This is a genomic window from Variovorax sp. 05T418 (assembly GCF_056396385.1).
Genome location: NZ_JBFTLJ010000009.1, coordinates 111,203 through 287,999, shown reverse-complemented (window position 1 = coordinate 287,999; position 176,797 = coordinate 111,203). Strand labels below are relative to the sequence as shown.

159 protein-coding genes, 1 tRNA gene, 1 pseudogene and 1 riboswitch (1 of these 162 only partly in view) are annotated in these 176,797 nt (G+C 68.6%); of the genes and pseudogenes, 83 read left to right on the top strand and 78 right to left on the bottom strand.

Annotation, left to right across the window (positions count from 1 at the left end; all coding sequences use genetic code 11):
* The first annotated feature begins 322 nt into the window (after positions 1-322).
* Positions 323-841: a class IV adenylate cyclase gene (locus tag AC1DMS_RS19840; RefSeq protein ID WP_012745221.1), complete on the top strand. Its 519-nt coding sequence runs from the start codon at positions 323-325 to the stop codon at positions 839-841.
* Between the two features lie 9 nt (positions 842-850).
* Here the strand turns inward: AC1DMS_RS19840 and AC1DMS_RS19835 are convergent, their stop codons facing one another.
* The gene (locus AC1DMS_RS19835) at positions 851-1,489 is read right to left on the bottom strand and encodes a GDSL-type esterase/lipase family protein (protein WP_012745222.1); all 639 of its coding nucleotides are present in this window, start codon (positions 1,487-1,489) and stop codon (positions 851-853) included.
* Between the two features lie 13 nt (positions 1,490-1,502).
* Positions 1,503-1,685, bottom strand: a complete 183-nt coding sequence (locus AC1DMS_RS19830) for a hypothetical protein (RefSeq protein ID WP_012745223.1) — start codon at positions 1,683-1,685, stop codon at positions 1,503-1,505.
* A 178-nt stretch (positions 1,686-1,863) separates the two neighbouring features.
* On the opposite strand from AC1DMS_RS19830, the gene AC1DMS_RS19825 reads away from it, so the two are divergent.
* Positions 1,864-2,295 carry an RcnB family protein gene (locus tag AC1DMS_RS19825; RefSeq protein ID WP_012745224.1) on the top strand — a complete coding sequence of 144 codons (432 nt, stop codon included), beginning with the start codon at positions 1,864-1,866 and terminating at the stop codon, positions 2,293-2,295.
* Between the two features lie 19 nt (positions 2,296-2,314).
* Here the strand turns inward: AC1DMS_RS19825 and AC1DMS_RS19820 are convergent, their stop codons facing one another.
* Positions 2,315-2,575: a hypothetical protein gene (locus tag AC1DMS_RS19820; RefSeq protein WP_012745225.1), complete on the bottom strand. Its 261-nt coding sequence runs from the start codon at positions 2,573-2,575 to the stop codon at positions 2,315-2,317.
* A 114-nt stretch (positions 2,576-2,689) separates the two neighbouring features.
* On the bottom strand, positions 2,690-3,634 hold the full coding sequence (locus tag AC1DMS_RS19815; RefSeq protein WP_012745226.1) for a CysB family HTH-type transcriptional regulator: 945 nt from the start codon (positions 3,632-3,634) through the stop codon (positions 2,690-2,692).
* Positions 3,635-3,829: 195 nt separating this feature from the next.
* On the opposite strand from AC1DMS_RS19815, the gene AC1DMS_RS19810 reads away from it, so the two are divergent.
* Positions 3,830-4,432 (top strand): TetR/AcrR family transcriptional regulator, encoded by a 603-nt coding sequence (locus tag AC1DMS_RS19810; protein WP_012745227.1) that lies wholly within the window; start codon positions 3,830-3,832, stop codon positions 4,430-4,432.
* Positions 4,433-4,641: 209 nt separating this feature from the next.
* A complete protein-coding gene (locus tag AC1DMS_RS19805) occupies positions 4,642-5,559 on the top strand; it encodes an alpha/beta fold hydrolase (protein WP_478181656.1) in 918 nt (305 codons plus the stop codon).
* Between the two features lie 57 nt (positions 5,560-5,616).
* On the opposite strand, the gene minE is transcribed toward AC1DMS_RS19805, so the two are convergent.
* From minE to AC1DMS_RS19780, 5 genes are all read right to left on the bottom strand, one after another.
* The gene (minE, locus tag AC1DMS_RS19800; protein ID WP_012745230.1) at positions 5,617-5,895 is read right to left on the bottom strand and encodes a cell division topological specificity factor MinE; all 279 of its coding nucleotides are present in this window, start codon (positions 5,893-5,895) and stop codon (positions 5,617-5,619) included.
* A 3-nt stretch (positions 5,896-5,898) separates the two neighbouring features.
* Entirely contained in the window at positions 5,899-6,714 is an 816-nt protein-coding gene (gene minD, locus AC1DMS_RS19795; protein WP_012745231.1) for a septum site-determining protein MinD, read from the bottom strand.
* Positions 6,715-6,769: 55 nt separating this feature from the next.
* The gene (gene minC / locus AC1DMS_RS19790; RefSeq protein WP_012745232.1) at positions 6,770-7,543 is read right to left on the bottom strand and encodes a septum site-determining protein MinC; all 774 of its coding nucleotides are present in this window, start codon (positions 7,541-7,543) and stop codon (positions 6,770-6,772) included.
* A 121-nt stretch (positions 7,544-7,664) separates the two neighbouring features.
* Positions 7,665-8,951, bottom strand: a complete 1,287-nt coding sequence (locus tag AC1DMS_RS19785; RefSeq protein ID WP_012745233.1) for a solute carrier family 23 protein — start codon at positions 8,949-8,951, stop codon at positions 7,665-7,667.
* A gap of 95 nt (positions 8,952-9,046) precedes the next feature.
* Positions 9,047-9,469, bottom strand: coding sequence for a hotdog fold thioesterase (locus tag AC1DMS_RS19780; protein WP_012745234.1), 423 nt, complete (start codon positions 9,467-9,469; stop codon positions 9,047-9,049).
* Between the two features lie 83 nt (positions 9,470-9,552).
* Between AC1DMS_RS19780 and AC1DMS_RS19775 the strand changes: the two genes are divergently transcribed.
* On the top strand, positions 9,553-10,893 hold the full coding sequence (locus tag AC1DMS_RS19775; RefSeq protein WP_012745235.1) for an AsmA family protein: 1,341 nt from the start codon (positions 9,553-9,555) through the stop codon (positions 10,891-10,893).
* A gap of 14 nt (positions 10,894-10,907) precedes the next feature.
* On the opposite strand, the gene AC1DMS_RS19770 is transcribed toward AC1DMS_RS19775, so the two are convergent.
* The 4 genes from AC1DMS_RS19770 to AC1DMS_RS19755 are packed head-to-tail and all read right to left on the bottom strand — an operon-like array spanning position 10,908 to position 15,621.
* The gene (locus AC1DMS_RS19770; RefSeq protein ID WP_012745236.1) at positions 10,908-12,725 is read right to left on the bottom strand and encodes a feruloyl-CoA synthase; all 1,818 of its coding nucleotides are present in this window, start codon (positions 12,723-12,725) and stop codon (positions 10,908-10,910) included.
* Between the two features lies 1 nt (position 12,726).
* Positions 12,727-13,668: a 3-hydroxyacyl-CoA dehydrogenase NAD-binding domain-containing protein gene (locus tag AC1DMS_RS19765; protein WP_012745237.1), complete on the bottom strand. Its 942-nt coding sequence runs from the start codon at positions 13,666-13,668 to the stop codon at positions 12,727-12,729.
* A gap of 10 nt (positions 13,669-13,678) precedes the next feature.
* Complete coding sequence (locus AC1DMS_RS19760) at positions 13,679-14,671, bottom strand: Bug family tripartite tricarboxylate transporter substrate binding protein (RefSeq protein ID WP_012745238.1); 993 nt, start codon at positions 14,669-14,671, stop codon at positions 13,679-13,681.
* Positions 14,672-14,694: 23 nt separating this feature from the next.
* Positions 14,695-15,621 carry a beta-keto acid cleavage family enzyme gene (locus AC1DMS_RS19755; protein WP_478181655.1) on the bottom strand — a complete coding sequence of 309 codons (927 nt, stop codon included), beginning with the start codon at positions 15,619-15,621 and terminating at the stop codon, positions 14,695-14,697.
* Between the two features lie 131 nt (positions 15,622-15,752).
* On the opposite strand from AC1DMS_RS19755, the gene AC1DMS_RS19750 reads away from it, so the two are divergent.
* Entirely contained in the window at positions 15,753-16,463 is a 711-nt protein-coding gene (locus AC1DMS_RS19750) for a Crp/Fnr family transcriptional regulator (RefSeq protein ID WP_012745240.1), read from the top strand.
* 43 nt (positions 16,464-16,506) lie between these two features.
* Here AC1DMS_RS19750 and AC1DMS_RS19745 read toward each other — a convergent pair whose 3' ends face one another.
* The 4 genes from AC1DMS_RS19745 to AC1DMS_RS19730 all read right to left on the bottom strand — a co-directional run bounded on the left by AC1DMS_RS19745 (position 16,507) and on the right by AC1DMS_RS19730 (position 21,576).
* Positions 16,507-18,309 carry an NAD(P)/FAD-dependent oxidoreductase gene (locus AC1DMS_RS19745; RefSeq protein WP_012745241.1) on the bottom strand — a complete coding sequence of 601 codons (1,803 nt, stop codon included), beginning with the start codon at positions 18,307-18,309 and terminating at the stop codon, positions 16,507-16,509.
* 203 nt (positions 18,310-18,512) lie between these two features.
* Positions 18,513-20,459 carry a sigma-54-dependent Fis family transcriptional regulator gene (locus tag AC1DMS_RS19740; protein ID WP_012745242.1) on the bottom strand — a complete coding sequence of 649 codons (1,947 nt, stop codon included), beginning with the start codon at positions 20,457-20,459 and terminating at the stop codon, positions 18,513-18,515.
* Between the two features lie 144 nt (positions 20,460-20,603).
* Positions 20,604-20,825, bottom strand: coding sequence for a tautomerase family protein (locus AC1DMS_RS19735; protein ID WP_012745243.1), 222 nt, complete (start codon positions 20,823-20,825; stop codon positions 20,604-20,606).
* Positions 20,826-20,835: 10 nt separating this feature from the next.
* Positions 20,836-21,576, bottom strand: coding sequence for an SDR family NAD(P)-dependent oxidoreductase (locus AC1DMS_RS19730; protein WP_012745244.1), 741 nt, complete (start codon positions 21,574-21,576; stop codon positions 20,836-20,838).
* A 111-nt stretch (positions 21,577-21,687) separates the two neighbouring features.
* Between AC1DMS_RS19730 and AC1DMS_RS19725 the strand changes: the two genes are divergently transcribed.
* Positions 21,688-22,599: a LysR family transcriptional regulator gene (locus AC1DMS_RS19725; RefSeq protein ID WP_012745245.1), complete on the top strand. Its 912-nt coding sequence runs from the start codon at positions 21,688-21,690 to the stop codon at positions 22,597-22,599.
* 12 nt (positions 22,600-22,611) lie between these two features.
* On the opposite strand, the gene AC1DMS_RS19720 is transcribed toward AC1DMS_RS19725, so the two are convergent.
* From AC1DMS_RS19720 to AC1DMS_RS19670, 11 genes are all read right to left on the bottom strand, one after another.
* Entirely contained in the window at positions 22,612-24,522 is a 1,911-nt protein-coding gene (locus tag AC1DMS_RS19720) for a tannase/feruloyl esterase family alpha/beta hydrolase (RefSeq protein WP_012745246.1), read from the bottom strand.
* A 108-nt stretch (positions 24,523-24,630) separates the two neighbouring features.
* Entirely contained in the window at positions 24,631-25,515 is an 885-nt protein-coding gene (locus tag AC1DMS_RS19715; RefSeq protein WP_049826060.1) for a helix-turn-helix domain-containing protein, read from the bottom strand.
* A 21-nt stretch (positions 25,516-25,536) separates the two neighbouring features.
* Complete coding sequence (locus AC1DMS_RS19710; RefSeq protein WP_012745248.1) at positions 25,537-26,238, bottom strand: ABC transporter ATP-binding protein; 702 nt, start codon at positions 26,236-26,238, stop codon at positions 25,537-25,539.
* 1 nt (position 26,239) lies between these two features.
* Positions 26,240-26,986 carry an ABC transporter ATP-binding protein gene (locus AC1DMS_RS19705; RefSeq protein WP_012745249.1) on the bottom strand — a complete coding sequence of 249 codons (747 nt, stop codon included), beginning with the start codon at positions 26,984-26,986 and terminating at the stop codon, positions 26,240-26,242.
* Positions 26,987-27,125: 139 nt separating this feature from the next.
* On the bottom strand, positions 27,126-28,100 hold the full coding sequence (locus AC1DMS_RS19700; protein ID WP_012745250.1) for a branched-chain amino acid ABC transporter permease: 975 nt from the start codon (positions 28,098-28,100) through the stop codon (positions 27,126-27,128).
* Positions 28,097-28,969 carry a branched-chain amino acid ABC transporter permease gene (locus AC1DMS_RS19695; protein WP_012745251.1) on the bottom strand — a complete coding sequence of 291 codons (873 nt, stop codon included), beginning with the start codon at positions 28,967-28,969 and terminating at the stop codon, positions 28,097-28,099. Before AC1DMS_RS19695 ends, AC1DMS_RS19700 begins: the two co-directional genes overlap by 4 nt.
* A gap of 155 nt (positions 28,970-29,124) precedes the next feature.
* On the bottom strand, positions 29,125-30,309 hold the full coding sequence (locus AC1DMS_RS19690) for an ABC transporter substrate-binding protein (protein ID WP_012745252.1): 1,185 nt from the start codon (positions 30,307-30,309) through the stop codon (positions 29,125-29,127).
* Complete coding sequence (locus AC1DMS_RS19685) at positions 30,306-31,109, bottom strand: alpha/beta fold hydrolase (RefSeq protein ID WP_012745253.1); 804 nt, start codon at positions 31,107-31,109, stop codon at positions 30,306-30,308. The genes AC1DMS_RS19690 and AC1DMS_RS19685 overlap by 4 nt, the downstream gene beginning before the upstream one ends.
* Positions 31,110-31,248: 139 nt before the next feature.
* Positions 31,249-32,796 carry a benzoate-CoA ligase family protein gene (locus AC1DMS_RS19680; RefSeq protein WP_012745254.1) on the bottom strand — a complete coding sequence of 516 codons (1,548 nt, stop codon included), beginning with the start codon at positions 32,794-32,796 and terminating at the stop codon, positions 31,249-31,251.
* 28 nt (positions 32,797-32,824) lie between these two features.
* A complete protein-coding gene (locus AC1DMS_RS19675; protein WP_478181654.1) occupies positions 32,825-34,375 on the bottom strand; it encodes a 3,4-dehydroadipyl-CoA semialdehyde dehydrogenase in 1,551 nt (516 codons plus the stop codon).
* Positions 34,372-34,845 (bottom strand): 4-hydroxylaminobenzoate lyase, encoded by a 474-nt coding sequence (locus tag AC1DMS_RS19670; RefSeq protein ID WP_278879678.1) that lies wholly within the window; start codon positions 34,843-34,845, stop codon positions 34,372-34,374. The genes AC1DMS_RS19675 and AC1DMS_RS19670 overlap by 4 nt, the downstream gene beginning before the upstream one ends.
* Positions 34,846-35,045: 200 nt before the next feature.
* On the opposite strand from AC1DMS_RS19670, the gene AC1DMS_RS19665 reads away from it, so the two are divergent.
* The 5 genes from AC1DMS_RS19665 to AC1DMS_RS19645 all read left to right on the top strand — a co-directional run bounded on the left by AC1DMS_RS19665 (position 35,046) and on the right by AC1DMS_RS19645 (position 41,135).
* A complete protein-coding gene (locus AC1DMS_RS19665; protein WP_478181653.1) occupies positions 35,046-35,996 on the top strand; it encodes a helix-turn-helix transcriptional regulator in 951 nt (316 codons plus the stop codon).
* A 129-nt stretch (positions 35,997-36,125) separates the two neighbouring features.
* Positions 36,126-37,802 (top strand): 2,3-epoxybenzoyl-CoA dihydrolase, encoded by a 1,677-nt coding sequence (boxC, locus tag AC1DMS_RS19660; RefSeq protein ID WP_478181652.1) that lies wholly within the window; start codon positions 36,126-36,128, stop codon positions 37,800-37,802.
* A gap of 41 nt (positions 37,803-37,843) precedes the next feature.
* Entirely contained in the window at positions 37,844-39,271 is a 1,428-nt protein-coding gene (gene boxB, locus AC1DMS_RS19655; RefSeq protein WP_012745259.1) for a benzoyl-CoA 2,3-epoxidase subunit BoxB, read from the top strand.
* Positions 39,272-39,397: 126 nt separating this feature from the next.
* Positions 39,398-40,684: a benzoyl-CoA 2,3-epoxidase subunit BoxA gene (gene boxA, locus AC1DMS_RS19650; RefSeq protein ID WP_478181651.1), complete on the top strand. Its 1,287-nt coding sequence runs from the start codon at positions 39,398-39,400 to the stop codon at positions 40,682-40,684.
* 10 nt (positions 40,685-40,694) lie between these two features.
* Entirely contained in the window at positions 40,695-41,135 is a 441-nt protein-coding gene (locus AC1DMS_RS19645) for a MaoC family dehydratase (RefSeq protein WP_478181650.1), read from the top strand.
* Positions 41,136-41,187: 52 nt separating this feature from the next.
* Here the strand turns inward: AC1DMS_RS19645 and AC1DMS_RS19640 are convergent, their stop codons facing one another.
* From AC1DMS_RS19640 to AC1DMS_RS19630, 3 genes are all read right to left on the bottom strand, one after another.
* On the bottom strand, positions 41,188-41,727 hold the full coding sequence (locus AC1DMS_RS19640) for a hypothetical protein (RefSeq protein ID WP_012745262.1): 540 nt from the start codon (positions 41,725-41,727) through the stop codon (positions 41,188-41,190).
* Positions 41,728-41,899: 172 nt separating this feature from the next.
* Entirely contained in the window at positions 41,900-42,934 is a 1,035-nt protein-coding gene (locus AC1DMS_RS19635) for an alpha/beta hydrolase family protein (protein ID WP_478181649.1), read from the bottom strand.
* A gap of 114 nt (positions 42,935-43,048) precedes the next feature.
* Positions 43,049-44,167, bottom strand: coding sequence for an AraC family transcriptional regulator (locus AC1DMS_RS19630; RefSeq protein WP_478181648.1), 1,119 nt, complete (start codon positions 44,165-44,167; stop codon positions 43,049-43,051).
* Positions 44,168-44,283: 116 nt separating this feature from the next.
* Here AC1DMS_RS19630 and AC1DMS_RS19625 point away from each other — a divergent pair.
* The 3 genes and pseudogenes from AC1DMS_RS19625 to AC1DMS_RS19615 all read left to right on the top strand — a co-directional run.
* Positions 44,284-44,670 (top strand): annotated as a pseudogene (locus AC1DMS_RS19625) (Rrf2 family transcriptional regulator); the annotation flags it as partial.
* Positions 44,671-44,734: 64 nt separating this feature from the next.
* Positions 44,735-45,643 (top strand): NAD(P)/FAD-dependent oxidoreductase, encoded by a 909-nt coding sequence (locus AC1DMS_RS19620; protein ID WP_018903345.1) that lies wholly within the window; start codon positions 44,735-44,737, stop codon positions 45,641-45,643.
* A gap of 54 nt (positions 45,644-45,697) precedes the next feature.
* Positions 45,698-45,773: transfer RNA gene (locus AC1DMS_RS19615), tRNA-Gly, on the top strand.
* Between the two features lie 62 nt (positions 45,774-45,835).
* Here the strand turns inward: AC1DMS_RS19615 and fahA are convergent.
* Genes fahA through AC1DMS_RS19580 form a run of 7 tightly spaced genes read right to left on the bottom strand, consistent with a single transcriptional unit; the run spans position 45,836 to position 52,026 of the window.
* Positions 45,836-47,161, bottom strand: coding sequence for a fumarylacetoacetase (gene fahA / locus AC1DMS_RS19610; RefSeq protein ID WP_062363852.1), 1,326 nt, complete (start codon positions 47,159-47,161; stop codon positions 45,836-45,838).
* A gap of 19 nt (positions 47,162-47,180) precedes the next feature.
* Entirely contained in the window at positions 47,181-47,987 is an 807-nt protein-coding gene (locus tag AC1DMS_RS19605; protein WP_062363850.1) for a cyclase family protein, read from the bottom strand.
* 39 nt (positions 47,988-48,026) lie between these two features.
* Positions 48,027-48,818: an ABC transporter permease gene (locus AC1DMS_RS19600; protein ID WP_062363848.1), complete on the bottom strand. Its 792-nt coding sequence runs from the start codon at positions 48,816-48,818 to the stop codon at positions 48,027-48,029.
* Entirely contained in the window at positions 48,815-49,585 is a 771-nt protein-coding gene (locus AC1DMS_RS19595; RefSeq protein ID WP_018903341.1) for an ABC transporter permease, read from the bottom strand. Before AC1DMS_RS19595 ends, AC1DMS_RS19600 begins: the two co-directional genes overlap by 4 nt.
* Entirely contained in the window at positions 49,578-50,360 is a 783-nt protein-coding gene (locus AC1DMS_RS19590) for an ABC transporter ATP-binding protein (RefSeq protein WP_018903340.1), read from the bottom strand. Before AC1DMS_RS19590 ends, AC1DMS_RS19595 begins: the two co-directional genes overlap by 8 nt.
* Entirely contained in the window at positions 50,357-51,301 is a 945-nt protein-coding gene (locus tag AC1DMS_RS19585; protein WP_012745270.1) for an ABC transporter substrate-binding protein, read from the bottom strand. Before AC1DMS_RS19585 ends, AC1DMS_RS19590 begins: the two co-directional genes overlap by 4 nt.
* On the bottom strand, positions 51,298-52,026 hold the full coding sequence (locus tag AC1DMS_RS19580; RefSeq protein WP_478181647.1) for a TetR/AcrR family transcriptional regulator: 729 nt from the start codon (positions 52,024-52,026) through the stop codon (positions 51,298-51,300). The genes AC1DMS_RS19585 and AC1DMS_RS19580 overlap by 4 nt, the downstream gene beginning before the upstream one ends.
* A gap of 99 nt (positions 52,027-52,125) precedes the next feature.
* Between AC1DMS_RS19580 and AC1DMS_RS19575 the strand changes: the two genes are divergently transcribed.
* Positions 52,126-54,141: an acetoacetate--CoA ligase gene (locus AC1DMS_RS19575; RefSeq protein ID WP_412510067.1), complete on the top strand. Its 2,016-nt coding sequence runs from the start codon at positions 52,126-52,128 to the stop codon at positions 54,139-54,141.
* Here the strand turns inward: AC1DMS_RS19575 and AC1DMS_RS19570 are convergent.
* From AC1DMS_RS19570 to AC1DMS_RS19525, 10 genes are all read right to left on the bottom strand, one after another.
* Positions 54,120-56,066, bottom strand: coding sequence for an adenylate/guanylate cyclase domain-containing protein (locus AC1DMS_RS19570; RefSeq protein WP_478181646.1), 1,947 nt, complete (start codon positions 56,064-56,066; stop codon positions 54,120-54,122). The genes AC1DMS_RS19575 and AC1DMS_RS19570 overlap by 22 nt on opposite strands.
* A 189-nt stretch (positions 56,067-56,255) precedes the next feature.
* Positions 56,256-56,969 (bottom strand): 2OG-Fe(II) oxygenase, encoded by a 714-nt coding sequence (locus tag AC1DMS_RS19565; protein ID WP_478181645.1) that lies wholly within the window; start codon positions 56,967-56,969, stop codon positions 56,256-56,258.
* 83 nt (positions 56,970-57,052) lie between these two features.
* A complete protein-coding gene (locus tag AC1DMS_RS19560; RefSeq protein ID WP_436288821.1) occupies positions 57,053-57,841 on the bottom strand; it encodes a 2-keto-4-pentenoate hydratase in 789 nt (262 codons plus the stop codon).
* The gene (locus AC1DMS_RS19555; RefSeq protein WP_478181644.1) at positions 57,817-59,193 is read right to left on the bottom strand and encodes an amidase; all 1,377 of its coding nucleotides are present in this window, start codon (positions 59,191-59,193) and stop codon (positions 57,817-57,819) included. Before AC1DMS_RS19555 ends, AC1DMS_RS19560 begins: the two co-directional genes overlap by 25 nt.
* 25 nt (positions 59,194-59,218) lie before the next feature.
* Complete coding sequence (locus AC1DMS_RS19550) at positions 59,219-60,511, bottom strand: TRAP transporter large permease (protein WP_436288823.1); 1,293 nt, start codon at positions 60,509-60,511, stop codon at positions 59,219-59,221.
* Positions 60,508-61,170, bottom strand: a complete 663-nt coding sequence (locus AC1DMS_RS19545; RefSeq protein ID WP_478181643.1) for a TRAP transporter small permease subunit — start codon at positions 61,168-61,170, stop codon at positions 60,508-60,510. Before AC1DMS_RS19545 ends, AC1DMS_RS19550 begins: the two co-directional genes overlap by 4 nt.
* Before the next feature lie 11 nt (positions 61,171-61,181).
* A complete protein-coding gene (locus AC1DMS_RS19540) occupies positions 61,182-62,264 on the bottom strand; it encodes a TRAP transporter substrate-binding protein (protein WP_012745279.1) in 1,083 nt (360 codons plus the stop codon).
* 175 nt (positions 62,265-62,439) lie between these two features.
* A complete protein-coding gene (locus tag AC1DMS_RS19535; protein WP_278878413.1) occupies positions 62,440-63,279 on the bottom strand; it encodes an IclR family transcriptional regulator in 840 nt (279 codons plus the stop codon).
* Positions 63,280-63,463: 184 nt separating this feature from the next.
* Entirely contained in the window at positions 63,464-63,868 is a 405-nt protein-coding gene (locus tag AC1DMS_RS19530) for a phage holin family protein (RefSeq protein ID WP_278878416.1), read from the bottom strand.
* A gap of 63 nt (positions 63,869-63,931) precedes the next feature.
* Positions 63,932-64,852 (bottom strand): LysR substrate-binding domain-containing protein, encoded by a 921-nt coding sequence (locus tag AC1DMS_RS19525; protein ID WP_478181642.1) that lies wholly within the window; start codon positions 64,850-64,852, stop codon positions 63,932-63,934.
* A 176-nt stretch (positions 64,853-65,028) separates the two neighbouring features.
* On the opposite strand from AC1DMS_RS19525, the gene AC1DMS_RS19520 reads away from it, so the two are divergent.
* From AC1DMS_RS19520 to AC1DMS_RS19510, 3 genes are read left to right on the top strand one after another with little or no spacing between them, the layout of a single operon-like run.
* Entirely contained in the window at positions 65,029-66,228 is a 1,200-nt protein-coding gene (locus AC1DMS_RS19520) for an acyl-CoA dehydrogenase (RefSeq protein ID WP_436299209.1), read from the top strand.
* Positions 66,229-66,239: 11 nt separating this feature from the next.
* Positions 66,240-67,481 (top strand): CaiB/BaiF CoA transferase family protein, encoded by a 1,242-nt coding sequence (locus tag AC1DMS_RS19515; RefSeq protein ID WP_478181641.1) that lies wholly within the window; start codon positions 66,240-66,242, stop codon positions 67,479-67,481.
* A 17-nt stretch (positions 67,482-67,498) separates the two neighbouring features.
* Positions 67,499-67,936 carry a VOC family protein gene (locus AC1DMS_RS19510; protein ID WP_478181640.1) on the top strand — a complete coding sequence of 146 codons (438 nt, stop codon included), beginning with the start codon at positions 67,499-67,501 and terminating at the stop codon, positions 67,934-67,936.
* On the opposite strand, the gene AC1DMS_RS19505 is transcribed toward AC1DMS_RS19510, so the two are convergent.
* Positions 67,933-68,391 carry a CopD family protein gene (locus AC1DMS_RS19505; RefSeq protein ID WP_478181639.1) on the bottom strand — a complete coding sequence of 153 codons (459 nt, stop codon included), beginning with the start codon at positions 68,389-68,391 and terminating at the stop codon, positions 67,933-67,935. The two genes, AC1DMS_RS19510 and AC1DMS_RS19505, sit on opposite strands and share 4 nt — an antisense overlap.
* 99 nt (positions 68,392-68,490) lie before the next feature.
* Here AC1DMS_RS19505 and AC1DMS_RS19500 point away from each other — a divergent pair, with 99 nt between their 5' ends.
* Positions 68,491-69,321, top strand: a complete 831-nt coding sequence (locus AC1DMS_RS19500; RefSeq protein WP_278878430.1) for an isocitrate lyase/PEP mutase family protein — start codon at positions 68,491-68,493, stop codon at positions 69,319-69,321.
* Positions 69,293-69,916, top strand: a complete 624-nt coding sequence (locus tag AC1DMS_RS19495; RefSeq protein WP_478181638.1) for a uracil-DNA glycosylase family protein — start codon at positions 69,293-69,295, stop codon at positions 69,914-69,916. Before AC1DMS_RS19500 ends, AC1DMS_RS19495 begins: the two co-directional genes overlap by 29 nt.
* On the opposite strand, the gene AC1DMS_RS19490 is transcribed toward AC1DMS_RS19495, so the two are convergent.
* From AC1DMS_RS19490 to AC1DMS_RS19460, 7 genes are all read right to left on the bottom strand, one after another.
* A complete protein-coding gene (locus tag AC1DMS_RS19490; RefSeq protein ID WP_478181637.1) occupies positions 69,913-71,592 on the bottom strand; it encodes an amidohydrolase in 1,680 nt (559 codons plus the stop codon). The two genes, AC1DMS_RS19495 and AC1DMS_RS19490, sit on opposite strands and share 4 nt — an antisense overlap.
* Before the next feature lie 2 nt (positions 71,593-71,594).
* Complete coding sequence (locus AC1DMS_RS19485) at positions 71,595-72,590, bottom strand: tripartite tricarboxylate transporter substrate binding protein (RefSeq protein ID WP_478181636.1); 996 nt, start codon at positions 72,588-72,590, stop codon at positions 71,595-71,597.
* Positions 72,591-72,644: 54 nt separating this feature from the next.
* The gene (locus tag AC1DMS_RS19480; RefSeq protein ID WP_012745291.1) at positions 72,645-73,007 is read right to left on the bottom strand and encodes a cupin domain-containing protein; all 363 of its coding nucleotides are present in this window, start codon (positions 73,005-73,007) and stop codon (positions 72,645-72,647) included.
* Between the two features lie 25 nt (positions 73,008-73,032).
* The gene (locus AC1DMS_RS19475) at positions 73,033-74,031 is read right to left on the bottom strand and encodes a quinone oxidoreductase family protein (RefSeq protein WP_478181635.1); all 999 of its coding nucleotides are present in this window, start codon (positions 74,029-74,031) and stop codon (positions 73,033-73,035) included.
* A gap of 372 nt (positions 74,032-74,403) precedes the next feature.
* Positions 74,404-75,294, bottom strand: coding sequence for a beta-keto acid cleavage family enzyme (locus AC1DMS_RS19470; RefSeq protein ID WP_278881176.1), 891 nt, complete (start codon positions 75,292-75,294; stop codon positions 74,404-74,406).
* The gene (locus tag AC1DMS_RS19465) at positions 75,291-76,055 is read right to left on the bottom strand and encodes an SDR family NAD(P)-dependent oxidoreductase (RefSeq protein WP_278881174.1); all 765 of its coding nucleotides are present in this window, start codon (positions 76,053-76,055) and stop codon (positions 75,291-75,293) included. Before AC1DMS_RS19465 ends, AC1DMS_RS19470 begins: the two co-directional genes overlap by 4 nt.
* Positions 76,056-76,072: 17 nt before the next feature.
* A complete protein-coding gene (locus tag AC1DMS_RS19460; RefSeq protein ID WP_478181634.1) occupies positions 76,073-76,939 on the bottom strand; it encodes a dioxygenase family protein in 867 nt (288 codons plus the stop codon).
* 149 nt (positions 76,940-77,088) lie between these two features.
* Between AC1DMS_RS19460 and AC1DMS_RS19455 the strand changes: the two genes are divergently transcribed.
* Positions 77,089-78,120, top strand: coding sequence for a LacI family DNA-binding transcriptional regulator (locus AC1DMS_RS19455; RefSeq protein WP_436299218.1), 1,032 nt, complete (start codon positions 77,089-77,091; stop codon positions 78,118-78,120).
* On the opposite strand, the gene AC1DMS_RS19450 is transcribed toward AC1DMS_RS19455, so the two are convergent.
* Both AC1DMS_RS19450 and AC1DMS_RS19445 read right to left on the bottom strand, forming a co-directional pair.
* Positions 78,121-79,803, bottom strand: a complete 1,683-nt coding sequence (locus AC1DMS_RS19450; RefSeq protein ID WP_478181633.1) for a hypothetical protein — start codon at positions 79,801-79,803, stop codon at positions 78,121-78,123.
* Between the two features lie 28 nt (positions 79,804-79,831).
* Complete coding sequence (locus AC1DMS_RS19445) at positions 79,832-80,023, bottom strand: YjiS-like domain-containing protein (RefSeq protein ID WP_012745298.1); 192 nt, start codon at positions 80,021-80,023, stop codon at positions 79,832-79,834.
* A 90-nt stretch (positions 80,024-80,113) separates the two neighbouring features.
* Between AC1DMS_RS19445 and AC1DMS_RS19440 the strand changes: the two genes are divergently transcribed.
* The gene (locus AC1DMS_RS19440; RefSeq protein ID WP_012745299.1) at positions 80,114-81,004 is read left to right on the top strand and encodes a LysR family transcriptional regulator; all 891 of its coding nucleotides are present in this window, start codon (positions 80,114-80,116) and stop codon (positions 81,002-81,004) included.
* A 2-nt stretch (positions 81,005-81,006) separates the two neighbouring features.
* Here the strand turns inward: AC1DMS_RS19440 and AC1DMS_RS19435 are convergent, their stop codons facing one another.
* From AC1DMS_RS19435 to AC1DMS_RS19405, 7 genes are all read right to left on the bottom strand, one after another.
* Positions 81,007-82,041 (bottom strand): aliphatic amidase, encoded by a 1,035-nt coding sequence (locus AC1DMS_RS19435; RefSeq protein WP_478181632.1) that lies wholly within the window; start codon positions 82,039-82,041, stop codon positions 81,007-81,009.
* Positions 82,042-82,205: 164 nt separating this feature from the next.
* Positions 82,206-82,706, bottom strand: coding sequence for a hypothetical protein (locus AC1DMS_RS19430; RefSeq protein ID WP_012745301.1), 501 nt, complete (start codon positions 82,704-82,706; stop codon positions 82,206-82,208).
* A 55-nt stretch (positions 82,707-82,761) separates the two neighbouring features.
* Positions 82,762-83,700, bottom strand: coding sequence for a glutaminase (locus AC1DMS_RS19425; protein WP_278879819.1), 939 nt, complete (start codon positions 83,698-83,700; stop codon positions 82,762-82,764).
* Positions 83,697-84,596 carry a DMT family transporter gene (locus tag AC1DMS_RS19420; RefSeq protein ID WP_012745303.1) on the bottom strand — a complete coding sequence of 300 codons (900 nt, stop codon included), beginning with the start codon at positions 84,594-84,596 and terminating at the stop codon, positions 83,697-83,699. The genes AC1DMS_RS19425 and AC1DMS_RS19420 overlap by 4 nt, the downstream gene beginning before the upstream one ends.
* Before the next feature lie 31 nt (positions 84,597-84,627).
* Positions 84,628-85,131, bottom strand: coding sequence for a BON domain-containing protein (locus tag AC1DMS_RS19415; RefSeq protein ID WP_018906660.1), 504 nt, complete (start codon positions 85,129-85,131; stop codon positions 84,628-84,630).
* Positions 85,128-85,637, bottom strand: coding sequence for a flavin reductase family protein (locus AC1DMS_RS19410; RefSeq protein ID WP_278879817.1), 510 nt, complete (start codon positions 85,635-85,637; stop codon positions 85,128-85,130). Before AC1DMS_RS19410 ends, AC1DMS_RS19415 begins: the two co-directional genes overlap by 4 nt.
* Before the next feature lie 106 nt (positions 85,638-85,743).
* Positions 85,744-86,973 carry a nucleoside recognition domain-containing protein gene (locus tag AC1DMS_RS19405; protein ID WP_278879816.1) on the bottom strand — a complete coding sequence of 410 codons (1,230 nt, stop codon included), beginning with the start codon at positions 86,971-86,973 and terminating at the stop codon, positions 85,744-85,746.
* A 79-nt stretch (positions 86,974-87,052) separates the two neighbouring features.
* On the opposite strand from AC1DMS_RS19405, the gene AC1DMS_RS19400 reads away from it, so the two are divergent.
* The gene (locus AC1DMS_RS19400) at positions 87,053-88,636 is read left to right on the top strand and encodes a phospholipase D family protein (RefSeq protein WP_478181631.1); all 1,584 of its coding nucleotides are present in this window, start codon (positions 87,053-87,055) and stop codon (positions 88,634-88,636) included.
* Positions 88,637-88,654: 18 nt separating this feature from the next.
* Here the strand turns inward: AC1DMS_RS19400 and AC1DMS_RS19395 are convergent, their stop codons facing one another.
* On the bottom strand, positions 88,655-89,461 hold the full coding sequence (locus AC1DMS_RS19395; RefSeq protein ID WP_478181630.1) for a metallophosphoesterase: 807 nt from the start codon (positions 89,459-89,461) through the stop codon (positions 88,655-88,657).
* Positions 89,462-89,584: 123 nt separating this feature from the next.
* Between AC1DMS_RS19395 and AC1DMS_RS19390 the strand changes: the two genes are divergently transcribed.
* Positions 89,585-89,758 carry a hypothetical protein gene (locus tag AC1DMS_RS19390; protein ID WP_278877448.1) on the top strand — a complete coding sequence of 58 codons (174 nt, stop codon included), beginning with the start codon at positions 89,585-89,587 and terminating at the stop codon, positions 89,756-89,758.
* Positions 89,759-89,768: 10 nt separating this feature from the next.
* Here the strand turns inward: AC1DMS_RS19390 and AC1DMS_RS19385 are convergent, their stop codons facing one another.
* Complete coding sequence (locus tag AC1DMS_RS19385; RefSeq protein WP_012745310.1) at positions 89,769-90,749, bottom strand: LysR family transcriptional regulator; 981 nt, start codon at positions 90,747-90,749, stop codon at positions 89,769-89,771.
* Between the two features lie 107 nt (positions 90,750-90,856).
* Here AC1DMS_RS19385 and AC1DMS_RS19380 point away from each other — a divergent pair, with 107 nt between their 5' ends.
* Positions 90,857-91,405 carry a hypothetical protein gene (locus tag AC1DMS_RS19380; RefSeq protein WP_018906658.1) on the top strand — a complete coding sequence of 183 codons (549 nt, stop codon included), beginning with the start codon at positions 90,857-90,859 and terminating at the stop codon, positions 91,403-91,405.
* Between the two features lie 99 nt (positions 91,406-91,504).
* Here AC1DMS_RS19380 and AC1DMS_RS19375 read toward each other — a convergent pair whose 3' ends face one another.
* From AC1DMS_RS19375 to AC1DMS_RS19365, 3 genes are all read right to left on the bottom strand, one after another.
* Positions 91,505-93,367, bottom strand: a complete 1,863-nt coding sequence (locus tag AC1DMS_RS19375; protein ID WP_018906657.1) for a phosphoenolpyruvate carboxykinase (GTP) — start codon at positions 93,365-93,367, stop codon at positions 91,505-91,507.
* Between the two features lie 146 nt (positions 93,368-93,513).
* Positions 93,514-93,666 (bottom strand): hypothetical protein, encoded by a 153-nt coding sequence (locus tag AC1DMS_RS19370; RefSeq protein WP_012745313.1) that lies wholly within the window; start codon positions 93,664-93,666, stop codon positions 93,514-93,516.
* Between the two features lie 88 nt (positions 93,667-93,754).
* Entirely contained in the window at positions 93,755-94,975 is a 1,221-nt protein-coding gene (locus AC1DMS_RS19365; RefSeq protein WP_027730607.1) for a threonine ammonia-lyase, read from the bottom strand.
* A gap of 116 nt (positions 94,976-95,091) precedes the next feature.
* Here AC1DMS_RS19365 and AC1DMS_RS19360 point away from each other — a divergent pair, with 116 nt between their 5' ends.
* From AC1DMS_RS19360 to AC1DMS_RS19350, 3 genes are all read left to right on the top strand, one after another.
* Positions 95,092-97,419 carry an ATP-binding protein gene (locus tag AC1DMS_RS19360; protein WP_012745315.1) on the top strand — a complete coding sequence of 776 codons (2,328 nt, stop codon included), beginning with the start codon at positions 95,092-95,094 and terminating at the stop codon, positions 97,417-97,419.
* 82 nt (positions 97,420-97,501) lie between these two features.
* On the top strand, positions 97,502-99,097 hold the full coding sequence (locus AC1DMS_RS19355; protein ID WP_436310916.1) for a S41 family peptidase: 1,596 nt from the start codon (positions 97,502-97,504) through the stop codon (positions 99,095-99,097).
* A gap of 143 nt (positions 99,098-99,240) precedes the next feature.
* The gene (locus AC1DMS_RS19350; protein WP_436299225.1) at positions 99,241-100,425 is read left to right on the top strand and encodes a nucleoside hydrolase; all 1,185 of its coding nucleotides are present in this window, start codon (positions 99,241-99,243) and stop codon (positions 100,423-100,425) included.
* A gap of 7 nt (positions 100,426-100,432) precedes the next feature.
* Here AC1DMS_RS19350 and recQ read toward each other — a convergent pair whose 3' ends face one another.
* Positions 100,433-102,334, bottom strand: a complete 1,902-nt coding sequence (gene recQ, locus AC1DMS_RS19345; RefSeq protein WP_012745318.1) for a DNA helicase RecQ — start codon at positions 102,332-102,334, stop codon at positions 100,433-100,435.
* 289 nt (positions 102,335-102,623) lie between these two features.
* Between recQ and AC1DMS_RS19340 the strand changes: the two genes are divergently transcribed.
* The 15 genes from AC1DMS_RS19340 to AC1DMS_RS19270 all read left to right on the top strand — a co-directional run bounded on the left by AC1DMS_RS19340 (position 102,624) and on the right by AC1DMS_RS19270 (position 117,831).
* Positions 102,624-103,595, top strand: a complete 972-nt coding sequence (locus tag AC1DMS_RS19340; protein ID WP_012745319.1) for an ABC transporter substrate-binding protein — start codon at positions 102,624-102,626, stop codon at positions 103,593-103,595.
* On the top strand, positions 103,576-104,454 hold the full coding sequence (locus AC1DMS_RS19335) for an ABC transporter permease (protein ID WP_012745320.1): 879 nt from the start codon (positions 103,576-103,578) through the stop codon (positions 104,452-104,454). Before AC1DMS_RS19340 ends, AC1DMS_RS19335 begins: the two co-directional genes overlap by 20 nt.
* Entirely contained in the window at positions 104,454-105,236 is a 783-nt protein-coding gene (locus AC1DMS_RS19330) for an ABC transporter ATP-binding protein (RefSeq protein WP_012745321.1), read from the top strand. The genes AC1DMS_RS19335 and AC1DMS_RS19330 overlap by 1 nt, the downstream gene beginning before the upstream one ends.
* 19 nt (positions 105,237-105,255) lie before the next feature.
* Positions 105,256-105,993, top strand: a complete 738-nt coding sequence (gene hutC, locus AC1DMS_RS19325) for a histidine utilization repressor (RefSeq protein ID WP_012745322.1) — start codon at positions 105,256-105,258, stop codon at positions 105,991-105,993.
* A 59-nt stretch (positions 105,994-106,052) separates the two neighbouring features.
* Complete coding sequence (gene hutH, locus AC1DMS_RS19320; protein WP_012745323.1) at positions 106,053-107,606, top strand: histidine ammonia-lyase; 1,554 nt, start codon at positions 106,053-106,055, stop codon at positions 107,604-107,606.
* A 24-nt stretch (positions 107,607-107,630) separates the two neighbouring features.
* A complete protein-coding gene (gene hutU / locus AC1DMS_RS19315; RefSeq protein WP_012745324.1) occupies positions 107,631-109,349 on the top strand; it encodes a urocanate hydratase in 1,719 nt (572 codons plus the stop codon).
* A gap of 144 nt (positions 109,350-109,493) precedes the next feature.
* Complete coding sequence (locus AC1DMS_RS19310; protein WP_012745325.1) at positions 109,494-110,228, top strand: IclR family transcriptional regulator; 735 nt, start codon at positions 109,494-109,496, stop codon at positions 110,226-110,228.
* A gap of 53 nt (positions 110,229-110,281) precedes the next feature.
* On the top strand, positions 110,282-111,022 hold the full coding sequence (locus AC1DMS_RS19305; protein ID WP_012745326.1) for a transporter substrate-binding domain-containing protein: 741 nt from the start codon (positions 110,282-110,284) through the stop codon (positions 111,020-111,022).
* Between the two features lie 110 nt (positions 111,023-111,132).
* Complete coding sequence (locus tag AC1DMS_RS19300) at positions 111,133-111,801, top strand: amino acid ABC transporter permease (protein WP_012745327.1); 669 nt, start codon at positions 111,133-111,135, stop codon at positions 111,799-111,801.
* A complete protein-coding gene (locus tag AC1DMS_RS19295; protein WP_081247511.1) occupies positions 111,798-112,367 on the top strand; it encodes a HutD/Ves family protein in 570 nt (189 codons plus the stop codon). The genes AC1DMS_RS19300 and AC1DMS_RS19295 overlap by 4 nt, the downstream gene beginning before the upstream one ends.
* Positions 112,368-112,390: 23 nt before the next feature.
* Positions 112,391-113,641, top strand: a complete 1,251-nt coding sequence (gene hutI, locus AC1DMS_RS19290; RefSeq protein ID WP_478181629.1) for an imidazolonepropionase — start codon at positions 112,391-112,393, stop codon at positions 113,639-113,641.
* Entirely contained in the window at positions 113,638-115,047 is a 1,410-nt protein-coding gene (locus AC1DMS_RS19285) for a formimidoylglutamate deiminase (protein ID WP_436034886.1), read from the top strand. The genes hutI and AC1DMS_RS19285 overlap by 4 nt, the downstream gene beginning before the upstream one ends.
* Positions 115,048-115,053: 6 nt before the next feature.
* Positions 115,054-115,869, top strand: a complete 816-nt coding sequence (gene hutG / locus AC1DMS_RS19280) for an N-formylglutamate deformylase (protein WP_028256545.1) — start codon at positions 115,054-115,056, stop codon at positions 115,867-115,869.
* A gap of 48 nt (positions 115,870-115,917) precedes the next feature.
* Positions 115,918-116,964, top strand: coding sequence for a homocysteine S-methyltransferase family protein (locus tag AC1DMS_RS19275; RefSeq protein ID WP_012745332.1), 1,047 nt, complete (start codon positions 115,918-115,920; stop codon positions 116,962-116,964).
* A gap of 84 nt (positions 116,965-117,048) precedes the next feature.
* Positions 117,049-117,831: an SH3 domain-containing protein gene (locus AC1DMS_RS19270; RefSeq protein WP_478181628.1), complete on the top strand. Its 783-nt coding sequence runs from the start codon at positions 117,049-117,051 to the stop codon at positions 117,829-117,831.
* Here the strand turns inward: AC1DMS_RS19270 and AC1DMS_RS19265 are convergent, their stop codons facing one another.
* Positions 117,832-118,761: a LysR family transcriptional regulator gene (locus AC1DMS_RS19265; protein WP_012745334.1), complete on the bottom strand. Its 930-nt coding sequence runs from the start codon at positions 118,759-118,761 to the stop codon at positions 117,832-117,834.
* A gap of 98 nt (positions 118,762-118,859) precedes the next feature.
* Between AC1DMS_RS19265 and AC1DMS_RS19260 the strand changes: the two genes are divergently transcribed.
* The 5 genes from AC1DMS_RS19260 to AC1DMS_RS19240 all read left to right on the top strand — a co-directional run bounded on the left by AC1DMS_RS19260 (position 118,860) and on the right by AC1DMS_RS19240 (position 125,494).
* Positions 118,860-119,321, top strand: a complete 462-nt coding sequence (locus tag AC1DMS_RS19260) for a PACE efflux transporter (RefSeq protein WP_028256546.1) — start codon at positions 118,860-118,862, stop codon at positions 119,319-119,321.
* Between the two features lie 48 nt (positions 119,322-119,369).
* Positions 119,370-119,478: riboswitch (S-adenosyl-L-homocysteine riboswitch) on the top strand.
* A 62-nt stretch (positions 119,479-119,540) separates the two neighbouring features.
* Positions 119,541-122,255, top strand: coding sequence for a methionine synthase (gene metH / locus AC1DMS_RS19255; RefSeq protein WP_278879898.1), 2,715 nt, complete (start codon positions 119,541-119,543; stop codon positions 122,253-122,255).
* A 52-nt stretch (positions 122,256-122,307) separates the two neighbouring features.
* Positions 122,308-124,116, top strand: a complete 1,809-nt coding sequence (locus AC1DMS_RS19250; RefSeq protein WP_478181627.1) for an ArnT family glycosyltransferase — start codon at positions 122,308-122,310, stop codon at positions 124,114-124,116.
* Positions 124,113-125,090 (top strand): glycosyltransferase family 2 protein, encoded by a 978-nt coding sequence (locus AC1DMS_RS19245; protein ID WP_028256315.1) that lies wholly within the window; start codon positions 124,113-124,115, stop codon positions 125,088-125,090. The genes AC1DMS_RS19250 and AC1DMS_RS19245 overlap by 4 nt, the downstream gene beginning before the upstream one ends.
* Complete coding sequence (locus AC1DMS_RS19240) at positions 125,087-125,494, top strand: GtrA family protein (RefSeq protein ID WP_012745339.1); 408 nt, start codon at positions 125,087-125,089, stop codon at positions 125,492-125,494. Before AC1DMS_RS19245 ends, AC1DMS_RS19240 begins: the two co-directional genes overlap by 4 nt.
* 12 nt (positions 125,495-125,506) lie before the next feature.
* Here the strand turns inward: AC1DMS_RS19240 and AC1DMS_RS19235 are convergent, their stop codons facing one another.
* The 3 genes from AC1DMS_RS19235 to AC1DMS_RS19225 are packed head-to-tail and all read right to left on the bottom strand — an operon-like array spanning position 125,507 to position 128,213.
* Positions 125,507-126,706, bottom strand: a complete 1,200-nt coding sequence (locus AC1DMS_RS19235; protein WP_028256314.1) for an amidohydrolase family protein — start codon at positions 126,704-126,706, stop codon at positions 125,507-125,509.
* Complete coding sequence (locus tag AC1DMS_RS19230; protein ID WP_049809389.1) at positions 126,652-127,422, bottom strand: TetR/AcrR family transcriptional regulator; 771 nt, start codon at positions 127,420-127,422, stop codon at positions 126,652-126,654. Before AC1DMS_RS19230 ends, AC1DMS_RS19235 begins: the two co-directional genes overlap by 55 nt.
* A 17-nt stretch (positions 127,423-127,439) precedes the next feature.
* Positions 127,440-128,213: a ferredoxin--NADP reductase gene (locus tag AC1DMS_RS19225; RefSeq protein WP_028256313.1), complete on the bottom strand. Its 774-nt coding sequence runs from the start codon at positions 128,211-128,213 to the stop codon at positions 127,440-127,442.
* A gap of 325 nt (positions 128,214-128,538) precedes the next feature.
* Between AC1DMS_RS19225 and AC1DMS_RS19220 the strand changes: the two genes are divergently transcribed.
* The 28 genes from AC1DMS_RS19220 to AC1DMS_RS19085 all read left to right on the top strand — a co-directional run bounded on the left by AC1DMS_RS19220 (position 128,539) and on the right by AC1DMS_RS19085 (position 164,599).
* A complete protein-coding gene (locus AC1DMS_RS19220) occupies positions 128,539-130,155 on the top strand; it encodes a hypothetical protein (RefSeq protein ID WP_028256312.1) in 1,617 nt (538 codons plus the stop codon).
* A gap of 164 nt (positions 130,156-130,319) precedes the next feature.
* Positions 130,320-131,222 carry a UPF0280 family protein gene (locus tag AC1DMS_RS19215; protein WP_028256311.1) on the top strand — a complete coding sequence of 301 codons (903 nt, stop codon included), beginning with the start codon at positions 130,320-130,322 and terminating at the stop codon, positions 131,220-131,222.
* 21 nt (positions 131,223-131,243) lie between these two features.
* On the top strand, positions 131,244-131,885 hold the full coding sequence (locus tag AC1DMS_RS19210) for an amino acid synthesis family protein (RefSeq protein WP_012745345.1): 642 nt from the start codon (positions 131,244-131,246) through the stop codon (positions 131,883-131,885).
* Between the two features lie 37 nt (positions 131,886-131,922).
* Positions 131,923-132,507 carry an amino acid synthesis family protein gene (locus AC1DMS_RS19205; RefSeq protein ID WP_028256310.1) on the top strand — a complete coding sequence of 195 codons (585 nt, stop codon included), beginning with the start codon at positions 131,923-131,925 and terminating at the stop codon, positions 132,505-132,507.
* Positions 132,508-132,580: 73 nt separating this feature from the next.
* Positions 132,581-133,786, top strand: a complete 1,206-nt coding sequence (locus tag AC1DMS_RS19200; protein ID WP_012745347.1) for an ABC transporter substrate-binding protein — start codon at positions 132,581-132,583, stop codon at positions 133,784-133,786.
* Between the two features lie 24 nt (positions 133,787-133,810).
* Positions 133,811-135,739 carry an ABC transporter permease gene (locus tag AC1DMS_RS19195; protein WP_028256309.1) on the top strand — a complete coding sequence of 643 codons (1,929 nt, stop codon included), beginning with the start codon at positions 133,811-133,813 and terminating at the stop codon, positions 135,737-135,739.
* 730 nt (positions 135,740-136,469) lie between these two features.
* Positions 136,470-137,276, top strand: a complete 807-nt coding sequence (locus AC1DMS_RS19190) for an ABC transporter ATP-binding protein (protein ID WP_012745350.1) — start codon at positions 136,470-136,472, stop codon at positions 137,274-137,276.
* Positions 137,273-138,007, top strand: coding sequence for an ABC transporter ATP-binding protein (locus tag AC1DMS_RS19185; RefSeq protein ID WP_418146456.1), 735 nt, complete (start codon positions 137,273-137,275; stop codon positions 138,005-138,007). The genes AC1DMS_RS19190 and AC1DMS_RS19185 overlap by 4 nt, the downstream gene beginning before the upstream one ends.
* A gap of 54 nt (positions 138,008-138,061) precedes the next feature.
* Positions 138,062-138,784 carry a bifunctional nicotinamidase/pyrazinamidase gene (gene pncA / locus AC1DMS_RS19180; RefSeq protein WP_018906627.1) on the top strand — a complete coding sequence of 241 codons (723 nt, stop codon included), beginning with the start codon at positions 138,062-138,064 and terminating at the stop codon, positions 138,782-138,784.
* Between the two features lie 65 nt (positions 138,785-138,849).
* Positions 138,850-140,010, top strand: a complete 1,161-nt coding sequence (locus AC1DMS_RS19175; protein ID WP_418146457.1) for an ABC transporter substrate-binding protein — start codon at positions 138,850-138,852, stop codon at positions 140,008-140,010.
* Positions 139,988-140,491 (top strand): (2Fe-2S)-binding protein, encoded by a 504-nt coding sequence (locus AC1DMS_RS19170; RefSeq protein ID WP_478181626.1) that lies wholly within the window; start codon positions 139,988-139,990, stop codon positions 140,489-140,491. The genes AC1DMS_RS19175 and AC1DMS_RS19170 overlap by 23 nt, the downstream gene beginning before the upstream one ends.
* Positions 140,492-140,624: 133 nt before the next feature.
* A complete protein-coding gene (locus tag AC1DMS_RS19165; protein ID WP_418146460.1) occupies positions 140,625-144,386 on the top strand; it encodes a molybdopterin cofactor-binding domain-containing protein in 3,762 nt (1,253 codons plus the stop codon).
* 111 nt (positions 144,387-144,497) lie between these two features.
* The gene (locus AC1DMS_RS19160) at positions 144,498-145,685 is read left to right on the top strand and encodes a fumarylacetoacetate hydrolase family protein (RefSeq protein ID WP_478181625.1); all 1,188 of its coding nucleotides are present in this window, start codon (positions 144,498-144,500) and stop codon (positions 145,683-145,685) included.
* A 132-nt stretch (positions 145,686-145,817) separates the two neighbouring features.
* Positions 145,818-146,909: a type VI secretion system protein TssA gene (tssA, locus tag AC1DMS_RS19155; protein WP_028254357.1), complete on the top strand. Its 1,092-nt coding sequence runs from the start codon at positions 145,818-145,820 to the stop codon at positions 146,907-146,909.
* A gap of 80 nt (positions 146,910-146,989) precedes the next feature.
* Positions 146,990-147,559, top strand: a complete 570-nt coding sequence (gene tssB, locus AC1DMS_RS19150) for a type VI secretion system contractile sheath small subunit (RefSeq protein ID WP_012745358.1) — start codon at positions 146,990-146,992, stop codon at positions 147,557-147,559.
* A gap of 18 nt (positions 147,560-147,577) precedes the next feature.
* On the top strand, positions 147,578-149,086 hold the full coding sequence (gene tssC, locus AC1DMS_RS19145) for a type VI secretion system contractile sheath large subunit (RefSeq protein ID WP_012745359.1): 1,509 nt from the start codon (positions 147,578-147,580) through the stop codon (positions 149,084-149,086).
* 49 nt (positions 149,087-149,135) lie between these two features.
* A complete protein-coding gene (locus tag AC1DMS_RS19140) occupies positions 149,136-149,618 on the top strand; it encodes an Hcp family type VI secretion system effector (RefSeq protein WP_012745360.1) in 483 nt (160 codons plus the stop codon).
* Positions 149,619-149,731: 113 nt separating this feature from the next.
* Positions 149,732-150,598: a type VI secretion system accessory protein TagJ gene (locus tag AC1DMS_RS19135; RefSeq protein ID WP_028254289.1), complete on the top strand. Its 867-nt coding sequence runs from the start codon at positions 149,732-149,734 to the stop codon at positions 150,596-150,598.
* A 29-nt stretch (positions 150,599-150,627) separates the two neighbouring features.
* The gene (gene tssE, locus AC1DMS_RS19130; protein ID WP_012745362.1) at positions 150,628-151,155 is read left to right on the top strand and encodes a type VI secretion system baseplate subunit TssE; all 528 of its coding nucleotides are present in this window, start codon (positions 150,628-150,630) and stop codon (positions 151,153-151,155) included.
* Positions 151,156-153,027 (top strand): type VI secretion system baseplate subunit TssF, encoded by a 1,872-nt coding sequence (gene tssF / locus AC1DMS_RS19125; RefSeq protein ID WP_012745363.1) that lies wholly within the window; start codon positions 151,156-151,158, stop codon positions 153,025-153,027.
* Complete coding sequence (gene tssG / locus AC1DMS_RS19120; protein WP_028254288.1) at positions 153,024-154,190, top strand: type VI secretion system baseplate subunit TssG; 1,167 nt, start codon at positions 153,024-153,026, stop codon at positions 154,188-154,190. Before tssF ends, tssG begins: the two co-directional genes overlap by 4 nt.
* Entirely contained in the window at positions 154,187-156,913 is a 2,727-nt protein-coding gene (gene tssH, locus AC1DMS_RS19115) for a type VI secretion system ATPase TssH (protein WP_418146463.1), read from the top strand. The genes tssG and tssH overlap by 4 nt, the downstream gene beginning before the upstream one ends.
* Before the next feature lie 20 nt (positions 156,914-156,933).
* Entirely contained in the window at positions 156,934-159,267 is a 2,334-nt protein-coding gene (locus tag AC1DMS_RS19110) for a type VI secretion system Vgr family protein (RefSeq protein WP_062363806.1), read from the top strand.
* A 28-nt stretch (positions 159,268-159,295) separates the two neighbouring features.
* Positions 159,296-159,736 (top strand): hypothetical protein, encoded by a 441-nt coding sequence (locus tag AC1DMS_RS19105; protein WP_418146465.1) that lies wholly within the window; start codon positions 159,296-159,298, stop codon positions 159,734-159,736.
* Positions 159,736-162,396 (top strand): DUF2169 family type VI secretion system accessory protein, encoded by a 2,661-nt coding sequence (locus AC1DMS_RS19100; protein ID WP_478181624.1) that lies wholly within the window; start codon positions 159,736-159,738, stop codon positions 162,394-162,396. Before AC1DMS_RS19105 ends, AC1DMS_RS19100 begins: the two co-directional genes overlap by 1 nt.
* The gene (locus tag AC1DMS_RS19095; RefSeq protein WP_028254321.1) at positions 162,393-163,469 is read left to right on the top strand and encodes a pentapeptide repeat-containing protein; all 1,077 of its coding nucleotides are present in this window, start codon (positions 162,393-162,395) and stop codon (positions 163,467-163,469) included. Before AC1DMS_RS19100 ends, AC1DMS_RS19095 begins: the two co-directional genes overlap by 4 nt.
* Positions 163,470-163,485: 16 nt before the next feature.
* Complete coding sequence (locus AC1DMS_RS19090; RefSeq protein WP_244883446.1) at positions 163,486-164,187, top strand: DUF3540 domain-containing protein; 702 nt, start codon at positions 163,486-163,488, stop codon at positions 164,185-164,187.
* Positions 164,188-164,212: 25 nt separating this feature from the next.
* Entirely contained in the window at positions 164,213-164,599 is a 387-nt protein-coding gene (locus AC1DMS_RS19085; RefSeq protein WP_012745371.1) for a DUF4150 domain-containing protein, read from the top strand.
* Between the two features lie 19 nt (positions 164,600-164,618).
* Here the strand turns inward: AC1DMS_RS19085 and AC1DMS_RS19080 are convergent, their stop codons facing one another.
* Genes AC1DMS_RS19080 through AC1DMS_RS19070 form a run of 3 tightly spaced genes read right to left on the bottom strand, consistent with a single transcriptional unit; the run spans position 164,619 to position 167,794 of the window.
* Positions 164,619-165,428: a PP2C family protein-serine/threonine phosphatase gene (locus AC1DMS_RS19080; RefSeq protein WP_012745372.1), complete on the bottom strand. Its 810-nt coding sequence runs from the start codon at positions 165,426-165,428 to the stop codon at positions 164,619-164,621.
* Positions 165,421-167,379 carry a type VI secretion system-associated FHA domain protein TagH gene (tagH, locus tag AC1DMS_RS19075; RefSeq protein ID WP_478181623.1) on the bottom strand — a complete coding sequence of 653 codons (1,959 nt, stop codon included), beginning with the start codon at positions 167,377-167,379 and terminating at the stop codon, positions 165,421-165,423. The genes AC1DMS_RS19080 and tagH overlap by 8 nt, the downstream gene beginning before the upstream one ends.
* Positions 167,380-167,422: 43 nt before the next feature.
* Positions 167,423-167,794, bottom strand: a complete 372-nt coding sequence (locus AC1DMS_RS19070) for a TssQ family T6SS-associated lipoprotein (RefSeq protein ID WP_230537943.1) — start codon at positions 167,792-167,794, stop codon at positions 167,423-167,425.
* A 23-nt stretch (positions 167,795-167,817) separates the two neighbouring features.
* Here AC1DMS_RS19070 and tssJ point away from each other — a divergent pair, with 23 nt between their 5' ends.
* The 6 genes from tssJ to AC1DMS_RS19040 all read left to right on the top strand — a co-directional run.
* The gene (gene tssJ, locus AC1DMS_RS19065) at positions 167,818-168,474 is read left to right on the top strand and encodes a type VI secretion system lipoprotein TssJ (protein ID WP_244883444.1); all 657 of its coding nucleotides are present in this window, start codon (positions 167,818-167,820) and stop codon (positions 168,472-168,474) included.
* 159 nt (positions 168,475-168,633) lie between these two features.
* Positions 168,634-170,013: a type VI secretion system baseplate subunit TssK gene (tssK, locus tag AC1DMS_RS19060; protein WP_018906609.1), complete on the top strand. Its 1,380-nt coding sequence runs from the start codon at positions 168,634-168,636 to the stop codon at positions 170,011-170,013.
* A gap of 8 nt (positions 170,014-170,021) precedes the next feature.
* Positions 170,022-171,404 (top strand): DotU family type VI secretion system protein, encoded by a 1,383-nt coding sequence (locus AC1DMS_RS19055; RefSeq protein ID WP_012745377.1) that lies wholly within the window; start codon positions 170,022-170,024, stop codon positions 171,402-171,404.
* Positions 171,404-175,039 (top strand): type VI secretion system membrane subunit TssM, encoded by a 3,636-nt coding sequence (gene tssM, locus AC1DMS_RS19050; protein WP_028254188.1) that lies wholly within the window; start codon positions 171,404-171,406, stop codon positions 175,037-175,039. Before AC1DMS_RS19055 ends, tssM begins: the two co-directional genes overlap by 1 nt.
* Before the next feature lies 1 nt (position 175,040).
* Positions 175,041-175,766 (top strand): type VI secretion system-associated protein TagF, encoded by a 726-nt coding sequence (tagF, locus tag AC1DMS_RS19045; protein WP_049808425.1) that lies wholly within the window; start codon positions 175,041-175,043, stop codon positions 175,764-175,766.
* 31 nt (positions 175,767-175,797) lie between these two features.
* On the top strand, positions 175,798-176,797 hold the 5' end (the start) of the coding sequence (locus AC1DMS_RS19040) for a serine/threonine-protein kinase (protein WP_028254190.1). The gene runs 1,178 nt beyond the window's last position; only the first 1,000 of its 2,178 coding nucleotides appear in the window; it begins with the start codon at positions 175,798-175,800; its stop codon lies off the right edge, out of view.

Genomic DNA, 176,797 nt, shown 5'->3' with positions numbered 1-176,797 from the left:
GGGCTTCTCCTTCCAAAGGTTTCAGATTGACTTCGCAAATCAATCTTGGCACTCGATGCCGTGACCAGGAAGCGAGAAGTCCCTTCGCATTCATTTCGCTGCGCAAGGCACCCCATCAGCGGGAGCGTTGGACAGAGCATTGGTTGATCAGCGATGCACCACGAGCGTGCCCTGGTGCCCAGGGCATCGGGTGCTCCCCGCAGCGAAATCAAGGAGGAGGCCGCAGGCCGGGGGACATTCGCGGAGGGGAGTACCCGGTGGCCTGGGCACGCGCCCTGAACAAGAACGCGAACAAAAGCCGCAACACACAGACCACCAGAAAATGGCAAGAAACATAGAGATCAAGGCCCGCATCGACAGCGTCGAACGCGTGGCACTCATCGCCGCAAAGCTCGCCGATTCAGGCCCGATCGAAATCGCGCAGGACGACACTTTCTTCCGCTGCGACAACAACGCCGACCGCCTCAAGCTGCGCACCTTCGCGCCCGACCGCGCCGAGCTGATCTTCTATCGCCGCGCCAACAGCAGCGGCCCGAAGGAATCGTTCTACCTGATCTCGCCCACCACCACGCCCGACGCGCTGCGCGAATCGCTCACGCTCGCCTGGGGCCAGGCCGGGCGCGTGCGCAAGCAGCGAAGGCTCTTCATCGTGGGCCGCACGCGCGTGCACCTCGACCGCGTGGAGGGCCTGGGCGAATTTCTCGAACTCGAGGTGGTGCTGAAAGATGGCGAGCCCGCCGAGGTTGGCACGGCCGAAGCGCATGCGCTCATGGCGCAGCTGGGCATTGCGTCCGAGCAGCTCGTGCAGGGTGCCTACGTCGACCTGCTGCAGGCAGCCTGAGCCTTGCCGTCAGCGCCAGCCTGCGGCCTTGAGCTGGTCGGCGAGCTGCTGCGCAATGCGCGCATAGCCTTCGGCATTGGCATGGATGCGGTCGGAGCGCAGCGATGCGTCCGACAGCACGCTCGAATACACATTGGGCACGAGCAGCGCCTGCCCCGACTTCGCCACCTCCTCGTAGAACAGTGCATCGCTCAGCGAGCCGACGACCGCGCGCATCGCGTCGGGCGAGGGCGTGGCCAGCAGCGCCACGTAGGGTGTGTGTGCGCGCGCCTGGCTCACGAGAGCCGCGAGGTTCTCGCGCGTGGCCGCGGGCGGCACGCCGCGCAGCATGTCGTTGCCGCCGATGCCGATCAATACCGCGTCGTAGCTGCCGGCAGCCAGCAGCGGCGCGAGGCGCTCCAGCGCGCCGGCCGAGGTGTCGCCATTGAGGCCCGCGTTCTCGATCTGCCAACCGGTGAGCTCGCCCAGCTTCACGGGCCAGGCGGCTTCGGGCGGCGCGCCGTAGCCGAAAGTCAGGCTGTCGCCCAGCGCGAGCACGCGGGCATCGGATTTCAGCGCGGCGGCGGAGGGCTTGCGCTTGCCGCAGGCGGCCACAAGGGCGGCTGCGGGCACGCCGGCCAATAGGTGGAGGAGGTGACGTCGCTTCATGCTGCGCGCCGCCTCAGTCAGGACGCTTGAAGAAGCGGTACAGGCCCGCAACCAGCATGACCGCGCCCAGCAGGGCCATGGCGGTCTGGCCGCCTTGGTAGCCGCCGATGCCGGCCGGCGGGCCCGACATGAGCCACCTCAGGAGCATGCCGCCGCCCCACACGATGCCGATGGCGCCAATGATCTTGTCACGCATGTTGATGATGGCGCCTCCACGCCGGCGATGGTTGGGAGGCCCATTGTCGCCAGGGTCGGACAGCACGCCGCCCGGATACCTGCACTTACCTGATTTCACCTGACCGCGACCTGATGCGTGCGGGGCAGACACAAGCGCCGCTGACAATGGACTCGTCATCAACACGAAGGAGTTCCAGATGATCATCAAGTCAAAGAGCATGGCCGTCGCTGCTGCGGCGCTCGCGATGTGCATGGCAGCGGGGAGCGCCTTCGCGCAAGGCCGCGGCCATGACGGCGACCACGACAACCGCGGCAACGGCCGCTACGAACAGCAGCACCGCGACTTCGACCGGCACGACGATCGCCGCGGCGACCGCTATGGCCGCGAGGACTATCGCCCCGGCCGCCAGTTCGATCGCCGCGGCTATCCGCAGCCGCACGCGGAATGGCGCCGCGGCGGGCGCGTGCCCAGCGAATACCGCGGCCGCAACTACGTGGTGAACGACTGGCGCAGCTATCGCCTGCAGCAGCCGCCGCGCGGCTACCAGTGGGTGGGCGTGGGCGGCGACTACGTGCTCGCGGCCATTGCGACCGGCGTGATCGCGCAGATCATCGTGGGCAGCCAGTAACCCGCCGGGCGCGGGACTCTCAGGCCACCACCGTGGGCAGCGACTGGGCGCAGACGTTGCGCCCGGTGATGGTGAGCCGCAGGCCGCCGCCGTGCCATTCGAGCCAGTTCAGGCTCACGTAGGCCTCGATGTCGCTGTCGTCGATGCGGTCCGCCTGGCGGCTCTGCAGCAGTTCCACCGTGGCGGGCAACGCCCGCCTCAGCCGCTCTCGCCGTTCGGCGGCGTCGGCGGCCTTCAGGGCGGCCCTTGTTTTCTGTTGCTGCTGCGGGGTCGATGCCATTGCTGATCCGTTCCGGGAAGCCAAGGAATTAACCCGAATGTACGCCCCCTTTGTGAAGCAGCGCGCATCTTTCTAAAACCTGTTGCAGCGGGCGCCGAAGGCGTTGCGCGCGCACTAGATTTCGTAGTGCGATCCCTTCGCTTCATCGCCCAGAGCCTTTTCGACGACCGCGCGCGTGAGCGTGGGTGCGAACGATTCGATGAAGGCGTAGACGTACTTGCGCAGGTAGTTGCCGCGCCGCACCGCGAGCTTGGTCATGTTGATGCCGAAGAGCCGGCCCGCATCGAGCGCGCGCAGCTGCGTGTCGCGCTCCGTCTCGTAGGCCACGCCGGCCACGATGCCCACGCCCATGCCCAGCTGCACGTAGGTCTTGATCACGTCGGCGTCCATCGCGGCCAGCACGATGTTGGGCGCGAGCCCGCGCTGTGCAAAGGCCTCGTCGATGCGCGAGCGCCCGGTGAAGCCGGTGTCGTAGGTGATCAGCGGATGGCGCGTGAGCGCCTCGAGCGTCAGCGGCGCATCGAGCAGCGCATGGCCCGGCGGCACGATCACCGAATGCGTCCAGCGGTAGCAGGGCAGGGCCACCAGCTGGGGATAGTCGCCCAGCGCCTCCGTGGCAATGCCCACGTCGGCCTCGCCGTCGATCAGCATCTGCGCGATCTGCTTGGGCGAGCCCTGGTGCAGGTGCAGCTTCACGTTGGGAAACTGCGCGCGGAATTCCTGCACCGCCACCGGCATCGCATAGCGCGCCTGCGAATGCGTGGCCGCCACCGAGAGCAGGCCGCTTTGCTGCGCGACGAACTCCTGCCCGGCATGGCGCAGGTTGCTGCTTTCCAGCAGCATGCGCTCGATGATCGGCAGCACGTGGCCGCCCGGCTCGGTGAGTCCGGTGAGGCGCTTGCCGGCGCGCACGAAGAGCTCGATGCCGAGCTCTTCCTCCAGCTCGCGGATCTGCCGGCTCACGCCCGGCTGGGACGTGTGGAGGGTATGGGCGACTTCGGTCAGGTTGAAGCCGCAACGAACGGCCTCGCGTACCGAGCGCAGTTGTTGGAAGTTCATCTGGCGCGGAAGAAGATCGGGAGGAGGAAAAGGCACGGGCCCGCAGCGGGCCGAGCGGCGATTCTCGGCACAAGTGCTTATGCGGGGAACGATGCGTTTGTTGGTTTCACATGAGAAAAACATCTGTGCGGGCCTTCCGCCAATGCCGCAACGGGTGAATTTGCAATTTCGCACGACTGTGCTAAAGTGGCCCGCATGGACGCCAAGACCCAGAAAAGCGAACTCACCCGCGCCGCCATCGTCGGCGCGGCGATGGACCTTGCGCTGGCCGAAGGCCTGGAGGCCATCACGCTGCAGGCCGTGGCCAGCCGCCTGGCGCTCTCCAAGAGCGGCGTGTTCTCGCGCGTGGGTTCGCGCGAGGCGCTGCAGAAGGCCGTGATCGAGGAATACGGCCGCCGCTTCCTGGCCGACGTGTTCGTGCCGGCCATGCAAAAGCCCAAGGGCCTTGCGCGGCTCGACGACATCGTCGGGCGCTGGATTGCCCGCACCCGCGACATCGAGGCCGAAACCGGCTGCATCTACATGGCGGGCGCCTTCGAATACGACGACCGCGAAGGCGAACTGCGCGACCTGCTGTTCGGCGAGATCACGCGCTGGCGCGCCGCGCTGCGCCGCACGGTGCTCCAGGCGGTGGAAACCGGCGAGCTGCGGGCCGACACCGACCCGGCGCAGCTGGTCAGCGAATTGAACGGCCTCATCATGGGCCTGCTGCACGACGCGCGCTTCCTGCGCGACCCCCAGGCCGCCGATCGCGCCACGCAGACCTGGCAGCGGCTTCTTTCGAGCTACCGCGCCTGAGCCACGGCACAGGCCATTCCGTTTTCGTCTTTCTTTGTACTGATTTCGCACGATCGTGCGATAAAAAGGAGAAGCACCATGCTGATCATTGCCCTCTGCCTTGCCGTCTATGTGGGCGCCATCGGCGCCGACGCCACCCGCGATGCGCTGCGCAGCCTGCCGCGCAGCAACGAGGACTGGGTCTGGTACTGAACGCAGGAGCCCATGGCATGACGAGCACCACCACCTCCGCGGCCACGCACGCCGCGCAGTCCAACTACTACCGCCCGGGCCGGCTGATGCGCGCCTTGCGCTTCGGCCTGACCGCCTCGCAGCGCCTGTGGCCCGCGCTGGGCGTGCGCGCGGCCTACCGCGTGTTCGGCACGCCGCTGCCGCCCAAGTGGCTCTACCGCGGCCAGGGGCCGGGCGCGGCGTGGCGGCGCGAGGCCTGGGCCTTCGAAGACGCCGGCCTCGGCCTCTATCACCTGGCTGCGCAGGACTTCGGTGCGGAATCGGCGCCCGTCGTGCTGCTGGTGCACGGCTGGGGCGGGCATGCAGGGCAGATGCTGGCACTCGCGCAGGCGCTGGCTGATGCGGGCCTGCGGCCGGTGCTGCTCGAACTGCCGGCCCATGGCCGCAGCGCGGGCACCATGAGCAACTCGCCGCAGTTCGCGCGGGCCATTGCGTACGTGGTTGCCAGGCTGACGGCCGACGGCCATGCGCTGCGCGCGGTGGCCGCCCATTCGCTGGGCGCCAACGGGCTGGCGCTGGCGGCCGCGCAGGGCCTGCAGGCCCTGCGGCTGGTGCTGCTCGCGCCGCCAGCCTCGCCACGCGAATACACGCGCTACTTCGCGCACACCTTCGGCCTCAGCGAAGCGACGCGCCTGGCCATGCAGCGGCGGTTCGAGGCGCGCGAAGGCGTCCTGATGGCGCAGCTGGAGCCGGCGGCCGTCGGTCCGCGCATCGCGCAGCCGACGCTGATCGTGCATGACCACGACGACCGCGTGAACCGCTTTGCCGATGCCGAGGCCTACAGGGACGCGATCAAGGGAGCGCGGCTGGTGGCCACGCAGGGACTGGGGCACCGCCGCATCCTCAAGGAGGAGGACGTGGTCCGCCAGGTGGTGCGCTTCGTGGCGCAGCCCTGAGCGGCGCGGACGGCAAGCACGGGCGGGCGGTGCTGCCCGCCGCACGTTCTTTTTTCTTCAGCGCGCCGGCGAGGGTGCCGGGTCGGGCAGCTCGATCTTGATGTCGAGCACTTCGAGGTCGTCCTGCTTCTCCAGGTGAACCTTGATGTCGTCGGCATTGATCTTCACGTACTTGGAGATCACCGCCATCAGCTCGCGCTGCAGGTCGGGCAGGTAGTCGGGGCGCTTCTTGCCGCTGAGGCTGGACCGCTCGTGCGCGAGGATGATCTGCAGCCGCTCCTTGGCGACGCTGGCCGTCTTCTTCTTTTCGCCGAGCAGGAACGAGAAAAAGGACATGGCCTACTTGCCTCCGAAAATTCGCTTGAAGAAGCCCGGCTTTTCGGCGTCGACGAAGCGCATCGGGCGGTCTTCGCCCAGGAAGCGCGCGACCACGTCGCTGTAGGCCTTGGCCACGTCGGTATCCTTGTCGTGGATTGCGGGCACGCCCTGGTTGGACGCCTGCAGCACGCTTTCCGACTCGGGAATGACGCCGATCAGCTTGATGCGCAGGATGTCCTGGATGTCTTCCAGCGAGAGCATCTGGCCGCCGGCCACGCGGTTGGGGTTGTAGCGGGTGATCAGCAGGTGCTCCTTGATGGGGTCGCCGCCTTCCTTCGCCCGCTTGGTCTTGCTGCTGAGCATGCCCAGGATGCGGTCGGAGTCGCGCACCGAGGATACCTCGGGGTTGGTCACCACGAGCGCCTCGTCGGCAAAGTGCATGGCCATCATCGCGCCGGTCTCGATGCCGGCGGGCGAATCGCAGACGATGTAGTCGAAGTCCATGGCGGCCAGGTCGGCCAGCACCTTTTCGACGCCTTCCTGCGTGAGCGCTTCCTTGTCGCGCGTCTGCGAGGCCGCGAGCACGAACAGGTTGTCGCACTGCTTGTCCTTGATGAGCGCCTGGCTCAGGTTGGCCTCGCCCTGGATCACGTTGATGAGGTCGTACACCACGCGGCGTTCGCAGCCCATGATGAGGTCGAGGTTGCGCAGGCCCACGTCGAAGTCGATCACCGCCGTCTTCTTGCCCGCGAGCGCGAGGCCCGACGCGAAGCTGGCGCTCGTCGTGGTCTTGCCGACGCCGCCCTTGCCTGAGGTCACCACCACAATTTTGGCCATGGCCATTCCTTCTTGTTTCAATTCGGTTGTTGTTGGTCGGATGTGCCTCGGCACATCAGATCGGATCGATCACCAGCTTCTTGCCATCCAGGCGTATCTGGGCCGGCTTGCCGAGCACCGGGTCGGGCAGCGGCACCTCGTTGGTGCGATAGATGCCCGCAATGGCCACGAGCTGCGCTTCCATGCAGGTCGAGAAGATGCGCGCCTCGGTGTTGCCGCGCGCGCCGGCAATGGCCTTGCCCCGCAGCGGCGCGTAGACGTGCACGTTGCCGTCGGCAATGACCTCGGCGCCGAAGCTCACCACGGCGGTCACCACCACGTCGCCGCCGCGGGCGTAGACCTGCTGGCCCGAACGCAGCGGCTTGTCGATCAGCAGCGTGCCGTTGGCCGGCACCGGCACTTCGCGCACGATCTGCGGTGCTTCGCTGGCGGGCGCCGGCGAAGCGGCTGGCGGCGCCGGTGAGCGCGGCGCGGGCGCCACCGGCATGGCCGTGAGCGACAGGCCGGCGGCGCGCGCCGCGGCATTCTGGGCGTTGTTGCCCCCGCGCACCGCAATCGGCTGCGTCTGGTGGCGCGCCAGCAGGCCGCGCAGCGCCGCGAAGTCGAGCGCCGGGGATTCCTCGCCGCTTTCCTCGTCCGGCTGAAGCTGCGAGAGGTCGATGACCACCGGCTCCTGCTCGAAGAAATCGGGCGAATCGGCCAGCTGCGCGTCGAGGGCCTCGGCCAGCACGGCCAGGTCGGCCGTCTTGAGGATCACTGCGATCAGCGGCAGCGTGGCGCTCTTGAATTCGAAAACCGCCTTGGTGCGCGCGGCGGAGACATCGGCCATTGGAAAACGTCGGTGCGAAAAGCGTTGAAGTCTAACGGGCGCGGGCTTCCGGCCAGTGAACGGGGCCCGCTTCAATCACCCCGCAGAACATTTATTGCACGAGGTTTCACTTTTAAAAGGCTCAGGCGTTGCGCGATCTGCCGAGCAGTGCGTAAAGAATGATCGCGCCGAAAGTCGCGGTGCCGATGCCGCCCAATGCGAAATCGCCGAACTTCAGCGTGAAGTCGCCGGTGCCGATGATCAGCGTGATGGCGGCCACGATCAGGTTCTTGTTCTGCGAGAAGTCGACCTTGTTGTCGACCCAGATCTTGGCGCCCGCAATGGCGATCAAGCCGAACACCACGATGCTCACGCCGCCCATCACCGGCAGCGGAATCGCCTGGATCAGCGCGCCGAACTTGGGGCTGAAGCCCAGCACCAGCGCAATGAGCGCGGCCACCACGAACACCGCCGTCGAGTAGATGCGCGTGGCCGCCATCACGCCGATGTTCTCGGCATAGGTGGTCACGCCGGTGCCGCCCGAGGCGCCGCTCACCACCGTGGCAATGCCGTCGCCGATGAAGGCGCGGCCGATGTAGGGGTCGAGGTTGCGCCCCGTCATGGCCGTGACCGCCTTCAGGTGGCCGAGGTTCTCGGCCACCAGGATGATGGCCACGGGGGCGATCAGCAGCATGGCGTTGGTGGTGAACACCGGCGCGGTGAAGGTGGGCATGCCGAACCAGGCCGCATTGGCAATGCCGGACAGGTCGACCGGCTTGCCCATGCCCAAGAGGTTGGTCAGCAGCGCATAGACCGCAGTAGCCAGGATGAGCCCGACCAGGATCAGCAGGCGCTGCAGCATGCCGCGCGTGAACACCGCCACCAGCCCCACGCAGAGAAAGGTGACGGCCTGCATCCACGAGTCGAAATTGCTGGCCGCCATGTTCTTGATCGGCACGCCCGCCAGGTTGAGCCCGATCACCGCCACCACGGCGCCCGTGACCACCGGCGGCATGAAGCGCTCGATCCAGCCGGTGCCGATCGCCTGCACGAGGGCGCCGATCAGGATGTAGACCACCCCGCAGGCCACGATGCCGCCCAGCGCCACCGCGATGTTGGCGTTGGGCCCCTTGCCCGCGTAGCCGCTGGCCGCGATCACCACGCCGATGAACGCGAAGCTCGAGCCCAGGTAGCTGGGCACCTTGCCGCCCGTCACCAGGAAGAAGATCAGCGTGCCGATGCCGCTCATCAGGATGGCGATGTTGGGATTGAAGCCCATGAGGATGGGCGCCAGCACCGTGGCGCCGAACATCGCGATCACGTGCTGCACGCCCATCGCGCCGGTCTGCAGCCAGGGCAGGCGTTCGTCGGGCGCGACCACGCGGCCCTCGGTGGCGGCGACTTCGCGCCAGCTGAACAGGTTGCTCATGAGTGGTTATCTCCTCGGTAGTTATTGATGTTCCTGGGGCTTCTCTCGGCCCGCTGCCGCCCGCGTGCCGGGCGGATTTTCTTCTCTTCTCCTGGCTAGCGCGGCGGCAGCACCGCCATTGTGATGCGCGAGACGCAGGTCAATTCGCCCGCGTCGTTCGTCATGTCGATCTGCCACACCTGCGTGGTGCGCCCGCGGTGCACCGGCCGCGCGGTGCCCGTGACCCAGCCGCTCGTGGCGGAGCGGATGTGGTTGGCGTTGATGTCCAGCCCCACGGCCCGGTCGCCCTCGGGGGCCGAGTAGTGCGCGCCGCAGGAGCCCAGTGTCTCGGCCAGCACCACCGAGACGCCGCCATGCAGGATGCCGTAGGGCTGGCGGGTGCGTTCGTCCACCGGCACGCGGGCGCGGATGAAGTCGTCGCCCACCTCCAGGAACTCCATGCCCAGCGTGGACACGGCGGTGCCGATGTGGTTGCGGGTCAGTTCCTCGACAGAGATGTCTTTTTTCCAGATACGCATTCGGTTTCTCCAGTGCAGGGTTTGGGAAACTATAGCGACGGGGGCTGACAACGGCAGTCGCCTTTGCGTGCTAAGTTGGCGCGATGAAACGCCCCCTTCGCCGTTGGCTCATCGGCATTGCCGCGGTCCTGCTGCTGGGCACCGGCGCGCTGCTGTGGGTGGCGAGCACCCACCTGCCCAGCGACGAGGAAGTGGCCGCGCGCATCGCCGAGGGTTTCGAGAAGCGCTTCGGCGTCGGCCTGAAGATCGGCGGCGCGCACTGGGCGCTGTGGCCCAGCCCCGTGCTGGTGCTGTCCGACCTGGCCACCGAGCAGCCGCGCCCTGTCACGCTGCGCCGCATCACGGTCCAGCTCAAGCTCAGGGAGCTGCTGCGGCGGGTCGTCGCCATCGACGAGGTCGAGATCGAGAGCCTGGTGCTGCCGCGCGAGTCGGTGCGCGCAATCCGCGGCGGCAGCCCCAAGCCGAAGGAGGATGGGCGCATCGTCGCGCTGCCCGCGCCCTGGACGCTGGCGCCGGTTCCGCTCGAAAAGCTGCGCTGGCGCGACCTGGTCTGGATCGACCGGCGCAACATGGCGCTGGCCTACGACGGCGAAATCACTTTCGACGCCGGCTGGCGCCCGCGCCAGGCGCGCATCGAGCGCGCCGGCGCCTCGCCGCCCGCCCGGCTGCGCCTGGACCGCGCCGCCGGCCAGGACCGGTGGCGCACCCGCATCGACATTGGCGGCGGCACGGCGAACGGCGTGGCCTGGTTCGAGACCCTGCCGCCGAACGACCTGCTGCGCGTGTCGGCCGAACTCGAGCCGCGGCAGGTGGACATCGAGGGCATGCTGCAGGCCTTCGGCCGGCGCAGCGCCGTGGCCGGCAAGGCCTCGGGCCAATCGATGCTGGTGGCCGAGGCCGAAGAGGTAGGTGCGCTCTTGCGCAGCCTGCGCACCCGCACCACCTTCTCGGTCCAGCCCGCCACGCTCACGCGGCTGGACCTGGCCAAGGCCGTGACCACCGCCGGCATCAGCCGCGGCGGCACCACGCCGCTGGACGAGCTCACCGGCGTGCTCGACACGCAGGGCACCGATGACGGGGTCGTGATGCGCTACACCGGGCTCAAGGCGCGCTCGGGCGTGCTCACCGCGAGCGGCCGCCTGCGGCTCTTCAACCGCAAGCTGGACGGCGAGATCGCGGTCGACCTCATCGACGGCGTGGTGGGCATGCCGCTCAAGATCGGCGGGACCATGAGCGAGCCGGAGGTCTCGCTGACTGGCGGCGCGCTGGCCGGCGCGGCGGTCGGCACCGCGGTGCTGCCGGGCGTGGGCACGGCCCTCGGCGCGCGCGCGGGGCAGCAGTTGGAAAAGCTCTTCGGCGCGGAAGAGCCGGTGAAGAAGAAGCCGGCGCCGGCAGCTCGCAAGGGGGCGCGGGCTTCGCCTTGAGGCGACTGGCTCGCTCAGTCGCGCAGCCGGATGACCTGCAGGTCGTGATGCGCGCCGGCATGCAGCCGCGCCACCTCGGCCGCGCGCCGCGTGAGCACCGCGCGCTGGTTGATGTAGCCCTTGTCGGTGATCTCGCCCGCGTCCAGGCTCGGCGGCTCGGCGAGCACCAACGCGCGCGTGGGGCACTTCGAGGAACCCGCGCCTTCGCTGCGCAGCGTGCGCAGCACTTCGGCGATGCGTGCTTGCAGCGCCTGCGGCGCGAGCGAGGCGGCCTGCGGGCTCGCGAACACCAGCATGCCGATCTCGTCGCGGTCATGGCCGGTGAGCACCACGTCCTGCACATGCGGCGCCAGCATCGAGACCAGCTTCACGCGCAGCGTGCCCACCGAGACCCAGGTGCCGCTCGAGAGCTTGAAGTCCTCGGCCACGCGGCCATTGAAGATCACGCCCTGCGAGGGCTCGGCGGGGTTGGCGAGAAAGCCGGCATCGCCGATGCGGTAGTAGCCCTCATCGTCGAAGGCTTCGGCCGTTTCGCGCGGTGCGTGGCGGTAGCCCGGGAACACAGAGACGCCCTTGACGCGCATCTCGAGCTTCTGGCCGTTGGGCACGAACTTGAGTTCGAGCCCCGGCAGCGGCGCGCCGATGCAGCCCGCGCCATCGAGCTTCCAGTGCGCCGAGGTGATGGCCGGCGAGGTCTCCGTGGCGCCCCAGGAGGTGGTGAGCCACAGCGGCCGCTCGGGCCGCACGCGCTGGGCCACGGCTTCGAGCCGCTGCCAGCTCGAGGGCGCGAGCGCCGCGGCCGCATAGAAGGCCAGCCGCAGCCGCGAGAGCACTTCGCGCGCGAGCGCATCGTCGGCTTCGAGAAAAGGCAGCAGCATGTCGAAGCCGCGCGGCACGTTGAACAGCAGCGTGGGCTTCACCTCGCGCAGGTTGCGCACGGTCTTCTCGATCAGGCCCGGCGCGGGCCGGCCCTCGTCGATGTAGAGCGCGCCGCCATGGGCGAGCACCATGTGCAGGTTGTGGTTGCCGCCGAAGGTGTGACTCCAGGGCAGCCAGTCGACCAGCACCGGCTTCTCGTATTCGAGGAAGCGCCAAGTCTGCGCCATCATCTGCTGGTTGGCGCAGAGCATGCGGTGCGTGTTGATCACCACCTTGGGCTTGCCGGTGGAGCCCGAGGTCAGCAGGTACTTGGCGTGGGTGTCGGGCAGGATGGCTTCGTAGGCCTGCATCACGGCCGGCGTCTCGCTCGCCTGCAGCAGTTGCGCAAAGGGCAGGGCGCCCGCATGCGCATCGGCGTTGCGGCTGAACACCGCGGGCGCCTCGACGCCGCAGCCCGCGAGCGCGCCGCCGTAGACCTTGGCATCCGAGGCGTAGATCAGCGCCGGCTGCAGCGCCTGCAGCATGCCGTGCAGCCGCGACGGATCCTTGGCCATGCGCGAATACGCGCTCGACAGCGAGCAGGCGGTGCGGCCGATATGCATGGCCGCGAGCATCAGCACCGCGTGGTCGATCGCGTTGTCCGAGAGGATCACGATGGGCTTGTCGGCCGGCAGCTTCAGGTCGAGCAGCGCCTGCGCGACGGCACCCACGGCTTGGCGCAGCGCGCGGTAGTCGAGCTTGCGCCAGCCTTCGCCGCTGTCGTCGCGTTCCGCGAAGGCCAGCGCCTCGGGCGTCTCGCGCGCCCAGCGCTCCAGCCATTCGCCGATGCAGCGCGCATAGGGCTTGAGCGCCATCGGCGAACGCAGCGCGAAGGAGCCGTCGTCGAAGTCGATGCGCACGGTGCGCGGCGGGGCGATCTGGCTGGGGTCCAAAAGGAAGTGGTCGTCGTTCATTTCAATCGAGTCTGCCGGTGTCGGCCTTGGCGCGAATCAGGTCTAACAGCAGCATGTCGCGCGCAACCTCGAGCTCGGCCACGCGCCGGGCGCCCAGTTCTGCGGCCACGCCCTCGGCTACCTTCTGCTTGAGTTCTTCCGTCATCGACGGCGCGCCCAGGTCCTTCCACCAGTCCTCGATCGGTCCGCCCAGGTGCGCGAGCACATGTTCGATGCCGCCCGCGCCGCCCGAAAGATGCAGGTTCATGAACGGCCCCATCACCGCCCAGCGCAGGCCGGGGCCGTGCGCAATGGCGGTGTCGATGTCGGCCACGCTCGCCACGCCCTCGTCGACCAGGTGGAAGGCCTCGCGCCAGAGCGCGGCCTGCAGCCGGTTCGCGATGTGGCCCTTGACCTCGCGCTTCACATGGATCGGCCGCTTGCCGATGGCGGCGTAGAAGGCCATCGCGCGTTCGATGGCCTGAGCCGAGGTGCGCTCGCCGCCGACCACCTCCACCAGCGGGATCAGGTGCGGCGGGTTGAAGGGATGGCCCAGCACCACGCGTTCCGGATGCTTGCATTCGGCCTGCACCGCGCTGATCGCGAGCCCCGAGGAGCTCGACGCCAGGATCGCGTGGGCCGGCGCGGCCTCGTCCATGCGCCGGAACAGGCCGGTCTTGAAATCCAGCCGCTCGGGGCCGCTTTCCTGGACGAAGTCGGCCTGCGCCACCGCGTCTTCGAGCCGCGCATGAAAGCGCAGCCGCCCGGGCGAGGCGCTGGTCGCCAGGCCGAAGCGCTCCAGCGTGGGCCAGTGCGCGGCCACGGCCGCGTGCAGCCGCGCCTCGGCATCGAGCGAGGGGTCGGTGGCCTCCACGTCGAGGCCGCGCGCGAGGAAGTAGGCGGCCCAGCTGGCGCCGATGACGCCGGTGGCAACCACCGCGACGCGTTGAGGAGTCGGTTCCATCTGCATCCCCTCAGGAGTCGGCCGTGAAGCCGATCTTCCTGACCAGCGGGCCCCAGCGCTCGGCCTCGGCGCGCTGCGAGCGCGCCATCTCCTCGGCGGTGGAGCCCTGGGCGATCAGGCCGACCACGGCCAGGCTGTCGGTCACCACCTTTTCCTTGATGGCCGCGTTGATCGCCGCATTGGCCGTTGCCACCACGCTGGCCGGCGTCCGGGCCGGCGCGTAGAAGCCGAACCATTCCTCGGTGGTCAGCTCGGCGAAGCCCTGCTCGGCAAAGGTCGGCACCTCGGGCGAGAAGGGCGAGCGGGCCTTGCCCGAGGTGGCGAGCAGCCGCAGCTTGCCGGCCTTGTGGTTGGGAATGAAGTCGCCGCTGGGCGTGACCATGGCGGCGATCTGTCCGCCCACCACGTCGGTCACGCCCGGAATGGAGCCGCGGTAGGGCACGTGCTTGAGATCGACCCCGTGGTTGAGGCCGAGCAGCGCGCCGATGAAGTGCGGCGTCGAGCCGGCCGCCGGCGAGCCGTAGCTGGCCTGGTTCGGGTTGGCCTTGGCCCAGGCGAGGAAGTCCTTCACCGTGCGCACCTCGGGCGGCACCAGCGGGCCGACCGCGAGGCCGTGGTGCATGACGGCGGCGATCGACACCGGCGCGAAATCCTTGGCCGGGTCGTAGCTGAGCTTGCTGTAGATGTGCGGATAGATCGAGGTGCACGAGAAGGGCGACAGCGCCAGCACGCTGCCGTCGGCCGACGCGCTCCTGAGGGTTTCCAGCGCGATGCGCCCGCCGGCGCCCGGCTTGTTCTCGACCACGGCCGCGTTGCGGCAGTAGGCCGAGCCCGCGAGCTTTTCGCCCACGCGGCGCGCCACGCTGTCGCCGGCACTGCCGGCCGGGAAGCCGTAGTAGATCTTGACCTGCTCGAGCGCCTGGGCCAGCGCGGCCAGCGGCGAGAGGGCGCCCAGCGCAGTGGCTGCGCCGAGCGTGTGGAGGAAGTGGCGGCGGGTGTCCATGCGATGTCTCCTTGGGTTGTTCTTCAGCGCGGCGCGAACTCGGGGCGCGGGCCGCCTCTGCGCGGCAGGCCCATCATCTGCCTGGCTTCGGCCGGCGTGGCCACGTCCATGTCGAGTTCATGGATGACGCGCACGATACGTTCGGTGAGCTGCACGTTGGTGGCCAGCTCGCCATGGCGGAAGTAGAGGTTGTCTTCCAGCCCCACGCGCGCATGGCCGCCCAGCAGCAGCGCCGCCACATTGGCTTCCAGCTGCGAGGGGCCGATGCCGCTCACGCCGAAGATGCTGCCGCGCGGCAGGGTGTCGACCATCATCTGCAGGAAGCGCGGCGAATACGGCATCGCGTTCTGGAAGTTGCGGTGCACGTTCATCACCAGGTTGATGAAGTAGGGCTCGTCGTCATGGCCTTCCTCGATCAGCGTGGTGGTGTCCTGCAGGATGTGCGTGGGGCTGAACACCTCCCACTCGGGCTTGATGCCGCGCGCCTTCATGCCGGCGGCGAGCTCGCGGCCGCGGGTGATGGGCGTGTCCATCAGGATCTGCCTGCCCTCGAAGCTCAGGTTGAGCGTGGTGGCGTCGAGCGTGCACATCTCGGCGCCCGCGTCCATGCCCTTGATGCGCTCTTTCCAGGCGATCTCCCAGCGGTCGCCGGCCAGCGGCTTCACCATGTCGCCATGCACGCCGCCGCCGGTGGAGTTGTTGATGACGATGTCGCAGCCGGTGTTGCGGATGCGGCTGTTGATGTCGCGGTACACGTCGGCGCTGCAGGTGGCGCCGTCGTCGGGGCGGCGCGCATGGATGGCGGCCACGCTCGCGCCGGCGTTCCAGCAGCGCAGCACGTCGGCCGCGATCTCGTCGGGCTGGGTGGGAAGGTGGGGGTTCTGCGACTTGTGCGCCATGCCGCCGGTGGGGGCGATGGTCACGATCACTTTGCGCTTGGACGACGACATGCTCCGGGTCTCCTGGGTGTCTTCTTGCATGAGGGGCGCGCTATTATTTTTGGCGGCGCAGGCACACTCAGTCATTGCGACGACATTTGGGCTCAGGGTTTACGCACCCGGGCCTCAGGAGCTTTCATTTCATGGCCACGACGAAGCCGGCCTTCAAGGCGGCATCGCTGACGATTCCCCAGTTGCTGCAGCGCTCGGCCTGGTATCCGCTGCTCGACGAAGCGGCGCGCGAGCGCGTGCTCGACGAGATCCGCGAGGTCGACGTGGCGGCCGGCGCCGCGCTGTGCCGGCGCGGCGACACGCCGCTGCACTGGTACGGCACGCTCGAAGGCTTGCTCAAGTGGTCGATCACCTCGAGCGACGGCCGCTCGGTGACCTTCGGCGGGCTGTCGGTCGGCAGCTGGTTCGGCGAAGGCACGCTGCTGCGCGGCGCTCCGCGCTCGGCCGACGTCATTGCGCTGCGGTCCAGCCGCGTGGCCCAGTTGCCGCTGGAGACTTTCGAGTGGCTGCACCGCACGCAGCGCGGCTTCGATCATTTCCTGCTGCAGCAGCTCAACGAGCGGCTGCACTGGTTCATGGGCAACTACGCGGCGCACCGGCTGCTCGACGCCGACGGCCAGGTGGCCCGTGCGCTGGCGGGGCTGTTCCATCCGTGGCTGTATCCGGGCAGCGAGCTGCACCTGCAGACCTCGCAGGAGGAGATCGCCAATCTTTCGGGCGTGTCGCGGCAGCGGTGCAATGCGGCGCTGAACCGGCTGAAGGAAGCGGGCTTTCTTCGCATCGAATACGGCGGCATCACCGTGATCGATCTCGAAGGGTTGCGGCGCTTCATCAGCGAATGAATGACTCGCTCCCTCTCCCCGTGGGGAGAGGGGACAACACGGGTCAGCGCGTGTGATACGACGGCGCGCGCTCGTACACCGGCGTGTCGATGCCTTCCATGCGCGCCTTCAGCTGCAGCGCCAGGAACTGCGAGTAGTGGCGCGACTGGTGCAGGTTGCCGCCGTGGAACCAGAGGTGCTCGACCTGCGTGGGCTTCCACATGTTGCGCAGCTCGCCCTCCCACGGGCCCGGGTCCTTCGGCGTGCCGGAGCCCAGGCCCCAGCACTTGCCGACCTTGTCGGCGATCTCGGGCGAGATCAGGTCGGCCAGCCAGCCGTTCATGGAGCCGTAGCCGGTGGCGTACACCAGCAGGTCAGCCGGCAGCTCGGTGCCGTCGGTCAGCGTGACCGAGCGCTCGTTCACCCGCTCGATGTTCACGCCGCTTTTCAGGTGGATGCTGCCGTTGGCCACCAGCTCGGAGGCGCCCACGTCGATGTAGTAGCCCGAGCCGCGCCGCAGGTACTTCATGAAGAGTCCCGAGCCGTCGACACCGAAGTCCAGCAGGAAGCCCGCCTTCTCGAGCCGCGCGTACAGGTCGGCATCGCGCTTCTTCATCTCCTCGTACACCGGGATGTGGAAGGTGTGCATGATCCTGTAGGGCACCGAGGCGAAGATCAGGTCGCCCTTGTGGTGGTCGATGCCGTTCTTCACGGCCTGCTCGGAGTAGAGCCCGCCCAGTGCCAGCTCCATCAGCGACTGCGACGGCGCGATGTGCGTGGACGAGCGCTGGACCATCGTCACGTCGGCGCCGTGCTCCCACAGCGCCGCGCAGATGTCGTGCGCCGAGTTGTTCGAGCCCAGCACCACGCACTTCTTGCCGGCATAGGCCTCGGGCCCGGGGTGCTGGCTCGAATGGTGCTGGTCGCCCTTGAAGTTCTCTGCGCCCGCGATCTTCGGCACGTTCGGGTAGCCCGAGACGCCGAGCGCGAACACAAGCTGCCTCGGCCGCAGCACCACCGGCTTGCCTTCGCGCTCGACCGTCACTTCCCAGCGCTGCGCGGCCTCGTCGAAGCGGGCCTTCCTCGCGTGGGTGGAGCTCCAGTAGTTGAGCTCCATGATCTTGGTGTACATCTCGAGCCAATCGCCGATCTTGTCCTTGGGCGCGAACACCGGCCAGTCGTCGGGAAAGGGCATGTAGGGCAGGTGGTCGTACCAGACCGGGTCGTGCAGGCACAGCGACTTGTAGCGCTTGCGCCAGGAGTCGCCGGCCTTCGCGTTGCGCTCCACGATGATGGTCGGCACGCCCAGCCGGCGCAGCCGCGCGCCCAGCGCGATGCCGCCCTGGCCGCCGCCGATGATCACTACCTCGGGCTGCTCGGTGTAGCCGAGCGCGGCCTCTTCGTCGCGGCGCTTCTCGAGCCAGTTCTTGCGGCCCTTGTGCACGCCGTGCTCCGCGCCCTTGATGCGGTTCTCGCCCGTCTTTTCCTCGAAGCCCTTGAGCTCGGTCATGGTGGTGAGCAGCGTCCAGGCCTTGCCGCCACGCAGCCGAAGGTGGCCGCGGCCGCGCGCCACGCGCGTCTCGAAAGTGAACCAGGCATCGACCACGCCGTCGGCCTCGGTCGCCTCGCCCTCCAGCGCAAAGGCCGCGGGCTGCGTGTCGGCCAGCCGCGCCTGCAGCATCGCGCGGATGGCATCGGCGCCTTCCTGCGTGCGGATGTTCCAGGTGAAGGCGACGAGGTCGCGCCAGTAGCTGTCGGCCTCGAACAGCGAGACGGCCGCATCGGCGTCGCCGCGCGCGAGGGCGGCGGCAAAGTCGGCGAGCCAGGTGGCGGCGGCCCGGTTGGGACCGGTGGTCGGGTCTGTCATTGCATGTCTCCGTGTGTCGTTGAACGAATCGAATCGAATCGCGGCGCGGCAAGGCGCACGCAGGATTCATGGCGCAGCTTTCGTGCCGCGTGGCACGGGACGAAGAATCAACGGCTTGGCCGCGGTTTTGTCGCACACCCGCGCCCGTCGCATGTCGCATGCGACGGCATTGCGACAGTTGTCGCACCTCTGGCCTGGCGGCCTTACATCCGCTGCGGCGGCGCGATGCCGTGCCGCTTCATGTGCCGGTACACGGTGGCGCGGCACACGCCGAGCTCGGCGGCCGCGCGCGCCACGTGCCAGCGATGGCGCTGGAGCAGGGCGCGCAGCTCGTCCGCGCCCTCGAGGCCGCCGTCGCCAGCACCGGCTTCGGCGCTCGCGGGAGCTGAAGGCACGGCGGCCGCCGCGGCAGAATCGGAAGGCGCGGGCAGCTGGAGGTCCTGCGCGCCCACTGTGCCATCCGCACACAGCGCAAGCGCCAGCCGCAGCACGTTGCGCAGCTCGCGCAGGTTGCCGGGCCACGCATGGGCCAGCAGCCGCTGCAATGCCGCGTCGGACAGCCGCGCACCAGGGCGCATCGCCGCCGCCTCTTCATTGAACATCGCCTCGATCAGGTAGCGCCGGTCACCCCGCGCGCGCAGCGGCGGCAGCTTGAGCACCGCGCCGCACAGGCGGTAGTACAGGTCTTCGCGGAAGCGCCCGGCCGCGACCAGCGCCGACAGGTTGCGGTGCGTGGCCGCCACCACGGCAAGGTCCACGCGCTGCGGCGACTCCGCCCCCAGCGGCAGCACCTCGCCTTCGGACAGCACGCGCAAGAGCCGCGTCTGCAGCGCCATCGGCATGTCGCCGATCTCGTCGAGGAACAGCGTGCCGCGGTCGGCCTGCGCGATCAGCCCCTTCATGCCCTTGGCACGGCCGCCGGTGAAGCTGCCGGGCGTGTAGCCGAAGAGCTCGCTCTCGATCAGCGAATCGGGAATGGCCGCGCAGTTCACCGCCACGAAGGGCATGGCCGCGCGGCGGCTCGCGCCGTGCATGGCGCGCGCCAGCACTTCCTTGCCGCTGCCGGTCTCGCCTTCGACCAGCACATGGATGCCGCGGTCCACCAGACGCTGCGCCTGCGCGAGAAGCTGCTGCATGGCCGGATCGTCGCCGGCGATGCGCGCGAGCGGCGGCAGGCGGTCGGAGGGACGGGCAATGTCCGGCGCGGGCGCCGCCGCCCGCCGCACGCGCGGCGCCAGCAGCGAGGCGTGGTATTCGCCGCCGCCCGGCAGCAGCACCGTGTGCGCGAAAGGCATGGCCGATGCGCCGCCGTTGCCCAGGCGCCAGATCGCATCCATCGGTATGTGCAGCAGCTGCGACACCTCGCGGCCCAGCGGGTTTTCGGCCAGGGCCTGCCGCGCGCCGCTGTTGGCGCCGACCACCGTGCCGCCCTCGTCGAAGGCCAGCATCAGCTCGCCGGCCACGTCGACCAGCCCGTAGGCCGTGCCCAGCCGCAGGATCCAGTGGCCGCGGAAGCTGCGCAGGAAATCGGCGTCCTCGATCATCCGCGCGTAGATCGACACCAGGTGCCGCACCAGGTGCTGGCTCTCCCGGGCCTCGGGCGAGCGCAGCGCCGAGACGTCGAGGATGGCCGTGAGCCTGCCGCTGTGGTCGAACAGCGGCGCCGTCGTGCAGGTCAGCGCGATGTGCGTGGCATCGAAGTGCTCGGTCTGGTGGCAGGTCATCGGCTGGCGCTCGATCAGGCAGGTGCCCACGCCGCAGGTGCCCGCATGGGCTTCGTTCCAGTCGGCGCCCAGGTAGAGGCCGGCGCGGCGCAGCTGGTCGTCCCAGGCCGGGTTGCCGATGTAGTCGACCGTGATGCCTTCGGCGTCGGTCAGCAGCACCATGTAGCCGAGGTCCGCCACGCGGCGGTAGATGTCTTCCATGCCGGCGCGCGCCGCGCGCAAAAAATGCTCCAGCTGCTGCTGGTGCGCGCGCACCTCCTGCGCCGGCAGGATGCGCGCGGGGCTCGGCTTCGTCGGATCGAGCCCATGCTCGCGCACGCAGCGCGCCCACGACTTGTGGACCAGGCTCGCCGCCGGATCGGCCAGCGCCGTGCCGGTGGCGATGGAGTAGACGTTGTCGATGTGACGCGATTGCAGGGAAGTCATGCTCAACCTTGCGGTGCGCACGGCCCCCGCGGGGATCCATGGGGCGTGCAGCCGCACATCATTCGGCGGCCGCATGGCCCGGGGTGAGAGGTGAAACCCGGTGGAACGGAGGTTTTACGCTCCCTCACACCGTGGGCATGCCGCTCACGCCGGTTTCGCACGGTCGGCCAGCCGCTTGCGGTATTCGGTGGTGGTCAGGCCCGCGAAGCCCCAGTCGTCGGTGTCGATCTCCTCGATCACGATGTGCGTCCATTCCGGCGGCTTCTTCAGCACCCGTTCGAGCGTTTCCGTGAACTCGGCGATGACCTGGGTTTTCTGTTCGCGCGTGACACCGTCGCGCGTGATCTTCAGATTGACGAAAGGCATGGCGTGCTCCTTACCACTTGCCGGAGCTCATGCCGCCGTCCACGGGCAGCACCACGCCGGTCGTGAAATCCGCGCTCGTGAGGTAGAGCACCGCATCAGCGATCTCGCGCACGGTCGCGATGCGGCCGGCGGGCGCCAGGCCGTTGAGGAAGCCGTGCTGCTCGGGCGTGTACAGCGGCGTGTCCACGATGCCGGGTGCCACCGCATTCACCTTGACGTTGTGCGGTGCGAGTTCGAGCGCCAGCGCGCGCGTCGCGGCATTGATGCCGCCCTTGATCAGCACCGGCAACGCAGCCGGCACCTGCTGGTTCGGCTGCAGCGCGATGCTGGCGGTGATGTTCACGATGTGGCCCTGCCGGCGCGCCACCATGTGCTTCGCTGCGGCCTGCGAGGCATAGACGAAGCCCTTGAGGTTCGTGGCCACCATTTGCTCGAGGTCGTCTTCGGTGTATTCGACGAAGGGCTTCGCGTTGAAGATGCCCGCGTTGTTGATGAGCACGTCGACCTGGCCGAAGCGTTCCACGGCGCGCTCGACCAGTTGCTGCGCAGTGTCGCGGCGGCCGATGTCGCCCGCGACGCCGAGAAGGCGCGCCGGGTTGCCGAGCTGCTTCGCGGCGGCTGCGAGCCGCTCTTCGGTGCGGGCATTCGCGACCACGTTGAAGCCGCGCTCGAGGTACGCCTGCGCAAGGCCCAGGCCGATGCCGCTCGAGGCACCGGTGATGACCACGGTGGGGGATGTGTTGTCCTGCATGTCGGTTCTCCAAGGAAGTTGATGAGGTGGGGAGAACTGTATTGATGACGTGGCAATAGATAAATCACTAGACTCGCACTTCACTTGATACGCGAGGTAATCAATCAATCCATGCAGCGGCAATTCGGCGACATCCTCCTGGGCAGCATCGAGTTGTTCTGCCTTGCTGCGGAGACCGGCGGCTTCACCTCGGCCGCACTTGCTGCCGGTGTGACGCCGGCGGCCGTGAGTCGCTCGATCTCTCGGCTCGAGAAGCGGCTGGGTTTGCGGCTTTTCGTGCGCACCACGCGCAGCGTGCGGCTCACCGACGCGGGCCGCTCCTACTTTGCGCAGTGCCGCCAGGCGCTGGCGCAGCTTGCCGAGGCCGAGCGCGAGGTGATGGGCCAGCAGGCGCTGCCTTCGGGCATGCTGCGCATCAGCGTGCCGACCACCTACGGCCACCACCGCATCCTGCCCTTGCTGCCGGCGTTTCGCGAACGCTTTCCCGACATCCGGCTGCACGTGCACCTGAGCAACCGCAACATCGATTTCGTGGAAGAGGGCTACGACATGGCCGTGCGCGTGCGGGCCCAGCCCGATTCCACGCTGATCGCGCGGCACCTCGAGGATGCGGATCTTGTCGTGGTCGCCACGCGCAAATACCTGAGGAGGGCCGGCACGCCGCGCACGCTGGACGATCTTGCGGCGCACGAGTGCATCCAGTTCGAGCTGCCCAGCAGCGGCCGCCGCATTTCGTGGCTCTTCAAGGAGAACGGCAAGGACCGCGAAGTCTTCGCAGACGGCGCCTACAGCTGCTCCGACGACGTCCTTGGCGGCGTCACGCTCGCGAAAAGCAGCGCCGGGTTGTTCCAGACCTACCGCTTCGTCGTGGAGAAGGAACTGGCCGACGGCTCGCTCGTCGAGGTGCTCAAACCCTTCGCGGGCTGTTCGCGGCCCTACACGCTGCTGTACCCAGACGGACGCCACGTGCCGCTGCGCATGCGGGTGTTCATCGACTTCCTGATGGCGCAGCGCGGCGCGTGACGCCCGCCGGCGTCAGCGGCAGGCGAAGCTCGCCGCCGCCTTCACATCGCCGCCCGTGTAGGCGACCTTTTTCGGATAGGTGCAAAGCGGCCGCGCAAGCGACTTGTCGGCGTTCTGCAGCACCAGGTTGTCGGGTGCAATGCCTTTCTCGACCCAGTCCGTGAGGGCCGAGAACAGCTGGTCGGGCGCCGGCAGCGGCGGGTTGGCCGCGGGGCTCACGCCGGCGAGCCCGTTGACCGAGCCGACGCCTACGCAGTGGCCCATCGCCGGGATTTCGAGATAGCGGTAGAACTTCTGCGTGGCCTCGATGCCGCCCATCGTCTTGGCCACGCGCTCGTAGTAGTTCGCCGTGCCGGAGCTGGCGATCAGCTGGTCGGCCAGGCCGTGATAGGTCAGCAGCTTGGCGCCGCGGTCGCGGAACCTGGCGAGGTCGGGGTTGTCGGCGTTGATGCCCGCGAACGCGGATTGCAGCGCCTTGCCGCGATCGCTGGCATTGGCCAGTTGGGCGTACGACAGGCCCTTCCAGTTGTTCGCGCCGTTGCCGGTTGCGTTCACGAAGTCGGGCGTTGCGATCGTCGGGTCCTGCAGGTTCAGGGCCACCTGGTGCGCCGCGATCGGAAACGGATGGGGCGTGCCCGCCGTGGAGTCCGCCAGCGAGAATCCCGGCGCGCCGGGGCTGTTGAGCGAGGTGCCGCGCGTGAGGCCGTACCAGAGCTGGCCCGGCGCCAGCGTGGCGCCGTAGCCGATGTCGCTCGCGGGAGCGGGCGCGCTGCCGTCGCGCGTCTGGCCGTACCAGATCTTGTTGACGGCCTGTGCCTGCACGGTGCTCAGGCAGGCCGCGGTGGCGTTGGTGCCGCCGCTGCCGATGCACAGCACCGCCTTGTCCTGCACGGGGTCGTACTTGCAGGCGGCCGGGTCGCTGATGAAGCCTTCGTGCTGGCCGGTGAGCGTACTGTCGCAAGCGCTCACCGCGGCGGACGACACCAGCGCGAGCTGCTCGGCCGCGAGCGGCGTGCCGCCCAGGTCGCGCTGCATCACGATCTGCGGATAGAGCTCGGAGGTGATGAAGGTGGTCCAGTTGATGGCGCTGTTGCCCGCCAGGATGCCGTCGAAGTCGCCGGGGTTCACCTGCGCCTGCATGTGGCCCTGGCGGCCGCCGGTGGAGCAGCCGTCCCAATAGGCGTACTGCGCGTCGCGCTGGTAGAAGCCGGATGCGAGCGCCTTGGCCTTCACGGCCATCTCGTGGATGCCGCGGCTCGCGAAGTCGGTCCAGAGCGTGGTGTTGACGGTGCCGTCGGGGTTCATGGCGAACGAGCCGTCCACCGCGGGCACGGGCAATTTCGATGCATGCCCCGCATCGGTCACTGCACTCACCGATCCTTGGCCCGCCGCAATGGCCGCCGCACCGGCACCGCCGATCTGCGTCCTGGAGCTGATGCCCGCATCGCCCACAAAGCCGCCGCCGCCCAGCACGCGCAGGCGGTTGTTCCATTTGGCTGCCGCCGGCAGCCATACCTCGATGCCGATGCCGGGCGAGGTGGACGGCGCATCGGCCGGTCCCGCATGGCCCGGCCCCACGTTGAGCTTGACCATGCACACGTCGCTGGCCGCCACGGTGCCCGATGCCTTGCCGTCGAGGTTCAGGTCATCGCCCTGCTTGAACTGCTTCACCACCGTGACGGTGGTGTTTGCGTCGGGCTTGAAGGCGGTCTTCAGGCTTTCGTCGCATGCGAGCGCGCTCGATGTGCCGGGCGTGGAGGGCGGCGGCACCACGGGAAGGAAAGGCAGCGAAGCGCCCGAAGAGCCGCTGCCGCCGCAGGCCGCGAGCGTTGCAAGAGTGCCGATGCCCAGGCAGGCGGCGGCCAGCCGCGCGGCGATGGCGGTGCGCGATGCGGTGCGCGTGCGGCGTTGAGGACGAGGCATGGCGGGATCTCCGGTTGTTGTATGGAGATCGAATTTGCCCTTCGCCTGCGTTCCGGTCTATCGACAAGCGATCATCGCTTGCGGGATCCATTCACCTCGCACCGGGACTTACCCGAGCCGTGCGCGCGCGGGCGTGGTGCCCACCAGTTGCTTGAACACCTGCGTGAAGTGCGCCTGGCTCGAAAAGCCGACCGTGTGCGCGATCTCGGCCAGCGACAACCGGCCCTCCAGCAGCGTGAGCGCGTGGCGCACGCGCTGCTCCATCACATAGCGGTATGGCGTTGAGCCGGTGCTGGCCCTGAAGAGGCGCGTGAAGTGCACCGCGCTCATGTTCAGCTCGGCCGCGAGTTCGTCGATGCCGAAGTCTTCGCCCAGGTGCTGCATCACCCAGTCGTACACCCTGCGCAGGTCCGCCTGCGAGAGCCGCCCCGGCGCGCGCTTCGCGTTGCGCGCGCCGCCGTAGCGGCTTTGCAGATAGCTCACCAATGCCATGGACAGGCCCTGCGCATGCATGCGGCCCGACGTGCAGCCGCGCTCGACCTCGTCGCGCATGGCAATGGCGAGCGAGGTCAGCGTGGCGTCGGTGGTCGAGAGATGCGTCTGCAGGTGCAGCTCGCCATCGCTCTCGGGCATCAGGCTGCGCAGGGTTTCGGGGCGGATCTCCAGTGCAATCACTTCGTCGCACTGGCCGGACCACGTCACGCGGTCGACCTCGTAGCCCTGGTCGAAGATACACACGCTGCCGGGCCGGCTCTCGACGTGGCTGGTGCGGCGCCCCGTGGTCATTGCGGACTTCACATGGCCGCGCATGCAAAAGGCGAGCAGCGGATGGGGGTTGTAGCAGGCCGGGTTTTCGCCGTCGCCGTGCATCGCGCGCACTTCCAGCGCAAAGCCCTGCCATGGCGTGGCGGCCGCGTTCATTAGCATCCTGCCGTCGAACCGCACGGGCTTGCCCGAAAGATCGAGGAGGCTGATCTCGCGTGCCATCGCCATGCGCTCCTTCTACATCCCGCTCTACACGCCCAGCAAGTCTTCGAGCGCCTTCGGCTCGGACAGCAGGTCGGCCGACGCGCCATGCCGCACGATCTGGCCCTTTTCCATCACCACCGCCAGATCGGTGTGCGCAAGCACCTTGCGGTAGTCGCGGTCCACGATCAGCGTGGCGATGCCGGTCGCGCGGATCTCGCTGATCACGCGCCAGATCTCGGCCACGATCAGCGGCGCGAGGCCCTCGGTGGCCTCGTCGAGGATCAGCAGGCGCGGGTTGGTCATGAGCGCGCGGCCGATCGAGAGCATCTGCTGCTCGCCGCCCGAGAGCTGCTGGCCGCCGTGCGAGAGCCGCTCGGCCAGCCGCGGAAAGGTGGCCATCACGCGGTCGAAGGTCCAGGCGCGCCGGCCGTCGATGCCCGCGCGCTCGCTCATCACGAGGTTCTCGCGCACCGAGAGATTCGGAAAGATGCCGCGGCCTTCGGGCACGTAGCCGATGCCCAGGCGCGCCATCTTCTCGGGCGGCCAGCCGGTGACGGTGCGGCCATCGACCTGCACCTCGCCCGAAGCGGGTCGCACATAGCCCATGACCGTGCGGATCAGCGTGGTCTTGCCCATGCCGTTGCGCCCGAGCAGGCCGACCGAGGTGGCGGCCGGAATGCCGGCATGCACGCCGCGCAGGATGTGGCTGTTGCCGTAGTAGGTGTTGAGATCGCGGACGACGAGCATGTCAGTGGTCTTCTCCGAGGTAGGCGGTACGCACTTCGGGGTTCTCTCGGATCGACCGAGGGTCGCCGGTCGCGATGACCGTGCCGTTCACCATCACCGTGATGCGGTCGGCAATGCGGAACACCGCATCCATGTCGTGCTCCACCAGCAGGATCGCGTGCGTGGCCTTCAGCCGCGCGAGCAGCGTGAGCATGCGGTCGGTTTCCTCGGCGCCCATGCCCGCGAGCGGCTCGTCGAGCAGCAGCACGCGGGGCCTGGTGGCAAGGCACATCGCCACTTCGAGCTGGCGCTGCGCGCCGTGGCTCAGCGTGCCGGCGATGCGCAGCGCTTCGTTCGACAGGCCCGCGGCCTCGAGCGCCGCGTCGGCCGCCGCATTGCTGGCCGCGCAGCGCCCGGACGACTGCCACACCGTCCAGGGCCGCGCCGTGGCGGCCTGCGCCGCGAGGCGGCAGTTCTCGTGCACGCTGAACTCCGGGAAGATGGTGGTGCGCTGGTAGCTGCGGCCCACGCCCGCGCGCGCGCGGCGCCACTGCGCGCGCCGCGTGATGTCGACGCCGTCGAGCGCGATGCGGCCTTCGGAGGCTTCGATCTCGCCCGAGAGCATGTTGATGAGCGTCGACTTGCCCGCGCCGTTGGTGCCGATCACCGCATGGACTTCGCCGACGTGCAGGTCGAGCGTGATGGCATTGACGGCTGTGAGGCCGCCGAAGCGGCGGGTGAGGCCTTCGACGGAAAGCAGTGCGGTCATGGTGTTGCTCCTTCCCCTTCCGGGGGAAGGTGGGGATGGGGGCTCGCGGCCTTCGAGGCTGCGCGGCGTTGGAGGCCGCGTGCCCCCACCCCGGCCCTCCCCCGGGAGGGGAGGGAGAAAGAGGGAATGCAGGGGCCGGTCATGCAGCCCCCTTCGGCGACAGCCGCTTCGCCAGGCCGATCAGCCCCTTGGGCAGCCACGCCACGAACACGATGATCGCGATGCCCAGCGTCAGCTGCCAGTGGTCCGCGAGCGGCCCCATCACGGCGTGCGTCGAGAAGATTTCCTTCAGCAGCGTGAACGCGATGGCGCCGATGACAGCGCCGCGCAGATGGCCGAGGCCGCCGAGGATCACCATCAGCAGCACCTCGCCCGAGTTGTGCCAGGCCATCAGCTCGGGGTTGACCACGCCGTCGCGCGAGGCCAGCAGAAAGCCCGCGAGCCCGGCCAGCGCGCCCGCCAGCACGAAGGCCGCGAGCTTGTAGCCGTACACCGGAAAGCCCGCCGCGCGCATGCGCTGCTCGTTCACGCGGATGCCCGCGAGCGCCGCGCCGAAGCGCGAGCGCCGCACCAGCGCCAAAAGGCCGTAGGTGAACACCAGCGATGCGAGCACGATGTAGAACAGCACCATGCGGTTCTCCATGTCGAGCTTGCCGATGGCCGGCCGCACGTACATGTAGATGCCGTCGCTGCCGCCGCCCACCTTGGTGTCGTGGAACACGAAAAAAGCCATCTGCGCGAAGGCCAGCGTCACCATGATGAAGTACACGCCGCGCGTGCGCAGGCTCAGCGCGCCCACGAACAATGCGTAGAGCGCCGCCGCGCCCATGGCCAGCGGCAGCAGCAGCGCGAGGTTGCCGCCCTCGCTGCCCGAGGCCAGCACCGTGACGTAGGCGCCGATGCCGTAGAACGCCGCGTGGCCCAGGCTCACGAGCCCCGTCATGCCGACCAGCAGTTCGAGGCTCAGCGCGAAGATCGACAGGATCATCACCTTGACGACGAAGTCCGAGACGTAGTTGCCCATGAGCGGGCCGAGCACGCCGATGGCAATGGCGCAGGCCACCGGCACGAGGAACGCGCCGCGCCGCATGGAAGAAGTGTGGACCTGCATCATGGCCGCCTCCCCATCAGCCCTTCGGGCCTCCAGATCAGCACGATGGCCATCAGGAGGTAGATGCCGATGCCGCTCAGGTCCGCGAAGAACACCTTGCCGAAGGTGTCGACGAAGCCCACCAGCAGCGAGGCCACGAGCGCGCCCGTGATCGAGCCGATGCCGCCGATCACCACCAGCACGAAGCAGATGATGAGCACGCTCGCACCCATGTTGGGATAGACCGAGGACATCGGCGCCGCGATCATCCCGGCCAGCGCCGCGAGCGCCACGCCGGCCGCGAACACGATGCGGTAGAGCCTCTTCACGTCGATGCCCAGGCCCCGCACCATGTCGCGGTTGCTCGCGCCGGCGCGGATCATCATGCCCAGCCGCGTGCGGTTGACCACCCAGTACAGCGCCACCGCCAGCACGATGCAGGCGGCCGAAGCGAAGAGCCGGTACCACGGATAGCTCATGACGTTGCCGAGCGCGAAGCTGCCGTCGAGCCAGGCCGGCACCTTCACGCCGTGCACGTCGTTGCCCACGAGAATCGAGCGCAGCTCCTCGAACACCAGGATGAGCCCGTAGGTCATCAGCACCTGCTGCAGGTGGTCGCGCTGGTAGAGGTAGCTGAAGAAGGCCCATTCGAGCAGGTAGCCGAAGATCGCCGCCAGCACCACGCCGGCCACCAGCATCAGCAAGAACTGGTCGCCGAACAGCGGCGAGAGCGCGAACGCCATGTACGCGCCGATCATGTAGAAGCTGCCGTGCGCAAGGTTGATCACGCCCATGATCCCGAAGATCAGCGTGAGCCCCGAGGCCACCAGGAACAGAAGAAGTCCGTACTGAACCGAGTTCAGGCACTGGACAAGGAAGGTGCCGAAATCCACGTTAGGTCATCCCGGTAGCGGCTTGAAGAAAGAGCGTGGCGCGCAGCGCCCGCGATGTTCGTGAGACACCGCGGATCCGGCTTTGCCGGTCCGCCGGTGTCGCCCCCTCGAGGGGGGAGTCGAGCTACACGAAGTGAGCGAGGGACGGGGGTGGGTCACATCCTGCAGCCGCGGGCCGGGTCCGTGAGGCCCTTGATCGCGATGCTCACCAGCTTGTTCTCCTTGCCTTCCACCTTGCGCAGGTAGATGTCCTGCACCGGGTTGTGCGACTTGCTCATGGTGAACGTGCCGCGCGGGCTGTCGATCTTCGCCTTCTCGATGGCGGCCGTGAATTCGGCCTTCTTGCCGATGTCGCCCTTGGTGGCGGCCAGGCCCACGCCCAGCATCTGCGCCGCGTCGTAGCCCTGCACGGCATACACGTCGGGCTGCAGCTTGAAGGCCTTGGCGTAGCCGACCCGGAAGGCGTTGTCGCGCGCCGTGTTGAGGCCGTCGGCATAGTGCAGCGTGGTCAGCATGCCTTGCGCGGCCTCGCCCTGCGCATCCAAGGTGCCGTCGGTCAGGAAGCCCGGGCCGTAGAGCGGAATGGTCTTGTTCAGGCCCGCGGCCTGGTAGTCCTTGACGAACTTCACCGCGCCGCCACCTGCGAAGAAGGCATACACCGCATCGGGCTTGGCCGCCGCGATCTCGGTCAGGAGCGCCTGGAACTCGACGTTGGGAAACGGCAGCGTGAGCTGCTTGTCGACCTTGCCGCCGTTCTTCTCGAAGCCTTCCTTGAAGCCGTTGACCGACTCGTCGCCCGCCGCGTACTTCCAGGTGATGGTCATCGCCTTCTTCTTGCCCTGCTGCTTGGCCGCCACTTCGCCCATCGCGAAGGCCGGCTGCCAGTTGCTGAACGAACTGCGGAAGATGTTGGGTGCGCACATCGGGCCTGTGACCGCGTCGGCGCCCGCGTTCGGCACGATCAGCACGGTGCCGCTTTCCTTGGCGGCCTTGGCCATGGCCATGGCCACGCCCGAGTGCACGGTGCCGACGATCACGTCGACGTTGTCGCGCTTGATGAGCTTGTTGACGTTGTCGGTGGCCTTGGCCGGGTCGGACTCGTCGTCGACCTTGAAGTATTCGATCTCGCGGCCCGCGAGCTTGCCGCCGTGCTCGTCGACATAGAGCTTGAAGCCGTTCTCGATGGCCACGCCCAGCGCGGTGTAGGTGCCGCTGTAGGGCAGCATCAGGCCGACCTTGAGCTTGGCCGAACCCTGCGCGCCGGCGGCGCTGGCCAGGGCGGCGAAGGCGATGGCTGTGAGGGCCAGGCGGGCAGTGCGAACCGGGGTGAATGGGGTCATGGTGTTTGTCTCCTGTTTTTGGTAATGAAAGAAGTGGCCGCGACGATGACACGATCCGGCTGATCGCGATGCGGGGAATGCCCGCATTCCGGGATTTCGAGCAGCTCGCATCCCCCGACGCGCGCCGCGATGCCGTGGATCTGCGCGAGCGTGCCGTACTCGTCGCCCGTGCCCTGGATGGCGAGGACGGGGCAGCGGATGGTGTCGAGTTCGGCCTCGATGTTCCATTCGCGGAAGGGCGGGTGCAGCCAGATGCGGTTCCAGCCCCAGAAGGCCGAGTCGGCGCTGTCGTGGTAGCGGCCGAGCTTTGCCGGCAGGTCGGTCGAGAGGTACGCGGTGCGGGCCTGTTCGATGTTCGCGACGGTCACGTCTTCCACGAAGATGTGCGGCGCGAGCACGATCAGGCCGCTGACGCGGTCCGCAAAGCGCGAGGCATACAGCAGCGAGATCGAGCCGCCGTCGCTGTGGCCGAAGAGCCAGGGCTTTTCATCGTCGAGCTTCAGTGCGGTGAAGAGGGCGGGCAGCACCTCGTGTGCCTGGCGGTGCATGAAGTCGACGTCCCAGATCTCGTCGTCGGCGCGCGGCGTCGAGCGGCCGTAGCCGGGGCGCGAGAACACGAGGCCGCGGGCGTTGGCGGCGTTGCAGACTTGCGCGGGGAAGTCCTTCCACATCGCGATGGAGCCGAGGCCTTCGTGCAGGAAGACGATGAGCGGGGCATCGGTGCGCTCGGGGGCGATCCATTGGCATTCGATGTGCACGGGGCGGCCGCGCCAGTTGATGGTGGCGAAGTCGGGAGTCATGGCTGTTGCTCCCTCTCCCTCTGGGAGAGGGCGGGGGTGAGGGCCAGCGGCGCTGGCGAAGGCGGTGCTTTTGCGAAGGCCGAAGCCCTCACCCTAGCCCTCTCCCGGAGGGAGAGGGAACAACGCGGGAACCTCATGCTCATGCCTGCCTCTCCCGCTCCCGCAGCCTGAACCGCTGGATCTTCCCCGTCGCCGTCTTCGGCAGCTCCTGCACGAACTCCAGGAAGCGCGGGTACTTGTACGGCGCGAGCCTTTCCTTCACGAAGGCCTTCAGCTCCTCGTCGCTGACCGACTGGCCGTCCTTCAGCACGACAAAGGCCTTGGTCTTGGTCAGCCCGTCCGCGTCTTCCTTGCCGATCACCGCGGCCTCGAGCACCGCGGGGTGCTGCATCAGCGTGGCTTCCACCTCGAAGGGCGACACATAGATGCCGCTGACCTTGAGCATGTCGTCGCTGCGCCCGGCATAGGTGTAGTAGCCGTCGGCGTCGCGCGTGTACTTGTCGCCGCTCTTGGTCCAGCCGCCCTGGAAGGTCTCGCGCGACTTCTCGCGGTTGCACCAGTACATGAGCGCCGCGCTCGGGCCGCGGATGTAGAGGTCGCCCACTTCGCCATCGGGCACCGGGCGGCCGTCCTCGCCGCGCAGCTCGACCTCGTAGCCTTCCACCGGCCGGCCCGTGGTGCCGTAGCGCACGTCGCCGGGGCGGTTGGAGATGAAGATGTGCAGCATCTCGGTGGAGCCGATGCCGTCGATGATCTCGCAGCCGAAGTGCGCCTTGAAGCGCTGCGCGATCTCGCCGGGCAATGCCTCGCCGGCGGAAGAACACATGCGCAGGGCCACGGCTTCGCGCGCCGGCAGCTTCGGCGAGGCGAGCATGCCCGCGAAGCCGGTGGGCGCGCCGAAGAAGACCGTGGGTTTGTGCTCCACCCAGCGGCGGAAGGTGGCGTCGGGCGTGGGGCGCTCGGCCATCAGCACCACCGTGGCCCCGACCGACAGCGGAAAGGTCAGCGCATTGCCCAGCCCGTACGCGAAGTACATCTTGGCGGCCGAGAAGCACACGTCGTTCTCGGTCAGCCCGAGTATCGGCTTGCCGTAGAGCTCGGCCGTCCACCACAGGTTGGCGTGCGTGTGGACCGTGCCCTTGGGCTTGCCGGTGGAGCCGGAGGAATACAGCCAGAAGCCGGGATCGTCGGAGGCCGTGGGCGCGGGCGCCGCCATCGGCGCGGCGGCGGCCAGCGCGGCTTCGAATTCCTGCGCGCCTTCGGGCAGCGCGCCCGTGGGCTGCGAGACGATCAGCGTGTGCACTTCGTGCGGGCCGAGCGCCATCGCCTCCTGCAGCGTGGGCAGCAGCGCGCCCGACACCAGCGCGGCCTGTGCGCGGCTGTGGTCGAGCATGTAGGCGTAGTCCGCGGGCGTGAGCAGCGTGTTGACGGCGACGGGGACCACGCCGGCATAGAGGCAGCCGAGAAAGCTCACGGGCCAGTCGCTGCTGTCGAGCATCAGCAGCAGCACGCGCTCTTCGCGCCGCACGCCGGCGGCCTTGAGCGCGGCGGCCAGGCGGCGCGCGCGGTCCTCGAGCTGGCCGTAGGCGAGCGTGCCGCGGTCGTCGATGTAGGCGGTGCGCTCGGCGCGGCCGCGGTTCAGCGCGAACAGGTGCTCGGCGAAATTGAATCGGTGGGGCAGGGTCATGGTTGTCTCCTTCGGCCGGGTTCTTTTTCTAGAGGCCCAGTGCGGCCAGCACGCAGGGGCTCGCCTGCACGGCGCTGCGGCGATGGTAGAAGTCCAGCGCGCGCAGGCCGCCGAGCTCGGCGCCGCCGCCCGCGCGGCCCGGGCCGCCGTGCAGCGACATCGGCATCACGTTGCCGTGGCCGGTGTGGGCCTGCGCCACCTCGGGCGTGATCACGTGCACCCGGCCGTGGCTCGGCGCCACGGCGAGCGCGGCCTGCGCCAGCGCGGCGTCGTCGCTGCCATAGAGCGAAGTCACGAGCGAACCCTGGCCGCGATGCGCCAGCGCGATGCCGTGCGCCAGGTCTCGGTAGGGCAGCAGCGTGGCGACGGGCCCGAACACTTCCACGTCGTGCACGCGCTGCGCGGCATCGGCGTCGCGCGCACCCAGCAGCACGGGGCCGATGCAGGCGGCTACCGACGGTTCGGCATCGATCAGCGGCGTGTTGCGCCCGTCGTACAGCACGCCGGCCTGCGCGGACAGTGCTTCCAGCCCCTGGCTCACTGCGTTCATCTGCGCCCGGCTCACGAGCGCGCCCATGCGCACGCTCTCGTTGCGCGGATTGCCGACGGTGATGCCTGCGAGCTTGGCGCCGATGGCCTGGGCCGCGGCGTCGTAGAGCTCGGCCGGCACCAGGATGCGGCGGATCGCGGTGCATTTCTGGCCCGACTTGACCGTCATCTCGCGCACCACTTCGCGCACCAGCAGGTTGAAGGCCTCGCTGCCGGCCGCGGCGCCGGGCAGCAGCAGGGCGCTGTTGAGGCTGTCGGCCTCGATGTTCACGCGCACCGAGCGCTGGGCCACGGCCGGGTGCGAGCGGATCACCGCCGCGGTTTCGGCTGAGCCGGTGAACGAGACCACGTCGAAGGGCTGCAGCGCATCCATCAGGCCCGCCGAGCTGCCGCAGACGACCGAGAGCGCGCCCGCGGGCAGCACGCCCGCATCGACCACGTCCTTGACCATGCGCTGCGTGAGCCAGGCGGTGGCCGTGGCGGGCTTCACGATCACCGGCACGCCCGAGAGCAGCGCCGGCGCGGCCTTTTCCCACAGCCCCCATGACGGGAAGTTGAAGGCGTTGATGAACAGCGCCACGCCGTGCGTCGGCAGCTGCAGGTGCTGCGACTGGAACACCGGCTCCTTGCCGAGCTTCACGGCCTCGCCGTCGCGCAGCGCGCGCACGTCGCCGAGCGCATCGCCCCATTTCGCGTACTGGCCCAGCGTGAAGATCGCGCCGTCGATGTCGACGGCCGAGTCGTTCTTCACCGTGCCGGAGTTCGCGGTGGCGATCTCGTAGTAGGCATCGCGGTTCGCCTGCAGCACCTTCACGATGGCGCCGAGCAGCCCGGCACGCTGTCGATAGCTGAGGGCGCGCAGCGCGCCGCCGCCCTCATCGCGCGCAAAGGCAAAGGCGGCGGGCAGGTCCAGGCCGGTGGCGTCGACGCGCACGAGCTCGGTGCCCAGCACCGGGTCGAAGAGCGGCGTGCCGGCGCCCGATCCGCCTTGCCAGCGGCCGGCGACGTAGTTGGGGAGGAGTTCGGTCATGGGGTGAACTTGATCTGCCCTTCAGGCAGGAGATAGAGAACGAGGGCGCGGCCGTTCGCCACGGTCGGGCGGTGCGCGGTGCCGGGCCCGTAGACGCACCAGCCCGCGGGCCGGCCGTCGAAGGTGGCGCCGGGGCTGCCTTCGAGCGGCATGATCAGGTCGATCTCGCCGTTGGGATGGGTGTGGTGCGGCCCCGCGATGTCCTGCATGTCGACCACGTCGACCGAGAAGCGCTGCAGCGCGTCCTCCGCCTTGAACACGCGGCCGTAGCGGATGCCGCCGCCCTCGCGCTCGCACAGCCAGCCTTCGGCCACGCCGCCGATGCAGGCCTGGCGCAGCGCCTCGAAGCGCGCGCTGCCTGCGCCGTGCGTGGCGTTGAGCCACTGGTCGAGCTGTTCGTCGAGCGGCCGGCCGGCAATTTCGGCGGCCAGGCCGGCGATCAACTGGTGAAATGCTTCCTTGCTGGACATGGGCGGGCTTCCTTTTTGGAGGCTGGCTGGCAGGGTGAATGGCGCAGCGAACTTTCGGACTACCTTGCAGGATTGGTGCGCGTGCAGTATCTTGCTTGTGGCCGAACAATAAGCATCGACTCCATAGGTGTCAAGCAATATAGTGCATCTATGGTGTTTACCCTGAGCGCGCACAATCCCGGCCAAGAACGAGGACATGCATGAACGAGCACGTAGACGCGGTGCTGGCCCCCGCGCCCGAAGAAGGCCAGCGCGCCGGCAACCCAGCGGCCCCGGCCGGGGAGGCCAAGAATCCATTGCTGGCGGCGCTGGGCGAGCGCGTGCGCAACCTGCGCGCGCAGCGCGGCCTCACGCGCAAGGCGGTGGCCGTTGCGGCCGACGTGTCGGAGCGGCACCTGGCCAATCTCGAATACGGCATCGGCAATGCGTCGATCCTGGTGCTGCAGCAGGTGGCCGGCGCGCTGCACTGCTCGCTGGCCGAGCTGGTCGGCGACGTGACCACCAGCTCGCCCGAGTGGCTGCTGATCCGCGAGCTGCTCGAGAACCGCAGCGAGGCCGACCTGCGCCGCGTGCGCGTGGCGGTGGGTGAACTGCTGGGCACGGCCTCGGTCGACCCGGCGCGCCACCGCCGCATCGCGCTCGTGGGCCTGCGCGGCGCGGGCAAGTCGACGCTCGGGCAGATGCTGGCCGACGACCTCGACGTGCCCTTCGTGGAGCTGAGCCGCGACATCGAGAAGCTCGCCGGCTGCAGCGTGCGCGAGATCCACGACCTCTACGGCACCAATGCCTACCGCCGCTACGAGCGCCGCGCGCTCGAGGAAGCCATCCAGATCTACGGCGAGGTGGTCATTGCCACGCCGGGCGGCATCGTCTCGGACCCCGCCACCTTCAACGAGCTGCTCGCGCACTGCACCACCGTGTGGCTGCAGGCCGCGCCCGAGGAGCACATGGGCCGCGTGGCCGCGCAGGGCGACACCCGCCCGATGGCGGCCAGCAAGGAAGCCATGGAAGACCTGCGCCGCATCCTGAACGGCCGCGCCGCCTTCTATTCGAAGGCCGATCTCTCGGTGGACACCAGCGGCAAGACGCTGGCGCAGAGCTTCCAGGCGCTGCGCACGGTGGCCCGCCAGGCGATCGGCACTGGCGCCTGAACTGAAGTTTTGAAAAAAAGCGCTTCAGGCATTGACTTGCCTGTTCGCATGCAGCATGATGCATGTCATCGACGCCAGAAGCTGCATTATTCTTCCGGTTTTGCATCTGCCCCCACAGGAGACTTCCGTATGACCGAGACCACGACCCTTCAGGCGCCCCTGCGCGTCGACTACCGCATCGAACCCGCGCAATACAGGCACTGGAAGCTCAGCTTCGAAGGCCCGGTGGCGCGCCTGGTGCTCGACATCGCGGAAGACGGCGGCATCCGCCCCGGCTACAAGCTCAAGCTCAACAGCTACGACCTGGGCGTGGACATCGAACTGAACGACGCGCTCAACCGCGTGCGCTTCGAGCACCCTGAAGTGCGCAGCGTGATCGTCACCAGCGGCAAGGACCGCATCTTCTGCTCGGGCGCCAACATCTTCATGCTGGGCGTGTCGAGCCACGCCTGGAAGGTGAACTTCTGCAAGTTCACCAACGAGACGCGCAACGGCATCGAGGATTCGTCGAAGCACTCGGGCCTGAAGTTCATCGCGGCCGTGAACGGCGCCTGCGCCGGCGGCGGCTACGAGCTGGCGCTGGCCTGCGACGAGATCCTGCTGGTGGACGACCGCTCGTCCTCCGTCTCGCTGCCCGAGGTGCCGCTGCTCGGCGTGCTGCCCGGCACCGGCGGCCTGACCCGCGTGACCGACAAGCGCCATGTGCGCCATGACCTCGCCGACATCTTCTGCACCAGCGTGGAAGGCGTGCGCGGCCAGCGCGCGGTCGACTGGCGCCTGGTCGATGCCGTCGCCAAGCCCGCGCAATTTGCCGCCGCCGTGCAGGAGCGTGCCGCGCAGCTGGCCGCCGCGAGCGACCGCCCGGCCAGCGGCAAGGGCGTGGCGCTGACCCGGCTGGAACGCACCGACAGCGCCGACGGCATCGCCTATTCGCACGTCGACGTGAAGATCGACCGCAGCAAGCGCACCGCCACGATCACCGTCAAGGCACCCACGGGCACGCAGCCCGCGGACGTCGCCGCCATCGAGGCTGCGGGCGCCGCCTGGTGGCCGCTGGCCGTGTGCCGCGAGCTCGACGACGCCATCCTCAACCTGCGCACCAACGAGCTCGACATCGGCACCTGGCTGCTCAAGACCGAAGGCGACGCGGCCACCGTGCTCGCATCGGACGCCCTGATGCTCGCCCACAAGGACCACTGGCTGGTGCGCGAGACCATCGGCGCGCTGCGCCGCACGCTGGCGCGGCTGGACGTGTCGTCGCGCAGCCTGTTCGCGCTGGTCGAAGCCGGCTCCTGCTTTGCCGGCACGCTGGCCGAGCTGGCCTTTGCGGCCGACCGCAGCTACATGCTCGCGCTGCCCGACGATGCTGCGCGCGCACCCAAGCTCGTGCTCAACGAATTCAACTTCGGCTTCTTCCCGATGGTGAACGACCAGAGCCGCCTGCAGCGCCGCTTCTATGAAGAAGCCGCGCCGCTGGACGCCGCCCGCGCCGCGGCCGGCAAGCCGCTCGATGCCGACGAAGCACTGAAGCTCGGCCTCGTCACCGCCGCGCCCGACGACATCGACTGGGACGACGAGATCCGCATCGCCGTCGAGGAGCGCGCCGCCATGTCGCCCGATGCGCTCACCGGCCTCGAAGCCAACCTGCGCTTCGCGAGCCAGGAGAACATGGCCACCCGCATCTTCGGCCGGCTCACCGCCTGGCAGAACTGGATCTTCAACCGCCCCAACGCCGTCGGCGAAAAGGGCGCGCTCAAGGTCTACGGCACCGGCCAGAAAGCCGGCTTCGACTTGAACCGCGTCTGAATGAAGAAGAACCCCCAGTCCGCACAACCCAAGGAACAGCGATGAGCACGATCAACTACAGCGAGAAGATCCCCAACAACGTCAACCTCGGCGAAGACCGCACGCTGCAGCGCGCGCTCGAAGGCTGGCAGCCCAACTTCATCAACTGGTGGGACGACGTCGGCCCCGAGGGCTCGACCAACCACGAGGTCTACCTGCGCACGGCCGTGAGCGTCGACCCGCAGGGCTGGGCCCAGTTCGGCCACGTGAAGATGCGCGACTACCGCTGGGGCATCTTCCTGAACCCGGGCGATGCCAACCGCGAGATCCACTTCGGCGACCACAAGGGCGAGAAGGCCTGGCAGGACGTGCCCGGCGAACACCGCGCCAACCTGCGCCGCATCATCGTGACCCAGGGCGACACCGAGCCCGCATCGGTCGAGCAGCAGCGCCACCTGGGCCTGACCGCGCCGAGCATGTACGACCTGCGCAACCTGTTCCAGATCAACGTCGAAGAGGGCCGCCACCTGTGGGCCATGGTCTACCTGCTGCACAAGCACTTCGGCCGCGACGGCCGCGAGGAAGCCGAGGCGCTCTTGCAGCGCACCTCGGGCGACCAGGACAACCCGCGCATCCTGGGCGCCTTCAACGAGAAGACGCCCGACTGGCTCGCGTTCTTCATGTTCACCTACTTCACCGACCGCGACGGCAAGTTCCAGCTGGCCGCGCTGGCCGAGAGCGCCTTCGACCCGCTCGCGCGCACCACCAAGTTCATGCTGACCGAGGAAGCGCACCACATGTTCGTGGGCGAGAGCGGCGTCTCGCGCGTGCTGGCGCGCACCGCGCAGGTCATGAACGAGCTCAAGACCGACGACGCGCAGAAGGTGCGTGCGGCCGGCGCCATCGACCTGGGCACCATCCAGCGCTACCTGAACTTCCACTACAGCGTGACCATCGACCTGTTCGGCGCCGACCAGTCGAGCAACGCCGCCATCTTCTACAGCTCGGGCCTGAAGGGCCGCTACGAGGAAGGCAAGCGCGGCGACGACCACGTGCTCAAGGGCCAGACCTACAAGGTGCTCGAGGTGAAGGACGGCCAGCTCGTCGAAAAGGACGTGCCGATGCTCAACGCGCTCAACGAAGTGCTGCGCGACGACTTCATCAAGGACTCGGTGGCCGGCGTCGGCCGCTGGAACAAGGTGCTCGAGAAGGCCGGCATCCCCACGCGCCTGACCGTGCCGCACAAGGCCTTCAACCGCCAGATCGGCGCGCTCGCGGGCATCAAGATGTCGCCCGAAGGCCGCGTGGTGAACGAGGTCGAATGGGCCGCCAAGCGCAACGAATGGCTGCCGAGCGCCGAAGACTTCGCTTTCGTGGCATCGTTGATGGGCCGCGTGGTCGAGCCCGGCAAGTTCGCAGGCTGGATCTCGCCGCCGGTGATGGGCATCAACCGCCAGCCGGTGGATTTCGAGTACGTGCGTTTCGGTTGAAATTGGGTATTACTCCCTCTCCCCTTGGGGAGAGGGCAGGGGTGAGGGTAGGCGGCGTCCCCACGACAAGCCGTTGCCCCCTCACCCTGACCCTCTCCCCAAGGGGCGAGGGAAAGGAGAAAAAACATGGACATGGCCGTTGAAGCCGGGGTCATCAAGCAGCACCTGATCGACCCCGAGATCTGCATCCGCTGCAACACCTGCGAGGCCACCTGCCCCGTCAACGCGATCACGCACGACGACAACAACTACGTCGTGCGCGCCGACATCTGCAATGGCTGCATGGCCTGCATCTCGCCGTGCCCCACCGGCTCGATCGACAACTGGCGCACCATGCCGCGGGTGCGTGCCTACACGATCGAGGAACAGCTCAGCTGGGAATCGCTGCCCGCGGAGCTCACGCCCGAGGAGCTCGAGGCCGCGGGCGTTTCCGCCGCCGATGCCGGCGATGAAGCCGCGCCGGCTGCCGCGCCCGCATCGAGCCAGACCGCCGTCGACGCCATCGAGCCGGTCTTCAACTCGGCCCAGTACGGCGCCACCGTGCCGCCCTGGTCGGCCGCGCACGCCTACACCAACCTCTTTGCGCCGAAGGCGCCGACCACCGCCACCGTGGTGGGCAACTTCAACTGCACCGAGGCGGGCTTCGACAGCGAGACCCACCACATCGTGCTCGACTTCGGCGTGGTGCCGTTCCCGGTGCTCGAAGGCCAGTCGATCGGCATCGTGCCGCCGGGCGTCGACGCCATCGGCAAGCGCCACCATGCGCGCCAGTACTCGGTGGCCAGCCCGCGCAACGGCGAGCGGCCCGGCTACAACAACGTGTCGCTCACCGTGAAGCGCGTGACCGAAGACCACCAGGGCGACCCGGTGCGCGGCGTGTGCTCCAACTACGTCTGCGACCTGAAGGTGGGCGACACGGTGCAGGTGGTGGGCCCGTTCGGTTCCTCGTTCCTGATGCCGAACCATCCCAGGTCGCACATCGTGATGATCTGCACCGGCACCGGCAGCGCGCCGATGCGTGCCATGACCGAATGGCGCCGGCGCCTGCGCAAGAGCGGCAAGTTCGAAGGCGGCAAGCTCATGCTGTTCTTCGGCGCGCGCACGCAGCAGGAACTGCCGTACTTCGGTCCGCTGCAGTCGCTGCCCAAGGACTTCATCGACATCAACCTCGCGTTCTCGCGCACGCCGGGCCAACCCAGGCGCTACGTGCAGGACCTGATGCGCGAACGCGCCGCCGACCTGGCCGCGTTGCTGAAGGACGGCGCAAGCCACTTCTACGTGTGCGGGCTCAAGAGCATGGAAGAAGGCGTGGTGCTTGCCTTGCGCGACGTGGCGAAGGAAGCAGGGCTCGATTGGGACACCGTGGGCGCCGCACTGAAGCGCGAAGGCCGGCTGCACCTCGAAACCTATTAAGCTGCGGCGAATGAAGTTCGCCGACTTCCACCCCGGCCAGGTCATCGAGGCCGGGCCCTATGTCGTGTCCGAAGCGGAGCTCATCGGCTTTGCGCAGGCCTACGACCCGCAGTGGTTCCACACCGACGCCGTCGCCGCGGCGGACAGCGCCTTCGGCGGGCTGATCGCGAGCGGCTGGCACACCTGCTCGATCGCGATGCGGCTCGTGGTCGATGCCGCGCTCAGGGGCTCGGAGTCTTTTGCCTCGCCGGGGCTCGAGCATGTGCGCTGGCCCCATCCGGTGCGGCCCGGCGATGCCTTGCGGCTCGTGGCCGACGTCATCGAGGTGCGGCGCTCGGAGAAGCGGCCCACGCTCGGCATCCTGCGCTGGCGCTGGCGGCTCTTCAACCAGCGCGAGCTGATGGTGCTCGACCTGGAAGTGACCAGCCTGTTCAGGCTCGAGGCAAGCTAAAAAAAGCCCGCGGCGCAGGCGCACCGCGGGCTTCTTTCCCTGAGCGAAGTGCTTATTTCTTGACGTCGACCGCGCCGGATCCCTTGGCCTTGCCGCTGGCCTTGGCGCCCACGGCCGGCGCCTTCAGCGCGCCGCCGGCCGAGCCTGCGGCACCGGTCACGCCGCCCACCGTGTCACCGACGACATTGGTCGCGCCGGTCACGTTGCCGGCCGCGCCAGTCGCGGCATTGGTGGCACCGCCCACGGCGCTGGTCGCACCGCCGACTGCGTTGGTGGCACCGCCGACCGCACCCGTCGCGCCGCCGACCACGCCGCCCAGGGTGTTGCCCAGCCCGCCTGCGGCCTTGCCGGGAACTTCGACCGGTTGCACGCCGGCATTCGTGGCGGCGCTGCCGCCGGCACTTCCCTCGGTGCGTGCACCGGCGCCCGCGGCGCCTTGGCGTTGGGGCGCGGTCGCGCTGCCCGATGTGTTGACGTCGGCATTCACGCCCACGCCAACGCCCACGCTCTGTGCCTGTGCGAAGCCGCTCATGGCAAGAAGGCCTGCGAGCAAGGCGCCGACGAAAAGGGATTTGTGTTGTTGCTGCTTCATAGGTGACTTTTCCTTTCGTTGAATGGTCACTGAACCGGCTTTGGGCCAGTTCGGTCGCTACCGTGACCACCTGCGCACATGTCGCCGTGTGCGAGGTGGCCCCCGGCGCGTGTGGGACGCCTCCGTCGTCCGGAATGGGGGGTCGTGCGTTAGGCGGCGCGGCTCAAAGCGGTCAAGGCAGCAGGTGCGCGCTGAAGAAAGCCGCCGTCTTGCGGTTCACTTCCGGCAGCAATGCAGCGCGGCCGAATCCCGGCGGATCGTTGAGCAGCTCGCCGATCAGCCCCGTGAGTCCGGGCGGCAGGGGCGAGAGCAGCGCGCCATGGCCGCCCGTGGGCAGGTCGGCGATCAGTTCGCAGCGCGGCAGGCAGGCCGCGAGCACGCGATCGCTGTGATAGCGCGGCACCAGCCAGCGGTCCTGCTGCGCAGTGATCAACCCCAGCGGCACGCGCGGCGCGGCGAGCGAGGCCATGTCGAAATCGGCCGACGCCGGCACACCGGCCACCACGGCGGCGATGCGCGGATCCTGGTGCTCGCGCGACGTGGCGTCCGCGAAGCGGTGGCCGATCACGAACAGCGCGCCCCATTTCCTGATGCGGTCGAACCAGCTTCCGGTCAGCCGCGTGATCAGTCCGACGCAGGTCTGGAAGTCGCCTTCCAGGTTGGCTTCGCAATGCCGCATGAATGCAGCTGGCGACCAGCGTCCGCCCGCCAGGCTCAGCGCGGTGTGGCCGCCGGCCGACATGCCGTACATCCCCACCTTGTCGAGTTCGAGCAGCGGCGCAAGGCGCGCATCGTGTGCGACCGCGTCGATGGCGCGCGACACCTCGGCCGGGCGCATCGTCCAACTGTCCGGGCCGGGGTTGCTGGCGTCCTTGTAGTTGTCGGCCTTGTGCTCGGGCATGGCCACGATGAAGCCGGCGTCCACCAGGGTGCGTGCCAGGTCCGCATGCACCCAGGGCGCACCGCCCGACCCGTGCGAAACCATGATCAGCCGGCCGTTGCCGCGAACGGGCGTGCCCTGCGCAGCCACGTCCAGCGTGAAGGGGCCGCGCCGGACGAGTCGGGCTTCGCCGCTTGACGGATAGAACACCGTGACCGGTCCATCGCCGGCCGTGCCGGCAATCTCGGCCAGGCCCATCGCGGCCTGGGCCAGCCCGGAAAGCAGCGCGAGCGCCGTGGCCGTAAAGAAAAAGAAAAGACGTCGCATCGACCGAACTCCTTGTGTCATCGAAGGCCCATGCCCTCGGCGGACCGGACGATGCCGCGGCATGCCCGCCGTGTCTTGCCGAAAGCTGCAAGCGCGGCTTTCGGCGCGCCGATTTCAGGAATCGGCCAGCTTCTGCTTGCGGAAATCGGTGGGCGTGAGGCTGGTGGCGGCCTTGAACGTGCGGTTGAACGGGCCGATGGACTGGAAGCCTGCCGTGAGTGCGATGGTGAGAACGGGCAGGTCGCGCTTGCCCGGATCGGCCAGCGCCGCCATGGCCTCGGCCAGCCGGAAACTGTTGACGAAGGCGTTGAAGTTGCGGTGCCCCAAGCGCTGGTTGATGAGCCGCCGCAGCCGGTATTCCGGCACCGATAGCCGCGCGGCGAGGCTGGCGATACTCAGGTCTTCGCTGCGATAGGCGCGGTCGACGGCCATGGCGTGCTGCAAGGATTCGGCGAGGCGGCCTTCGGCCGGATCGGGCTCGGGGTCCGGGCTTGGGAGCGTTTCGGGCGGCGGCGCGTCTTCAAGAACGACCACGGGCATCGCAGCCGGCACGCTCGCCGCCGGGAACAGGTCCGACCCCGCCAACCGCACCATCCGCCAGGCCACCACCGCCACGATCGCGAGCAACATTGCCACGTCCGTCGTGGCCGACAGCCCCGAAAGCCGTCCATGCGGCGAAGCCAGCCGGACTGCCAACATCACCAGGCTGTAGCCGATGCCGGCCACCACGATGAAGACGCGCAGCCTGCGGCGCCGCTCCACCAAGTCTTCACGCCAGTGCGAGGCCGCGGCCAGTGCGGCAAGCACCGCGAACACAAGCGGCACGGCGCGCTGCAAACCCATGGTGATCGGCGCGAGCACCGAGGCGCTGCCGGCCACGACCGCGCAGTTGAATGCCGCCAGCGTGGCGACCGCGACCCAGGCTGCGACGTGCAGCGGGCGCAGCGTGAAATCGTCGTCGAACAGCGCCTGCACGAAGACCCAGAACAGCACGGCGTTGCCGACGGAGACGGCGACCAGCGGCGCCTGCCAGAGCCCGGACACCAGCGCTTCGAACAGCGGCGTGGAGCCGATGACCTGCACGCAAAGGCCGAGCGTCAATGCCACGCCGGCACGCGCAGCCGGCAGGCGAGGGCGGTCGCGGCCGAGCACCAGTGCCAGCAGGAGCAGCAACGCGATCGCCACGCCGCGCAGGGCGGCGTCGATCAGGGTCGAGGGAGGAGCGGCGGGCATGCGGTCGTCGTGAAGGCGGCCGACGATAACAGGCGGCGGCAGCACAACCGTTCGGCCGGCAGGGTCAAATGCAGCCCTCTCGAGCGCTTCCGCTTTCACGCAACTAATAATGTTGCATGAAACGAGACAGCAAGCTTTCAGGTGTTCTCCACGCACTGCTGCACATGGCCGAGATGGAGGGGCCCGTCACCTCCGAATCGCTGGCCATGGCCATGCAGACCCATCCCGTCGTGGTGCGCCGGGTCATGGCGGGCCTGCGCGAGGCGGGCTTCGTGAGTTCGGCCAAGGGCCATGGCGGCGGCTGGGTGCTGTCGTGCCCGCTCGATGCCGTGACGCTCGGCGACATCCACCAGGCGGTAGGATCTCCGGCGCTGTTGGCCATGGGCAACCGCACCGAGAGCCCGGGCTGCATCGTCGAGCAGGCCGTGAACGCGGCGCTCGACGGCGCCTGCCGCGAGGCCGAGGCCCTGCTGCTCGAGCGTTTCAACAGCATCACGCTGGCCGATCTTTCCAAGGACTTTCATCGCCGCATGACGGGCGGCGGCTTTACTCGCAAGGACATCGAACATGCACTATGACGCTCTGGTCGTGGGCGGCAGCTTTGCCGGCCTTTCCGCTGCCCTGCAGCTTGCGCGCGCGCGAAAAACGGTCTGCATCGTCGATGCGGGCGCGCCGCGCAACCGCTTCGCCGCCGCTTCGCACGGCTTCTTCGGGCAGGACGGCACGCCGCCCTTGAAGATGATTGCCGATGCGCGCGCCAAGGTGCTCGCGTATCCGAACGCCAGCTTCGTCGAGGGCCGCGTTGCCGAGGCGCGGGCCGACGGCGCGGGCGGGTTCGCTGTTTCGCTCGAAGGCGGCGGCGCGCCGCTGACGGCCAGCCGGATCGTGCTCGCCTTCGGCGTCGAGGACGGCTTTCCGGAGATCGAAGGCGTGCGCGAACGCTGGGGCCAAAGCGTGCTGCACTGCCCGTACTGCCACGGCTATGAAGTCAGCGGCCGGCGCCTGGGCATCCTGATCGAGCAGCCGCATGCGCCCGAGCATGCGATCCTGTTCGCCGAATGGGGATCGGCCACGCTGTTTCTCAATGGCAACAACACGGTGGACGAGGAGACGCGTGCCAGGCTGCAGGCGCGCGGCGTGGCGATCGAGCCGGGCCGCATCGCGGCGCTCGAGGGGCCGTCGCCTGCCGAGCTCTCGGGCGTGCGATTCGCGGACGGCCGGCGCGTGCCGCTCGATGCGATGTTCCTCGTGCCGCGCACGCGCCTCGCGAGCCCGCTGGCCGAGCAGCTCGGATGCGCGATCGACGAGGGCGGCTTCGGCCCGCTGATCCGCACCGACGCCATGAAGATGACCACGGTGCCCGGCGTGTTCGCGGCCGGCGATGCGGCCATGATGTTCCACAACGCCACGATGGCTTCGGCCGATGGCGTGATGGCCGGCATCTCGCTGCACCGCGCCTCGGTGTTCGGCCACTGAGCGAGGAGCCGAAGAAGGCCTGAAAAAACCAGGCTATAATCTGCGGCTCGAAATGCGGGAATAGCTCAGTTGGTAGAGCGCAACCTTGCCAAGGTTGAGGTCGAGAGTTCGAGACTCTTTTCCCGCTCCACATTTCATGCAAAAGGCCACCTCACCGGTGGCCTTTTCTTTTGGCGCGCCGGATGGATGCCTTCAGCCCTTGGCGGGCAGCACCGTCCCGCGGCTTTCGCCGAAGCCGATGCGCGCATGGCCCGGCTTCTCGCACCAGCCGCGCAGCAGCACCGCATCGCCGTCTTCCAGGAAGCCGCGCTGCTCGCCGTTGGCCAGCGTGACCGGGTCTTGCGCGGCGCGCGTCAGCTCGATGATCGCGCCGGCCTCGCCCGGCCCCGGTCCCGAGATGGTGCCGCTGCCGAACAGGTCGCCCGGGTTCAGGCTGCAGCCGCCCACCGTGTGGTGCGCCACCATCTGTGCCACGCTCCAGTACTGGTGCCTGAAGCTGGTGCGCGACAGGCGCGAAGGCCCGCTCCCCTCGTTGCGCGCCCTCTCGCTTTCGAGCCAGACCTCCAGCCGGATGTCGATCGCGCCACTTTCGCGGTTGCCGCCGCTTTCGAGGTAGGCCAGCGGCTGGGGCTCGTTTGCGGGCCGCGTCCAGGCCTGGCGGTAGGGCGCGAGCGCCTCCATCGTCACGATCCACGGCGAGATGGTGGTCGCGAAATTCTTCGCAAGGAAGGGACCGAGCGGCGCCATCTCCCAGAACTGGATGTCGCGCGCCGACCAGTCGTTGAGCAGGCAGATGCCGAAGATGTGCTCTTCCGCGCGTTCGAGCGGAATCGGTTCGCCGGCCGCATTGCCTTCGCCGATCCAGATGCCAAGCTCGAGCTCGTAGTCGAGCCGCGCGCAGGCGTGGAAGGTGGGCGCCTTGGCGCCCGGCGCCATGGTCTGCCCCATCGGGCGGTGAAAGCGCTGGCCGCTGATGCCGATGGTCGACACGCGCCCGTGGTAGGCCGTCGGAATCCAGCGGAAGTTGGGCGTCACGTCGCCTTCGGGGTTCATCAGGCGGCTGATGTTCAGCGCATGGTCGATGGAGGTGTAGAAGTCGGTGTAGTCGCCGATGCGCGCGGGCAAGGTGTATTCGACCTCGGCCTGCGGCACCAGGCATTCGCGCATGGCCTTCACCGTGGCGGCCGGTGTGTCGTCGCGCAGCAAGGCGAACACCGCGTGGCGCAGCGCACGCCAGGCGGTGCCGCCGAGCGCGAAGAAATCGTTGAGCGTGGGCAGCGCGGCAGCCCGGGCCGCGTCGAGCGCGAGTCCGTCGAGCAGCTGGCGCGCGGAGAGCGCGGCCATGTCGAGCACCTGGTCGCCAATGGCCACGCCGCCGCGAAAGGGCTGCGGGCTGCCGGTGCGGCGGAACACCGCGTAGGGCAGGTTCTGGATCGGAAAGTCGGTGCCTTCCGTGTTGGCAGCGGCGACCCAGCTCCTGGCGTTGGCGTCGTGCGTGTGGTTGAGCGCGGCATTCATGGCCCTGGCCTCCCGCGTTTCAGGCCGACGCCATCAGCGCATCGTCGAAGATCGCCACCGCGCGCGTCCAGCCGGCCGATGCGCCGCGGATCTTGTGCGGAAAGCAGCTGATGAAAAAGCCCGTGGGCGGCAGCGCCTCGAGGTTGTGCAGCTTCTCGATGTGGCAGTAGCCGATGTCGCGGCCGGCCTTGTGGCCTTCCCAGATCAGCGAGGCGTCGTGCGTCTCGCCGTACTTCCTGGCGGTGTGCACGAAAGGCGCGTCCCAGCTCCAGGCGTCGGTGCCCGTGAGGCGCACGCCGCGCTCCAGCAAATACATGGTGGCCTCGTAGCCCATGCCCGCGCCGGCCGAGACGTAGTCGTTGTGGCCGTAGCGCGAGCCCGCGCGCGTGTTCACCACCACGATCTCCAGCGGGCTCAGCGTGTGGCCGATGCGCTGGAGCTCGGCCTCGACGTCGCCGGCCGTGACCACGTAGCCATCGCCAAAGTGGCGGAAGTCGAGCTTCACGCCGGGCTGGAAGCACCATTCGAGCGGCACCTCGTGGATCGCGATGGCGGGCTTCTTCTCGCCCAGCGCCTTGTCCATGGTCGAGTGGAAGTGATAGGGCGCATCGAGGTGCGTGCCGTTGTGCGTCGACAGCTGCACCAGCTCCACGGCCCAGCCTTCGCCGTCGGGCAGGTCTTCTTTCTTGAGGCCCGGAAAGAAGGGCTCGATCTGCTCGTAGGTCTGCTCGTGCGTGAAGTACTGGATCTTGGGCGCGAAGGCCGGCGGATCGGACAGCACATCGTTTTCGAGAAAGATCGAAAGGTCGACGAATTTGCGTGGCATGGCGGGGCTCCTTGTGGAATGGGGGTGTGAGGGAGGGCGTCAGGGCTGCTGCCAGCGCAGCAGCCGCTTTTCTGCAAAGGCCAGCAGCGCATTGCTCGCGAAGCCGATCAGCCCGAGCAGCACGATGCCGGCGAACAGGTCGCTCGAGCGGAAGGCGCGCGCGGCCAGCAAAATGGCCTGGCCCAGGCCGCTTTGCGAGGCGATCATTTCGCCCACCACCGCGACGATCAGCGCAATGGTCAGCGCAAGCCGCATGCCGGCCAGGATGTCGGGCATGGCGTTGGGCAGGCCCATCTTCCAGACAAAGGCCGCGCGCGACATCTGCAGGCAGCGCGCCACTTCCGAGAGCCGCGGCTCCACGGCCGCGAAGCCGTGCACCGTGGCCAGCAGCACCGGCCACATCGCGCCGAAGGCCACCACGAACAGCACCATGCCGGGGTTCAGCCCGAAGATCGAGATCGCGAGCGGCAGCAGCGCGGAGGCGGGCAGCGGGCGAATGAATTCGAGCGTCGGCTGCACCCACGCGCGCACCGCGGGCGACACGCCGATGGCCGCGCCCAGCAGCACGCCGAACAGCGACGCCAGCAGCCAGCCCTGCAGCATGCGGCCGACCGTGGCCTGCGTGAAGGCGAGCAGTTCGCCGTTGCTGTTCGGGCCGCGGAGGTTGAGGCCTTCGAGCAGGCTGGCGAAGGTGGCCTGCGGTGTCGGCAGGAACACGCGGCTCACCCAGCCCGCGTTGCTCGCCATCCACCACAGCGCAATCAATGCAAAGAGCACGGCGAGCGAGCCGAGCCGGTTCACCAAGATGCCAACGCGGCCGTTGCCGTTCATGGCAGCACCCCCATGCGCCGAGCCACCACGCGCTGCAGCAGCACCATGCCCGCATTGACCGCAAAGCCCACCACGCCGATCCAGCCCAGCCACGCAAGCATCAGCGCGGGGTCGAAGCTCTGCTGCGCGATCATCATCGCGTAGCCCATGCCATTGGGATTGGCCGCAATCTCCACCGTGACGGCCACCACCAGCGCCACCGCCACGCCGAGGCGCAGCGCCACGAACAGGCGCGCCGCGATGGCCGGCAGCACGATCTTGAAGGCACGCTCGCGCGCCGAGAGCCCCAGCACGCGGCTCACCTCGAGCAGCCGCGGTTCGATCTGCTGCACCGCCGACTGCACCAGCACCAGCAGCGGCCAGAAGGTGGCAAAGGCGACGATGGCCAGTTCCATGCGCACGCCGAAACCGAAGGTCAGCATCGCGAGCGGAATCAGCGCCACCGAGGGCACGGGCCGCAGCACCTCGATGGAAAGCGAGCCGAGCTGCGCCGCGCGGCGCGAGAGCCCGAGCACCAGGCCCAGCGCAATGCCCAGCACCGCACCCAGCAGCAGGCCGAGCGCGGCCGTGCCCAGCGTGAAGCCCGTCGCCTGCCACAGCGAGCCATCGAGTGCCGCGCCCATGAAGGCCCGGGCCGCCGCGCTCGGCGGGGCGAGCGCATCGCTGCCCAAGGCGGCTGCGCGCCGCGCATACCACTCGAAGGCGCCGACCAGCAGGGCCGGAAAGACCCAGGGCCGCAGCCAGCGCAGGAGGCGGCGTTCAGTCATGGCTTTGCTCGATGAAGGCGAAGAGTTCGCGTCGCAGCTGCAGGTATTCCGGATGCTCCTTGGTCGTGAGCTGGTCGCGCGGCCGCGGAATCTTCACGTCGATCATCCGCGCCAGGCTGGGCCGCCCCGGCCCGGGGTTGGCCTGCAGCGCGATCACGCGGTCGCCCAGGTAGATGGCCTCTTCGAGATCGTGCGTGACGAACAGCACCGTGAGCCCGTCGTCGCGCACCAGCCGCGCGAGCTCGTCCTGCAGGCTCTGGCGCGTGAGCGCATCGAGCGCGCCGAAGGGCTCGTCCATCATCATGAGCTCGGGCTTCTGCGCGAGGCAGCGGGCAATCTGCGCGCGCTGCTGCATGCCGCCCGAAAGCTGCACCGGAAACTTCTGCGCATGCTTCGCGAGGCCGACCTTGCCGAGCACCTCGGCAATGCGCGGCGCGCGCTCGGCCGCAGGCACGCCAGCCGCTTCGAGCGCGAGGCTCACGTTGCCTTCGACCGTGCGCCAGGGCAGCAGCGCGCGGCCGTAGTCCTGGAACACGAAGGCCACTTCGCGCGACGGCTCGCTCATCTTCACGCCCTTGCGCCGCACCTCGCCGGCGCTCGCGGCGACCAGGCCGCTGGCCGCGCGCAGCAGCGTGGTCTTGCCGCAGCCGCTCGGCCCCACGATGCAGACGAACTCGCCGCGCGCCACGTCGAACGAGGTGGGCGACAGGATCTCGCGTCCGCCGAGCCGGATCGCGACGCCGTCGAAGCGAAGGAAGTCGGCGGCCGTGCTCACTTGGCGATCAGCTTCGCAACGTCGATGGAGGTCTTGAGCATGTCCTGGTCCTTCATCAGGCCGACCCAGTAGCCCAGCTGCTTCTCGCTCACCGTGGCGCCGGGCGGCGAGATCTGGATCTTCGCGAGCACTTCGGGCGGCAGCTTGATGTACTTGCCGATGGCCGCGCGCACCTTGGCGTCGTTCTTGGGCTGCTGCATGAAGGCCGCGGCCTCGACCAGCGACTCGCGGAACGCGCGCGCGGCGCCCGGGTTCTTCAACACCCATTCGCGCTTGGCCGCATGCACGATGGTCTGGTTGTTCTCGGGCAGGAAGGTGGAGTAGTACGAGGCCACGTAGCCCGCGCCGCTTTCGGTGATGCGGCTCATGAACGGGTCGGCCGACACCACCGCGTCGACCGAGCCGCCGCGCAGCAGGTCGGCATGCTGCGGGAACGAGGCCTCGACGAAGTTGACCTTGCGGTAGTCCACGCCGCTCTCCTTGAGCCAGGCACGGAAGGTCACGTGCAGGAACGCGCCGAGCCCCGGCACGCCGATCTTCTTGCCCACGCAGTCCTGCGGCCCCTTGATGCCCGAGCCGGCGCGCGCCACCAGGCCGAAGCCCGTGATGGTCTTGGACGTGAGCCCGCCGCCGGCCACCAGCACCAGGTCGAGCCCGCCGTCCACCGCCTGCAGGAACACCGAGGGCGTGGGCCCGCCGATCTGCAGCGAGTCGGACTGCAGCGCCGCGGGAATGGTGGAGTTGAGCGGAATGAACTTGAGCTCGACGTCGAGATTGCGCTTCTTGAAGTAGCCCTCTTCCGCGGCCACGAAGACCGAGGCGAAGTCGGACACGGCCGTGTAGCCGAACACGATCTTCGGGTTCGATTGCGCGCGCGAGGGCAGCGCCGCGGCGGCCGAGGCGGCGGCCAGCGCCGACAGCAGGGTGCGTCGTTTCATCATGTCTTCTGTCTCCTGGGGGTGGTTTTCTTCTGCGGGGCCTTGGGTCGCGGCAGCGCGGCGCGCAGCCCGCCGACGATGAAGTTCACCAGCATCGGCGCCACGGCCGGATCGCTGCGCCGGTTCTCGCCGCGCGAGAGCCGCTCGATGCGGCTGTCGTTCAGGTGGTGCAGCAGCGCCCCGAGCGAGAACTGGTAGCCCCAGGCGGCCTGCCCGCGCGTGGCATGCGGCAGTGCGACATGCAGCGCGTCGATGTAGGCCTCGGCCAGCGGGTCGAAGTAGCCGCGCAGCACGCGGTCGGCTTCCTCGGTGGCGTGGTAGAGCTCGCGCGCCACCAGCAGCGCGTAGTACTCGCCCTCGGCGCTCGCACGCAGCGCCAGCACCGGCCCGGTGAAGGCCTCGATGATGCGCGGGAGCGTGCGCGCATCGTCAGGGTCGTTGTCCACGGCCTTGAGGCCCGCGAGCCGTTCCTCGATGCTGTGGCTCCAGTGCTCGAAGATCGCGTGGAAGAGCTCGTGCTTCGGGCCGAAGTAGTAGCCCACCAGCGCCAGCGGCACGCCCGCTTTCTCGGCGATCTGGCGGATGGTGACCGCGTGGTAGCCGTGCTGCGCAAAAAGCTTTTCCGCCGCCAGCAGGATGGCGTGGCGCCGATCGGGCCGGGCGGCTTCGGCAGCGGCGGCCGGGGCGCGGTGGGCGCTTCGCCTGGCGGGCGGGGTGCGGGTGTTCATCGGGCGTATTGAACGTCTGTACAAAACTATTGAACACGCGTACAAACCCTGAGGTCAAACCCGGTTGAACGGCGCGGAATGCGGCATTAGGCTCGGTGCATGCCCGCTCCCAACATTCCCCAGATCCGCCTCTACCAGGACTGGCTGCGCGAGCAGCGCGGCCTGTCCTTCGACACCTACGACGCGCTGTGGCGCTGGTCCGTGACCGATCTCGACGCCTTCTGGCAGAGCATCTGGGACTACATGGGCATCGTGTCGCCCACGCCGCACACGGCGGTGCTGGCCGACGACCGCATGCCCGGCGCCACGTGGTTTCCGGGCGCCGAGGTCAACTACGCGCGCGAGGTGCTGCGCCATGCCGATGCGGCGCATGCGGCCGGCCTGCCGGCCATCGTGAGCGACAACGAGCTGGGCGAAGTGCGCGAGATGCCCTGGCCCGAGCTGCGACGGCAGGTGGCCTCGGTGGCGCTCACGCTCAAGTCGCTGGGTGTGCAGCGCGGCGACCGCGTGGCCGCCTACCTGCCCAATGTGCCCGAGACCATGGTGGCCTTTCTCGCGTGTTCGAGCATCGGCGCCGTGTGGAGCGTGTGCGCGCCCGACATGGGCACGGCCGCCGTGGTCGACCGCTTCCGCCAGATCGAGCCCAAGCTGCTGATTGCTGCCGACGGCGTGCACTACGGTGCCAAGCCCATCGACCGCAGCGCGGTGGTGCAGGAGCTGCGCGATGCGCTGCCCAGCGTGCAGAAGCTGCTGTTGCTGCGCACGCCCCATGCCGCGCAGCAGCTCGCCGCCGACGCCGACTGGCAGGCCGCCAGCGCGCGCCGCGACGCCGAGGTGGCGGCCTTCGAGCCCGAATGGCTGCCCTTCGACCACCCGATCTGGATCGTCTATTCGAGCGGCACCACCGGCCTGCCCAAGCCCATCGTGCACGGGCAAGGCGGCATCATCATGACGATGTACGCCTGCGGCCTGCACAACGACATCGGCGCAAGCTACGGCGCCAACAACTTCGACGAGCGCTTCCACTGGTACAGCTCGACCGGCTGGGTCATGTGGAACTGCCAGCTCGCGGGCCTGGCCTTCGGCGCGACCATCGTCATCTACGACGGCCATCCGGCCGGCAGCAAGGAGAAGCCCGACTGGGCCGTGCTGTGGCGCTTCGTCGCGAAGCACCGCATCACTTTCTTCGGTGCCGGCGCGGCCTACTTCACCAACTGCATGAAGGCCGGCGTGGTCGCGGCCGAGTGCGGCGACCTGTCGCGCGTGCGCGCGCTCGGCAGCACCGGCTCGCCGCTGTCGGAAGAGGTGCAGCGCTGGGGCACGGCGCAGCTGCTGGCCGCGGGCGCGAGCAGCGTGTGGTGGTGCAACATCTCGGGCGGCACGGATTTCTGCGGCGCCTTCGTCGGCGGCAACCGCGAGCTGCCCGAAGTGCCCGGGCAGATGCAGTGCCGCCAGATCGGCCATGCGGTGGAAGCCTGGAACGAAGACGGCAAGCCCGTCATCGGCGAGGTGGGCGAGCTGGTCTGCACGCGGCCCATTCCGTCGATGCCGCTCTACTTCTGGGGCGACGAAGGCAACGCGCGCTACCTGTCGAGCTACTTCGACACCTACCCCGGCGTCTGGCGCCACGGCGACTGGATCAGGATCGGCGAGGACGGCGGCTGCATCATCTACGGCCGCAGCGACGCCACCATCAACCGCCAGGGCCTGCGCATGGGCACCAGCGAGATCTACAGCGCCGTCGAGGCGCTGCCCGAAGTGCTCGACTCCATGGTGGTCGACCTCGAATACCTGGGCCGCGAAAGCTACATGCCGCTGTTCGTGGTGCTGCGCCCCGGCGTGGCGCTCGACGATGCGATGCGCGGCAAGATCAACCACGCGATCAAGACCTCGCTCTCGCCGCGCTTCCTGCCCAACGACATCTTCCAGGTGGCCGAGATCCCGCGCACGCTCTCGGGCAAGAAGCAGGAGCTGCCGATCAAGAAGCTGCTGCTGGGCCAGCCGCTTCAGAAGGTGGTCAACCCCGAGGCCATGGCCAACCCCGGCTCGCTCGGCTGGTACGTGGAGTTTGCCGCGCGGCGCGCCGCGGCCTCTCAGGGCATCAGCAGTTCGTAGAGCACCATGCGCGTCTGGCGGCCGCGCAGCGCCACCCGCTCGTCGATGCGGCGCGTCTGCAGCCGGCCCTTCAGGCCTGCGCAGGTGACCTCCGAGATCAGCGTGTGCGTGCCCAGCTGCTTGTTGATGCCCTCGATGCGGCTCGCCACGTTGACCACGTCGCCCAGCGCCGTGTAGGACAGCCGGTCGTTGGAGCCCAGCACGCCCGCGATCGCCACGCCGGTGTGGATGCCCACGCGCGTGCGGAACTCGGGCAGCCCGTCGGCGCGCCACCTGCGGTTGAGCGCACTCGTCTCGATGTGCAGCTGCAGCGCGGCCAGGCAGGCGCGGTACTCCGCGTCCTTCAGGTCGGCGGGCGCGCCCCACAGCACCATGATGCCGTCGCCCATGAACTTGTCGACCACGCCGCCGTAGCGCGCCAGCACGCGGGTGGCCAGGTTGAAGTATTCGGTCAGCATGCGCACCAGCACATTGGCTTCCATCGATTCGGAGATCCGCGTGAAGCCCTCGATGTCGGTGAACATCACGGTCATGCGCCGCGGCGAGCCGCTGGGCGCCAGCGCCTGGCCCTCGGCCACGAGCTGGCTGATCACGTCCACCGGCACGAACTTGCTGAACGCCCTGAGGCTGCGCGCCGATTCGTCCAGCGCCCGGTCCAGGTTCTGGATCTCGAGCACGCGGCTCGGCTCGCGCGGCAGGTCGTCGAGCTCCAGCAGGCCGATGCGGCGCGCGATTTGCGCGAGCTTCTCGACCGGCGAGGTGACCAGCCTGGACAGCTGCAGCGACACGAACAGCGCGGCCGCGAGCAGCGCCAGGCCCAGCAGCAGCCACCACAGCACGGCGCGCCGCAGGGCGCCGAGCACGAAGTCCTCGGGCACCCAGCTCACCAGCTGCCAGCCGGCCGAAGGAATGCGCGAAGCCTGGGCCAGGTAGCCGCGCCCTTCGTGCTCGAACGAGAAGGCCGCGCCGCCCGCGCCGTCCGGCGTGCGGTTCTCCAGCATCTGGGCGTGCAGCGCGCCCAGCACGCCGGTGGGCGGCTCGGGCTGGCGCAGCACGCCGGGCTGGTCGCTGCGCGCGAGCACCTGGTCGCCGGCGTCCAGCAGGGCGCCGTCGCCGCGGCCGTCGCTTGCGAACAGCCGCACGAACTGCGAGAGCCGGTCCAGCGAGACATCGCCGCCCACCACCAGCAGCCGGGGGCCGCCTTCGGCCGCGCGGCGCTTGCTGGGCAAGGCATAGCTCACGCCCAGCTCCTGCGTCGCGGCGAAGGCGTAGGGCGCGGTCCACACGGGCCTTTGCATCTGGCGCGCCTGCTGGTACCAGCGCTGCAGCCGCGGGTCGTAGCTGCTGCGGAAGGACTCGATGCGCTGCGTGGCGAAGCGCTGCTGCGCGTCGATCTCGGGCGCGGGCGGCAGCTTGTACTGCCAGGTCTCGATGGCGAGTTCGCCGGTGCCCGCGCCGCGCGCGATGCGCCGGATGGCCGGCACCGGGTAGCGCAGCGCCATCAGCATCTGGCCCGTGTCGTCGGCCACGTAGAGGCTGTCGAGCTCGGGCGCCTGCTGCAGCAGGGTCCACAGAAGCTCGGCCGTGCGCTGGGCATGCTCGCCCGCGGCGCCGAGGCTGGGCGCGCCGGCCAGCGCACCGACCGCCGACTCGGTCTTGGCGAGGACCGCGAGCATGTTGTCCTCGGTGCGGTAGTGGTTGGCCGCGTGCGCGGAGGCGCCGATCTTCGCCACCAGCCGCTGCGAGCCCCAGTAGCCGAGCGTGGCCAGCAGCAGCGACTGCGTCAGCGCCACCGCGCTCACGATGGTGCTCACGTCGACCCTGAAGCGGCGCGAAAGCCGCGCCACGGCGGCGGAAAATTCAAAGAATGCGAGAGGCGGCTTTCCCGCCCCACCCGCAGACCCGGATGAGTTCTTCTTGTTCATACAGCTCCCTGTCGACCACTCGAACGCACCCGCGGCCGTCACGTCGGGCCGCGGATCGCATCCGGCCGCTCGCTGCCCCGATCGTTTGGTTGTCGGAAATCATGGCGAGCACCCGGGGTGCAGGGCGGATTTTGCGCGACTTCGGGCCGCGCGCGTCATGGCACGGTCGTGCGCAAGACGCGGGCTTGGCTAGCGCGCGTCGTGGAAGATGATTCCCAGCGTGTGCCGCCGCCCCGCGCGCACGCGGCTCACGCCGTGCCGCATGGTGACGCGGTACGTGCCGCGCGTGCCCGCCACCGGCCGCTGGTTGACCGCGAAGATCACCGCCTCGCCCTGCGCGAGCGGCACCACCTCGGCGCGCGACTGCATGCGCGGGCGCTGCTCGGTGAGCACGAATTCGCCGCCCGTGAAGTCGTCGCCCGGCCGGCTCAGCAGCACCGTGAGCTGCATCGGAAACTGGAGGTCGCCGTACAGGTCCTGGTGCAGGCAGTTGTAGTCGCCTTCGGCATAACGCAGCAGCAGCGGCGTGGGCCGCAGCTGGCCCGCCGCATGGCAGCGCGCGAGGTAGGCCGCGTGGTCCGCCGGGTAATCGGCCGGCTGGCCCATCGCGGCGGCCCATGCGTTCGCGAGCGGCGCGAGGCGCTCGTAGAGCGCGCTGCGCCAGGCCGCGATCGAAGCGGGCAGCGGGTTGTCGAAGTACTGGTACTCGCCCTGGCCGAAGCCGTGGCGCTGCATCACCACGCGGCTGCGGAAATGGCCGGGCTCGTCATACAGCGCGGCCAGCGCGGCGCATTCCTTCGGGCTGAACAGCACGCCCGTGGTTGCGCAGCCGCGCGTGGCAAGCTCGGTTTCGATGCGGGGCCAGTCGAGGGCGCGGACGATGTGGGCAGGGGAGGTCGGCATGCCGAAAGTGTGCGGCCGCCGCGGGCGCGGCGCTCGCTGTTTCCGGACATGGGTTCCGGCCGCGGCGGTGCCGCAAGAAGACGTCAGAACGAGAGGGCCACGGGCGCGAGCTCGCCGATCTCCACGCGCACGGCAGTGCCCGCCGACGCGAACAGCATGCCGGTGCACGAACCGCTCGTGACGATCTGCCCGGCCTTGAGTCCGGCGCCGCGCGCGGCGCAATGGTTGGCCAGCCACACCAGCAGCGCGCCCGCGTCGGGGCTCGGATGCTCGCCCACGGTGTGCGCGACGGTCTGCCCGTCGAAGTGCAGCGCGGCCTCGGCGCGCTGCAGGTCGAACCAGGCCGGCGCGAAGGGCTGGCGCTGCCCCAGCACCAGCGCGCCATGGCTCAGCAGGTCGGCCAGCAGGGCGTTGGCATGGGCGCCGAACCAGTCGGCCAGCCGGGTCTCGACGACCTCGATCACCGGCAGCACCGATTCGACGGCGCCTGCCACATCGGCCAGCGTGTAGGGTGCGGCGCGCGGCGGCAGGTCGGCGCCCAGCTGGAAGCCGACCTCGGCCTCGATGCCGCGCAGCCGCCATGCCGGGCCTTGCAGGCGCACGCCGCCGGGCAGCAGCCCCTCGGCCGGCAGCGGCGCGCAGGTGGGCTCCTGGCCGGGCGCGCGCGCGCCGACCTTCCAGCCGCCGACCGGGCCGATCGCCGCCAGCGTGGCGTCCTGGATGGCATAGGCCTCGGCGCGGCTGGCCGTCTGCAGCAACGCCGAGGGCACGCGCCGGCCCTCGCGCCGCGCGAGGTGCAGCGCGTGCGCGGCGCTGGCGGGCGCAAGGCCGCCGGCCAGCGCCGCGCTCACAGGGCGGGAAAGCGCTGCCACGGATGGGCGCGTTCGAATTCGCGGGCCAGCGCCAGCAGCGCGTCGTCGCCGCCTTCGCGCGCGACCAGCTGCAGCCCCACCGGCAGGCCTTCGGCAAAGCCGCAGGGCAGCGCGATCGCGGGCAGGCCCAGGGCGTTGACGAAGCCCGCGAACACCGCATGACCGCGCGGGCCGACCTCGCGGCCGTCGATGCGCGGCGGATGCGTGTCGGCCGCGGGCCAGGGCAGCGCCGCGGTCGCGGGGGTCAGCAAAAAGTCGTGCTGCTCGAACAGGCCCGCGAGTTCGCTGCGCAGGCGCTCGGCCTCGAACAGCAGCTCGAACAGCTCGCGCGCCGAAGCGGCGCGGCCGGTCCCGGTGTTGGCCTGCATCGCGGGGCCGAACAGCGCGGGATCGAAGGGCCGCGGAGAGAGCTCTTGCGGATGCTCCACCAGCCAGGCCAGGCCCACCTGCGCGAGCAGCGGCCAGCGCTGGTTGACCGCCTCGGCCAGCTCGAAGCGCGGCAGCGTCGTGACCTCATGCCCGAGCGCGGCCAGGTTCTCGGCCGCGGCATCCACCAGCCGCGCGATGCGCGGGTCCACCGGATGGTCCGCGAAGCGCGGCAGGTAGAGGATGCGCGCGGCCTTGGCTCCAGGCGGCGCATCGGCCGCCGTGCGCGGCGCGATCGCCCGCATGACCGCGGCCACGTCGTCCACGCAGCGCGCCATCGGCCCCACCACCTCGAAGTCCAGGAAGATCGGCGGCAGGCCATTGCCGCGCCGCACGCGGCCGCGCGAGGGCTTGAGCCCGACGAGGTTGGTGTGCGAGGCGGGCCGGCGAATCGAGCCGCCGCCATCGGTGCCCAGCGCGATCGGGCAGCCGCCCGCGGCCACCAGCGCCACCGCGCCGCCCGAGGAGCCGCCGGGCGTGAGCGCCGGGTTCCACGGATTGCCGGTGGGCCCGAAGACCGGGTTGGCGGTGTAGCCCTGCATCGTGAACTCGGGCACGTTGGTCTTGCCGAAGATCACCGCGCCGGCTTCGCGCAGCCGCGCCACCGGCAGCTCGTCGCGCTCGGCGACAAAGCCGGCCAGCGCGCGGCTGCCCCAGTGCGTGGGCAGGCCGCGCACCTGCAGGTTGTCCTTGATGGTGGCGGGCACGCCGTCGAGCGCGCCGAGCGCGCGGCCCGAACGCCAGCGCGCGGTGCTTTGCGCCGCGGCCTCGGCCGCGCCTTCATCGAGCACCACCAGCGCATTGAGCCGCGGGTTCACTTCGGCCGTGCGCGCCAGGCAGGCCGCGAGCGCCTGCTCCGGCGTGAAGGCGCCGGCGCCAAAGCCTTCGGCGAGCTGGGCCGCCGTGAGTTGCCAGAGTGCTTTCATCGTGCGCTTGCCGCAGTGGCCCGGCTCACATGTGGCCCGGCAGCCAGGTCACCAGCTGCGGTACGGCCAGCAGCAGCAGGGTGAACAGGATCATGATCAGCGCATAGGGCAGCGCGCCGTAGATCGCGTCCTCGATGCCGCCCCTGTCGGGGCGGATGCCGTGCACCACGAACAGGTTCATGCCCACCGGCGGCGTGATGAGACCGAGCTCGCACATCAGCACGATGAAGATGCCGAACCAGATCGGGTCGACCCCCAGCGCGGTGGCGATCGGATAGGTGATCGGAATGGTGGCCACCTGCATCGACAGCACGTCCATGAACATGCCCAGCACCAGGTAGAACAGCATCAGCGCAAGGATCAGCCCGGTGGCCGACAGGCCCAGGCCCGAGACCCACTTGGTCATGGCCTCGGCCACGCCGGTGAGGCTCACCGTCAGGTTCAGCACGAAGGCCGCCACCACGATCAAGAGGATCATGCCGCTCACGCGCGCGGTCGAGACGAAGCAGTTGCGCATCAGCTCCCAGCTCAGCTTGCCCGAATGCAGCACGAAGCCCAGCGCCGCAATCACGCCGAGCGCGGCGCTCTCGGCTGCGGTGGCAATGCCGAAGTAGAGGCTGCCCATGACGATGCCGAACACCACCGCCGGCGGCACCAGGTGCACCAGCGCGCGGATGCGCGCCTCCAGCGGCACCTTGGGCTCGCGCATCGCGTTGCCGCTCGCCAGGCTGGAGCCCGCGATCCAGAGCATGAAGAATCCGGTCAGCAGCAGGCCCGGGATGATGCCCGCGATGAACAGCTTGCCGATCGAGTTGTTGGTGAGCGAGCCATACACGATCATGTTCACGCTCGGCGGAATCAGGATGCCCAGCGTGCCGCCCGCGGCCAGGCTGCCGAGCGAGGCGCGCATCGAATAGCCGCGCCGGTGCAGCGAAGGCAGCGCCACCGTGCCCACCGTGGCGGCGGTGGCCACCGACGAACCCGAGGTGGCCGCGAACAGCGCGCAGCTGCCGATGTTGGTGTGCAGCAGCCCGCCGGGCAGCCGGCCGAGCCAGGCCGACAGCGCGATGTACATGCGGTCGGCAATGCCCGAGCGCAGCAGCAGTTCGCCGAGCAGCACGAACAGCGGCACCGAGGTCAGCAGGTTCTCGTTCTGCACGCCCCAGACCACGGGCGCGATCGAATCCATGAAGGGCGCGCCGTAGGCCGCGATGCCGCCGACGATGCCCACCAGCGCCATCGAGACGGCAATCGGCATGCCAACCAGCATCATGCCCAGCATCGCGAGGAACGCGAGCCCTATGACGAAGAGGTTCATGGCTTGTTTCCTTCGCCGGGCTGCGGGGCCTGGCGCACCGCGAGGTCGTCGAGCTCTTCCTTGAGCTCTTCCTTCGCGCTCTTGGGATGGAAGTCGGTGTTCAGCGCCGCGATGTCGCGGCGCAGCAGCAGCTGGGTGGCGCGCAGCGCGAGCCCGCAGGCCACCAGCGCGAAGACCACGAGCCCCGCATACCAGACGCCCTGCGGAATGATCAGCGGCGTGGCCCACGGCGTCTGCGCGGTGCTGCGGTAGGCCATGGTGTCGCCGATCACCTTGAACGCCACCCAGCCGATGAACACCGCGAGCGCGGCCAGCGACACCGCCGAGATCCAGTTCAGCAGCGCCTGCACGCGGGCCGGAAACTTCTCGTGGAACACGTCGACGCGGATGTGGTTGCGGCCCATGAGCGCGAGGCTGAAGGCAATGGTCGAGCCCACCGCGAGCGCATAGCCGCCGAGCTCGTCCGCACCCTGCAGCGAGATGTTGAACAGCTTGCGCGCGGCGGTCTCGACGGTCACGATGACCGACAGGCCGAGGAAGATCGCGCCGAAGACGGTGGCCAGCACCGTCTCCACGCGCGTCTTGAAGCTGGCGTGCCCCGGCGCACGCTGCGCTTCTTCAGGCGACGCGGCGCCAGGCTGCTGCGGCCGCTCGCTCATGGCCGCGCTGCTCACTTGTTGAGCCCCAGCACCGGCGCCACCGTGGCCTGCCAGCCCTTGGAGCAGCCCGGGTTCGACTTGTCGCAGACCTCGGCCCACACTGGCAGCGAGACCTTGCCGACCGCGCCGCGCACCAGCTCGAGGTCGGCCGGCGTGACCGGCACGTCGACCAGCTTGAACTTCTTGCCGGTGGTGCACGGGTCCCTGCCGGCGTTGCAGTTGAGCGCATCGCGGAACAGCTCCTCGGAGTACTTCCACACCTCGTCGGTCAGGCCGTCGAAGGCGGCCTTGAGCTTGGCCTGCTGGTCGGGCTTGAGCGCGTTCCATGACTTCATCGTCATGCCGTAGCCGTTGAGCGCCATCTGGAAGCCGATGGCCAGCTGGTGCGTGGTGACCTCGGGCCAGCCGGCCGAGTTGGCCGAGCTCGGCCCGGTGATGGCGCAGTCGACCACGCCGAGCGACAGCGACTGGTGCGTGTCGGCGAACGACACCGGCACCGGCGTCGCGCCCACCAGCTCGATGAACTTGGCCAGGTTCTGGTCGTACACGCGCACCTTCATGCCCTTGATGTCGGCCAGCGAGGCAATCGGCTTCTTGCAGAACAGGATCTGTGGGCCGAAGGGCCATACGCCGAGCAGCTTCACGTTGAACTGCTGCTGCAGCCGCGCGTCGACCGTGTCGAAGTACGCCTTGGCCACCTTGCGGCCGGTGGCAAAGTCGGGCGCGGCGCCGACCAGGTCGAGGCCCAGGATCGTCGGCTCGTCGCGCGAGTTCTGCGACACGCGCAGCGAGACGATGTCGAACAGGCCCGCCTTCATCACGCGCAGCTGCTCGGTGTCCTTGATGCCGAGCGTGTCGATGGGCTTGTAGTCGACGTCGATCGGCAGGCCCGTGCGGGCCGCGAAGTTCTCGAAGAAGGGCTGTTCCTTGTTCTTCTGGATCAGCCCGGTGGCCAGCGGCTGGCCGATGGCCTTGAGCTTGATCCGCTCCTGCGCCTGGGCGGCGGGAAGGGCGAGCACGGTGGCCAGCGCGAGCAGGCAGGCCGCGGCGAACGGCCTTGGAAAAGAGGGCTTGGCAAGAGGGCGCAGCGGCATGATTTCTCCTGGAAGGGCAAAGGTGGGCGAATCGGCAAGGCGGCAATGCAGGAGGCCATTGAAGCGCGCCGCACGGCGCCCGCGCAGAGTTTTCCGCGCACCGGGAACGGCAGAAAAAATCTTTGCGGATCAAGCACTTGGCGCTGCGCGCCGGTGGAAGACGCGCGGCCGGCGGCTACTTCAGGCGCCCGCCGTAGGCCGCGGTGATCTCGTCGGCGGCGGCGCGCACCGTGGCGCCCAGCTGCGCGAAGTCGGCCGCCTTGATGCGCTGCGTCGGCCCCACCAGCGAGATCGCGCCGAAGGGCTGGCCGTGCTCGTCGCGGATGGCGGCGGCAATGCAGCGCAGGCCCACGGCGTTCTGCTCGTCGTCCACCGCATAGCCCGCGCGGCGCACCTCGCCCAGCGTTTCGTGCAGCCGCGATGCGCGTGCGATGGTGTTGGGCGTGAGCTTGGGCAGGCCGTAGGTGCGCAGGTACTGCAGCACGTCGTCCTCGGCCATGGCGGCCAGGATCGCCTGCCCCATGGCGGTGCCGTGCAGCGGTGCGCGGAAACCCGGCTTGCCGATGGCGCGCATCAGCTCGCGGCTTTCCACCTGCGTGACGAACACGATGTCGCCCAGGTCGGCAATGCCCAGGTTGATGCTTTCGCCCGAGCTGTCGCGCAGCCGCCGCATCACCGGCAGCGCCAGGTGCGCAATGCGGCGCCGGCGCCCGAAGGCCGCGCCCACCGAGAAGCAGCGCACGCCCACATACCAGAGGCTGGTTTCGCGGTCGAACTGGACGAACTGGCGCTGCTCCAGCGTGGTGAGCAGGCGGTGCGCGGTGGAGGACGACAGGCCGCTGCGCGCCGCGATGTCGACCAGGCGGTAGCCCTCGTCGTCGTCGGCCAGCAGTTCGAGCAGCTGCATGGCCCGCGTAAGCGATTGCACGGTGCCGTCGCCGTCGCGGTCGATGCGCATGACCTTGCCGGCGGCCTTGGAAGAGGAGGAGGAGCGGGGGGAGCTGCTGTCCGTCATGTCCAGATCCTTGCAAGTTGCACGCCACCCCCCGCCGCCGACGCGGCCGCAGCCGCTCAGCGCCGGTGCGTCCGGCTATTTTTGTCGACAAAAGTATTGAATATTGTCGACATCATCCTCGTCAATCAAGCGCCCGGGGGCAGTGATTACGCGGATGCCGGCCATCGGCGGCATCCCGCCGCGGCTACAGCCACTTGCCGCTGCCGGTCGGCATCTGGATGGTGGTGGCGGGGTCGCCGCTGCTCACCAGCGAATCGATCGCAATGCTCAGCAGCGAGATGAAGATGCTCGCGAAGAACGCGGTCCAGAAGCCCGAGAGCTTGAATCCGCGTACCAGCGCGGCCACCAGCATGATCATCAGCGCGTTGATCACCAGCAGGAAGAGGCCGAGCGTGAGCAGCGTCAGCGGCAGCGTGAGCACGATCAAAAGCGGCTTCACGATGGCATTGGCCAGGCCCAGCAGCAGGGCCGAGATCACGAGCGCCGAAGTGCTCTCGAACTTGATGCCGCGAAAGATCAGGCTGGCCACCCACAGCGACAGCGCGGTGATGGCCCAGTGCACGAGAAAGGGAGCGATGTTGTTCAGCATGGTGTTGGGGGGCGCAAGGCGGTGCGCGCGATGGTGCGGACCATCATATCGGCACTGCCTTGGCTAGACGGCGCTGCGCTGCGCCTCGGCCAGCAGCCAGTCGCTGAAGAACTTCAGCAGCGGCCGCTGGTCGGCGCGCTCGGGCGTCACGAGGTAGTAGTTGCGCTCGCCCGACAGCGGCCGCGCACAGGCCACCACCAGTTCGCCGCGCGCGAGTTCGTCGGCCACCAGCATGGTGGGCATCAGCGCCACGCCCAGGCCGTGCGAGGCAGCCGCGGCCAATATGGAAAAGAGCTCGTAGCGAGGCCCGCCGCGCGCATTGGGCGCATCGACCTGCTGCGCGTCGAACCACTGGCGCCAGCCGTCGGGGCGCGTGCTCTGCTGCAAGAGCGGCATCTGCGCGATGGCCGCGGGCGCCACGGGCTTGCCCTTGCGTCCGGGTGACTGCAGCAGCGAGGGGCTGCACACCGGCACCACGTCCTCGTGCATCAGCATGAGCGCGCGCGTGCCGGCCCAGTTCTCGACCTGCGCGGGCGTGCCGGCATACAGCGCGGCGTCGAACTCCGCGTCGGCAAACAGGAAAGGCCGGGTGCGCGTCTCGATGTGCACCACCACGTCGGGCTGCAGCGCCGCAAAGCCCTTCAGCCGCGGCATCAGCCAGCGCGTGGCAAAGGTCGGCACGGCCGCCAGCGAGAGCGAGCCGCCTTCGCCCTGGTGCGCCATGGCGTCGAGCGTGTCGCGCTCCATCGCCTCGAGCCGCTTGGTGATCTGCCGCGCATAGGCCGCGCCGCTCGCGGTGAGCGCCACGCCGTGGCGCGTGCGGCGGAACAGCACCACGCCCAGGAAGGCCTCGAGCGTGCCGATCTGGCGCGACACCGCGCTCTGCGTGAGCGCGAGTTCCTGCGCGGCGCGCGTGTAGCTCTCGTGGCGCGCGGCGGCATCGAAGCACACGAGGGTCTGCAGGGGCGGGATCTTGCGGCGCATGTATGCCGGTAGTGTATGACTGGGCAGGCGCCGTCATCAATGGAAACGTCTTGCCGCCGGGGTGTCAGATGTGCAAAGGACGCATATCTGGGTGAGGATTCATCGTTTGCGCCCAACCCCCTGCATGGCTAGGATCGACCCATTCCCCCTCTTTTCCCTCTTCCGGAGACAAGCACATGGCCGCCAAAGCGCAATTCCACTGGGACGACCCCTTCCTGCTCGACCAGCAACTGACCGACGAAGAACGCATGATCCGCGACGCGGCCAATGCCTACTGCCAGGAGCGCCTCGCGCCCCGCGTCATCGAGGGCTTCCGCAGCGGCGAGACCGACCCCGCCATCTTCCGCGAAATGGGCGCGCTCGGCCTGCTCGGCCCGACGATCCCCGAGCAGTACGGCGGCCCCGGCCTCAACTACGTGGCCTACGGCCTGATCGCGCGCGAAGTCGAGCGCGTCGACTCGGGCTACCGCTCGATGGCCAGCGTGCAGAGCTCGCTCGTGATGGTGCCCATCTTCGAATTCGGCACCGAGGCGCAGAAGCAGAAATTCCTGCCCAAGCTCGCCACCGGCGAATGGATCGGCTGCTTCGGCCTGACCGAACCCGACCACGGCTCCGACCCCGGCAGCATGGTCACGCGCGCCAAGAAGGTGCCGGGCGGCTACTCGCTTTCCGGCGCCAAGATGTGGATCAGCAACTCGCCGATCGCCGACGTGTTCGTGGTCTGGGCCAAGGAAGTCAGCGAAAGCGGCACCGTGGGCCCGATCCGCGGCTTCGTGCTCGAGAAGGGCATGAAGGGCCTGAGCGCTCCGGCGATCCACGGCAAGGTCGGCCTGCGCGCCAGCATCACCGGCGAGATCGTCATGGACGGCGTGTTCTGCCCCGAGGAAAACGCCTTCCCAGAAGTGCAGGGCCTGAAGGGCCCCTTCACCTGCCTCAACAGCGCGCGCTACGGCATCTCCTGGGGCGCGCTCGGCGCCGCCGAAGACTGCTGGCACCGCGCCCGCCAGTACACGCTGGACCGCAAGCAGTTCGGCCGCCCGCTCGCCGCCAACCAGCTCATTCAAAAGAAGCTGGCCGACATGCAGACCGAGATCACGCTGGGCCTGCAGGGCAGCCTGCGCCTGGGCCGCATGAAGGACGAGGGCACGGCCTCGGTCGAGATCACCTCGATCATGAAGCGCAACAACTGCGGCAAGGCCCTCGACATCGCCCGCCTGGCGCGCGACATGATGGGCGGCAACGGCATCAGCGACGAGTTCGGCGTGGCGCGCCACCTGGTGAACCTGGAAGTGGTCAACACCTACGAAGGCACGCACGACATCCACGCGCTCATCCTCGGCCGTGCCATCACCGGCATCGCCGCCTTCGCCAACTGAACGAAGAGCGCATGACGGCCACCAAGCCCGCAGCCCTGGACGGCATCAAGGTCCTCGATCTGTCCCGCGTGCTCGCGGGCCCCTGGTGCACGCAGATCCTCGCGGACCTGGGCGCCGATGTCGTCAAGATCGAACGCCCCGGCGTCGGCGACGACACGCGCACCTGGGGCCCTCCGTTCATCAAGGACGCGGACGGCAACGACACCGACCAGGCCAGTTACTTCACGGCCTGCAACCGCAACAAGCGCTCGGTCACGGTCGACATGGCCACGCCCGACGGCCAGGCGCTCCTGAAGCAGATGGCGGCGCAGGCCGACATCGTGGTGGAGAACTTCAAGACCGGCGGCCTGAAGCAGTACGGCCTCGACCACGAGAGCCTGCGCGCGGCCAACCCGCGCCTCATCTACTGCAGCGTGACCGGCTTCGGCCACGACGGCCCCTACGCCGAGCGCGCGGGCTACGACCTGATGATCCAGGCCATGACCGGCATGATGAGCATCACCGGCCGTCCCGACGGCGAGCCCGGCGGCGGCCCGCTGCGCGTGGGCGTGGCGCTCACCGACCTGTTCACCGGCGTCTATGCAAGCACCGCCATCCTCGCGGCGCTGCAGGTGCGCGGCCGCACGGGCGAAGGCCAGCACATCGACATGGCGCTGCTCGACGTGGGCATGGCCATCCTCGCCAACCAGGCGAGCGCCTTCCTCAACACCGGCAAGGCGCCGCAGCGCCAGGGCAACACGCACCCGAGCCTGGCGCCGTACCAGGACTTTCCGACGCTGGACGGCTCGATGCTGCTGGCCATCGGCAACAACGGCCAGTTCGCGCGCTTCTGCGAAGCGGCCGGCCATGCCGAATGGGCCGTCGATGCGCGCTTTGCGAGCAACACGCTGCGCGTGAAGCACCGCGGCGTGCTCATTCCGATGATGGAAGAGCTCACGCGCACCCGCAGCACCACCGACTGGGTCGCGCTGCTCGAAGACAAGGCCGTGCCCTGCGGCCCGATCAACGACATCGCGCAGGCCTTCGACGACGCGCAGGTCAAGTCGCGCGGCCTGGCCGTCACGCTGCCGCGCGATGCGGACGACGGCATCGCCAGCATCACCGGCGTGGCGAGCCCGCTGCGCCTCACGGCCACGCCGCCCGTGCTGCGCCATGCGCCGCCCGCGCTCGGGCAGCACACGCGCGAGGTGCTGGCCGAGTTCGGCATCGATGGCGCGCGCTTCGACGCGCTGCGCGCGGCAGGCGTGGTGTAGAGCAAGGAGAGCAAACCATGACGGACCCGGTACACAGCCCACCGTTCTCGGTGCTGCGCATCGATCATGTTGTGCTGCGCGTGAAGGACGCGGAGCGCGCCATTGCCTTTTACCGCGACGTGCTCGGCTGCGCGGTCGAGAGGCGCCGCGAGAACCTGGGGCTCGTGCATCTGCGCGCCGGCACCAACCTCATCGACCTCGTCACGCCCGATGGCCCGCTCGGCAAGCAGGGCGGCGCGTTGGCCGGCAAGGAAGGCCGCAACGTCGACCACCTCTGCCTGCGCATCGAGCCCTTCGACGAAGCGGCGATCCGCGCATTGATGGCGCGGCACGGCGTGCCGGTGCACGGCGAGGTGCAGAACAACTTCGGCGCCGAGGGCAACGGCCCGTCGATCTACATCACCGACCCCGACGGCAACGGCGTCGAGTTGAAAGGGCCGGCCGGCAACAGCTAGCCGGCGCGTCCCAGGATCGCGACGCCGAACACCGCCACGCCGAGCGCGAGGTTCACCGTCACCAGCAGGCGCACGGTATTGAGCCGCCCGGCCACCACCGGCCATGCGCTTTCTTCCACCGCGCGCCGCATCACCCTGAACACCGAGGCGCGGATGTACACGTAGATGCCGGCCATCACGAGGGCGATGCCCATCATCGCCTCGATGCGCCAGTGCACCGCGCGGAAGCCGCCCGCGAGCAGGATCATCGCCACGCCGGTCACGAACAGCAGCGTGACGGCCGCGTCCACGCCCACGAAGAAGCGCCGCAGCACCGCCGCCATGGTGCGCAGCCGCAGCGGCGGCTCCAGCGTGGCGACCGCGGCGGGGCGCACCGCGAAGTGCAGGGTGGCCATGCCGCCCACCCAGAAGGCGGCGGCGAGAAGATGGATGAAGAGCAGGAAGGCGTAGGACATGGGGCCCGATCAGAACACCGAAAGCTGTGCCCGCGCAATGTCCGAGCCGTTGCGTTAAAACCCCATCCTTCGCACGCAACAAAGAAAGATGAGGCTTCCATGACCCGCACCGTCGCCCAGAAACGCGCCGAGTTCCGCGCGCTGCACGAACAGGGCTGCTTCGCCATTCCGAACCCCTGGGACAAGGGCAGCGCTCGCTACCTGCAGGGCCTGGGTTTCAAGGCGCTGGCCACCACGAGCTCGGGCCATGCCTGGTCGCTGGGCCTGGCCGACGGCGGGCAGTCGCGCGACACCATGCTGGCCCACCTGCGCGACATCGCCGGCGCCACCGACCTGCCCGTGAATGCGGACTTCGAGAACGGCTTCGCGGCCGATGTAGAGGGCGTGGCCGAAAGCGTGCGCCTGGCCATCGAGACCGGCGTGGCGGGCCTGTCGATCGAGGACTCGACCGGCGATGCGGCCAATCCGCTGTTCGAGATCGGCGTGGCGGTCGAACGGCTGCGCGCGGCGCGCCGCGCCATCGACGCGGCCGGCGGCGACACGCTGCTGGTGGGCCGCGCCGAGAACTTCTTCGCCGGCCGCCCCGACCTGGACGACGCCATCACCCGCCTCAAGGCCTACGCCGAGGCCGGCGCCGACTGCCTCTACGCGCCGGGCATCCGCACGCGCGAGCAGATCGCGGCGGTGGTGGCCGCGGTGGCGCCCAAGCCGGTCAACCTGCTGATCGGCTGGGCCAGCGAGCTCAGCATGCAGGACATTGCCGCGCTCGGCGTGCGGCGCGTCAGCGTGGGCGGTGCGCTCGCACGCGCGGCCTGGGGCGGCTTCGACCGCGCCGCGCGGGCGCTGGCCGAGCAAGGGCGTTTCGGTGGCTTCGAAGGCGCGGCCTCCGGGGCCGATCTCGATGGCTTCTTCGGCCGGTTCTCCGAATAGCGCGCGGGCCGGCGCCATGGATGCGCTGCTCGCGGAAATCCGCGGCTGCACCGCCTGCGCCGCGCAGCTGCCGCTGGGCCCGCGGCCCGTGGTGCAGGCCAGCGCCAGCGCGCGCCTCTTGATCGTCGGCCAGGCGCCGAGCCTGACGGTGCATGCCACCGGCCTGCCATGGGACGACAAGAGCGGCGAGCAACTGCGCCGCTGGCTCGGCATCGACCGCGAGGTTTTCTACGACGCCGCGCGCATCGCGATCATGCCGATGGGCTACTGCTACCCCGGCCGCGGCAGCAGCGGCGACCTGCCGCCGCGCCGCGAGTGCGCCGAGCTCTGGCATGCGCGCCTGCTCGCGCAGATGGGCCGGGTCGAGCTCACGCTCCTGATTGGCCAGTACGCGCAGCGCCACTTCCTGGGCGCGGCGCGCAAGGCCGGCGTCACCGAGACCGTCGCGGCCTTTGCGGAATTTGCGCCGCGCTTCATTCCGCTGCCGCATCCGTCGCCGCGCAACACCGGCTGGTTCAAGCACCACCCGTGGTTCGAGAGCGAGGTGCTGCCGGTGCTGCGCGAACGCGTGCGGCAGGCGCTCGCGCAGCCCTAGGGCGCCGCGGCGACCGAGGTGCCTGCGGCATCGAAGGGCCGCGCGGCATGCACCACGCGCCCGCCCACCACCGTCATCAGCGACACCGTCTTGCCGATGCGCTCCAGCGGCACCGAGAAGAAGTCCTGGTCGAGGATCGCGAAGTCCGCGAGCTTGCCCACTTCGAGCGTGCCGCGCCTTGCCTCGTCGAAGCTGAACCACGCGCTGCCCACCGTGTAGAGCCGCAGCGCCTGCTCGCGCGTGGGCGTCTCGTCGGCGCCGCGCATGGCCTTGCCGCTCACCGTTTTGCCGTCGAGCATCCATTGCAGCGCGACAAAAGGGTTGTACGAAGCCACGCGGTGCGCGTCGGTGCCGGCGCCCACGTTCACGCCGGTGCGCAGCGCGCTGACTATGGGTGGCATGCGGCGCGCCGCCTCCCCGCGCGTGGCGAGCGCACGGTCGCCCTGGAAGTACATCGCGTCCTGCATGGTCCAGCCGATGCCCAGCGCCTTCATGCGCGCGAGCGTTTCGGGCGAGGCGTCGTCCAGGTGCGCGATCGACCAGCGCAGCTCCTTGATCGGCACTTCGGCGTTGAGCTTCTCGTACAGCCCGAGCAGGTGCTCGACCGAGCCGTTCTCCTGCCAGTGGATGGTGACCGCGAGCTTGCGCATCGCAGCCCACCTGATGAGCTCGTGGAACTTCTCCTTCGCGGCCGCGTCGGGGAAATTGTTGTTGTACATCGCGAGCGTCACGCGTTCGCCGAGGCCGTTGAACTTGAGCATGTCGTCGCCAAAGCCCATCGGCAGCATCTGCGTGAGCTCGCGGAACTCCTGCAGCTCGGCACCGGGTTTCTGCGCGAACACGCTGTAGGCCACGCGCAGCGTCAGCGCCTTCTCGCGCCACAGTTCGAACAGCGCCGCGTACTGCGACGGCGCAATGCTGAAGCCGCCCGGGTCCACGAGGCCGGTGACGCCCAGGCGGTTCAGCTCGCGGAAGAAGGCGCGCGTGCCGGCCAGGTTGTCGTCGTAGCTCGGCTTGGGCAGCTTGTCGAACAGGGCCGAGATGCCGACGATGTCGCCGGTCATCCAGCCCGGCGCACCATCCGCCGCGGGCTTCATGCCGGCCGGCAGCGTGCCCGCCGGAACGCCGAGCGCTTCGAGCGCCTTGGGCGTCATCACCACGGCTTCGTAGAACAGCTGCACATACACGGGATGGTCGGGCGCGGCCTCCTGCAGCTCGGCCGCGGTGGGGCGGCGGCGCTCGGCGAACTGCTGCTCGGTCCAGCCGCCGGCCACGATCAGCCAGCCGCCGGGCCGTGCACGCGCGGCCGCGGCGCGGATGCGCTCCATGGCTTCGCCGATGCTGCCGGCGCCGATCCAGTTGACCTCGGTCGAATAGCTCAGCGCCGCGCGCACCGCATGCATGTGCGAGTCGATGAGGCCCGGGATCACGGTGCGGCCGCCCGCATCCACCGTGCGCGTGATCGGGCCCGAGAGCGCGCGCACCTGCGCGGCATTGCCGACCGCCACGATGCGGCCATCGCGCACGGCCAGCGCCTGCGCGGTGGTGGCGGCCGCATCGAGCGTGGCGATCTTCGCGTTGGTGACGATCAGGTCGGCCGGCTGGGCCTGCGTGGCAGGCGGCAGCAGCAGCAGCAGTGCAGCCGCCCCGGCCGCCGTGAGCAGTGTGCGCAGCATGGTCAGTCGACCTTGATGCTGGCGGCCTTGACCACCTGCTGCGCCTTGGTGGTTTCATCGGCAATGAACTTGTTGAACTGCGCCGACGGCATCGTGAAGGGCTCGGCGCCGAGCTTGTCGAGGCGTTCCTTGAGTTCGGGCGAGGCCATGATCTTCACGACCTCGGCCTGCAGCCGGTCCGCCACCGGCTGCGGCGTCTTCGCGGGTGCGAAGAGCCCGACCCAGAACAGGTACTCGGAACCGGGCACGCCGGCTTCCACCGTGGTGGGCGCCTCGGGCAGCGCGGGCGAGCGCTTCGCGGTGCCCACGGCCAGCGCCTGCAGCTTGCCGCTCTTGATGAGCGGCAGGGCCGAGACCATCGGCGCGAAGAACCAGTCGACACGTCCGGCCATCACCTCGGTCATGGCCTCGGGCGTGCCGCGGAAGGGCACGTGCTGCGCATCGAGCCCGGCCGCGAGGCGGAACACCTCGGCGTTCATGTGCGTGGCCGAGCCATTGCCCGCGGAGCCGTAGTTGAGTCCGCCCGGATTGGCCTTGGCCTTTGCGACCAGGTCCCGCACGTTCGCGAAGTGCGAAGGCCCGGTCACCAGCACGTTGGGCAGGCTCGCCATCGGCGTGATGCCGGTGAAGTCCTTGATCGTGTCGTACGACAGGCCCTTGTAGATCCATGGATTCACCAGGTGCCCGGCCGAATGCACCAGCAGCGTGTAGCCGTCGGCCGGCGCCTTGGCCGTGATGGCTGCGCCCAGCGTGCCGCCGGCGCCGGGCTTGTTGTCCACCACCACGCTGGTGCCGAGCGCAGGCCCGAGCTTCTCGGCCACGAGCCGCGCGACGATGTCGGTGCCGCTGCCCGCGGTGAAGGGCACCACGAGCTTGATCGGCTGCGTGCCGGGCCATGGGTTCTGCGCATGCGCGATGCCGAGCGTACCGATGGCTACGAGCGCCGCGGCCAGCGTGAGCGCCTGCCGGCGGCTCCAGGTGTCGAATGTCTTCTTCATGCGTCTTGTCTCCGTTGATTTAATTGGGTGAGCGATGAATGACCAGGGCAGGGCCTATGCGGCTGGCGGCACGCTGTTCGGCATCACCAGCGCCACCAGCACCGGCCGGTTGCTGCGGTTTTCGAGCTGGCGCTTTTCGCCGGGTGCGAAGCGGCAGCTGTCGTAGGGGCCGAGCACTTCTTCCTGGTGCGCGCCGTCGAGCTCGCCGACCACATGGAGCTGGCCTTCGAGCACGAGGTAGAGCTTCTCCATCGGCGAGCCGTCGAGCCCGGTGCGGCCGCCGGGCAGGATCTGGCTCATGCCCATCCACATCTGCGTCGAAGGCCCGGCCTCCTTGCCCTGCAGGCGCAGGCAGCGCATGTCGAAATGGTTGGGCGCCTCGTAGTGCGGCGCCTCGCTGAAACGGGTCACGTGCATGGCGGTGTTCCTTGGGTTGTTCGATTCAGGGGCGCAGCACGACGCGGTCGGTGCTGCCCGAGAGCACGAGGCGGTAGGCATCCATCGCTTCGTCGAGCGCGAAGTGCCGCGCCACCGGAAAGGGCTTGAGCGTGCCGCGCTCGAAGCCTTCGCGCATCGCGTCGAGCTGGGCGGTGGAGGCCACGCAGTCCATCGCGAGCGAGTCGATGCCCACGAAGGTGTGCATGCCGCGGTAGAACGCGAAGATGTCGAAGGGCACGGCGCGTTCGTGCGTGGCGATGAAGATCTGCGTCGCGCCCTTGGCCATGGCCTTGTTGGCGGCCTCGAAGTAGGCGCTGCCGACGGTGTTGTAGACGATGTTCGCGCCGCGCCCGCCGGTGAGTTCGCGCACCTGCGCACCCACGTCGGCATGGTGGCGCGCATCGATCACGTCGACCGGCCCGCACGCGAAGCCCTCGAACGGACCGGCGCGGCGCTGCACCGCGATCACGCGCGCACCGGCCTGCGAGGCCAACTGCACCGCGGCCTGGCCGACCTTGCCGTTGGCGCCGAGCACCAGCACGGTCTGCCCGGCCTGCGGCATGCCGCAGCGCCTGAAGCCTTCGTAGGCGGTGACGAAGGGCACGCCCACGGCGCCGGCTTCGTCCATCGAGATGCCTTGGGGCTTGGCGCGCAGCGCGGCCTCGGGCAGCACGAGATAGCGCGCATGCGAGCCGTCGCGCGTGATGCCGATGTCGCCGCCCGAGCCATAGACTTCGCGGCCGATCCATTCGGTCGGACCACTCACCACGGTGCCCGCGAAGTCACGGCCCGGCGTGCGCGGCCACACGGCTTGCGGCATGAGGCCCAGCGCAGCCTTGACGTCGCTCGGGTTGACCGCGGCGGCGGCGACTTGCACCACGGCGTGGCCGGGGGGCGCGGTGGGTTCGGGCTGCGGAGCGGCTTGGAGCTGCAGCGCTTCGAGGTTGGCGGCCTTTTCGTTCACGCGCAGTGCGCGGGGGGTGGGGGGCGTGTCGGTGCTCATGTTGCGGAGTGCTTGTGTTGTTCGGGCGTTCTTTTGTTCTTGGCGCTGTTATTCGGGGCGCTGTTGTTCAGGGCGTGTGCACAGATCACCGGGTACTCCCCTCCGCGAATGTCCCCCGGCCTGCGGCCTCCTCCTTTATTTCGCTGCGGGGAGCACCCGATGCTCTGTGCACGAGGGCACGCTCGTTGTGCATCGCTGATCAACGACTGCTCCGCATAACGCTCCCGTCGATGGGGTGCCTTGCGCAGCGAAATAAAGGAGGAGGGCGAAGCCCGGGGGACATTCGCGGAGCAAGGTACCCCGTCGGCGGGAGCGCGCCCTGAATCAGCTGGCACCAAACGCACCGCGCACCGAATAGAAAGAGTTCGCAAGTCAGCTCCCCCCACCAGGCAAGCCCAGCATCGCGCGCGCCTCCCGCGGATTCGCAATCTCGCCCCCAAGGCTCAGCAGGATGTCGCGCGCCTTCGCCACCAGCTGCGCATTGCTCTCGGCCAGCACGCCCTTCTCCAGGTAGATGTTGTCTTCCATGCCCACGCGCACATGGCCGCCCAGCAGCCAGGCCTGCGCGACGATCGGGAATTCCATGCGGCCGATGCCGAAGGCGCTCCAGAACGCGCCGCGCGGCAGCATGTTGCGTGCGTAGAGCAGCGTCTCGGGCGTGGGCGCGAAGCCGTACTTCACGCCGAGGACGAAGGTCCACATCGCGGGTCCGTCGAGCGTGCCGTCGGCGATCAGGTCGAGCGCAAGGTTGATGTCGCCCGAATCGAAGATCTCCAGCTCGGGCTTCACGCCCGCCTCACGGATCACCCTGGCCATGCGGCGCACGTTCTTCGGCGTGTTCATCACCACGTCGGGGCCCGAGTTCATGGTGTTGAGATCGAGCGAGCACACGTCGGGCCTGATCAGCGCGATGTGCTCCACGCGCTTCTCGGGCGGCAGCAGCGTGGTGCCGGGCGCGGCGATCTTCGGATCGTCCTCGCTCGGAATGAAGCGCCCGCCGGGGCCGGTCGTGAGATTGATGACCAGCTCGCGGTTGCTGCGCCGGATGCGGTCGACCACCTCGCGGTACAGCTCGACCTCCATCGAAGGCTTGCCGGTCTCGGGATGGCGCACATGGATGTGCACCTGCGCCGCGCCGGCCTCCGCCGCGGCCAGGCATTCGTCGGCAATCTGCACCGGCGTGATCGGCAGGTGCGGCGTCTGCTCGGGCTTCACGAGGTTGCCCGTGACGGCGCAGGTGATGAGCGTCTTGGCGGTGCTCACAGGTGGCGCCCTCCATCGACCACGATGCGCGTGCCGGTGACGAAGCGCATCGTCGTTGCGAGCGCCTCCACCGCGGCAGCCACGTCGTCGGGCTTGCCGATGCGCCCGAGCGGCGTGGTGCTCGCCATCTTGCTCGCGAACTCGGCGCCGCGGCCTGGCACGAAGCCCGATTCGACCGCGCCCGGCGAGACGGACACCACGCGCACCGCCGGCGCCAGCGCCTTGGCCAGTGCATCGCCCACCACGTCGAGCCCGGCCTTGGCCGCGACATACGCGAGGTTGCTGCCCACGCCCGTGAAGCCGGCGATCGACGAGATGTTGGCGACGAGCCCGTCGCCGCTGTCCTTCAGCATCGGCGCGAAAGCGCGGATGGTCGCGAACACGCCGCGGAAGTTGGCGCGCACGATGTCGTCGATGAGCTCGTCGGTCAGCGCATCGAGGTCGCCCGCGGCAACGGGCTGCGTGTGCCCGGCGCTGTTGACGAGGATGTCGCAGCGCCCATGCACGGCCTTCACCTGGGCGGCCGCGGCCTGCAGGCTCGGCGTGTCGACGATGTCGGCGCGGATCGCCGCATGGCGCTGTCCGCTGGCGGAGGGCAGGGCGGCCGCGCGGGCCGCCGCATCGTCGCCCTTGCGGTGCAGCAGCACGCAGGTGGCGCCGAGCGTTGCAAGGCGCACCGCCGTCGCATAGCCGATGGCGCCAAGGCCGCCAGTGATGACGGCGACCTTGCCGTCGAGTCGGGAAACAGGATCGAAGCTCATGGGATGGAGAGGTAGGTTCAGGGGATGGGAGGGCGCGGAAACTTCATCTCGCCCGGTTCGAGCTGGAAGTCGTACTGCAGCGTGGCGCTCTGGCCGTCGGGCGCCAGCGCGAAGCAGCCGATCAGCCGCTGCGTCACGCCGAAGGTCGGGTCGCTCTCGAGGTTCTGGTCGTCATCGGCGAACACCTGCGTGACCAGCACCTTGTGGCCCGGCTTGCTCACCATGAAGTGCAGGTGCGCGGGCCGGTTGGGGTGGCGCTGCTGCGCGCGCMGCMGCACGCCGCAGGGCCCGTCGGTCGGCACCGGATAGCCGGCCGGCCGCACGCTGCGGAAGTGGAAGCGCCCTTGCGCATCGGTCGTGAAGCGGCCGCGCAGGTTCATGTCTTCCTGCGCCGGGTCCTGGTTTTCGTAGAGGCCGATGGGCGAGGCCTGCCACACGTCGACCGTGGCGCCGGCGATCGGCTCGCCCCGCGCATTGCGCACCGTGCCTGCCACCGCGAGCGGAAGGCCCGGCGTGCCCGAGCGCGCGATGCTGTCGCCCAGCGCGCAGGCCGGCGAATTCGCGCGCCAGAACGGGCCGAGCAGCGCGGCCGGCGATTCGCCGTGCGGGTCCTGGTTGTTCTGCAGCGCCACCACGGTGGAGATGCCGAGGATGTCGGCCGCCAGCACCACCTCGTTCTTCTTCTCGCCCGTGGCCTGGCCGATGGCGACGATGAATTCGAGCGCCTGCTCGAACTCCTCCTCGCTCAGCTTCACCTCCTGGACGAAGGCATGCAGGTGGCGCGTGAGTGCGTTCATCACGGTGCGAAGGCGCGCATCGGGCGTGCGCTCCATGGCCTGGAGCGCGAAGCCCAGCACCGAGTCGGGGGAGGTGGCGATGTTCATGGGAGTCTCGTCGGGATGTTTGTGCAATCGTTTGCATAATCTTAGTCCAAACCGGCAGAAAGTAAAATGACCCTGCTGGCGAACCTGGGAATGCCGGAAAGCCGTTCCAGCGCTCCGCACAAGCGACAATCGTTTGCACCAATCAGTCCATGAGCACCAGCCTGCCTTCTTCCCCCGTGACCATCCGCGACGTTGCCCGCGCGGCCGGCGTGCATGTGTCGACCGTCTCGCGCGCGCTCAGCCCCGAGAAGCGCTCGCTGATCAGCGACGAGGTGCTGCGCGTGGTGGAGGAGGCCGCGCAGCGCCTGGGCTACCGGCCCAACCGCGCGGCCTCGGCGCTGCGCACGGGCCGCACCCACACCATCGGCGTGCTGGTGCCCGACATCACCAACGCGGTGTTCCCGCCGATCCTGCAGGGCATCGAGGCCAGCGCGGCGGCGCGCGGCTACTTCGTGTTCGTGACCAACGTGGTCGACCCTGCGCTCGCGCGGCCGGTGCTCGAGCGCATGCTCGCGCAGCGCGTCGACGGCGTGATCCTGGCCACCGCCACGCGCGACGATCCGCTGGTCGACTTCGTCGCCAAGGCCGGCATGACGGCGGTGCTGGTCAACCGCGCCGATGAAACGGGCCGCCTGCCCGCCGTGGTGAGCGACGACCGGCTCGCAATGAAGCTCGCGGTCGACCACCTCGTGGGGCTGGGCCACAAGCGCATCGCGCACCTGGCCGGGCCGCAGAACATTCCCACCGGCGTGGGCCGTCGCCTGGGCCTGGAGCAGGCGCTGCGCGACCACCGCATGAAGCCGCTGCGCGTGGTCGAGTGCGAGAGCTACAGCCGCGAGGCCGGCGCGGCCGCCATGCGGCAGATGCTCGAGGCCGGCCCTGCCCCGCAGGCCGTGGTGTGCTGCAACGACCTCGTGGCGCTGGGCGCCTACGACGCACTGCGCCAGGCCGGCCTGCGCGTGCCGAAGGACATCTCGGTCACCGGCCACAACGACATGCCGCTGGTCGACATGGTCGACCCGCCGCTCACCACCATCCGCCTGCCGCACCGCGAGCTCGGCTGGCGCGCGGCGGAGATGCTGTTCGAGGAGATCGACGGCCGCGCCATGTCGGCATCGACCGTGGTGCTGCGGCCCGAGCTCGTGGTGCGCAAGTCGACCGGCGCGCCTTCCGTGCGCTGATCAGCGCGTGGATGTCTTGCGCGCCGCCGGCCGCCGCGGCGGCTTCGCTTCGAGCACCAGCTCGGCCGGCAGCGTGTCGTTCCACGATTCGGTGAAGTAGGCGCGGTCGCTCGGCACCAGCTGCGGCAAGGCTTCGCGCAATGACGCCAGCGACTGCTCGGCCGCCTTCAGGTCGCCCGCATGCGCCGCATACCAGGCGTGCTCGAACAGCAGGCTGCAATGCTGCAGGCCGGGGTAGCGGCGCCGCCCGGCATGGTGGTCGGCCAGCCGCGCCTTTGCCACCTCGACCCAGCGTGCGGGCCAGTGCGCGGTGTCGAAGGCATCCGCGAGCGGTCCGGCGAGCTGCGAGATCGCGGCTGGGTCCAGCGGCTTCTGCGCGCGGAACTGCGCGAGCGTGGGCTGCGGCTCGGGCCGGCAGTGGCCGCGTGCGATGCGCATCAGGTAGATCGCGTTCCAGGCCGAGCGGCCCTGGCCGTCGGTGTGGCCGCAGAGCCATTCGCTGAAGGCGATCCATTGCACCGCGCGGCGCGTGGTGTCGGCATGGCCGTCGTGCGCGAGCGCCGGCAGGTCGGACAGGCCCACGCGGTCGAACAGCCACGCGGCCATGCCCATGTTGGCGGCCACGTGCTGCGCGGCGTCGAAGGAGTGCGACTCGAAGGCCGCGGCCAGGGCTTCGCCGAAGCGCTGCAGCGACTCTTCGGCGAGCACTGCGGCGGCTGGCTTGTCGTCGGCGGAGAGCCCCAGCGCGCGCGAGCGGCACACCAGCGCCCACAGGTTGCACCACTCGAAGCGCACGTCGGGGTGGTGCCGCAGCACCAGGCTGCGCGCCGCATCGTTCGCCATGCCGCCCAGCAGCGACTGCGCGAGCGGCAGGTCGCGCGCGGTGTAGGCGCACCAGGCCGAGACGATGCATTCCATCGCGCCCAGGTAGTCGTTGCCCGCCACATGGTGGGCGAGGCGCTGCTTCTTGAGCGCCTGCAGGCGGCGGCGCGCCTGCTCGTTGTCGCCGAGGCGGCGCCACAGCATGGCCTCGTTGAGCGTGACCAGCGCGCGCTGGAAATCGGTGGCGGCCAGCGTGCCGGCCAGGCGGATCGACTCCAGCGCACTGGGCGGCGACTTGGCCGGCGACCCGGCCGCGCCGCCGCCCGCCACCGGCGCCATCAGCCGGCCTTGCCGCGCCGCCTGCTGCGCGGCCACCAGCTGCTTCCAGAACGCCGCGTCCTGCAGGTGCACCGCATCGGGCGGCGCCGAGCCGGGCGCGCCCGCGCGGGCCTTGCGCGGGCGCAGGCCCAGGAAGGAAGCCACCTCGTCGGCCGTCGCGGCGCGGCCGCCCACCAGCATGCGCACGCGCTTTGCCTCGGCGGCGGGCAGCCAGAACGGCCCCTGGCTGCGCCGCTCGGCGTTCAGGAAACGCGGCTCGCGCTGCGTGTCCTCGCCCCAGCCGACCTCGATGTGCCAGGCCTTGAAGTCGCGGAACGCGCGGCTCACGACCATGCGCAGCGTGCTCGCATCGGAGACTTCGCCGCGCAGGTCGGCCAGCCGCACGAGACCGCCTTCGGCATCGTGCGCGTGCTTCATGCGTGCGAGCAGCCAGAGCGACTGGAACGCCGCGCGCTGGCCGTTGACCGATTGCGGCGAAGTGAGTTCGATGGAGAGCGGGGTGGGGGCGGCGGTTTGGGGCACGCCCCGGATTGAACCTCAAATCCGGTGGTCAGCGATGCCGGTCGAGCAATCCGGCCACCTCGCTGCGGCCGATGCCCAGGTCGCGCAACTCGTGCTCGCTCATGCCGGCCAGGTGCCGCGCGTCCGCGTGGGCGCGGCGGCGCTCCGCGGCGCGACGGCGCCAGCTGCGCAGGGCATGCATCAGGCGTTGATGAAAGGGCGAGTGCGTCGGCGCTGTCACGATGGGTCTCCTTGTGGGGAGCGCTCATCTTGCGGCGGTGCGTGCTATTGTGGAAGTTGAGATTTCTGACACCTTCAATCAGTATTCCTGATGCGACAGCTCAACCTCGACCAACTCCGCACGCTCATCGCCATCGCCGATCTCGGCACCTTCTCGGCGGCGGCCAAGGCGCTGCACCTTGCGCAGCCCACGGTGAGCCTGCACATCAGCGAACTCGAATCGCGCCTCGATGCGCAGCTGGTGGTGCGCGGCAATCGCCGCGTCACGCCCACGGCGGCCGGCGCGGCGCTGGTCGAGCGCGGGCGCAAGCTGCTGCGCGACACCGACGATGCCGTCGAGGCCGTCAAGCGCCAGGCCGAAGGCCGCACCGGCCGCGTGCGGCTCGGCACTTCCACCGGCGTGGTGGTCGACCTGCTGCCGCAGGTGCTCGAAGCGCTGGGCGCCCGGCATGCGGGCATCGACGTGGAGGTCAGCATCCTCGGTTCGTACGAGGCGATGGCGCGGCTGGCCGCCGGCACGCTCGACATCGGGCTGGTCGCCATGCCGCAGCCGCCGCTGCGCGAACTGGTCGTCACGCCCTGGTGCGACCAGGCCATGATGGCCTTCGTGCCGCAGCGCTGGAAGGCGCCCAGGCGCGTCACGCCGGCCTGGCTGGCCGCGCAGCCGCTGATCTTCAACGACGCCACCACCCACATGTACCGGCTCTCGATGGAGTGGTTCGCCGCGGCCGGCTTCGCGCCGCGTGCGCGCATCGAGCTCAACTACGACGCCGCGATCCGCAGCCTGGTGGCGGCCGGCTACGGCGCCGCACTGCTGCCGCTGCAGCAGACCACCGATGCAGCGCTGAACGAGCGCATGCAGATCCTGCCGATCACGCCCAGGCTCACGCGCCGCTTGGGCATTGCGCACCGCCAGCGCGCCCTGCTCGACGGCGCTACGCAAAGCGTGCTGCAGGTGCTGACGGCCTTTCGCCAGGTCTGATTTCAGCTGCGGGCAGCTTCGTTCGGCAGGCCCTCGATCGGGCATTCCGCCGTGCCGATGGTGCTGCGCGTGAACGACTCCACCTGCTCGCGCGCGCCCTCGGGGTCGTTGATCCACTGCCTGTAGAAGTCGAACGGACAATCCGCCACGCCCTTGTCGCCGTCGCCCGAATGGATGATGCCGGTGTAGCCGCGGTGCATCAGCTTGAACAGGTGGTTCTGCGACTGGCCGTTCCTGCGCGCATCGCGGATCAGGCCCATGGAGAGTTCGGCGTAGTTGATGCCCATTTCCTCCTCGCCGCATTCGCCGAGCGTGCGGCCGTCGAAGCCGATGATGGCCGAGTGCCCGAAGTACGAGTACACGCCGTCGAAGCCCGCCGCATTGGCCACAGCCACGTAGGTGTTGTTCATGAAGGCCATGGCCTTGGACACCAGGATCTGCTGCTCCTTGGCCGGGTACATGTAGCCCTGGCAGCGGATGATCAGTTCGGCGCCGCGCATCGCGCAGTCGCGCCAGATCTCGGGGTAGTTGCCGTCGTCGCAGACGATCAGGCTGATCTTCATGCCCTTGGGCCCATCGCTCACATAGGTGCGGTCGCCCGGGTACCAGCCCTCGATGGGCACCCACGGCATGATCTTGCGGTACTTCTGCACGATCTCGCCCTGGTTGTTCATGAGGATCAGCGTGTTGTAGGGCGCCTTGTCGGGATGCGCCTCGTGGCGCTCGCCGGTCAGCGAGAACACGCCCCACACCTTGGCGCGGCGGCAGGCGTCGGCAAAGATGGCGGTCTCCTCGCCGGGCACGGTGGCGGCGGTGTCGTACATCTCCTTGGCGTCGTACATGATCCCGTGTGTGGAGTATTCGGGAAAGATCACCAGGTCCATGCCCGGCAGGCCCCTCTTCATGCCGACCAGCATCTCGCCGATCTTGCGGGCGTTGTCGAGCACCTCGGCCTTGGTGTGCAGGCGGGGCATCTTGTAGTTGACGACCGCGACGCCCACGCAATCACTGCTGCTCGAAATATCACCATGTCTCATGACGCTGCTCCTGGAGGGTGGTTGAGAAAAAACAAGAAAGCCCGAGCCGGTGGTCGACCGGTTCGGGCTTGTTCCTGGGGGCAGCGGCGAGTGTCGTCGAAGCCGATTGTTCTCAACTCAGCGCGGGCTGCACATACGTCATTTCGCTGATTGCGAACGCGCGCTCAGCGCGGCCGCGCGTAATCGGATTCGATCCAGGCGGCGGCGCTGCTTGCCGTGAGCCTGAAGGCGGGCGAGACATTGACGCTGGCGAGTTCCGAGTCGTCGGCATCGTCGTAGGCCGTGAGCGTGGCCGAGGGGCTGTCCTCGTCGGGCACGATGGCAAGGGCCACGCGCACGCGCTGGTCATTGCGCGCCGTCACCGTCACGCTCTTGTTGAGCGTGGCGTGCAGCTGCTGCTCATGGCGGCGGATCACCTCGGCGGCGGTCTTCACCAGCGTGGAGAAGGCGGGTCCGTCGAGCGGCTTCGGGTTCTTCTTGTCGCGCCCCATGGTCCAGGGGCCGACCAGCGCCGGCTCGGGGTCGCCGTGGCGCGTCATCTCGACGGCCCAGCCGTCGTCTTCCTCGTTCTTGATGACGCGGGCGGTCCATTGGCCGTCGCGCCAGAGGCGGGGTTCCTGCAGGGGGAGGGTGTCGGAGTCGGTGGAGTCTGTGGCTTCGGTCATTCGGATGCTCGGGTTCGTGCGTGGCCCATTTTCGCCCGGGCCTGCGAACGGGCGCTCAGAACACCGACAACCCGGTCCGCGCCACGAACAGCTCGAGCGCCTTCATGCCGAGCAGGGAGTTGCCCGTCGCGTCCAGCGCGGGCGACCACACGCACAGCGTGAGCCGGTCGGGCACCACGGCCACGATGCCGCCGCCCACGCCGCTCTTGCAGGGCAGGCCGATCGAGAACGCCACGTCGCCCGCGGCGTCGTAGGTGCCGCAGGTGAGCATCAGCGCGTTGATGCGGCGCGTCTGGCGCTCGCCGGTCACCTCGGCCTGGCCGTCGATCGGATGCGCGCCGTCGCGGCACAGGAAGGCCGCTGCGCGTGCGAGCTGGCGGCAGCTCATGCGAAGCGCGCACTGGTGGAAGTAGGTGTCGAGCACCACGGCCACGTCGTTGTCGATCTTGCCGAAGCTCTTCATGAAGTTGGCGAGCGCGATGTTGCGAAAGCCGGTCGCGGCCTCGGAGCGCGCCACTTCGTCGTCGAACGCAATCGGCTCGCCGCACAGGCTCCCCATCAGCGCAAGGATGTCGGCCTTGGCGCTGCCGCCGGCCTGCAGCGCCTGGCTCACGAGCCGGTCGGCCACGGCGATGGCGCCCGCATTGATGAAGGGATTGCGCGGCTTGCCCTGCTCGTTCTCCAGCTGCACCAGCGAGTTGAACGGGTTGCCCGAAGGCTCGCGGCCGATGCGCTCCCACAGCGCGTCGCCCATGCGCTGCATGGCCAGCGTCAGCGTGAAGAGCTTGGACACGCTCTGGATCGAGAACGGCGTTTCGGCATCGCCCGCGAAGGCCTCGGCGCCGTTGCAGGTGCGCAGCGCAATGCCGAGCTGGCGCGCATCGATGCAGGCCAGCGCCGGGATGTAGCTGGCCACCGTGCCGGCGGTGCCCAGCAGCGGCCGCAGGGTGGCGACGATGTCGTCGAGCACCGGCTGGAAGTCCGCGTCCTTCATGCCCGTGCCTTTCGCCGGTTGACCATCACGATGCCCAGGCCCACGCCTGCCAGCGCCAGCATCAGCTGCAGCGTGAGCGGTTCGCCGAGCAGCACCACGCCGAACACCAGCGCGAACAGCGGCGTCAAAAAGCTGAACGACGACATCTGCGTGGCGGGGTAGTGCCTCAGCAGCCACATCCAGGTGAGATAGCTCGCGAAGGCGCCGATCACGGTCTGCAGGCCGATCGAGGTCCAGGCCCAGGCCGAATACGAGAAGCCCCAGCTTTCGCCGAGCGCCAGCGACAGCAGCGGACACACGGCCGCGGTCACGGCCACCTGGTAGAACAGGGCCTTCTCGGCGCTCGCGGTGGCAAGCCGCGTGGTGCGCAGCGCCAGCGTGGTCAGGCCCCAGAGCATGCCGCCGACGATCGCCATCGCATCGCCGAGCAGCTGGCCCGAGCTCGAGTGTCCGAAGCCTTCGCTGAACGCGAACAGCACCGCCGCAAAGGCGATGCCCAGCCCCAGCCACTGCAGGCCGCGCAGCCGCTCGGCCGGCACCCAGCGCGGCAGCAGCAGCGAGACCCAGAACGGCGCGGTGTAGAGAAACACCGTGAGCCTGGAAGCCGAGGTGTGCTGCAGCCCCAGGTAGATGCAGGCGAACTCGCCCGCGAACAACAGGCCCACGAGCAGCCCGCCCGGCAGCGTGCCGTCGCGCTCGAACAGCGGCACGCGGCGCCACAGGCACCAGAGCCACAGCAGCGCCACGGCGCCCGCCATGCGCACCGAGGCCTGCCAGAGCGGCGGCACTTCGGCGACGGTGGTCTTGATGAGGATCTGCTGCAGGCCCCAGAACGCGCAGCATGCGATCAGAAGGCCGATGGCGAGGGAGTCGAGATGGGTCTTGCGCTGGATCATTCGTCGCGTTGTTGTTGATGCTGCTTGTTGCTCACCGGCCGGCCACGGGATACGGCGGCTTGCCCCGCGTGCCGACCATCAGGTCGGTTACCACGGTCTCGACATCGGGCACCGCGCGCGCGGCGCGTTCGAGCTTCCTGGCCACCGCGGCCGAGGGCACGCAGCCTTGCAGGTAGACCCAGCGCCGCTGGATCATCACCCACACGCTCGCCTTCTGCACGCCCGGCACGGCCGAGAGCGCGGCGCGGACCTTGGGCGCGAGCGGCTTATCGTAGCGGTAGGCGTTGCTGTCGGTGCATTGGCCGGCAAGCCAGCAGCTGGTGCCGCGCTCCAGCCGCGAATGGGTCTGGGCGCGGCGCTCCTCGGCGGTGTAGAACGGGCCTTCGGGCATGGCGCAGGCGGGCAGGCCGGCGGAAACCTGGAAGAAGGGATCGTCGAACCAGTTCTGCTTGAGCGGTGCGGCCGGCTCCTGCGCCGCCACGTTCTGCGCAGCCAGCAGCAGCGACATGCACATGAACGCGGCGCCGCGGCTCACAAGGGATGTTCCGTGTAGAAGCGCCCGCCGTGGAACAGCAGCGGCGAGGCGCCGGCATTGTGGGTGCAGCGCTCCACCTCGCCCACGAAGATCACGTGGTCGCCTTCGTCGTAGCGGCTGCGGTTGAAGCACTCGAAGCTCGCGGCCGCACCGGCCAGCACCGGCGCGCCGCCCAGGCCTTCGGTGAAGGCCACGTCGGCCCAGCGGTCGATGTTCTTGGTGGCGAAGCGCTCGGCCAGCCCCTTCTGGTTGGCGGCCAGGATGTTGATGGCGTAGTGCGAGCCGGTGCTGAGCGCCGGCATCGAACCGGCCGCGCGCGCCAGGCTCCACAGCACCAGCGGCGGCGCGAGCGACACCGAATTGAACGAGTTGGCCGTGAGGCCGACCAGCGTGCCCTCGGCCGAGCGCGCGGTGACGATGGTCACGCCGGTGGCGAACATGCCGAGCGCTTCGCGGAATTCTGCGGGCGAAAAAGTAGGGGGCTTGGCCCGGCGGGAGGTGGTCACGGAAGAGGCTGTGCGTTAGGCGGCGGAGGACCATTTTGGCTCAGCGCACGGCGCGCTGCTCGGCCGGGTGGCATCGCCCCGCCCGCGAGGGCCGGTTTCGCGGCGCTCAGCCGAAGAACCAGTAGCACACCGCAATCGCCGCCACCACGCCCGCCAGCTCGGCCGCGAGCGCGCAAGAAACCGCATGCCGCGCGCGCTGGATGCCGACCGCGCCGAAGTACACCGCCAGCACGTAGAAGGTGGTTTCGGTGCTGCCCTGGATGGTGGCCGCCACCAGCGCGGGGAAGCTGTCCACGCCCTGGCTCTTCATGGTCTCGATCAGCATCGCGCGCGCGGCGCTGCCCGAGAAGGGCTTGACCAGCGCGGTGGGCATGGCGTCGACAAAGCGCGCATCCCAGCCGCCCGCGCTCACCAGCCAGCGCAGGCCGCCGAGCACGAAATCCAGCGCACCCGAGGCGCGCAGCACGCCGACCGCGCACAGCATTGCCACCAGGTAGGGCAGCAGGTTCTTCGCGATGTCGAAGCCTTCCTTCGCGCCCTCGATAAAACATTCGTACACCTTGATGCGCCGGATCGCGCCGGCCAGCAGGAACACGATGATCACGCCGAACAGCACAAGGTTGCCCATGAGCGATGAGAGCGACGCAATCGCCGCCGCCGAGAGCGTGCCCAAGAGCGCCATGAAGCCGCCCAGCAGCAGCGCGGCCGGCACCAGGTAGGCCAGCACCACCGGGTCCCACAGCCGCAGGCGCTGCGCCACGGCCACGGCGAGCAGGCCCACCAGCGTCGATGCGCTGGTGGCCAGCAGGATCGGCAGGAACACCATCGTCGGATCGCTCGCGCCCTGCTGCGCGCGGTACATGAAGATCGTCACGGGCAGCAGCGTGAGCGAAGACGCGTTGAGCACCAGGAACAGGATCTGCGCGTTGGTGGCCGTGACCGGGTCGGGGTTGAGCCGCTGCAGCTCGCGCATGGCCTTGAGGCCGATGGGCGTGGCCGCGTTGTCGAGCCCGAGCGCATTGGCCGCGAAGTTCATCGTGATGAGCCCCAGCGCCGGATGTCCCGCGGGCACGCCCGGCATGAGCCGCCTGAAGAGCGGGCCGAGCAGGCGCGCGAGCCAGCCCACCAGCCCCGCGGCCTCCGCGATGCGCAGGAAGCCGAGCCACAGCGTGAGCGTGCCGAACAGCAGCACCATCACCTCCACCGCGAGCCGCGCCATCGCGAACAGACTTTCGACGATGGCCGCGAAGACCGCCGCATCGCCGCCCACGAGCCAGCGCCCGAGCGCCGCCAGCATCGCCACCCCGAAGAAACCCAGCCACAAGCCGTTGAGCACGCGTGTCCTTTTTCCTTTTTTTGTGAGGGCGATCATAGGGCTGTGCCAGAGCCCGCCCCGCGGGGCTACAGTGCGGGCCATGGCAGCCTCTTCCCCGATCCGCAGGCTCGCGGCCCTTGTCTGGGCCGCCGTGGCGCTGGCGTGGCTGGCGGGCTGTGCGGGCCTGCCGCCGCCGCAGCCTCGCGCGCCGGCCATGGCCATCACCGACGTCGCGGACACTGCGCTCGGCCAGCTGGCGCGGCAGCGCGCGCCGCAGGAGTCCGAATCGCTGTCGGGCTTCCGGCTGCTGCCGGAGGCGGCCTTTGCCTTCGACGCGCGCATTTCCCTTGCGCGGCATGCCGAGAAGTCGCTCGACGTGCAGTACTACCTGATCCAGAACGACGACGTCGGCCTGCTGCTGCTGCGCGAACTGCGCGAGGCCGCCGCGCGCGGCGTGCGGGTGCGCCTGCTGGTTGACGACCTGTACACCGCCGGCGAGGACGAGGTGTTCAGCGCGCTCTCGGCCTTTCCCAACGTCGAGGTGCGGCTGTTCAACCCGCTGCCTTCGCGTGCCGACTCGTTCGCGCTGCGTCTGCTGTTCTCGCTGGGCGACTTCGGCCGCATCAACCACCGCATGCACAACAAGCTGCTGGTGGCCGACAACAGCTTTGCCGTCTCGGGCGGCCGCAACATCGCCAACGAATACTTCATGCGCGGCACGGCGGCGAACTTCATCGACATGGACGTGCTCTCCTGCGGACCGGTGGTGCGCCGGATGTCCGAAGGCTTCGACCGCTACTGGAACAGCGAGCATGCCTGGCCCATCGAGCGCATCGTGCCGCAGCGCATGGCGGCCGAAGAGGCGCACAAGCGCTTCGACGCCCTCGCGGCCGCCGCGCTGCCCGACGTGCGCATTCGACCGCGGGACGTGCTGGACCATTCGCCCGTGGGCGAGCAGCTCGCCACCGGCAAGCTCGAGCTGCAATGGGCGACGTCCACGCTGTTCGTGGACGACCCCGCGAAGATCACGCGCACCTCGGAGGCCGCCTACGAGGGCAGCGTGACCGCCGGCGCGCTCGGCGTCATCAATTCGGCCCAGCGCGAGGTCAAGATCGGCTCGCCGTACTTCATTCCCGGCGCGCGCGGCATGGCGATGATGAAGCAGGCCATCGAGCGCGGCGGGCGCATCACCGTGGTGACCAACTCGCTCGGCGCCACCGACGAGCCGCTGGCCTACGCGGGCTACGAACGCTACCGCGCCGACATGCTGAAGATCGGCGTCACCATCTACGAAATCGCGCCCCGGCTTACCGGGCGCTCGGGGCGCTTCGGCGATTTCGGCCAGTCGATCAGCCGGCTGCATGCCAAGCTCGCGGTGATCGATGGCGAGCGCTTCTTTGTCGGCTCCATGAACCTCGACCGCCGCTCGGCCGCGGTGAACACCGAAATGGGCCTCGTGATCGACAGCCCGGCGCTCGTGGCCGACTACGAAAGGCTCATGAGCGGCGAGCGCGTGAGCCTGGGCTACCGGCTGCGGCTCGCGCCGGGCGGCCGCCGCGTGCAATGGCTCGAATACGACGACGCCGGCGGCGACATCGTCCACGAGGACGAGCCCGGCGAGTTTCTGTGGCTGCGCTTCAAGAACTGGCTGCTGCTGCCGATCGTGGGCGAGGAGCTGCTGTAGGGCCGCTGTAACGCGCGCTCAGGGCACCTCGATCAGCAGCTCCGGGCGAAAGCCTTCCTGTTCGCCCTTGCCCTTGTAGCCGAGCGGGTTGGCGACCACGCGGCAGCCGTCCTTCACGTAGTCGAAGGGGCAGTGCAGGTGGCCGTGCAGCCAGAGCCGGGCGCGCGGCAGCAGCGCATCGAGCGAATTGCAGAAGCCGGCCGTGCCGGGCGTGAGGCCGTAGCGCGGATCGGCGCTCGCAAGGCTGGGCGCGAAATGCGTGACGGCGACCGTGGTGCCGTCGAAAGGCTCGGCCAGCGCCTGTTCGAGCCAGGCCTGGCAGGCCAGCGCCTGCTCCCGCATGGCGCCGGCCATGAAGGGCTGGCCGTGGCGCACCGTCGCGGCTTTCTCAAGATAGAAGTCGGCCGCGCGCATTGCCTTGCCGCGCTTCTTGAGCGCGTCGGCCAGGCCGTCGGTGGGCGCCACCAGCGCATCGAAGTCGGCCCAGAGCGTGGTGCCGACAAAGCGGATGCCGTCGATCACCAGGGTCTCCCGCTCCAGCCAGAGGATGCCCAACTCCTGGCACAGCGCGCGCAGGCGCTCGTGGGTCTGGTCAAAATCGGTGTTGTCGTACTCGTGGTTGCCCGGCACGTACATCACGGGCACCGGCCAGCCGTTGCGGGGCGAAAAGCGGCCCAGGCCGAAGTCGGGGTCGGTCAGGCGCGAGCCTTCCTGGTAGGAGCCGATGTCGCCAGCCAGCACCAGCATGTCGGCGCCGGGCACGGGCTCGGCGTGGAAGCGGGGGTGGGACTCCAGGTGCAGGTCGGACAGCAGTTGCAGCTTCATTGGAACCAGTCTAGGGGAATCAGCCCATGCATAAAGCGCATGAAGTGGGGCTTTCAATATTAGGGATAACCCCTATTCTTGGAACATCAACCACTCCAGCGCAGCCAAGAGCCGCGCACTGTCATGTTCAGCCTCATTGCCCAAGTGGCCCGTTTCTTCCGTTCTTCCGCCACCAGCGCCCCGGCCAGCCACGCCGCCGCGCTGATGGAAAGCGCCGATGTCCGCGCCGGCCGCGGCGCGCACCACGCGCAGGAACTGCGCGCAGCCGCCAGCGCCTGGCTCTCGGTCATCCGCTGAGAAACCCCGGTCATCCGGGCACCTTCTGCCCGAGGACCGAATCCGCAAATGCCGCCGCGGCGGAGCGCAGCAGCGCGGTGCGCAGCCACTCGTGCGCATGCCCGTGCTGCGCGCGCCGGTGCCAGATGGCATCGACGTGCACCATCGGCTGGTCGAAGGGCAGGTCGCGCAGCACCAGCTGCTCGTCGATGCCGGTCACGGTCACGAAATGGCGCGGCAGCACCGTGAGCAGGTCCGAATTGGCCACCACCCGGCCGGCCGTGAAGAACTGGTTCACGGTTACCACGATGCGCCGCTCGCGTCCCAGCGCGCCCAGCGTCTGGTCGATGAAGCCGTAGGGGCGCCCCGAAAAACTCACGAGCAAATGCCGCGCGGCGCAATAGTCGTCCAGCGTGAGCGGCGCATTCGCCAGCGGATGGCCGCGCCGCATCACGCACACGTACTGCCCCAGGTAGAGCCGCTGGGTTTCGAACGCCACCCCCACGCCCGACTGCCCGCGCGCCGCCAGGCTGGCGATCACGGCCGGAAAGTAGCCGATCGCCATGTCGACTTCCTCCTGCTCGAGCATCCGCCGCGGATCGCGGGTGGTCAGCGGCAGCACGCGCAGCGAGATAGCGGGCGCTTCCTTCTCCACGATCTGGACCAGCCCCGGAATGAGCTCGGCGGCGGTGGCGTCGGCCATGGCCAGCAGGAAAGTGGTGTCGGCGGTCGATGCGTCGAACTCGCCCGGCGCCAGCGTGTGCTGCAGCTGGCGCAGCGCGTCGCGCACCGTGGGCCAGAGCGCCAGCGCGCGCGGCGTGGGCTCCACGCCCGCGCCGGAGCGGCGCACCAGCTCGTCCCCGAGCACCTCGCGCAGGCGGCGCAGCGCATTGCTCACGGCGGGCTGGGTGATCGACAGGTTGCGCGCGGCGCGCGTGAGGTTGCGCTCCGCCATCACTTCGTCGAAGACGCGAAGCAGGTTGAGATCGAGTGTGCGGAAGTTGACGTCCATCAGTGATGTGAATGATAACCATCAGAAAGATAAAGTGGCAAAACACTAGGGCAAACCCTAATATCTCCCCATCGGCACTCGCCATTCATCCCACGGAGGGATTCATCATGACCAGCTTTGTCCACGTAGACCAACCCACTGTCCATCCCGGCGTGCAGCGCGCCGAGATCCTGTTCGGCCAGCTCAAGGCCGCACGCGCCGGTGCGAACGGTTCGCGTCCGCTGATCGCCCTGCTGATCGTCGCCGTTGCCGCGGCGGTGATGGTGGTGGCCGACAAGCTCGTTTCCAACTGGGACGAAGGCGCTCTGCTCGCAGCCTGGGCCGTGCTCTGCGCCGCCGCCTTCGGCATTGCCGCGCTGTTCGCCGGCTCGCTGCGCGCTCCACTGGCCCGCGTGGGCGCCGCCTGGAACGCAGCCGCCCAGCGCCGTGCCTCGGCCCGCGCCGACGCCCGCTTCCTGGAAACCGCGAGGAACGACCCGCGCGTGATGCAGGAACTGCAAGCCGCCACCTGGCGCGAGCAGTCCGAAGGCAAGGTTTCCGTCGCCACTGCCGCCAAGGTGGACGCACTGGCCCGCGTGGCCGCACGCTCCAGCGAAGCGCGCATGCCGACGCTCTACGAAGCCATGCGCCGCATGAACAGCTCGCGCTACTACTGATCGATCGGCGCCAGCCGCCGGCCGACCCATGAAAAAGCCGCCCATCCGGGCGGCTTTTTTGCGTGTGCGGACAGGCCGCACAAGACCTGGGGACCGGCGTCAGGCCGCCAGGCGCTGCTCGATGGCCGCCTTGGTTTCCGGCAGTTCCTTGGGCAGGTGGTGCGCCAGCTGCTGGAACAGCTCGGCATGCAGCTTGAGTTCGGCCTGCCAGGCGGCCTTGTCCATGCTGGTGACGGTGGCGAACTGCTCGGCGCTGAATTCCAGGCCGTTCCAGTTGAGGTCTTCGTAGCGCGGGCTCACGCCGGTGATGTGTTCGGTGCCCTTGGCGGTGCCTTCGACGCGGTCGATCATCCACTTGAGAACGCGCATGTTCTCGCCGTAGCCGGGCCAGGCGAACTTGCCGTCGGCGCCCTTGCGGAACCAGTTGGTGGTGTAGATCTTCGGCAGCTTGGCGCCCGAGGCCTCGAGCTTCTTGCCCAGGTCCAGCCAGTGCTGGAAGTAGTCGCTCATGTTGTAGCCCGTGAACGGCAGCATCGCGAACGGGTCGCGGCGCACCACGCCCTGCTGGCCGGCGGCCGCGGCGGTGGTTTCGGAGCCCATGGTGGCGGCCATGTAGACGCCTTCGACCCAGTTGCGGGCCTCGGTCACGAGCGGCACGGTGGTCGAGCGGCGGCCGCCGAAGATGAAGGCGTCGATGGCCACGCCCTTCGGGTCGTCCCAGGCGTCGTCGAGCGCCGGGTTGTTGGTGGCGGCCACGGTGAAGCGCGAATTCGGATGCGCGGCCTTGGCGCCGGTTTCCTTGGCGATCTGCGGCGTCCAGTCCTTGCCCTGCCAGTCGATCAGGTGCGCGGGCAGCGAGCCGGTGTCCTGCTCCATGCCTTCCCACCAGACGTCGCCGTCGTCGGTGAGCGCGACGTTGGTGAAGATCACGTCATGGTCCAGGCTGTCCATGCAGTTCGGATTGGTCAGCATGTTGGTGCCGGGCGCCACGCCGAAGTAGCCCGCCTCGGGGTTGATCGCGTAGAGGCGGCCGTCCTTGCCGGGCTTGATCCAGGCGATGTCGTCGCCGATGGTCGTGACCTTCCAGCCCTCGAAGCCGGCGGGCGGCACCAGCATCGAGAAGTTGGTCTTGCCGCAGGCGCTCGGGAAGGCTGCGGCCACGTGGTATTTCTTGCCCTGGGGATTGGTCACGCCCAGGATGAGCATGTGCTCGGCCAGCCAGCCTTCGTCGCGGCCCATGTTGGAGGCGATGCGCAGCGCGAAGCACTTCTTGCCCAGCAGCGCATTGCCGCCGTAGCCCGAGCCGTAGCTCCAGATCTCGCGCGTTTCGGGGTAGTGGACGATGTACTTGGTCTTGTTGCAGGGCCAGGCCACGTCCTTCTGGCCCGCTTCCAGCGGCGCACCCACGGTGTGCACGCAGGGCACGAATTCGCCGTCGGCGCCGAGCACCTCGTACACGGCCTTGCCCATGCGGGTCATGATGCGCATGTTGACCGCCACGTAGGGGCTGTCGGAAAGCTCGATGCCGATGTGGGCAATCGGCGAGCCCAGCGGGCCCATGCTGAACGGCACCACGTACATCGTGCGGCCCTTCATGCAGCCGTCGAACAGCGGCTGCAGCGTGGCGCGCATTTCGGCCGGGGCCATCCAGTTGTTGGTGGGGCCGGCGTTTTCCTTCTTTTCGGAGCAGATGAAGGTGCGGTCCTCGACGCGCGCCACGTCGCTCGGGTCGGACACCGCGAGGAAGGAGTTGGGGCGCTTGGCCGGATTGAGCTTCTTGAAAGTGCCCGCGTCGACCAGCTGCTGGCAGAGGCGGTCGTACTCTTCCTTGCTGCCGTCGCACCAGTGGATGGCCTGGGGTTTGCAAAGCGCGGCCATGTCGGCCACCCAGGCAATCAGTTTTGCGTTCTTGACGTACGAGGGTGCCTGGATGGCGAGGCCCTGCATCGTGGGTGCGTTCATCGGAAATCTCCTAAGTTGAAAAAATCGTCTTTCCGAACGGGACGCCGCGCCTGCTGGCGCGGAGGTCCGTTTGAGAAAACGTTTTCGCTTCGGGAGACTGCGTCAACGCGGGCCGCACGACCCGCGGACGAAGACGCAAATGGCTGTCAGGCCAAGTAGACGGCGATGGATGCCAGGAGCAGCATCAGCACGCCGCCAGCCAGCGGCAGCACGAGCGGCATCAGGTGCACGATCGATTCGACGGCGTCTTTTTCAACGGCGGCGGCGTGGCCGGGCTCGACGGGAGTAGGGTTGGACATTGATTACCTCGAATACTCAAATACGGAAAAACTGCGGCCATTTTACCGGCGGCCCCCGGCGCCGCGGTCTAGGGGGTTGCGAGCCCCTTCAGTGCTGCTCCTCGGCCTCGAAGCCGGCGTCGTGCAATGCGCCCAGCACGCTGGCCAGGTGGGCCCGCCCGCGGGTCTGCAGCACCAGCTCGATGTCGACGTTCTGGGCTGCCAGCATGGTAAACGCTCTTTGGTGATGAACCTCATCGACGTTAGCGCCCGCTTCCGCCACAGTGGCCGTGATCTGGGCCAAGGAGCCCGGCACGTCGCGCGCACTCACGCGCACGCGCGCCAGCCGGCCGGCCCGCACCATGCCGCGTTCGATGATGGCCGCCAGCAGCAGCGGGTCGATGTTGCCGCCTGACAGCACCAGGCCCACGCGCTTGCCCTTGAAGCGCGCCGGATGCCGGATCAGCGCCGCCAGGCCGGCCGCGCCTGCGCCCTCGACCAGGGTCTTTTCGATCTCGAGCAGCATCAGCACGCCCTGCTCGATGTCGCCTTCGTCGACCAGCAGCAGGTCGTCCACGTGCTGGGCGATGATCTCGCGCGTCAGCACGCCGGGCGTTCCGACCGCGATGCCTTCGGCGATGGTGCTCTTGCCCTGCAGGTGCTGGGTGCCCTTGACGGCATTCACCATGCCCGGAAAGCGCGTGGTCTGCACGCCGACGATCTCGATGCCGGGCTTGCGCTCGCGCGCCGCGATCGCCATGCCCGCGATCAGCCCGCCGCCGCCGACCGACACCACCAGCGTGTCGAGGTCCGGCACCGCATCGAGCATTTCGAGCGCCACCGTGCCCTGGCCCGCGATGATGGCCTCGTCGTCGTAGGGGTGGACGAAGGTCAGCCCCTCGCGTTCGGCCAGCTCCAGCGCATGCGCGCGCGCCGCGTCGAGCGTGTCGCCGTGCAGCACCACCTCGGCGCCGAAGCCGCGCGTGCGCTCGATCTTCACACCAGGCGTGAAGCGCGGCATCACGATGAGCGCGCGCAGGCCGAGCCGCTGCGCGTGGTAGGCCACGCCCTGGGCATGGTTGCCGGCCGACATGGCCACCACGCCCCGCGTCGCTTCCTGGCCGCCGCGCGTGTCGGCCTCCAGAAGATCGACCAGCTTGTTGCAAGCCCCCCGCTCCTTGAACGAGGATGTGAACTGCAGATTCTCGAACTTCAGGTAGACCTGCGCGCCCACGATCTCGGAGAGCGTGCGCGATTCGACGCAGGGCGTGTTGAGCACCTGACCCTCGAGACGCGCCGCGGCGCGCCGGATTTCTTCGATTCCGACCATGGCGGGCATTGTGGCTGGAATCGCCTCATCAGGGTTTTTACCGCTCCCGCGTCTTCCCGAAGCCAAAAGTCTGCGTTATGGTCGCCCCAAGAAGTTCCTCGTCTGGAGGTTGTCCGATGGTCAAGCGTGCGGGTGTCGATGTAGTGGCTGCTGCGGTACGCGGGCAGGCATTGCCGTCGCCTGGGCTCAAGGGTGCGCCGGTGCTCGAACTCATGTGCTCGCACTTCGTGCTCACGCTGGCCGCCAAGCAGGGGCCGCGCTTCAATGTGCGCCGCGACATCAACGGCCTGCTCTCGCTCACCGGCCGCCACCTGGTGTGGCCGGCCGCGGTGCTGCAGCGGCTGCGCGAATTCCTGGGCCGGCGCTGCGCCGGCAACGAGGCCTGGAAGGGCGTCGAGAATTTCGACGGCCGCACGCTGCTCGAGCGCCATGGCGTGTGGCGCGGACCCTACGAGGAAGGCACGCTGTTCTTCTACCTCGACGAATACGCCAAGGACTACCCCAAGGACCTGCTCTCGGTGCTGGCCGTCACGCGCGACTGGCTCACGCATGCGCTGCGCAAGCAGTCGACGCTGGTCGAGAAGAACATCGACGCGCTCGCGGGCCTCCTGCAGCTCAACAAGGCCGAACGCGCGCTGCTGCTCTACGGCACGCTCGCGCGCTACCAGCGCGACCTGCGCTCGCTGCTGGTCGAGTTCAAGGTCAACAACGCGCCCGAGGCCTATGCCGCCATTGCCGACATCGCGGGCGTCAACGCCACCGAGGTGGGCGAGGCCCTGCGCGCCGGTTCGCGGCTGGAGCGCATCGGCCTGGTCGAGAACCTGATCTCCGAGCACAACATCACCGACCTGGCCGACCTCATGAAGGTCAGCGAGAAGCTGCCGCCGGTGCTGATGCGCGAGTACCGCGACCACAACGAACTGATGGCCGTGTTCACGCGGCCCTCGGCCAAGAGCGCGCTCACCACGCACGACTTCTCCTTCGTCGAGGAAGACGCGCAGATGCTCGTCACGCTGCTGCGCGCCGCGGTGGCGCGCAAGGAGCCCGGCGTCAACGTGCTGCTCTACGGGCCGCCCGGCACCGGCAAGACCGAGCTCGCCAAGGTGGTGGCGCAGGCGGCGGGCCTGGAGCTGTTCGAGGTCGAATATGCCGACCGCGACGGCAATTCGCTGAGCGGCCGCGACCGCTACCGCTCGCTGCAGATCGCGCAGGTGTTCCTCAAGGGCAGCGCGCAGGCCGCGCTGCTGTTCGACGAGGTCGAGGACGTGTTCCCGCCCATCAGCACCGAGGCCGCGCAGTTCATGGCGCGCGCCGAGCAGATTCCGGCGCCCACCAGCGGCAGCGTGAGCGGCAAGGCCTGGGTCAACCAGATCCTCGAGGCCAACCCCGTGCCCACGCTGTGGGTCACCAACCGCATCGAGCAGATCGACCCGGCGTTCCGGCGCCGCTTCGCCTACCACCTGGAGCTCAAGTCGCCGCCGCCCGGTGCGCGCGAGCAGCTCGTGAAGAAGACGCTCGAAGGCATCGTCGTGTCCGAGGCCTTCACCGCCAAGCTGGCCGAGCGCAAGGGCCTCACGCCCGCGCAGATCCGCACCGCGGTGCGCTTTGCGGGGCTCGCGCAGACGGAGGACGGCGCCTCGATGGAAGCGCTGATCGAGCGCCAGCTCAAGAACGCCGACCTCGCGCTCGGCACGCTCGACACCGGCCCGGGCGAGCGGCGCAGCGTCACCACCTACGACCTCGACATGCTCAATGTCGAGACCCGCTTCGAGATCCCGCGCATCGTGGCGGCCATCAAGGCGCGCGGCCACGGCACGCTGTGCTTCTACGGCGCACCCGGCACCGGCAAGACCGCGCTGGCCGAGCACATCGCCAAGGCCATCGGCCGGCCGCTGATCATCAAGCAGGCCAGCGACCTCATGAGCAAGTACGTCGGCGAGACCGAGCAGAACATGGCCGCCATGTTCAAGGAAGCCGAGGCCGAGAAGGCCGTGCTGCTGCTCGACGAGGCCGACAGCTTCCTGCAGGACCGGCGCGGCGCGCAGCGCACCTACGAAGTGACCGAGGTCAACGAGATGCTGCAGGGCATGGAGCGCTTCAACGGCGTCTTCATCTGCACCACCAACCTGCTCGACCGGCTCGACCAGGCGGCGCTTCGGCGCTTCACCTTCAAGATCAAGTTCATGCCGCTCACCGCGCCGCAGCGCGAGCGCATGTTCGTGACCGAGGCGCTGGCGGGCGACGCCGCGCTGCTCACCGCAGGCATCAAGGCGCGGCTGGCGCAATTGCAGCAGCTGTGCCCGGGGGATTTCGCGGCCGTGAAGCGGCAGACGGATATTCTTGCGGTCGAGTTCTCGGCCGCCGAATTCCTGGACCAGCTCGAGGCCGAGCACCGCATCAAGCCCGAGGTGCGCGAATCGCGCGGCATCGGCTTCATGCAATAGCGCACAGCAGGCAAGGCCGCGGGAGCGCGGCGGCAGACAAGAAAGAAAACCGTCCGCCGCGGCGGGCACGAGGAGGATCTCGATGAGCTTGGGCAATGGACATGCGCGGGCGAGGCCGCGCTTCAACGCATCGGCTGCGGCCGCATTCGCGTTGGCCGGCATCGTTTGCGCGCTGGCGGGCTGTGGCGGCGGAGGAGGTGGTGGTGGTGGTGGAGGTGGCGGATTTCCGATCGTCGCGCCGCCCGGCACCACGCCGCCTCCTGCCAGCGGCGGCGACGATGACGCCATCGTCGCCTCGTCCACCGTGGCCGGCCTGTGCGCCGCGCCGCGCCCCGGCACCAACCCCGAGACGGGAATCGCCTACCCCGACAAGCCCGGCACGCTGACCGACGAGAAGCGCTGGGTGCGCGGCTGGATCGACGAAACCTACCTCTGGTACGGCGAGGTGCCCACCACCCTCAAGGCCGCCGACTACGCCACGCCGGTCGCGTACTTCAGCGTGCTCAAGACCCCGTTGCTCACGGCCTCGGGCCGCGCGAAGGACCGCTTCCACTACGTGTACGACACCGAGCGCTACCGGCAGCTCTCGGAGAACGGCGTGGCGCCGGGCTACGGCATGGAGTTCGCGTTCGTGCGCAACTCGCGCCCGCGCGACCTGCGCATCGCGTTCACCGAGCCCGGCTCGCCCGCGGCCACGGCAGGCATCGCGCGCGGCGCCAAGGTGCTCGAGGTCGACGGCGTCGACGTGGTCAACGGCACCAACACCGCCGTGATCAACCGCGGCATCGCGCCCACGGCCATCGGCGAATCGCACAGCTTCAAGCTGCAGGAAGGCAGTGCGACGCGCACCGTCACGCTGGCCGCGGCGAGCATCACGCGCACGCCGGTGCAGAACGTCAAGAGCATCGACACCGGCAGCGGCCGCGTCGGCTACCTGCTCTTCAACGACCACATCACGACCTCCGAGTCGCAGCTCATCAGCGCCTTCAACCAGTTCAGGCAGGACGGCGTGCAGGACCTCGTGCTCGACATGCGCTACAACGGCGGCGGCCAGCTCAACATCGCGAACCGCCTCGCCTCCATGGTGTCTTCGTCGGCCACCACCTCGGGCAAGGTCTTCGAGCGCCTGTCCTTCAACGACAAGAACCCGTTCCACCTGACGCCGGCGCAGACCATCTATCCGTTCTACGGCACCAGCCGCACGGGCGCGACGCTGCCAAGGCTGGGCCTCTCGCAGGTCACGGTGCTGGTCGGCCCCGACACCTGCTCGGCGAGCGAATCGGTGGTCAATGGCCTGCGCGGCATCGACGTCAAGGTCAACCTCGTGGGCGGCGCCACCTGCGGCAAGCCCTACGGCTTCTCTCCGCAGGACAACTGCGGCACCAGCTATTTCGCGATCCAGTTCCAGGGCGTCAACGCCAAGAACTTCGGCGACTACGGCGACGGCTTCGCGCCCGACTGCACAGTGGCCGACGATTTCGACCACCCGCTCGGCGACCCGGCCGAGGCGCGGCTGGCGGCCGCGCTGGCCATGCGCAGCGGCGGCGCCTGCCCCGTTTCGGCCAAGAGCGGAGCGGGACTCGAGAAATCCGGGACGGCCGGCGAACAGCCCTACCTGCTCGACCGCACGCCGCTGCGCGAAATGCGCCTGCTCGAAGCCGCACCGTCGCCGGGCTGAACCGCTTCGGCGCCAGCCTCGGTTACCCCTTGAAACCTTGCGCTTTGCCACGCCCGTGGCATGCGCTTTAGAGTTCGAGCAAACGTTTGCGCAAACGTTTGGCATTTAGTTCTACACACAAGACCACTCGAAAAGGAGCCGGGATGACGATTCGGATTCAGCGACGCAGGTGGATGGCGGCGGCCTTGCTCGCCACGGCGCTCTCGGCCTGCGGGGGCGGCGGCAACGGCAACAGCGGCATCGGGCTCGCACCGGGCTTCGGCGCGGCGCCGCCGCCGGCGCAGAAGATCATCATCGACAGCGACTACAACACCATGAGCGACGACGGCCAGCTCGGCGTCATGGCCGCGCAGCTGCAGGCCCAGGGCAAGGTGCAGGTCATGGGCATCAGCGTGGTGTCGGGCAACCAGTGGCTCAAGCAGGGCGTGGCTGACGCGCTGAAGTCGGTCGAGCGGCTCGGCGTGGGCGACCGCATCGGCATCTATGCGGGCGCGAATTACGCCTTCAACCACGACCACGCAACCATCGAGGCCGAGATGGCGGCCGGCTCCGGCGGCGACGGCTACCTGGGCGCCTGGAGTTCGCCCGAGCCCAAGACCGACGCCGACCTGAAGCCCTCGCCCGACGGCTTTGCCACCCACACGGTACTCCAGCGCAGGAGCGCGGCCGACTTCATCGTCGACACCGTGAAGGCCAACCCGAACGAGATCACCATCCTGGCCATCGGGCCGCTCACCAACATTGCGCTCGCGGTCAAGCAGAACCCCGAGATCGTGCCGCTGATCAAGAAGATCATCTACATGGGCGGCGCGGTCGACGTGCCGGGCAACACCACCAAGTACGCCGAGTTCAACTGGTGGTTCGACCCCGAGGCCGCGCAGTTCGTGGTGCGGCTGCCGATTCCGCAGGTGGTGGTGCCGCTGGACGTGACCGACACCGTGTTCCTGACCAAGCCGATCTACGACCGCATCGCGCATCCGGCCACGCCCACCGCCGTGACCGAGGTGTTCCGCCAGCTCAACGGCTACGGCTTCAGCGGCACCAACGGCTTCGAGAACAACCCGGCCTACACGCAGAACATCTGGGACACGCTCACGCTCGCCTACCTGATCGATCCGGCCTATGCCACCGAAACCGTCGAGCGCTACGTCGACGTGGTCGCCAAGCCCGGCGCCGCCGACAACGGCCGCTCCATCGGCTACGCCTCGCAGCCCGCGGGCCCGGCGCTGCAGAAGATGACGGTGGTGAAGAAGTTCGACAACGCGCGCTTCTTCGAGCTGTACGTCGACCTGCTCACGCGGCCCGTGCCGATCTCCCTGCGGCCCTGAAGCTCGACTAGAACGCGCTGCAGACGCGCAGCACCTCGGCGCCGTAGGCCTCGAGCTTCTTGGTGCCGATGCCGCTGATGCCCTGCAGGTCTTCGAGCGTCGCGGGCGCGCGCTCGGCAATGGCCGCTAGCGTGGCGTCGTGGAAGATCACGTAGGCCGGCAGGTTGTGCTCGCGCGCCACTTCCGCGCGCCAGGCCTTGAGCGCCTCGAAGCGCTTCTGGCCGTCGGCATCGAGTGCCGCGGCCGCCGGAGACGGGGCGCCGCGCGCCGCCTTCTCGCGCCGGGGCTTGCCGCCGCGCGCGGCCGGCGACGAAACCGACTCGCGCAGCGTCACGTTCGCTTCGCCCTTGAGCACCGCGCGCGAGCCTTCCGTGAGCTTCAGCGTGTTGAAGGCTTCCGCATCGACCGCCAGCGCGCCCGTGGCGATGAGCTGGCGCAGCACGCCGCGCAGCTGCACTTCGCTGAACTCCGCGCCAATGCCGAAGGTGCTGATGCGCTCGTGCCCGAACTGCTTGACCTTCTCGGTCTCCTTGCCGCGCAGGATGTCCATGATGTGGCCCGCGCCAAAGCTGATGCCGCTCAGCTGCTGCACGCGGTAGATGGTGGAGAGCAGCTTGCGCGCGGCATCGGTGCCATCCCACACCTGCGGTGGGTTCAAACAGTTGTCGCAGTTGCCGCAGGGGGTGCTCTTCTCGCCGAAGTAGCCCAAGAGACGCACGCGGCGGCAGTCGCTTGCCTCGGCCAATGAGAGCAGCGCGTCGAGCTTGCCGCGCATCACCTGCTTGAACTCTTCGCCCGCGGGGCTCTCGTCGATCATGCGGCGCTGGTTCACCACGTCCTGCAGGCCGTAGGCCATCCAGGCATCGGCCGGCGCGCCGTCGCGGCCCGCGCGGCCGGTTTCCTGGTAGTAGCCCTCGATGTTCTTGGGCATGTCGAGGTGGCCGACAAAGCGCACGTCGGGCTTGTCGATGCCCATGCCGAAGGCGATGGTCGCGACCATCACCACGCCTTCTTCGCGCAGGAACCGGTCCTGGTGCTTCTGGCGCACTGCCGCGTCCAGGCCCGCGTGGTAGGGCAGCGCGTTGATGCCCGCGCCCTTCAGCATCACGGCCACGTCTTCCACGCGCTTGCGCGACTGGCAATAGACCACGCCCGCATCGCCTTCGTGCTCGCGCTCGATGAAGCGCAGCAGCTGCGTGGTCGCGTCCTTCTTCTCGACGATGGTGTAGCGGATGTTCGGCCGGTCGAAGCTGGAGACGAACTGGCGCGCCTCCTCCAGCTGCAGCCGCTCGACGATGTCGGCGCGCGTGAGCGCATCGGCCGTGGCGGTGAGCGCGATGCGCGGCACGCCCGGGTAGCGCTCGTGCAGCACCGTGAGCGCGCGGTATTCGGGGCGGAAGTCGTGGCCCCACTGGCTCACGCAATGCGCCTCGTCGATCGCGAACAGCGAGAGCTTGCCGCGCTCCTTCAGCGAATCGAGCTGCGAGAGAAAGCGCGGCGTGTTCACGCGCTCGGGCGCCGCGTACAGCAGCGTGATCTCGCCGCGCAGCATGCGGCGCTCGACGTCCTGCGTCTGCTCCCAGTCGAGCGTCGAATTCAGGAAGGCCGCGTTCACCCCGGCCTCGTGCAGCGCGCCGACCTGGTCGTGCATCAGCGCGATCAGCGGCGACACCACCACCGAGACCCCGCGCCCCGCGCGCTGCCGCGCAATGGCCGGGATCTGGTAGCACAGCGACTTGCCGCCGCCCGTGGGCATCAGCACCAGCGCGTCGCCGCCGGCCACCACATGCTCGACGATGTCCTGCTGCGGTCCGCGGAACTGCGAATAGCCGAAGACTTCGTGAAGGATGTCGGCGGGTGCGCTGCTGCTGCCGGGGGCGTCGAGGGGAAGGGGAGCGAGCGAGGACACGGGCAGCGGATGCGAAGGGTGGGGTGGGCGAAAGGGGGAAACGCCGATTGTCCCCCAGCGGCACCCGCAGGACTGTGGCACGAGGTTTGCAATGGTGAAGCCCGCCTTGCCGCCTTCCTGTATAGACAGCAATCTGGTGCGTTTTGCTGAAGGAATGCACCGAAACGGTCCTTTCGGGTTATCCTGTATATACAAGTTGGGGCGCTTGGCAACAATGCGAGGTGCGCGCAGCCCGTGGTCGGGAGCGTATCGCCAAGCTTTTTCCTAGAAAACAGACCCAGGAGTACCCATGGTCGTCAAGACGGTAGTTGTGAAAGTCGCGTCGCTGCTGGCAGCAGGCGCGTGTGCAGCAGGCATGGCCCAGACGGCCGCCGCGCAGGAAACCAGGATTGCGCTCGGCATGTCGGGCTGGACCGGCTTTGCGCCGCTCTCGCTGGCCGACAAGGCCGGCATCTTCAAGAAGAACGGCCTGGACGTCGAACTCAAGATGATTCCGCAGAAGGACCGGCACCTCGCGCTGGCCTCCGGCGCCATCCAGTGCGCCGCCACCACGGTGGAAACGCACGTGGCCTGGAACGCCAACGGCGTGCCCATCGTGCAGATTTTCCAGATGGACAAGTCCTACGGCGCCGACGGCCTCGCGGTGCGCAACGACGTGAAGGGCTTTGCCGACCTCAAGGGCAAGACCATCGGCGTGAGCGCGCCGGGCACCGCGCCTTACTTCGGCCTGGCCTGGATGCTCAACAAGAACGGCATGACGCTGAAGGACGTGAAGCTGGTCTCGCTCGAGCCGCAGCCCGCGGCCCAGGCCTTCGTGGCCGGCCAGAACGACGCCGCCATGACCTACGAGCCGTATCTTTCGACCGTGCGCGCCAACCCCACCGCCGGCAAGATCCTGGCCACCACGCTCGACTACCCGATGGTGATGGACACCGTGGGCTGCGCGCCCACCTGGCTCAAGGCCAACGCCAAGGCGGCGCAGGCGCTCGCGCAGTCGTACTTCGAGGCACTCGACATGATCAAGGCCGACCCGGCCAAGGCCAACGAGCTCATGGGTTCGGCCGTCAAGCAGACCGGCGAGCAGTTCGCCAAGTCGTCGGCCTACCTGCGCTGGCAGGACAAGGCCGCCAACCAGAAATTCTTCGCGGGCGAGCTCACCGGCTTCATGAAGGAAGCCGCGCCCATCCTGCTGGAGGCCGGCGTGATCCGCAAGGCGCCGGAAGACTACACGGCCATGTTCGATGCAAGCTTCGTCAAGTAAGGCCCTGCCGCAGGTGGCGCCGCGCGCGGCGGCGCCTGCATCGGCCGCAACCCCCCAGGCCGCCGTGCCCGCGCGGCGCCGTTCGCTCGCGCCGCTCGAGCCCGTCAGCGGGCGCGCCCGCGTGCTGCTCGGCCTCGGCTTCTTCGTGGCCTTCGTGCTCGTGTGGTCCGTTGCCACGCTCGGCGGCTTCGTGCCGCCGACCTTCCTGGCCAGCCCCGTGACCATGCTGAAGGAAGGCTGGATGCTGTTCGCCGAATTCGGCTTCATCGGCGACGTGGGCATGACCGTGTGGCGCGTGTTCGGCGGCTTCCTGCTGGCGGCCGTGCTGGCGGTGCCGCTGGGCATTGCCATGGGCACCTGGAAGGCCGTGGAGGCCTTCTTCGAGCCCTTCGTCTCGTTCTGCCGCTACCTGCCGGCCTCGGCCTTCATTCCGCTGCTCATCCTGTGGGCGGGCCTGGGCGAGATGCAGAAGCTCTTGGTGATCTTCATCGGCTCGTTCTTCCAGATCGTGCTGATGGTGGCGGTGACGGTGGGCGGCGCGCGGCGCGACCTCGTCGAGGCGGCCTACACGCTGGGTGCCAAGAGCCGCGGCATCGTGGCGCGCGTGCTCATTCCGGGCGCTGCGCCCGGCATTGCCGAGACGCTGCGCCTGGTGCTCGGCTGGGCCTGGACCTACGTGATCGTGGCGGAACTCATCGGCTCCTCGTCGGGCATCGGCCACATGATCACCGACAGCCAGGCCTTGCTCAACACCGGGCAGATCATCTTCGGGATCATCGTGATCGGCGTCATCGGGCTGGTGTCCGACTTCGCTTTCAAGGCGCTCAACCGCCGCATGTTCGCCTGGGCTGCACTCTGATGAACGACCAACTTTCCATCCAGGGCGTCTCGCGCGTCTTCACCGGCGCCAACGGCCAGCGCACGCAGGCGCTGCTGCCGATCGACTTCGAGGTGCGCGAGAACGACTTCGTCACCATCCTCGGCCCCTCGGGCTGCGGCAAGTCGACGCTGCTGCGCATCGTCGCGGGGCTCGACTTCCCGACCACCGGCCAGGTGCTGCTCGACGGCGAGCGCATCGAAGGCCCGGGCGCGGACCGCGGCGTGGTGTTCCAGAGCTACACGCTCTTTCCGTGGCTCACGGTGGCGCAGAACATCCGCTTCGGCCTGCGCGAGCGCGGCATGAGCGAGGCCGACCAGAAGGAGCGCAGCGAGTTCTTCATCGCCAAGGTGGGGCTGCGCGGCTTCGAGCACCATTTTCCGAAGCAGCTCTCGGGCGGCATGCAGCAGCGCACCGCAATTGCGCGCGCGCTCGCCAACGACCCCAAGATGCTGCTGCTGGACGAGCCCTTCGGCGCGCTCGACAACCAGACCCGCGTGCTGATGCAGGAGCTTTTGCTCGGCATCTGGGAGTCGGCGCGCAAGACGGTGCTGTTCGTCACGCACGACATCGACGAGGCGATCTTCATGGCCAACCGCGTGGCGGTGTTCAGCGCGCGGCCGGGCCGCATCAAGACCGAGATCGCGGTCGACTTTCCGCATCCGCGCAGCTACACCATCAAGACCTCGCCGGAGTTCATGGAAATCAAGGCGCGGCTGACCGAAGAGATCCGCGCCGAGTCGATGGCCGCGGCCGAGCACTGACACAAGCCCCACGCCTGAAATGAAACGCGACCTGCCGTCCCTCGCGCTCTATGCGCAAGTCAAGGATCACATCTCCCGCAAGATCCAGGACGGCACCTGGCCGGCCGGCCATCGCCTGCCGTCCGAGAGCGAATTGGTCGCGCAGTTCGGCATCTCGCGCATGACGGTGAACCGCGCGCTGCGCGAGCTCATGGAGCAGGGCCGCATCGTGCGCGTGGCCGGGGTCGGCAGCTTCGTGGCCGAGAACAAGCCGCAGTCCACGCTGCTGCAGATCGCCAACATCGCGAGCGAGATCCGCCAGCGCGGGCACGACTACCGCTGCGAGATGCTCGCGGTGGAACGCCTGGCCGCCTCGCCCGACGTGGCCGCCTGGCTCGACATGCGCGCGGGCACCTCGGTGTTCCACAGCGTCTGCCTGCACCTGGAGAACGACACGCCGGTGCAGCTGGAGGAGCGCTACGTCAATCCGCTGGTCGTGCCCGATTTCCTCGAGCAGGACTTCGCCGCCGTGCCCCCCAGCGAGTACCTGGTGCGCCACGTGCCCTTCGACCAGATCGAGCACGTGGTCGACGCCGTGCTGCCCACCGCCGAGCAGGCGGCCCGGCTCGCGATGGAGCCCACCGACCCCTGCCTGCTGCTCACGCGCCGCACCTGGACGCGCAACACGCCGGTCACCTGGGTGCGCTGCCTGCATCCGGCGTCGCGCTACAGCCTGGGCAGCCGCTTCAAGGCCGACGGCAACCCCAGCTTCGGCTGATTTTTTTGTCACGGAAACCGAAGGTTTTCTCTCGCAACTACTTGTATAGACAGGTTCACATGCCAACAAGCAAACACACCGCCACCCCCTTGATCCTCACGCCCGGCAAGGTGGACCTTGCCATGCTGCGCCGCATCCAGGCCGGCGGCGTGCGGCTGGCGCTCGATCCTTCGGTGCAGGAGGGCATGGCGCGCGCCGAAGCGGCTGTGCGCCACATCGTCGAGAACGACCAGGTGGTCTACGGCATCAACACCGGCTTCGGCAAGCTCGCGAGCACGCGCATCGGCAACGACCACCTGGCCGAGCTGCAGCGCAACCTCGTGCTCTCGCACAGCGTGGGCACGGGCGAGCCGCTGGCCGCGCCGGTGGTGCGCATGGTGCTCGCGACCAAGGCCGTGAGCCTGGCGCGCGGCCACTCGGGCGTGCGGCCCGCGCTGGCCGAGGCGCTGCTGGCGCTGTTCAATGCGGGCGTCATGCCGCGCATTCCGTGCAAGGGCTCGGTCGGCGCCTCGGGCGACCTCGCGCCGCTCGCGCACATGGCCTGCGTGCTGATCGGCGAGGGCGAGGCCACCACGGCCGACGGCGCCGTGGTCAGCGGCGCCGAAGCCATGCGCCTCGTCGGCCTCGAACCCTTTGTGCTCGGCCCCAAGGAAGGCCTGGCGCTGCTCAACGGCACGCAGGTGTCGACCGCGCTCGCGCTCGCCGGCCTGTTCGGCGCGGAGGACGTGTTCGCTTCGGCGCTGATGTCGGGTGCGCTCTCGCTCGAAGCCATCCAGGGTTCGATCAAGCCCTTCGATGCGCGCATCCATGCCGCGCGCGGCCAGCCGGGGCAGATCGCGGTGGCGGGCGCGGTGCGCACGCTGCTCGAAGGCAGCGAGATCGTCCCTTCGCACGCCGACTGCGGCCGCGTGCAGGACCCGTATTCGGTGCGCTGCATTCCGCAGGTGATGGGCGCCTGCCTCGACAACCTCGCGCATGCCGCGCGCGTGCTGGTGATCGAGGCCAATGCCGCCTCGGACAACCCGCTGGTGTTCACCGACACCGGCGAAGTGATCTCGGGCGGCAACTTCCACGCCGAGCCGGTGGCCTTTGCGGCCGACATCATTGCGCTGGCAGTGAGCGAAGTGGGCGCGATTGCCGAGCGCCGCATCGCGCTGCTGCTCGACACCGGCCTGTCGGGCCTGCCGCCGTTCCTGGTGCGCGATGGCGGCCTGAACTCGGGCTTCATGATCGCGCAGGTCACGGCCGCGGCGCTGGCGTCGGAGAACAAGTCGCTCGCGCATCCCGCGAGCGTCGACAGCCTGCCCACTTCGGCCAACCAGGAAGACCACGTGTCGATGGCCACCTTCGCGGCGCGCCGGCTCGGCGACATGGTCAACAACACGGCGGTGGTCGTCGGCATCGAGGCGATGGCCGCGGCACAAGGCATCGAACTCAAGCGGGGGCTCAAGAGCTCCCCGCTGGTCGAAGCCGAATTCGCCGCCATCCGCCAGAAGGTCGCTTTTCTCGAACGCGACCGCTACCTTGCGCCCGACATCGAAGCGATGCGCCAGTGGGCGCTGAAGGCCGAGCTGCCGGCCGCGCTCTTGAACATCCTGCCCAGCCACGCCTGAACACCGAACAAGGAGAACCTCGCCATGAACGCACCCGAAAAGCTCCCGCTGCAAAACACCGACCCGCGCCACGACCCGACGCGCGTGATCCGCGCCCCGCGCGGCAGCACGCTCAACTGCAAGAGCTGGCTCACCGAGGCGCCTTACCGCATGCTGCAGAACAACCTCGACGCCGAGGTGGCAGAGCGTCCGCAGGACCTCGTGGTGTACGGCGGCATCGGCCGCGCCGCGCGCAACTGGGCCTGCTACGACCAGATCCTCGCGTCGCTGAAGGAACTGAACGACGACGAGACGCTGCTCATCCAGTCGGGCAAGCCGGTCGGCGTGTTCAAGACGCATGAGAACGCGCCGCGCGTGCTGCTCGCCAACTCGAACCTCGTGCCCAAGTGGGCCAACTGGGAGCACTTCAACGAGCTCGACCGCCAGGGCCTCTTCATGTACGGCCAGATGACGGCCGGCAGCTGGATCTACATCGGCAGCCAGGGCATCGTGCAAGGCACCTTCGAAACCTTCGTCGAAGCCGGCCGCCAGCACTACAACAACAGCCTCGCGGGCAAGTGGATCCTCACGGCCGGCTTGGGCGGCATGGGCGGCGCGCAGCCGCTCGCGGCCACGCTCGCGGGCGCGGTGTCGCTCAACATCGAGTGCCAGCAGACCAGCATCGACTTCCGCCTGCGCACGCGCTATGTCGACAAGCAGGCGCGCGACATCGACCATGCGCTCGAGCTCATCCAGCAGCACTGCGACGCGAAGGAAGCCGTGTCGATCGCGCTGCTCGGCAACGCGGCCGACATCCTGCCCGAGCTCGTGAAGCGCGCCAAGGCCGGCGGCATCAAGCCCGACCTCGTGACCGACCAGACCTCCGCGCACGACCTGATCAACGGCTACCTGCCTTCGGGCTGGAGCGTTGCGCAATGGCAGGCCGCGATGAAGGACGTCTCGCAGCACGACGCGCTCAAGAAGGCCGCCGCCAAGTCGTGCGCCGTGCACGTGCAGGCCATGCTCGACTTCCAGGCCATGGGCATCCCCACGGTCGACTACGGCAACAACATCCGCCAGGTCGCCTTCGACGAGGGCGTGCAGAACGCCTTCGACTTCCCGGGCTTCGTGCCGGCCTACATCCGCCCGCTGTTCTGCGAAGGCAAGGGCCCGTTCCGCTGGGTGGCGCTCTCGGGCGACCCCGAAGACATCTACAAGACCGACGCCAAGATCAAGGAGCTGTTCCCCGAGAACACCCACACGCACCGCTGGCTCGACATGGCGCGCGAGCGCATCGCCTTCCAGGGCCTGCCGGCGCGCATCTGCTGGCTGGGCCTGGGCGAGCGCCACATCGCCGGCCTGGCCTTCAACGAGATGGTGAAGAACGGCGAACTCAAGGCACCCATCGTCATTGGCCGCGACCACCTCGACACCGGCTCGGTGGCGAGCCCCAACCGCGAGACCGAGGCCATGAAGGACGGCACCGATGCGGTGAGCGACTGGCCGCTGCTCAACGCGCTGCTCAACACCGCGGGCGGCGCCACCTGGGTCAGCCTGCACCATGGCGGCGGCGTGGGCATGGGCTATTCGCAGCACTCGGGCGTGGTGATCGTGTGCGACGGCACCGAGGCCGCCGCCAAGCGCATCGAGCGCGTGCTCTGGAACGACCCGGCCACCGGCGTGATGCGCCATGCGGACGCGGGCTACGACATTGCCGTGGCCACGGCGAAGAAGCAGGGCCTCAATCTGCCGATGGTGCGCTGACCGGCGCATGAAGCAGCGGTAAGCCGAAGGTAGAAAGAAAAAGCGCGCCCATTCCCACTCAGTGGGAATGAAGGCTTGGATGTGGGAACGGTGGGCAAGATACTGCACACCGCATCCACTTTCGACGCCCCGCGATTGGCCCAGATGACGTCCATGCCCGAAGCTTCCGCCCACAACGACCGCGCGCTGCGCGTGCTGTCGGTGCTGGCGCAGAGCAAGTCGGCGATGAGTGCGGCCGAACTCGCCGAAGCCACGGGCCTCGTCAAGAGCACGCTGTACCGGCAGATCGCGGTGCTGCGGCGCTGGGGCTTCGTGATGGAGACCGACGGACGCTATTCGCCCGGCCCCGTGAGCGTGCAGCTCGCGAGCGGCTTCGACGGCAACTCCGACCTCGTCATGGCCGCGCGCGCCGACATGCGCGCGCTCGCGCAGCAAAGCCATGAAAGCGTGGCGCTGGTCACGCTGGTCAACGACCGCGTCGTGTGCCTGGAAATGATCGACAGCGAGCAGTCGCTGCGCTGCTCGTTCGACCGCGGCCGCAGCGTGCCGGCGCGCGACGGCGCCAGCGCCAAATGCCTGCTGGCCCACCTGCCGGCCGACCAGCGCGATGCCTTGCTCGACAGCCTTGGCGACGACCCCGGCCGCCGCGCCGAGCGTGCCGCCGAGCTCGACGCGATCCGCGAGGCCGGCCATGCCGTGACCCACGGCGAGGTCGACGCGGGCGTCTGGGGCGCGAGCGCACCGGTGCTCGGCCCGGGCCGGCGCCTGCGCGGCGCGATCACGCTCATGGCGCCGCTCACGCGCGCCGGGGGCATGGAAGCTGCATGGGCCGCCCTCACCGTCGTCACCGCGGCGCGCATCTCGCGCGCGCTGCAATAGCCGATCGCTGCCTTTCTTTCCCTCTTTTTTTTCAAACCCACGGAAGCCTTCACATGAACACCCGCCGCACCCTCGTTGCCGCCGCACTCTCCAGCCTCGCCTTCTTCGGCTTTGCCGCCACCGCGCAGGCGCAGGGCGAGCCGCTGCGCGTGGCCACCGATGCCACCTTCCCGCCGATGGAGTTCGTGGAGAACGGCAAGCGCACGGGCTTCGACGTGGAGCTGGTCGAGGCCATCGGCAAGACGCTGGGCCGCAAGATCGAATGGATCGACATCGACTTCAAGGGGCTCGTGCCGGGCCTCATTTCCAAGCGCTTCGACATGGCCGTCTCGGCCATCTACATCACCGACGAGCGCAGGAAGGTCGTCGACTTCACCGTGCCCTACTACGCGGGCGGCCTCGTGGTGATGGTGAAGGACGGCAACACGGCCATCAAGGCGCCGGCCGACATCAACGGCAAGAAGGTCAGCGTGCAGGTGGGCACCAAGTCGGTCGCCTACACCAAGGAGAAATTCCCGCAGGTGCAGCTGATGGAAGTCGAGAAGAACCAGGAGATGTTCAACCTCGTCGACATCGGCCGCGCCGATGCCGCCGTGACCGGCAAGCCCGCCGCCTACCAGTACGTGCGCACGCGCGGCGGCCTCAAGGTGCTGCCCGAGCAGATCACCACCGAGGAATACGGCATGGCCATCCGCAAGGACACGCCCGAACTCACCAAGGCGGTGAACGGTGCCATCGAGAAGCTCAAGGCCGACGGCACCTACGCGCAGATCGTCGCCAAGTGGTTCAAGTAATGTCAGCCCCCCGGCTTTTCACGCGCTGCGCGCGTGTAACTCCACCCCCCATGGGGGAGGCGCGGCCGGCTTGGGGCGGCCCGGCGCTCGGCCGCCGAAAAGGCTGACCCATGGATTTCGATTTCTCGCCGGTCTGGCAGGGCTGGCCCGACCTGCTGCGCGGGGCGCTGGTCACGGTGGAGATCACCGCCTGCGCGCTCGCGCTCGGCTGCGTGCTGGGCCTGCTGGTGGGCATCGGCCGGCTCAACCCGAAGCGGCGCTGGCTCTACGGCGCGTGCACGGCGTACGTGGCAGCGATCCGTGGCACGCCGCTGCTGGTGCAGCTTTTCATTTTGTTCTTCGGACTGCCGCACTTCGGCATCCTGCTGCCGGCCTTCCTGTGCGGCGTGCTGGGGCTCGGCGTGTATTCGGGTGCCTACGTGTCGGAGATCGTGCGTGGCGCGATCCAGTCGATCGACAAGGGCCAGACCATGGCGGCGCAGTCGCTGGGCATGACGCCCGGCACCGCGATGCGCGAGATCGTGCTGCCGCAGGCCGTGGTGCGCATGATTCCGCCGCTGGGCAACGAGTTCATTGCGCTCATCAAGAACTCGGCGCTGGTGTCTCTGTTGACGATCCACGACGTGATGCATGAAGGGCAGAAGATCATCAGCGTGTCGTACCGCTCGCTCGAGGTCTACCTGGCGATTGCGCTCGTGTATTTCGTGCTCACGGGCACGATGACGCTGGTCCTCAGGCACTTCGAGCAGAAGCTGCGCCAAGGCGGGTTGATGCGATGAGCGTGCAGCGCTTCTCTCGCAGCTCTCTCCCCGCCATGCCCTGGAAGAACGGCGGCGGCACCACGCAGGAGATCGCGAGCTGGCCGCAGGGCGCGGGGCTCGATGGCTTCGGCTGGCGCGCGAGCATCGCGACCATCGCGGCGGCCGGGCCGTTTTCGACTTTCGCGGGCGTGGACCGCAGCATCATGCTGCTCGAAGGCGACGGCGTGCGGCTGTTCACGCACGACGGGCGCATCGAGCACCGGCTCGACGTGCCGCACCGGCCGTTCGCATTCAGCGGCGACGACGCGATCGACTGCACGCTGCTCGGCGGCGCATCGAACGACTTCAACATCATGACGCGCCATGGCCAGTGGCGCGCCGACGTGCAGGTGCTAGACCACGCATCGGCCGTCGAGGCCGCACCGCACGGCGTGCTGCTCGCGCTTGGCGGCGCATGGCGCCTGAACGGAGAGCCCTGCCGCGAGGGCGAAGGCCTGTACTGGACCGACAGTGCGCAGGCATGGCAGGCCGAGCCCGCGCAGGAAGGCGCGCGGCTGGCTGCGATCCGCATCGTGCCGGCGTAAGCTGTGCAAACACCAGACAAGACATGACATCCGCAAGCACATTCCCATCGGCCGACGGCCTCTGGACGGGGCTCCGCCTGGCGCCCGGCGCCGCGCCCGGCACCACCCCGGACGCCGACACCGAAGCCGCCATCGCGGTGGCCGAAGGCACGGTCCGCTGGGTCGGCGCACGCAGCGCCCTGCCGGCCGAGTTCGCAGGCCTGCCGCCGCACGATGGCCGCGGCGCGCTCGTCACGCCCGGCCTGGTCGATTGCCACACGCACCTGGTCTACGGCGGCCAGCGCGCCAACGAGTTCGCGATGCGGCTCGCGGGCGCCAGCTACGAAGAAGTGGCGAAGGCCGGCGGCGGCATCGTCTCGTCGGTGCGCGCCACGCGCGAGGCCGATGAAGACGCGCTCTTCGCGCAGGCCGCGCCGCGGCTCGAACAGCTGCTGGCCGACGGCGTCTGCGCGATCGAGATCAAGTCGGGCTACGGCCTGGCGCTCGAGCACGAGCGCAAGCAGCTGCGCGTGGCGCGGCGCCTGGGCGAGGCTTATGGCGTCACGGTGCGCACCACCTTCCTCGGCGCGCATGCGCTGCCGCCCGAATACGCGGGCCGCAGCGGCGACTACATCGATCTCGTCTGCAATGAGATGCTGCCCGCGCTCGCGGCCGAGGGGCTGGTCGATGCGGTGGACGTGTTCTGCGAACGCATCGCCTTCACGCTCGCGGAAACCGAGCAGGTGTTCCAGGCCGCGAAGGCGCTGGGCCTGCCTGTCAAGCTGCATGCCGAGCAGCTCTCCGACATGGGCGGCGCCGCGCTCGCCGCGCGCTACGGCGCGCTCTCGTGCGACCACATCGAGCACCTGTCGGCCCAAGGCATCGAGGCCATGCGCCAATCAGGCACCGTGGCCGTGCTGCTGCCCGGCGCCTACTACACGCTGCGCGACACGCACCTGCCGCCGATCGAGGCGCTGCGCACCGCCGGCGTGCCGATGGCCGTGTCGACCGACCACAACCCCGGCACCTCGCCCGCGCTGAGCCTGCTGTTGATGATGAACATGGCCTGCACGCTGTTCCGCCTCACGGTGCCCGAGGCGCTGGCCGGCGTCACCCTGCATGCGGCGCGCGCCCTGCGCCTACAGAAAACGCACGGCGCGATCGCCGAGGGCATGCCCGCCAACTTCGTGCTCTGGAACGTGCGCGACGCAGCCGAGCTCGCCTACTGGTTCGGCCAGCGCCCGGTGCGCACCGTCGTGCGCCAGGGCCGCATCGCCGTGGGAGCTGCCCAATGAACACGCTGTTCGCGGCCGATGCGCTGCTGCCCGGCGGATGGGCAAAGAACGTGCGGCTGTCGTGGAACGAGGCCGGCCAGCTCACGCAGGTGCAGTCCGCGGCCCCGCCGGCAGCGGGCGCGCAGGTGGCGAAGGGCCCCGTGATCCCCGGCATGCCCAACCTGCATTCGCATGCCTTCCAGCGCGCCTTCGCGGGGCTCACCGAATACCGCGCCCAGCAGCAGGACAGCTTCTGGAGTTGGCGCACGCTGATGTACCGCTTTGCCGCGCGCCTCGGCCCGCAGCAGATGGAGGCCATCGCCACCTGGCTCTATGCCGAGATGCTCGAAGCGGGCTACACCAGCGTGTGCGAGTTCCAGTACGTGCACCACGATGCCGATGGCCGCCCCTATGCCGACGATGCGACGCTGAGCCTCGCGCTGCTGCGCGCCGCGAAGAAGGCCGGCATCGGCTTCACGCTCTTGCCCGTGCTCTACCAGGCCAGCGGCTTCGGCGGACTGCCGCCCAACGAGGGCCAGCGCCGCTTCATCCGCTCGACCGATTCGATGCTGCGCCTGCTCGACACGCTCAAGCCCGCATGCGATGCGCAGGGTGCACCCGGACCGCAAGGCGGTCCTTCGGCCCGCCTGGGGCTCGCGCCGCATTCGCTGCGCGCCGTGCCGCCCGATGCGCTGCGCGAAGCCGTGGCGGGGCTCGAAGCCATCGACCCGGGCGCGCCGATCCACATCCACATCGCCGAACAGACCAAGGAGGTCGACGACTGCGTGGCCTGGAGCGGCCAGCGCCCCGTGGCCTGGCTGCTCGACCATGCGCCGGTCGATGCGCGCTGGTGCCTGGTGCATGCCACGCACATGGACCCGGCCGAATACGAGCGCGGCGCCAGGAGCGGCGCGGTCGCCGGCCTGTGCCCAACCACCGAGGCCAACCTGGGCGACGGCATCTTCGATTTTTCCGCCTGGCGCCACCATGGCGGCGCCTGGGGCCTGGGCTCCGACAGCCACGCCACGGTCAATGCCGCGGAAGAACTGCTGATGCTCGAATACAGCCAGCGCCTGGCCTGGCGGCAACGCAACGTCGGCGCCAGCGCGGCGCAGCCGCACGTGGCCACCGCGCTCACGCTCGAAGCGGTGCGCGGCGGCGCGCAGGCCTCGGGCCGGGCCATCGGCGGCCTGGCGGCGGGGCAGCAGGCCGACTTCGTCGTGCTCGATGCCGCGCAGCTTGCGCTGCAGGGCCTGCCGGCGCCCGACATGCTGTCGGCCCACGTCTTTGCGAGCCATCGCACCTCGGCCATCGATGCCGTCTGGGTGTCGGGCCAGCCGCGCGTCGCGGCCGGCCGCCATGCCCTGCACGCCGAGGCCGCCGCCGCCTTCGTCGCGGCGCGCAGCCAGCTTCTCCTTGAAAATTAGAGTCCCATGAGCTTCACCACCACCGAACCCGCCTTCCGCTTCCGCCAGGGCACGCGTCCCTTGCTGATCTCGATGCCGCACGTCGGCACCTACGTGCCGCCCGCGCTCGCCGCCCGCCTGACCGGCGAGGCGCGCCAGGTGCCCGACACCGACTGGCACCTCGAACGGCTCTACGACTTTGCCGATGCGCTCGGCGCGTCGGTGCTCGTTGCCACGCATTCGCGCTACGTGGTCGACCTGAACCGGCCGCCGGATGGCGCCAGCCTCTATCCGGGCCAAAGCGTCACGGGCCTGTGCCCGGTCGACACCTTCGACGACACGCCGGTCTACGCGTCCGCCGACGACCTTCCGGACGACGCGGAAATCGCCGCGCGCCGCGACGCCATCTGGCAGCCCTACCACCGGCAGCTGCAGGCCGAGCTCGACCGCCTGAAGGCCGCGCACGGCACCATCGCGCTGTGGGACGCGCACTCGATCCGCTCGGTGCTGCCGCGCTTCTTCGAGGGCAAGCTGCCCGACCTGAACCTGGGCACCGGCAAGGGCAGCAGCTGCGACCCGGCGCTGGCCGCCACGCTGCTCGGCATTGCGGAATCGGCCACCGGCTACACCGGCGTGCTCAACGGCCGCTTCACCGGCGGCTACATCACGCGCCAGTACGGCAACCCCGCGGCCGGCGTGCACGCGGTGCAGCTGGAGATGACGCAGTCGAGCTACATGCAGGAGAAGCTGCCCTTCGACTACCTGCCCGAGGTCGCGGCCGGCGTGCAGCCGCATGTGCGGCGCATGATCGAGGCGGTGCTGGAATTCGTCGAACGCCGCTAAAGCACTGACGGCCGCCAGGGGCAGCCCCGCTTCCTACAATCGGGGGCTATGAAGCCCGTCATCTATACCCGCGGCCAGGCGCTTGCCGGCATCCTCGAAAAGCGCATCGCCATCCTCGACGGCGCGATGGGCACGATGATCCAGCGCTTCAAGCTCACCGAGGAGCAGTACCGCGGCGAGCGCTTCAAGGACTTCGAGCGCGACGTCAAGGGCAACAACGAGCTGCTCTCGCTGACGCGGCCCGACGTGATCCGCGACATCCACGAGGGCTACCTCGCGGCCGGCGCCGACCTGATCGAGACCAACACCTTCGGCGCGACCACCATCGCGCAGGAGGACTACAGGATGGCGCACCTCGCCCGCGAGATGAACCTCGAATCGGCGAAGCTCGCGCGTGCGGCCTGCGACAAGTTCAGCACGCCGGACAAGCCGCGCTTTGTGGCCGGCGCCCTCGGCCCGACGCCCAAGACCGCGAGCATCAGCCCCGACGTGAACGACCCCGGCGCGCGCAACGTCGACTTCGAGCAATTGCGCGCGGCCTACTACGAGCAGACCGAGGCGCTGGTCGAGGGCGGCGCCGACGTGATCCTGGTCGAGACCATCTTCGACACGCTCAACGCCAAGGCCGCGCTGTTCGCGGTCGACGAGTATTTCGACAACAGCGGCCAGCGCCTGCCGCTGATCATCAGCGGCACCGTGACCGACGCCTCGGGCCGCATCCTGAGCGGCCAGACCGTCACCGCGTTCTGGCACAGCGTGCGCCATGCGCAGCCGCTGGCCATCGGGCTCAACTGCGCGCTGGGCGCGGCGCTGATGCGGCCCTACATCCAGGAACTGGCCAAGGTGGCGGGCGACACCTTCATCAGCTGCTATCCGAACGCGGGCCTGCCCAATCCGATGAGCGAGACCGGCTTCGACGAGACGCCCGACGTCACCTCGCGGCTGCTGCACGAGTTCGCGGCCGAAGGGCTGGTCAACATCGTGGGCGGCTGCTGCGGCACCACGCCGGACCATATCGCGGCCATCGGCAAAGCCGTGGCGCCGATGACAGGCCGGCTGTTGAACAACAACGGCTTCTACCGCGAAGCAGCCTGACCGGCGCCCGGCGCTGTCGCGCTCCCGGCTGATTGACGGCATCCGGGCCGCCGCCTAGGCTGGCGGCGCAAAGGAAGCCTCGTCATGAACAACAAACTCTCCATGCGCTGGATCGGCATCGGCGCCGTTGCGCTGGCCCTGCCGCTGGCGGCCGCGGCGCAGCAGGCCTTCACGCGCGGCGCGGTCAACCTGCGGGCCGGGCCCTCGGGCGACTATCCGTTGGTGGCGCGGCTCGGGCCGGGCCAGCCGCTCGACGTGATCGGCTGTACCGGCGGCTACAGCTGGTGCGACGTGGTGCTGCCCGACGGCGGGCGCGGCTGGGTCTGGGCCCGGAGCCTGGACTACGCCTACCAGGAGCGGCGCGTGCCGCTGGCCAGCTACGCCGCGGTGATTGGCGTGCCCGTCGTCACGTTCGTGATCGGCAGCTACTGGGCCGACTACTACCGCGACCGGCCCTGGTACGGCGAGCGCCGCTGGTGGGGCGGCCGGCCGCCGCCGCCGCCGATGCCCGGCTGGCGTCCCCCGCCGCCGGTGCGGCCGGCCTGGCAGCCGAGGCCGTGGCCGGGCCCGGGGTTCAAGCCCGCGCCGGGGCCTGGCTTCCATCCGCAACCCGGACCGGGCTACCGCCCGCCACGGCCGGGGCCGGGCTACCGCCCGCCGGCCGACCCGGGCATCAAGCCGCCGCGGCCCCAGCCGGCCTTCCGGCCCGGACCGCCGCCCGGCCAGCCGCAGATGCATCCGGGCGGTGGCCGGCCCGGCGCCGGTGGCGGCGGACGCCCGCATGGCGGCGGTGAAGGCGGCGGCAGGGGTGGCGGCCACGGCCATGGTGGCGATGGAAAGGGCGGTGGTCACGGCCACCGCGACTGATCAGCCCCGCGGATCGTCGGCGGCGGAAATGCCCGCCGCCGCCTGCCGGTCGCGCGCGATCAGCGCCACGAAGCGCTGAGCTCCCAGCCCCAGCGGCCGCTCGCGCGACCACACCACGTCGACCCACAGGTCGAGCCCGTTGCTGAGGTTCTCGAACGGAATCTCGACCAGCGCGCCGGCGGCCACGTGCGGCCTGGCGAAATTGCGCGGCAGCCAGCCCCAGCCGAGGCCGGCCGTGATCAGGCTCAGCGCGGCCAGCGCGTTGTCGGTGCGCCAGACGTGGCGCGCGAACACGAAGCGCGGGTCGCTGGTGGCGAGATCGCGCCCCGCCACCACGATCTGCCGGGTGTTCGTCAGGTGCTCCTCGCGCAGCCGCTCGCCGGCGGCCGCCAGCAGCACGGGATGGCCGGGCGCCATCACGGCCACCATGGTGTCGCTGCCGACTTCCTGGAACCCCTCGCGCCCGTCGAGGCTCGGGCGCTCGAACACCAGCGCCAGCTGCGCGCGGCCGCTGTGCAGCAGCGCCAGCGCATCGGCCTGCGGCGCGGCCAGCACCTCGACCTGCAGCAGCGGATATTCCTCGGCCAGCGCGGCCAGCGGCCCGCTCCAGGGCGCGGCCAGCAGCTCGGGCGCAATGGCCAGCGTGAGGCGGTTTTCCAGGCCCTGCGTGAGCGCCAGGGCCTGCACCTGAAGCTGCTTCAGCTGCGCCGCCAGGAGGCGCGCCTGCGGCTCCAGCGAGCGGGCGGCGGCGGTCGGCTGCGGCTCGCGGCCGCTGCGGTCGAACAGCGGCAGGGCCAGTTCGGCCTCGAGGTTGGCAATCGCCATGCTGACGGCCGAGGGCACCTTGCGCAGCGCGCGCGCCGCGGCCGAGAAGGAGCCGTGGTCGATCACGGCCAGGAAGACCTCGACGTTGTCGCTGGAGAAAGCCATCGGCTGATCTATCAATAAAACTGAAATAAGTTGACTTTTTATATCAGCAAACAGCAAATAAAGTCCAGCCATCGTTTTCATTTGCCAGGGGAAAAGCCATGCAGGGGTTTCAGCGCCGCGTCGTCTACATCAGCCTTTACGAAGGCATCGCCATCGTGGCCGCCAGCGCCGGGCTGGCGCTGATGACGGACGCCGGGCTCGGCCATTCGGGCGTGCTCGCGGTGGCCGCCTCGGTCATTGCCGTGATCTGGAACCTGGTTTTCAACGCCCTGTTCGAGCGCTGGGAGTCGCGCCAGGCGGTGCGTGGGCGCAGCGTGCGCCGGCGCATGGCGCATGCCATCGGCTTCGAGGGCGGGCTGATCGCGGTGCTGGTGCCGCTGTTCGCCTGGGGCCTGGGCGTGACGCTGTGGCAGGCGCTGGTGATGGACCTGGGCCTGGTGGTGTTCTTCCTGATCTATACCTTCGTCTTCAACTGGGGCTTCGACCGGGTGTTCGGGCTGCCGGCCTCGGCCGCGCCCGCCAAGACTGGCCCGGCAGCGGCGGCCAGGCAGGGCGCCTGAACGACCCTGGCGGCCGCGGCCCTTGCCGCAGCCGGTAAAATTGCGCTCCCTTCCAAGGAGCGTTGCAGCGGCGGCCCGCATCAAGAGGCCCGCCGTCAGGCTTGGAAGGCGCCCCGCCGGCCGGGGCGCAAGCCGCAACAAACGACGCTCACCTGACGTTTTTTCCTGCCCAGGTGAGCCCCCATGAGCGAAGAAGTTTCCACGCCCCGCGTCCCCCCGATGAAGCTGTCCGGCCTCGAGCCGGTGGCCATCGATGCCGGGTCGCTGTTCGTCAACATCGGCGAGCGCACCAACGTCACCGGCTCCAAGGCCTTCGCACGGATGATCCTGAACGGCCAGTTCGAGGACGCCCTGGCCGTGGCGCGCCAGCAGGTGGAGAACGGCGCGCAGGTGATCGACATCAACATGGACGAGGCCATGCTCGACAGCAAGGCCGCGATGGTGCGCTTCCTGAACCTGATTGCCAGCGAGCCCGACATCGCGCGCGTGCCGGTGATGGTCGACAGCTCCAAGTGGGAGGTGATCGAGGCCGGCCTGCGCTGCATCCAGGGCAAGGGCATCGTCAACTCCATCTCCATGAAGGAGGGGGTCGACAAGTTCAAGCACGAGGCCAAGCTCGTGAGGCGCTACGGCGCCGCCGCGGTGGTGATGGCCTTCGACGAAAAAGGCCAGGCCGACACCTACCAGCGCAAGATCGAGATCTGCGAGCGCGCCTACCGCATCCTGGTCGACGAGGTGGGCTTTCCGCCTGAGGACATCATCTTCGACCCCAACATCTTCGCGATTGCCACCGGCATCGAGGAGCACGACAACTACGCGGTCGACTTCATCAATGCCGTGCGCTGGATCAAAGAGAACCTGCCAGGCGCCAAGGTGTCGGGCGGCGTGAGCAACGTGAGCTTCAGCTTCCGCGGCAATGACCCGGTGCGCGAAGCCATTCATACCGTCTTTCTGTACCACGCGATCCAGGCGGGCATGGACATGGGCATCGTCAACGCCGGCATGGTGGGCGTGTACGACGACCTCGAACCGACGCTGCGCGAGCGCGTGGAAGACGTGGTGCTCAACCGCCGCCCCGATGCGGGAGAGCGCCTCGTCGAAGTGGCCGAGACCGCCAAGAGCGGCGCCAAGGACGACAGCAAGAAGCTCGAATGGCGCGGCACGCCGGAGCATCCGGTGCACGTCAACCAGCGCCTCTCGCACGCCATGGTGCACGGCATCACCGACTTCATCGTCGAAGACACCGAAGAGGCCTACCAGCAGATCCTCGCCAAGGGCGGGCGGCCGCTGCACGTGATCGAGGGGCCGCTGATGGACGGCATGAACATCGTGGGCGACCTGTTCGGCCAGGGCAAGATGTTCCTGCCGCAGGTGGTGAAGTCGGCGCGCGTGATGAAGTCGGCCGTGGCCCACCTCATTCCCTACATCGAGGAAGAAAAGCGCCAGGACGAGGCCGCGGGCCGCGACGTGCGCACCAAGGGCAAGATCATCATCGCCACCGTGAAGGGCGACGTGCACGACATCGGCAAGAACATCGTCACCGTCGTGCTCCAGTGCAACAACTTCGAAGTGGTGAACATGGGCGTGATGGTCCCGTGCCACGAGATCCTTGCCAAGGCGAAGGTCGAGGGCGCGGACATCGTGGGCCTGTCGGGCCTCATCACGCCGAGCCTCGAAGAAATGCAGTACGTGGCCGGCGAGATGCAGAAGGACGACCACTTCCGCATCCGGAAGATTCCGCTTCTGATCGGCGGCGCCACCACCAGCCGCGTGCACACGGCAGTGAAGATCGCGCCGCACTACGAAGGCCCGGTGGTCTACGTGCCCGACGCTTCCCGCAGCGTGAGCGTGGCGCAGAGCCTGCTGAGCGACCAGGCCACCGCGTACATCGACGAGATCAACGCCGACTACGAGAAGGTGCGCACGCAGCATGCCAACAAGAAGCAGGTGCCGCTGTGGCCGCTGGCCAAGGCGCGCGCCAACAAGACGCCGGTCGATTGGTCCGGCTACACGCCGCCGGTGCCCAAGTTCATTGGCCGGCGCCTGTTCAAGAACTTCGACCTGACCGAGCTCGCGAAGTACATCGACTGGGGCCCGTTCTTCCAGACCTGGGATCTCGCGGGCCCGTTCCCGGCCATCCTGAAAGACGAAGTGGTCGGCACCGAGGCCGTGCGCGTGTATGCCGATGGGCAGCGCATGCTCAAGCGCCTGATCGAGGGCCGCTGGCTCAGCGCGAGCGGCGTGGTCGGCTTCTGGCCCGCCAACACGGTGAACGACGACGACATCGAGCTCTACACCGACGAGACGCGCAGCGAAGTCGCGCTCACCTGGTACGGCATGCGCCAGCAGACCGAGAAGCAGGTGATCGACGGCGTGATGCGCCCGAGCCGCTGCCTGGCCGACTTCGTCGCGCCCAAGGACAGCGGGCTGAAAGACTACGTGGGCGTGTTCGCAGTGACGGCGGGCCTGGGCGTCGAGAAGAAGGAGAAGTACTTCATCGACGACCTCGACGACTACTCCGCCATCATGCTCAAGGCGCTGGCCGACCGGCTGGCCGAGGCCTTTGCCGAATCGCTGCACCACCGCGCGCGCACCGACCTCTGGGGCTATGCGCCCGAAGAGGGCCTCAGCAACGAGGACATGATCGCCGAGAAATACCGCGGCATCCGCCCCGCGCCTGGCTACCCGGCCTGCCCCGACCACAGCGTGAAGCGCCCGATGTTCGACCTTCTGGGTTGCGCGGACATTGGCATGACGCTGACCGAAAGCCTCGCTATGATGCCCGCCGCCAGCGTGAGCGGCTTCTACCTGAGCCATCCCGAGTCGACCTACTTCAACGTCGGCAAGATCGGGCACGACCAGTTGCAGGACCAGGCGGCGCGGCGCCGGACCAGCGAATCCGAACTCGAGCGCCTGCTGGCGCCGAACCTTTGAACCTGCCGGCCGGCGTGGCCGCCCGGCGCCGGGAGTTGTTATTCAGAAGCTGATGTTTGCCGCCGCGCACTATGCGGCACTGGCGGTCTTTGTGCTTGGCTGCTGGGGCTTCGGCCGCGCGCTGCTGGCGCGCCTGGCGCCGCCGCCGCGCCGGGACGCGGGGCTCGAGGCGGCCATGGCGGCGGCCCTGGGCGTGGGCCTTTTCATCTGCGCCTTCCAGCTGCTCGCGATCTTCGGCGCGTTCAAGCCGGGCGCCACCGTGGCGCTGATTGCCGCCGGCGTGCTGGCGGCCGCACTGCAGCTGCGGCCCTGGTGGCGCGAAGTGCGGGCGCTGCACGTCGCTGGTGCTCCCGCCGCGCCATGGACTCGCGCCGAACGGATCGCCGCCATCGCGCTGGCCCTGGTGGCGCTGCCCGCGCTGGTCGCGCCGCTCGCGCCGCCCGCCGCCTTCGACGAGCTGATGTACCACCTGCCCTATGCGCGGCAGGTGGCGCAGCAGGGCTCGCTGGGCATCCACGAGTGGCTGCGCTACCCCTGGTTCCCCTACAACTACAACCTGCTCTATGCGGCCGCGCTGCAGCTGGGCGACGACGTGCTGCCGCACTTCCTCAATGCGCTGGCCGGAGTGATTTCGGCGGTGATGGTCTACCGCCTCGGCATCCAGCATGCGAACCGGCTCACGGCCTGCATCGGCGCGGCCATCTGGATCGGCATCGGCGACTATTCGAACGCGCTGATCGACATGGGCGTGGCGCTCTTCGTGCTCAGTGCCTGCGTGGCGCTGTGGTGGTGGCGTGAATCAGAGCCGCTGCCGGGCGGCACGCGCTGGCTCGGGCTGGCGGCGTTCTGCCTGGGCGTGGCCGCGGGATCCAAGTACCAGGCGCTCACCTTCCTGCCGCTGGTGGCGCTGTTTGTGGTGTGGCACGAGCGCCGGCCCAAGGCCTGGGCGCTGGCGCTGCTCTGCTTCCTGGTCCCGTGCGTCTATTGGTACGCGCGCAACGCCATCATGACCGGCGACCCGTTCAACCCCATCGGCGCGCGCGTGTTCGGCTTCACCGACTGGATCCCGGCCGACTACGTGCAGCAGGTGGCCGACGTGCGCGACCATGCGGCGCGGCCCAACGCGCTGATCTGGGCCGTGTTCCTGGCACCGTTCAGCCTGCTGTGGAAGCGCTCGGCCGCGCTGCGCGCCGCGGGCTGGTTCTGCTTCTATTCGGTGGCCGTGTGGCTCTTGACTTCGCGCTATCCGCGCTACCTCACGGCCTCGTTCCCGCTGCTCGCGCTGATGGCGGCCATCGGCTGGCAGGTGCTGTTCGGCGCGATCGCTGCGGGCGTGCGCCGCGTCTTCGGGGCCAAGGGCGGGCCGGTGGAGGCCGCGCCTGCCGCCGCCGCACCCGCCGGACGCCTGGCCCTTGCCGGCGACTGGATCGTCGTGCTGCTGCTGGCCGCGCTGGCCGCGGTGTCGCTGCGCCAGACCGCGGGCAAGGTGGCGATGATCTCGCCCACGCCCGAAACCCGCGAGGCTTTCCTGCGCCAGCATGTGCCGGGCTATGCCGCCATGGACTACCTGCGCCAGCATGCCGACGGGCGCGTCTACCAGATCGCGCTGAACGAGGCGATCTACTACGGGCCCAATCCGATCTGGGGCGATACGCTCGGCCCGTGGCGCTACCGCGATTTCCTGCTGCTGCTTCCGGGCGACATGGCGCGCAAGCTGGCCGCCAAGGGATTCACGGCCATCGTCATGCCGACGTCGATGGTGCCCACGCTGGCCACGCGGCCCGGCTTCGACGAACATTTCGCCCTGCTGTACGAAAAAGACGGTGGCCGGGTCTACCGCATTCTCTCGACCGCACCATGATCGACGACAACCCATCCGCCGCCGCCCGCGCCCCGATCCGCATCGCGGCGGTGATCCCCTGCTACAACGAGGCGCTGTCGATCGCGCAGGTGGTCGCGCAGTTCCGCGCGGCGCTGCCCGAGGCCGAGATCCACGTCTTCGACAACAACTCGACCGACGACACGGCCGCCATCGCGCGCGCGAGCGGCGCCACGGTGACGCACGTGGCCGCGCCCGGCAAGGGCAACGTCGTGCGGCGCATGTTCGCCGACGTCGAGGCCGACGTGTACGTGACGGTCGACGGCGACGCCACCTACGACGTGGCCAGCGCGCCGCGGCTGGTGGATGCGCTGGTGGAGCGCAACCTCGACATGGTGGTGGGCTGCCGCGTCGACGATGGGCAGAATGCGCTCACCTACCGCGCCGGCCACCGCTTCGGCAACCGGCTGCTCACGGGCGCCGTGGCGCAGCTTTTCGGCGGCGGCCTGACCGACATGCTCTCAGGCTACCGCGTGTTCTCGCGCCGCTATGCCAAGTCGTTCCCGGCGCTCTCGCAGGGCTTCGAGATCGAGACCGAGCTCACGGTGCACGCGCTCGAGCTGCGCATGCCCCATGCCGAGTTCGACACCGCCTACAGCACGCGGCCCGAAGGCTCGCACAGCAAGCTCTCGACCTACCGCGACGGCTGGCGCATCCTGAAGACCATCTGCAAGCTGTTCATCAGCGAGCGGCCGCTGCAGTTCTTCTCGATCCTTGCGGCAGTGCTCGCGGCGGGCGCGATCGCGCTGGCCATTCCGCTGCTGCTCACCTACCTGCACACCGGCCTGGTGCCCCGGCTCCCCACGGCGGTGCTGGCGACCGGCGCCATGCTGGCCGCCATGCTGTCGATGGTGTGCGGCGTCGTGATGCACGCGATCCGGCTCGCCCGCCGCGAAGCCAAGCGGCTGCGCTACCTCGCGATACCCGGCGTCGGGCAGTTCCGCCGCAAGCCATGAAGGCCGGCCGCGAGTTCCTGGCGTTTGCGGTGGTCGGGGTCATCGGACTGGTGGTCGACGTGGCCGTGCTGTATCTTGCGGCGCCGCTTTTGGGCTGGTACGGCGCGCGCGTGCTGTCCTTCCTGGCGGCCGCCACCACCACCTGGGCGCTGAACCGGCGCTACACCTTCGCGGCGCGGCGCGCCCTGGGCGCCGCAACGCCGATCGTGCGCGAGTACCTCGGCTATCTCGCCACCATGCTGGGCGGCGCGGTCGTCAACTACGGCGCCTATGTGCTGGTGCTGCACTGGCTCGAAGGCCCGTGGGTGCCCGCACTCGGCGTTGCGGCCGGCAGCTGCGCGGGAATGGCGGTCAACTTCCTGGCCGCGCGGCACCTCGTCTTCAAGCCGCGGCGCAGCCCCTGAGCCGAAGGCGCCTCAGTGCGCCGCCGGCAGCACCACCGGGATCTCGGTCGCGGGCGGCGTGTTGCGGCTGCGGCCGCAGCGCACGATGCCGTCGATCATCACCATGCCCACGCCCGGGATGTCGCCGAGCTGCACGCTCTCGAGCAGGCCCGGCGCGGGCGAATGCTGCGCGCGGTCCATGAAGACGAAGTCGGCGTCGCGGCCCACTTCGACCAGCCCGCAGTTGAGCTTGCGGATCTTCGCCGTGTTGCCGGTGGCAAAGCAGAACACCAGTTCGGCCGGGATGTTTGCAATCGACGACAGCATGGCCACCATGCGCAGGATGCCCAGCGGCTGCACGCCCGAGCCCGCGGGCCCGTCGGTGCCGAGGATCACGCGGTGCGGGCACTTGAGCTCGAGCGCGGCCTTGGCCGCGGCAATGGCCACCTTCTCGTTGCCGTTGTGCACGATCTCGATCGCGCGCGAGCTCTTCTCGCACAGCTCGCACACATGCGCCTCGGGCAGCGAGGTGTGGCCGCCGTTGATGTGGCCGATGATGTCGGCGTCGGCCTCCAGCACCACGTCCTTGTCGATCAGGCCCGAGCCCGGGATCGACGGGCCGCCCGTGTGGATCGTGCTCTGGATGCCGTACTTGCGCGCCCAGGCCACCATCTCCTTGGCCTCGTAGCCGGCTTTCACCGAGCCCAGGCCCACTTCGCCGAGCAGGCCCACGCCGGCTTCGGCCAGTTCCTTGAAGTCGCTTTCGACCATGCCCTTCTCGATCACCGGCGCGCCGGCCAGCACCTTCACGCCGCCGGGGCGGAAGTTGTCGAAGGCGCGCTGCGCGGTGATGGCCAGCGCCTTCAGGCCCACGATGTCCTTGGGCCGGCCGGGCAGGTGCACCTCGCCGGCCGAGATCATGGTGGTGACGCCGCCGTGCATGGTGGAGTCGATCCAGCCGATCTGCCCCTGGCGCGGCGTCCAGTCGCCGAACACCGGGTGCACGTGGCTGTCGATCAGACCGGGCGCGACGCAGGTCTTCTTCGCGTCGATGACGGTCTGCGCGCCTTCGAGGTCGCAGTCCTTTTCCTTGCCGACCGCCACGATCAGGCCGTCGTTCACCACGATGGTGTCGGCGTCCAGGATGGGCTTGTCGATGTCGCCCGAGAGCAGCAGCCCTATGTTCTTGATGACGACCTTGCCCGACTTTGCGCCGGCTGCGATTTCTGCCATTTGGTGGTGTCCTCGTCGTGGGGTGGGGTGTGAGTGTCCTGCTCCTGCAGGTCGTCTGCGCGCACGGTGCGCAGCACGGTCTCGATCACGAAGTCTTCCCAGTGCGTGATCGCCTCGGGCGACTCCAGCGGCTCGCCGAGGAAGGCCGTGAGCGTGTGCCGGTTCGAGGTGTAGAAGTAGCCGGTGGACGCGATCAGCAGGTAGATGTCGCGCGCGTTCAGGTCGCGGCGAAACAGGCCCTGGGCCGCGCCGCTGGCCAGGATCTCGGCAATGATCGCCACCGCCCGCGACGAGTATTCGCGCGCCCGCAGCGACTTCGAGATGTGCCGGCCCTTGTGCAGGTTCTCGGTGTTCAGGAGCGTCACGAACTCGGGGTTCTTGCGGTAGTAGCCGAGCACGAAGCGGATCACTTCGGTGAGCGCCTCCACGGGCCGCGAGGCGTCCAGCGCAATGGCGGCCTCGGCGTCGTCCATGCGCTTGTAGATGCCTTCGAGCACCGCGATGAACAGGCCCTCCTTGCTGCCGAAGTAGTAGTAGATCATGCGGTCGTACGACTTGGCGGCCTTGGAGATCTTCTCCACGCTGCCGCCGTCGTAGCCGTACTTCGCGAACACCTTGGTCGCCGACTTCAGGATGCTGTCGCGCGTGGCCTGCGCCGCGGCCTCGCGCACGCCGGTGCGGCGCTGGGGCTTGGCGGCGGTGCGGCTGTCGGCCATCGTGCGCGGTGCCGGGCTTATTTTTCGGCGAAGGCGCGTTCGACGACGAAATCGCCCGGCGTCGAGGTGTTGCCTTCCTTGAAGCCGCGCTTCTCCAGGATGTGCTTCAGGTCCACCAGGAGGCCCGGGCTGCCGCACAGCATCACGCGGTCTTCCACCGGGTTGATCGGCGGCAGGCCGAGGTCGTCGGTGAGCTTGTTGGTCTCGATCAGGTCGGTGATGCGGCCCTGGTTGCGGAATTCCTCGCGCGTGACCGTCGGGTAGTAGAGCAGCTGCTTCTCGACCATCTCGCCCAGGAACTCGTGCTTGGGCAGGTGGTCGGTCACGAGGTCGTGGTAGGCCAGCTCGTCGACCTGGCGCACGCCGTGCACCAGGATGACCTGCTCGAACTTCTCATACGTGTCCGGGTCGCGGATGATGCTCATGAATGGTGCGAGGCCCGTGCCCGTGCCGAACAGGTACAGGCGCTTGCCGGGCAGCGTGTAGTCGATCAGCAGCGTGCCGGTGGGCTTGCGGCCCACGATGATGGTGTCGCCCACCTGGATGTGCTGCAGCTTCGAGGTGAGCGGGCCTTCTTCCACCTTGATGCTCAGGAACTCGAGATGCTCCTCGTAGTTGGGGCTCACGATGCTGTAGGCGCGCAGCAGCGGCTTGTTGTTGACCTTCAGGCCGATCATCGTGAAATGGCCGTTCGAGAAGCGCAGCGCCGGGTCGCGCGTGGTGGTGAAGGTGAACAGGCGGTCGGTCCAGTGGTGGACGCTCAGGACGCGTTCTTCGCTGAAAGCACTCATACGGAACTCAAGAGTTGGTTGGAACAGTGGAAGGTGGCTCGGCCGGAGTGCACGCCCATGGGGCATGCAGCCGCCGGCCGGCTGCGAACCCTCCATTGTCGTTGGTCGGAAAAACCCCGATGAACACCGCGAGAAAACACCATTGCAAGCATCGGGCCTGTTTGCTACATTGACCTCGAATGTAGTGAACGCAACATGAAAGTGTAGGGAATGCTACACAAACGGAAGGCGGTGCACAAGCGGGCAGGCGGCACGTTTGTTGCAACCCTCCGCTGACCGAGTTTCCCCGTGCCCGACCCGCATCACGCCCCACGAGATCGCCCCGATGACAGAACACACCAAGACAGACGGACTGCCCGGCATGGACATGCCGGTGGCCTTCGAAACCGGCGCCGGCGCCTTCGGCAAGGCGCCGCCGCGCAACGAGAAGATGAGCAGCGCCAAGGTCGAATGCAACGCCTGCCCGGTGCTGTGCCAGATCTCCGAAGGTCGCACCGGCGCCTGCGACCGCTATGCGAACAAGGAGGGCGTGCTGGTGCGCGTCGACCCGGTGCTGCTGCTGCGCCGCGAGATCGCGGGCGAGGCCCCGGTGCTGGTGCCCTTCGACCGGCCCGCCGCCGAGAAGGCCGAGGGCAGCGCGCCCGACTGGAACGGCGACCTGCTGCATGCCGACGAAGTCTTCGTGACCGGCGTGGGCTCGTCCACCACCTATCCCGACTACAAGCCGGCCCCGTTCATCGTCGCTTCCAAGGCCCAGGGCGTCGACATGGTCACCGTCGTCACCGAAGGCATCTTCAGCTACTGCAGCTTCAAGGTGAAGATCGACACCGACCGCTTCCTCGGCTCCGAGCAGGCCAATGTGCGCTACCGCGGCGAGGTGGTCGGCCATGTCACCACGGCCGAATACGGCTCGCAGATGCTCTCGCTGGGCGGCGTGCACCACCTCACCGGCGGCAGCAAGAAGGAAGGCCGCATGACGGCCGAGCTGATGCAGCTGCTGGGCAACAAGAAGGCCGTCGAGTGCACCATCGACGGCGGCTCCACGCTCGTCATCCAGGCCGGAAAAGCACCCGTCGTCAATGGCGTGGAAGAGCAGCGCATGCGCGTGGGCTGCGGCTCGGCGGCCGTGGGCATCTTCGCGCGCCAGTTCGCGGGCGTGGCCGACGAGGTGGTGGTGGTGGACGACCACATCACCGGCGTGCTCACGGAGCACCAGGCCGGGCGCTGCCTCGACATGGCGCCTTCGGGCATCCAGATGCTGGGGCGCAAGTCCACGCCGGGGCGCTACTTCCAGGTGGCGAACCCGGGCAACGGCTGGGGCGGCACCGACATCGCCGATCCGCTCTCGATCATCGAGGGCTGGGAAGAAGGCGTGGCGCGGCCGGGCCTGCGCCTCCTGATGACCTCGACCACCGGCGAGCATGCCCAGTGGTACGTGCTCGACGAGGCGCTCAAACCGGTCGAGCAGCCGATGCCGCCCGAGGTGCGCCGCATCGTCGAGCGCATCGGCGAGAACTGCGAACCATCGCTGTGCACCGTGCTGTTCCTCGGTGGTGCGGGCGGGTCCCTGCGCGCCGGCGTCACCGAAAACCCGGTGCTGCTCACGCGCGCCATCAAGCGTGCGCTCGTCAACGTGACCTGCGGCGGCGCGCCGGCCTATGTGTGGCCCGGCGGCGGCATCACCGTGATGGCGGATGTCATGCGCATGCCCGACAACAGCTTTGGCACCGTGCCCACGCCGGCCATCGTGGCGCCCATCGAGTTCAGCATGCGGCGCGACGACTACCAGGCGCTCGGCGGCCACATGGAACACATCTTCCCGCTCGAGCAGGCGCTCGCGCGCGGCGCCTGGCAGGAAGACGGCGCGCCGCTGGCGCGGCAATGGGTCGTCATCGACGAGGCCAATCCGTGGCCGCTCGGCCACCCACCCATGCTGGGTTGAGCGATGCCCACATCAATGTGCGCCGTGGCTGTTGCTCCTTCCCCTTCCGGAAGGCTGGGATGGGGGCGGGCAGAGCGCCCGATGGATGCGCCGCGTGCCCCCACCCCGGCCCTCCCCCGGAAGGGGAGGGAGAAACACCGCGCCGTCCCCGCGCCCTTGCTGCCATGACCGCCCAACGCACCGCGCTCGACGCGAGCCGCTGGCACTTCAACCATGGCCCGATCGACATCGTGGCCGAGGCGCATGGCGACCCCTACGCCGTTGCGGCCGCGCACGACGCGGCCTGGGCGCGCTTCGGCCATGTGCTGGACGAGCTGGTGCGCGAGCTGCCGCTGCTGCGCCGGCCCGTGACCGAAGGCATGCGGCCGCGCGGCGTGGTCGGTGCGCGCATGTGGGATGCCTGCGCGGCGTTCTCGCCGATGTTCATCACGCCGATGGCGGCGGTGGCCGGCTCGGTGGCGCAGGAGCTGATCGCGTTCTACGACCGCCCCGGCATCGAGCGCGCCTGGATCAACAACGGCGGCGACATCGCGCTGCACCTTGCGCCGGGCCATTCGGCGCGCGTGGGTGTCTATGCCGATCTCGCACGCTTCGACTGGCAGGACAGCGGCATTCTCGCCACCGACGGCCAGTTCGAAATCAGCGCCGCACAGCCGGTGCGCGGCGTGGCCACCAGTGGCTGGCGCGGGCGCAGCTTCTCGCTGGGCATTGCCGACAGCGTGACGGTCCTGGCCGCCACCGCGGCCGAGGCCGATGCAGCCGCCACCGTGATTGCCAACGCCGTCGACGTGGACGATGCCGCCATCCGCCGGCGCCCCGCCAGCGAATGCAAGGACGATAGCGACCTGGGCGAGATGCTCGTCACGGTCGACGTGCCGCCGCTTTCGCCTGCGCAGGTGAAGAGCGCGCTCGACACCGGCGCCGTGTGCGCCAAGGTGCTGCAAAAAGAAGGGCTCGCCTGGGCCGCTCTGCTCGTTTGCCAGGGGCAGTGGCGACTTGTCGAACCCTTATGCTCGAAGTCGCTGGCCAGCGCGCCGGCCGATGCAGTTGGTTCAGTATTTGCTTAACGAAAAGCAAGGTTCCTTTCCATGATCGATATACGCCGCGTCTTCACCCATGTCGAGCACATCCACCACGAGTTCGGCCCGCGCGCCGCAACGCCGCTGGTGCGCGGTGCCATCGGCGCGGTGCTGGCCAATCCCTTCGCGGGCCGCTACGAGCCCGACATCCTGCCGATGATGGCGCTGCTCGACCCGGTGGGCGTCGACATGGCGCACAGGCTGCACGCCGCCATGGACGTGCCGCTCGAGCAGATCGCCACCTACGGCAAGGGCGCCATCGTCGGCGCCGCCGGCGAGCTCGAGCACGGCGCGCTCTGGCACGTGCCCGGTGGCTATGCCATGCGCGAACTGCTCGGCTGGAAGGGCGACCGCGCGGCCTACACCGCGGGCAAGGCGGAAGAGAAGACCGGCCAGCCCGGCAATGCGCTGTCCATCGTGCCCTCGACCAAGAAGGTCGGCCCGCCCGGCGCCGCGCTCGACGTGCCGCTCACCAACATCAACGCCAGCTACGTGCGCGGCCAGTTCGACGCCATCGAGGTGCGCGTGCCCGGCGCGCCGGCGGCCGACGAGATCGTCTTCATCCTGGCGATGAGCACCGGCTACCGCGTGCATGCACGCGTGGGCGGCCTGCTCGCCAAGGACATCAGCAAATGGGACGGCCTGCGCTGACCTGATGAACAAGAGACACGAAGAAGGAACACAAGACATGACCGCCAACATCCGCAAGCTCGTCGTCCAGGTGGACGAAACCCGCAAGGAAATGGGCCGCGATATTTCGCCGCCCACGCGCCGCGCCGTCGCCATTGCGGTGATCGAGAACCCCTACGCGGGCCGCTTCAGCGAGAACCTCGACGAGCTGATCGCCATCGGCGAAGAGCTTGGTGCGCTCTTGGGCCAGAAGGCCGTGAAGGCGCTGGGCATCGAGCCCGGCCAGGCGCAGAGCTACGGCAAGGCCGCCATCGTCGGCGAGAACGGCGAACTCGAGCATGCCGCTGCCATCCTGCATCCCAAGCTCGGCGCACCGCTGCGCGTGGCGGTCGAAAAAGGCGCGGCGCTGGTGCCCTCGGCCAAGAAGCGCGGCACGCTGGGCACGGCCATCGACGTGCCGCTCGGCCACAAGGATGCGGCCTTCGTGCGCAGCCACTTCGACGCCGTCGAGGCGCGCGTGTCCGACGCGCCGCGCGCCAACGAGATCGTGGTGGCCGTGGCCGTCACCGACAGCGGCCGTCCGCTGCCGCGCATCGGCGGGCTGCAGGCCAGCGAGATCAAGGGCGAGGACGGGCTGCGCTGAATCCGTCCATCGCCGTTCGCGCGCCCCTCCATCCCCATTGCTTTTTCCTCTTTTGATTCCAAGGAGTTTCCCCATGAACCCATTGCGTCACGTCTTCAGCGCCGCGGCCGTTGCCACGCTGGCCACCGCCCTCGTTCCTGCCCATGCCCAGGGCGTGATCAAGATCGGCGAGGTCAACAGCTACAAGGCGCAGCCCGCCTTCCTCGAGCCCTACAAGAAGGGCATGGAGCTGGCCGTGGAAGAGATCAACGCCAAGGGCGGCGTCAACGGCCGCAAGGTCGAGCTCATCACGCGCGACGACAACGCCAATCCCGGCGACGCCGTGCGCGTGGCCGAGGAACTGGTGGCGCGCGAGAAGATCGACGTGCTCACCGGCACCTTCCTCTCGAACACCGGCCTGGCCGTGGCCGACTTTGCCAAGCAGAAAAAAATCTTCTTCCTGGCCGGCGAGCCGCTGACCGACAAGATGACCTGGCAGGGCGGCAACGAATACACCTTCCGCCTGCGCCCCGGCACCTACATGCAGGCCGCGATGCTGGTGCCCGAGGCGGCCAAGCTCAAGAAGAAGCGCTGGGCCGTCGTCTACCCCAACTACGAATACGGCCAGTCGGCCGTGGCCGCGTTCAAGACGCTGCTGAAGGCCGCGCAGCCCGACGTCGAGTTCGTCGCCGAGCAGGCGCCGCCGCTCGGCAAGGTCGATGCGGGTGCCGTGGTGCAGGCGCTGGCCGATGCCAAGCCCGATGCGGTCTTCAACGTGCTGTTCGGCGCCGACCTTTCCAAGTTCGTGCGCGAAGGCAACACCCGCGGCCTGTTCAAGGACCGCACGGTGGTGAGCGTGCTGACCGGCGAGCCCGAGTACCTCGACCCGCTCAAGGACGAAACGCCCAACGGCTGGATCGTGACCGGCTACCCCTGGTACGGCATCCAGACGCCCGAGCACAAGGCCTTCTTCCTGGCCTACCACGCCAAGTACAAGGACTACCCGCGCCTGGGTTCGGTGGTGGGCTACAGCATGATCAAGTCGGTGGCGGCCGGCATCGACAAGGCCAAGAGCACCGAGACGCCGAAGCTCGTCGCCGCCTTCAAGGGCCTGCAGGTCGACACCCCGTTCGGCAAGATCAGCTACCGCGCCGAAGACCATCAATCCACGATGGGCGCCTTCGTCGGCAAGACGAAGAACGAGAACGGCAAGGGCGTGATGGTCGACTACACCTACTTCGACGGCGCCAAGTTCCAGCCGAGCGCCGCCGACGTGAAGAAATCGCGCGCTGCCGACTGACCTTTTTCCGGAACGCTTGCACCCATGAGCCTCTCGTCCCTGCTGCTTCAGTTCCTCACCGGGCTGTCGTCGGCTTCGTCGCTGTTCCTCGTGGGGGCCGGCCTTTCGTTGATCTTCGGCGTCACGCGCATCGTCAACTTTGCGCATGGCTCCTTCTTCATGGTCGGCATCTACCTTGCCTACACACTGGTCGACAAGCTCGGCACGCTCGGCTTCTGGCCGGCCGTGCTGATTGCCGCGCTGGCGGTGGGCGTGATCGGTGCGCTGATCGAGATGGTGCTGCTGCGCCGCATCTACAAGTCGCCCGAGCTGTTCCAGCTGCTGGCCACTTTTGCGCTGGTGCTCGTCATCAAGGATGCGGTGCTTTATTTCTGGGGGCCGGACGAATTGCTCGGCCCGCGCGCGCCGGGCCTGTCGGGCTCGGTCGACATCCTGGGCCGGCAGTTTCCGACCTACGACCTGTTCCTGATCGTGGTCGGTCCGGTGGTGCTCGGCCTCATGTGGCTGCTGCTCACGCGCACGCGCTGGGGCACGCTGGTGCGCGCCGCCACGCAGGACCGCGAGATGGTCAGCGCGCTGGGCGTGAACCAGGCCTGGCTGTTCACGGCGGTGTTTGCACTGGGCGCCACGCTCGCGGCATTGGGCGGTGCGCTGCAGCTGCCGCGCGAGCCGGCCACGCTGGCCATGGACCTCAACACCATTGGCGCGGCCTTCGTGGTGGTGGTGGTGGGCGGCATGGGCTCGATTCCCGGCGCGTACGTGGCGGCGCTGCTGCTGTCCGAGATCAAGGCGGTGTGCATCTGGCTTGGCGTGGTCGAGATCTTCGGCTACAGCGTGTCGTTCTCCAAGCTCACGCTGGTGGTCGATTTCATCGTGATGGCCATCGTGCTGGTGTGGCGCCCCTGGGGCCTGCTCGGCCGCCCGCAGGCGCCCAGCCGCTACGTGGGCATGCAGGAGGAACCGCTGCGGCGCGCGAGCAAGGGCTACCTGTGGCTCGTTGCCGCGCTTGGCGTGGCGCTCATGGCGATGCCGCTGCTCACCGCCGATTCGCCCTACACCACGGTGCTGATGATCGACCTGCTGATCGCGGCGCTGTTCGCGGCCAGCCTGCACTTCATCATGGGGCCGGCCGGCATGCATTCGTTCGGCCATGCGGCCTACTTCGGGCTCGGTGCCTATGGCGCCGCCTTGCTGGTGCGCGCAAGCGGCATGCCGATGGAGCTTGCGCTCGTCGTCGCGCCGCTGGTGGCCGCCATCGGCGCGTTCGTCTACGGCTGGTTCGCGGTGCGGCTCTCGGGCGTGTACCTGGCGATGCTCACGCTGGCCTTCGCGCAGATCACGTGGGCGGTGGTCTACCAGTGGGATTCGTTCACCGGCGGCAGCAACGGGCTCACCGGTGTGTGGCCTTCGGAGTGGCTGTCGGACAAGCGCACCTATTACTGGCTCACGCTGGTGCTGGTGGCCGCGGGCATCCTGATGCTGCGCCGCGTGCTGTTCTCGCCGTTCGGCTATGCGCTGCGCGCGGGGCGCGATTCGGTGCTGCGGGCCGATGCGATCGGCATCGACGTCAAGCGCATGCAGTGGACGGCCTTTGTCATTGCGGGTGCGGCGGCGGGGCTGGCCGGGGCGCTCTATGCTTTTTCGAAGGGCAGCATCTCGCCTGAAAGCCTGAGCGTGGACAAGTCGGTGGACGGGCTGGTGATGGTGCTGCTGGGCGGTATCCAGACGCTGGCGGGGCCGGTGGTGGGGGCTGTCACTTTCAGCTGGCTGCATGACACGGTGGCGCGCAATACCGACTACTGGCGGGCGACGCTGGGGGCGATCATCCTGCTGCTGGTGCTGCTGTTTCCGCAGGGGATTGCTGGGTTTGCGAAGCAGCTCAGTGAACGCTTGCTGCGGGGGCGGCGTCGGCGTTCGGAAGTGGATGTTGCCTTGACGGAGAGGCGGACGTGAAGGGCGGTTGTCTTTCGTTCTTTGGGGGTTCTTTTTTTGGCGGGGGCCGGGTCTCGCCCCGGCGGGCGACCTACTTTTCTTTGCTTCGCCAAAGAAACGTAGGCAAAAGAAAGGCGACCCTACTGTCTGCGTCCCTCCGCTTCGCTGCGGGCAACCTGCGGTGCTCGATTACGGCGGGGGTCCGCAGAACTCGCTCCACTGCGTTCCGCTCAAACAGCTGCGGCCCTGATCCCGCCCCCATCTGCGCTCCTCGGCGCATACAGAAGGGGTGGGAGCGGGCGGCCTTCGCTTCGCTCGGCCCCAAGACCAACAGCCAATACCAACAACCCAATCCAATCCCAACCACCACGGCGCGCAGCGCCGCGGTGGCCTGGTGGCCGAGCGAAGCAAAGGCCCGTTCGGTATCCAATCCCCTCTGTATGCGCCGAGGAGCGGAGTGTTTCGCGGATCAGGGCTCGCCCTTGTTTGAGCGAAGCGAGTTTGGGCGAGACCCCGCGAAACGCGAGCACCGCAGGTTGCCCCGTAGCGAAGCGCAGGGGTCGCAGACAGTGGGGTCGCCTTTCTTTTGCCTACGTTTCTTTGGCGAAGCAAAGAAAAGTAGGTCGCCCGCCGGGGCGAGACCCGGCCTCGGGAAGCAAACGATCAACACAGATCGAAAGATCGGCAGCGATGGAAAGGCCGCCAGCCCTCACCCCAACCCTCTCCCAGAGGGAGAGGGAGTAAGCCAGAAATGACCCTCCTCAAAGTAGACAACCTAGGCAAATCCTTCGGCGGCGTCAAAGCCGTCGACGGCATCAGCTTCGAGCTCGAGGCCGGCGAGCTGCTGGCCCTCATCGGCCCGAACGGCGCCGGCAAGTCGACCACCTTCAACATGGTCAACGGCCAGCTCAAGGCCGACCAGGGTTCGATCGTGTTCGACGGCCATGAGCTCGTGGGCCAGAAGCCGCGCGAGATCTGGCGCAAGGGCGTGGGCCGCACCTTCCAGATCGCCGAAACCTTTGCCTCGCTCACCGTCGCCGAGAACGTGCAGATGGCGATGCTCTCGCATGACGGCAAGCTGTTCTCGATGTGGCGCCGCGCGGCGGACCACAAGCGCGACGAAGCGCTGGCGCTGCTCGACCAGGTCGGCATGAAAGCGCAGGCCGACCGGCCCTGCAGCGAGCTCGCCTATGGCGACGTCAAGCGCGTCGAGCTCGCGATCGCGATGGCCAACGCGCCCAAGCTGCTGCTGATGGACGAGCCCACCGCCGGCATGGCGCCGAAGGAGCGCAACTCGCTGATGGCGCTGACCAAGGAGCTCGTGGTCCAGCGTGGCCTGGCCGTGCTGTTCACCGAGCACAGCATGGACGTGGTGTTCGCCTACGCCGACCGCATGATCGTGCTGGCCCGCGGCCGCCTGATCGCGCAGGGCAAGCCGCTCGAGATCCGCGACCATCCGAAGGTGCAGGAGGTGTACTTCGGCAGCGGCAAGACTTTCGAGAAGATCGCAGAAAAAGCCGCCGAAGTGAACGCGGCCGTGGGAGCAGCAACCGCATGAGCACGCACGAAACACTGTTGAAGGCGAACTCGCTGTGCGCCTGGTACGGCGCCGCACAGATCCTCTACGACGTCGATCTTGAAGTGCAGCGCGGCGAGGTCGTCGCGCTCATGGGCCGCAATGGCGCCGGGAAGTCGACCACGCTCAAGACGCTGATCGGCATGCTCGCCAAGCGCAAGGGCGGCGTCAGCTTCCTCGGCCACGACATCTCGAAGAGCGAACCCCATCACGCGGCGAAGCTCGGCCTGGGTTTCGTGCCCGAGGACCGCCGCGTGTTCACCGATCTCACGGTGATGGAGAACCTCGAAGTCGGCAAGCAGCCGCCGCGCCGCTGGGCTGACGGCAGCGAGGCGCCGCTGTGGACGCCCGAGCGGCTGTTCAAGCTCTTTCCCAACCTGGGCGAAATGCCCGACCGCCCGGGCGGCCGCATGAGCGGCGGCGAGCAGCAGATGCTCACCGTGGCGCGCACGCTCATGGGCAACCCGTACCTGGTGCTGCTCGACGAGCCCTCCGAAGGCGTGGCGCCGGTGATCGTCGAGCAGATGGCCAACATGATCCTCGAACTCAAGGCGCAGGGCGTGAGCATCCTGCTGTCGGAGCAGAACATGCACTTTGCCGAGCTGGTGTCCGACCGCGCCTATGTGCTCGAGAAGGGCCAGATCCGCTACCACGCCACCATGGCAGAGCTCGCGGCCAACGAAGAGGTGCGCCGCGCCTACCTGAGCGTCTAGCCGCACCCACGCGGCCATTTTTCTTTTTTGTCATCAACCACCGGAGCACACGCCATGCACGACTCGCACCGCAGATCCCTTCTGAAGTCCACGGCCGCACTGGGCCTGCTGGGCGCGGCCGGAACGCTGTTCGCGGCGCCGAAGCTCAAGCCGAACGACAAGTCCGCGCTGATCGTGATCGACGTGCAGAACTGCTTCGTCGACGGCGGCACGCTGCCCGTCAAGGGCGGCGCCGAGGTGGTGCCGGTGATCAACAAGCTGGCCGATTCGTTCGAGAACATCGTGGTCACGCAGGACTGGCACACGCAGGGCCATGCGTCGTTCGCGAGCGCGCATCCGGGGCAGAAGCCGTTCAGCAGCATCAAGCTCTCGTACGGCAACCAGGTGCTCTGGCCCGACCACTGCGTGCAGGGCACCGACGACGCGGCGCTGCACAAGGACCTGAAGCTGCCCACCGCGCAGGTCATCGTCCGCAAGGGCTTCCACAAGGGCGTCGACAGCTATTCCGCCTTCGAGGAGGCCGACCGCAAGACCGCCACCGGCCTGGGCGGCTACCTCAAGCAGCGCGGCATCAAGACGGTCTACGTGGCGGGGCTGGCCACCGACTTCTGCGTGGCCTGGACCGCGCTCGATGCGCGCAAGGCCGGCTTCGAGGTCTACGTGATCGAGGACGCCACGCGCGCCATCGACCTCAACGGCTCGCTCGCCGCCGCATGGAAGCAGATGGCGGCCAAGGGCGTCAAGCGCATCCAGTCCGCCGACATCCAGGCGGCCTGAGCAAACCAACCCACGCCGCATTCACACCCGCCCGGCAACAACGACAACAACGAGCTCGACAACGCATGACGATTCCGATTTCAAGGCGCGCCCTGGTGGCGGGCGGCGCAGCCCTGGCACTGGGCCCGGGCCTTCTTCGTTCGGCGCGCGCCGACAACGGCGTGACCGACGGCCTCATCCGCATCGGCCAGTCGGCCGTTTTCAGCGGCCCGGCCAAGGACTTCGGCATCGACTACCGCGCGGGCATCAAGCTGTACTTCGAGCGCGCCAACAAGGCGGGCGGCATCAACGGCCGCAAGCTCGAGCTCGTCAGCTACGACGATGCCTACGATCCCGCCAGGACGGCCGCCAACACCGCGAAGCTGATCGACGACGACAAGGTCTTCGCGCTCGCGGGCTTCGTCGCCACCGGCAACCTCGCGGCCGCGATGCCGCTGGCCGAGAAGGCCGGCGTTCCGATGTTCGCGCCGCTGGTGGGCACCACCTCGTTCCGCACCAAGGTCAACCGCCTGCTGTTCCACGTGCGCGCGGGCTACGACCTCGAGCTGCGCAAGATCATCAGCCATCTCTCGACCCTCAGCCTCGCGTCGATCGCGGTGGTCTACCAGGACAGCGCCTTCGGCAAGTCGAACCTCGCCACCTGCGAGCAACTGGCCGCCGACTACAAGGTGCAGGTCGTGAAGACGCTGCCGCTCGCGATTGCCGCCGAAGACGCGAAGCAGGTGGTCGCCAGCCTGGCCGAGGCCAAGCCCGGCGCGGTGCTGATGATCATGGCTGGGCGCATGGTCGAAGTGTTCATGCGCGACTACCGTGCGAACGGCGGGGCGGCGCCGCTTTATACGCTGTCGGTCGGCATCACCGACGCGGCCGGTTCCGCCAAGCGGCTCGAAGGCAAGCTCGCGGGCCTGGTCACGGCCAGCATCGTGCCGCCGCCGCAGGCCGTGCGCGTGCCCATCGTGGCCGACTACCAGCGCGACCGCGCCGAGTTCGGCGAGAAGATCGACAGCTACACCACGCTCGAAGGCTACATCGCCTCGCGCGTGATGGTCGAAGGCCTGCGCCGCGCGGGCAAGGCGCTCACGCGCGACAGCTTCATTGCCGGGCTCGAAGGCATCGGCAATGCGCGCTTCGGCGAATTTCCGGTCGAGTACAGCGCGAAGAACCACAACGGCTCGACCTTCGTGGACCTGGAGATGTACACCCGTGACGGCCAGTTGCGGCGCTGAGCCGCCGCTGCACCTGCTGGTCAACGGCAGGGCCTGTTCGATCGAGGCCGTGCCGCGCGCGGCCACGCTGCTGCACCTGCTGCGCAACGACCTCGGCCTGAACGGGCCCAAGTACGGCTGCGGGCTGGGGCAGTGCGGCGCCTGCACGGTGCATGTCGACGGCGTGGCGGCGCGTGCCTGCGTGATTCCCGCGCACGGCGTGGCGGGCCGAGCGATCACCACGCTCGAAGGCCTTGGCACGCGCGGCCGCTGGCATCCGGTGCAGGCCGCCTTCGAAGACGCGCAGGCCGCGCAGTGCGGCTACTGCCTGAGCGGCATGGTGATGCAGGCCGCGGCGCTGCTCGCGCGCGATCCGCAGGCGAGCGAGGCGCGCATCCGCAGCGAGCTCTCGGGCAACCTGTGCCGGTGTGGGACGCACATCGAGATTCTGGACGCGGTGCAGCGCGCGGCGGTGCGGATGCGCGCGGAGGCAAACCCATGAGCCGCCCGTCTTGTTCCCTCTCCCTCCGGGAGAGGGCCAGGGTGAGGGCATCGGCCCTTGCACAAGCACAGCTCTTGCCATCGCCGCCGGCCCTCACCCCCGCCCTCTCCCGGAGGGAGAGGGAGCAAATTCCATGACGCGCCGCGCCGATCTGCCGCGCACGCGCGCGGACTTTCTCTCGGCCGACGGCGTGCTGCTGGTCGTGCGCGAGACACCGCCCGCGCCGGCGCCCGCCAACGGCCAGCCCACGGCCGTGGCGGGCAATCCGATCGAAGGCGACGAGATCCTGCTCGCCGTGTGGGACGACGGCAGCGCCTCGGCGCTCAACGGCCATGTCGACCTGGGCACCGGCATCCAGACCGCGCTCGCGCAGATCGTGGCCGAGGAGCTCGAGCTCGGCATGCCCTGCGTGCGCATGATGCTCGGCGACACCGCACGCGCGCCCAACCAGGGCGCGACGATCGCGAGCGCCTCGATCCAGATCCATGCACAGCCGCTGCGCCTGGCCGCCGCGCAGGCGCGCGCCTGGCTGCTGGCGCGCGCGGCCGAGCGGCTCGGCGCGGCCGCCGAGGCGCTGCAGGTGCGCAACGGCGTGGTGCGCGTGGCCGAGGCGCCGGACCGCCGCATCAACTACGCGGACCTGGTCGCGGGACAGCGCACCGTGCTGCGGCTCGACCCCGCCGCGGTGCCCAAGGATCCGGCCGACTACCGCATCGTCGGCACGCGCCAAGCCCGCGTCGACATTCCCGCCAAGCTCGCGGGCGACCTCGTGTTCGTGCACGACATGCGCGTGCCCGGCATGCTGCATGGCCGCGTGGTGCGCCCGCCGTATGCGGGCGCGGACCACGGCGACTTCATCGGCAACACGCTCGAGTCGGTGGACGAGTCGTCGATTGCGCACATTCCCGGCATTCGCGCGGTGGTCGTGATCCGCGACTTCGTCGGCATCGTGGCCGAGCGCGAGGAGCACGCCGAACAGGCGCTGCGCGAATTGCGCGTCCGGTGGAAGCCCTGGCCCGGCATGCCCAACCTGTCCAACCTCGCGCAGGCCCTGCGCGACAACCCGTCGACGCAGCGCCTGCTGGTCGACGAGGGCGACGTCGACGGCGCGATCGCCGCGGCCGCGCAGCCGATGCACCGCACCTATGTGTGGCCCTACCAGATGCACGCGTCCATCGGGCCATCGTGCGCGCTGGCCGAGTGGCTGCCGGAGGACGGCAGCGGCATGCAGTTGCGTTGCTGGGCCGGCTCGCAGAACCCGCACGTGCTGCGTGCCGATCTCGCGAAGCTCATGGGCCTGGACGACGTGCAGGTCGACGTCATCCGCATGGAAGCCGCGGGCTGCTACGGCCGCAACGGCGCCGACGACGCGGCGGCCGATGCGGCGCTGCTCGCGCGCGCCGTGGGCGCACCGGTGCGCGTGCAGCTCACGCGCGAGCAGGAGCATGCCTGGGAGCCCAAGGGCGCCGCGCAGCTCATGGAGGTGGATGGCGGGCTCATGGCCGACGGCCGCATCGCCGCCTACGACTTCGAAACCTCCTATCCATCGAACGGCGCGCCCACGCTTGCGCTGCTGCTCACGCGCACCATCGAGCCGGTGGCGCAGGCCTTCGAGATGGGCGACCGCACGGCGCGTCCGCCCTACAGCGTCGACAACCTGCGCGTGAAGGTCAACGACATGGCGCCGATCGTGCGCGCCTCGTGGCTGCGCGGCGTGTCGGCGCTGCCGAATTCGTTTGCGCACGAGTCGTACATCGACGAGCTGGCCACCGCGGCTGGCGTCGATCCGGTGCAGTTCCGGCTGCGCCACCTGGACGATCCGCGCGCCGTCGAGCTGGTGCAGGCCACCGCGCAGAAGGCGGGCTGGCGCATGCGCACGGGGCCAGAGGAGAACGCCGACGGCGGGCTCGGTGAAGGCGGCGACATCCTCTTCGGCCAGGGCTTTGCCTACGCGCGCTACATCCACAGCAAGTGGCCCGGCTTCGGCGCCGCGTGGGCTGCATGGGTGGCCGACGTCGAGGTCAACCGCAGGACCGGCGAGGTGCACGTGCGCCGCGTGGTGGTGGGGCACGACGCGGGGCTGCTGGTCAACCCCGCGGGCGTCGAGCACCAGGTGCACGGCAATGTGATCCAGACCACGAGCCGCGCGCTCAAGGAAGAGGTGCAGTTCGCGCCGCAGCAGGGCGCAGAAGCAGCGGCGGCCGGTGCGCAGCTGCTGCCCGACGTGCGGCCCTCGGGCGTGGTCGCGAGCCGCGAGTGGGGCAGCTACCCGATCATCAATTTCCGCGACGTGCCGGTGATCGAGGTCATGCACATGCCGCGGCCCGGCGAACCCTCGCTCGGCGCGGGCGAGTCGTCGTCGGTGCCGGGAACGGCGGCGATCGCGAATGCGATCTTCGATGCGACGGGCGTGCGCTTCCGCGAGCCGCCGTTCACGCCGGAGAAGGTGCTGGCGGCGTTGAATCCGGGTTTGCTCCCTCCCCTTCCGGGGGAGGGCGGGGGTGGGGGCGAGCGGCGCTCGAAGGGTGGCGCTGCCGTGCCCCCATCCCAACCTTCCCCCGGGAGGGGAAGGAGCAATGCACCGTGGCCTCGGCGCAAGAGCGTGTGGGCCACCGGCACCGCCCTCTTCATCGGCGGCATCGGCCTCATCGCCGGCCTGCTCGGCTGGCGCTCCGCCATCGCCCCGGTCTCTCTCAGCGCCCCGGTCTACAGCGAGGCCACCATCGAACGCGGCCGCGTGCTCGCCGCGCTCGGCGACTGCGCCGTGTGCCATACCGCACCGGGCGGCGCGCCCAATGCGGGTGGCCGCGCGATGCAGACACCCTTCGGCACGCTCTACACCACCAACCTCACGCCCGATGCCGACACGGGCCTGGGCCGCTGGTCGTTCAGCGCCTTCCAGCGCGCGATGCGCGAGGGCGTCTCGCGCGACGGCCACCATCTGTACCCGGCCTTCCCGTACACCGCCTTCGCCAGGACCAGTGACGACGACCTGCAGGCGCTCTACGCCTACTTCATGTCGATGCCCGCGGTGCGCGCCGAGACGCCGAAGGCCGAACTCAAGTTTCCGTTCAGCATGCGGCCGCTCATGGCCGGATGGAACGCGCTCTTCCACGACCCCGCGCCGCTGCAGCCGGTGGCCACGCAAAGCGCCGAGTGGAACCGCGGCGCCTACCTCGTGAACGGCCTGGGGCATTGCGGCGCCTGCCACACGCCGCGCAACGCGCTCGGTGCGGAGCAGGGCGGCAGCGCGTTTCTCTCGGGTGCGATGGTCGATGGCTGGGAGGCGCCGGCGCTCACGCAGCTGTCGAAGTCCGCCGTGCCGTGGGACGCCGACGCGCTCTACCGCTATCTGCGCAATGGCCACTCGCCGCGCCATGGCATCGCGGGCGGGCCGATGGCCGAGGTGGTGCGCGAACTCGCGCAGGTGCCCGATGCCGACGTGCGCGCGATGGCCACGTATCTCGCCTCGTTCAATCCGGCGCCCGCGGCCGATCCGCAGGCCGTGGCGCAGCAGGTGGTCGACAACGCGGCGCGCACGCAGGGCCGGCTGCTCGGTCCCGCGCAGCGCATGTTCGACAGCGCCTGCGCGTCGTGCCATCACGACGGCGACGGCCCCACGCTGCTCGGCGTGAACACCCCGCTCGCGCTCAACGGCAATCTCACGAGCGCGCGGCCCGACAACCTGCTGCGCACCATCCTCGATGGCGTGCGCGAGCCCGCGAGCCAGGGCATCGGCTTCATGCCGGCCTTCCGCGACGCGCTCGACGACCGTCAGATCGCCGAACTCGCGGGCTACATGCGCGCGCGCTTCGCACCGCAGGAGCCGGCGTGGAAGAACCTGCCGGCCGAAGTCGCCCGCGTGCGCGCCGCGCGCGGCCACGGCGCCGAATAAGCGGCGCTCGGCGCGTCCCGCTTTCCGCTCGCGCAGCGGCAGGGAACGCATTCATTCAGAATGTCCGCTCCAAGAACCCAACCCAAGTGCCGAAGTGCCTCCGGAGACAACATGCCCCTGAATCTTTCCACCGCCGCCAGCCTTCCCCGCGACGCCGAGCGCGCCACGCTCGTCGGGCGCATCTGGCAGCCCGGCGTGGGCCCCGCACTCGTGGCGGTGCACGAGGGCGGGCTGCACGATCTCTCGCGCCTCGCGCCCACGATGAGCGACCTGCTCGAGGCGAAGGAGCCGCCGGCCGATGCGGTGCGGCGCGCACTGCGCAGCGGCCAGGCTCCGCGTGTCGCCGCGCTCGACGAGACCATCGCCAACAGCGACGCCACCGCGCGCGACGAAGCCAAGCCCTGGCTGCTCGCACCCTGCGACCTGCAGGCCATCAAGGCCAGCGGCGTGACCTTCGTCGAAAGCCTGCTCGAGCGCGTGATCGAGGAGCAGGCGCGCGGCGATGCCTCGCGCGCCGAGGCCACGCGCGCGGCGCTCAGCGGCGTGCTCGGCGACAACCTCGCGGGCATCGTGCCGGGCTCGGCCGAGGCCGCGAAGGTCAAGGAGGTGCTGATCTCGCAGGGCGCATGGTCGCAGTACCTCGAGGTCGGCATCGGGCCCGATGCCGAGATCTTCACCAAGGCGCCGGTCCTCTCGGCCGTGGGCATGGGCGCCGACGTGGGCATCCACGCCGCATCGGTGTGGAACAACCCCGAGCCCGAGGTCGTGCTCGCGGTCAACAGCCGCGGCGAAACGCTGGGCGCCGCGCTCGGCAACGACGTCAACCTGCGCGACTTCGAGGGCCGCAGCGCGCTGCTGCTCGGCAAGGCCAAGGACAACAACGCCTCCTGTGCCATCGGCCCGTTCATCCGGCTGTTCGATGCGCACTTCGGCATCGACGACGTGCGCCGCATCACGGTGGCGCTCGAAGTGAAGGGCCCCGAAGGCTTCACGCTCGAAGGCTCGAGCTCGCTCGCCAGGATCAGCCGCGATCCGCTGGACCTCGTCTCGCAGGCCGTCGGCGCGCACCACGACTATCCCGACGGCTTCATGCTGTTCCTGGGCACCATGTTCGCGCCGACACAGGACCGTCATGGTCCTGGGCAAGGATTCACCCATGTCGTCGGCGATCGCGTGAGCATCGCCGCGCCGGAACTCGGCGCCCTCGTGAACCGCGTGGTCCATTCGGACCAGGCGCCACGGTGGACTTTCGGGTTAAGTGCGCTGATGCGGAATTTGGCTGCGCGCGGATTGCTGTAAACGTTCTTTCTACGCTTTAGAAGGAGTTGTACTCCTTTGTGATTCATAGCCGGCACGTAGCAAACTGTTGCTGTTGACCGCGTCTCGCGTTCCCCTCAAGATAACCGGTCTTGAAAATGGTTAACACGGGAGATGGGGTTGCCGCCGAGCGAGATCGAACTACTGCAGTCGCCTGTTGAAGGCCCGCTTCCGTGCGGTGAAGACCTCGAATACGACCCCGATTTCATGGCGTTGCAGCAAGCGGCAACGGGAAAGCGGGAGCAGCAGTTCGGCTCGACCATCATTCCGGCCGAGCCGCCCGACTGGGCCCGCGTCGAGCGCATTGCCAAGCAGCTGTGCCAGCGCACGCTCGACGTGCGCGTGCTGGTTCTGCTGACGCTGGCGTGGACCGAGAGCCGGGGATTGCCGGGCTACGTCGATGGCTTGCGCGTGGTGGACGGCATCCTGCAAAAGTTCTGGAACGACGTGCATCCGCGCGTTCTCGATGGCGATTTCGAAGACCCGCTGCCGCGCATGAATGCGCTGGCTGCATTGGCCGAAGCCGAGGGGCTCGGGCGCAGCGTGCGCGATGCGCGCCTGCTCGAGGATGCCGGCGCGTCGATGAGCCTGCGGCAGGTCGAGGCCCTGCTCGACTCGAGCAAGGCCGACCAGATCGATTACCCGGGCGGCATCGGCCGGCTGCGGGAAGTGGCGCGCCGCGCGCAGGAGAAGGCGGCGCCCGCGGTGGTGGCATTGCATGCGGCGCTGGAGCTGCTGCGACGCATCCGGGAGACCTCGGAGCGGGCCCTGGGACAGAGCTGGGCCCCCGATTTCTCCCGGCTCGAACGCTCGCTTCGCACCGTGGTCCAGCTGCTGCCCGAGCAGGCCCAGCCGGAGCCGGCCGAAGCATCGCAGGCGGCAGCGCAAGGCCATGGGTCGGCGCCGGCCGCTCCTTCGGCGCAGGGCGCTGCGGCCTTGGGCAATGGCGCCTCCGGTGCGCGTGCGGCAAGCATTAAAGATATTGAAATATCGACTCGTGATGATGTGCAGCTCTTGTTGGAAAAGGCGTGCCAGTACATGGAACGCACCGAGCCCAGCCACCCGGCCCCCATGCTCATCCGCAGAGCGCAAAGGCTGCTGGACCTCAACTTTTTCCAGATCATCGAAGAACTCGTTCCCGAGGGCCTGCAGAAGATCGAAAGCCTGGCCGGCCGCTCGCTGAGCGGCGGGTCGGCAGCGGAGTGAACGGCCGGCGCAGGAACCCGGGGGCAGGCCGCCGGGACTCGACCCATACGAATAGGCATTGAGATTCAAGAGGAAGCTTTATGGCAGACAACCGTGTCAGAAACAGTGGTCAGAAGTTCATCGCGCGCAACCGGGCACCCCGCGTGCAGATCGAGTACGACGTCGAGATCTACGGCAGCGAGCGCAAGATCCAGCTGCCCTTCGTGATGGGCGTGATCGCCGATCTCGCGGGCAAGCAGGTCGACCCGATGCCCGACCTTGCCGAGCGCGACTTCATGGCGGTGGACATCGACAACTTCGACGACCGCATGAAGGCCATCAAGCCGCGCGTGGCCTTCCAGGTGCCCAACACCCTCACGGGCGAAGGACAGATGAACGTCGACATCACCTTCGACAGCATGGACGACTTCTCGCCCGCGCGCATCGCCCGCCAGGTCGGCGCGCTGCAGCATCTGCTCGAAGCGCGCACCGAGCTTTCCAACCTGCTGTCCTACATGGACGGCAAGAACGGCGCCGAGCAGCTGATCGCCCAGGCGCTGCAGAACCCGGAGCTGCTCAAGTCGCTCGCATCCGCACCCAATCCCGCCGTTGCCAAGGCGATCGAGGCCGCGAACGAAAAGTCGGGCAACCCCGGCACCCCTTCCGAGTAAGCCGACAGGATCTCCATCATGAGCACTGCACCCAAACAGACAGCGCGCGGACAGGCCGCCACCATCGAAGCGCTCGAGCCCAACGAGTTCTCCGACCTCCTGCAGCGCGAGTTCAAGCCCAAGACCGACCAGGCGCGCGAGGCGGTGCAAAGCGCCGTCAAGACGCTGGCGGTGCAGGCGCTTGAAAGCACCGTCACCATCTCGAACGACGCCTACCGCACCGTGCAGGCGATCATCACCGAGATCGACCGCAAGCTCTCCGAGCAGATCAACCAGATCCTGCACCACGAAGACTTCCAGCAGCTCGAAGGCGCATGGCGCGGCCTGCACTACCTGGTCAACAACACCGAGACCGACGAGCAGCTCAAGATCCGCGTGATGTGCGCCTCCAAGCGCGAAGTGGCGCGCTCGCTCAAGCGCCACAAGGGCATCGGCTGGGACCAGAGCCCGCTGTTCAAGAAGATCTACGAGGCCGAGTACGGCCAGTTCGGCGGCGAGCCCTTCGGCGCGCTGATCGGCGACTTCCACTTCGACCACAGCCCGCCCGATGTCGAGATGCTCGGCGAAATGGCCAAGATCGCCGCGGCCGCGCACTGCCCCTTCATCGCCGGCGCATCGCCCACGGTGATGCAGATGGATTCGTGGCAGGAGCTGTCGAACCCGCGCGACCTCACCAAGATCTTCCAGAACACCGAGCACACGGCCTGGCGGTCGCTGCGCGAGTCGGAAGACGCGCGCTACATCGGCCTGGCCATGCCGCGCTTCCTGGCGCGCCTGCCGTACGGCGCGCGCACCAATCCGGTCGACGAGTTCGAGTTCGAGGAAGAAACCGACTCGGCCCTGCACAACCGCTACACCTGGGCCAATTCGGCCTACGCGATGGGCGTGAACATCAACCGCTCGTTCAAGCAGTTCGGCTGGTGCACGTCGATCCGCGGCGTGGAGTCGGGCGGCGCGGTCGAGAACCTGCCCACCCACACCTTCCCGACCGACGATGGCGGCGTGGACATGAAGTGCCCCACCGAGATCGCCATCAGCGACCGGCGCGAGGCCGAGCTCGCCAAGAACGGCTTCATGCCGCTGGTGCACCGCAAGAACTCCGACTTCGCGGCCTTCATCGGCGCGCAGTCGCTGCAGCAGCCGGCCGAGTACTACGACGCCGATGCCACGGCCAATGCCAACCTGGCGGCGCGCCTGCCCTACCTGTTCGCATGCTGCCGCTTCGCGCACTACCTGAAGTGCATCGTGCGCGACAAGATCGGTTCGTTCCGCGAGCGCGAGGACATGGAGCGCTGGCTCAACGACTGGATCATGAACTACGTGGACGGCAGCCCCGGCACGTCGTCCCAGGATACGAAGGCAATGAAGCCGCTGGCGGCGGCTGAAGTCCAGGTGGAAGCCATCGAGGACAACCCCGGCTACTACGCCGCCAAGTTTTTTCTCCGGCCGCACTATCAGCTCGAAGGGCTGACGGTGTCATTGCGGCTGGTTTCGAAGCTGCCATCCAACAAGAAGGACAGCAGCTAGTTCAACGGTGTCCCGCAATCGGGCATATATATAACTCTGGGGGTTAATCATGGCAGTAGACATGTTCATGCGCGTCGAGGGCGCGAACGGCGAATCCAAGGACTCGAACCACAAGGACTGGACCGATATCAAGTCGTTCGCATGGGGAGCAACGCAGCCTGGCAACATGGTCAGCGGCGGCGGTGGCGGTGTGGGCAAGGCGAGCTTCAACGACCTGCAGGTGCTCGCGCGCATCGACAAGGCGGCGCCGTCGGTGATGAAGAACTGCGCGAGCGGCAAGCACCTGAGCAAGGTGGAAGTGTCGGTGTGCAAGGCCGGGGGCTCGCAGATCGAATACACGCGCGTGACGCTGGAAGAAGTGCTGGTCACCTCGGTGCAGTACTCGGCCGAGCAGGGCGGCGATGCGGTGCTGGTGCAGTTCGCCTTCCAGGCGGCCAAGGTCAAGCAGCAGTACTGGGAGCAGACCGACAAGGGCGGCAAGGGCGCCGAGACCGTGCTGGCCTGGAACATCAAGGAAAACCGGGAAGCCTGATTTCCCTTTTTTCGTGCTTGTTCCCGACCGGTCCGCGCATGCCGCGGGCCGGTCGCCTGCAGATAGTTGTCGACGGCCTTCCGGGGCCGTGCGCGAGTCAATGAGGAAGTTTCATGGGCGATGGGTTTGCAGTGCTGGGCGAGCGCTCCGTGGCCGAACACACCGAATGGGTACAGCGGCAGATTCGCGCGAGTCCACAGAATGCCGGCCTGCGGCTTGCCCTCGGCCACTTTCTTGCGCTGCGGGGCGACTGGCAGCGGGCTGAAGACCAGCTCAAGCTGGCCGCGAAGATCGATCCTTCCTTCGCTCCCGCCAGTGCCACCTGCGCAATGGCGCTGGCCGCCGAGCGGCATCGAACCGAATTCTGGAACGGCGGCCGTGCGCCGGCCGTCGTGGCCGGCGAGGCCGGCTGGGTCGCGGCGCTGATTGCTGCCGCCGCCCTGCCGCCCGAACGCGCCGCCGAAGCGGCCGAGCTGCGCGAAGCCGCGCGGCAGGATGCGCCCGCATTGCAGGGCACGCTGAGCTGCGTCGACCGGTCGGACTCCCGCGCCGTGCAGGCCATCGACGGCGAGCCGGTGCAAAGCACTGAGTTCGCCTGGCTTTGCGACGGCGACGCGCGCATTGGTGCCGTGCTCGAGCTCCTCACGCCTTCGGGCTATGCGTGGCTGCCGCTACCGGCGGTGCGCCGCCTCAAGTTCTCCCGTCCGCAGCACCTGGTCGACCTGCTCTGGGCACCGGCCGAGATCGTGCTGCATGACGGCCGCGGGCTCAACGGCCTGGTCCCGGTGCGCTATCCCGGCGCGCTCGAGGCGCTGGACGACGAAACAACCCTGGGCCGCCGCACCGACTGGCTGCCGCTGGCCGGCGAGGACCAGTACGCCGGCATCGGCCAGCGCACGCTGATCAGCGAAGCCGGCGACCATTCGCTGCTCGACATCCGGCTGGTCGAGTTCGCGCCTGCCGAGAGTGCTGCGCAGTGAGTTCCGTCCTGCCAGCCAGCCGCCCGGCCATGGAGGCCGACGGCGACCAGCAAGAAAGCGTTGCACGCGACCGCCTGCAGCCGGTGCTGCTCGACCGCCTGACCGACAAGCAGCCGCAAAGCCGCCAGGAGCGCGCGGGCGCATTCCTCATGAGTGGCAAGCTGCTGCGCGACTCGGTGCTGCGCGACCTGCAGTGGCTGCTCAACACCACCAACTTCGGCGCGGACCACACCATCAACGCCATGCCGCGCGCGCGGCGCTCGGTGGTGAACTACGGCGTGCGCGGCTGGGCCGGCGGACGCATGTCGGAGGTCGACTTCGCGGACGTCGAGGCCGCCATCCGCGCCGCGATCATCGACTTCGAGCCGCGCATCATGAAGGACAGCATCGACGTGCGCTGCGTCACCGACGCCACCGACCTGGAGCACCACAACCTGCTCGCGCTCGAGATCCGCGGCACCTTGTGGTCGGTGCCTTACCCGATCGAATTCATCCTGCGCTCCGAGCTCGACCTCGAGAGCGGCCACATGGTCCTGCGCCCGACGGGAGGGCTCTGAATGGACGCCAGGCTGCTCGACTACTACAACCGCGAGCTCACCTACATGCACGAGCTCGGCGCCGAGTTCGCGCAGCGCTACCCGAAGATCGCCGGGCGGCTGGGCATGCGCGGCATCGAGGTCAGCGACCCCTACGTGGAGCGCCTGCTCGAGGGCTTCAGCTTTCTCACGGCGCGCATCCAGCTCAAGATGGATGCGGAGTTTCCGCGCTTCTCGCAGCGGCTGCTCGAGGTGGTGTACCCCAACTTCCTCGCGCCGCTGCCGGCCATGGCGGTGGTGCAGATCGACGGCAACCTCAACGAGGGCTCGCTGAAGGCCGGCTACGAGCTGCCGCGCCACACGATCATGCGCGGACGCATGATCAAGGGCGAGCAGACGGCCTGCGAATTCCGCACCGGCCACGAGGTCACGCTGTGGCCCATCAGGATCGCGGATGCAAGCATCGGCCCCGTGCCCGCGGAAATCGCGCATGCGATGCCCGCGGTGGCCCAGCGCGCCAGGAGCGCGATCACCATCAAGCTCGAAGCGGTGGGCGGCACCACCTTTGCCGAGATGCCGATCGAGCGGCTCGAGTTCTTTCTTTCGGGCGCGGAGCTGCATGCGCTGCGCGTGCTCGAGCTTGCGGTGCACCACAGCATCGGCACCGTGTGCCGCAGCGGCCCGGGCAGCAAGGCGCGCATCGTTCCGCTCGGCGACGAAGCCATTCGCCACGAGGGCTTCGATCCCGAGCAGGCGCTGCTGCCTTATGACGCGCGCTCGTTCCAGGGCTACCGGCTGCTGCACGAATACTTCGCCTTTCCCGACCGCTACCTGTTCTTCAGCGTGAAGAACCTGCGCGCGGCGGCCTCGGCCATGGGCGGCACCACGATGGAAATCGTGATCCTGCTCGACCGCGCCGACGCCGACCTGGAGCGGCTGGTCGATGCCAAGCACTTCTCGCTGTTCTGCACGCCCATCATCAACCTGGTGCCGCGCCGCAGCGACCGCATTCCGGTGGGCCCCGGGCAGCACGAGCACCATGCGGTGATCGACCGCACGCGCCCGCGCGACTTCGAGATCTTCACGGTCGAGCGCGTCACCGGCCACATGGCGAGCGGCTCGGAAGAGCGCGAGTTCAGGCCCTTCCTGGGCTCGTTCGCTGCCGACGACGGCGACTTCGGCGCGTACTTCTCTCTGCGCCGCGAGCCGCGCCTGGTGTCCGACCGCGCACGCGCGCAGGGCACGCGCACCAGCTACACCGGCAGCGAGGTGTACGTGTCGCTGGTCGACCAGCACGACGCGCCCTTTCCGCACAGCCTGCGCCACATCACCATCGACGCGCTGTGCACCAACCGCGACCTGCCGCTGCTGCTGCCCACCGGGCTGGAGTCGGACTTCTCGCTGCGCGTGTCGGCGCCGGTGCGCGGCATCCGCATCCTGCGCGGGCCGTCGCGGCCCTATCCGGCGCTGGCGGAGGGTGCGCTCACCTGGCGCCTGATCAGCCACCTGGGCCTCAACTACCTGAGCCTGACCGACGTCGACGCCACGCAGGGCGCGGCCGCATTGCGCGAGATGCTCGACCTCTACGGCAACCTGGCCGACCCCGCGGTGCGCCGCCAGATCCAGGGCGTGCGCTCGATGGCGCTGGCGCCGGTGTTCCGCCGCCTGCCCGAGCCGGGGCCGATCGTCTTCGGGCGCGGGGTGGAAATCGCGCTGAAGATCGACGAAGTGGCCTTCTCGGGCGCGAGCCCTTATCTCTTCGGCGCCGTGCTGGAGCAATTCTTCAGCCGGCACGTGTCGCTCAACGCGTTCACCGAGTTCGCGCTCTCCAGCCTGCAGCGCGGCGAGATCGCGCGCTGGACGCCGCGCATCGGACGCCGCCCCGCCGTATGAGCATGCGCACCACGGCCGAGCTCGCCGACGATTCGCAGCAGGCGCCGCCGGCTGCGGTCGAGCATGCCGCGCCCGAGCATGCCGCGGCACCCGCGCGGCGCGGTGCGCCCGAGGCCGATCCGGTCCTGTGGGCCGGCCTGGTCGACCAGCCTTTCGAGCACGACCTGTTCATGCTGCTGCGCCGGCTCGATGCGCACGGCAGCCATCCGCTGCTGGGCCGCGCGCCGCGCCCGCTCGACGAGCCTTTGCGGCTGGGCCAGGAGCCGTCGATGGCCTTTGCGCCCTCGAACGTCTCGGGCGTCGATGTCGACGGGGACGGCCCGCCGCGCATCTCGATCTACGGCTTCGGCCTGTTCGGCCCCAACGGGCCGCTGCCGCTGCACCTGACCGAGTACGCGCGCGAGCGCAAGCGCCACCACAGCGACAACACGCTCAGCGCCTTCGCCGACCTGTTCCACCACCGGCTCATCCTGCTGTTCTACCGGGCCTGGGCCGATGCCCAGTCGGTCAACAGCCTGGACCGCCCCGACGGCCACCGCTTCGTCGACTACGTGGCCAGCCTCATGAACATGGGGCAGCCGGGCCTGAAGGAACGCGACCGCATCGCCGACCATGCGCGCACCTTCATGGCCGGGCACCTCGTGCGCCAGACGCGCAACCCCGAGGGGCTGATCCAGATCCTGCGGCTGTACTTCGACGTGCCCGTGCGCATCGAGGAGTTCGTGAGCGGCTGGGTGATGCTCGACGAGCGCGAGATCAGCCGCATCGGCACTTCCGGGCGCAACCAGAAGCTGGGCGCCGGCGCCACCGTCGGGCTGGCGGTGCGCGATGCGCAGGGCAAGTTCCGGCTCGAGCTCGGCCCGCTCTCGCAAAGCGAGTTCCGCGACTTCCTGCCGGGCAGCAAGCGCCTGCAGCAGGTGGTCGACTGGGTGCGCCAGTACGTGGGCATCGAGTTCGCGTGGGAGCTGCGCCTCGTGCTCAAGAAGCAGGAAGCCCTCGGCATGCAGCTGGGCAGCGACCAGCGCCTGGGCTGGGGCAGCTGGCTCGGCACGCGCCTCTCGCCTACCGACGCCGGCGACATGCTTTTCCAGCCCGAAGCCCTGTATTCCCGTTCCGCATCGGCTGCTTCCGCGGCGGCCGAAGCCTCTTCCATGGCCTTATGACCGATATCCGCCGCGTCTCCCTTTTCTCGAAACTCAATCCGATGCTCTACAAGGCATTGGAGACCGCCACCGCCTTCGCCAAGCTGCGCGGCAATGCCTACGTGGAGCTGGTGCACTGGCTGCACCAGATCCTGCAGCTGCAGGACAGCGACCTGCTGCGCATCGTCAAGCGCGCCGGCCTCAACCTCGATGCGGTCGAGCAGGACCTGGTGCGTGCGCTCGACCGGCTGCCGCACGGCGCCACCTCGATCAGCGACATCTCGGAGCACGTCGACAACGCCGTCGAGCGCGCCTGGGTCTATGCGAGCCTGCGCTTCGAGGCCACGTCGATCCGCGGTGCCTACCTGCTCGCGGGCATCGTCAAGACGCCGGGGCTGCGCCAGGTGCTCTCGGGCATCTCGCGCGAGTTCGACAAGATCGTGCCCGACGTGCTCGTCGCGCAGCTTCCCGCATGGACCGAAGGCTCGCCCGAGGACGACTTCGACGCCGCGGCCGCGCCGGGGCAAGCCGCCCCGGCGGTGTCCCACCAGGGCGACGGCGCCGCCGCGGGCGGCTCGGCGCTGGCCAAGTACGCGAGCGACCTCACGGCCAAGGCGCGCGCGGGCGAACTCGATCCGGTCTACGGCCGCGACGACGAGATCCGCCAGATCATCGACATCCTGATGCGCCGACGGCAGAACAATCCGCTGCTCACGGGCGAGGCGGGTGTGGGCAAGACGGCAGTGGTCGAGGGCCTGGCCTCGCGCCTTGCGGCAGGCGACGTGCCGCCCTCGCTCAAGGACGTGTCGCTGTGGGTGCTCGACCCCACGCTGCTGCAGGCCGGCGCGGGCGTGAAGGGCGAGTTCGAGCAGCGGCTGCGCCAGGTGATCGACGAGGTCGAGAAGAGCCCCAAGCCCATCGTGCTGTTCGTCGACGAGGTGCACACGCTGGTCGGCGCGGGCGGCACCGCCGGCACCGGCGATGCGGCCAACCTGCTGAAGCCGGCGCTTGCGCGCGGGCGGCTTCGCACCATCGGCGCCACCACCTGGTCCGAGTACAAGAAGTACATCGAGAAGGACCCGGCGCTCACGCGGCGCTTCCAGACCATCCAGGTGCACGAGCCCACCGAGTCCAAGGCCGTGGTCATGCTGCGCGGCATCTCGGCCGAGCTCGAGAAGCACCACGGCGTGCTCATCCTGGACGCCGCGCTCGAAGCGGCCGTGAGCCTGTCGCACCGCTACATCCCCGCGCGCCAGCTGCCCGACAAGGCCGTGAGCCTGCTCGACACGGCCTGCGCGCGCGTGGCCCTGAGCCAGCATGCGCTGCCCGCGGCGATCGAAGACCTGCAGCGCCGCATCGAGGTGCTGGGCATCGAGTCGGGCATTGCCGGGCGCGAGGCGGCGATCGGCGTCGGCGAGCACCAGCGCGTGGAAGACATCGCGGCCCAGGTGGCGGCGGCGCAGGCCGAGCTCGGCCTGCTGGAACAGCGGCGTGCGGAAGAAAGCGTGCTCGTGGAGCGCATCGTGGCGCTGCGCAAGCTGCTCTCGCCCGATGCAGTGCCGGTGCGGGCCGAGGCCAAAGAGGAAGAGGGCGACGAAGCCGAAGCTCCAGTTGAAGCCGAGCCCGCTCCGCCGGAACCCGAAAGAACACCCGAAGAGATCCGCGCCGAACTCGACCAGGCGCAGGACAAGCTCGTGCAGTTGCAGGGCGAATCGCCGCTCATCCTGGCGGCCGTCGACGCGCAGGCCGTTGCCACCGTGGTGGCCGACTGGACCGGCATTCCGATCGGCCGCATGGTGCGCGACGATGCGCAGTCGGTGCTGCGCCTCGGCGAGATCCTCTCGGCCCGCGTGGTGGCCCAGCCCGACGCGCTGGAGACCATCTCGCGGCGCATCCGCACGGCGCGCGCGCGGCTCGACAACCCGAACAAGCCGGTGGGCGTGTTCCTGCTGTGCGGCCCCTCGGGCGTGGGCAAGACCGAGACTGCGCTCGCGCTGTCGGAGGCGCTCTACGGCGGCGAGCAGAACCTCGTCACCATCAACATGAGCGAGTTCCAGGAGTCGCACACCGTCTCCACGCTCAAGGGCGCGCCGCCCGGCTACGTGGGCTACGGCGAAGGCGGCGTGCTCACCGAGGCCGTGCGCCGCCGGCCCTACAGCGTGGTGCTGCTCGACGAGATCGAGAAGGCCCACCCCGACGTGCACGAGATCTTCTTCCAGGTGTTCGACAAGGGCTGGATGGAAGACGGCGAGGGCCGCCACATCGACTTCCGCAACACCGTGATCATCATGACGTCGAACGTCGGCACCGACCTGGTCATGCAGCTGTGCGAAGACCCGACCCTGCGCCCCGACCCCGAGCCGCTCGCAGCCGCGCTGCGCGAACCGCTGCTCAAGGTGTTCGCGCCGGCGCTGCTGGGCCGGCTGGTTGTAGTGCCTTATTACCCGTTGCAAGCCGACGCATTGCATCGCATCATTCGCCTCCAGCTCGACCGCATTGCCACCCGCCTCGATGCGAACCATGGCATTGCGCTGGACTACGACGACAGCGCCGTCGAACTGGTGGCGCGCCGATGCACGGCCATCGAGTCGGGTGGGCGGATGATCGATGCGATCCTCACGCACACCATCCTGCCGCGATTGAGCGAAGAAGTCATCGGCGCCACCGTCAGTGCGCGCAAGCTCGCCGGCGTGCGGCTGTCCGCAGCGGGCGACGACTTCCGGTACGAATTTTCCGAAGCCTAAGAAGACAAGGAGACAAACTCATGGCCAGAGTCGTACGAGCGCACACCCCGCTTGGGGAAGACCAGCTCCAGTTCCGCTCGATGCATGGCACCGAGGGACTGTCGCAGTTGTTCGAATTCGAGGTCGACCTGCTGAGCCCGAGTGCGTCGATCGACATGAAGGCGGTGCTCGGAAAACCCATGGCCCTGGAGATCCAGACGGCCGGCGCGCCCCGTTTCCTGAACGGCCAGGTGGTCCGCTTCTCCATGATCGGACGCGAAGGCGGTACCTCGCGCCACACCGTCTATCGTGCTTCGGTGCGCCCATGGCTCTGGTATCTCACGCGCTCCAGCGACAACAAGATCTTCCAGAACAAGACGGTCGTCGAAGTTCTCGAGGACGTATTCGGCGACTACAACTTCGCCTTCGAGAAGAAGCTCACCGGCACCTATCGCCAGTGGGAGCACTGCGTGCAGTACAACGAGACGGACTTTGCCTTCGTGAGCCGGCTCATGGAACTCGAAGGCATCTACTACTACTTCAAGCACGACAAGAACCAGCATACGCTGGTGCTGACCGACGACGTCACGATGCACGAGCCGATGTCCGGCTACGAAACCATCAATTACTTCGCGGCCGATCGCGACGTGACCGAGGACATGGAGGTCATCGACAACTGGCAAGTGACGGCCGAGATCCGCTCGGGCAGCTATGCGGTGGATGACTACAACTTCACCACGCCGGGCGCCGATCTGAGCGGTGCCCGCTCCATGCCGCAGCCGTACGACCACTCGGGCTATGAGATGTACGAGTGGCTCGGCGAGTACACGAACCCCGGCGAAGGCGAGCACTATGCGCGCGTGCGGCTGGAAGAAGCGCAGTCGATGGCCGAGCGCAGCGTGGGCCATGCCACGGTCCGGGGCATGGCGCCCGGCTACACCTTCTCGATGCAGAACTCGCCGAGGTCGGACGACAACCGCGAGTACCTGATCGTTTCGGTGAACTACATGCTGCGCGAAGGCGGCTACGCCACCGGAGCCGCACCGGGCGAATACAGCTTCAACTTTGTCGTCCAGCCGACGTCCCTGCCCTTCAGGGCACCCCGGATCACGCAGATCCCCAGGACCACCGGTCCGCAGACCGCGGTGGTGGTCGGCCCCGAAGGCGAGGAAATCTGGACCGACCAGTACGGCCGCGTCAAGGTGCAGTTCCGGTGGGACCGCAGCGGGCGCCGCAACGAGAACTGCTCGTGCTTCGTGCGTGTGTCCCATGTCATCGCAGGCGACGGCTTCGGTGCTGTTTTCACGCCGCGCATCGGCCAGGAAGTGGTGATCGATTTCGTCGACGGGCGGGCCGACCGGCCGCTCGTCGTGGGGCGGGTCTACAACCCGCGCCAGATGCCACCCTTCAATCTGCCGGGCGAGCAGACCAAGAGCGGGTTCGTCACGCGTTCTACGCCGGGCGGCTCGCCGGAAACCGCCAACTCGCTCGTCTTCGAAGACAAGATGGGCGCTGAATACGTAGCGCTTCATGCAGAGCGCGACCTGAATGTCTCGGTGGAGAAGAACGAGACCCACGACACCGGTGGCACGCGCACGACCGTCATCGTGGGGCATGAATCGGCCACCTACAAAGCCGGCGAAGAACGTCATATCACCGAGGGCGCGGTGGAGACGATCGACGGCGGAGAGACTCGCACGGTGACCGGCGGAGCGACCGAGACAGTTTCCGGCGGCGAGACGCGGACGATTTCGGACGGCGCGACCGAGACGATCAGCGGCGGCGAAACGCGCACTGTCAGCGGAGGGTTCACGGAAACCATCAGCGGTGGTGCGACCGAGACGATCAGTGGAGGTGTGAACTCGACGATCACCGGCGGCGTGACCCAGACGATCACGGGCGGCGTGAACGAGACCATCAGCGGCGGCCTTACCTTCATGGTGAATGGCGGGGTCACCAGCAACGTCCTGGGCAACCACACGCATGTCGTCACGGGGGGCAGCACGACCACCACGACCGGACCCACGATCAATAACGCGCCGGACATTGTTGACAACTCGGACAGGCGGACGATCAATGCGGGCGACAACACCGTCAACGCAGCCAAGGAAGGCTGGTGGCGCAACACGGACAACCACGGAACGCTCGAACATACGGGCGTCAATGTGGCGGCAGTCGATGTCAATGGCGTGAAGCTGCAATTCTCGGGGGTGAACGGCCAGTTCAACGGCGTCTTCATCAACCTGTCCGTGACCAGCATCATCGATGCGAAGTTCAAATACAAGCTCAATCCCGTTGGCATCTCGACAGTCGGACTCAGTCTCAAGACCGGCTACATCGCAGTGGCATTCAAGAGCCTTTTCATGAAGGCCTGATGCGCGGCATTCCTTCGAAAGAACGCAAGTGAGCTGGTGGAACATCCTGGCGGCAACCCTGTGCCTCGGCCTGTGCGGTATTGCGGGGGTGTTTGGGGTACACATTATCGTTTCCTCATACGCTGCAAACGCCCGCTACATGGCCGAAGAAAAAACCTGGCAAGCACTGCGCGGCCAAGGCGTGCGCGCGCAAGGTGTGGTGGTCGGCATCTCGAGGCAGGCGAATCGATTGACCAAGAACGGCAACTATGGCAACAACGAAGTCGCCGCCACCGATCTGTTGCTCGCATATGAAGACGCGGCGGGAAACCGTCACGAAGTGACGGTTGCGACTTTCATCGAACTCGGACTGCTGGCCAATTTCTCGGTCGGCAAGAAGATCGACGTGATCTATGCGCGAGATGCGCCCGATCGGGTGGCGATCGATCGGGAGCGCACGCCGCTGGAAATACCGTCAAGCGCCTACTGATGAAAACCATCAAGCCCCTGCGCCTGAGCATCCTGACGCGCCCCTACCTGAGGAACGGCGCCCAGTATCTGGCGATGACCGCCATCGCAATGACAAACCTGAAGGGTCAGCAGCAGCAGCTTGTGCCGGAACCCGAGATCTGGAAGACCCTGACCGATGAACTGGGCGGCGACACGGTGTTTGATCTCGGCATGCCCAAGGACAATGCCGAATTCATCGTATCGGGCTTTGCGCACACGGCGCACCAGCCGGACAAGTCTCGCTGTGCAGTGAGCGTGCAAGTCGGGGCGCGCAAGAAAACGCTCCTGGTGTTCGGCGACCGATTCTGGATCGACGGCCGGGCGACCGCGCCCCAGCCATTCGATGCGATCCGCCTTGACTGGCGCAAGGCCTTCGGGGGCCCGGGATTCGCAGAAAACCCCCTGGGCATCGGACATGACGATGACATCGTCGAGGGGTTGAAAGTGCGGCGCGTGCCCAACATCGAACACGCGAACGGACTGCTGTGGCGGCCGGGCCAGGTGCCTGCACCCGCAGGCTTCGGCCCGATCGATGTGGCAAGGCCTTCGCGGATGCGCAAGATGGGGCGCGACTACGACGAGCATTGGAAGCAGAACCTCTATCCCGGTTTCGCGAGGGACATGGACTGGGGCTACTTCAATGCAGCCTCCGAAGACCAGTGGCTGGCGCTGGGCGAACGCGGCCTGGCCGGTGCCAGCTACGAGATCCTGAACATGCATCCGGAGGATCCGGTGCAACGCGGCCGCCTGCCCGACTGGCAGGCGCGAGGGTTCATCGTCCGTGAAGCAAAGAACCGGCAACTGGCGTCGGGCATTTTTGACGAAGTCTCGCTGCGGCTCACGACGGCCTGGTTTTTTCCCCATCGAGAGCAGGTCGCGCTGGTGTACCACGGCAGCATCGGCATCGAGGAAGACGACGCATCCGACATCAGCCACGTCATGGCTGCCATGGAGGAAGGTGGGTCGGAAGGGCCTTTGGCTTCGTACCGCGATGTATTGATTCAGCGCTGCGATCCCGAGAACGGCGCACTCTACGCATTGCGCGACGATCAATTGCTGCCGCCGAACTCGATTGGGCAGTGGCTCGAGAACAGCCAGGAAGAAGACAGGGACGCCGACCCGCTCACCCGCAACATGAAAGTTCGCGCCGAACGTGCCCAAGCCAAGCTGGCCGAAGCATTCAAGGCGAGCGGCGGAGATCCGGCCAAGTTCGCCCTGCCGCCCCCGCCGATCACCACCCCGCCCAAGCTGCATGAGATCCCGGCCTATGTGCAGAAGATGAAAGCCATGGTGCAGGAGCAGCGGGAGAAGCTGGCGAAGGGGCGGGAGGCCATCGGCAAGGCCGCCGATGCCAATGCGGTCCAATCGAGAAAGCTTGGCTTCGATACCTCGACCTTTCTCGCGAAAGCAGAAGCGGCCAAGGGCAAGGGGCCTCCGCGGTTCGACCCCCGGCCTTTCGTAGACGGAATCTCGGGTGTTTCTGCGGCGGTAGGCGCGCCGCCCGCGCCCCCGGAGAGCCTCGCGGAACTCAGGAGGGTGACGGCCGACGCAAAAAGAGGATTGCTCGCGAGCTATCGCAGCATGGCGCAGTACCAGGACGCGGCCGACGCCATGCCGCCCGACGAGTCCGACAGGGCACGGGCCGAAATCGAGCGCGTGCTCGCGGGTTCGCGCGATTTCTCGGACATGGATCTGACCGGTGCCGACCTGTCGAACATGGACCTTCACGGCACCCGATGGCATCGAGCACTCCTCGAGGGCGTGGACTTCAGCAATAGCAGGCTCGACGATGCCGACTTCAGCGAAGCGGTGCTGGCGAGAGCGCGCCTGCATCGCACGTCGATGCGCCGTGCGATTTTCGATCGTGCCAACATGGCATTGGCACGATGCGAGGAGGCGGATTTCTCGGGTGCGCGCTTCATGAAGATGGTGCTCGACAAGATGGTTGCCAAGGGATGCAATTTTTCCGATGCGACCATGGAGGAGCTGAATTTCATGACCGTGCACCTGGAGAGGTGCAGCTTCGAACGTGCCGCCATCTCCTATGCCCATGTGCTGGAGAAGTCCGTGATGCATGGCGTGCGCTTCGACCACGCACGGATTCACAAGATGTCGTGGATCGATTGCGATGTCAACGAACTGAGCTTCGCGCACGCCGAGCTCGATTCATGCGGATGGGTCAACACCGATGGCGCAGGCCGTCTCGATTTCTCGGCCGCACACTTGACGACCACCTGCTTCGTGGGAGAGAGCAGCTTGAGGAAGGTCTGCTTTCGAGGCGCCATGCTGCGCGACTGCAGCCTGCGTGGCATTGCATTGGACGAAGCGGACTTTGCGAATGCGCGGATCGAAAACAGCGACTTCTCCGGGGCATCGATGCATCGCACGAACCTGGAGGGTGCCGACGCCAAGGGCGCGATGTTCGTGCGTTCGGACCTGACCCGGGCGTCGCTGCTGGATGCCGATCTCAGCGGCGCCATCCTGCAGAAGGCGGTGCTCGTGTCCACGGACCTGCGTCGTGCCAACCTGTTCAGGGCGGACCTGTCGCAATGTCTCATCGATGACAGAACGCTTTTCGACGGTGCCTATGTCGAGCAGGTCAAGACAGTTCCCTTGCGCAAGAAAGAGAAGGTGGAATGACCCCGGCCAGTGTGCAGGCGATGATCCATGGCGGAGAAACGATCGCTCGGAAGCAACTTCAAGCGCTCGACTTTCGGGGCATGGACCTCACGGGTGCCATTTTCCTGGAGACCGATCTGAGTGGTGCCGATCTGTCCGGTGCCAAGCTCGATGCGAGCATCTTCAAGCAGTGCAAGCTTGCCGGGGCCCGGCTTGATGCCGCGCATGTGGACCGTTGTGCATTCGAGCATTGCGATGCAACCGGGGTCCGGATGGTCGGCGCCACGCTCGACGGTGCCGCCTTCTACCAATGTGGACTGGCCGGCGCAAAGCTCGATGACGCAAATGCCGGCGTTGCCTCTTTTGCCAACTGCACGCTCGACCGCGCCTCCTTCGTCAATGTGCTGTCGGAAGCCCTGGTGTTCTCCGAGACCTCGCTCGATGCCACCGACTTTTCCACGACGCTCCTGCACAAGACAGTGTTCTACCGGGCAGATCTTCGATCGGCAATTTTCCGTGGCAGCCGGTTTGACAAGGCTGTCTTCTCCGAGGCCAAGCTCTCGGGACAGAGATTCAATGCGCAGAAGTTCCTGCTTTGCCAGTTCATCGACGCAGAACTCGACGGATGCGACTTTGACGAGTCCATGCTTGTGCAATGCAACTTCAAGGGCGCCACGCTCGAAGGTGCGAGCCTGAACCGGGTCCATGCGCCCCAGTGCCTCTTTCTGTCGGCCAAGCTCGATGGCGTCGGTTGCCGCGGCGCCCATTTCAATCAAAGCATCTGGGTCGAGGTGCAGGCGCGCGGAGCCGATTTCTCCGACGCGAAACTGGAGCAGTGCATCTTCCAGCGTGCCAGCTGCAGCCATGCCGTCTTCGCAAGGGCGGACCTTACATACGCCGATTTTTCTCACGCCGATCTGCGTGGTGCCGATCTGCGGGGCGCTCGCTTCCTGCGCACCAAGGTTCACCGCGCGCAACAGGAGGGAACGAGATATGGCGACCGTGGTGGCTTGCTGTTGAACGACCCCGACCTGTTTGCCGCCGAGGAGTTCTCGGCACGCCGCCTCGCGCGTCCGGGCGCATATCCCTCTTGAAACTGGAAACTTCATCATGACCACACGTGTTTCCTCCGTGACGGCCATTCGTGACGATTCACCACGCGAAGCCGCGCATGCGTCCGAGCAGGGCGGAATGGTCAACACCATCGGCATTGTCACGGGTGTCTTGCCCGGGGGAATCTACAGCGTGCAGACCGAACGCCGGCAACTGCTGCGATGCGCACGGGCAGCGAGCTGCCTGCTGCGCCCGGCCGTCGGTGACACCGTGCTGGTGACGGGGCCCGACGCAACCCGCCTTTACCTGACGGCAGTGGCGGAGCAGGCCGACGCAAGCGCGTCGCGCATCGATGTGGCGGGAGACATGACGCTCGCTTCGGAGCGCGGAGCGGTCACCGTCGAGAGTTCGACGCACATCGCGATGCGTGGCGAACAGGGCCTGAGCCTGGATGCACCGCACCTCAGAATCAACGCTGAAGATGCCGATTGCCGGGTGGACCGGCTTCAATATCAGGGACAGGAGGCGGTGACCACCGTGCTTTCGATCCGTGTGATCGGCAGGGTCTACGAAGCCGTGATGGACCGTCTCGTGCATCTGAGCAAGACGGCATTTCGCATGACCGAGGACGTGGAGCATTTGCGTGCGGGACGCATCGACTACGAAGCCGCGGAGACGGCGCGTTTGCATGGCAAGAACACCGTCGTGACGGCGAAAGAAATCGTCAAGGTCGATGCCAAGCAGATTCATATGGGCTGATATTCATGGATCCAAGGAGAAACGCATGTTCGCCAACTGCCAGATGATGGGAATGGATCTCGCATTCCCCGATGTGTGCAAGACGCCGCCGGCCATTCCGATCCCCTATCCGGACTTCGCGTTGGGTCCGACGGCCATACCGAACGCGTACAACATCCTCTACATGTGCACGCCGGCGCACAACATGGCCACCGTCACGCCGCTGACCAACGGCGACAACGCGGGCGTCGCCATGGGTGTGGTGTCGCAAACGGTCATGGGCCAGTCCCGCCATCTGACGGGCGCCTTTACCGTTCTTCTCAAGGGAACTCCTGCCACCCGGATGACGAGCCTGACGCTGCAGAATTCCACCAACATGGTCGGCATGCGCATCGTGCCGAGCCAGTTCAAGGTGCTGATGCTCGCCGCCTGAGGGTGGCGAGCGGAGCTTGTCATGCCGCCGGCCGCGCCGTCCCCGCCAGCGTCACCTGCTGCGGAAACCCCACCCACACCGCCAGCGCCGAATAGTTGTCGCGCGACTCGTCCGCCTTGGCTTCGGCCGCGCGGCGCAGCAGTGCGAGCCATTCCTCGGCACTGTCGGCCAGCTGCAGCGAGCGCTCCATCACCTGCTGCGAAATGAGCTGCCACAGGCCGTCGGTGCACAGCAGGAACGCGTCGCCATCGGCCAGGCGCTGCGGCGTCGACACGGTGGTTTCCGCCGTGGCCCGGGCGCCGAGCGCGCGGTACAGCAGGTTGGTCTTCACCAGGCGCTCGCCGCCGTTGGCACCGTTGCCGAGGGCGGCTTCGCCCGAGCGCTCCGACAGGCTGTGGTCTTCGGTGCGCTGCATCAGCGCGCCGCGGCGGAACCAGTAGAGGCGGCTGTCGCCCACGTGGGCCCAGCAGGCCTGGCCGCTGGTGCGGTCCACGAACAGCGAGACGATGGTCGCGCTCATGCGGCTCTGGTCGGCCAGCTCCCGCTGCTTGGCGAGGATGGCGTCGTTGGCGGCCTTCACGGCCTGCAGGATGTCGTGCTGCGCCACCGAAGGGTTGTCGACGAAGGTGTTGAGCGCAGTATCGACCGCGATGCGCGCGGCCAGCTCGCCGCCCGCGTTGCCGCCCACGCCGTCGCTCACGACGAAGCAGGCGCTGTATTCATCGAGGTGGTAGCCGATCGCATCCTGGTTGCCGCTGCGCTCGCCGACGCAGGAGAACTGCGAGGTCGAGATGGGCACCGCGAACGCGCGGGGGGTGGTCTCAAGCACGGCGCGCCTCCTTCAAGCGTTCCATCTCCTTGTCGTAGGCCTGCTGGAAGGCCCGGCCGAAGACGGCCTGGAAGTCGTCCTCGACGGCCGCGGTGGTTTCTGCATGCAGCTTCTGCAGCTGGCGCCACAGGCGCGCCTCGCGGCCGCCGGGCAGCAGTTTTTCGCCCAGCCCGCCGTCGTGCGGCGTGGCGGTGTTGAGCGCCGCGGGATCGAAGCGCTTGAGCACCGTGAGCAGCGCGGCGCGCATGCCGGCCACCATGCCGAGCTGATGCGACTGCAGGTCGCCGAGCGCGTCGTGCACGGCGGCCTCGGGCGACAGGAAGCCGGGCATGCGCGCGCCGAACATCTGCATCAGCACGGCGCGGCCGTTGGGAAGGATCTTGAAGGGGTTGTTCTCCTCGTCGACGATCATCGTGATCTCGGCACGCACTTCGCGCTTGAGCATGGCGCGCGACGAGAGCAGCTCGATGGTGCCGTCGGTGAACGCGCGCATGAGCCGGCCGAGGCGCCGCATGGCTTCGGCATCCAGCGGCTGCTGGCCGGCCACGTCGGGCACGCCGGCGCCTTCGAGGAAGGCCCTGAAGAGTTCGTCTGAAGAGGCGGGGGCCGATGGCGGCGCCGCGACAGGAACTGGCGTCGCGGCCACGGGCGAGGGCGCGGCAACAGGCTTCGGTTGCTGCGGTGCGGGCGGCGCAACATTCTCCACGCGCGGGGCCGCGACGGGCACCGGTGCCGGCGGTGGCGGCGGGGGTGGTGGCGGTGGCGGTGGTGGTGGTGGTGGTGGTGGTGGTGGTGGTGGTGGTGGTGGTGGTGGCGCCGAAGGTGGCGGCTCAACCTGCGCAGACACCCGCGGCTCGGCCGGCTTCGCAGCCGGCGGATCGAAGGGCACCGGGTTCGGCGGCCTGAACTGCGCCGCCAGTTCCCGCGCATGGTTCGAATGGCTGTAGCCCTGTGGGGCCGCCGCCGGCCTGGCCAGCAGATCGATGGCCGGATGCACATCGCTGAGCGGATCTTCGTGGGTCAGCGCGGTGGGGCGCGGATCGGAGAGCGGCGAGGGTGCGTCGTTGTCGGCGGCAAAGAAGGACAGCGGGTCCATGCCGCGCTTGAGCGCCACGTCGGACATGCTGTCTTCCGCACGCGGATTCAGCTCGGCCAGCGGATCGACCGGGTTCCTGCGTGCCTGCGAGGGCAGCTCGAAGGGCTCGTGCGCCATCGGGTCGGGCATGGGCTCGGAGGCGCTCGCCTCGCGGCGCGGCGCATTCGCGAGGATGGCATCCCAATCGGCGGCGGAGGGAATCTGCGAGGCGCTCGCCTGCGTGCTTGCCTGCGCGCTTGCCGGCGAGGGGGCTGGCGATGGCGATGCTGCAGGCACCGGCGCAGCGGCCAGTACCTGTGCAGGCGGTGGCGCCGGCACGGTCGGCGGCGGCATCGCCACGGTCACGGGCTGCGTCTCGCCGATCGGCAGCGCGCCGGCGCCGAAGAGGTCCGAGAACACATCGGAGACGGGGGCGGCCGGCAGCAGCGAGTCCATCGGCGCGGGCGCCATGGTGCTGGCGGGCAATGCGCTGTGCACAGGCGCGGCCGGCGGCGGTGCAGCCGCCATCAGCGGCGCGGCGGGCTCGACGGGCGCGGTGCGTTGCCCGCTCCCCGCCACCAGCACATAGCTTCCGATGGTCACGCGGTCGCCCTCGGCGATCGGCGCCTCCTGCTCGTGCTGCAGCGTGCGCTCGTTGACGCCGATGGGCAGCACCGCGCTCATGTTGCGCAGCACCGCCGCGCCGCTGTCGTCGAAACGCACCGTGGCCTGCAGGCGCGAGATCTGGCGCTGCTCGTCGGGCAGCACCAGGTGGTTGTCGGGGCTGCGCCCGATGGTTCCGCCGGGCGCCGCGAGCAAGGCCGAAGGGCCTGCAGCCACCGGCTTGCCGGCATGTTCGATCACCGTCCAACGCATGGCATCTCCGTGTTGATGTCGAGCCGTGGCTCCCTTGCGGCGTTCAACGCTTCATTCGCTTGGCGGCCTCGAAGGCGGGGCCCCACACCGGGTGCTTGCGTTCGGCAACGGTGAGGTCGAAGTTGGGGAACGCATCGATGAGCTTGCGGAACTGCGCGCGGCATTCGGGCACCTGGTTGGCCACGCAATAGCTGAAGGCCTCGAGCTTCATGGCCTCGAGCCGCGTGGCCGGCTCTGCGGCGTCGAACACCGAGACGCCGCCGCTCTTGAGCGTGGTGATGGCCTTGGCGTAGTCGCCTTCGTCATAGGCCTGTTGCGCGCGCTCGAGCGTGCTGCGCGCGACTTGCTGGCTCAGGCGTTCGGGTTGCGGCGGCTCGGGCGGCGGCGTGGTCGTGCAACCAGCAACCAGAACCAAGGTGAACGCCAAAGCAGGCAGACATGACTTCAATCTTCTCTCCTACCTTGCAAAAGGCAATGCTTGAGATAGTGTGCCGCTGTCATGCGACAGGCACGCGATGCGACGCGATTCGTGCGCACGACTTCGATAATATAGGCCGCGAACCACTAGGGAAGATCTCAATGCATCGACGAACCCTGCTTCAAGGCGCACTTGCAACCGCACCGTTGCTGGGTGGCCTCAGTGGATGCGCATCGACTGCGAAGTCATTGCCCACGCCCTATGCCGTGACGATCAAGATCGACGATGGCGTCAACCCCGACGGACGCGGCCAGCCGGCACCGATTCTCGTCAAGGTCTTCGAATTGAAATCTTCCGGTAACTTCGAGACGGCAGACTACTTTGCACTACAGGACCGCGACCGCGAAACGCTTGCAGCGGAACTCGTGAACGCCGACCAGGCCATCATGCGCAGCGGTGAAGAGCGTGTGTTCAAGCGCGAGGCAGGGCTCGACTCGCGTGCCATCGGCATCATCGCCGGCTACCGCAAGCTCGAGGCCGCACGCTGGCGCATCGTGCTGCCGCTCAAGGAGCCGAAGCAAACCAATCTCTACAAGGTGTGGCAGTTTTCTCCGAGCGAGCAAAACGTGCGCATCGCGATCCGCAAGAGCGGCATCGAGTTACTACCAAGTCGTTAATTTCGCGGCCTTGTAGTTAGAAAGTGCGAGAAATTCGCACGCTAAATGCGGTGCAAAACGTAAGAAGCGCCGTGTAGCATCAGAGAAAAAAACCGATTCAATCGGGAGGCCGTTAACGGGCACCTCCCGCTTCAGTGTGGGCACTCCCCAGGAGGTTCTTTGGTGACAGTTCGCAATCCGGGTGCCGGCAAGCAGGGCGCCCTTCCGCAGGCGTTGGCGAATCGCGTGGTGTGGTCCGAAGGCATGTACCTGCGGCCGCAGCACTTCCAGCAACTGGAGCGCTATGTCGAGCAGTACGTCACGCGCCGCACCGCAGGCCTGCAAGGTGCCTATTGGGGATGGCTCAGCCTGGACATCGATCGCGATGCCCACGCGCTCGGCCGCGTGTCGCTGCTCGGCGGCGCCGGTGTGCTGCCCGACGGCACGCCCTTCTCGTTCGGCGCCGAAGATGCACCGCTGCCCTACGAGGTGCCGAGCGACCTGACCGATGAACTCATCGTGCTCGCGCTGCCGCTGCGCCGCACCGGCAGCGAAGAGGTCATCTTTGCCGACGACGAGGGCTCGGCCGCGCGCTTCGGCGTGATCGAGCGCGAGGTGGCCGACGGCAATTCGGTGGCGCTCGGCCCGGCGGTGCTGCAGCTTGCGAAGCCGCGCCTGCGGCTTGCGCGCGCGTCGTCGCTCACCGCGGAGTGGCAGGCCATCGGCGCGGTGCGCGTGATCGAACGGCGCACCGACCACAAGCTGGTGATCGACGCCAACTACATTCCGCCGGTGCTCGATGCATCGGCGCACCCCATGCTGCGCAGCATGGTTGCCGAACTGCACGGCCTGCTCACCCAGCGCTCCGAGGCGCTGGCCTCGCGGCTCTCGCAGCCGGGCCGCGGCGGCGTGAGCGAGGTCTCCGACTTTCTTTTGCTCGAACTCGTCAACCGCTATCTCGCCACGACCTGGCATGCGCAGCATGCGGTGCAGGTGCACCCCGAGGAACTGTTCATCGACTGGTTCAAGCTGGCCTGCCATCTCGCCACGCACACCTCGCCCACGCGGCGCCCCGTGGTGTGGCCCAAGTACGACCACGACAATCTCAACGAGACCATCCGGCCGCTGATGGAAGAGCTGCGGCGCTCGCTCTCGGCGGTGCTCGAACAGAGCGCCATCGCCATCGAGCTGGAGGAGCGCAGCCACGGCGTGCGCGTGGGCCGCATGCCCGATCCGGTGCTGGTGCGCAACGCGGGTTTCGTGCTCGCGGTGCATGCCAACCTGCCCGCCGATGCGATCCAGCAGCGCTTTCCGACGCAGGTCAAGATCGGTTCGGTCGAGCGCATCCGCGACCTCGTGCAGCTGCAGCTGCCGGGCGTCACGGTGCGGCCGCTGCCGGTGGCGCCGCGCCAGATTCCATACAACGCGGGCTACCACTATTTCGAACTCGACAAGAGCGGCGACATGTGGCGCCAGCTCGAAAAATCGGGCGGCGTTGCAATGCACCTGGCCGGCGACTTTCCGGGCTTGGCCATGGAGTTCTGGGCAATTCGTCCGTGAGGGACCCTATGAACGGTGTCAACGACATGGCCGTCGGTCCGGGAGGCTTCGTGCCGCCCAACCCGGGCGGCGGCGCCAACAACAACGGCGGCAACGGCGATGCGGCGGGCATGCCGCCGGCATCGCGCGGCGCGGGGCAGCAGCAACCGCAGTCATTCACCGCCTGGCATGACGCACGCCGTCCGCATGCGGGCGACACGGCGCTGGCCGGCAACAACCCGCTGGTTGCGGCGGCCAACCCGCTGCTCGACCTGATTCCGCAGATCCGCGCCACCGGCCACCACGATGCGCCCGCGCAATTGCGCGAACACCTGGTCGACGAGGTCCGGCGCTTCGAGACGCGCGCGCAGCAAAGCGGCATTGCGCCCGAAGTGATCATCGGCGCGCGCTACTGCCTGTGCACCGCGGTCGACGAAGCGGCCGCGCTCACGCCGTGGGGCGGCAGCATCTGGTCGTCGCAGAGCCTGCTCGTGATGTTCCACAACGAGACCTGGGGCGGCGAGAAATTCTTCCAGCTGCTGTCGCGGCTGGTGCAGAACCCGCAGCAGCACCTGCAGCTGATCGAGCTCATCTACTTCTGCCTGGCGATGGGCTTCGAAGGGCGCTTCCGCGTCATCGACAACGGCCGCACGCAGCTCGAAACGCTCAAGCAGCGGCTGCTGCAGATCATTCGCCAGACGCGCGGCGAAATTGCCGTGCCGCTGTCGCCGCACTGGCAGGACGCGAGCGCGCCGGTGCGCCGCACGCGCAACTGGGTGCCGCTGTGGGCCGTGGGCGCGGTGGCGGCGGTGCTGCTGGTGCTGGTGTTCGGCGTGCTCACCTTCAGCCTGGCGGGCCGTTCCGACGGCGCGTTCGCCGCGGTCAATGCGGTGCGCCTGCCGCAGACGCAGCGCGCCGTGGCCGTTGCGCCGGCACCGCAGCCGCGGCTGCAGCGCTTTCTCGAACCCGAGATCCGCGACGGCCTGCTGACGGTGCGCGACGAGGCCGACCGCAGCGTGGTGGTGCTGCGCGGCGACGGCCTGTTCGCATCGGGCTCCGACCGCGTGCTCGACCGCTATGCGCCGGTGCTCGCGCGCGTGGCCGATGCGCTCAACTCGGTGGAAGGCAATGTGCTCGTCAGCGGCTTCAGCGACGACCAGCCGATCCGCAGCGTGCGCTTTCCGTCCAACTGGCAGCTCTCGCAGGCGCGTGCCGATGCGGTCAAGAAGATGATCGCCACGCGCGTCACGCGGCCCGAGCGCCTGCGCGCCGAAGGCCGCGGCGATGCCGACCCGCTGGTGCCCAACGATTCGCCGGCCAACCGTGCGCGCAACCGTCGGGTCGAAGTGACGCTGCTGGTGGCACCCGTGGCCGCAGGCGCCGCTCCTGCACCGCAGGGAGGAACCCGCTGATGCTGCGCGCGATTTTCCGTTTTCTCGTGAGCCGCGACCTGTGGGTCTTTCTCGGGCTGCTCGCCGTTGCGTTCCTGATCTGGATCATCGGCCCCGTCATCGCGGTGGGCCGCTACCGGCCGTTCGAAAGCGAGTTCGTGCGCATCGTGGTGATCGCGCTGATGTTCGCGATCTGGATCGCGCGCGTGCTCTACCGCAAGTGGCGCGAGCGGCGCCTCAATGCGCAGCTGCTCAACCAGCTGCGCACGCCGTCGCCCAAGGAGAAGGCCGCCAAGCCCGAGGATGCGCCCGAGATCAAGGAGCTGCAAAGCGGCTTCACCGACGCCACGTCCATCCTGAAGAACATGCGCTTCGGCGCCGATGCCGGCGGCAAGCCCGCGGGGCGCTTCGCGCTGTTCGACCGCCAGTACCTGTACCAGCTGCCCTGGTACATCTTCATCGGCGCGCCGGGCTCGGGCAAGACCACCGCGCTGGTCAACTCCGACCTCGACTTTCCACTCGCCGACCAGCTCGGCAAGGCCGCGGTGCGCGGCATCGGCGGCACGCGCAACTGCGACTGGTGGTTCACCAACGAGGCGGTGCTGATCGACACCGCCGGGCGCTACACCACGCACGAGAGCAACCGCGAAACCGACGAGGGCGAGTGGAAGGGCTTCCTCGACCTGCTCAAGAAGTTCAGGCCGCGCCAGCCGATCAACGGTGCCATCCTCACCATCAGCATTGCCGACCTGCCGCTGGCCGACGACGCGCAGCGCGCGCGCCACGCGATGGCGCTGCGCAAGCGGCTGCTCGAACTGCGCAACGGCCTGGGCATCAATTTTCCGGTGTACGTGCTGGTCACCAAGACCGACCTCTTGGCCGGCTTCAACGAGTACTTCGGCGCGCTCGGCCGGGCCGAGCGCGCGCAGGTCTGGGGCTTCACCTTTCCGATCGATGCCAACCCCGCAGACCCGGCCAAGGCCGACCTGCGCGAGCGCTTCCACCAGGAATACAAGCTGCTGCACCAGCGCCTGGACGAGCGCCTGCCGGAACTGCTGGCGGCCGAGCCCGACCAGCTGCGCCGCGCGCAGGCCTACCTGCTGCCGCAGCAGTTCGCGAGCTTCGAGGACATCCTGGGCACCTTCCTGGCCGACGTGTTCAACCCCTCGAAGTTCGAAGTCGCGCCGATGCTGCGCGGCGTGTACTTCACCAGCGGCACGCAGGAGGGCACGGCCTTCGACCGCGTGATGGGCGCGATCAAGCGCTACCTGCAGGTCAACGCGCCGCCCGCGCCGCCGCCGGGCCCGGGCAAGAGCTACTTCCTCAAGGAGCTGCTGCAGCAGGTGATCTTCCGCGACGCGGGCGTGGCCGGCACCAACCTGCGCTGGTACCGGCGCAAGCGCGCCATCGACCTCGCGGGCTACGGCCTCATCGGCGTGCTGCTGGTGGTGGTGCTGGGCGCCTGCGTGAACAGCTGGCGCAACAACCGCGACTACGTGGCCGAGGTCGACACCAACGCCAAGGCCTTCAACAAGGCCGCGGCGCGCGGCGAGCTGCCGACGGTGGTCGATTCCAACAGCGACATCGCCAGCTCGCTGCCGGTGCTCGACCGCCTGCGCGACCTGCCCAAGTCGAGCCATTTCGACATCGGCGATCCGCCCATGGGCTACCGCTTCGGCCTCTACCAGGGCGAGAAGCTGCAGGCCGCGACCGACGGCGTCTACCAGCGCGCGCTCGAAGGCGTGCTGCTGCCGCAGGCCGCGCAGCGCGTGGAGCAGGCGCTGCGCGAGGCTTCCAAGACCGACGCCGAATACAGCTACGAGGCGCTCAAGGCCTACCTCATGCTGTACGACGCGGAGCGCTACGACGCCGACTTTCTCCAGGCCTGGCTGCTCACCGACGTGGACCGCAAGATCGGCGCCGGCCTCACGCGCGAGCAGCGCACCAACCTCGAGTCGCACCTGAAGGCGCTGTTCGCCGAACGCGTGGTGACCTCGCCCTTCGCCAAGGACGACCGGCTCGTCACCGAGACGCGCAACCGCCTGGCCGGCGTGCCGCTGGCGCAGCGCGCCTATGCGCGGCTGCGGCGCATCCTGCTGCAGACCAGCCCGCCCAATGCCTTCAGCATCGCGGAGGCGGCGGGGGCCGAGTCGGCATTGGTGATCAAGCGCACGAGCGGCAAGCCGCTCACCGACGGCATCCCGACGCTGTTCACCTACCGCGGCTACTGGGACATCTTCGACAAGCGCATGGCCGAGACCACGCTCGCGCTCGAACAGGAAGACCGCTGGGTGCTGCAGATCCGCGCGCCCGGCATGGCCGACATCACTTCGCGCGAGCTGCTGCTGCGCGAGGTGCGCCGGCTCTACCTCACGGACTACATCCGCGTCTGGGACGACTACCTGCTCGACGTCCGGCTGGCCGACAGCCGCTCGCTGCTGCAGAGCATCCAGATGACGCGCGTGCTCTCGACCAGCGAGTCGCCGATGTCGCGCCTCATCCGCGGCGCGGCGCGCGAGACCGACCTGCTGCGCAACCACGACGAAGCCACACGCAGCCTGCTCGACCAGGCACAGAACCGCGTGGCCAGCACGCGCGAGCGCATCGAGCAGCTCATCGGGCAGCCCGACGGCAGCCAGCGCCGCAACACCGTGCCGGACCGCCCCGAATCGCTGGTGGACAACCACTTCGCGCCGCTTCGCCGCATGGTCACCGCGCCCAAGGCCGGCGGCCAGGCACCGATCGACGCAACCGCCGCGCTCATCAACGAGCTCTACACCTTCCTCACCGCCACCGACACGGCATTGCGCAGCGGCAACATCCCGCCATCGAGCGACGCGGTCACCAAGGTGCAGGCCGAGGCGGGCCGCCTGCCGGTGCCGTTCCAGGGCATGCTGAACGACCTCTCGGCCACCGCGTCGTCCAAGGCGGCGGCGGTGACGCGGCAGAACATCGGGCAGAACGCGGCCGCCACCATCGGCCAGTTCTGCAGCCAGGCCATTGCGGGGCGCTATCCGTTCTCGCGCGGCTCGAACCGCGACGTGGCCGCCGGCGACTTCGCGCAGCTGTTCGCGCCGGGCGGCATGATGGACGACTTCTTCCAGAAGAACCTGGCCTCGCAGGTCGACACCTCCGTCAACCCCTGGGCCTTCAAGAAGGGCGTGGACGGCAGCTCGCCGGGGCGCTCGGCGTATCTCGATTCGTTCCAGAAGGCGCAGGCCATCCGCGACGTGTTCTTCTCGGGCATGGCGGGCGGGCGCACGCCCTCGTTCACCATCGACATCCGGCCCGAGGACATGGACGCCGCCATCAGCCAGTTCACGCTCGACATCGACGGCCAGACGGTGCGCTATGCGCACGGACCGCAGGCGCCCAGCACCGTCAAGTGGCCCGGCCCGCGCAACAGCAACCAGGTGCGGCTGCAGGTGACGACCGCCAGCGGCACGCCGGCCGGCGGCATCGTCACCGAAGGGCCGTGGGCGCTGCACCGGCTGTTCGACAAGGCCTCCATTTCGTCGGGCAGCGCACCCGAATCGTTCAACGCGACCTTCGACCTGCAGGGCAGGAAGGTGGTGCTCGCGGTGACGGCGAACAGCGTCTACAACCCGCTGCGCCTGCACCAGATGAACGGCTTTTCGTGCCCGGGGAAATCCTGACATGAACAGCGGCATTCCTTCGCCGCGGGTGTGGGTGCCCGACGACGAGCAGATCGGCTGGTACGGCAAGCTGCCCGCGGCCGGCGACTTTCTCTACCGCCGCGTGCCGCGCGAGCTGCAGGCCTGGTGGGACCGCTGGATGCAGAACGGCCTGGGCACCTTCAAGCGCTGGCCCGACGCCATGACGCGGCACTACGTGGTGGCGCCGGTCTGGAACTTCGCGATTCCGGCCACGCAGGGCGTGGACGCGGTGCAGTTCGGCTGCCTGGCGCCCAGTTGCGACCGCGTGGGGCGCTACTACCCCGTGTGCGTGACGCTGCAGGTGGCCGCCTCGAGCTACCGGCCCTCCATGCTCGAGGGCTCGGCCGCGTGGTACTGGCAATGCGGCAGCGCGCTGCTGCAGGCGATCCGCCACAGCGTGGCGCCCGACCAGTTCGACCGCCAGGTGCTGGCCGCGGCCCACGGCGGCTTCCAGACCGCGAGCGGCGGCTCGGACGACATCCTTTCGATCCTCGGGCCCGCGGCCGGCAGCGCCGGCGCCACAGGCGCGCAGCAGCGCCTCGGCTGGCCCGAGCTGCCGCTGTGCTTCGATGCCTTCGGAAGCACCAGCTACTGGTGGACCAACCAGGCGGACGGCTCGCCGCTGCGCACCGCCGCCCACGGCGGAGGCCTCAACACGCCGTTGTTCTCGAAGTTGTTTTCACAGGGGCATGTGCCATGGGCATGAACGACCAGACCCCCGCCGCGGGAGGAGATGCATGACGACCAACGCCAGCAATGACAACAGCAACGGCAGCGCCAGCATGCAGGCCGATCCGCAGGAGCGCCCCCATCCGCTGGACGCGGGCCACCGGCTGGACGAATTCGAGCTGCTCGAGGTCATTGGCGAAGGCGGCTTCGGCATCGTCTACCGCGCCTACGACCACTCGCTGCAGCGCGAGGTGGCCATCAAGGAATACATGCCCTCGATGCTCGCGCGCCGCGTGGGCGACGACAGCGTGCACGTGCGTTCCGACCGCCTCACGGCCACCTTCCAGGCGGGCCTGCGCAGCTTCATCAACGAGGCGCGCACGCTCGCGCAGTTCAGCCATCCGGCGCTGGTGCGGGTGCACCGCTTCTGGGAGGCCAACAGCACCGCCTACATGGCGATCCAGCTCTACCGCGGCCGCACGCTGCGCCGGCTGGCCGAGGAAGATCCGAAGAAGATCTCCGAGGCCTGGCTTCTGAGCATGCTCGGCCCGCTGCTCGGCGCGCTCGAGACGCTGCACCGCAGCCAGTGCTTCCACCGCGACATCGCGCCCGACAACATCTTCATCCAGCAGGACGACCTGCCGGTGCTGCTGGACTTTGGCGCGGCGCGCAAGTCGATCGCCGACCTGGTCGACGAAGTGGCGGTGATGGTGAAGTCCGGCTATTCGCCGATCGAGCAGTACGCCGACGACAACACGCTGCTGCAGGGCGCGTGGACGGATCTCTACGCGCTGGGCGCCGTGCTGTACCGCGCGGTCACCGGCCACCCGCCGCCATCGGCCGTGGTGCGCAGCGTGCAGGACGCCTACGTGCCGCTGTCGTCGCTGGGCCGCAGCGACCTGAGCCCGGCCTTCTGCGCGGCCGTCGACCACACGCTGGCCGTGCACAGCAAGGACCGCACGCAGACCGTGGCCGCATTCGCGGCCGAACTGGGGCTTGCCAAGCTGGGCGATACCTACGTGAGCGGACTGGCGGCGCCCATGGCCGTCATCGCGCCACCGCCGCCTT

Bases quoted from the DNA above. Each gene is read 5' to 3' on its own strand.
- AC1DMS_RS19840 (WP_012745221.1), top strand. From the start codon at position 323: ATGGCAAGAAACATAGAGATCAAGGCCCGCATCGACAGCGTCGAACGC.
- AC1DMS_RS19835 (WP_012745222.1), bottom strand. From the start codon at position 1,489: ATGAAGCGACGTCACCTCCTCCACCTATTGGCCGGCGTGCCCGCAGCC.
- AC1DMS_RS19830 (WP_012745223.1), bottom strand. From the start codon at position 1,685: ATGCGTGACAAGATCATTGGCGCCATCGGCATCGTGTGGGGCGGCGGC.
- AC1DMS_RS19825 (WP_012745224.1), top strand. From the start codon at position 1,864: ATGATCATCAAGTCAAAGAGCATGGCCGTCGCTGCTGCGGCGCTCGCG.
- AC1DMS_RS19820 (WP_012745225.1), bottom strand. From the start codon at position 2,575: ATGGCATCGACCCCGCAGCAGCAACAGAAAACAAGGGCCGCCCTGAAG.
- AC1DMS_RS19815 (WP_012745226.1), bottom strand. From the start codon at position 3,634: ATGAACTTCCAACAACTGCGCTCGGTACGCGAGGCCGTTCGTTGCGGC.
- AC1DMS_RS19810 (WP_012745227.1), top strand. From the start codon at position 3,830: ATGGACGCCAAGACCCAGAAAAGCGAACTCACCCGCGCCGCCATCGTC.
- AC1DMS_RS19805 (WP_478181656.1), top strand. From the start codon at position 4,642: ATGACGAGCACCACCACCTCCGCGGCCACGCACGCCGCGCAGTCCAAC.
- minE (WP_012745230.1), bottom strand. From the start codon at position 5,895: ATGTCCTTTTTCTCGTTCCTGCTCGGCGAAAAGAAGAAGACGGCCAGC.
- minD (WP_012745231.1), bottom strand. From the start codon at position 6,714: ATGGCCAAAATTGTGGTGGTGACCTCAGGCAAGGGCGGCGTCGGCAAG.
- minC (WP_012745232.1), bottom strand. From the start codon at position 7,543: ATGGCCGATGTCTCCGCCGCGCGCACCAAGGCGGTTTTCGAATTCAAG.
- AC1DMS_RS19785 (WP_012745233.1), bottom strand. From the start codon at position 8,951: ATGAGCAACCTGTTCAGCTGGCGCGAAGTCGCCGCCACCGAGGGCCGC.
- AC1DMS_RS19780 (WP_012745234.1), bottom strand. From the start codon at position 9,469: ATGCGTATCTGGAAAAAAGACATCTCTGTCGAGGAACTGACCCGCAAC.
- AC1DMS_RS19775 (WP_012745235.1), top strand. From the start codon at position 9,553: ATGAAACGCCCCCTTCGCCGTTGGCTCATCGGCATTGCCGCGGTCCTG.
- AC1DMS_RS19770 (WP_012745236.1), bottom strand. From the start codon at position 12,725: ATGAACGACGACCACTTCCTTTTGGACCCCAGCCAGATCGCCCCGCCG.
- AC1DMS_RS19765 (WP_012745237.1), bottom strand. From the start codon at position 13,668: ATGGAACCGACTCCTCAACGCGTCGCGGTGGTTGCCACCGGCGTCATC.
- AC1DMS_RS19760 (WP_012745238.1), bottom strand. From the start codon at position 14,671: ATGGACACCCGCCGCCACTTCCTCCACACGCTCGGCGCAGCCACTGCG.
- AC1DMS_RS19755 (WP_478181655.1), bottom strand. From the start codon at position 15,621: ATGTCGTCGTCCAAGCGCAAAGTGATCGTGACCATCGCCCCCACCGGC.
- AC1DMS_RS19750 (WP_012745240.1), top strand. From the start codon at position 15,753: ATGGCCACGACGAAGCCGGCCTTCAAGGCGGCATCGCTGACGATTCCC.
- AC1DMS_RS19745 (WP_012745241.1), bottom strand. From the start codon at position 18,309: ATGACAGACCCGACCACCGGTCCCAACCGGGCCGCCGCCACCTGGCTC.
- AC1DMS_RS19740 (WP_012745242.1), bottom strand. From the start codon at position 20,459: ATGACTTCCCTGCAATCGCGTCACATCGACAACGTCTACTCCATCGCC.
- AC1DMS_RS19735 (WP_012745243.1), bottom strand. From the start codon at position 20,825: ATGCCTTTCGTCAATCTGAAGATCACGCGCGACGGTGTCACGCGCGAA.
- AC1DMS_RS19730 (WP_012745244.1), bottom strand. From the start codon at position 21,576: ATGCAGGACAACACATCCCCCACCGTGGTCATCACCGGTGCCTCGAGC.
- AC1DMS_RS19725 (WP_012745245.1), top strand. From the start codon at position 21,688: ATGCAGCGGCAATTCGGCGACATCCTCCTGGGCAGCATCGAGTTGTTC.
- AC1DMS_RS19720 (WP_012745246.1), bottom strand. From the start codon at position 24,522: ATGCCTCGTCCTCAACGCCGCACGCGCACCGCATCGCGCACCGCCATC.
- AC1DMS_RS19715 (WP_049826060.1), bottom strand. From the start codon at position 25,515: ATGGCGATGGCACGCGAGATCAGCCTCCTCGATCTTTCGGGCAAGCCC.
- AC1DMS_RS19710 (WP_012745248.1), bottom strand. From the start codon at position 26,238: ATGCTCGTCGTCCGCGATCTCAACACCTACTACGGCAACAGCCACATC.
- AC1DMS_RS19705 (WP_012745249.1), bottom strand. From the start codon at position 26,986: ATGACCGCACTGCTTTCCGTCGAAGGCCTCACCCGCCGCTTCGGCGGC.
- AC1DMS_RS19700 (WP_012745250.1), bottom strand. From the start codon at position 28,100: ATGATGCAGGTCCACACTTCTTCCATGCGGCGCGGCGCGTTCCTCGTG.
- AC1DMS_RS19690 (WP_012745252.1), bottom strand. From the start codon at position 30,309: ATGACCCCATTCACCCCGGTTCGCACTGCCCGCCTGGCCCTCACAGCC.
- AC1DMS_RS19685 (WP_012745253.1), bottom strand. From the start codon at position 31,109: ATGACTCCCGACTTCGCCACCATCAACTGGCGCGGCCGCCCCGTGCAC.
- AC1DMS_RS19680 (WP_012745254.1), bottom strand. From the start codon at position 32,796: ATGACCCTGCCCCACCGATTCAATTTCGCCGAGCACCTGTTCGCGCTG.
- AC1DMS_RS19675 (WP_478181654.1), bottom strand. From the start codon at position 34,375: ATGACCGAACTCCTCCCCAACTACGTCGCCGGCCGCTGGCAAGGCGGA.
- AC1DMS_RS19670 (WP_278879678.1), bottom strand. From the start codon at position 34,845: ATGTCCAGCAAGGAAGCATTTCACCAGTTGATCGCCGGCCTGGCCGCC.
- AC1DMS_RS19665 (WP_478181653.1), top strand. From the start codon at position 35,046: ATGAACGAGCACGTAGACGCGGTGCTGGCCCCCGCGCCCGAAGAAGGC.
- boxC (WP_478181652.1), top strand. From the start codon at position 36,126: ATGACCGAGACCACGACCCTTCAGGCGCCCCTGCGCGTCGACTACCGC.
- boxB (WP_012745259.1), top strand. From the start codon at position 37,844: ATGAGCACGATCAACTACAGCGAGAAGATCCCCAACAACGTCAACCTC.
- boxA (WP_478181651.1), top strand. From the start codon at position 39,398: ATGGACATGGCCGTTGAAGCCGGGGTCATCAAGCAGCACCTGATCGAC.
- AC1DMS_RS19645 (WP_478181650.1), top strand. From the start codon at position 40,695: ATGAAGTTCGCCGACTTCCACCCCGGCCAGGTCATCGAGGCCGGGCCC.
- AC1DMS_RS19640 (WP_012745262.1), bottom strand. From the start codon at position 41,727: ATGAAGCAGCAACAACACAAATCCCTTTTCGTCGGCGCCTTGCTCGCA.
- AC1DMS_RS19635 (WP_478181649.1), bottom strand. From the start codon at position 42,934: ATGCGACGTCTTTTCTTTTTCTTTACGGCCACGGCGCTCGCGCTGCTT.
- AC1DMS_RS19630 (WP_478181648.1), bottom strand. From the start codon at position 44,167: ATGCCCGCCGCTCCTCCCTCGACCCTGATCGACGCCGCCCTGCGCGGC.
- AC1DMS_RS19620 (WP_018903345.1), top strand. From the start codon at position 44,735: ATGCACTATGACGCTCTGGTCGTGGGCGGCAGCTTTGCCGGCCTTTCC.
- fahA (WP_062363852.1), bottom strand. From the start codon at position 47,161: ATGAATGCCGCGCTCAACCACACGCACGACGCCAACGCCAGGAGCTGG.
- AC1DMS_RS19605 (WP_062363850.1), bottom strand. From the start codon at position 47,987: ATGCCACGCAAATTCGTCGACCTTTCGATCTTTCTCGAAAACGATGTG.
- AC1DMS_RS19600 (WP_062363848.1), bottom strand. From the start codon at position 48,818: ATGAACGGCAACGGCCGCGTTGGCATCTTGGTGAACCGGCTCGGCTCG.
- AC1DMS_RS19595 (WP_018903341.1), bottom strand. From the start codon at position 49,585: ATGACTGAACGCCGCCTCCTGCGCTGGCTGCGGCCCTGGGTCTTTCCG.
- AC1DMS_RS19585 (WP_012745270.1), bottom strand. From the start codon at position 51,301: ATGATGAAACGACGCACCCTGCTGTCGGCGCTGGCCGCCGCCTCGGCC.
- AC1DMS_RS19580 (WP_478181647.1), bottom strand. From the start codon at position 52,026: ATGAACACCCGCACCCCGCCCGCCAGGCGAAGCGCCCACCGCGCCCCG.
- AC1DMS_RS19575 (WP_412510067.1), top strand. From the start codon at position 52,126: ATGCCCGCTCCCAACATTCCCCAGATCCGCCTCTACCAGGACTGGCTG.
- AC1DMS_RS19570 (WP_478181646.1), bottom strand. From the start codon at position 56,066: ATGAACAAGAAGAACTCATCCGGGTCTGCGGGTGGGGCGGGAAAGCCG.
- AC1DMS_RS19565 (WP_478181645.1), bottom strand. From the start codon at position 56,969: ATGCCGACCTCCCCTGCCCACATCGTCCGCGCCCTCGACTGGCCCCGC.
- AC1DMS_RS19555 (WP_478181644.1), bottom strand. From the start codon at position 59,193: ATGAAAGCACTCTGGCAACTCACGGCGGCCCAGCTCGCCGAAGGCTTT.
- AC1DMS_RS19550 (WP_436288823.1), bottom strand. From the start codon at position 60,511: ATGAACCTCTTCGTCATAGGGCTCGCGTTCCTCGCGATGCTGGGCATG.
- AC1DMS_RS19545 (WP_478181643.1), bottom strand. From the start codon at position 61,170: ATGAGCGAGCGGCCGCAGCAGCCTGGCGCCGCGTCGCCTGAAGAAGCG.
- AC1DMS_RS19540 (WP_012745279.1), bottom strand. From the start codon at position 62,264: ATGCCGCTGCGCCCTCTTGCCAAGCCCTCTTTTCCAAGGCCGTTCGCC.
- AC1DMS_RS19535 (WP_278878413.1), bottom strand. From the start codon at position 63,279: ATGACGGACAGCAGCTCCCCCCGCTCCTCCTCCTCTTCCAAGGCCGCC.
- AC1DMS_RS19530 (WP_278878416.1), bottom strand. From the start codon at position 63,868: ATGCTGAACAACATCGCTCCCTTTCTCGTGCACTGGGCCATCACCGCG.
- AC1DMS_RS19525 (WP_478181642.1), bottom strand. From the start codon at position 64,852: ATGCGCCGCAAGATCCCGCCCCTGCAGACCCTCGTGTGCTTCGATGCC.
- AC1DMS_RS19520 (WP_436299209.1), top strand. From the start codon at position 65,029: ATGGCCGCCAAAGCGCAATTCCACTGGGACGACCCCTTCCTGCTCGAC.
- AC1DMS_RS19515 (WP_478181641.1), top strand. From the start codon at position 66,240: ATGACGGCCACCAAGCCCGCAGCCCTGGACGGCATCAAGGTCCTCGAT.
- AC1DMS_RS19510 (WP_478181640.1), top strand. From the start codon at position 67,499: ATGACGGACCCGGTACACAGCCCACCGTTCTCGGTGCTGCGCATCGAT.
- AC1DMS_RS19505 (WP_478181639.1), bottom strand. From the start codon at position 68,391: ATGTCCTACGCCTTCCTGCTCTTCATCCATCTTCTCGCCGCCGCCTTC.
- AC1DMS_RS19500 (WP_278878430.1), top strand. From the start codon at position 68,491: ATGACCCGCACCGTCGCCCAGAAACGCGCCGAGTTCCGCGCGCTGCAC.
- AC1DMS_RS19495 (WP_478181638.1), top strand. From the start codon at position 69,293: ATGGCTTCTTCGGCCGGTTCTCCGAATAGCGCGCGGGCCGGCGCCATG.
- AC1DMS_RS19490 (WP_478181637.1), bottom strand. From the start codon at position 71,592: ATGCTGCGCACACTGCTCACGGCGGCCGGGGCGGCTGCACTGCTGCTG.
- AC1DMS_RS19485 (WP_478181636.1), bottom strand. From the start codon at position 72,590: ATGAAGAAGACATTCGACACCTGGAGCCGCCGGCAGGCGCTCACGCTG.
- AC1DMS_RS19480 (WP_012745291.1), bottom strand. From the start codon at position 73,007: ATGCACGTGACCCGTTTCAGCGAGGCGCCGCACTACGAGGCGCCCAAC.
- AC1DMS_RS19475 (WP_478181635.1), bottom strand. From the start codon at position 74,031: ATGAGCACCGACACGCCCCCCACCCCCCGCGCACTGCGCGTGAACGAA.
- AC1DMS_RS19465 (WP_278881174.1), bottom strand. From the start codon at position 76,055: ATGAGCTTCGATCCTGTTTCCCGACTCGACGGCAAGGTCGCCGTCATC.
- AC1DMS_RS19455 (WP_436299218.1), top strand. From the start codon at position 77,089: ATGAGCACCAGCCTGCCTTCTTCCCCCGTGACCATCCGCGACGTTGCC.
- AC1DMS_RS19440 (WP_012745299.1), top strand. From the start codon at position 80,114: ATGCGACAGCTCAACCTCGACCAACTCCGCACGCTCATCGCCATCGCC.
- AC1DMS_RS19435 (WP_478181632.1), bottom strand. From the start codon at position 82,041: ATGAGACATGGTGATATTTCGAGCAGCAGTGATTGCGTGGGCGTCGCG.
- AC1DMS_RS19430 (WP_012745301.1), bottom strand. From the start codon at position 82,706: ATGACCGAAGCCACAGACTCCACCGACTCCGACACCCTCCCCCTGCAG.
- AC1DMS_RS19425 (WP_278879819.1), bottom strand. From the start codon at position 83,700: ATGAAGGACGCGGACTTCCAGCCGGTGCTCGACGACATCGTCGCCACC.
- AC1DMS_RS19420 (WP_012745303.1), bottom strand. From the start codon at position 84,596: ATGATCCAGCGCAAGACCCATCTCGACTCCCTCGCCATCGGCCTTCTG.
- AC1DMS_RS19400 (WP_478181631.1), top strand. From the start codon at position 87,053: ATGGCAGCCTCTTCCCCGATCCGCAGGCTCGCGGCCCTTGTCTGGGCC.
- AC1DMS_RS19395 (WP_478181630.1), bottom strand. From the start codon at position 89,461: ATGAAGCTGCAACTGCTGTCCGACCTGCACCTGGAGTCCCACCCCCGC.
- AC1DMS_RS19390 (WP_278877448.1), top strand. From the start codon at position 89,585: ATGTTCAGCCTCATTGCCCAAGTGGCCCGTTTCTTCCGTTCTTCCGCC.
- AC1DMS_RS19385 (WP_012745310.1), bottom strand. From the start codon at position 90,749: ATGGACGTCAACTTCCGCACACTCGATCTCAACCTGCTTCGCGTCTTC.
- AC1DMS_RS19380 (WP_018906658.1), top strand. From the start codon at position 90,857: ATGACCAGCTTTGTCCACGTAGACCAACCCACTGTCCATCCCGGCGTG.
- AC1DMS_RS19375 (WP_018906657.1), bottom strand. From the start codon at position 93,367: ATGAACGCACCCACGATGCAGGGCCTCGCCATCCAGGCACCCTCGTAC.
- AC1DMS_RS19370 (WP_012745313.1), bottom strand. From the start codon at position 93,666: ATGTCCAACCCTACTCCCGTCGAGCCCGGCCACGCCGCCGCCGTTGAA.
- AC1DMS_RS19365 (WP_027730607.1), bottom strand. From the start codon at position 94,975: ATGGTCGGAATCGAAGAAATCCGGCGCGCCGCGGCGCGTCTCGAGGGT.
- AC1DMS_RS19360 (WP_012745315.1), top strand. From the start codon at position 95,092: ATGGTCAAGCGTGCGGGTGTCGATGTAGTGGCTGCTGCGGTACGCGGG.
- AC1DMS_RS19355 (WP_436310916.1), top strand. From the start codon at position 97,502: ATGAGCTTGGGCAATGGACATGCGCGGGCGAGGCCGCGCTTCAACGCA.
- AC1DMS_RS19350 (WP_436299225.1), top strand. From the start codon at position 99,241: ATGACGATTCGGATTCAGCGACGCAGGTGGATGGCGGCGGCCTTGCTC.
- AC1DMS_RS19340 (WP_012745319.1), top strand. From the start codon at position 102,624: ATGGTCGTCAAGACGGTAGTTGTGAAAGTCGCGTCGCTGCTGGCAGCA.
- AC1DMS_RS19335 (WP_012745320.1), top strand. From the start codon at position 103,576: ATGCAAGCTTCGTCAAGTAAGGCCCTGCCGCAGGTGGCGCCGCGCGCG.
- AC1DMS_RS19330 (WP_012745321.1), top strand. From the start codon at position 104,454: ATGAACGACCAACTTTCCATCCAGGGCGTCTCGCGCGTCTTCACCGGC.
- hutC (WP_012745322.1), top strand. From the start codon at position 105,256: ATGAAACGCGACCTGCCGTCCCTCGCGCTCTATGCGCAAGTCAAGGAT.
- hutH (WP_012745323.1), top strand. From the start codon at position 106,053: ATGCCAACAAGCAAACACACCGCCACCCCCTTGATCCTCACGCCCGGC.
- hutU (WP_012745324.1), top strand. From the start codon at position 107,631: ATGAACGCACCCGAAAAGCTCCCGCTGCAAAACACCGACCCGCGCCAC.
- AC1DMS_RS19310 (WP_012745325.1), top strand. From the start codon at position 109,494: ATGACGTCCATGCCCGAAGCTTCCGCCCACAACGACCGCGCGCTGCGC.
- AC1DMS_RS19305 (WP_012745326.1), top strand. From the start codon at position 110,282: ATGAACACCCGCCGCACCCTCGTTGCCGCCGCACTCTCCAGCCTCGCC.
- AC1DMS_RS19300 (WP_012745327.1), top strand. From the start codon at position 111,133: ATGGATTTCGATTTCTCGCCGGTCTGGCAGGGCTGGCCCGACCTGCTG.
- AC1DMS_RS19295 (WP_081247511.1), top strand. From the start codon at position 111,798: ATGAGCGTGCAGCGCTTCTCTCGCAGCTCTCTCCCCGCCATGCCCTGG.
- hutI (WP_478181629.1), top strand. From the start codon at position 112,391: ATGACATCCGCAAGCACATTCCCATCGGCCGACGGCCTCTGGACGGGG.
- AC1DMS_RS19285 (WP_436034886.1), top strand. From the start codon at position 113,638: ATGAACACGCTGTTCGCGGCCGATGCGCTGCTGCCCGGCGGATGGGCA.
- hutG (WP_028256545.1), top strand. From the start codon at position 115,054: ATGAGCTTCACCACCACCGAACCCGCCTTCCGCTTCCGCCAGGGCACG.
- AC1DMS_RS19275 (WP_012745332.1), top strand. From the start codon at position 115,918: ATGAAGCCCGTCATCTATACCCGCGGCCAGGCGCTTGCCGGCATCCTC.
- AC1DMS_RS19270 (WP_478181628.1), top strand. From the start codon at position 117,049: ATGAACAACAAACTCTCCATGCGCTGGATCGGCATCGGCGCCGTTGCG.
- AC1DMS_RS19265 (WP_012745334.1), bottom strand. From the start codon at position 118,761: ATGGCTTTCTCCAGCGACAACGTCGAGGTCTTCCTGGCCGTGATCGAC.
- AC1DMS_RS19260 (WP_028256546.1), top strand. From the start codon at position 118,860: ATGCAGGGGTTTCAGCGCCGCGTCGTCTACATCAGCCTTTACGAAGGC.
- metH (WP_278879898.1), top strand. From the start codon at position 119,541: ATGAAGCTGTCCGGCCTCGAGCCGGTGGCCATCGATGCCGGGTCGCTG.
- AC1DMS_RS19250 (WP_478181627.1), top strand. From the start codon at position 122,308: ATGTTTGCCGCCGCGCACTATGCGGCACTGGCGGTCTTTGTGCTTGGC.
- AC1DMS_RS19245 (WP_028256315.1), top strand. From the start codon at position 124,113: ATGATCGACGACAACCCATCCGCCGCCGCCCGCGCCCCGATCCGCATC.
- AC1DMS_RS19240 (WP_012745339.1), top strand. From the start codon at position 125,087: ATGAAGGCCGGCCGCGAGTTCCTGGCGTTTGCGGTGGTCGGGGTCATC.
- AC1DMS_RS19235 (WP_028256314.1), bottom strand. From the start codon at position 126,706: ATGGCAGAAATCGCAGCCGGCGCAAAGTCGGGCAAGGTCGTCATCAAG.
- AC1DMS_RS19230 (WP_049809389.1), bottom strand. From the start codon at position 127,422: ATGGCCGACAGCCGCACCGCCGCCAAGCCCCAGCGCCGCACCGGCGTG.
- AC1DMS_RS19225 (WP_028256313.1), bottom strand. From the start codon at position 128,213: ATGAGTGCTTTCAGCGAAGAACGCGTCCTGAGCGTCCACCACTGGACC.
- AC1DMS_RS19220 (WP_028256312.1), top strand. From the start codon at position 128,539: ATGACAGAACACACCAAGACAGACGGACTGCCCGGCATGGACATGCCG.
- AC1DMS_RS19215 (WP_028256311.1), top strand. From the start codon at position 130,320: ATGACCGCCCAACGCACCGCGCTCGACGCGAGCCGCTGGCACTTCAAC.
- AC1DMS_RS19210 (WP_012745345.1), top strand. From the start codon at position 131,244: ATGATCGATATACGCCGCGTCTTCACCCATGTCGAGCACATCCACCAC.
- AC1DMS_RS19205 (WP_028256310.1), top strand. From the start codon at position 131,923: ATGACCGCCAACATCCGCAAGCTCGTCGTCCAGGTGGACGAAACCCGC.
- AC1DMS_RS19200 (WP_012745347.1), top strand. From the start codon at position 132,581: ATGAACCCATTGCGTCACGTCTTCAGCGCCGCGGCCGTTGCCACGCTG.
- AC1DMS_RS19195 (WP_028256309.1), top strand. From the start codon at position 133,811: ATGAGCCTCTCGTCCCTGCTGCTTCAGTTCCTCACCGGGCTGTCGTCG.
- AC1DMS_RS19190 (WP_012745350.1), top strand. From the start codon at position 136,470: ATGACCCTCCTCAAAGTAGACAACCTAGGCAAATCCTTCGGCGGCGTC.
- AC1DMS_RS19185 (WP_418146456.1), top strand. From the start codon at position 137,273: ATGAGCACGCACGAAACACTGTTGAAGGCGAACTCGCTGTGCGCCTGG.
- pncA (WP_018906627.1), top strand. From the start codon at position 138,062: ATGCACGACTCGCACCGCAGATCCCTTCTGAAGTCCACGGCCGCACTG.
- AC1DMS_RS19175 (WP_418146457.1), top strand. From the start codon at position 138,850: ATGACGATTCCGATTTCAAGGCGCGCCCTGGTGGCGGGCGGCGCAGCC.
- AC1DMS_RS19165 (WP_418146460.1), top strand. From the start codon at position 140,625: ATGACGCGCCGCGCCGATCTGCCGCGCACGCGCGCGGACTTTCTCTCG.
- AC1DMS_RS19160 (WP_478181625.1), top strand. From the start codon at position 144,498: ATGCCCCTGAATCTTTCCACCGCCGCCAGCCTTCCCCGCGACGCCGAG.
- tssA (WP_028254357.1), top strand. From the start codon at position 145,818: ATGGGGTTGCCGCCGAGCGAGATCGAACTACTGCAGTCGCCTGTTGAA.
- tssB (WP_012745358.1), top strand. From the start codon at position 146,990: ATGGCAGACAACCGTGTCAGAAACAGTGGTCAGAAGTTCATCGCGCGC.
- tssC (WP_012745359.1), top strand. From the start codon at position 147,578: ATGAGCACTGCACCCAAACAGACAGCGCGCGGACAGGCCGCCACCATC.
- AC1DMS_RS19140 (WP_012745360.1), top strand. From the start codon at position 149,136: ATGGCAGTAGACATGTTCATGCGCGTCGAGGGCGCGAACGGCGAATCC.
- AC1DMS_RS19135 (WP_028254289.1), top strand. From the start codon at position 149,732: ATGGGCGATGGGTTTGCAGTGCTGGGCGAGCGCTCCGTGGCCGAACAC.
- tssE (WP_012745362.1), top strand. From the start codon at position 150,628: ATGGAGGCCGACGGCGACCAGCAAGAAAGCGTTGCACGCGACCGCCTG.
- tssF (WP_012745363.1), top strand. From the start codon at position 151,156: ATGGACGCCAGGCTGCTCGACTACTACAACCGCGAGCTCACCTACATG.
- tssG (WP_028254288.1), top strand. From the start codon at position 153,024: ATGAGCATGCGCACCACGGCCGAGCTCGCCGACGATTCGCAGCAGGCG.
- tssH (WP_418146463.1), top strand. From the start codon at position 154,187: ATGACCGATATCCGCCGCGTCTCCCTTTTCTCGAAACTCAATCCGATG.
- AC1DMS_RS19110 (WP_062363806.1), top strand. From the start codon at position 156,934: ATGGCCAGAGTCGTACGAGCGCACACCCCGCTTGGGGAAGACCAGCTC.
- AC1DMS_RS19100 (WP_478181624.1), top strand. From the start codon at position 159,736: ATGAAAACCATCAAGCCCCTGCGCCTGAGCATCCTGACGCGCCCCTAC.
- AC1DMS_RS19095 (WP_028254321.1), top strand. From the start codon at position 162,393: ATGACCCCGGCCAGTGTGCAGGCGATGATCCATGGCGGAGAAACGATC.
- AC1DMS_RS19090 (WP_244883446.1), top strand. From the start codon at position 163,486: ATGACCACACGTGTTTCCTCCGTGACGGCCATTCGTGACGATTCACCA.
- AC1DMS_RS19085 (WP_012745371.1), top strand. From the start codon at position 164,213: ATGTTCGCCAACTGCCAGATGATGGGAATGGATCTCGCATTCCCCGAT.
- tagH (WP_478181623.1), bottom strand. From the start codon at position 167,379: ATGCGTTGGACGGTGATCGAACATGCCGGCAAGCCGGTGGCTGCAGGC.
- tssJ (WP_244883444.1), top strand. From the start codon at position 167,818: ATGACTTCAATCTTCTCTCCTACCTTGCAAAAGGCAATGCTTGAGATA.
- AC1DMS_RS19055 (WP_012745377.1), top strand. From the start codon at position 170,022: ATGAACGGTGTCAACGACATGGCCGTCGGTCCGGGAGGCTTCGTGCCG.
- tssM (WP_028254188.1), top strand. From the start codon at position 171,404: ATGCTGCGCGCGATTTTCCGTTTTCTCGTGAGCCGCGACCTGTGGGTC.
- tagF (WP_049808425.1), top strand. From the start codon at position 175,041: ATGAACAGCGGCATTCCTTCGCCGCGGGTGTGGGTGCCCGACGACGAG.